This is a genomic window from Agarivorans sp. JK6, assembly GCF_045277145.1.
GTDB classification, from domain to species: Bacteria; Pseudomonadota; Gammaproteobacteria; order Enterobacterales; family Celerinatantimonadaceae; genus Agarivorans; species Agarivorans albus.
This window is the reverse complement of record NZ_CP113525.1, coordinates 4,209,680-4,440,365: the sequence shown is the minus strand read 5'-3', so window position 1 is coordinate 4,440,365 and position 230,686 is coordinate 4,209,680. Positions and strand designations below refer to the sequence as shown.

Annotated in this window: 206 protein-coding genes and 1 riboswitch (2 of these 207 cut by a window edge); of the genes, 104 read left to right on the top strand and 102 right to left on the bottom strand. The window is 45.4% G+C overall.

Going from position 1 to position 230,686, the window contains the following annotated elements:
* From OV592_RS20425 to torD, 3 genes are all read right to left on the bottom strand, one after another.
* Positions 1–1,099 carry the 5' portion of a methyl-accepting chemotaxis protein gene (locus OV592_RS20425; RefSeq protein ID WP_406609833.1) on the bottom strand. Its footprint begins 815 nt before the window's first position, so the window shows 1,099 of its 1,914 coding nt (coding positions 1–1,099); its start codon is at positions 1,097–1,099; its stop codon lies off the left edge, out of view.
* Positions 1,100–1,234: 135 nt separating this feature from the next.
* Entirely contained in the window at positions 1,235–2,923 is a 1,689-nt protein-coding gene (locus OV592_RS20420) for an NAD-dependent malic enzyme (RefSeq protein ID WP_406609832.1), read from the bottom strand.
* Between the two features lie 813 nt (positions 2,924–3,736).
* Positions 3,737–4,348 carry a molecular chaperone TorD gene (torD, locus tag OV592_RS20415; RefSeq protein WP_406609831.1) on the bottom strand — a complete coding sequence of 204 codons (612 nt, stop codon included), beginning with the start codon at positions 4,346–4,348 and terminating at the stop codon, positions 3,737–3,739.
* Between the two features lie 139 nt (positions 4,349–4,487).
* On the opposite strand from torD, the gene OV592_RS20410 reads away from it, so the two are divergent.
* The gene (locus OV592_RS20410; protein WP_406609830.1) at positions 4,488–4,718 is read left to right on the top strand and encodes a hypothetical protein; all 231 of its coding nucleotides are present in this window, start codon (positions 4,488–4,490) and stop codon (positions 4,716–4,718) included.
* Positions 4,719–4,791: 73 nt separating this feature from the next.
* Here the strand turns inward: OV592_RS20410 and torA are convergent, their stop codons facing one another.
* The 7 genes from torA to OV592_RS20375 all read right to left on the bottom strand — a co-directional run bounded on the left by torA (position 4,792) and on the right by OV592_RS20375 (position 11,538).
* Entirely contained in the window at positions 4,792–7,260 is a 2,469-nt protein-coding gene (gene torA, locus OV592_RS20405) for a trimethylamine-N-oxide reductase TorA (RefSeq protein WP_406609829.1), read from the bottom strand.
* Between the two features lie 13 nt (positions 7,261–7,273).
* Positions 7,274–8,455 (bottom strand): pentaheme c-type cytochrome TorC, encoded by a 1,182-nt coding sequence (torC, locus tag OV592_RS20400; protein ID WP_016403107.1) that lies wholly within the window; start codon positions 8,453–8,455, stop codon positions 7,274–7,276.
* A gap of 58 nt (positions 8,456–8,513) precedes the next feature.
* Positions 8,514–8,684, bottom strand: a complete 171-nt coding sequence (gene torE, locus OV592_RS20395) for a trimethylamine N-oxide reductase system protein TorE (protein WP_016403108.1) — start codon at positions 8,682–8,684, stop codon at positions 8,514–8,516.
* Positions 8,685–8,801: 117 nt separating this feature from the next.
* Positions 8,802–9,416, bottom strand: coding sequence for a tRNA-uridine aminocarboxypropyltransferase (locus OV592_RS20390; protein ID WP_406609828.1), 615 nt, complete (start codon positions 9,414–9,416; stop codon positions 8,802–8,804).
* Between the two features lie 44 nt (positions 9,417–9,460).
* Complete coding sequence (locus OV592_RS20385) at positions 9,461–10,258, bottom strand: LysR family transcriptional regulator (RefSeq protein ID WP_406609827.1); 798 nt, start codon at positions 10,256–10,258, stop codon at positions 9,461–9,463.
* Positions 10,248–11,099, bottom strand: a complete 852-nt coding sequence (locus OV592_RS20380; RefSeq protein WP_406609826.1) for a LysR substrate-binding domain-containing protein — start codon at positions 11,097–11,099, stop codon at positions 10,248–10,250. The genes OV592_RS20385 and OV592_RS20380 overlap by 11 nt, the downstream gene beginning before the upstream one ends.
* A gap of 55 nt (positions 11,100–11,154) precedes the next feature.
* Positions 11,155–11,538, bottom strand: coding sequence for a hypothetical protein (locus OV592_RS20375; RefSeq protein WP_016403112.1), 384 nt, complete (start codon positions 11,536–11,538; stop codon positions 11,155–11,157).
* Positions 11,539–11,824: 286 nt separating this feature from the next.
* Here OV592_RS20375 and OV592_RS20370 point away from each other — a divergent pair, with 286 nt between their 5' ends.
* Positions 11,825–12,034, top strand: coding sequence for a hypothetical protein (locus OV592_RS20370; RefSeq protein WP_016403113.1), 210 nt, complete (start codon positions 11,825–11,827; stop codon positions 12,032–12,034).
* On the opposite strand, the gene menE is transcribed toward OV592_RS20370, so the two are convergent.
* From menE to OV592_RS20325, 9 genes are all read right to left on the bottom strand, one after another.
* Complete coding sequence (gene menE, locus OV592_RS20365) at positions 12,004–13,410, bottom strand: o-succinylbenzoate--CoA ligase (protein WP_406609825.1); 1,407 nt, start codon at positions 13,408–13,410, stop codon at positions 12,004–12,006. The two genes, OV592_RS20370 and menE, sit on opposite strands and share 31 nt — an antisense overlap.
* Positions 13,411–13,484: 74 nt before the next feature.
* On the bottom strand, positions 13,485–14,048 hold the full coding sequence (locus OV592_RS20360; protein ID WP_152782971.1) for a HupE/UreJ family protein: 564 nt from the start codon (positions 14,046–14,048) through the stop codon (positions 13,485–13,487).
* Between the two features lie 23 nt (positions 14,049–14,071).
* Complete coding sequence (ureG, locus tag OV592_RS20355; RefSeq protein ID WP_152782974.1) at positions 14,072–14,707, bottom strand: urease accessory protein UreG; 636 nt, start codon at positions 14,705–14,707, stop codon at positions 14,072–14,074.
* Between the two features lie 26 nt (positions 14,708–14,733).
* A complete protein-coding gene (locus OV592_RS20350; protein ID WP_406609824.1) occupies positions 14,734–15,402 on the bottom strand; it encodes an urease accessory protein UreF in 669 nt (222 codons plus the stop codon).
* Positions 15,402–15,848, bottom strand: coding sequence for an urease accessory protein UreE (ureE, locus tag OV592_RS20345; protein ID WP_406609823.1), 447 nt, complete (start codon positions 15,846–15,848; stop codon positions 15,402–15,404). Before ureE ends, OV592_RS20350 begins: the two co-directional genes overlap by 1 nt.
* An 11-nt stretch (positions 15,849–15,859) precedes the next feature.
* Positions 15,860–17,566 (bottom strand): urease subunit alpha, encoded by a 1,707-nt coding sequence (gene ureC, locus OV592_RS20340; protein WP_016403119.1) that lies wholly within the window; start codon positions 17,564–17,566, stop codon positions 15,860–15,862.
* Entirely contained in the window at positions 17,563–17,886 is a 324-nt protein-coding gene (locus tag OV592_RS20335; RefSeq protein ID WP_016403120.1) for an urease subunit beta, read from the bottom strand. The genes ureC and OV592_RS20335 overlap by 4 nt, the downstream gene beginning before the upstream one ends.
* A 22-nt stretch (positions 17,887–17,908) precedes the next feature.
* On the bottom strand, positions 17,909–18,211 hold the full coding sequence (ureA, locus tag OV592_RS20330) for an urease subunit gamma (protein ID WP_016403121.1): 303 nt from the start codon (positions 18,209–18,211) through the stop codon (positions 17,909–17,911).
* A 20-nt stretch (positions 18,212–18,231) separates the two neighbouring features.
* A complete protein-coding gene (locus OV592_RS20325; protein WP_016403122.1) occupies positions 18,232–19,116 on the bottom strand; it encodes an urease accessory protein UreD in 885 nt (294 codons plus the stop codon).
* Between the two features lie 383 nt (positions 19,117–19,499).
* Here OV592_RS20325 and urtA point away from each other — a divergent pair, with 383 nt between their 5' ends.
* The 5 genes from urtA (at position 19,500) to urtE (ending at position 25,226) form a co-directional block, all read left to right on the top strand.
* On the top strand, positions 19,500–20,795 hold the full coding sequence (gene urtA / locus OV592_RS20320; RefSeq protein WP_406609822.1) for an urea ABC transporter substrate-binding protein: 1,296 nt from the start codon (positions 19,500–19,502) through the stop codon (positions 20,793–20,795).
* 156 nt (positions 20,796–20,951) lie between these two features.
* Positions 20,952–22,559: an urea ABC transporter permease subunit UrtB gene (urtB, locus tag OV592_RS20315; RefSeq protein ID WP_406609821.1), complete on the top strand. Its 1,608-nt coding sequence runs from the start codon at positions 20,952–20,954 to the stop codon at positions 22,557–22,559.
* 3 nt (positions 22,560–22,562) lie between these two features.
* A complete protein-coding gene (gene urtC, locus OV592_RS20310) occupies positions 22,563–23,768 on the top strand; it encodes an urea ABC transporter permease subunit UrtC (RefSeq protein ID WP_016403125.1) in 1,206 nt (401 codons plus the stop codon).
* Positions 23,761–24,519 (top strand): urea ABC transporter ATP-binding protein UrtD, encoded by a 759-nt coding sequence (gene urtD, locus OV592_RS20305; RefSeq protein ID WP_016403126.1) that lies wholly within the window; start codon positions 23,761–23,763, stop codon positions 24,517–24,519. The genes urtC and urtD overlap by 8 nt, the downstream gene beginning before the upstream one ends.
* Positions 24,520–24,530: 11 nt before the next feature.
* Entirely contained in the window at positions 24,531–25,226 is a 696-nt protein-coding gene (gene urtE / locus OV592_RS20300) for an urea ABC transporter ATP-binding subunit UrtE (RefSeq protein WP_016403127.1), read from the top strand.
* Between the two features lie 68 nt (positions 25,227–25,294).
* Here the strand turns inward: urtE and OV592_RS20295 are convergent, their stop codons facing one another.
* On the bottom strand, positions 25,295–26,365 hold the full coding sequence (locus tag OV592_RS20295; RefSeq protein WP_406609820.1) for a linear amide C-N hydrolase: 1,071 nt from the start codon (positions 26,363–26,365) through the stop codon (positions 25,295–25,297).
* A gap of 198 nt (positions 26,366–26,563) precedes the next feature.
* On the opposite strand from OV592_RS20295, the gene OV592_RS20290 reads away from it, so the two are divergent.
* Positions 26,564–27,451, top strand: a complete 888-nt coding sequence (locus OV592_RS20290) for a LysR family transcriptional regulator (RefSeq protein WP_406609819.1) — start codon at positions 26,564–26,566, stop codon at positions 27,449–27,451.
* A 128-nt stretch (positions 27,452–27,579) separates the two neighbouring features.
* Here the strand turns inward: OV592_RS20290 and OV592_RS20285 are convergent, their stop codons facing one another.
* From OV592_RS20285 to OV592_RS20260, 6 genes are all read right to left on the bottom strand, one after another.
* The gene (locus OV592_RS20285) at positions 27,580–27,813 is read right to left on the bottom strand and encodes a hypothetical protein (RefSeq protein WP_338622508.1); all 234 of its coding nucleotides are present in this window, start codon (positions 27,811–27,813) and stop codon (positions 27,580–27,582) included.
* Positions 27,814–27,959: 146 nt separating this feature from the next.
* A complete protein-coding gene (locus OV592_RS20280; RefSeq protein WP_406609818.1) occupies positions 27,960–28,772 on the bottom strand; it encodes an ion transporter in 813 nt (270 codons plus the stop codon).
* 100 nt (positions 28,773–28,872) lie between these two features.
* Positions 28,873–29,208 carry a hypothetical protein gene (locus OV592_RS20275; RefSeq protein WP_406609817.1) on the bottom strand — a complete coding sequence of 112 codons (336 nt, stop codon included), beginning with the start codon at positions 29,206–29,208 and terminating at the stop codon, positions 28,873–28,875.
* Between the two features lie 150 nt (positions 29,209–29,358).
* Entirely contained in the window at positions 29,359–31,329 is a 1,971-nt protein-coding gene (locus OV592_RS20270) for a hypothetical protein (RefSeq protein WP_406609816.1), read from the bottom strand.
* Positions 31,330–31,355: 26 nt separating this feature from the next.
* A complete protein-coding gene (locus OV592_RS20265; protein WP_016403134.1) occupies positions 31,356–32,123 on the bottom strand; it encodes a hypothetical protein in 768 nt (255 codons plus the stop codon).
* A gap of 223 nt (positions 32,124–32,346) precedes the next feature.
* Positions 32,347–33,495 carry a hypothetical protein gene (locus OV592_RS20260; protein WP_406609815.1) on the bottom strand — a complete coding sequence of 383 codons (1,149 nt, stop codon included), beginning with the start codon at positions 33,493–33,495 and terminating at the stop codon, positions 32,347–32,349.
* Positions 33,496–33,818: 323 nt separating this feature from the next.
* On the opposite strand from OV592_RS20260, the gene OV592_RS20255 reads away from it, so the two are divergent.
* The gene (locus OV592_RS20255; RefSeq protein WP_016403136.1) at positions 33,819–34,448 is read left to right on the top strand and encodes a hemolysin III family protein; all 630 of its coding nucleotides are present in this window, start codon (positions 33,819–33,821) and stop codon (positions 34,446–34,448) included.
* 23 nt (positions 34,449–34,471) lie between these two features.
* Here OV592_RS20255 and OV592_RS20250 read toward each other — a convergent pair whose 3' ends face one another.
* The 4 genes from OV592_RS20250 to OV592_RS20235 form a co-directional block, all read right to left on the bottom strand.
* Positions 34,472–34,882, bottom strand: coding sequence for a hypothetical protein (locus OV592_RS20250; protein ID WP_406609814.1), 411 nt, complete (start codon positions 34,880–34,882; stop codon positions 34,472–34,474).
* Between the two features lie 73 nt (positions 34,883–34,955).
* Positions 34,956–36,395 carry an MBL fold metallo-hydrolase RNA specificity domain-containing protein gene (locus OV592_RS20245; protein WP_406609813.1) on the bottom strand — a complete coding sequence of 480 codons (1,440 nt, stop codon included), beginning with the start codon at positions 36,393–36,395 and terminating at the stop codon, positions 34,956–34,958.
* Positions 36,396–36,582: 187 nt separating this feature from the next.
* Positions 36,583–37,830 carry a methyl-accepting chemotaxis protein gene (locus OV592_RS20240; RefSeq protein WP_406609812.1) on the bottom strand — a complete coding sequence of 416 codons (1,248 nt, stop codon included), beginning with the start codon at positions 37,828–37,830 and terminating at the stop codon, positions 36,583–36,585.
* Positions 37,831–38,022: 192 nt separating this feature from the next.
* Positions 38,023–39,987, bottom strand: coding sequence for a bifunctional 2',3'-cyclic-nucleotide 2'-phosphodiesterase/3'-nucleotidase (locus OV592_RS20235; protein ID WP_406609811.1), 1,965 nt, complete (start codon positions 39,985–39,987; stop codon positions 38,023–38,025).
* Positions 39,988–40,134: 147 nt separating this feature from the next.
* Between OV592_RS20235 and OV592_RS20230 the strand changes: the two genes are divergently transcribed.
* Positions 40,135–41,328 carry a potassium/proton antiporter gene (locus OV592_RS20230; RefSeq protein ID WP_338622501.1) on the top strand — a complete coding sequence of 398 codons (1,194 nt, stop codon included), beginning with the start codon at positions 40,135–40,137 and terminating at the stop codon, positions 41,326–41,328.
* A 27-nt stretch (positions 41,329–41,355) separates the two neighbouring features.
* On the opposite strand, the gene OV592_RS20225 is transcribed toward OV592_RS20230, so the two are convergent.
* Positions 41,356–42,294, bottom strand: a complete 939-nt coding sequence (locus OV592_RS20225) for a LysR family transcriptional regulator (protein ID WP_406609810.1) — start codon at positions 42,292–42,294, stop codon at positions 41,356–41,358.
* A gap of 94 nt (positions 42,295–42,388) precedes the next feature.
* Between OV592_RS20225 and OV592_RS20220 the strand changes: the two genes are divergently transcribed.
* The 5 genes from OV592_RS20220 (at position 42,389) to OV592_RS20200 (ending at position 47,516) form a co-directional block, all read left to right on the top strand.
* The gene (locus tag OV592_RS20220) at positions 42,389–43,558 is read left to right on the top strand and encodes a multidrug effflux MFS transporter (RefSeq protein WP_406609809.1); all 1,170 of its coding nucleotides are present in this window, start codon (positions 42,389–42,391) and stop codon (positions 43,556–43,558) included.
* A gap of 219 nt (positions 43,559–43,777) precedes the next feature.
* Complete coding sequence (locus OV592_RS20215; protein WP_406609808.1) at positions 43,778–44,746, top strand: ABC transporter substrate-binding protein; 969 nt, start codon at positions 43,778–43,780, stop codon at positions 44,744–44,746.
* Positions 44,747–44,752: 6 nt separating this feature from the next.
* Positions 44,753–46,576, top strand: a complete 1,824-nt coding sequence (locus OV592_RS20210; protein WP_016403146.1) for a sensor domain-containing diguanylate cyclase — start codon at positions 44,753–44,755, stop codon at positions 46,574–46,576.
* A gap of 179 nt (positions 46,577–46,755) precedes the next feature.
* Positions 46,756–46,902 (top strand): hypothetical protein, encoded by a 147-nt coding sequence (locus OV592_RS20205; RefSeq protein WP_016403147.1) that lies wholly within the window; start codon positions 46,756–46,758, stop codon positions 46,900–46,902.
* A 104-nt stretch (positions 46,903–47,006) separates the two neighbouring features.
* Entirely contained in the window at positions 47,007–47,516 is a 510-nt protein-coding gene (locus OV592_RS20200; RefSeq protein WP_338622497.1) for a hypothetical protein, read from the top strand.
* Between the two features lie 29 nt (positions 47,517–47,545).
* Here the strand turns inward: OV592_RS20200 and OV592_RS20195 are convergent, their stop codons facing one another.
* From OV592_RS20195 to OV592_RS20170, 6 genes are read right to left on the bottom strand one after another with little or no spacing between them, the layout of a single operon-like run.
* Positions 47,546–47,938, bottom strand: a complete 393-nt coding sequence (locus OV592_RS20195; RefSeq protein ID WP_406609807.1) for a hypothetical protein — start codon at positions 47,936–47,938, stop codon at positions 47,546–47,548.
* Positions 47,931–48,365 (bottom strand): YHS domain-containing (seleno)protein, encoded by a 435-nt coding sequence (locus OV592_RS20190; protein WP_406609806.1) that lies wholly within the window; start codon positions 48,363–48,365, stop codon positions 47,931–47,933. The genes OV592_RS20195 and OV592_RS20190 overlap by 8 nt, the downstream gene beginning before the upstream one ends.
* Entirely contained in the window at positions 48,362–49,150 is a 789-nt protein-coding gene (locus OV592_RS20185; RefSeq protein WP_406609805.1) for an NRDE family protein, read from the bottom strand. The genes OV592_RS20190 and OV592_RS20185 overlap by 4 nt, the downstream gene beginning before the upstream one ends.
* Positions 49,151–49,663, bottom strand: a complete 513-nt coding sequence (locus OV592_RS20180) for a DinB family protein (protein ID WP_406609804.1) — start codon at positions 49,661–49,663, stop codon at positions 49,151–49,153.
* Positions 49,647–51,428, bottom strand: coding sequence for a lysophospholipid acyltransferase family protein (locus OV592_RS20175; RefSeq protein WP_406609803.1), 1,782 nt, complete (start codon positions 51,426–51,428; stop codon positions 49,647–49,649). Before OV592_RS20175 ends, OV592_RS20180 begins: the two co-directional genes overlap by 17 nt.
* A 10-nt stretch (positions 51,429–51,438) precedes the next feature.
* Positions 51,439–52,566: a D-alanine--D-alanine ligase gene (locus OV592_RS20170; protein ID WP_406609802.1), complete on the bottom strand. Its 1,128-nt coding sequence runs from the start codon at positions 52,564–52,566 to the stop codon at positions 51,439–51,441.
* A gap of 184 nt (positions 52,567–52,750) precedes the next feature.
* Here OV592_RS20170 and OV592_RS20165 point away from each other — a divergent pair, with 184 nt between their 5' ends.
* From OV592_RS20165 to OV592_RS20145, 5 genes are all read left to right on the top strand, one after another.
* Entirely contained in the window at positions 52,751–54,178 is a 1,428-nt protein-coding gene (locus OV592_RS20165) for an ATP-binding cassette domain-containing protein (RefSeq protein WP_406609801.1), read from the top strand.
* Positions 54,179–54,226: 48 nt separating this feature from the next.
* Entirely contained in the window at positions 54,227–54,598 is a 372-nt protein-coding gene (locus OV592_RS20160; protein WP_406609800.1) for a DUF805 domain-containing protein, read from the top strand.
* 27 nt (positions 54,599–54,625) lie between these two features.
* Complete coding sequence (locus OV592_RS20155; RefSeq protein ID WP_406609799.1) at positions 54,626–55,429, top strand: CLCA_X family protein; 804 nt, start codon at positions 54,626–54,628, stop codon at positions 55,427–55,429.
* A gap of 157 nt (positions 55,430–55,586) precedes the next feature.
* Entirely contained in the window at positions 55,587–56,627 is a 1,041-nt protein-coding gene (locus tag OV592_RS20150; RefSeq protein WP_406609798.1) for an extracellular solute-binding protein, read from the top strand.
* Entirely contained in the window at positions 56,624–58,354 is a 1,731-nt protein-coding gene (locus OV592_RS20145; protein ID WP_406609797.1) for a diguanylate cyclase domain-containing protein, read from the top strand. The genes OV592_RS20150 and OV592_RS20145 overlap by 4 nt, the downstream gene beginning before the upstream one ends.
* Here the strand turns inward: OV592_RS20145 and OV592_RS20140 are convergent.
* From OV592_RS20140 to OV592_RS20100, 9 genes are all read right to left on the bottom strand, one after another.
* Entirely contained in the window at positions 58,351–58,812 is a 462-nt protein-coding gene (locus OV592_RS20140) for a hypothetical protein (RefSeq protein WP_406609796.1), read from the bottom strand. The genes OV592_RS20145 and OV592_RS20140 overlap by 4 nt on opposite strands.
* A 106-nt stretch (positions 58,813–58,918) precedes the next feature.
* Complete coding sequence (locus OV592_RS20135; RefSeq protein WP_016403161.1) at positions 58,919–60,097, bottom strand: sugar ABC transporter permease; 1,179 nt, start codon at positions 60,095–60,097, stop codon at positions 58,919–58,921.
* Between the two features lie 5 nt (positions 60,098–60,102).
* Positions 60,103–61,626: a xylose ABC transporter ATP-binding protein gene (locus OV592_RS20130; RefSeq protein WP_152783031.1), complete on the bottom strand. Its 1,524-nt coding sequence runs from the start codon at positions 61,624–61,626 to the stop codon at positions 60,103–60,105.
* Positions 61,627–61,698: 72 nt separating this feature from the next.
* Entirely contained in the window at positions 61,699–62,691 is a 993-nt protein-coding gene (gene xylF, locus OV592_RS20125) for a D-xylose ABC transporter substrate-binding protein (RefSeq protein ID WP_016402013.1), read from the bottom strand.
* A 416-nt stretch (positions 62,692–63,107) separates the two neighbouring features.
* Positions 63,108–64,028 carry an o-succinylbenzoate synthase gene (gene menC / locus OV592_RS20120; protein ID WP_406609795.1) on the bottom strand — a complete coding sequence of 307 codons (921 nt, stop codon included), beginning with the start codon at positions 64,026–64,028 and terminating at the stop codon, positions 63,108–63,110.
* Between the two features lie 239 nt (positions 64,029–64,267).
* The gene (menB, locus tag OV592_RS20115) at positions 64,268–65,113 is read right to left on the bottom strand and encodes a 1,4-dihydroxy-2-naphthoyl-CoA synthase (protein ID WP_406609794.1); all 846 of its coding nucleotides are present in this window, start codon (positions 65,111–65,113) and stop codon (positions 64,268–64,270) included.
* Positions 65,100–65,900 (bottom strand): 2-succinyl-6-hydroxy-2,4-cyclohexadiene-1-carboxylate synthase, encoded by an 801-nt coding sequence (gene menH, locus OV592_RS20110; RefSeq protein WP_406609793.1) that lies wholly within the window; start codon positions 65,898–65,900, stop codon positions 65,100–65,102. Before menH ends, menB begins: the two co-directional genes overlap by 14 nt.
* Positions 65,890–67,620: a 2-succinyl-5-enolpyruvyl-6-hydroxy-3-cyclohexene-1-carboxylic-acid synthase gene (gene menD, locus OV592_RS20105; protein ID WP_406609792.1), complete on the bottom strand. Its 1,731-nt coding sequence runs from the start codon at positions 67,618–67,620 to the stop codon at positions 65,890–65,892. The genes menH and menD overlap by 11 nt, the downstream gene beginning before the upstream one ends.
* Positions 67,613–68,935 carry an isochorismate synthase MenF gene (locus OV592_RS20100; protein ID WP_406609791.1) on the bottom strand — a complete coding sequence of 441 codons (1,323 nt, stop codon included), beginning with the start codon at positions 68,933–68,935 and terminating at the stop codon, positions 67,613–67,615. The genes menD and OV592_RS20100 overlap by 8 nt, the downstream gene beginning before the upstream one ends.
* Before the next feature lie 132 nt (positions 68,936–69,067).
* Between OV592_RS20100 and OV592_RS20095 the strand changes: the two genes are divergently transcribed.
* From OV592_RS20095 to thiH, 9 genes are all read left to right on the top strand, one after another.
* Positions 69,068–69,964: a 1,4-dihydroxy-2-naphthoate polyprenyltransferase gene (locus OV592_RS20095; protein ID WP_406609790.1), complete on the top strand. Its 897-nt coding sequence runs from the start codon at positions 69,068–69,070 to the stop codon at positions 69,962–69,964.
* A 186-nt stretch (positions 69,965–70,150) separates the two neighbouring features.
* Positions 70,151–71,338, top strand: a complete 1,188-nt coding sequence (locus OV592_RS20090; protein WP_338622481.1) for an outer membrane beta-barrel protein — start codon at positions 70,151–70,153, stop codon at positions 71,336–71,338.
* A 14-nt stretch (positions 71,339–71,352) separates the two neighbouring features.
* Positions 71,353–71,895: a polysaccharide biosynthesis/export family protein gene (locus tag OV592_RS20085; protein WP_152783045.1), complete on the top strand. Its 543-nt coding sequence runs from the start codon at positions 71,353–71,355 to the stop codon at positions 71,893–71,895.
* 138 nt (positions 71,896–72,033) lie between these two features.
* Positions 72,034–72,148: riboswitch (TPP riboswitch) on the top strand.
* 107 nt (positions 72,149–72,255) lie between these two features.
* Positions 72,256–74,193, top strand: a complete 1,938-nt coding sequence (thiC, locus tag OV592_RS20080; RefSeq protein ID WP_152783047.1) for a phosphomethylpyrimidine synthase ThiC — start codon at positions 72,256–72,258, stop codon at positions 74,191–74,193.
* Complete coding sequence (gene thiE / locus OV592_RS20075) at positions 74,183–75,709, top strand: thiamine phosphate synthase (RefSeq protein WP_406609789.1); 1,527 nt, start codon at positions 74,183–74,185, stop codon at positions 75,707–75,709. The genes thiC and thiE overlap by 11 nt, the downstream gene beginning before the upstream one ends.
* Before the next feature lie 26 nt (positions 75,710–75,735).
* Entirely contained in the window at positions 75,736–76,521 is a 786-nt protein-coding gene (locus tag OV592_RS20070) for a HesA/MoeB/ThiF family protein (protein ID WP_406609788.1), read from the top strand.
* Positions 76,518–76,721 (top strand): sulfur carrier protein ThiS, encoded by a 204-nt coding sequence (gene thiS / locus OV592_RS20065; RefSeq protein WP_406609787.1) that lies wholly within the window; start codon positions 76,518–76,520, stop codon positions 76,719–76,721. Before OV592_RS20070 ends, thiS begins: the two co-directional genes overlap by 4 nt.
* A gap of 11 nt (positions 76,722–76,732) precedes the next feature.
* Complete coding sequence (locus OV592_RS20060; protein WP_220719979.1) at positions 76,733–77,500, top strand: thiazole synthase; 768 nt, start codon at positions 76,733–76,735, stop codon at positions 77,498–77,500.
* 12 nt (positions 77,501–77,512) lie between these two features.
* Positions 77,513–78,625 (top strand): 2-iminoacetate synthase ThiH, encoded by a 1,113-nt coding sequence (gene thiH / locus OV592_RS20055; protein ID WP_406609786.1) that lies wholly within the window; start codon positions 77,513–77,515, stop codon positions 78,623–78,625.
* Here thiH and OV592_RS20050 read toward each other — a convergent pair.
* Positions 78,622–79,362, bottom strand: coding sequence for a substrate-binding periplasmic protein (locus tag OV592_RS20050; protein WP_406609785.1), 741 nt, complete (start codon positions 79,360–79,362; stop codon positions 78,622–78,624). The two genes, thiH and OV592_RS20050, sit on opposite strands and share 4 nt — an antisense overlap.
* A 120-nt stretch (positions 79,363–79,482) precedes the next feature.
* Between OV592_RS20050 and OV592_RS20045 the strand changes: the two genes are divergently transcribed.
* Positions 79,483–80,019, top strand: a complete 537-nt coding sequence (locus OV592_RS20045; protein ID WP_406609784.1) for a RimK/LysX family protein — start codon at positions 79,483–79,485, stop codon at positions 80,017–80,019.
* 6 nt (positions 80,020–80,025) lie between these two features.
* Here OV592_RS20045 and OV592_RS20040 read toward each other — a convergent pair whose 3' ends face one another.
* Complete coding sequence (locus OV592_RS20040; RefSeq protein ID WP_406609783.1) at positions 80,026–80,871, bottom strand: DNA ligase; 846 nt, start codon at positions 80,869–80,871, stop codon at positions 80,026–80,028.
* 215 nt (positions 80,872–81,086) lie between these two features.
* On the opposite strand from OV592_RS20040, the gene OV592_RS20035 reads away from it, so the two are divergent.
* Positions 81,087–81,449 carry a GFA family protein gene (locus OV592_RS20035; RefSeq protein WP_406609782.1) on the top strand — a complete coding sequence of 121 codons (363 nt, stop codon included), beginning with the start codon at positions 81,087–81,089 and terminating at the stop codon, positions 81,447–81,449.
* Between the two features lie 57 nt (positions 81,450–81,506).
* Here OV592_RS20035 and xylA read toward each other — a convergent pair whose 3' ends face one another.
* The 6 genes from xylA to xylB form a co-directional block, all read right to left on the bottom strand.
* Positions 81,507–82,829, bottom strand: coding sequence for a xylose isomerase (xylA, locus tag OV592_RS20030; protein WP_016401994.1), 1,323 nt, complete (start codon positions 82,827–82,829; stop codon positions 81,507–81,509).
* Between the two features lie 373 nt (positions 82,830–83,202).
* On the bottom strand, positions 83,203–83,931 hold the full coding sequence (locus OV592_RS20025) for a substrate-binding periplasmic protein (RefSeq protein ID WP_406609781.1): 729 nt from the start codon (positions 83,929–83,931) through the stop codon (positions 83,203–83,205).
* 219 nt (positions 83,932–84,150) lie between these two features.
* Entirely contained in the window at positions 84,151–86,154 is a 2,004-nt protein-coding gene (gene tkt / locus OV592_RS20020) for a transketolase (protein WP_406609780.1), read from the bottom strand.
* A 27-nt stretch (positions 86,155–86,181) separates the two neighbouring features.
* Positions 86,182–87,141, bottom strand: coding sequence for a transaldolase (gene tal, locus OV592_RS20015; protein WP_016401990.1), 960 nt, complete (start codon positions 87,139–87,141; stop codon positions 86,182–86,184).
* Between the two features lie 469 nt (positions 87,142–87,610).
* Positions 87,611–88,825: a XylR family transcriptional regulator gene (locus OV592_RS20010; RefSeq protein WP_016401989.1), complete on the bottom strand. Its 1,215-nt coding sequence runs from the start codon at positions 88,823–88,825 to the stop codon at positions 87,611–87,613.
* Between the two features lie 134 nt (positions 88,826–88,959).
* On the bottom strand, positions 88,960–90,411 hold the full coding sequence (xylB, locus tag OV592_RS20005) for a xylulokinase (protein WP_406609779.1): 1,452 nt from the start codon (positions 90,409–90,411) through the stop codon (positions 88,960–88,962).
* Positions 90,412–90,695: 284 nt separating this feature from the next.
* Between xylB and OV592_RS20000 the strand changes: the two genes are divergently transcribed.
* Positions 90,696–91,874: a DNA-binding transcriptional regulator gene (locus tag OV592_RS20000; RefSeq protein WP_016401987.1), complete on the top strand. Its 1,179-nt coding sequence runs from the start codon at positions 90,696–90,698 to the stop codon at positions 91,872–91,874.
* Positions 91,875–91,992: 118 nt separating this feature from the next.
* Positions 91,993–92,883: an aspartoacylase gene (locus OV592_RS19995; protein ID WP_406609778.1), complete on the top strand. Its 891-nt coding sequence runs from the start codon at positions 91,993–91,995 to the stop codon at positions 92,881–92,883.
* 35 nt (positions 92,884–92,918) lie between these two features.
* Here OV592_RS19995 and OV592_RS19990 read toward each other — a convergent pair whose 3' ends face one another.
* The gene (locus OV592_RS19990) at positions 92,919–93,467 is read right to left on the bottom strand and encodes a TetR/AcrR family transcriptional regulator (protein WP_406609777.1); all 549 of its coding nucleotides are present in this window, start codon (positions 93,465–93,467) and stop codon (positions 92,919–92,921) included.
* Between the two features lie 139 nt (positions 93,468–93,606).
* Between OV592_RS19990 and OV592_RS19985 the strand changes: the two genes are divergently transcribed.
* From OV592_RS19985 to OV592_RS19970, 4 genes are all read left to right on the top strand, one after another.
* Entirely contained in the window at positions 93,607–94,233 is a 627-nt protein-coding gene (locus tag OV592_RS19985) for a hypothetical protein (protein WP_406609776.1), read from the top strand.
* Entirely contained in the window at positions 94,226–95,098 is an 873-nt protein-coding gene (locus OV592_RS19980; protein WP_406609775.1) for an SDR family oxidoreductase, read from the top strand. The genes OV592_RS19985 and OV592_RS19980 overlap by 8 nt, the downstream gene beginning before the upstream one ends.
* A gap of 110 nt (positions 95,099–95,208) precedes the next feature.
* The gene (locus OV592_RS19975) at positions 95,209–95,523 is read left to right on the top strand and encodes a DUF1840 domain-containing protein (protein ID WP_040307216.1); all 315 of its coding nucleotides are present in this window, start codon (positions 95,209–95,211) and stop codon (positions 95,521–95,523) included.
* A gap of 340 nt (positions 95,524–95,863) precedes the next feature.
* A complete protein-coding gene (locus OV592_RS19970) occupies positions 95,864–96,808 on the top strand; it encodes a TerC/Alx family metal homeostasis membrane protein (protein ID WP_406609774.1) in 945 nt (314 codons plus the stop codon).
* Between the two features lie 54 nt (positions 96,809–96,862).
* On the opposite strand, the gene OV592_RS19965 is transcribed toward OV592_RS19970, so the two are convergent.
* The 8 genes from OV592_RS19965 to maoP all read right to left on the bottom strand — a co-directional run bounded on the left by OV592_RS19965 (position 96,863) and on the right by maoP (position 103,512).
* Positions 96,863–97,504 carry a PEP-CTERM sorting domain-containing protein gene (locus OV592_RS19965; protein WP_152783082.1) on the bottom strand — a complete coding sequence of 214 codons (642 nt, stop codon included), beginning with the start codon at positions 97,502–97,504 and terminating at the stop codon, positions 96,863–96,865.
* Positions 97,505–97,719: 215 nt separating this feature from the next.
* Positions 97,720–98,691, bottom strand: a complete 972-nt coding sequence (locus OV592_RS19960; protein ID WP_406609773.1) for a magnesium transporter CorA family protein — start codon at positions 98,689–98,691, stop codon at positions 97,720–97,722.
* Positions 98,692–98,733: 42 nt separating this feature from the next.
* Positions 98,734–100,104 (bottom strand): magnesium transporter, encoded by a 1,371-nt coding sequence (locus tag OV592_RS19955; RefSeq protein WP_406609772.1) that lies wholly within the window; start codon positions 100,102–100,104, stop codon positions 98,734–98,736.
* A 69-nt stretch (positions 100,105–100,173) separates the two neighbouring features.
* The gene (locus tag OV592_RS19950; protein ID WP_406609770.1) at positions 100,174–100,599 is read right to left on the bottom strand and encodes an ATP-dependent zinc protease; all 426 of its coding nucleotides are present in this window, start codon (positions 100,597–100,599) and stop codon (positions 100,174–100,176) included.
* The gene (locus OV592_RS19945; RefSeq protein ID WP_016401975.1) at positions 100,592–101,146 is read right to left on the bottom strand and encodes a mechanosensitive ion channel domain-containing protein; all 555 of its coding nucleotides are present in this window, start codon (positions 101,144–101,146) and stop codon (positions 100,592–100,594) included. The genes OV592_RS19950 and OV592_RS19945 overlap by 8 nt, the downstream gene beginning before the upstream one ends.
* Positions 101,147–101,159: 13 nt before the next feature.
* The gene (locus OV592_RS19940) at positions 101,160–102,182 is read right to left on the bottom strand and encodes a succinylglutamate desuccinylase/aspartoacylase family protein (protein WP_406609768.1); all 1,023 of its coding nucleotides are present in this window, start codon (positions 102,180–102,182) and stop codon (positions 101,160–101,162) included.
* Positions 102,183–102,213: 31 nt separating this feature from the next.
* The gene (gene rimK, locus OV592_RS19935; protein ID WP_016401972.1) at positions 102,214–103,119 is read right to left on the bottom strand and encodes a 30S ribosomal protein S6--L-glutamate ligase; all 906 of its coding nucleotides are present in this window, start codon (positions 103,117–103,119) and stop codon (positions 102,214–102,216) included.
* A gap of 36 nt (positions 103,120–103,155) precedes the next feature.
* Positions 103,156–103,512 (bottom strand): DUF413 domain-containing protein, encoded by a 357-nt coding sequence (gene maoP, locus OV592_RS19930; RefSeq protein WP_152783094.1) that lies wholly within the window; start codon positions 103,510–103,512, stop codon positions 103,156–103,158.
* Positions 103,513–103,665: 153 nt separating this feature from the next.
* Between maoP and OV592_RS19925 the strand changes: the two genes are divergently transcribed.
* Positions 103,666–104,559 carry a LysR family transcriptional regulator gene (locus tag OV592_RS19925; protein WP_406609767.1) on the top strand — a complete coding sequence of 298 codons (894 nt, stop codon included), beginning with the start codon at positions 103,666–103,668 and terminating at the stop codon, positions 104,557–104,559.
* A gap of 1 nt (position 104,560) precedes the next feature.
* Here OV592_RS19925 and OV592_RS19920 read toward each other — a convergent pair whose 3' ends face one another.
* Both OV592_RS19920 and OV592_RS19915 read right to left on the bottom strand, forming a co-directional pair.
* A complete protein-coding gene (locus tag OV592_RS19920; protein WP_406609766.1) occupies positions 104,561–105,328 on the bottom strand; it encodes a hypothetical protein in 768 nt (255 codons plus the stop codon).
* 102 nt (positions 105,329–105,430) lie between these two features.
* On the bottom strand, positions 105,431–106,324 hold the full coding sequence (locus OV592_RS19915) for a LysR family transcriptional regulator (protein WP_338622459.1): 894 nt from the start codon (positions 106,322–106,324) through the stop codon (positions 105,431–105,433).
* A gap of 233 nt (positions 106,325–106,557) precedes the next feature.
* Here OV592_RS19915 and OV592_RS19910 point away from each other — a divergent pair, with 233 nt between their 5' ends.
* On the top strand, positions 106,558–108,384 hold the full coding sequence (locus OV592_RS19910; RefSeq protein ID WP_016401967.1) for an ABC transporter ATP-binding protein: 1,827 nt from the start codon (positions 106,558–106,560) through the stop codon (positions 108,382–108,384).
* 58 nt (positions 108,385–108,442) lie between these two features.
* Here OV592_RS19910 and OV592_RS19905 read toward each other — a convergent pair whose 3' ends face one another.
* Complete coding sequence (locus tag OV592_RS19905) at positions 108,443–109,081, bottom strand: hypothetical protein (RefSeq protein ID WP_406609765.1); 639 nt, start codon at positions 109,079–109,081, stop codon at positions 108,443–108,445.
* 137 nt (positions 109,082–109,218) lie between these two features.
* Between OV592_RS19905 and OV592_RS19900 the strand changes: the two genes are divergently transcribed.
* Complete coding sequence (locus OV592_RS19900) at positions 109,219–110,475, top strand: diguanylate cyclase (protein ID WP_406609764.1); 1,257 nt, start codon at positions 109,219–109,221, stop codon at positions 110,473–110,475.
* A 4-nt stretch (positions 110,476–110,479) separates the two neighbouring features.
* Here OV592_RS19900 and yegD read toward each other — a convergent pair whose 3' ends face one another.
* The 4 genes from yegD to OV592_RS19880 all read right to left on the bottom strand — a co-directional run bounded on the left by yegD (position 110,480) and on the right by OV592_RS19880 (position 114,226).
* Entirely contained in the window at positions 110,480–111,847 is a 1,368-nt protein-coding gene (yegD, locus tag OV592_RS19895) for a molecular chaperone (RefSeq protein WP_406609763.1), read from the bottom strand.
* Between the two features lie 91 nt (positions 111,848–111,938).
* Positions 111,939–112,364, bottom strand: coding sequence for a hypothetical protein (locus tag OV592_RS19890; protein WP_406609762.1), 426 nt, complete (start codon positions 112,362–112,364; stop codon positions 111,939–111,941).
* A 70-nt stretch (positions 112,365–112,434) separates the two neighbouring features.
* Positions 112,435–113,334 (bottom strand): transglutaminase family protein, encoded by a 900-nt coding sequence (locus OV592_RS19885; protein ID WP_406609761.1) that lies wholly within the window; start codon positions 113,332–113,334, stop codon positions 112,435–112,437.
* A 16-nt stretch (positions 113,335–113,350) separates the two neighbouring features.
* Positions 113,351–114,226 carry a GyrI-like domain-containing protein gene (locus OV592_RS19880; protein ID WP_406609760.1) on the bottom strand — a complete coding sequence of 292 codons (876 nt, stop codon included), beginning with the start codon at positions 114,224–114,226 and terminating at the stop codon, positions 113,351–113,353.
* Positions 114,227–114,610: 384 nt separating this feature from the next.
* Here OV592_RS19880 and OV592_RS19875 point away from each other — a divergent pair, with 384 nt between their 5' ends.
* Positions 114,611–115,501 (top strand): DMT family transporter, encoded by an 891-nt coding sequence (locus tag OV592_RS19875; protein WP_152783129.1) that lies wholly within the window; start codon positions 114,611–114,613, stop codon positions 115,499–115,501.
* A gap of 79 nt (positions 115,502–115,580) precedes the next feature.
* Entirely contained in the window at positions 115,581–115,880 is a 300-nt protein-coding gene (locus tag OV592_RS19870) for a DUF2498 family protein (RefSeq protein ID WP_251825984.1), read from the top strand.
* Positions 115,881–115,969: 89 nt separating this feature from the next.
* Here OV592_RS19870 and OV592_RS19865 read toward each other — a convergent pair whose 3' ends face one another.
* Entirely contained in the window at positions 115,970–117,604 is a 1,635-nt protein-coding gene (locus OV592_RS19865) for a glycoside hydrolase family 13 protein (protein WP_406609759.1), read from the bottom strand.
* Positions 117,605–118,068: 464 nt separating this feature from the next.
* Between OV592_RS19865 and OV592_RS19860 the strand changes: the two genes are divergently transcribed.
* Entirely contained in the window at positions 118,069–120,393 is a 2,325-nt protein-coding gene (locus OV592_RS19860) for a starch-binding protein (RefSeq protein WP_406609758.1), read from the top strand.
* A 68-nt stretch (positions 120,394–120,461) separates the two neighbouring features.
* Here the strand turns inward: OV592_RS19860 and OV592_RS19855 are convergent, their stop codons facing one another.
* Positions 120,462–122,144, bottom strand: coding sequence for an FAD-dependent oxidoreductase (locus tag OV592_RS19855; RefSeq protein WP_406609757.1), 1,683 nt, complete (start codon positions 122,142–122,144; stop codon positions 120,462–120,464).
* A 232-nt stretch (positions 122,145–122,376) separates the two neighbouring features.
* Between OV592_RS19855 and OV592_RS19850 the strand changes: the two genes are divergently transcribed.
* The 3 genes from OV592_RS19850 to OV592_RS19840 are packed head-to-tail and all read left to right on the top strand — an operon-like array spanning position 122,377 to position 123,524.
* A complete protein-coding gene (locus OV592_RS19850) occupies positions 122,377–122,673 on the top strand; it encodes a metalloregulator ArsR/SmtB family transcription factor (protein WP_016401955.1) in 297 nt (98 codons plus the stop codon).
* A gap of 19 nt (positions 122,674–122,692) precedes the next feature.
* On the top strand, positions 122,693–123,112 hold the full coding sequence (locus OV592_RS19845; RefSeq protein WP_406609756.1) for a YeeE/YedE family protein: 420 nt from the start codon (positions 122,693–122,695) through the stop codon (positions 123,110–123,112).
* On the top strand, positions 123,105–123,524 hold the full coding sequence (locus tag OV592_RS19840; RefSeq protein ID WP_221075115.1) for a DUF6691 family protein: 420 nt from the start codon (positions 123,105–123,107) through the stop codon (positions 123,522–123,524). Before OV592_RS19845 ends, OV592_RS19840 begins: the two co-directional genes overlap by 8 nt.
* 57 nt (positions 123,525–123,581) lie before the next feature.
* On the opposite strand, the gene OV592_RS19835 is transcribed toward OV592_RS19840, so the two are convergent.
* On the bottom strand, positions 123,582–124,772 hold the full coding sequence (locus OV592_RS19835) for an ROK family transcriptional regulator (RefSeq protein WP_338622445.1): 1,191 nt from the start codon (positions 124,770–124,772) through the stop codon (positions 123,582–123,584).
* 531 nt (positions 124,773–125,303) lie between these two features.
* Here OV592_RS19835 and OV592_RS19830 point away from each other — a divergent pair.
* Complete coding sequence (locus OV592_RS19830; RefSeq protein ID WP_406609755.1) at positions 125,304–125,990, top strand: substrate-binding periplasmic protein; 687 nt, start codon at positions 125,304–125,306, stop codon at positions 125,988–125,990.
* 85 nt (positions 125,991–126,075) lie between these two features.
* Here the strand turns inward: OV592_RS19830 and OV592_RS19825 are convergent, their stop codons facing one another.
* The 4 genes from OV592_RS19825 to rep form a co-directional block, all read right to left on the bottom strand.
* Positions 126,076–129,147: an alpha-amylase family glycosyl hydrolase gene (locus tag OV592_RS19825; protein ID WP_406609754.1), complete on the bottom strand. Its 3,072-nt coding sequence runs from the start codon at positions 129,145–129,147 to the stop codon at positions 126,076–126,078.
* 75 nt (positions 129,148–129,222) lie between these two features.
* On the bottom strand, positions 129,223–132,228 hold the full coding sequence (locus tag OV592_RS19820; RefSeq protein WP_406609753.1) for an alpha-amylase family glycosyl hydrolase: 3,006 nt from the start codon (positions 132,226–132,228) through the stop codon (positions 129,223–129,225).
* Between the two features lie 275 nt (positions 132,229–132,503).
* Positions 132,504–133,604: a phosphotransferase gene (locus OV592_RS19815; RefSeq protein WP_406609752.1), complete on the bottom strand. Its 1,101-nt coding sequence runs from the start codon at positions 133,602–133,604 to the stop codon at positions 132,504–132,506.
* Between the two features lie 196 nt (positions 133,605–133,800).
* Positions 133,801–135,828 (bottom strand): DNA helicase Rep, encoded by a 2,028-nt coding sequence (gene rep, locus OV592_RS19810; protein ID WP_406609751.1) that lies wholly within the window; start codon positions 135,826–135,828, stop codon positions 133,801–133,803.
* A 179-nt stretch (positions 135,829–136,007) separates the two neighbouring features.
* On the opposite strand from rep, the gene OV592_RS19805 reads away from it, so the two are divergent.
* The 3 genes from OV592_RS19805 to OV592_RS19795 are packed head-to-tail and all read left to right on the top strand — an operon-like array spanning position 136,008 to position 140,794.
* The gene (locus OV592_RS19805) at positions 136,008–136,574 is read left to right on the top strand and encodes a TetR/AcrR family transcriptional regulator (RefSeq protein WP_194164145.1); all 567 of its coding nucleotides are present in this window, start codon (positions 136,008–136,010) and stop codon (positions 136,572–136,574) included.
* Between the two features lie 15 nt (positions 136,575–136,589).
* Complete coding sequence (locus OV592_RS19800; RefSeq protein WP_016401945.1) at positions 136,590–137,711, top strand: efflux RND transporter periplasmic adaptor subunit; 1,122 nt, start codon at positions 136,590–136,592, stop codon at positions 137,709–137,711.
* Positions 137,712–137,722: 11 nt separating this feature from the next.
* Positions 137,723–140,794, top strand: coding sequence for an efflux RND transporter permease subunit (locus OV592_RS19795; RefSeq protein ID WP_406609750.1), 3,072 nt, complete (start codon positions 137,723–137,725; stop codon positions 140,792–140,794).
* Between the two features lie 69 nt (positions 140,795–140,863).
* Here the strand turns inward: OV592_RS19795 and OV592_RS19790 are convergent, their stop codons facing one another.
* The gene (locus OV592_RS19790; protein ID WP_406609749.1) at positions 140,864–142,498 is read right to left on the bottom strand and encodes a methyl-accepting chemotaxis protein; all 1,635 of its coding nucleotides are present in this window, start codon (positions 142,496–142,498) and stop codon (positions 140,864–140,866) included.
* A 101-nt stretch (positions 142,499–142,599) separates the two neighbouring features.
* A complete protein-coding gene (gene tcdA, locus OV592_RS19785) occupies positions 142,600–143,382 on the bottom strand; it encodes a tRNA cyclic N6-threonylcarbamoyladenosine(37) synthase TcdA (protein WP_406609748.1) in 783 nt (260 codons plus the stop codon).
* A gap of 417 nt (positions 143,383–143,799) precedes the next feature.
* Here tcdA and OV592_RS19780 point away from each other — a divergent pair, with 417 nt between their 5' ends.
* Positions 143,800–144,327, top strand: coding sequence for a DUF4136 domain-containing protein (locus OV592_RS19780; protein WP_016401941.1), 528 nt, complete (start codon positions 143,800–143,802; stop codon positions 144,325–144,327).
* Positions 144,328–144,370: 43 nt separating this feature from the next.
* Here the strand turns inward: OV592_RS19780 and OV592_RS19775 are convergent, their stop codons facing one another.
* Positions 144,371–145,777, bottom strand: a complete 1,407-nt coding sequence (locus OV592_RS19775) for a diguanylate cyclase (RefSeq protein WP_406611448.1) — start codon at positions 145,775–145,777, stop codon at positions 144,371–144,373.
* A 172-nt stretch (positions 145,778–145,949) separates the two neighbouring features.
* On the opposite strand from OV592_RS19775, the gene OV592_RS19770 reads away from it, so the two are divergent.
* A complete protein-coding gene (locus OV592_RS19770; protein ID WP_406609747.1) occupies positions 145,950–146,984 on the top strand; it encodes an acyltransferase in 1,035 nt (344 codons plus the stop codon).
* Between the two features lie 40 nt (positions 146,985–147,024).
* Here the strand turns inward: OV592_RS19770 and OV592_RS19765 are convergent, their stop codons facing one another.
* Entirely contained in the window at positions 147,025–148,308 is a 1,284-nt protein-coding gene (locus tag OV592_RS19765) for a hypothetical protein (protein WP_406609746.1), read from the bottom strand.
* Between the two features lie 205 nt (positions 148,309–148,513).
* On the opposite strand from OV592_RS19765, the gene OV592_RS19760 reads away from it, so the two are divergent.
* Positions 148,514–149,611 (top strand): DNA alkylation repair protein, encoded by a 1,098-nt coding sequence (locus OV592_RS19760; protein WP_406611447.1) that lies wholly within the window; start codon positions 148,514–148,516, stop codon positions 149,609–149,611.
* Positions 149,612–149,682: 71 nt separating this feature from the next.
* Here OV592_RS19760 and OV592_RS19755 read toward each other — a convergent pair whose 3' ends face one another.
* Both OV592_RS19755 and OV592_RS19750 read right to left on the bottom strand, forming a co-directional pair.
* Positions 149,683–153,060 carry a DUF5060 domain-containing protein gene (locus tag OV592_RS19755; protein WP_406609745.1) on the bottom strand — a complete coding sequence of 1,126 codons (3,378 nt, stop codon included), beginning with the start codon at positions 153,058–153,060 and terminating at the stop codon, positions 149,683–149,685.
* Positions 153,061–153,352: 292 nt separating this feature from the next.
* Entirely contained in the window at positions 153,353–154,081 is a 729-nt protein-coding gene (locus OV592_RS19750; RefSeq protein ID WP_406609744.1) for a substrate-binding periplasmic protein, read from the bottom strand.
* Between the two features lie 384 nt (positions 154,082–154,465).
* Between OV592_RS19750 and OV592_RS19745 the strand changes: the two genes are divergently transcribed.
* Together OV592_RS19745 and OV592_RS19740 are read left to right on the top strand one after the other, a co-directional pair.
* Positions 154,466–155,428, top strand: coding sequence for a choice-of-anchor A family protein (locus OV592_RS19745; RefSeq protein WP_406609743.1), 963 nt, complete (start codon positions 154,466–154,468; stop codon positions 155,426–155,428).
* A 272-nt stretch (positions 155,429–155,700) separates the two neighbouring features.
* Entirely contained in the window at positions 155,701–156,168 is a 468-nt protein-coding gene (locus OV592_RS19740) for a carbohydrate-binding protein (RefSeq protein WP_016401933.1), read from the top strand.
* Between the two features lie 70 nt (positions 156,169–156,238).
* Here the strand turns inward: OV592_RS19740 and OV592_RS19735 are convergent, their stop codons facing one another.
* Positions 156,239–157,273, bottom strand: coding sequence for a hypothetical protein (locus OV592_RS19735; RefSeq protein ID WP_406609742.1), 1,035 nt, complete (start codon positions 157,271–157,273; stop codon positions 156,239–156,241).
* Positions 157,274–157,567: 294 nt separating this feature from the next.
* On the opposite strand from OV592_RS19735, the gene OV592_RS19730 reads away from it, so the two are divergent.
* On the top strand, positions 157,568–158,122 hold the full coding sequence (locus tag OV592_RS19730; protein WP_406609741.1) for a cytochrome P460 family protein: 555 nt from the start codon (positions 157,568–157,570) through the stop codon (positions 158,120–158,122).
* Between the two features lie 5 nt (positions 158,123–158,127).
* Here OV592_RS19730 and OV592_RS19725 read toward each other — a convergent pair whose 3' ends face one another.
* On the bottom strand, positions 158,128–160,038 hold the full coding sequence (locus tag OV592_RS19725) for a diguanylate cyclase (RefSeq protein ID WP_406609740.1): 1,911 nt from the start codon (positions 160,036–160,038) through the stop codon (positions 158,128–158,130).
* A gap of 336 nt (positions 160,039–160,374) precedes the next feature.
* On the opposite strand from OV592_RS19725, the gene OV592_RS19720 reads away from it, so the two are divergent.
* Together OV592_RS19720 and OV592_RS19715 are read left to right on the top strand one after the other, a co-directional pair.
* Positions 160,375–160,788, top strand: a complete 414-nt coding sequence (locus OV592_RS19720; RefSeq protein WP_406609739.1) for a glycine zipper 2TM domain-containing protein — start codon at positions 160,375–160,377, stop codon at positions 160,786–160,788.
* Positions 160,789–161,772: 984 nt separating this feature from the next.
* A complete protein-coding gene (locus OV592_RS19715) occupies positions 161,773–163,518 on the top strand; it encodes a P-loop NTPase fold protein (protein WP_406609738.1) in 1,746 nt (581 codons plus the stop codon).
* Positions 163,519–163,615: 97 nt separating this feature from the next.
* Here the strand turns inward: OV592_RS19715 and ilvC are convergent, their stop codons facing one another.
* The gene (gene ilvC / locus OV592_RS19710) at positions 163,616–165,097 is read right to left on the bottom strand and encodes a ketol-acid reductoisomerase (RefSeq protein WP_016401927.1); all 1,482 of its coding nucleotides are present in this window, start codon (positions 165,095–165,097) and stop codon (positions 163,616–163,618) included.
* A gap of 213 nt (positions 165,098–165,310) precedes the next feature.
* On the opposite strand from ilvC, the gene ilvY reads away from it, so the two are divergent.
* From ilvY to OV592_RS19660, 10 genes are all read left to right on the top strand, one after another.
* Complete coding sequence (gene ilvY / locus OV592_RS19705; protein WP_016401926.1) at positions 165,311–166,192, top strand: HTH-type transcriptional activator IlvY; 882 nt, start codon at positions 165,311–165,313, stop codon at positions 166,190–166,192.
* A 10-nt stretch (positions 166,193–166,202) separates the two neighbouring features.
* On the top strand, positions 166,203–166,676 hold the full coding sequence (ybaK, locus tag OV592_RS19700) for a Cys-tRNA(Pro) deacylase (protein ID WP_016401925.1): 474 nt from the start codon (positions 166,203–166,205) through the stop codon (positions 166,674–166,676).
* A 73-nt stretch (positions 166,677–166,749) separates the two neighbouring features.
* Positions 166,750–167,442 (top strand): substrate-binding periplasmic protein, encoded by a 693-nt coding sequence (locus OV592_RS19695; protein WP_406609737.1) that lies wholly within the window; start codon positions 166,750–166,752, stop codon positions 167,440–167,442.
* A gap of 68 nt (positions 167,443–167,510) precedes the next feature.
* Positions 167,511–167,765: a ubiquinone biosynthesis accessory factor UbiK gene (locus tag OV592_RS19690; RefSeq protein ID WP_016401923.1), complete on the top strand. Its 255-nt coding sequence runs from the start codon at positions 167,511–167,513 to the stop codon at positions 167,763–167,765.
* Between the two features lie 458 nt (positions 167,766–168,223).
* Positions 168,224–168,964 carry a hypothetical protein gene (locus tag OV592_RS19685; RefSeq protein WP_406609736.1) on the top strand — a complete coding sequence of 247 codons (741 nt, stop codon included), beginning with the start codon at positions 168,224–168,226 and terminating at the stop codon, positions 168,962–168,964.
* Between the two features lie 76 nt (positions 168,965–169,040).
* Entirely contained in the window at positions 169,041–169,592 is a 552-nt protein-coding gene (locus OV592_RS19680) for a carbohydrate binding domain-containing protein (RefSeq protein ID WP_152783183.1), read from the top strand.
* 41 nt (positions 169,593–169,633) lie between these two features.
* Complete coding sequence (locus tag OV592_RS19675) at positions 169,634–170,143, top strand: carbohydrate binding domain-containing protein (protein ID WP_016401920.1); 510 nt, start codon at positions 169,634–169,636, stop codon at positions 170,141–170,143.
* Between the two features lie 429 nt (positions 170,144–170,572).
* Positions 170,573–171,325, top strand: a complete 753-nt coding sequence (locus tag OV592_RS19670; RefSeq protein ID WP_406609735.1) for a hypothetical protein — start codon at positions 170,573–170,575, stop codon at positions 171,323–171,325.
* Positions 171,326–171,388: 63 nt separating this feature from the next.
* The gene (locus tag OV592_RS19665) at positions 171,389–171,928 is read left to right on the top strand and encodes a carbohydrate binding domain-containing protein (RefSeq protein ID WP_016401918.1); all 540 of its coding nucleotides are present in this window, start codon (positions 171,389–171,391) and stop codon (positions 171,926–171,928) included.
* A 31-nt stretch (positions 171,929–171,959) separates the two neighbouring features.
* A complete protein-coding gene (locus OV592_RS19660) occupies positions 171,960–172,469 on the top strand; it encodes a carbohydrate binding domain-containing protein (RefSeq protein ID WP_406609734.1) in 510 nt (169 codons plus the stop codon).
* Positions 172,470–172,629: 160 nt separating this feature from the next.
* Here OV592_RS19660 and OV592_RS19655 read toward each other — a convergent pair whose 3' ends face one another.
* Positions 172,630–174,309: a PKD domain-containing protein gene (locus OV592_RS19655; RefSeq protein WP_406609733.1), complete on the bottom strand. Its 1,680-nt coding sequence runs from the start codon at positions 174,307–174,309 to the stop codon at positions 172,630–172,632.
* A 469-nt stretch (positions 174,310–174,778) separates the two neighbouring features.
* On the opposite strand from OV592_RS19655, the gene OV592_RS19650 reads away from it, so the two are divergent.
* The 6 genes from OV592_RS19650 (at position 174,779) to OV592_RS19625 (ending at position 182,731) form a co-directional block, all read left to right on the top strand.
* On the top strand, positions 174,779–176,860 hold the full coding sequence (locus tag OV592_RS19650; RefSeq protein WP_406609732.1) for a glycoside hydrolase family 52 protein: 2,082 nt from the start codon (positions 174,779–174,781) through the stop codon (positions 176,858–176,860).
* Between the two features lie 111 nt (positions 176,861–176,971).
* Complete coding sequence (locus OV592_RS19645; protein ID WP_406609731.1) at positions 176,972–178,075, top strand: helix-turn-helix domain-containing protein; 1,104 nt, start codon at positions 176,972–176,974, stop codon at positions 178,073–178,075.
* Between the two features lie 319 nt (positions 178,076–178,394).
* On the top strand, positions 178,395–179,498 hold the full coding sequence (locus OV592_RS19640) for an ABC transporter ATP-binding protein (protein ID WP_406609730.1): 1,104 nt from the start codon (positions 178,395–178,397) through the stop codon (positions 179,496–179,498).
* 86 nt (positions 179,499–179,584) lie between these two features.
* Positions 179,585–180,844 carry an ABC transporter substrate-binding protein gene (locus OV592_RS19635; RefSeq protein WP_406609729.1) on the top strand — a complete coding sequence of 420 codons (1,260 nt, stop codon included), beginning with the start codon at positions 179,585–179,587 and terminating at the stop codon, positions 180,842–180,844.
* 54 nt (positions 180,845–180,898) lie between these two features.
* The gene (locus tag OV592_RS19630) at positions 180,899–181,891 is read left to right on the top strand and encodes a carbohydrate ABC transporter permease (RefSeq protein ID WP_406609728.1); all 993 of its coding nucleotides are present in this window, start codon (positions 180,899–180,901) and stop codon (positions 181,889–181,891) included.
* A gap of 9 nt (positions 181,892–181,900) precedes the next feature.
* Positions 181,901–182,731 carry a carbohydrate ABC transporter permease gene (locus tag OV592_RS19625; protein WP_406609727.1) on the top strand — a complete coding sequence of 277 codons (831 nt, stop codon included), beginning with the start codon at positions 181,901–181,903 and terminating at the stop codon, positions 182,729–182,731.
* 64 nt (positions 182,732–182,795) lie between these two features.
* Here OV592_RS19625 and OV592_RS19620 read toward each other — a convergent pair whose 3' ends face one another.
* Positions 182,796–183,035: a GlsB/YeaQ/YmgE family stress response membrane protein gene (locus OV592_RS19620; RefSeq protein WP_406609726.1), complete on the bottom strand. Its 240-nt coding sequence runs from the start codon at positions 183,033–183,035 to the stop codon at positions 182,796–182,798.
* A gap of 194 nt (positions 183,036–183,229) precedes the next feature.
* Here OV592_RS19620 and OV592_RS19615 point away from each other — a divergent pair, with 194 nt between their 5' ends.
* Complete coding sequence (locus OV592_RS19615; RefSeq protein WP_406609725.1) at positions 183,230–183,841, top strand: GNAT family N-acetyltransferase; 612 nt, start codon at positions 183,230–183,232, stop codon at positions 183,839–183,841.
* A 15-nt stretch (positions 183,842–183,856) separates the two neighbouring features.
* Positions 183,857–184,483 carry a DUF1349 domain-containing protein gene (locus OV592_RS19610; protein ID WP_406609724.1) on the top strand — a complete coding sequence of 209 codons (627 nt, stop codon included), beginning with the start codon at positions 183,857–183,859 and terminating at the stop codon, positions 184,481–184,483.
* Positions 184,484–184,539: 56 nt separating this feature from the next.
* Here OV592_RS19610 and OV592_RS19605 read toward each other — a convergent pair whose 3' ends face one another.
* Positions 184,540–185,577: a LacI family DNA-binding transcriptional regulator gene (locus tag OV592_RS19605; RefSeq protein ID WP_406609723.1), complete on the bottom strand. Its 1,038-nt coding sequence runs from the start codon at positions 185,575–185,577 to the stop codon at positions 184,540–184,542.
* Between the two features lie 249 nt (positions 185,578–185,826).
* Here OV592_RS19605 and OV592_RS19600 point away from each other — a divergent pair, with 249 nt between their 5' ends.
* The 4 genes from OV592_RS19600 to OV592_RS19585 all read left to right on the top strand — a co-directional run bounded on the left by OV592_RS19600 (position 185,827) and on the right by OV592_RS19585 (position 189,771).
* Complete coding sequence (locus OV592_RS19600) at positions 185,827–187,173, top strand: class II 3-deoxy-7-phosphoheptulonate synthase (protein ID WP_152783206.1); 1,347 nt, start codon at positions 185,827–185,829, stop codon at positions 187,171–187,173.
* Between the two features lie 125 nt (positions 187,174–187,298).
* Entirely contained in the window at positions 187,299–188,192 is an 894-nt protein-coding gene (locus OV592_RS19595; RefSeq protein ID WP_406609722.1) for a DMT family transporter, read from the top strand.
* A gap of 194 nt (positions 188,193–188,386) precedes the next feature.
* On the top strand, positions 188,387–188,917 hold the full coding sequence (locus tag OV592_RS19590) for a hypothetical protein (protein ID WP_406609721.1): 531 nt from the start codon (positions 188,387–188,389) through the stop codon (positions 188,915–188,917).
* A 308-nt stretch (positions 188,918–189,225) separates the two neighbouring features.
* On the top strand, positions 189,226–189,771 hold the full coding sequence (locus OV592_RS19585) for a hypothetical protein (protein WP_406609720.1): 546 nt from the start codon (positions 189,226–189,228) through the stop codon (positions 189,769–189,771).
* Here the strand turns inward: OV592_RS19585 and OV592_RS19580 are convergent.
* Positions 189,768–190,379 (bottom strand): LysE/ArgO family amino acid transporter, encoded by a 612-nt coding sequence (locus OV592_RS19580; RefSeq protein ID WP_406609719.1) that lies wholly within the window; start codon positions 190,377–190,379, stop codon positions 189,768–189,770. The two genes, OV592_RS19585 and OV592_RS19580, sit on opposite strands and share 4 nt — an antisense overlap.
* A gap of 91 nt (positions 190,380–190,470) precedes the next feature.
* On the opposite strand from OV592_RS19580, the gene OV592_RS19575 reads away from it, so the two are divergent.
* The 7 genes from OV592_RS19575 (at position 190,471) to OV592_RS19545 (ending at position 198,797) form a co-directional block, all read left to right on the top strand.
* The gene (locus tag OV592_RS19575; protein WP_406609718.1) at positions 190,471–191,373 is read left to right on the top strand and encodes a LysR family transcriptional regulator ArgP; all 903 of its coding nucleotides are present in this window, start codon (positions 190,471–190,473) and stop codon (positions 191,371–191,373) included.
* Positions 191,374–191,408: 35 nt separating this feature from the next.
* Entirely contained in the window at positions 191,409–192,554 is a 1,146-nt protein-coding gene (locus OV592_RS19570) for a glycerate kinase (RefSeq protein WP_152783218.1), read from the top strand.
* A gap of 51 nt (positions 192,555–192,605) precedes the next feature.
* Entirely contained in the window at positions 192,606–194,585 is a 1,980-nt protein-coding gene (locus OV592_RS19565) for a DNA topoisomerase III (protein ID WP_406609717.1), read from the top strand.
* 12 nt (positions 194,586–194,597) lie between these two features.
* Entirely contained in the window at positions 194,598–195,389 is a 792-nt protein-coding gene (locus tag OV592_RS19560) for a pentapeptide repeat-containing protein (RefSeq protein ID WP_406609716.1), read from the top strand.
* A 526-nt stretch (positions 195,390–195,915) separates the two neighbouring features.
* On the top strand, positions 195,916–196,902 hold the full coding sequence (locus OV592_RS19555; protein WP_221075067.1) for a TRAP transporter substrate-binding protein: 987 nt from the start codon (positions 195,916–195,918) through the stop codon (positions 196,900–196,902).
* Between the two features lie 72 nt (positions 196,903–196,974).
* Entirely contained in the window at positions 196,975–197,493 is a 519-nt protein-coding gene (locus OV592_RS19550) for a TRAP transporter small permease (RefSeq protein ID WP_016402346.1), read from the top strand.
* A gap of 20 nt (positions 197,494–197,513) precedes the next feature.
* Entirely contained in the window at positions 197,514–198,797 is a 1,284-nt protein-coding gene (locus OV592_RS19545) for a TRAP transporter large permease (RefSeq protein WP_016402345.1), read from the top strand.
* A 68-nt stretch (positions 198,798–198,865) separates the two neighbouring features.
* Here the strand turns inward: OV592_RS19545 and OV592_RS19540 are convergent, their stop codons facing one another.
* On the bottom strand, positions 198,866–200,431 hold the full coding sequence (locus OV592_RS19540; RefSeq protein WP_016402344.1) for an AbgT family transporter: 1,566 nt from the start codon (positions 200,429–200,431) through the stop codon (positions 198,866–198,868).
* Positions 200,432–200,794: 363 nt separating this feature from the next.
* Between OV592_RS19540 and OV592_RS19535 the strand changes: the two genes are divergently transcribed.
* Positions 200,795–201,214 carry a 2TM domain-containing protein gene (locus OV592_RS19535; protein ID WP_406609715.1) on the top strand — a complete coding sequence of 140 codons (420 nt, stop codon included), beginning with the start codon at positions 200,795–200,797 and terminating at the stop codon, positions 201,212–201,214.
* 201 nt (positions 201,215–201,415) lie between these two features.
* Complete coding sequence (locus OV592_RS19530) at positions 201,416–202,546, top strand: diguanylate cyclase domain-containing protein (protein ID WP_406609714.1); 1,131 nt, start codon at positions 201,416–201,418, stop codon at positions 202,544–202,546.
* Positions 202,547–202,549: 3 nt separating this feature from the next.
* On the opposite strand, the gene OV592_RS19525 is transcribed toward OV592_RS19530, so the two are convergent.
* Positions 202,550–203,917 (bottom strand): alpha/beta hydrolase, encoded by a 1,368-nt coding sequence (locus OV592_RS19525; RefSeq protein ID WP_406609713.1) that lies wholly within the window; start codon positions 203,915–203,917, stop codon positions 202,550–202,552.
* A gap of 66 nt (positions 203,918–203,983) precedes the next feature.
* A complete protein-coding gene (locus OV592_RS19520) occupies positions 203,984–204,733 on the bottom strand; it encodes a helix-turn-helix transcriptional regulator (RefSeq protein ID WP_016402340.1) in 750 nt (249 codons plus the stop codon).
* Between the two features lie 113 nt (positions 204,734–204,846).
* Between OV592_RS19520 and OV592_RS19515 the strand changes: the two genes are divergently transcribed.
* From OV592_RS19515 to OV592_RS19495, 5 genes are all read left to right on the top strand, one after another.
* Positions 204,847–205,152, top strand: a complete 306-nt coding sequence (locus OV592_RS19515; protein WP_338622407.1) for a hypothetical protein — start codon at positions 204,847–204,849, stop codon at positions 205,150–205,152.
* A 35-nt stretch (positions 205,153–205,187) separates the two neighbouring features.
* Positions 205,188–205,568: a hypothetical protein gene (locus tag OV592_RS19510; RefSeq protein WP_221075058.1), complete on the top strand. Its 381-nt coding sequence runs from the start codon at positions 205,188–205,190 to the stop codon at positions 205,566–205,568.
* A gap of 29 nt (positions 205,569–205,597) precedes the next feature.
* On the top strand, positions 205,598–206,404 hold the full coding sequence (locus OV592_RS19505; protein WP_338622406.1) for a DUF2145 domain-containing protein: 807 nt from the start codon (positions 205,598–205,600) through the stop codon (positions 206,402–206,404).
* A 126-nt stretch (positions 206,405–206,530) separates the two neighbouring features.
* Positions 206,531–206,980: an inner membrane protein YiaA gene (gene yiaA / locus OV592_RS19500; protein WP_040307316.1), complete on the top strand. Its 450-nt coding sequence runs from the start codon at positions 206,531–206,533 to the stop codon at positions 206,978–206,980.
* A 148-nt stretch (positions 206,981–207,128) separates the two neighbouring features.
* Positions 207,129–207,656: a DinB family protein gene (locus OV592_RS19495; protein ID WP_406609712.1), complete on the top strand. Its 528-nt coding sequence runs from the start codon at positions 207,129–207,131 to the stop codon at positions 207,654–207,656.
* Between the two features lie 61 nt (positions 207,657–207,717).
* Here OV592_RS19495 and OV592_RS19490 read toward each other — a convergent pair whose 3' ends face one another.
* Positions 207,718–209,937, bottom strand: a complete 2,220-nt coding sequence (locus OV592_RS19490; RefSeq protein WP_406609711.1) for a glycoside hydrolase family 3 N-terminal domain-containing protein — start codon at positions 209,935–209,937, stop codon at positions 207,718–207,720.
* 542 nt (positions 209,938–210,479) lie between these two features.
* Between OV592_RS19490 and OV592_RS19485 the strand changes: the two genes are divergently transcribed.
* Entirely contained in the window at positions 210,480–211,841 is a 1,362-nt protein-coding gene (locus OV592_RS19485; RefSeq protein ID WP_406609710.1) for a DUF4397 domain-containing protein, read from the top strand.
* 70 nt (positions 211,842–211,911) lie between these two features.
* Here OV592_RS19485 and OV592_RS19480 read toward each other — a convergent pair whose 3' ends face one another.
* Entirely contained in the window at positions 211,912–212,151 is a 240-nt protein-coding gene (locus OV592_RS19480) for a hypothetical protein (RefSeq protein WP_406609709.1), read from the bottom strand.
* Positions 212,152–212,238: 87 nt separating this feature from the next.
* Between OV592_RS19480 and OV592_RS19475 the strand changes: the two genes are divergently transcribed.
* From OV592_RS19475 to OV592_RS19445, 7 genes are all read left to right on the top strand, one after another.
* On the top strand, positions 212,239–212,781 hold the full coding sequence (locus tag OV592_RS19475) for a DUF1993 domain-containing protein (protein WP_016402330.1): 543 nt from the start codon (positions 212,239–212,241) through the stop codon (positions 212,779–212,781).
* A 157-nt stretch (positions 212,782–212,938) separates the two neighbouring features.
* Positions 212,939–213,376 carry a GNAT family N-acetyltransferase gene (locus tag OV592_RS19470; protein ID WP_016402329.1) on the top strand — a complete coding sequence of 146 codons (438 nt, stop codon included), beginning with the start codon at positions 212,939–212,941 and terminating at the stop codon, positions 213,374–213,376.
* Between the two features lie 378 nt (positions 213,377–213,754).
* A complete protein-coding gene (locus tag OV592_RS19465; RefSeq protein WP_220720076.1) occupies positions 213,755–214,159 on the top strand; it encodes a GNAT family N-acetyltransferase in 405 nt (134 codons plus the stop codon).
* A gap of 86 nt (positions 214,160–214,245) precedes the next feature.
* Positions 214,246–214,710, top strand: coding sequence for a GNAT family N-acetyltransferase (locus OV592_RS19460; protein WP_406609708.1), 465 nt, complete (start codon positions 214,246–214,248; stop codon positions 214,708–214,710).
* Positions 214,711–214,748: 38 nt separating this feature from the next.
* Positions 214,749–214,931 (top strand): hypothetical protein, encoded by a 183-nt coding sequence (locus tag OV592_RS19455; protein WP_406611446.1) that lies wholly within the window; start codon positions 214,749–214,751, stop codon positions 214,929–214,931.
* 209 nt (positions 214,932–215,140) lie between these two features.
* Positions 215,141–217,390 (top strand): multiheme c-type cytochrome, encoded by a 2,250-nt coding sequence (locus OV592_RS19450; RefSeq protein WP_406609707.1) that lies wholly within the window; start codon positions 215,141–215,143, stop codon positions 217,388–217,390.
* Between the two features lie 137 nt (positions 217,391–217,527).
* Positions 217,528–219,942, top strand: coding sequence for a TIM-barrel domain-containing protein (locus OV592_RS19445; RefSeq protein WP_406609706.1), 2,415 nt, complete (start codon positions 217,528–217,530; stop codon positions 219,940–219,942).
* Between the two features lie 50 nt (positions 219,943–219,992).
* On the opposite strand, the gene OV592_RS19440 is transcribed toward OV592_RS19445, so the two are convergent.
* Together OV592_RS19440 and OV592_RS19435 are read right to left on the bottom strand one after the other, a co-directional pair.
* Positions 219,993–220,586, bottom strand: a complete 594-nt coding sequence (locus OV592_RS19440) for a GNAT family N-acetyltransferase (protein ID WP_406609705.1) — start codon at positions 220,584–220,586, stop codon at positions 219,993–219,995.
* A 230-nt stretch (positions 220,587–220,816) separates the two neighbouring features.
* Positions 220,817–222,445, bottom strand: coding sequence for an alpha-amylase family glycosyl hydrolase (locus OV592_RS19435; protein WP_016402322.1), 1,629 nt, complete (start codon positions 222,443–222,445; stop codon positions 220,817–220,819).
* A 267-nt stretch (positions 222,446–222,712) separates the two neighbouring features.
* Here OV592_RS19435 and rlmF point away from each other — a divergent pair, with 267 nt between their 5' ends.
* Positions 222,713–223,672 (top strand): 23S rRNA (adenine(1618)-N(6))-methyltransferase RlmF, encoded by a 960-nt coding sequence (rlmF, locus tag OV592_RS19430; RefSeq protein ID WP_406609704.1) that lies wholly within the window; start codon positions 222,713–222,715, stop codon positions 223,670–223,672.
* Positions 223,673–223,752: 80 nt separating this feature from the next.
* Positions 223,753–224,637: a PA4780 family RIO1-like protein kinase gene (locus OV592_RS19425; protein ID WP_016402320.1), complete on the top strand. Its 885-nt coding sequence runs from the start codon at positions 223,753–223,755 to the stop codon at positions 224,635–224,637.
* A 24-nt stretch (positions 224,638–224,661) separates the two neighbouring features.
* On the opposite strand, the gene OV592_RS19420 is transcribed toward OV592_RS19425, so the two are convergent.
* The 5 genes from OV592_RS19420 to ilvG form a co-directional block, all read right to left on the bottom strand.
* On the bottom strand, positions 224,662–225,399 hold the full coding sequence (locus OV592_RS19420) for a hypothetical protein (protein ID WP_406609703.1): 738 nt from the start codon (positions 225,397–225,399) through the stop codon (positions 224,662–224,664).
* 120 nt (positions 225,400–225,519) lie between these two features.
* The gene (ilvA, locus tag OV592_RS19415) at positions 225,520–227,055 is read right to left on the bottom strand and encodes a threonine ammonia-lyase, biosynthetic (RefSeq protein WP_406609702.1); all 1,536 of its coding nucleotides are present in this window, start codon (positions 227,053–227,055) and stop codon (positions 225,520–225,522) included.
* Between the two features lie 80 nt (positions 227,056–227,135).
* On the bottom strand, positions 227,136–228,983 hold the full coding sequence (gene ilvD / locus OV592_RS19410; protein ID WP_406609701.1) for a dihydroxy-acid dehydratase: 1,848 nt from the start codon (positions 228,981–228,983) through the stop codon (positions 227,136–227,138).
* Between the two features lie 37 nt (positions 228,984–229,020).
* A complete protein-coding gene (ilvM, locus tag OV592_RS19405; RefSeq protein WP_016402316.1) occupies positions 229,021–229,293 on the bottom strand; it encodes an acetolactate synthase 2 small subunit in 273 nt (90 codons plus the stop codon).
* Positions 229,293–230,686, bottom strand: partial view of an acetolactate synthase 2 catalytic subunit gene (ilvG, locus tag OV592_RS19400; protein ID WP_406609700.1) — the 3' portion only. 265 nt of this gene lie beyond the right edge of the window; 1,394 of the gene's 1,659 nt are visible here — the last part of the coding sequence; its start codon lies beyond the right edge, outside the window; the stop codon is at positions 229,293–229,295. The genes ilvM and ilvG overlap by 1 nt, the downstream gene beginning before the upstream one ends.

Below are 230,686 nucleotides of genomic sequence, written 5' to 3'. Positions count from 1 at the left end.
CGCCAGTTTGCGCTACGGAGCTCACCGAGCGATGGATTTTTTCGATAAAACTGTTAAAGCCTTTGGCGAGTTTGGCCATTTCATCGTTGCTTTCGGTATCTAAACGTTGGCGTAAATCACCTTCTCCTTCACCTAAGTTTTGGAATACATCGGCTAGTTTAGCAATTGGTCGTGTAATAGTGCCCGCTAACCATACGGCGACTAACAAAAAGACGCCTATCACCAGTAAGGTAGTGACAATCATGTAGTAGCGTGAACGATTGAGTTCTTCAAATACTTCAGCTTTTGGCACTTGGGCAATTAAGTACCAGTCCATAGACTCGATGTAGCTAGAGCTTAGTAACAATTGCTGGCCTTGGTAGTTTACTTCTACCAAATTAAAGTCTTGTTTATTAAGTAACGAGGAGGTGGCTTGACCAAACTCATCGGTGAGTTTGAGCTTGCCAACAAGTTCGTTGTTACGATGCAGGCGAATCACACCCTCACCGTCACTAAGGAATACAAAGCCGCTTTTCTCAATTTTAAAACTGTCGAGAAAAACGATCATTTCTTCCATGGTTTTTGACACCCCAGACATGACATGGCCATTTAACTGTTGGTAGTTTAAAAACAGCTTGGTTTCTTCGGTTGAAGAGGTGTAAACACTTACCATGGTTTCTTGTCCAGATTCTCTAAACTTAAAAAACCAGCCGTCACGCTCGGGGTAGAGTTGTCTTAAAAAGCCATTTTGATTCCAGTAATTGGCATTTTTACGGTTGGATACCGACGCATCAGCTAAGTCATATTGTTGCTTTAGGCGTGTAAGTAATTCTATTAATTGTGTTTCTGAGTCGGGTTTACTGGATTTCAGCACTCGCTCTTCAACAAAAGTATTGTTAGCTAGCTGCTCTGCTGCTTGCAACAGCACTGTTACTTCTTTATCAATTCTATTGCGAATTTGCTTGAGCAGAGCGGGTAGTTCTTTATCAACCATTCGGCGTTCGATGATGTTTTGCGCCTGATTCTGGCTGAATACCCCGATAATGCTGGTGGAAGCTAGTACTGCTAACACGATGGTGATCGTAAGCTTTTTACGAATAGTGAGTTGGTTGAAGAACATTACCTCTCCTTGCTTGCCAACGGGCAATCGCTAGTAATATAGGACGGAAACTTAAAGTGATTACGCTGGCTAAGTTGCTGCCAGCGCATACGTTTAATATCTGTAGCTTTGTGAAAACTATGAAGTTAAGTGTAGTTAAAAAGAAGTTCGTTTGTAGTGGCGATACTCAGGTTTCCAAAAGCTGGCTTCAATAGTTTGCATTAGCACTTCGTCGGTGGTGTTTACCGCTAAGCCTTGTTGCATGGCAGTTTTGGCTACCGCGTAAGCGATGTGCTTGCTAACTAGCTGAATTTCTTCAAGCGGTGGCAGTAAGGCTCCTTCACCATCGTTCGCTAGTGGCGAGCATTCGGCTAAGGCGCGGCTGCTGGCGATGAGCATCTCGTCACTCACTCTGGTGGCCTGACAAGCTAATACGCCTAAGCCAATACCTGGGAAAATATAGCTGTTGTTACACTGGGCGATAGGGAAGGTCTCTTCGCCTAGCTTCACCGGCGAGAACGGACTACCAGTCGCGACCAAGGCTTCGCCATTGGTCCAACGCAGTATGTCTTCAGGCAAGGCTTCAACCCGGCTGGTGGGATTGGATAGCGGCAATACGATAGGCTTCTTGCAGTGCTGATGCATGCCTTCAATCACTTGCTGAGTAAACACGCCTGGTGCACCAGAGACACCAATAAGTACCGTAGGCTTGCCATGCTCTACTACATCTAATAGTGACAAAGCATCGCTGTTAAGTCCCCATTTTTGCTGAATATCGGCTGATTGCGCCAAAGCTTGTTGGAAGTCGAGTAGATTAGGCATGTTGTCTTGCAACAAGCCCCAACGGTCAACCATGAAGATTTGGCTGCGGGCTTGCGCTTCGCTAATGCCTTCTTCCACCATTGCCCGCACTATCGCCTCGGCAATACCGCACCCTGCTGAGCCGGAGCCAACAAAGGTAACACGCTGTTCTGCTAAGCTTGAGCCAGCTGCCTTACAGGCTGCCAATAAAGAGCCCACGGTTACTGCCGCGGTACCTTGAATATCATCATTAAAACAGCAGAATTGATCTTTGTAACGCTGCAATAAAGGCATGGCATTTTTTTGGGCGAAATCTTCAAATTGAATCAGCGCATCTGGCCAGCGGACTTTTACCGCTTGCATGAATAATTCTACAAATTCGCTATATTCATCGCCGCTAATTCGTTGATGGCGCCAGCCCATATACATGGGGTCATTGAGTAGTTGCTGGTTGTCGGTGCCTACATCTAACACAATTGGCAGGGTGTAAGCGGGGCTGATACCGCCACAAGCCGTGTACAGTGATAGTTTACCAATAGGAATGCCCATGCCGCCGATACCTTGGTCGCCTAAGCCGAGGATCCGTTCGCCGTCGGTCACTACAATGATTTTCACATTGTGGCGAGTGGCATTGTTTAGCAGCTCGTCGATACGGTGGCGGTTAGGGTAAGAAATAAATAAACCACGTGAGCGGCGGTAAATATTAGAGAACTGCTCACAGGCCGCGCCCACGGTAGGCGTGTAGATAATCGGCATCATTTCGGTGATGTGATCTTCTACTAAACGGTAAAACAAGGTTTCGTTAGTATCTTGAATGTTGCGCAGGTAAATGTGGCGGTCTAAGTCATTAGTAAAACTTTGATATTGCAGATAAGCACGCTCAGTTTGTTCATCGATGCTCTCGATGGTCTCTGGCAGCAGCCCTTCTAAATTGAAGAAAATACGCTCTTCTTGGTTAAAGGCGCTGCCTTTATTTAATAAGGGTGTCTCAAGTAATGCTGGACCTGCGTAAGGAATATAGAGCGGGCGTTTTTTATCATCCATGGTAAAGCTCATCTGCTGCGGCTAAGAAGCGGTATTTTTTCACAGATTTGTGTTTAGGTCATGAACTATACCAATTGTACGAAGTAACTGTTCATTCTATCTGGTAAAAATACTCGATAACTGCGTTAGAACTTTTGATTGTAGAATAACTACTTATCGAAAAATCCTGCCTTATTCTCGAGTGTTTTTCCTGCGATATTTCTGATCACTTATCTTAGTGTGATTGGTATTAACCCAAAGGAATGTAGATAGATGGTTGCTTTATGGGGCGTTAGAAATAGGCCAGCCGGCACCGCTAAAAGATAGGAGGGGCGTAACGCCTAACAGTTGAGGTATTACCGCCCGGGCATCTAGAAGCGACAACCGACTTAATTTAACTATAAAATAGTTTGCCTTTAATGCGAGATAAATGTTGTGAAAATGTTAACTGGGTGTCATTTGCTCGGCTAAGTGTATGAAATATCGACAGCGGACAACAGGACTTACTATAGCCATAAAAATAGTAATGGCTTTAAGTGAGCGACTAGCTAGACACTAGGGCCTGTTGATCTTTGCTGATGGTTTTTACAGCAATTTATTAGCCATTTAGGCAAGGCAGTGAGTGTGAAGTTAAGTGGGCTTAATAATCACTCGCTAACGCTGAATAAATGGCTAAGAAATGCTGCCTGAAGGGTTCAGATAAGCGAACTTTACTCTTCGTTGAACACTTTTCACTTAGCCCACTAGGTTTCAAAGTGCTCGCCGCGATTAAAGCCCGCTTATCTTGAATAAAATTTCAACACCAAAGATCAACAGGCCCTAGTAACGTTTAACTTATAACTCGCTTAGTTCTAATTTTAAGTAGCCAACGAGTAATTCGGCGAAGCCTTGGTAAAAGCCGCCCTTGCTAACCTTGCGTAATGCATCAAGCCATAGTGGCAACCAACACAGTAGGTGCTGATTAATAAAATCAGCTTGTTGCTTCGCTGGGGCATCGCGCAAAATTAAATTGCCAAGGTAATCGAGCTGAATCGCAAGATGATCCGCTGGCTCATTAAAATTAGGGTCAACTTGCAGGCCTTGGCTTACTAGCAAGGCGCGCATTTTTTCATGTGGCTCTTGAAACATCAGCTTGTTGGCCGACAGGTAAACCGAGGCATAAGGTGGTGCACCTACTTTGCTGTCACTCAAGAATTGCTGGCAAAAATCTGCTGCTAGTTCTAGCTCCGGGTGTTTAAAGGCGCTCAACTTTGCTAAATGATTTTTAATCATGGTAACAGCCGAGCTTAGCTCGGCTGTGTCTGCTAATTGCTTTAGCAACTGTGCTCCTTCACCAGAGGTATAAGAAGCAAGCTGTTGCTTATCAAGCTCTTTGGTAAAAACCGTTGCAAACCACCAATAGATGCTGGCACGGATTTCGTTTTCTTGGCTAACACTAGCGGTCATTGCGGTACCTTTTTAGAATATTTGATTTCTAATTTCTTACAAAATATATGAGTGTTCTAGCTTCAGCTAGGTTTAATTACTATATTGTTAATTACTCCACTGTTTTGTTATTAAGTTAGATTTTATCTGAGGAAACGTTGTGACAGCATTACTCATTCTTCTTGTGTGTTCTGGTATTTGTGCATTTTTAGCAAGTATTAAGGGGCGGAATTCTGTTACTTGGCTAATTATAGGTTTTCTCACAGGTCTTCTAGGTATAGTGATTATTATTTGCCTATCGGATCTAAGTGCAAAGGATGGATACGAGCATTTTGATGCTGTTGAACATAAGCCTGCTGCCAAAAAAAGACCTTGGGATATTGAACAGTAACGTTTCTATTTAACCCGTATTTCAATTAAGGAGCTTCCAATAACTAATAAATTAGTTATTGGAAGCTTTATTTTTACGACATCTCCTTAGGGCCGCCAAAGGAGCTTACCGCAGGTGCTTTACCGGTGAACTTCTCGTATTCAACCAAACAGGTATTTGCGCTGGTGGCTTGAGCTAATTGCGAGCTGCCTATATCCATGGTTAGGGTATTAGGATCGCCATAGGTATCTAGTGCGCCAATGGTTTCATCCACAGGACCATACCAAGCACCCTCTTGCAGGCGGGCAACACCTTTGGCGTAGTCTTCAGACACTACCGCGCCAGCCAGCAATTGCCCACGTTTGTTGTATACTCGAACTAAATCGCCATCTTTAATGCCACGCTTCTTGGCATCTTCTGGGTTGATATACAATGGCTCGCGGCCTTGTACCGCATAGGTTGCGCGAAACTCTTCTGAGTCACACATTTGTGAGTGCAGGCGTTTGTCGGGGTGGCAAGACTGCAGCCAAATGGGGAACTCTTCAGAGCCAGGACCGCCGTGCGAGCGTTCGGCTTTTTCAAACCACATTGGGTGGCCTTGGCAATCGTCGTAGCCGTAGCGGTCGATCTTGCGGCTAAATATCTCAATGAAGCCAGACGGCGTGCCTAAAGCGTTAATTTCAGGATCTTCTCTGAAGTCTGCTTGACGGGTCCAGTTTTCGCCTTTGCCAAAGTCTACCCAACCGTCTTTCCAAAAGGTCATGAAGTCTGGCATATCAAACTTAGCTTTGTTGGTCGCGGCGCACTCATCATAAAGTTGCTTCACCCATTCCATTTCGGATTTACCTTGGGTGTATTCTTTACTCTTACCAAAGCGTTGGGTGAGTAGAGTGAAAATCTCAAAATCGGTTTTAGATTGATACAGTGGGTCAACCAACTTGTGCATGGCAATAATGCCGCGGTTGCTGTAAGAACCGTACAGATCTAAATCGTTACGCTCCCATTGGGTACACGCTGGCAATACAATATCAGAGAAGCGGCAACTGGCGGTCCAAGTAAAATCTATCGAGACCACGGTTTCCAGCTTTTGGAAGGCCTTCTTCATGCGGTTGCGATCTTGGTGATGATGCCAAGGGTTACAGCCAGAGAACACCATCATCTTGATGTCGGGTAAGGTGATTTTTGCGCCATTAGCGTTTATCACTTTACCGGGTTCCATAATGGCATCAACCCAGCGCGCTACCGGAATGGTGCTGCTATAGCCTTTAAAGTCTTGGTTCATATGAACCCGCTCATTAGGTTTGTCTGGATTACGTGGGAACGCGCCAGGCGCTGCCGCACCGGTAGACGGCACGCCAATTGAGCTGTAGTGGTGAGCATAAGAAACCCCACCACCCGGTAAACCAATTTGCCCTAACATGGCTGCGATAACCGCGCCCATCCAATAAGGCTGCTCGCCATGTTGCTGACGTTGAATACACCAGCCAAAAATAAGCTGGGTACGGTCGCTAGCTAATAAGCGGGCAAATTCTCGAATTTCATCGGCTGGTACACCACAAATGGCTTCTGCCCATTCTGGTGTTTTTTCTACTTTGTCTTTAGATTCGCCAGTTACATACGGAATAAAGTCTTCAAAACCTAAGGCATAGGTATTGAGGAATTCCTTGTCGTACAGCTCTTCGGTATAAAGCGTGTGGGCGATGGCCAGCATAAACGGGACATCGGCTTGTGGATTAACGTAACGCTGCTCACAATCGAGGTACTTTTGAGTTTTAGTGCGGACTGGGTCAACACTAATTACCCGAATTTGTTTGTTAGCGACTTTGTCTTTAAGTTGCTCCAAATATTCAAAGGATTCGTGAGTCTCGCAGGCCCAACCTACTTGTAGGTTTTTCATCAAATCGGTGGCCCATAAGACAACTGTTTTACTGTTATCTAAAATCAAAGGCCAAGAAGTACCTTGCGCATATACCTCGGTAGTACCAAGTACATAAGGCATAATGGTTTGCCCTGCACCGGTAGAGTAGTCGCCTACTTTATTCACTGAGAAACCATGCATGGCTACTGCGCGTTGCATGTGGTTACCGCAGGAGTGAACTTGACCGGTTTGACGCCAACCGGTTTGGCCAGCGTGAAGCGCCCAAGGGCCATAGTCTTTTTGTACGCGTTCTAGCTCTTGATAGAACAGGTCTAGAGCTTCGTCCCAAGTGACGCGAATAAAGCGATTATCACCGCGCTGCGAGGTATCACTCTTGTTGCGTTTTAGGTACCAATCGTAACGCACCATTGGGTAGCGAATACGAGAAGGACTATACAAAATACCTTTAATGCCCTTGAGCATTTCGGTGGGGTATTTATCTGCTTCAAAGGGTTTTATTTCTTGCACTTTGCCTGCATACACGCGGGCACGAAACGCACCCCAGTGTGAGCCTGAAACTTTCCAGCTTCCGGCGGTCTCAGCAGCGGCTGCATCGTTAGATACTGCCAATAAACTTGGGCCGATCAAAGTACTAGCGCTGGTGGCTAAAATGCCTTTGAGAAAACCGCGACGAGTAATTGCCATGTTAATCTCCTTGTTAGTGGCCAGCGTCAGAAAAATCTGATGAATGTTTTTGAAGGTATTTCAATACCAGCGCTTGAGTATCACCGTCTAAATTCACAAACGACAACATACCGTTAAACATACCTGGCCAGGTGTTGGTGTCGAAGTGATTTTCGGCAGGCTGGGTATGACATACACTACAGGCCGTATCATAAGTAGTTTTGGCAAACTGCCAGAGGGTATCGCGTGAGTCGGTCAGTGAACCGTTACGCATCCACAGCGTGATTGATACCTTCTGCCACGGCAAACCAGTTAGGTCATCTTCTTTGGTTTCGCCTTTTTGCATAATGCTGTCGTTTTGAGCCACTTCTTTGGTTAAGAAGCCATCGTTAATGTTCATGGCAAAGTCTTCAAACAGTACTCGACCAAAACCTTTGGTTTTACGCCAGCCGTCTATTTCTACTTGAATGGCATCACCTTTAATGTCGAGAACCTTAACTGCAGTAGCCGCATTAAGTTGGCCAGCTTCTTCACTAAGTTCGGCGTTGGTGAACATTGGCAGTTGGCGCACGCTGTAGTAAGTTTCGCCTTTTTTGTAGCCCGATGTTGCCATCTCTTCGAGTTTGGCTAAGGTGCCTTCGCCCGAATTCATGTTTTCTGGGAGTTCGTGGGCAATACCTTTGTGGCAGTCAATACAGCTTTGGTCGCGCTCGGCGGCCATTTTCATTTGCACTTGGGCGCGCTCAGACATGGAGTCAAAGTCCATGCTGTTGTAGTTGTGACAGTTTTTACATTCTAAGGAGTTATTGGCTGTGAAACGGTCCCATTCATGTTGGGCTAGTTCACCGCGTTTTTCTAAGAACTTCTCACGGGTATTAATGGTGCCAAATATTGCGCCGTATACTTCTTTAGACGCCTGCATTTTGCGAGCAATCTTGTCAGTCCAATTATGCGGTACGTGACAATCTGGACAAGTGGCACGTACACCTGAATTGTTTTTCCAGTGCACTGTATCTTGCAGTTCTACATAAACGTTGTCGGCCATTTCGTGGCAGCCAATACAGAACTCTTCGGTATTGGTGGCTTCTAGTGCGGTATTAAAACCGCCCCAGAAAATGATACCAGCAACAAATCCGCCAATAGTCAAAAAACCAAAGCTTAAATGTACGCTTGGTTTGCTCACTATTGACCAAAATTTCTTCAGCATATTTTTCATGGTGGTGTCTCACATTGCTGCGAATTATTTAATAATTAAAAAAGAAAGAGCAGAGTTATTAACCGTGTCCCGGCGGACCCATCATTATCTGGAGCATCCAAACGATAAAGCCATAACCACCTACGGTGACCACTGCCAAAATAGGAAAAAGCACAACGGCGATAAATAGAAATACCTTCCACTCATCCATTTTGCTCGGGCTGTCTTCCACCACATTATTCTTAGACATGCAAAAGCACTCCTACATTAATGTTATGTATATAAATTTAACTTAGTATTGATATGTAAGTTTGACCAGTTTCACCGCTGTTTTTTGTGCTTATCTGTGTCACTGAGCAGCAGCAATTTAGTAGCGTTTTTTTACCGCCGCTGGCATTGCTGAAAGTTGCTGGTTTGCAAGGGCGCGTAGTATACCCACTAAAGGAGTAGGGTCAAACATTTCTAACTGATTTAGAGTGTATCCAACAGCCTCTATGGTGGATAAGCCTTTATCTATCGAAGTTTTTCGTATTTTATATTGCCCTTGCGGCGCGTGCTCGAAATGAAATTGTTCTAAACTTTGTAGCCAGGGATTGAGGTGCCATAATTTTTTGGCTTTTCGCCAGGTGCCGTCAAGTAGCAATATTGTGGCGGGGGAGCTGTCTGCGGTGTAAGCCGCTTTTTGAGTATTGCTTAGCTGCTCTAAAACTTGGCTGGTTTGACTAGGGTAAATCAGCAAAAATTGATGTGGAGCTTGTTCCACTTGCTGTTTTAAATCGGCAAAATCGTCGGCATTTTCACCCACTATTATCGTTGCATTATCTAGAGCTAAACAAGCCAGATGAGCGGTGCTTTTAGCGTGTTGTTGTTCGCTGGGGTGCTGCAAAATAATCACCGGGTGACGATGTGAACAACTGGGGATGTTTGCGCATAAACAGTGGCTTTGAGGGCGCAAGCAGCGCTGGCAACGAACTCGACTCATTGATCTCTTAGGTTAATAAAGGCGGGCTAATTATAAGCTATTGTTTAGGGTAATTCACAATACTCTGCCTGTTGTTGCAGTAGCCAGCTCTTAATGTCTTCTGGGCAGTGATGAGACAAGTGTAAGTAGGTCGGTAATTCTGCGATTAAATCAGGCCAAGCTTTAAGTTGTCCTTCGGCGAGCCGAGATTCGACACTTATTTGTGGCAAAATTGCCCAGCCTAAAGCGGCTTCTAACGCATCCAGCAACAAGGTCTCTCCGATAAACAAATTACTTTGCTGCGGCTCACGAATATCAAACAGCTTTAAGTGGCCATCAAAGCGTTGCTGATGATTAACCAGCTTGGGGTGAGCTACTTTTATCAACTTGGCAGGGCGCCAACTAAGCACTTGAGTATTGTTCTGTTGGCTTTGCGCAGAAAAGCTAAAGTGAACATGTTGCTGACTATTACCGCTGAAATGCAAATCCAGTAAGGGATCAAAACGCTGTAATTGGTTGGCTAACAAGGTAAGCCACGGACTAGGAAACCAGGCTTGATAGCTAATGCTTAACTTGAGGCTCTTGCCTAACTGTAAATGGCGGCAGTGGCGCTGCAGTTCGTGGTAGCGGCTTACTATCAACTCAGCCTGCTCTATTAAGGCAAGCCCCGCTGAGCTAAGTGGGAAAGGTGCAGCGTGTTGGTTGAACAAGCAGCAGGCAAGTTGCTTTTCTAGTTGGTCAATCCGCTGTATTACCTGTATTTCGGTGCACTTAAGCTGCTCCGCACACTTTATTAAATTGCCATGCTTGGCGAGGCAAACAAAGGCTTCTAAGGCTGCTTGTTTTGCTTGTTCATCCATCATAGGCACTCAAACTTAACAGGTTTAAGCACTGCGCTACTTGGCTGTCGTGCTGGCTATTTAGCCAAAGGATTTCTATTTCTAACTTGGTTGGTGAGAAGTAATTACTTAGGTGTAATTCTATTAAGCTGCCATTACGAAAACTGGACTCCAACCAATGACGTGGCGCGATGGCCCAGCCCATTCCAAGTACTAGCAAATCGTGCAACATTTCACGGTGACTGAGCTGCCAGCAGCTTACTCGATTAAGTTGTAACTCTAAGGGTAAATGGCTTAAACACAGTTGACGATGGCGCTGCAGCTGCTCGGCGCTGAGCTGCTGATGTTTGCTCAAACTATGGCGAGCAGCGCAGGCCAGAGCCAAACTTAAATTACAGTAACGGCGCGAATGCGTTTTAGGCGGCTTGTTTTGTTGCGCCACCCGCAGTGCTATGTCGATATTGCCATTAACCAATTGCTGCTGGAGTTGGCGGCTACTTAATTGCACCAATTTTAGTTGTTGCAGTGAGAGCTCGCTAATAAAGCGCGGGTAACATTGTAATAAGCTTTGGCTAGGTACAAATTCATCTAAACCAATCACAATTTGTTGAGGCTGTGGTTTATCTACTGGGCTTTGCAGAAAGTTATCTAGTTGCAGTTGTAGTTGCTTAGCGCGCTGGTAAAGCTGCTGGCCTTGTTCGTTTAAGCGGCTGTAGTCGGGATCGAATAGCGTGCAGTTTAATGATTGCTCTAAGTCGGAGAAAATCTTTCTTCTACTACTCGAGCTGGTCATTTCTGGGTAATGGTGGCGTTGCTCATAGGCGTTAACAAACCGGCTGAGCAAGCCAATATCCGTGTGCTGCATTCTCATAGGCCATGATTTTAGTATCTTTTAAGGCTAGCAGAGAATAGCTGAGCTGTTAGAACATGTAGCGAACACCTGCACTGGCTTCGAGCTTCACTTCAAGGTCGTCAATCACATACACAATCGGTTGTAGCTCAGCAAAGAAACGAAACTTGTCGACCACAGTATGCGCTCCAAACACTGCACGAGCGCCTAGCTTATGATGGTGGTGATCGCTCCATTTACCGCCAAAGCCGTAATAGAAGTATTGTTGCTCAGGAAAACCAATAATTTTATCGCCACTTAAAGAGAAGTCGTTAAGTCCTAGGTTCACTCGAATATCGTTAAACTGAGCGCTAATACCATTGTCGCTGCCTACCATTACCCCAAGCTCGGGATTAGCATTGCTCGAAAATGCCACTAAACAAAGTGCTCCAGCACCAAATACTGCAATTTTCATAGTTACCTCATTTATTGTTTGTCGAGCATTCTAGAGATAGCTCATCACAAGGTAAACCACTGGGCTGTTGCTTTTATCGACAGCCCTGCCCAGATATCGTGACAGGCTAAGCTAATTTGGCTAAATGCTGCGAAATAGTGCTTGTTGAGGGGGTAAATGCGTGCTAAATGTAAGGTAAGTGGTTGTTTCCAATTGTTGGTCGGCTACTCTATGAAGTTGTTGAGAGTGAATTTATTTGGCTCTTCAGCTTCTAAGCGCTAGCTATTTTTAGTCGTAAGGAGTGCTTATGAGAACAGAACAAGCGTTCGCAAATACCGGATTGCTAAGCCGTTACTTAGCAGAAAGAGAACAATTCTTTAAAGGAGCATGCTGCTTTGTTCCTGATTCCCACTTAAGCCTTAAAGAGCAGCAACACAGTGCCTTACAACACGCCTATCAACAATCTTGGATTAGCATTTCCGAACTTCAACACTGGTCACAACAACTAGACTTGTGATTAGCCAATGTGCTCAACTCGATGCGCGAAGGTTTCAGCGAGTTGTGAGCTGGTAATTCAAAATAGGCGATCGGTAGTTTGATCGCCGCAAGCTGCTGACGTAAAAACAGATTCAGCTGCTGCTTACTAAGCTTTTGTTCTGCGTTAATAAACGCCACCGGACATTGGCCGTACTCACTGTTTTGTTGTGCCACCACCACCGCCTGATTGATCATTGGGTGTTGCAATAGTGCTAGCTCTATTTCTTCCGGTTGAATGTTTTCACCAGCGCAAATAAACATATTATTGCTACGCCCTAGTGTGTGTAAGTGGGCGCCTTCGATTAGCCCCCTATCACCGCTGTTAAACCAGCCATCTGGCTCACAGGCTTTTAAAATTTCGCCATTTTTCCAGTAACCCAAGAACAAGGTTTTACCGCGTAGGTAAATCTCGCCTTGATGTATCTTGGCGCGGCGATGCGGCAAAATCTGATAAGCACTTTGGCCTAAGCGGTGATGGCGGGTAGCAATTTGCGAGCTCATTTCGCTGCTGCCATAGGAGCTATATACTTGAAAGCCGCGGCTAATGGCTTCTTCCAATAAACTGTCGTTACAAGCTGCGCCACCAATTAAGATGTGTTTGAGCTTAAGGCTATGCGCCCAAAATTTTGCTTGGGTGAGTAGCCGATAAAGTTGAGTTGGCACCAGCGATACATGGGTGGTGTCGCTGCCCAGTAAATCAGGAAATACTCGCCCTTTGTTTTGTGCCACAACTATGCGCGCGCCAGCTAGTAGGCAGCGCCATACAATGGCCTGGCCGCCAATATGGTAAAGCGGTAAAGACAATAACCATTGGTCTTGGTGCTTGAGAGGGATCATCGCTTGCGAGCCCTGAGCACTGTAGTAGTGATTTCGCCAGCAGTGCACCACGGCTTTAGGCGGGCCACTGCTGCCAGAGGTAAACACCATACTCATTGGGGCTTCGCTGTTGAGTTCAATACTTGCAAAGCAGCTAAGCTGTTGGTGCGGGTTAAACTCTACTCGCTTAGCTTGCTGTAAGCTGTAATCTAAATCACTCCAATAAAACTGACAGTCTACTGTTTCACTTAAAGCCTGTAATTGCGAGAGCGGGTGATGATGATTAAGCGGGCAAAAGATATAGGCTAGTTCCAAACTAGCTAGCTGCAACAGCAGCATACGCAGTGGATCTTCGCCAAAGCAGCACACTCTAGACCCTTGTGTCACGCCTTGCAGACGCAACTGTTCAGCCGTGGCTTTTACCATGACATAAAGCTGTTGATAGCTAAGCTGCTGTTGGCCAATGCTCAGGGCAATATGTTCTGGGCGAATTTGGCTTTGCAGTTGCAGTGCGTGGGTAGACAAAGAATGGGCGCTCATAGCAGCATTATGCCGCAAATTGTGAAGCTTGTCGCCGCTGGCAAACATCGCCAGCGGCGCAGTTTTTTTGGGGCTTATGCAAGCAGTGCAGTTACACCAAAGGCACCAGCGAAACCGGCAATAGTACGTGTGATTTTTTGGCCGTAAGTCGATTTTTGCACAGCTTTACCTAACAAGTAACCGCCGCTAATAAGGGCAATTGAGCTAGCAATAAAGCCTGCAAAGAATAGCTTCATGTCTGCACCAGCCGGCACTTCGTTACCATGGGCTGCGCCGTGTAAGGCTGCCACTAAACATACTGCTAAACCAGCTAGGCTAGCTGCTTTTGGTAATACCTTAGCCACTAATACCGCCATAACCAGTAGAGAAATAGCCAAGCCTGTCTCTAACATTGGTGGTACAAAACCCATGCTGGCAACAACCGCTGCCACAATCAAGGCAAATACACTTTGTGCCAAGCTCAACTTAAGTTTGCCAGTTTGGCTAGCTAATAAACCAATTAGGCTTAAGGCAATTAGGTGGTCTAAGCCAGTAAGTGGATGTAACAAGCCTTCACTTAAGCCATGGTGGTGTCCTTCGTGGGCAAAGCTGGGCAAGCTAATGAGTAGGCCTGCAGCCAAAGTAAGTAGTTTTTTCATGGTAGGTTCCTTGTAATTTAAAACTAGTTGGCAGTAGCAGGGCTAGATTCTTCTAGCATGCCTTGCTCAATAATAAAGTTGATGATGGTTTGTAAGCCTTCGCTGGTTTTAAGGTTACTAAATACAAATGGGCGTTCGCCGCGCATTTTTTTCGCATCGCGATCCATGACTTCTAGCGAGGCGCCAACATGCGGGGCTAAATCGGTTTTATTGATGATCAATAAGTCAGATTTAGTAATGCCTGGGCCACCTTTACGGGGAATTTTGTCACCAGCACTTACGTCGATCACGTAAAGGGTTAAATCACTTAACTCGGGACTAAAAGTAGCACTTAGATTATCGCCGCCGCTTTCTACTAGCACTAAATCTAAGCCTTGATGGCGGCGATTAAGCTCGGCAATCGCCGCTAAATTCATCGACGCATCTTCGCGAATGGCGGTGTGCGGGCAGCCACCGGTTTCTACACCTAAAATGCGGTCTTCAGCGAGGGCGTCATTGCGCAGCAAAAATTGGGCATCTTCTTTGGTATAAATGTCGTTGGTTACAACCGCTAGGTTGAAACGGTCTTTTAGCTCGCGGCATAGCGCTGTAAGTAAGGCTGTTTTGCCTGAGCCTACCGGGCCGCCGACACCTACACGTAAGGTTTGTTTTATGCTCATTATGGTTCCTCTTTTTTGTGGCTACGCTAAGAGCGAAACAGCCGACAATATTGGGTTTCGTGAAGGGCGCTAGCCAAGCTTAATGCTGGTAACGACCCGCTAATTTGATCAAAAGGTAAAGCTAAGCCCGACTCGCGTGCTGGTGGTAGCAACGGCAGTAACTCGCTAAGTAGCTTTTGGCAGGCTGTTTGCCCAAGCGGTAGGGTTTTACCGGCTACCGCCAATTGGTTTTCTAGCCAAGTCCATAGGTAGCCGTCGGCTAATTCATCAAGCGCTACTTGCCAATGCACACCAGCCAAAGCAAACATGCTAGTCCAGCTCATCGATTCTTGGCTGAGCGGAGCGGTAATTGACTCATCGAGTTGGCTAAGCAAGGTGCGTAAAGCGTTGCCCATTTGCACATCTTCTAGCTCTAACTCAAGGGTTTCTCGGCTGGCAATAAGTTCTAAATTTAGGCTCTCAAACTTAGCAAAGTCTTGCGCTTTGCAGGCTTGATAAAGTGCCGCCAGCATAGGAATGTCGAGGCAGGCTAGCCCTGCCTCTAAACAACCGCTGATCCAGCTTTTTAGCTGCTGAGGGTTATTCACCCAGCCGTTTTCTATGGCGTATTCCAAGCCTTGCGAATAGGCAAAACCACCTACCGGTAAGCTGGGGCTAACCAAACGCATTAGCTGAAGTTGCGCCATGCTAGTCATTAGTGGCTATGTCCTGGCAAGTGGCTGTGATAAGCACCGGTTTCTGGGTCAAATGGGCCCTGGTGCTGTTCTACTCGTAGCCCATAAAGCTCTACTAAGTCTTGCAATACATGGTCTGGCTGAAAGCGCACCCAACCTTCACCAATTTGCAGTGGTGTATGGCGGTTACCTAAGTGGTAGCACACCTTGGCGAACATTAGTGGATCGTCGCTATAGGCGGTGGTTACCAACTCGTCGGCACTTTTAATCTCAACCACTTCGCCATTATCGGCTTCTAGCATTTGGCCATTTTGTAGCACTTGTCCACGCTCTAAGAAAAAGCCGATATCTTGCTTGGTTTCGGTTTGCGCTTTAATGCGCGCTTTTTTACGTAACTCGTAACTCAAAACCACTTGGTGATGCGCTGGGCCGTGGTAGTGATGGAGGGTTTGATACACCTTTAACATTCATTCTCTCCTTAAAATAAAAAGTAACGCTGAGCGAGTGGTAGCTCGGCAGCGGGTTCACATTCAAGCAATTGGCCATCGGCGCGCACTTCATAGGTTTGCGAATCCACTTCCATATGCGGTTGGTAGTGGTTGTGCACCATGTCTTGCTTTTTAATGCTGCGGGTATTTTTACACGCCACTAGGCGGCTAGTTAGACCTAGGGTTTCATCAATTTTTGCATCTAAAGCCGCTTGGCTTACAAAGGTGACGCGGGTTTCGCTCATCGCTTTGCCGTAAGCGCCAAACATTGGGCGGTAATGTACCGGCTGTGGCGTGGGGATTGACGCATTAGGGTCGCCCATTGGTGCGGCAGCAATCGCTCCCCCTTTAATAATTAACGAGGGTTTAGCGCCAAAAAAGGCAGGTTTCCACAACACTAAATCTGCCAATTTACCCACTTCAACCGAGCCCACTTCATGGGCAATACCATGGGTTATGGCCGGGTTAATGGTGTATTTGGCAATGTAACGTTTGGCACGGAAGTTATCGCAGCCAATTTCTTTATCTTCTGGCAATAAACCGCGTTGCACTTTCATTTTGTGGGCGGTTTGCCAAGTACGGGTAATCACTTCGCCTACTCGGCCCATGGCTTGCGAATCTGAGGCGATCATCGAGAATGCGCCTAAATCGTGCAAGATGTCTTCGGCGGCGATGGTTTCTTTACGGATCCGCGAATCTGCAAAGGCCACGTCTTCGGGAATAGCCGGATCAAGGTGGTGACATACCATTAGCATGTCTAAGTGCTCGTCTACGGTATTAATGGTGTAGGGGCGAGTTGGGTTAGTAGATGATGGCAACACATTATCTAAACCACAGGCAGTAATAATATCGGGAGCGTGGCCGCCACCTGCGCCTTCGGTGTGGTAGGTATGAATGACTCGGCCTTTAAAGGCGGCGATGGTATCTTCTACAAAACCGGATTCATTTAAGGTGTCGGTATGAATGGCCACTTGCACATCGTAGTTTTCGGCAACGGTTAAACAGTTGTCGATAGACATCGGAGTGGTGCCCCAATCTTCGTGTAACTTTAAGCCCATGGCGCCGGCCATTAGTTGTTCTTCTAAGGGGCGCGGTAGGCTGGCGTTGCCCTTGCCCAAAAATCCTAGATTCATTGGGAAACAATCTGCTGACTGCAACATTTTGCCTAAGTGAAAGGCGCCAGGGGTACAGGTGGTTGCATTGGTTCCGGTTGCGGGTCCGGTGCCACCCCCTAACATGGTGGTAGTGCCGGACATTAAGGCTTCTTCAATTTGCTGCGGGCAAATATAGTGAATATGTGAGTCGACCCCGCCAGCAGTCACAATTTGGCCTTCACCTGCAATTACCTCGGTACCTGCACCAACCTCGATATCAATGTTGTCTTGAATATCGGGATTACCCGCTTTACCTATGGCTTGAATACGGCCGTCTTTAAGTGCAATGTCGGCCTTTACAATACCCCAGTGATCCAAAATAAGGGCGTTGGTAATCACCGTATCTGGCACCATGGCGCAGCTGGCTTGGCTTTGCCCCATGCCATCACGTATTACTTTACCACCACCAAATTTTACTTCGCTGCCATATTGGGCGTAGTCTTTTTCTACTTGAATGATTAGCTCAGTATCGCCAAGGCGTACTTTGTCGCCCACGGTTGGGCCAAACATTTCGGCATAGGCGCGTTTATCCATTTTGCTCATGCTTGTTCCTCGTCACTTAGTTTGCCCATTACTTCCCCTCTAAAACCGTATACCTCGCGCTTGCCACTTAAGGCCACCAGTTCTACGCGGCGGCTTTGGCCTGGCTCAAAACGTACTGCGGTGCCGGCGGCAATATTAAGACGAAAACCTAAAGCGGCTTTACGGTCAAAATGCAGGGCGGGGTTAGTTTCGGCGAAGTGGTAATGTGAGCCTACTTGCACTGGGCGATCGCCGCTGTTGGCAACATCTACAGTTACAGTGGCTAAACCTTTGTTTAGCTCAATGTCACCATCATCAATGATTAGTTCTCCGGGTATCATTTGCTGTTCCTCTACAAGTAGCCTAAGGGATTGGGTTATGCACGGTGACCAGTTTGGTGCCATCGGGGAAGGTGGCTTCCACTTGTACTTCGTGGACCATTTCGGCAATGCCATCCATAACATCGTCACGGCTTAGCAAGGTGCGTCCCCAGCTCATTAGTTCGGCAACACTGCGCCCTTCGCGCGCGCCTTCTACGATGCTGGCCGAGAGATAAGCCACGGTTTCGGGGTAGTTAAGTTTTAGCCCTTTGTTTTTACGTCGCTCGGCGACCAAAAAGGCGGTGAACAGCAATAACTTGTCTTTCTCTCTTGGGGTTAATTCCATGTCTGCCTCGTAGTATTAAATTAAGTATTCCAAATTCGGGGGCGAACCGCTGGGTGACCAAGCGTAACCGGGCGAATAAGCGCCCAAGCCGCTTCAAACTCTTGCCTAACTTGCTCGGCGTTATCCCCTAAATAGCGCAAAATGATAAGGCCGCGCACTAAGGTGATGCCCACCTCTGCGCACGCTAATTGTTCGCGTAAATCTTCTAATAACTGCTTTTGGGCTAATTCGCTGAGCAAATCCACTGTGGCTAACATGCAGGCGTATACGTGTTTGCCAGCCAAGGCTGCTGGGTTAGCAGCAGTATTGGCGTTATCGATGCGGGTATTCTCAATCAGCAACGGGCGCTGTTCGCGATACACCTTGATGGATTGCATCAACTCGCCGTGGTCAAAATCTTCGTCACTGGCTTTACGGCCTAAACAAGTAATTTCCCAAGCGATAAGTTGAGCATTGCCTTGCAACATGAAGTGACTGTCTAAGCGACCTTGCGCGCCATTAAATACAATGGTTTCTGGTGGCAGCCACTCTAAGCTACTGTTATCTTGTAAATGAAATCGCTGCTCTTGGCGTTGCTGCTGGCGGGCCAAGTTAGAGCGATACAATTTGCCTGATGCTGGGGTAGTAAGTACCACTTTACTGCCAGCCAAACATTCCACATTCATCAGCAGGTGATCACCCGCCACCAAGCCACCGGGTGGGTGTAATAAATACACGTGGCAACAATCTGGTGCAGCCAGTTCTGGGTGAAAAGGGCGCTGTACCCGCAAGGGTCCTTGGCTTTGATTTAAGGTTAAGCGAGTTTTATTAGCAATAGGGGCAAAGCCCAAATCAAGGGTGGCTACCCAGCCTTGCTTAATGGGGGCGTGCGAATTGCTGCATGCGGTTTGCTCTTGCTGACTCACTGTTATCCTTCTTTCATGGCTGGGAGTGAATTTTCCTCTACTTAATAGAGCAAGAACTAAACCAGTTTTATCGAGCTAACCTAAGAGCGGCTCCTATTCAAAATAGCGCAAAATCAGCAGCTTGGGGTGGATCATTTTGGTGCGTGCTGGCCAAATTGGTGCGTTTTTTTGGTGTTTGTTTATTGTACGATCATTTTGGTGCGTTTATTTGAGGCAAACGCTCATGTTTTGTGCGTCGAATTACTAATGATATATAAATCATTTCATTAAGTTGTTGTTTTTAATTGTTATTTTCTACTTGGCATAGTCGATGCTCTAGCTACCTTAGCATTGCATGAGGTACCGCATGCTCTAAAGGACTATAAAAAATAGGAAATATAGCAATGACACAACATAGCAAATGGAAGAAGATCGCAACGGTTGCAAGTGGTGTAGCACTTGCCTTCTCAATGAATGCAGCCCAAGCCGCAGAAACCATTAAAGTAGGCGTATTGCACTCGTTATCAGGCACCATGGCTATCAGTGAAACAACACTGAAAGACACCGTGCTTATGATGATTGAAGAGCAAAACAAAAAGGGTGGTTTATTAGGTAAGAAGCTAGAACCTGTAGTGGTTGACCCAGCATCTAACTGGCCTTTATTTGCCGAGAAAGCACGTGAGCTACTAGATAAAGAGCAAGTAGACGTTATCTTCGGTTGTTGGACTTCGGTATCTCGTAAATCAGTACTTCCTGTAATTGAAGAGCTAAACGGTATGCTTTTCTACCCAGTTCAGTACGAAGGTGAAGAAAGCTCTAAAAACGTATTCTACACTGGCGCTGCGCCAAACCAGCAAGCGATTCCAGCGGTTGATTACCTAATGGAAGAAGAAGGTGTAGAACGTTGGGTTCTAGCCGGAACCGACTACGTATACCCACGCACCACTAACAAAATCTTAGAAGCTTACCTTAAGTCTAAAGGCGTAACTGAAGCCGACATCATGATTAACTACACGCCATTTGGTCACTCTGATTGGCAAACTATCGTTTCTGATGTGAAGAAGTTTGGTGGTGCAGGTAAGAAAACAGCGGTTGTTTCTACCATTAACGGTGACGCAAACGTTCCTTTCTACAAAGAGCTAGCTAACCAAGGTATTTCGGCAGAAGACATTCCAGTAGTTGCTTTCTCTGTAGGTGAAGAAGAACTATCTGGTTTTGATACTGCTCCTCTAGTGGGCCACTTAGCAGCTTGGAACTACTTCCAAAGTGCAGACAGCGAAGCTAACGAAGAGTTTATTGCAGCTTGGAAAGCTTACACTGGCGACGATAAACGTGTAACTAACGACCCAATGGAAGCAACTTACATTGGTTTCCAAATGTGGGCTGAAGCAGTTGAAAAAGCCGGTACTACAGACACCGATCCAGTGCGTGACGCAATGTACGGTATCACTGTTCCTAACTTAACTGGCGGTTACGCAGTAATGAACACTAACCACCACTTAACTAAGCCAGTGCTTATTGGTGAGATTCAAGCTGACGGTCAATTCGACACTGTATGGCAAACAAGTGGCGGCGTAATTGGTGATGCTTGGACAGACCACCTAACTGAATCGGCCACTATTGTTGCTGATTGGACTGCCCCAATTAAGTGTGGCAACTTCAACATCAAAACTGGCCAATGTTCTGGTCAAAACTACTAAGGAACTGTTGCGCTTTTGAGCTCAACAGCCCAAAAGACAAATAGAACCTAGGTACGCGTAAACAGCTAAGTGCCTACGGGCACTTTTTAAAAGGCGCGGCTGAGTAATATCGGTAGCGCCTTTTTTGTATTGAATCAATCAAGAGTAGGGATTGTTTTGAGCATATACATATCTCGCTTCGCACGCTTGTTGGCCGGTGTTTTACTCATGCTTTGGGTATTACCAGCTGCAGCAAGTGATTGGGAGCAGGCAGTGCAGGCCTTAACTGCAAAAAAAAATAGTCAAAAACAACAAGCGATTGAACAATTAATTGCTAGTGGAGACAAACGTAATAGTTTGATCTTCGAAAGCTTATTAAGTGCCAATTTGTACTACCAAAAATCAGATAAAAAAGTGGTAGTAGCGGTAAAAGAAGGCAGCCTTTATAACTTAAGCTCTGTAGTTGATGGCGCTGATTTAGGTAGCGTTAAAAAATCTCTTATTAAGAAAATCTCGGTTAACAACAAAATCCGTCGACAGCTGCGTAGTGGTTTAGCGCTAATTGGTTTAAACGCCGATGAGCCTAGCGCTCGAATAGCGGCGATTCGCTCTTTAATGAATACTGCTGACCAATCTCATACGCCGCTTATTGAGCAGCGTTTGGTGGCCGAGACGGACCAAAAGGTGATTGCCAAACTTAAAGAAATGCAGGCCATCATCAATCTTCAATATGGCGAAGCTGCTGAGCGTTTAGCTGCAGCTGATTTACTATCGGGTCAGTTGGATCCTGCTTCACGTAATGTGCTGGTGAAGCAACAAGCGAGTGAGCAAGACAGCGCGGTGTTAGCCGCTATTGATAGTGCAATTGCCACCAATGAGCAGTTGCTACAAATAAACAGCGTGGCCGAGAACATCTACTTTGGTTTGAGTTTAGGTGCGGTACTGCTTTTGGCAGCGGTTGGCCTTGCAATTACCTTTGGTGTGATGGGCGTGATTAACATGGCCCACGGCGAAATGATCATGCTAGGTGCTTACACCACCTATGTGGTGCAGCAATTAATGCCAAACAACATTGAATGGTCGTTGCTGGTGGCCATTCCTACCGCCTTTTTAGTGTCTGGTTTGGTTGGTATATTAATTGAGCGTGGCGTGATTCGTTTCTTATATGGTCGCCCGCTAGAAACACTATTAGCCACTTTTGGTTTAAGCCTTATTTTACAACAGGCGGTTCGCAGTATTTTTGGTCCGCTAAACCAGGCGGTAATTACCCCACAATGGATGAGCGGCTCGCTAGAAATTAACGGCGTATTGTCGCTTACCTACAACCGCCTCTACATCATTATTTTCAGCTTTATGGTAGTAGCGCTGCTGTGGACCATTTTGCGTAAAACCTTCTTTGGTTTGCAAATGCGAGCGGTAACTCAGAATCGCCCAATGGCTAACTCTATGGGTATTCGTTCAAGCTGGGTAGACGCCATGACCTTTGGTTTAGGCTCAGGCATTGCCGGTATTGCCGGTGTGGCCTTAAGTCAGTTAACCAACGTGGGACCAAACTTGGGCCAAAACTACATTATCGATTCCTTCATGGTAGTGGTATTTGGCGGCGTGGGTAACCTATTTGGCACCGTGATTGGCGCACTTACTTTAGGTGTGGCTAACAAGCTAATGGAACCGTTTGCCGGTGCCGTATTAGCCAAAATTTTGGTTCTAGTGTTCATCATTCTATTTATTCAAAAACGTCCTCGAGGCTTGTTTGCCTTGAAAGGCCGTACGGTGGAGGACTAAAGCATGCCTAAGTCTGTATTAGTTCGATTTTTAGTAAAAGACAAAGTGGGCAACGCCATGTTGCTGGCTTTGTTATTGTCGGCGATTTTAGTGCCGTTAATGAGTTTGGCGCTTAGCCCCGAGAACCCTTTGCACTTAAGTTCTTACTGGGTAACCTTGTTGGGTAAATACCTATGTTATGCCTTGCTCGCTATTGCTGTTGATTTAGTGTGGGGGTATTGCGGTATTTTAAGTTTGGGTCACGGTGCCTTTTTTGCGCTGGGCGGCTACGCCATGGGCATGTACTTAATGCGCCAAATTGGTGATCGTGGTGTGTACGCTAACCCAGAATTGCCAGACTTTATGGTATTCCTCGATTGGTCGGAATTACCTTGGTATTGGCTGGGTTTTGATATGTTCCCCTTTGCCATGTTGATGGTGTTTTTGGCACCGGGCATTTTGGCCTTTATTTTTGGTTACTTGGCCTTCCGTTCGCGAGTAACCGGTGTGTACTTGTCGATTATTACCCAAGCCCTTACTTATGCGCTGATGTTGGCATTTTTCCGTAACGACATGGGTTTTGGTGGTAACAACGGCTTAACCGATTTTAAAGACATTCTAGGTTTTAGCTTACAAGCAGATTCAACCCGTGCGGTGTTGTTTGCCTTAAGTGCACTGGCCTTAGCTGGCGCTTATGTATTGTGCCGCTGGATTGTGAACTCAAAACTTGGCCGAGTATTAATTGCCGTGCGCGACAGCGAAAGCCGTACCCGATTTATCGGTTACCGCGTAGAGCGCTTTAAGCTGTTTGTGTTTGTAGTTTCTGCCATGTTGGCTGGCGTAGCTGGTGCTTTGTATGTGCCGCAAGTGGGCATTATTAACCCGGGCGAATTTGCGCCGCTTAACTCCATCGAAAGCATTGTTTGGGTAGCCGTTGGTGGCCGAGGCACTTTGTTTGGTGCGGTATTTGGTGCGCTGCTGGTTAACTTTGGTAAATCTTGGTTTACCGGTGCATTCCCAGAGCTTTGGTTGTTCTTCTTAGGCGCTTTGTTTGTGGTAACGACTTTGTGGCTACCAAAAGGCGTGGTGGGTTTGTATGGCAGCATCAAAGCTAAGTTGCAAGAAAGAGCAGCAACTAAAGTAAGCACTGCTGCTGTAACTGAGCCAACTCCAGCAACAGAGAAAAAAGCCGATAAAGCCGATCCAGCGGAGGGTGCAGTAAATGCGTAGTGTACATATTCCTCAAGACACCATCTTGTATGTAGATGGTGTAACCAAAAGCTTCGATGGTTTTAAAGCCTTAAATAGTTTGTCGTTAATTTTAGAGCCTGGCCAAATGCGTGCGATTATTGGCCCCAATGGTGCCGGTAAAACCACCATGATGGACGTAATTACTGGCAAGCTTCGCCCCGATGAAGGCACGGTATTTTTTAATAACGATATCGATTTAACTCAGCACGACGAAGCCGAAATTGCCAATATTGGCATTGGTCGTAAGTTTCAAAAACCCTCGGTAATCGAAAACCTAACGGTATTCGAAAACCTCGAATTAGCCTTGGCCGGACGCCGTGGTGTGTTTGAGTCTTTGATGCATAAATTGTCCTCTAGCGACAATAAGCAAATTGGCGATACTTTAGCGCTGATTCGTTTAGCAGATAAGCAAGAATGGTTAGCTGGCTCTTTGTCGCATGGTCAAAAACAGTGGCTAGAGATTGGCATGTTAATTATGCAAGAGCCACAGTTATTGCTCATTGATGAACCCGCCGCCGGTATGACCGACGAAGAAACCGCCCTCACCGCCGAGCTGTTTAAAGAGCTAGCTAAAAAGCACTCTTTAGTGGTGGTAGAGCACGACATGGATTTTGTAAAAGCACTAGATTGCCCAGTAACGGTATTGCACGAGGGTTCGGTATTGGCCCAAGGCACCCTTGAGCAAGTGCAGCAAAATCAGCAAGTCATCGAAGTTTACTTAGGGCGCTAGGAGGCGACGGAATGTTAGAACTTTCTAAAGTAGATAGTCATTACGGGGCTAGCCAAGCGCTTTACAATGTAGGCCTAAGTGCCGAGCCGGGCAAAATAAGCTGTGTACTAGGGCGCAACGGCGTGGGTAAAACCACGCTGCTAAAAGCGCTAGCGGGTCAGCAAAGCATTAGCGCCGGCAGCATTATGTTTAACGGTAAAGACATTAGCAAAATGTCGGCGGCGCAACGTGCTAAACAAGGCATTGCGATTGTACCGCAAGGGCGTGAGATTTTTGGTCAACTAACGGTGCTGGAGAACCTTAAAACGGGGTTTTCGGTATTGCCTAAATCGGAGCGTTTTATTCCCGACGAAATCTTTCGTTTGTTCCCGGTGCTAAAGCAAATGCTGGCGCGCCGTGGCGGCGATTTATCGGGTGGCCAGCAGCAGCAATTAGCGATAGCGCGCGCTTTAATCATGCGCCCTAAATTATTAATGCTAGACGAGCCTACCGAAGGGATTCAGCCCTCCATTATTAAAGACATCCAAAAGGTATTGGCACTACTGCGCGATCGCGGCGAAATGGCGATTGTATTAGTAGAGCAATATTTTGATTTTGCTGTAGCGCTTGCCGACAACTACACCGTACTAGATCGCGGCAATGTGGTATTGCAAGGCAGCAAAGACGAAGTAGATGAAGCCGATGTGAAACGGTGGATGAGTGTTTAGATCTTAACTCGCGTTAATGATATAGCCGCTCATTAGAGCGGCTTTTTTTGAGCAAATATTTTTCCTAATTACTGACATTCACCCCACGTTATTGTTTCACCTGCGCGAGCCTGTTGGAACATGTCAGCACACATCTGTTTAGTAAATGTTTTGGTTTCAGCAAAGCTAATGTTCAGTTGAGAGCCATTGCCTTCGTTGTAGTAGGTGGTGTCTCCGGTTTCTAGGTTGTAGATAAACGTTTCCCAGGTCGCATAAGACTCAGCGTTAGTTGGGTCGATTAGGTCTTGAGGCACCTTGTTACCGAAGTCAAAGAAGCCCTTCATTTTACCGCGAGTATCTACCCAATCAGCTTTAGGATCGAGCTTGGCGTTTGCTGTCACGTGGTAACCACGTAGGTAGCGAGATGCAGAGCTGATATCGCTTGGCAGTTCTTCAGCTTTGTTTAGGTCGAACTTTTCAGCGTGCGCAAGAATGTCTTGGCGCAGTGGCATGTTAGCCATTACACGCAGATCGCTGGTGATGTCACCACGGTGAACAATCATCTTACCGCCTTCATTCAATTGGAATAACGCGATATTGCCAGACTTGTCTTGAACAGAGAAGTGGAAACCGTGCTGGTGACCGCCAATACCGGTTTTCCAAGCTGTTTGGAACTCATTAGCTTCGAATGCGTTAACCGCTTCTTCTACAGTAGCGAACTGAGTCACCAGATAGTTGACGATTTGCGACATGTGTATCGCTGGTGCGCCGTTATCTGCGGCATCTTTTACAAACTCAACCGATGGGTTTTGATAAAGAAGCGAAGCAGATAGACCTTTGTCATTGATAGCTTCACCTGAAGTACCGTGGAAAGTTTCTACTTCCACATAATCTACGGTGTGGTGCTTTACAGTCCATGATGCTGCATTTTTGTATTCAGGCACTTCGTAAGCTTTAACAGCAGTACCTGCAGGATGCGCTTTAACGATAGATTGCAGCTCTGAACCGCCCCAGTCAAATGAACGGGCGACAGTTACACCGTGAGTATCACCACCGTCCATGATAAGGCGTGAGCATGCACTTGCTGTAGTTACAACTGAAGCAAGTGATACTGCGGCGATTGCTGCTACTGCTAGTTTATTAAGTTTGAAGTTTTTCATAATGTTCTTCCTACTATAAGTTACTCATTCGAGTGGTAGATATTAGGCATCGCTTCAAAGTGTTTTCTTTGCAGTCTTGCCAGTTGATGAGTGCATTATGTGCTCATTAGATTAGAACCTTAACTGCGCCAAGAATGGTGTTTTCCCTCTCTATTGCTATATTGGTGGTTTACTGATGTTATTTGGGGAACTAAATCGATGGCTATGACCTTTGAACAACTTAGTGCTTTTGTGGAAACGGTAGATAGGGGAAGTTTTAAGCAAGCCAGCATTAAGTTAGGTAAACACACCTCAACGGTTAGCGGGCTGATAGCGAACCTAGAAGCTGAGTTAGCTATGGAGCTATTCGTTCGTAAGCCTCGCTCCTTAGAAATAACTCCTCATGGAAAAGAGATTTATCGCTACGCTCAATCCGTTATTAGAGAGTGTGATTTGCTTGATGTTAAAGCTAATAGTTTGTTAGAGGGCTTGCCATCAACATTTACTGTTGCTGTAGACAACGATCTTATGGGGGCGGATATTGCAGATATTTGCGCAAGAATGATCGCCAAGTTCCCGGCGATTGAAATCAACATTATCGCAGTGGATCCAATGCAAGTTCGCAGTCATGTATTGAATGAACAGGCTGATATTGGGTTTGGGGTAGCTTTATTTCGAGGGAGCCACGAACTTACATTGGCTGATGGTTATTCTTTTAACGTGGTTTTTGTTGCTTCACCAGAGCTAAACTGTAGGGAGAAGTTTGTGCCTCTGGAGGAGGTGCGAGGTATGTTGCAGGTATCAGCCTTGTTTATGAAACAGATTGCTCACGAAGATACTCACAACCTTAGCTCGCGGACTATTTACAGCAATAACCTCCGTAATACTAAAGAGCTGCTAAAACATACAGCGGCATGGGCGATGCTGCCAGAGTTTATCTGTAAACAAGATATTGAAATGGCAGAGCTTGACGAAATGTATGTGTCTCCTACAGCATCAGAAAAACCCAATCGATGGTCAACGGAGATTAGTTGGTTAACGGCAAAACCACGCAATGCAGCAATGGATTATATAATCAATGAGTTAGCTCGGCTGCCTAATCGGTAAAGCTAGTTATTCTGGTTCTATAAAAATGGTTCAATAATTCCTCTAGTCCAGAATGTTGAAAGACATTTCGGGGTATTGACACGTTAATTAACGCTAACTGATTATCGTCTTATAGCTTGTTGTTTGAACTAGTCCAAATTCTTAACCTTTAGCCTTTCTTCATCATTCACCGCTTTTGCTCGCCGCTCACAGGCGCCGGATTTGCAGTTTTGCAGGCAAAGCTTCCATAGCACGCGCTTGGCTTCTGGCTGTATATCGGCCAAGTCATTTATACAAATTGCCCCCTGAGCAAGCAGTTGTTGCAGCTTATCTACCGAAAGGCTTAACTGGATCCTTGGTGATGTTGAAGAGTGATGTTTCATGGTAATGTCCAAACACTTGTTGCGAATAGTTATCATTAACCATCATTGAGTTTGGAGCAAGGTTTTGTTGGATGTTTGTTCGCTTTTAGTTATTGGAACAAAAAAGCTTAAGGGTTTATCTGCCCTTAAGCTTGTTTGTTAAGTCACTATTTTTGCTGCTTAAGCAGCGCTTTTATCTCGCTTAGTTCTTGCTGTAGTTCTCGCAGACTCGGCTCGTTGGTGCCTTCGGCGAGGCTTTTTTCTTCACGTACTTTAGCGTGTTCTTGTTCCATCACATTTACCACAATGCCAATCACCATATTAAGAAAGGCAAAGGCCGACAGGAAGATAAAGCTGAGGAAGTAAATCCAACTTAGGCTGTATACCTGCATGGTTTCGTACATTACATCGGTCCAATCTTCGAAGGTCATCACCCGGAACAAGGTGAGCATAGAAATGGCAATGTCGCCCCACAGTGTTGGGTTAATGGTTTCGAATAAGGTGCTGCCAATGGCGGCGTAGATGTAGAAGATGATGAACATTAGCAGCATTACATAACCTAGCTGCGGCAGGGCTTTAACCAGCGAGGTAAGCAAAATACGCAACTCGGGAATAATAGACACCATTCTCAGTACCCTAAATACCCGAATAAGGCGACCAACTACGGCTAGTTCAGAGTTTTCGATAGGGACTAAGCTTACCAATACAATTAGGGTATCGAAGACATTCCAGAAGTTATTAAAGAAGTGCTTTTTATTGGGCTCGGCAATAAAGCGAATGCTAATTTCGACCACAAAAAACAGGGTGATGAGGTAGTCGAGTATGATGGTGGCAGTAATAACTTTAGGTGGTAGCGAGTAGGTTTTTGCGCCAATAAGTAAGGCAGAAATTAAGATCACCGAAATTACAAACAACTCAAACAGCTTGTTACGTTTAAGGCGTTCAAATTGGGTTTGCAGGTTTTGGCTATTAGTGTTCAATGTTTGTTACTGCGGTGTTATGAAATGCTGTTAGCAATTTTGCCGCAACCTTAGCCGTTAACTCAAGCTTTCAAGATGAAGATTAGCCTGTTAAGCGCTATTAATGGGTTTGTTGATAAAGTTCTTGGCATTGATTGTAGGCTACCAGTACGTTGTCGAACTGCAGTTTAAGGTCGATGTTGCGTTTTTCGGCTGTACTAAGGCAATGTTTGATATCTGGAAAGGTAAATGCCCCTTCCAAATAGCGACTGGCGTAGCGCGGCGGTACACCCACTATCGACATTTGGCGAGCTTGAAAATCGTTTAAGCCGTATTGCTTGTAGTGTTCACTAGGATATTTTTGTTCATTAACTGAGGCTGTTTGTTGGGTGCTTTGGCAAGCGGTTAACCATAGAGTAATGACTGGAATAAAGACTAAGGTTTTGAAAGCGGCCACACTAGATCCCTGTGTGAGTTTAAAGAGAGAGCATTTTAGCGAAAAGAGTTTGCAGTTCAAGCCAGAGAAGATGCTTATGATTGCTTAGCAAATTAGGCTGCAAAAAAGCCGCTTTAAACAAAGCGGCTTTTTAGGTTTAGCAAAATAAACTTAATTTTCTAAGCTAGTTTCTGCCTCATGGTCTTCTTTTTGCGCTAGCGCGGCTTGAGCTTTGGGCGCGTCTAGGCTTAGTTCGCTGCTGCGGTTGGCTAAGCGCTCTGGGGCCGATTCTGCTTTCATTTGCAGGTTAGAGCTATTGTATTCATCTACTACTTTACGCTGTTCGTCGTTCATAGCCGCGGTACCTGCACGGTTGCCAATGCTGTGCATCAGTTCGTGATGTAGTTCGTCGGCTAAGTTCTCGTCACCATGCATGGTCATAATATGGCGAGGGAACATTAAGTTAGTGCTACCAATGCCAGCAAAGGTAGAGCTAATGACTCGCGTAACAAACAAACGTGGCTGAATGGTTGAGGTGAACACGCTGGTTTCTAGGCTAGTGCTGTCGTTATACCCTTTACCAAAGGTGCGCGTATCTTCTTTTACCGTGCCTTTACATTTGAAGTAAACCAAGCTTGATTCAAACTGAATTTCGCTCCAAAACGGATGGCTTAGGTTGCTAAGCAAACGGCCAAAAATGGCACAAATGGTGGCAGCAACTAATAAGGTAAGAATGGTAAAGAAGCTTTCAATGGTAGTTTGAACAAATGCAGGTCCGGTTTCATCATCCAGTAGCTCAAACACTACACCGTCGAAGAAGCTGGTGTAAGTGGTTAGCGGAGTTAGTGCGTAAAACACCAATAAGCTGGCGATTAGCAGTAAAGCCTGAGCCAAACTGGTTGAGGCAATACGCATTTTTTTGCTAACTGGCTCGTCGTTTTTCTCAACAGTTTTTGGTTGAGTTTCTTGAATCAGTTCACCATCAAATTCGCCATTGTTAGGATTTTGGCGAGCACTCAAAGGTTTATAAACACGGTTTGGCACCTTTTTGTAGCGACGACGCTCCATCACTTGGTGGGTAAACTCGTTGAATATATCCATTGGGCGAGCGCCTACTTCGCTGGTGCGAGGCAGTTTGTCGGTGATCTCGGTCGTTGGGTTAGCTTGCTTGGCACGCAAGGCGGTTAAACCCAATACCAAGGCACAGCTAATTACTGAGAAGACAAAAATTAAGCCTAGCCAGGTAGAGTTGCTATAGCTGTTGTAGGCCAAATCTAGCATTTGGGTTGCCCAAGTCATGCCTTCGCTTAGCTCTACTTCTATCTCTAAACCACGTAGTTGAGCGGCAATAACATCTTGGTATTGGCCTAGCTCGTAAGCAAAGAGTTTGCCTAGAAGCATGTTAACCAGTACTGGCACACTTACACATACCGCCACCATTTTAACAAAGCCAAAAGCGCTTACGGTTTCGATACCACGACCTAAGCTGCGGTTAAGTGGGCGGCCAGCTTTAAACCATACTAAGGCTACGTAGCAGAGTAAGGTAAAGGCAAAAAATGGCATTAAAATAGTAGCTTTATCGCCAGCTAAACCCACCGAAGTAACAAAGCTTAAAATGGCAAAAGCAAATAGCGCCACTAAGGTTTGTACTAGTGCTCCAACAATGCGCTGCGCCAAGTTTTGAATTGGGTAAGGCACAAAAGTGATTTTGGGGAATAGGGTGTGCAGCATTCTGGCTACTAAACCCACTGGTTCTTTAAAGGTGTAGTTTTTACTGCCCACCAACATCGATTCAATTTGTTGCTGGTCGTAGGCTACGTCGCGTTGTTCACGCTTAGCACTGTCTTGCTCAGAGGTTGCATGGTTATAAGACAGTGAAGTAGGCGCTGAGCGTCCCACGTAAAAACGCATTACCTGCATTAAGCCACGCCCTAGTGTCCATAGGCCGTTGGCCATTAACACAAAGCCGATGATGGCGAAGGTCCATCCGGTAATTGGGTGGGTTTGTACTGCACTTGCTACGTTTAATAACGAGAGTAAACCTAGCAGCGCTGTGATGCCGCCTCGAATGGCACGCAGCGTGCCTTCAAAGCGGAAGGGATTGCGGATCCCTAAGTCGAGTGAGCCATGTTCAAAAGACATGTTAGTTCCTTAAACGATATCTTGGTTTAAATAAGAGTTTGGTAGCCGTCGGCGTCGGTTTTAGGTTCTGCACTTGAAGAGCCAGAAATAGGGGACGGTGCCGCTTGGGTGGTATTGGCAAAGGCAGTGGTTAACTGTTGTCTTATGGTCTGGCCAAAGGCTAAGCGCATTTTGTTGCGTAAGCGACCCAGAGGAATGCCTACAAATAGTTTGCTGAGAATAAAGCCGACAATCGCGCCCATAAACGCCCAGCCATAACTTACGTTGTTATAGCGTGCTGCATCTGCAAAATTGGCAATTAAGTGAGGAGTGTCGAGCAATATATAAGGCATTGATTGAAAGAACGACGCTATCCCGTAACGACTGATACCCGAACCCGCCCAGAATGCACACCAAGCAAACAGTAGTGCCAAAAAGCCAGTAATTAGCGGGCTCCATTTTTCTAATTTAGCGGCAAAGCCTTGTAGCGGAATAATGCGTTTGGCTGCCGTAAGAAGGTTTACTTGCGTGGTATAACCCAAGAAATCATTGGAGTGAAGGAAGTAGCCAAAACGAAAAGTTTTCTTGGTTTTTTTGTCTTCGCCCCATAGGGTTGAAATATGCTGAGTGGTTGGTGGAATATCAGGCTTAAAATCGACGCCCATGGTTTCCACTTTGCCATTGTTGTCTTCTAAATATATGTTGATTCCATCACTAAAGTGTTTAGAACCACCATAGGTTTTGGTTACTGAAATAATATTGAAGTCATAGTCATTTTTACCCACTCTAATGGTGGTTGGGTGAGATGTTTCCATTCTGTTCTCGCTACTGCAATTGGTCTAGTTAACTCAAAATATGGACGGTAAACGCCCACCAATGCAGATTTTGCGGGAAGAATATTACACTAACAATGCGCTTAAACTAAAGATTATTATAATATTTAAAAAAATGTCATTGCTTTGATTTATATGATTTTTTCTTTATATTGTGGCTGATTTGTTGAGCACTACATTAGTATTTATACAGTTAAAAATTTTGTTACTTATCTTTAGGTGGGCAAATGTGCTGACGCAACAACTCAGCCGAGTCGGCTGCATTAGCTTGGCAAACAAACAAGCCTATTTGCTCATAACCACCCATCATTTGAGTTTTAGGTAAAAACTCAAGATACAGCCCACAGCCCGGCCCATTGTTGATGATCATATTGTAGGCGGGCGGAATGCCCATTTGTTCCATGAGGTGCAGAATAGCTTGTATGGCTTGCTGCATCCCTTCCACCAATTGCTGCTGCTCTATGCTGTTGAGCTGATGCAAGTAGCGTTTGTCGCTGTCTTTTACGATTAGCAGCATGTCTAAAGGTCGCTTCATAAAATACGGTACGATTAGCTGCAATTCGCCATAGTCTTTTACCAATAACTCGCTGGGGTTCTCTTCTAACATGTAGCGGCTAAAGGATTTGTTGTGGCGTTTTCTAAAGCGCAAGTTATTGAAAAAGTGCTGCGGCAAAATATTGCTATAGGCAATTTGCTGGTGGCCATGTACTAAAGAAGCACCAGCCGTAGCGCCAAAGTTTTTGATAATAGACACATAGCCACTTACTACGTCTTGATTCACTTTAGTTTCAGAGCGCGCCATAAAGTCGGTGGGTTGGCATAACAGATTCTTTTCTAGGTTTGCTAAACGCTGAAAGCTAATCAGCGCATCGGAGAATGGTAGGTTATGCCAATCTTTATCGTGTAACGAAGAAGTCCACTGCAATAGATGAAAACCATAGGATGCACGGCCTTGGTGTTCTGGGTCTTGGTGGAGGAAGTAGTCGGCGTTTTCTAAAGGAATATCTTCGATAGGGTGAAAAATAGGGTAGAGGTTTTTGTTGATAAAAGTAAACCCCTCGCTGTGCTCGGTTATGTCGAGAATATCGGCGCTTTTCCCTTCACAAATAGGGCAATGCTCATCTTCTTTAACTGCAGTAGGTTGCGCTGTAGTGTGAACCCTTTTAGCGCGGGCAGAGTTATAAATCACTAAGTTACCGTTGCGTGGATCAATTTGGCAAACGCCGTCTGGAGCAAACTGCTTTAGTTGTGGATCTTGGCTAATGTTTTCTAGTAAGTGATGAAACTGAAGCTGGTCAAGATCTTCACTTAAGGCAAGCGATTTTGCTAAGGCAAGAGGTAACAGTTTGCTCATTGACGATCCTTGTTTGCTTAATCCAAAAAGAAATAAGTAAGACTTGCACGGCTATTTGATTATAGGTGATGAACTTGCGACGCGCGGATTAATGCTGCTTGCTTGAAACAAAAACTGGCAGCGCTTGGTCTTTGCATGTAATTGGAAAGTAAAACACTAAAAGTGGAAGCCTTTCTGAGGCTTAACTAAGTGAGTTTAAGCCTTAAAAGCGCTGCTTTGGTTAAAGTGAACCAGCTTGTAATAAAAGCATTACAATTTTTCAGTGTACAAGTGTACGCTGAAATAATAAGCTGGTCGGCGACTTGTTAAATTTAGGTAACAACATGCAGGCTGCAAAGCACTACAGCGCGAAAGAAGAATTACTGAATGTAGTTTCTCACCTCATTGGTTTGCTTATCTCAGTGGTGGGTTTGTTTATGTTACTGAGCAAAGCCGAAGGCCTAACTGAAGTGGTGGCTGTCAGTATTTATGGCGGGTCTTTAGTCTTGTTGTTTTTGGCCTCTTCTCTTTACCATGCGGTTAGCCATAGTGCCTGGAAAGCTGGCTTAAAGCTGTTTGATCACTCTGCGATTTATCTGTTAATAGCCGGCACTTATACACCAATATTACTGGTGTCTTTTGACGGTTGGTTATCGCTAATTTCGATGATTGTAATTTGGACGCTAGCGGCTTTTGGCGTGGGCTTTAAGTTGCTCACTGGCACCCGTTTTCCCAAAGTATCACTGAGTACTTATTTGGCGATGGGGTGGTTGTCTTTGGCGTTAGCTTATCCGATGTATCAGCATATTGCGGGCGAAGGTTTGTGGCTATTAGCTGCCGGAGGAGTATTGTTTAGCGTGGGCGCGCTGTTTTATGTGGCTAAACACAAACCTTACACTCATGCTATCTGGCATGTCTTTGTCGTTGCAGGTTGTGCTTGCCATTTTGCTACGGTATACGGCTATATCGTTTAGTGCTTAACGCTGCCAAGCTCGATTTAATAATAAGCCTCGCCTACCTTTTGACGATAAACCACATGTTGTTCGCCATCGGGATCTTGGTACACAAATTCATCTTCACTAATCGAAATGATTTGGTCACACCATTGTGTACCAACTGGCAGTATTTCTGGGTGTGATGTTCGGCTAATGGTTAAACAAATCGTCCTGCCCAAATCGCCAGAAACCTCGTAACGGCCATCTATTCTAAAATCAGCAATGCTGTCGGGAAAGGTACCCCAGCTATTAATGGTGCCGTCGGCATTGTATTGGTCGTAACCCCAAATGGATTGGCCTTGATCTTCAGAGCTTCCCCACAAACCAATAAGCGAATCTGGATTTATTGCATCTTGGGCATGCAGTAAGCCGCTGGTTAATAAAAAAGGCAGTAACAAAATAGATAATTTCATGCTTGTACCAAGCAAATACATTTAGTTACTTTTCTATCAGTTAAGCCTTGAGTGGTCAAATACTTAGGTTATTTTACTCTCCAAGCCAAACCAGTTCTGGCAAGGCGCTTAAATCCAACTTGTCACCCTGTTTGGCCGCAAGCATTGCGGCGGGTTGAGCAAAAGAAGCTTGAATGGCTGCCAGTAGATCTTGTTGTACTTGCTGTTCTCCATGCACCAATATTAGTGGAGGAGCGTTATCGAATTGTTGGTACCAGTGGATCAATTCGGCTTGGTCGGCATGAGCGGAAAGCCCCCCAACGGTGTGCAGCTTGGCGGCAACTTTAACCGGTTTGCCGCGAATAGTGAGATAGTCGGCCCCATCTACTAACATGCGCCCTGGTGTGCTAATGGCTTGGTAACCACAAATAATAACATCGCATTCAGGCCGCCATAGGTTGTGCTCTAGGTGGCAGCGAATACGCCCGCCATTACACATGCCGCTACCAGCAATAATAATTAAGCCTTGGTTTATTTCATTAAGCTCCATGGATTGTTCGGTACTTTGAATAAACTCTACATTAGATAGCAGTGGATGCTCTCCCGGATGCATCCGAGTAAAGCGTTTAAAATCGTCATCCATCACTGGGTAGTTATTGATATAGACTTTGGTGGCTTCGATAGCCATGGGGCTATCTAAACAAATTCTCCAGCGCGAAAGGTCCCATTGCTTGGCGTAGAGGTGAAATAAATAGAGTAGTTCTTGGGCTCGACCTACGGAAAATGCCGGTAATAAAATGTTCCCTTGGCTGCCACTAATGGCTGCTGCAAATATTTGCTCCAGTTCATCGATGGTTTGCTGCCAGCTGCGGTGTAAGCGATTGCCATAGGTGCTTTCCATCAATACTAAATCGGCTGTTTTGATAATCTCAGGATCATCCAAAATAGGCATGCCTTCGCGGCCTAAGTCACCACTAAAGACAATTTTTTTGCGGGTGCCTATTTCGCTTATCCATAGCTCAACAATGGCCGAGCCAAGGATATGTCCAGCGTCGGAGAGCTGCAGGGTGAGTTGAGGCAGTACCTGGATGCTTTCGCCATAGTTGAGCGGCTTAAATTGCAGGATAGTTTGCTCTACGTCTTGCTCATCAAACAAGGCTTGCAGTGGCTCAAGGCCCTTTTTTAAACGCTTTTTGTTTAGCCGTTCGGTGTCACGCTGCTGCAGCATGGCGGCGTCTTTTAGCATAATGGCACAAAGCTCTGCCGAGGCTTTATGAGTATAAATAGGGCCCTTAAAGCCAGACTTTACTAACTGCGGTATTCTGCCGGAATGGTCAATGTGAGCGTGGCTAAGAATAACCGCGTCAATCTGTGAAGGCTCAAATTGGAACGCATGGTAGTTGCGCATTGCATCGGCTTTGCTGCCTTGAATCAGCCCGCAATCTAATAGCACTTGTTTATCGTTTACCGTAAGCAAGTGGCAGGAGCCGGTAACTTCTTCCGCTGCACCAAGAAACTGTAAGGTCATGGTCATGATATCAGTCCCTCTTCAAACAAGGCCTAGATAAAGTGTAGTTCAGCTGCAGATGTGAATGTGTGGCTTAGTTAACGGAGTTCTTAAGGCTTTTAAATAAATGGAATAAGCGTGAGTTGGAGTGGTTTAGGTTTTGAAGGAAATAAAAAAGGCTGCCATAGCAGCCTTTGACGAGATGAAGCGCAGATTAGGCTTTTAGAGTTGATAGCTGAGTATCAAGTGCCTGCGCTACTTGCGATAATTCAGCGCTAATGCTTTCGATATCGTGAGCCAAACTATTCTGTACGCCTGCGGCTTCGCCAATGCCATTAATATTGCGGTTAATATCTTCGCTCACATGGCTTTGTTGATGTGCGGCAGTAGCAACTTGGGCTGCGTTATCGTTAATTACCGAAATGCTTTCTACTACTTTATGCAGCTGCTCGTAGCTGGCTTCGGTATCTACCGCGGTGGTATTCACTTTTTCTCGGCTGGTGCTAATTAAGTCTACCGTGGCATTGACATCACTTTGTAGTGCTTGAATCAGTTGGTTAATTTCTTCGGTAGAGCTTTGGGTTCTGCCAGCTAGGTTTCTTACTTCGTCTGCTACTACTGCAAAGCCTCGGCCTTGTTCTCCGGCGCGCGCTGCTTCAATTGCTGCGTTTAATGCCAGTAAGTTGGTTTGCTCGGCAATACCACGAATAGTCTCTAAGATGCTGTTAATGTCTTGGCTACGACCCGCTACTTGAGTGATTCGTTCGCTAATGCCTTCCATACTGCCAGAGATGTCGCGAATTTGTTCAACAGAGCTTTGGAACTCTTGCTGAGTTTGGCTTAACTGTTTCTCAGCTTCTTGAGCGTTGGTTGCGGTGCCATTGGCCAGCTCTGCTACGTCGCTAGCAGTCGATGACATTTCATTTACTGCGGCAGCCACGCTGTCGGTGTCGTTGCGTTGTAAGCGGCTTGCTTCTCCCGCCGATTCGGCATTTTTAGCCAGAGTTTGTGAGCCATTGGTAAGCTGATTTGATTGCTGTTGCAGCTGATTGACCATTACCCGTAGTTTTTCGGTAAAGGCGTTAAATTGGGTTGCCATGGCTACCAGCTCTTGGTGCTTTTGCACGTCTAGCTTCATGGTTAAATCGCCATCATTTCCGGCAAGGTAACCGATCCGACGGGTGATTTGGCTTAAAGGCTCTAAGAAACCTTGCACCAGTTGCGACACAATAAACAGCGCAATGATAACCACAACGGCAGACACTAAGATCATGGTGCCGCGCGCTTCTGCTGCTGTTTCTGCAAACAGAGCTTGTAATTCTGTTGCACTTAGCTGAGTGGCAGCAGCGGCTTGTTCGGCGCTAAGTGAAGCGCTACCAAACATCAACATGCTAGTAAGCACGCATATAAATAATAGGGTGATGCTAATAAGTAGTTTTAATTTAAACGACAGTGTTGCCATTATTGTCCTCCATGAACCCGTCTGTCGCTACAATCTCATACTTTTGAATCTGGCGCTCAACTTTCCTCACATATTATTGAACAACAAGTAAAATTTTTACTTTCATCGCATTTTGCTTAGCCCTGATGGGGTTAAAAGTAACAGTTCCGCTGCTGGTTAGGCAGCAGCGGAGTAAAACGGCAGTACCTATATCTAAGGCTGGCTTTGAAGATCTATTTGATAAAGGGCAAAGCCAACATCATCGACAGAAAGCTTTTGCATCGGATAGATGGCTTTTTCGGCGATAAACGCGGCAGCTTTGTCGCTGGGTGAGGTTTCAAAGAAAATGTTTAACTTGGCTTTAGTTTTTGATTCAAGAGGGCTAAACCGCCAGTTGTTGTCGGCGCTAGGGCTAATTTGCCCTTTTTCCTTGCTTACTCGCTTAATGTAGTTGGCTAATACACTGCGGTTTTCGTCGGGTGCTTGAATCACCACTTTGTCTTCGCCGGTGCCAGCAAAGCCGCCGCTATAGGCGCGATAGTTGTTCGTTGCTATTAAAAACTCTTGGCTTGGGTCAATCGCTTTGCCGGCGTAATGAAGTTGTTTGATACGTTCAGACTCTGGGTTGAGTGGTTTGCAGTCAGCGTCAAAACGGGCGGCTTGGCTTACATCAATTTGGTAAGTAACACCGTCGATGACATCAAAATTATAGGTTCTAAACTCGTCCCAGTTGATTAACGCTTGCGGGGTGGCTCGGTTTGGGTCTATTTGGTTGAACTGCCCAGCCGAGCATTCTAGCCAGTCTTTCACTTCTGCGCCGGTAACTTTTAACACCACCAGAGTATTGGGGTATAAATATAAATCGGCGGCATTTCTAAAGGTGAGTTCGCCGGCTTCTACTTCGGTATAGTTGCTAGGGTCGTTTTTTCGTCCGCCTGCTTTAAAGGGGGCAGCGGCCGATAGCACCGGTAAATCGGCTAAATCGGGGTCACCTTGAATCAAGGTTTTTACGTAGTCGGTTTGCGCTAAGTTAACAATTTGAATGGTGGGGTCGTCTTGAACTAAGGCTAAAAAGCTGTACATCACGTCGCTAGATTTCCCCAAAGGCTGATTGACAAAATCACGGGTGGCTTGGTGATCTTCCGCGACAGCGGCCACCATGGCTGAATCAGCCTTTGCCAGCGATTTTTTATTGGCGCTGTCAAAGATAGCTCGGTTGGTGGATTGGCTTTTAGTTACCTGCCAGCCTGCTTGGGTATGCTGTAGCTCTAAGTCGATGATGCCAACATGGCTGCCCCAACGCCCCGGCATTACTGCCGCCACCCCATTAATGGTGCCGCTTTGGTTATCTACACCTGGCAAGTTATCAAAGCCTTTACCGGGGAACACCGTATGAGCATGACCAAAGGCAATGGCATCAATGTCTGCGACTTCAGATAAATAGTAAACTGAGTTTTCAGCCATTACCTTGTAAGGGTCGGTAGATAGGCCGGAATGGGGTATAGCAACAATAATATCGGCGCCTTCGGCCTTCATTTTTGGTACCCAAAGTTCGGCACTTTGTTTAATGTCTTGCGCGCTTACCTTGCCTTCTAAATTGGCTTTATCCCAAATCATAATTTGTGGGGGAACAAAGCCAATGTAGCCAATTTTGAGGTTTTGGCTTTGACCGGCTGTATCTTTAAAGCTGTAGTCTTTTATTAGGTAGGGACTAAAGTAGTTTTGCTGGTTGTCGCTGCGGATTACGTTAGCATTGATGTAGGGAAAGGTCGCGCCTGCTAATGCTTTGTCTAAAAAGTCCAAGCCATAATTAAACTCATGATTACCTATGTTGCCTACATCGTAATCGAGGCTATTCATCGCCTGATAAACCGGATGAACTTGTTGGCCAGTTAACCCTCTGTCAGCAATATAGTCGCCCATTGGGCTGCCTTGTATCAGGTCGCCATTATCTACCAGCACGCTATTGTCCACTTCTGCTTGGGCTTGTTTAACGAGGGTAGCGGTACGCACTAAACCTATTTTGGCGGAGGGTTTATCCTTGTAATAGTCAAAGTCCATTATGTTGGCGTGAATGTCAGTGGTTTCGATGATTCTGAGCTTAATTGTGGAGTCGTGAGCGTAGCTATAGGCTGCTATAAATAGGCAGGTGAAAAGGAGTATTTTTAAACTATTCATGGTGGCTCCGCTTGGAAACAGTAAACAATAAAGTAAACCATAGCAGAGCGGTGCAAGGTGGCACTCTCAATAGCAAAATAAAGACTCTTTTCAACAATAATTCATGGTCTTAGCTATGATAAAATAGGCAAAAAATTAGGAGACGCTATGCCCTATCAGTGGATTTTACTTGGCCTTGCTAGTCTTATAGCTATTGGCATCTTATTACATCACCCTTCACGCACCTTAGGTATTCCTTCGCTGCTGATTTTTATGGGGGTGGGTTTATCCATTGGTAATGGCGAATTCAATTTTGTTTACGATAATCTGGCGGTTACTTCGCTGGTGGGGTCTTTTGCTTTAAACATCATCGTATTTGTGGGCGGTATTAATACGCCTTTGCAAAGTATTAAGGTTGCTTATAAAGAAGGTGGGGTATTGTCTTCACTGGGGGTGGTGTTCACCTCGTTTATTTTTGCTGCCATTTTTTACCTAATATTTGATTATGACTTTGTCTATTGCTTGCTGTTTGCTGCAGTGGTGTCGTCCACCGATGCTGCAGCGGTGTTCTCAATTTTAGAATCGAAAAAGCTCAAACTAAAAGAAAGTACCGATACAGTGTTGGAGTTTGAATCAGCCACTAATGACCCGGTGGCGCTAATTATGGTGGTGATACTTACCGCTTTGTCTTTGTCACCTGACAGCGGCGTATCGGCTATGGAGATTAGCCAAACTTTGGCGATTCAAATCATTGGTGGATTGGCGATTGGCTTTATTGTGGGCAAGGTATGTGTGCTGGCGCTAAGTAAAATTAGCCTGCAAGAATATGGCTTAATTCCAGTGTTTGTATTGGCCTGTTTTATCTTAGCCACTTATGGCAGTGAGTTAGCTGGCGGTAACGTGCTAATAGCCTGTTATGTAAGCGGTGTGGTAATTGGTAATGGCTTGAAGCGCGGTAAAGAAGTGAATAAGCACTTTTTTAATAGCTTGTCGTGGTTAGCCCAAGCAGTGATGTTTATTATTCTAGGGCTGCAAATCTTCCCGCAGCAATTGCTAGATGTATTGTGGGTGGCCATCGTCCCAAGCGCTATTTTGATGCTGGTGGCCCGCCCTCTTGCAGTGCAACTTTGTTATCTGCCATTTCGCCAAGCTACTTGGAAGAAGCGTTTGTTTATTTCATCCATTGGTTTAAAAGGGGCTACTCCGATTGTATTTGCATTGATTCCCGCAGCGGCCGGTGTGGAAGGCGCTTTAGAGATGATGCACATGGTGTTTTTTGTGGTGCTTTATTCGGTGTTTATTCAAGGTGCGGCTATCGAACCGCTGGCGAAAAAACTTCAACTCAATCAAGGCGAATCATAGGCAAACCTAAGCGAATACTCGCTGGAACTAGGGCTTGGTGTTATGACAATGCTCGATAATCAGCTCTCGTAGCCAGCTGTGTGCAGGGTCGTTATCTAGGTGTTGTGGCCAAGCGAGTAAGTAGCTAAACGGGGCCATGTAAATCGGCAAAGGTAGCAACTCTAGTTGGTGAGTTTTTATCACTTGCTGGGCGAAGCTGCGGGTGCAGGTAAACACTAAGTCGCTAGATTGACAGAGCAAGGCTGCGGCAAAAAAATCGGCGGTAAGGGTGCTGTTTTCAATATGCAGTCCTTGCTCTGCAAGCACCGAGTGCAATAACCAACGATCGCCAACTTCACACTCACAGGTTAGGTGAGCTTGCTGCATGTAGCAGTCTAAATCCCATTGTTGGCTTAACACTGGGTGGTCTTTTCTCACTAAACAAACATGGTCGTCTCTAAATAACTCAAAGCTACGAATTTGAGCGGGCACTTGCTTAACTTGAAAGTGACTCGGCGCGCGTTCGTCGTTATCGCGAGCCACAATAGCTAAATCAAATTCCCCTTTTTGCAGACCTTCTATGCTGCCTGGTTCTAGGCGGTGAGTATCCAGCTTTAGGCCGGGTGCTTGTTGCATCAGTTTGCCAAAAAAACGCGGCAATAAGGTAGCAAAGCAGGTTTCATTAAGGCAGCAGCGAAAGTTACGTTGGCTAATCGCTGGCTCAAAGCCTTCTGCTTCAATCATTTCATTAGCGCTTTGCAGCCACTGCCGCAATTTAGGTTCTAAGCTGCGCACCCTTGGGGTTGGGCTCAAGCCATTGGCATGGCGAATAAATAAAGGATCGTTTAGCTGCTGACGCAATTTGGCCAATTGCTTACTCACTGCCGATTGGGTGAGGAATAGCTTATCTGCTGCTTTGGATACACTGCGTTCTTCAAGCAAGGTGAGTAAAACTCGCAGTAGATTAAGATCGTATTGCTGAGACATGATATTCCTATAAGGACTATGAGTGAATCTAAACTATCATTATGATTCATAAAGCGCAGGACTTACAATGCCCACCTTGTTTTTGGAGCATGCTATGTCGAAGCCTTTACCCCTATTCATGTTAATGGTGCTGTTCTCACCTTTAGCGATTGATATCTTTTTACCCGCTATTCCACAAATGGCGCAAGCCTTTGATGTGCCTGTGGCGTGGATTGCTCAAACTATTCCGGTGTTTTTGTTTTCCTTTGGTATTGGCCAGTTGTTAGTGGGCCCATTGGCCGACCGCTATGGCCGTAGGCCAGTGGCTTTGGTAGGTGCGCTGTTATATTTGGCAAGCTCTGCCTTGGCGGCGATAGCTAGTAGTTATGAACTGTTAATGCTCGCGCGCTTAGCTCAAGGCATTGCGGCCAGCTGTTTGTCGGTGGCGGCGTTTGCCGGGGTGCGTGATGTATTTGGTGCCGAGCGCTCAAAAAATATATTTAGCTATTTAAACGGTGTGATTTGCATTGTTCCCGCATTGGCACCCTTGTTAGGTGGCGTGCTCACCCATTGGTGGTCATGGGCAGCAAACTTTTGGTTTATGGTGGCATTTGCGTTGGTGGTATTTTTGGCGCTGCTATTTGGTTTAAAAGAAACTAAACCTCAAGCTAACGTGTTTACCGGGCGCTTATATTCTTTTAGTCGTTACTATTCGGTTATTACTGTAGCCAGCTTTCGTTTTTATTCCTTGTTGGTAATGTTGGGGATGGCGATGATTATTGGCTATGTTTCGCAGTCTGCTGGCCGCTTAATGGTGGATATGCAGCTATCTAGTGCTGATTATGCCTTGTGGTTTGGCTGCAACGCTGCCATTAACATTGTGGCTGCATTTTTGGCTCCTCAAGTAATTAAGCAGATCGGGCAAACAGCAGGCTTATGGCTTGGCGCAAGTTTAATGGCAGGCGCGGCCATTGCCTTAGTACTAGGCCAGCAAGTATTGCATCCGCTGGCGTTTATGGCTCCGGTATTTGTTTCTAGCATTGGTTTTTGTCTGTTAATTGCAGTGGGAACTGGCAGCGCTTTAGCGCCTTTTGGTGACAAAGCGGGCACTGCTTCTGCTTTATTGGGCTTTGTACAAATGACCGGTTCTGCAAGTTTAGTGGGCATCTTAGGTGTAAGTGGTTTAGCCAATACCGAGCAACTGGCCTTGTTAATGGCGCTGCCATTTGCGGCCATGACGCTAGCCATTTGCAAAGGTGGCTTACGGTTTGAAACCAGTAATTAGCTAGTTGAATTAGCTGTAGTATTTATGAAAAAAGCGCCTAGTTGGCGCTTTTTTAGTTTTATTTTCACTTAAGCGGCTTTTTTAGCTAACTAGACGCGCTAAATCTGGCGGGTGGTTTATAGTTTTAAGTAAGTGAAATTAAGTCGCGTTGGTAGTTATCACGTGAAGATCCTACTACTTCTGTTGTTTATTTGCCCTTTAGCTTGGGGAAAAGCGTCGGTGGTTTTTATAAACCCCGGTAAAGCTGAAGAAAGCTTTTGGCAAGATGTAGATATGTTTGCTAATGCTGCCGCTAAGCGTTTAGCGCTTGATTACCGTACTTTTCATGGAGAGCGTAATCATTACTCAATGATTAAGCACATCGAATGGATGATCAACAATCAGAAGCTGCCCGATTACCTCATGCTGGTGAACGAGAAGCAAGCCTTGCCTCGTATGCTTAGCCTGCTAGAAGGACAATCGGTTTACGTATTGGTGTTGCTTAATGATGTGAGTGTTGAACAGCAACAGCTTCGTAATAATAACCCCCATTGGCAAAACTACTTGCTGTCTTGCATCGTGCCTAACAACTTGTGGGCGGGTTACCAAACGGCCCAATCCATGTATTTAAATGCCGAACAAGTGACTGGTGAAGCGGTAATTATCTCGGGAGATAAAACCACTCCTGCCTCAGTAGAGCGCACAGCCGGCGCTGTCGATTTTTTTCAACACCAAGCCGGTATTGACTTAAAACAGGTTATTTATGGCCATTGGGATGAGCAGCGCAGCTACCAACAAACCAAAGTTTTGCTGAAACGTTACCCCGATTTGAAATACCTGTGGACAGCTAACGATCACATGGCTTTTGGCAGTATTAAAGCGATTAAAGAGTTAGGAAAGCAACCAGGTAGGGATGTGATTGTTGGCACCGTAAATACCTCACAACAAGCCTTGTTGTTGCGTGAGCAAGGTGAAATTAGCGCCTTAGCAGGTGGCCATTTTACCGCCGCGGGTTGGGGACTAAGTTTGATTCATCGACATGTTCAAGGACAAGCACTGCCAAGTAAGGTGAATGCCCCTTTGTTTGTAATGTTGCAGCCAGGGACAGAGGCCTTTGAAAAAGTAAAACAGAAAAAATGGGATGCCGTAATGTTTGAGAACATGCTGCTAGAAGCCGGCAATCCGCTTAGTTTTCAGTTTGCTCAGTAGGTTGTTATGAAAGGGGCTTTTAAACTTCGCACTCCTATTGCAAAACGATTAGTTATTTTAATCGTAAGCGCCAGCACCTTGTTTGCTTTGTTATCAGTGGCCGTGCAACTGGCGTTTAATTTTTCTGGTGCAGTTAAAAATGCTGAGCAGTGGGTTGATGAATATAACCAAGCAAACTTGAGCGCGATTGAGCGAGCAGTATGGGAAATTGATTACCAACTGCTGGATGATTTGCTGCAAGGTTTTGTGCAGCAGCAATATGTGTCGTCGGTAAATTTCTCAACCGATGAAGGCATGGCTTCGGGTGTTGGTGAAGCTGATTTAAGCCAGAAATTTTATGTTTATTCACTCGACCACCAAGGTACTGCGCTGGGCAAGCTTACGGTTGGCCTAGACTTATCCTTGATCAAGCAAGATATAAAAGCCCAAGCCTTGGTTATATTGCTAACTAATGGCTTAAAAACCTTTTTAATGAGTTTGATTATTTTACTGCTTGTTGGGCGGATTGTGACTGGCGACTTACGGCGTTTAGCCGAGGCTGCCGATCAGATATTTACCGAAGAACAACAGATTGTTCAGTTACCCAGTAAGCTACTAAAACGTAATGATGAAATTGGCCTAGTGGCCAGCTCTATGCAACAGCTACAGCAACGTTTGCAACGCGGCTTAGATGCCCGTTTAGAAGCCGAGCAACAGTTGCACCAGCACCGGCAGGTGTTAGAAGAAACCGTTGAACAACGTACCTCGGTGCTTAATTGGCAAACCGAAGCTAATCAATTGCTATCCGAGATCTCCCTGTCTTTTTTAAATCAAACATCCAGCAATTCAAAGGCATTGTTACAGCGAGCCACCTCAGCCATAGGCAGTTTGTTTCCGATAGAGCGGGTGGTGGTATTGGAGTTTGAGCGCCAGCAAGCGATTTATCGCGATGTATGGAGTGTGCCGGGGCATTTAGCGCCTATCGAGCCGGTGGACTTAAGCCAACTTAGTGAGCTAAAGCGGCGTTTGGTGAGTGTAGCGCCAATAGTAGTGAGTGATGTGGAGAAGCTTAAACGGCATGCTCCCGCCGAATATCAGCTACTCAAGCAATACGGGATAAAGTCCTTTGTAGGTATTCCCTTAAGTGACGGTAATAAGGCCTTTGGTTTACTTAATTGTGTGAGCTTGAGTTATTGCGCGATTTGGGACGATTACCAAGTAGTATTGTTAAGTCAATTTGCCGCTGCCATTAGTGGTCTGTTAATTAACGAAAAAAACGATCAGGCGATGAACCGTCTGCAAAATGAGTTACTTCAGGTGAATGAGCGCTTGCAGGTATTAGCCGAAACCGACGAGTTAACCGGTTTGGTTAACCGTAGGCCGTTTAAGCGAGAATTAAACCGTGCTGTAACCAGTGCCAGAAGGCACAAAACCCAGTTGGCAGTGCTAATGGCCGACATCGATTATTTTAAAGCTTATAACGACCACTACGGACATGTGCAAGGTGACGAAGCTTTAAAGCTGGTGGCTAAAGCCCTAACAGAAGTGGTAAAGCGAAGTGAAGATTGTGTTGCACGTGTCGGCGGTGAAGAGTTTGCCATTTTAGTCTCTGATGCTAATCAACAAGATCTGCCCAAAATGGCTGAGCAGGTGGTTAAAGAAGTTGCCAAACTACAAATTGAACATGCGGATTCGCAAGTAAGCGCGGTATTAACAATTAGCGTAGGTGGCATTTTGATTGAGCCTGATGATGTTATTGACCCAACCAAGTTGTTAGAACTTGCCGATAGCTGTTTGTATAAGGCAAAACATCAGGGGCGTAATCAAGCAGTATTAGATCTGGATGTTTAAGTACTGCGTTAGTTAAAAAATATAAGCTTTTCTGGCAGTTACCGAGCCCTGGTTTGTTCCTAATCAAAGTTACAGAGGATCTTAATTTATCCCAACAAAGCGGTGAAGTGGGTCGCATTTATTGGTGGTTGTTTTCTCCACAATGGTGATTGTACTGACCGCTTGCAGGGAGAAATACCATGAACCAAGGCATACTCAACGTTCTGGCTTTAAGCATTGTTCTCACTAAGTATTTAGGTATTGTTGTATTAGCTGGCATGGCGCTATGCTCTACCGCGCTTGCTGCAGAGTTGCTGCTGGTATTCGCAGCTGAGGTCACAGAATAGCCAGATAATTTGCGCCAGCTTCATTCTTAATTGTTCATTTGTCAGTAAGTCGGTAATTATGTTTTATAATATAAACATGGCTAACAAGGATTGAGGACTTGAACATGAGCCATACAAGAATGCTTAAACTGGCGATAAGTGCCTATGTTGCTTGTGCTTTATTGGCATTTTTGGCGACCGCCTTTAGTGGCGGCTTTTCTGATAATCATATCATCCAGCGAGTGTGGATCTTTCCTTTACGGTTTGAGTTTGCCTTAGTGCTGCTGTTTCTTAGCTTGCTGGCTAGTTATTCCTTGCTGCACGACAGTTTACATGGCCGCTTGTTACTTACCGGGATTGCAGTCGTGCATATCCTAAATATGATCTTTGCAACCAGCTTGGTGGAGTCTTCGATAGCGGCTTTGTTTAGCGCGGCCAGTATGATGAGCCTAGGTTTACTGGTCTATGTTGCTTGGACCAATCCACAAAACACTAAAGTGAAGCGCTTGCAGCAATATCAAATACAACGACGTCGCGCCAAAGAAGAGCAAGATAAGATTGATTATGCTTATTTAAGCGCTGTGCAGCCTACCAATGAGCAGCATGCTGAGCACTTAGGCAAAGAGAGCCATTAGCCCTGAAACTACAAGAGAAAGTTGTTTGGTTAAGCAGGCTCTTGTAGTTGTTGGCAATAGCTCCAAAGGTAGAGGCTACCAATAGCGAGGCCAGGCAGAATGGCTTCTAATAAATCGGGTGTTTGCTGCCAAGTATGTAGCAAGACAGGAATCGCCAGCATCACTAACCAAGATACCGACATCGCCGACCAACGCACTCCTTGGCTATAGCCCCAATAAGTCAGCATTGATTTAGCAATAAAGCTAATTAACCAGGTTGATACAAAAGCATAACTGCCCTGAACCAAGCCTGCTTTTAAAGCAACTTGGTTACCGTGTTCGCTATTCACAAAGGCAGCCCAGGCGCCATACACCAAGGCTGCCAGTAAGGCGATTTGCCAAGGACTAAGCCGGTTAACTAGCTTACGGTAGTTATTAATCATTAAGCACTGCTGGCCAGTTTTTGTCGGCACTAACAATGAAATCATCGCGATTAGCCGTCCATTTTTGCTGCACGCTGGCGTTATAATTTAAATAAAGCTTGCCATCTAGCACGGTGAACTGCTCTGGTTCAATGCTGGCTGTTTTGCCTTTGGCTACCGCATAGGCGCAGTACCCACCGTATTGTGGCGCATACTTTTCTGGCTCGGCTTTAAACATAGCCAGGTTTTCTGCACTGCTAAAGCGCCACGTAGCGCCTTGCCATTCATATTCAAAACTCTCTTTGCCTTCTACTGGTTTGTTTTCAGTAAAATAAGCCACACTATCGTAACCTTTGATGGCGAGGTTATTAAACCAAGAGGTGTAGATAGGATCTGCAGCAAAGCTGTATCCGGAGACAAACAGTAAGGCGAGTATTAGCTTTTTCATAGTGTTACCTCGTCGATTAAATCAGTACGGATGATGGAAAGTTGGCGTTGTTGTTTCTCTAGTAAGCCGGCGTCTAAGGGCTGATTAGCTTGGCTAAGTTGCTGTCGCCACGCTTGTAGGCTAGCTTCTGGATAGTAATCAAATTCGCTATCTTGGGCACTTAGGCGTACTTGGCAAATGCTTTTGCTGTGTGCTTCATCTCTGTCCATAAGTACCGAATGGCTGCGGTTCTCTTGGCATTGCTGTAGGTGAATATCGCTAAGCACTTGTTCGGCAGAACTAGGTTTATGTTCTAGCCATTGTTGGAAGCGGCGTTTCCGGCTAGCCAATACTTGTTGGGTATTTAAGGCTGATGAACTGAGCTGAATGGCCTTGTCGCTAAGATGATGATGGCTAAGCTGTTTACCACTCCAAGAAAAGTGCTGGCAATCATTGGCTGATATCATTAATAGATCAAAAGGGTTGAAGTGCTGGTAATCGTGCGTAGCTAAATGTTGTTCAAGGTGTTGGCTGCTGCCTAACGCCAAGGCTTGGGGAATAATTTGTCCACGAGTGGGCGCACCTGCATGTTGTGGATCTTGGTAACGATTTAATAGCGCTAATACAACCCCATGATTGTTAAAGCCAAACCAGGTACCTCCAGCTTGCCCATCAACGGGGTAAACCAATACCGTATCACCCTTATGCTGTTGCTTTATGCCTGCTTCATGGCGATGACGGGCTTCATCGCGGTTCATGGTAATTACGGTTTGCTGGCCAAGGCGCAATACACTAACAGTACACATTTAGTTGCCTTGTTGGCGCAGGTAACTCGCAGTACTAGGTGCGATGCCCATGTTATTGTCTATCGATAAGCCCAGCTCTTTTGCCACTAATTTGGCATAAGCAACATGGTGCACGGTATGGTTAATTAAGTAGCATAATTCGCGGCTTAAACTGCTATCAAACTGCATGCTCTGTTGCTGCTTTAACGAAATCTCTGACTCCACCTTAATCGGGCGTTCATCAATGCTGGATTGCGGATGCAAAAACCAGTTACACAGCTGATCGATTAGTTGTAAGGCTAGGCTTGGGTCGTTTTCTATATCGCTATCACGGTGGCGTGAGTTGTAATCAATACTGCCTTTATCCAAACCATGTTGTAGTGCTAAGAAGTGATCTAGAATGTGTCGTACATGACGACCAATGCCAGATTCACTGTGAACAGAGGGCTGGTTGTAGAGTGCTCCATCACTCGCTTCTACTAATTGTTGCACTTGCTGAAGTGCTTCTACGGTAGCGTCACGCAGCTGCTTCATTGTTTCTCCATTTATTTAAAAAGCGTTCACTACCAGTTTGACCGAGGTAACGACGTAAATATTTCTCAGGGGTTTTTCTTAAATCAACAATAATTAGTCCATCTAGCGACTGGTTGAAGCTGTTGTTCACCGAAAAACAGACAAAGCGGCCATTTAGCGCTAGGTAATGACGCAGCAAAATGGGGATCGATTTACCCGGTTCGCATTGACCCACCAGTTTATTAAGAATGGCAATGTTGCTAAGCGACGCGAGTACCTTGCTCGACCATACTTTGCCTTTCACCTTTAAAGGCACAATAGGCTTAACATCGTTTAGGTAGCGCTGCTCAGCACGAAAAGCCGAAATCATCGAATCTGAGATAAACGCTTGAGCCAGCTCGGAATGCTCTTGGGAAATACTCACACAACCAAATAAGGTGTGATACTGCGGGTTTTCTGCCACGTAGTGACCAATGCCTTGCCACAGTAAATCGAGCGCTCGAGGATGGCGCTGGTATTTAGGTACCACAAAGGAACGACCCATTTCTAAACAGTCGCCCATGCGTTTTAAATAGGCTTGGTCGAAATCGTATAGTGAGCGGCTATACAGAGCATTGATGCCGTGTTGCTCAACAATTTCGTTGGCATGACCAAGGCGGTAACCTCCCACCAAACAATGGGCATCGTTATCCCATACAAACAAGTGTAAATAGTGAGGGTCAAACTGGTCGCTGTCTAAGTGTTTGCCAGTACCCTCTCCGGCAGCTCTAAAGGTGACTTCGCGGGCCAAGGCTATCTCATCCATAATCGGCCCTAAGCGTGGGTAGGGGGCGCAATACACACTAAAGTTACGATGGCTGACTAATATGCAGTCTTCTAAAGTATCTAACTGCTTACGTAGTTCTTGGCGGCCATTAGGCAAACATTCAACTAAGTGCAGCGGCGGGTGCTTAGGCGCAGCTTTAGTTTTTTTATTGTTAGGTAAACTCAGTAAATCAGTCGCTACCCGCAAGTAATCGGTAACGGCTTGTTCATCACTTAAATCTTGATAATCTTTAGGTGCAATAATTTCGCCAATTTGCATGGTAAATTCACGACCACGTTTGTTTATTAGCTCTCTTGGCAGAAGGGCAGTACGTAGGCGGCGATGCAATAAACCGGCGAGATAAAACAACTTGGAATTACGCCCAGTAACAAAACAAGGTAATACGTGAGCCTTATAACGTTTGGCTAAACGTCCAACCAAATTGTTCCATTGGCGATCTTCTATTTGACCCGTTTCAGTATTGATGGCTGACACCATGCCAGCGGGGTAAATCATTAATGCTCCGCCCTTAGACAAGTGCTGGCAAGACATGCGAATGCCGCGGGCATTTTTCTTGGTGGCTTGCTCTGAGAGCACGTCTACGCCAATAAACAGATCTTGAAACTCTTGTATATTGGCTAACAGTTCATTTGTGAGCACTTTTAAATCGGGGCGCACTTGTAGCAATAATTCGCTCATTGCTACGCCTTCTAAGCCGCCCAAAGGATGGTTAGCCACAATCAGTAGCGGACCTTCTTGCGGCACATTTTTAAGTGCTTCTGGATTGTTGGCGAGTAACGAGAAATCTAAGCGCTGCATGGTATGGCGCAAAAACTTTTGTGCTGTTTGGCTGTTATCTACAAAGTTGGGGGCAGCATCGTAGTGCTTGGCCAAAGTGCTTAAGCCCAAGATCTTTTCTATCACTCTCGCGAACCACTGTGGGCGCATACTCAGCCTAAATGGATTATTTTTTTCCTGCATGGATTACTCCTTAATCCGTTTCTGGATAACAAGCAGTGAGTTCACGCTCATGTTTCCAGCGTACTAGCAGCTCTTTAAATTTAGGTGGTCGATAACCACGTTTGCGATTGGCAGCACCTAGCTCAAATAAGGTTTTGTATTGAAATAATAACGAGCGCATTGCTTCGCGAAAGGGAGTTTTACGATCCCAAATATGCAGCGATTCAGAGCTAGCGCTATTAATTTCGACAATCTCCAGATTGGTTCCTTGTTGTAAGTGGGTGATGTCGGCGAATTTAATGTCCATTCGTCCGTAATAGAACTCGGGCAAATCGGCCATCATTTGGTTAATCGCTTGGTTTAATTCTGGAGTGATTAAATCATTGGCATCGCGAAAAATAGCGCCGCGACAATGACTGGCCGAAAACACCAATTTATAGGGTTGGCCTTCATCGATAATGCTATCTAGTTTGTCGTGATGACGACTTAAATACAGGTGTTGCAGTTCGCTAGCGCGAGGGTCAGCTTGAATCAGCTGCTTTAAGGTGGATTGGCCATCACCCACTACATAAGGCGTGTACTTTAATGCTAAAGAAATAATCTCACCTTGTGGCTGGTCGGGGTGGCGTACAAAGAACACGCCTGCCTCGGCTTCGTAACTGGCCAGTTTTTGAATCAACATGGCTGCATTGAGTGGATAGTTCTCTAGGCAATCTTGCAGCTCTTGGCGGTTATGCAGCAACTTTACTCCCGCACCACGGCAGCCAATATCGGGCTTGCCTACAATTGGAAACTCGAGGCCGCGTTGTTGCATTTGCTCTAATAAGTCTTCGACTTGACGCGCCAATGGTGCGCCGGTGCGATTGACTTTCATCCAGGCAAGGACAGCATCGTCGCATGACCCGGTAGCTTGAGCCAGCAGTTCGCTTTTGCCTACACCGACCATGCCGGCTAAAGGGAGTTTAGGGTTTGCCAATAGCGGTAAAGTGAACGAGCGATGGCGAATGCCTAAGGCTATCCATTGAAATACCACTGGAATATACACTGCCCAAGTTGGCCAAAATTCAAAGAAAGAAGTGGTTTTTCCGTTCATATCTAGGGCCGGCATACCGGGGGATACGTAAGGCGAAGAGGGCTTGGTATTTGTTTGTTCAGTCACAGTGACGGCACTTCCTTTTGCTTTTTATCTGTACTAACAGACCTGTGTATTGCGATAAATAATTCAATCTCCGTTAGATTTAGTCTAGTTCAGCAAATTGATTAACCCAATACAGTGTATTAATGCTCCAGTCTAAGCGAGAATAGTTACCAATAAATGTAAGACTTTCGGATGGTTGCGCTGAATGATTATTGAAGAGTTACACCTACTGGCTGGTCAGCATCAGTTAGCGATAAAACGCTGGGAGTTAAAAGCTGGCGAGCACTGGGCGATCTTTGGCCATAGTGGTAGCGGTAAATCTTTGTTGGGCGCTTGGTTGGTGGGAGACTTAGCAGCCGAGCGGGCCACGTTAAGCCAACAACCACAGCGCATTGCTTTAGTTTCTTTAGAGCAGCAACAGGCTTTGCTTGAGCGCGAACTCGCAGACGATGACAGTGAGTTCACCGATAAAATAGATAGTGGGCACACGGTACTTGAGTTGCTTGAAGCTGGCTGTTCCGAGCCGCGTTTACTTGAGCGAGTGAGCCAACAGTGTGATTTAACACATTTACTTAAGCGCGGTTTTCGTTTGTTATCAACTGGCGAAACGCGTCGCTTGATGCTGGCTTTAGCACTGATAAAGCAACCACAATTGTTGATTTTAGATGAACCCTTTGCCGGCTTAGATCTCCGCCACCAACGGCAATTACTCGCCCTGCTTGAACAATTAGCGAAAGAGTGTCAGCTATTGATTATTAGCTCACGTGACGATGAGTTGCCAGCTTCAATTAGTCACGTAGCGGTGCTTGACGAACAAGGACTAAGCCAGCAACTCACCATTGAGCAATGGTTACAGCATCCCGAGCGCCAGCAAATGGAACAGCAAGCTGAGCAGCAATCTCAGGCGATTGTGCAGGCTCTGCGTGAGTTTCAACAAGCCGAGCCAATTTCGCCACTGTTCTCTATCACCCAAGGCTCGGTGAGTTATGCCGGTGAAACATTGTTTAGTGGCTTAAATTGGCAAATACACTACGGCGAGCACTGGCAAGTTCGTGGCCCCAATGGTTGTGGAAAAAGCACCTTGTTGAATCTAATTTTTGGTGACCACCCACAGTGTTACAGTAATCAAATAGAGGTTATGGGATTTCGCCGTGGCAGCGGTGAAAGTATCTGGCAAGTTAAGCAGCATATTGGCATGGTCTCGGCGGCCTTACATTTACAATATCGGGTCAACTGTAGTGCCCTTGAGGTGGTGTTGTCGGGTCTGTTCGACTCTATTGGTGTTTATCAACAAGCCAGTGAGCTTGAGCTTGAACAAGCACGTTTATGGTTACAACTATTTGGTCTGGCTAACTTAGAAAAACACTACTTTAAAAGTTTGTCTTATGGGCAACAGCGTTTGTTGATTATTGCTCGCGCCTTGGTGAAAGGGCCGCAACTATTATTGTTGGACGAGCCCTGCCAAGGCTTAGATTTTTTACAGCGTAATACGGTGTTAAAAGCCTTAGAGTTAGTGGCTAAACACAATCTTAGTCAGCTAGTGTATGTTACTCACCATCAAGATGATGCCTTGCCTAGCATTATGCACTTTATCGATTTTGCCGATGGCGCGGTGCATCTAAGTACGCTTTGAGCGTGGCACTATGCTGCAAATTAATCTCTAGTCCACAGGAGTAATAAGATGAGTTGGTATATAGCGGTTCTTAAAAACTACTTGGTGTTTAATGGGCGCGCTCGACGCAAAGAATATTGGATGTTTGTGCTTATCAACAGCATCATCGGAGTGATATTAAGTTTTATTGACCAAGTAACCGGAACCGTTAATCTTGAATCTGGTTTGGGGGTATTGGGCAGTATTTATACTTTGGCGGTATTGCTACCTTCTCTGGCAGTGGCTGTGCGCAGACTGCATGATACTGGGCGCAGCGGCTGGTGGCTGTTTTTATTATTCCTGCCAATTATTGGTGTATTAGTGCTGTTATTTTTCTTCTTGTCTGACAGCGACAGTAAAGCCAATGCTTACGGGGAAAACCCTAAAGCTCAAGCTGTTTAGCGTTTACTATGTGGTGTTGGCCAATAAATGCATGCAAATGAAACCACAGGTGTAGGGCTAAATCGCCAATACTATCGGCGTGGTCCAGATTATCGCCATGGTGATAGCGTGGACTTCGCCGACATTAAGCAAACTTTTGGCTTTGCTGGTTTAGCGATTGGCGCTTGGGTTAATAAACAAGAGAAACAACGCGCCGCAGAGCTAATTTTTGATGCTTTAGCCGATCTGGCGTTTTTGCTTAGTCTACCTCCAGTCGCTTTAGGTTTAAGAGGTAGCTTAAGTTTGGCTTTTGGCACTGGTGGGCAAGCTAATGTACAAGCTCACTATGCGCCAGCAAGTCAAACCCTCGCGCTTGCTAAAAACGCCGGCGCTGGGGCATTAGCTCATGAATGGTGGCACGCATTTGATCACTATATGGCTGGAAAGCTGTTTTGCCAGCCAACCGGGCGCAACGAGTTTGCCTCTACGCGTTGGTTAGCCGATGAGAAACAATATCCCCATCCCTTAAATCAGCTGCTTGATCAGGTGTTTGCTGCAGTGTTTTTAAGTGAGCAAGGGCAAAACCTACACCCCTATGTAAGCCGGTCAGTCGTTTTAGATAAACAGTTAGGGCAACGTTATTTTAGTTTACCTACAGAAATGATGGCGCGGGCGTTTGAAGCATGGATTCAAAGTCGTAACGATATCAAAAACAGCTATTTAGTTAGTGGCACCAAACAAACAGAATTAGCCAAACAGGGAGCCTATCCCGATGATCAGCATTTGTCGCAAATTGGTAGTTGTATTTTGCCGTACTTTGAAACATTAGGTCGAGCACTCGAGTCTAAATAGCAGGATCTAATGACCACCGCTTGATTTGTTTCATCTATGTGTGATGGTGCATAAGTTTTCTATTCACAAATAAAACAAGGATCGTATACTTATTGGTCTTGTTAATAAGTTATCTGGATGGTTAACAAGGTATACCTAGGGCATTAGGGAACAAGGAATGTTGCGACTTCTATCTATCGTTTTATTGGTTTTTACTGGGTTTAACTGCGCTTCTGCTGCTGAGCCGGTGGATTTACGTGTTTTGGCTTGGCCGGGTTATGCCGATGCAGATATGGTGGCGGCATTTGAAAAGCGTTATAAGGTTAAAGTTAAAGTTAGCTACATAACCAATGATGATGAAATGTGGCTGAGAATGGGCCATAAAAATGGCGAAAACTATGATGTTTTTGCGGTAAATACTGCCGAGTTACAGCGTTACATTGATGCCAAATTGGCTACCCCGTTAAATCCACAAGCCATTGGCAACATGGCCAAACAACTGCCTCGTTTTACGTCCTTACAGGATATCCCTGGGGTTACCCGAGATGAGCAGGTATACGCAATCCCCTATACCTATTCTGAAATGGGGTTGATCTACAATAAAAATTATTTTGAACAGCCGCCTACTAGCTGGAATGTATTGTGGGATCCTCAGTATCAGGGGAAGATTCTTGCTTACAACGGCAGTGCCCATAACTACACATTGGCGGGCATGGTTCTAGGTGTAGAGAATCCTTTTCAGCAAACAAATCAGCAGCTTAAACTAAGCACCGAGCAGCTGTTGGCTTTAAGGCGCAATGTATTAACTTTTTATAGCTCTCCAGAAGAAGCTTCTGAGTTTTATAATCAAGAGTCGGTAGCGTTAGTTTTTGCTAACTATGGAGCTCAGCAGCTCAAACAGTTGCAAGATGCCGGCGCAGACATTGGATATGTTATCCCGCAAGAAGGTGCCTTGGCTTGGTTAGATTGCTGGGCCATGTCGAGTGGGGTGAAAAACCAAGACTTAGCCCATAAGTGGATTGATTTCACCTTAGAGCCTTGGGTTAGCCAGTTGTTAACCGAACGCCAAGGCTTAGCGAATACCATTGTGCAAGACACTCGCTCGCTACCTGAAGATAAGATCATTTGGCTCGAAGAAGTAGAAGACCATCAACGCCGCAGTGAATTTTGGGAAAATATTCTTAGCGGCAAAACCTTGCAGATGATGAGCCTGCCATGATCAACTCCATTTCTCTTCGTTTTGGTCTTTGGTTTGCCGGCTTTGGCATTTTGGCGTCGGTGGTTACCGCCGCGGTTAGTTATCATGAAAGCCGCGGGTTGTTAGCCGAAAGTGCCGAGCGAGAGTTAGCCACAACCACTCAAATTCTTACCCGAGAATTTAGCAGTAGCATTGATGAAATTACCAAAGATGTATTGTTTTTAAGTTCTATTCCGCAAACGGCCGGTTACTTCGAGGCTGACAATAAGCTGGTACTTTCAGAGCAGCTAAAAGATATTTTTAAGCAAAAGTTAAGTTTAAATCCTTCTTATTTCCAAGTGCGTTTTATTGGTGCTGACAATTTTGGCCGAGAGTTGATTCGAGTCGATAGACTAAGCGATGGCTTGATAGCTATTCCCGCTGCAAGCTTGGAAGAAAAAGCGCATTATCCTTATGTTTTTCGTACCTTACGTTTGAATGCCGGCGAGAGCTATTTGTCTGATGTGGATATTCACAATGAAAAAGGTGTAGAGCTGGGCCAGCATCAACCTACCTTAAAAATTGCTTCGCCAGTATATGTTGAGGGTAAAGCCCGTGGTTTGGTGGTGGTGAATGTGGGTTTGGAAAGTCTGTTTAGCCAAATGCAGGCCGATTTGCCCGAAGGCGTGGCGATTTATTTAGCTAACCAAAAAGGTGACTATTTAGTTAATCCTAATCCTGATAAACAGTTTGGTTTTCATTTTGGCCATCGCTATTTAATGCAACGTGACTTCCCTCAGATGGAAGTGCTGTTTAATGATCTGCAGCCAAGAACCTTTGTGCTAGACCCCTCCGCGGTCTACAAATATGAGCGAGCGGTGTCTTTCACTCCCTTGTTTTATGGACCTAAATCTAGCCCTAAAATGGCGGTGCTTGGTTTAGCAAGCCCTCTGCCTAGTCTCAGCCATATTATGGACTCGTTAGCGGGCTCGATGATTAAGGTTTGTTTAGCGCTGAGTTTAGTTGGGCTACTTACTTCCTTGCTGTTTGCTAAGGTTTTGTCCCAGCCTATTCGCAATATGATGATAGCGGTAAACTCTTTTTCTAAAGGTAAATTGCCTGGTGCCCAGCTTTTACCCAGTGAGCGTAAAGATGAGATCGGTTTATTGGCCAATACCTTTAAAGCCATGTCGCGGCAAATTAATAAGCAAATTGTTGAGCTTAAAGACAACGAGATTAACCTGCGCCATATGGCCAGCCACGATAGCTTAACGGGTTTGCCTAATCGCAGTTTGTTTTTGGAGCAGCTACGAGGCTCGATTCACCGCGCTCAAACCGAACAAAATAGCCTAGCGGTGGTGTTTATCGATTTGGATAACTTTAAGCAGGTTAACGACAATTTAGGCCATGAAGCCGGCGACCTCTTGTTAAAGCAGGTTGCAACAGTATTGCGAGACTCAATCCGTTCTGGCGATTCGGTGGCACGCTTTGCAGGTGATGAATTTATGCTGGCTCTAGAGTCAATTTCTGAGCCTGAAGAAGCCAATGATGTGGTGAATACTGTGCTGCGTCGTTTAGCCCAGGAAGTAAGCTTAGGGTTGCATATTCAGCCCGTTTACGCCAGCGTAGGGATTAGCATGTATCCTGCGGATGGCAATGACCCAGAACTATTGGTGCGAAATGCTGATGCGGCGATGTATCAAGCTAAGTCTAAAGGGCGCAACCAATTTAGCTATTACGCCTTAGATGTACCTTCGGCAATAGGCTAAGCCACCTTATCAAAATGACGCTGAATCATACTGGGTTTATTGTCTGTTAGCTCGAAGCTTTTGGCGGCCTTAAAGCCTTGTTGGCTTAGCCATTGAGTCGCGCTAGATACTTCAAGAAATACCTGTTTAGTATAGTGTTGTTCAGCAGGTAGCATCCGCTGGAGTTGGTATTGTTTGAGTGGTGAAAAACTAAATACTTGCGCCACGTGGCTCATTCCCGTTTGAATGCACCATTGCTGCAGTTCACTGATTGCCAGCTCTGCTTCTGGCACTGCTAATTCCCATTGTTCTAACAATACTAAATGTGCCCATGGCGCCGCTAGTGATTGCCCAATACGTTTAAAGTCCTCAGCAAAGTGTTCACTGATAGCTTGATTCCACGCGCCTTGAGCGCTGGCTATTAGCAAGTTGTCGAGTAGGTAAAGCTGATAGTCGCCGTGAAGTGGTTCGGTGCTCATAGAGATTTTGGCTAGTTAATAATGTTTAAGTTTAGCCAAGATTGTTAGCTAAGCCAGCCTTTTGCCTTGTAGGCTAGGGCTGGCTTTTATTAGGTAAATTATCAGTTTAAGCGCGCTTCTTACTGGCTACATCCATCCAAACCGCCAATAGCAAGATGCTACCTTTGATGATGGATTGCCAATATGTTGGTACATCCATCATGCTCATGCCGTTGTCTAAACTGGCCATAATAAATGCGCCCATCACTGCGCCAAATACTGTGCCCACCCCACCGGCTAAACTGGTGCCGCCAATCACACATGCCGCAATGGCGTCTAACTCGGCAATGTTACCAGCAGATGGAGAACCCGCGCCTAAACGAGAGGCCAAAATTAAGCCCGCCACGCCCACCAATAAGCCATTAATGGCAAATACTGATAGCTTGGTGCGCTCAACGTTGATACCAGATAAACGGCTGGCTTCAAGATTGCCACCAATGGCGTAAATACGGCGACCAAAGGCGGTTTTCTTGGCCATAAAGGCAGCGGCAAACATCAGCACAACCAGCAACAATACGGGAGTGGGAACACCGCGATAGTCGTTTAATAGTAATACTGTGCCCAGGGCGAAGATGGCAATCAGGCCAAACTTGAATATATCGCCGGTGACGGGGTTATTACTTAGTTTGTGTTCTGAGCGAGTTTTACGCAGTTTGCCTTGCCAAGCAAAGAAGACAGCTAACGCACCTACGGTGGTGATTAGTGAGAACATATCTGGCAAGTAGCTTTGGCCAATAATGCCCATATCTGGGGTTGTTGGAGCAACTGTGCTACCGCCAGTAATGCCGATTAAAATCCCCCTAAAGGCCAGTAAGCCGGCTAGGGTAACAATAAACGATGGTACTTTGCGGTAAGCTACCCACCAACCATTCCACAGGCCAAGTAAAAAGCCAGCACTTAAAGTAAGCACAATGGTGAGCGGTAAAGGTAGTTGCCACCACACATCCATAATGGCTGCGGCGCCGCCTAATAGGCCCATCATCGAGCCAACCGATAAATCAATCTCTGCCGAGATAATCACAAACACCATGCCAATCGCAAGTATGCCGGTAATGGCCGTTTGGCGTAGTAAGTTAGAAATATTACGTGGGGTAAGATAACTGCCCTCGGTGGCGAAATAGAAAAACAGCATAATTACCGCGATAGCTGCAAACATCACCAATACTTGTAACTTCATTTTCTTTAAATTGTTCATCAAGCCCACCTTCGTATTGGTGTCACTGATAGTTGTTTCTTGACTAGACATGTTTGTTACTCCTCGGCCAACGCGCAGTCCATCACCATTTCTTGGCTCAGGTTTTGATTGTCTAGAAGGCCTTTCAATTTACCTTCATGCATCACTAATACTCGGTCACTAATGCCTAATACTTCCGGCAATTCGGAGGACACCATAATGATGCTGATCCCTTGTTTAACCAATTGATACATCAACTTATAAATTTCATATTTTGCCCCTACATCGATGCCTCTTGTGGGTTCATCAAGGATCAAAATACGCGGTTGTAATAATAAAAATTTGGCTAAAATAGCTTTTTGTTGGTTGCCTCCGCTGAGGCTTTTTATAGCCAACTCTGGGGATGCTGTTTTTACTTTAAGGCGTTGAATGGATTGTTCTATGGCTGCTTGTTCAGCAGATTCATTGACGGTTTGGCCTAAGCCACTAAACATGTTTAAACCGGCTAGGGTAATGTTTTGACCCACTCCCATAATTGGCACAATGCCATGGCGTTTACGATCTTCTGGCACCATGGCTATGCCGTGATTTAAAGCATCGCGATTGTGGCGAATTTTTATCGGTTTTCCATCTAGCTCCACAGGGCATTGATAAATGCCTTCGTAAGAACCAAATAAACATTGCATAAGTTCGGTACGGCCCGAACCCACCAAGCCAGCTACGCCCAAAATCTCACCCTTACGCAGACTAAAACTTACTTGGTCTACTTGTTTAAGATTGGACGATTTGCTCAATTGGGCGTTAACCGGCCCAACTTTGAGGATCGCGTCGCCAATAGGGTGCTCTTCACGGGGAAATAGCTGTTTAAGCTCTCGGCCTACCATCATGCTAATAATGTCGTCGGTAGACATGTGTTTAGCATCTTGAGTTCCAATGTGCTCACCATCGCGAATGATGCAGATTCGGTCAGAAATTTCTTTCACTTCGGTGAGCTTGTGGGAGATGTAAACACAACTCACGCCTTCACTGCGTAGCTGTTTAACAATGTCTAACAGAACCCGTGTTTCGGATTCTGTTAGTGGCGCACTTGGTTCATCCAGCACTAATACTTCGGCTTTTTTAGATAAGGCCTTGGCAATTTCTACCAGTTGCTGTTGGCCAACCCCTAATTCCCGAATAAGTGTGTCGGGCGAAACATCAAGTTTTACCCGTTTAAGCAAGTCTTCGGTTTGCTTAAACATTGCACTGTGGTCCAGTACGCCGTAACTGGTGATTTCGGCACCAAGAAAAATGTTTTCTAGAATAGAAAGCTCTTTAACTAGCGTGAGCTCTTGGTGAATGATGGCAATGCCTTTTGCCTCGCTATCGCGAATATTGCGTGAAACAAGCGGCTCGCCTTTATAAATGATTTGTCCTTCGTAACTACCATGGGGGTGAACGCCGGTTAGCACCTTCATTAAAGTGGACTTCCCAGAGCCGTTCTCGCCGCAAAGTGAGACAACTTCGCCACGTTCCAAATTGAAATTAACCCCATTAAGCGCAATCACTCCGGAGAATTTTTTAACGATGTCAGACATCATCAATAAGCTGCTTTGGCTCATCTTAACTCCTAATAAAAAGGGCGAGGCGTTGGCCCCACCCTTTTTTACTGCGTAGTGAATAGTGCTTTGTGGTTATTGATATACGTCTGCTTTGCTATGGAAGCCGTCGGCAATTACTGTTTGATCAATATTCGACTTATCTACAGGAATTGGCGTAAGTAGGTAAGAAGGTACATCTTTAGTACCGTTGTTTAAGCTAGAGTTTGACTCTGGCATCTGGCCGTTGCCCATTTGCACTGCCAGCTCTGCTGCAGTTGTAGCGAGCAGTTTAATTGGCTTGTAAATGGTCATGGTTTGGGTGCCCGCGACCACGCGGCGGCTGGCAGCTAAATCTGCGTCTTGACCAGAAATATGCACCTTACCAGCTAGACCTTGTGCGTCTAATGCTTGAATCGCACCACCTGCAGTAGAGTCATTAGAGGCAACAACTACGTCGATGTTGTTATCGTTAGCAGTTAAGGCATTTTCCATGATTTTTAGGGCATTCTCGGCTAACCAACCATCAACCCATTGGTCACCCACCACTTTAATATCACCTTTGTCGATGAGTGGCTGCAGTATGTTCATCTGCCCTTGGCGGAATAACTTAGCGTTGTTATCAACCGGTGAGCCGCCCATTAGGAAGAAGTTTCCGTCGGCTTTACGCTCAATCAGTGCTTGAGCTTGTAGCTCACCCACTTTTTCATTGTCGAAAGACAAGTAGAAATCGATATCGGCATTGTTGATCAAGCGATCGTAGGCTAATACCCGAATACCTTCAGATTTAGCTTCAGCAATCACGTTAGACAATACTTTGCCGTTGTAGGGAATAATGACTAATACGTCTACGCCACGAGAAATCATGTTCTCAATCTGAGAGATCTGGGCGGTTTCATTACTGTTGGACGATTGAACATATACTTTGGCACCAAGTTCTTCGGCTTTCTCAACAAAAAAGTCTCGGTCTTTTTGCCAGCGCTCTAAGCGAAGATCATCGATGGCCATACCAATTTTAACGGTTTTGGCAAATACTGGGGCGGAAACGGCTAACGCGACTGCGCACAATAGAGTGGTCAGTTTTTTCATGTTTTGGCTCCTTGCTTTATAGCTTGTTTTATATTTTTTAGCTAATTGTAGGGTGTAGAGGTAATCCCAAAAACTCATTCCTCGTGAACCAGATTAGGCTTATAAGATACACTCACCAATGATGCTTTTTCATACAGCTATAATGTTTATTCACATTAAGTGTCACTCTGTGATGGGTTTCAAGAAAACGTTTTCTCAAAGGTGCAGCTTTTTAGGAATTACTAAAAGTTGGCACTATAGTTGAGTCACACTTTTACTTATATTTTATTAATTTGATAATAAAATTAATAAAAGGGCGGAGGAAGAAAGTTTGAAATTTTTATAATAAGCTGCTGAAAATAAAGATATTGTCATTTTTCACAAAGAAATTTAAGTGAAAGCTTTAGTTTCACTTAAAACGCAGGTAAAAGCTCACATTAGCTGTGATGTTGAAACTCGCCGATTAACTCAATTTGAGTCGCTTGCTCACTAAATGCCTTTAGCGTATCTAAACCCGGTGCTTGCTCTGGAGTATATTGTTTGGCCATGGCGTTGATCCACTGTAAACCAAATTCGCTTTCGTAAGCTGAGCTAAGCACACAACTTACTTGGTTAGCTTGTGCTTGGTCGATAATGCTGGCACAGGTTCGCCAAGGGCCTAATAAACTAGGTTTAATGACTAAGCAGCGCAAACCTTCGAAGTAATGATAGCGGTAGCTACTGTCTTGTAAGGTTTCATCTAAGCCAATGCCTACGCCTGTACGTTGGGCTAACAACTCACATTGTTGGCTATTCATTAGCGGTTCTTCAATATAGTCGATGCGGCTAAGATCGATATTCTCTAAAACAAAAATCGCTTGGTTCCATATCCAGCCGCGGTTCGCATCCAAACGTAGCTGTAAATCAGGATAGCTGTGCTGTAGTTGCTGAATCAGTTCGAGATCTTGTTTGGGGGATTGGCGAGCCACTTTTAGCTTGGCTAGATTACCAGATTGAGAGTCCAGTACTTGTTGGCAGTGAGCGAAGTCACCGTTAAGTAGTGGGTAGCCAGAAACAATGGGAGTAGTTGGTGGTAACCCTGCCATCGCGCAGTCGATACCAAAGGCAACACTTGGATACAACTTACGCTGAACATGCCCTTGTAAGTAGTCGGTAATTTGCTGCTCTGCTTGCGCTAATGTTTCTTCGCTAAAACCAGGCAGAGGGGCTATTTCTCCGCGTCCCAAGCGGCCATCACGAAAGCGAATTTCGAGGTAAAGACCTTGGCGTTGCTTATGTTTTAGAGAACCAAGCTGTATGGGTTCAACAAATGCTTGGGTATAGCGACTTAAGGTAGCACTTTGCCAGTTACAGAGCATGCTGAGACCTCTCAAATACTAGAAGTGATGAAGCACTCATCACTCTGCAAATTTATCACTTTGTACGGAATGGCCGCAATAGCAAATATGCGATTTATTATTATGCTTTAGTGGGTGTTTTTAAGCTGGTTGAGTGGTGCAAGTGAGCTATTTGAGTGGTGCGAGTGGACTAGGTTAAATTAAGAGAGGGACAGAAAACTCGCTAAAGCATACGAGGATTCTGCCCTTCACCATTGCCGTTATGGATTACGTTTAAATTTACTAAACTCAGGCGGGCGTTTTTCGTTAAAGGCGTTACGACCTTCTTGGCCTTCTTCTGTCATGTAGAACAACATGGTGGCGTTGCCCGCGAGTTCTTGTAAGCCTGCTTGGCCATCACAATCAGCATTGAGTGCCGCTTTTAAACAGCGCAGGGCCATAGGGCTGTTTTGCAACATCTCACGACACCACTGCACGGTTTCTTTTTCTAGCTCTGCATAAGGCACTACGGTGTTCACTAAGCCCATATCAAGCGCTTCTTTTGCATCATACATACGGCATAAAAACCAAATCTCGCGCGCTTTCTTCTGGCCAACTATGCGCGCCATGTAACTGGCTCCCCAGCCACCATCAAAAGAGCCTACTTTAGGACCAGTTTGGCCAAATTTGGCGTTGTCGGCGGCAATGGTTAAGTCACACATCATGTGTAATACATGGCCACCACCTACAGCGTAACCGGCTACCATGGCTACTACAGGTTTAGGGCAGGTACGAATTTGGCGTTGAAAATCTAATACATTTAGGTGATGGGTCCCTTGGTCATCTTTATAGCCGCCGTAATCACCACGTACTGATTGGTCGCCGCCAGAACAAAAAGCCAGTTCTCCTTCGCCAGTAAGAATAATCACACCCACTTCTGGGTCGATGCGGGCGTCGTTTAAGGCATGCATCATTTCTTGAACCGTTAAAGGACGAAATGCGTTGCGAACTTGCGGGCGGTTAATGGTGATCTTGGCGATGCCGCAGGCGGACTTATGGTAGCGAATATCTTCGTATCCATTGTCGGCATCCTGCCAAGTTACTCCTGAGCTATCAATTTGGGTCATTCTCTTCTCTATCATTATTTAGGACACTGGACAGTTGTTCGAGAAACAGTGTCGGTTGTTCAAAATGGCAATTGTGCCCAGCGCCTTCAATGAGGTGACATTTAAGGCGCGGGTAATCTTGTTGTAGCTGTTTGGCTAGTGCTTGGTATTTATTGTCTAGGCTTCCACCAATAAAATCTAGCGGCATTTTTAACTGACCAAGTTGCCGACTCAGATCTTGTTGCAAACCCAAGCTGGTTGCACGCAACGTTGCGGCAATGCCTTGTCGGTCTTGAAGTTGGCGGCGTTGGATAAGCTGCTGCCGCTGCTGGCTAGTTAGGTTGGCAAATACTGCTTGTTGGTACCATTCGTTGATTAGCGTATCCAGAGGCTCAGTTAACCAGCGGTCTGCCCAACGGTTGTCGTGCACTAAACGTTGTTGGCGTGCATCTTCATCACTTAAACCAGTATTGGCAGATTCGATAACTAATCGTTCAATACCTTTGGGGGCGAGTAAAGCGTGTTGCAGCGCTAAGCGTCCACCTAGGCTGTAACCCACTAAATGGTAATGGGCGATTTTAAGGCGCTTTAAGCATGCGGTGAGTTGATGGCTAAAATCTTTAAAGGCATTGCGTGGTTTGAGCCGCTGCTGGGCGCTCATGCCGTGGCCGGCAATGTCTACGGTTACACAATAGTAGTGCTGGCTAAGCGCCGCAATTTGCGTTTGCCAGTCACTACCGCTACCTAGAAATCCATGCAAAAAAACTAAACAGGGATGTTGGTTTTGTCCATAAACACTAAAGTGCATCGTGACTGGCTACCTGACTAATTAAAGATTGATAACGCGCACTGGCATCACCTGGAGTAAAGCAGACTTCAATCAAGCTGGCTCCGGCTTGTTGCTGTGCACGCTCAAAAGCATGGTCGAATTGTTCGAAATTTACCACCTGTTGATAAGCTAAATTGAAGGTGGCTGCTGCGGCGGCAAAGTCGGCCTGATGAGGCAACTGGTAATACTGCTTGCTTAGCTGTTGCTCTTGCGGGCCAGGTGATAGTGCTGGTAGCAGATTAAATATTTCACCGCCGTTATTGTTAAACAGCACTATCACCAGATTTTGCTGGCTATTAGCGGCAAGGCTTAAGGAGTTTAAGTCATGCAATAACGAGGTATCGCCAATCACCAAAGTACATGTTTGTTGCAGACCTTCGGCAACTCCCACGCTGGTGGCTAATAAACCATCAATGCCCGACGCTCCTCGGTTGGCAAAGTAATGCTCCGCTTGGCAGGGCTGGCCAAGTAGTTCAAACAAACGCACGACCATGCTATTGCCCATAAACAAGGCTGATTGTGGTCTTTGCTGTGCCGAAATCTGTGCGCATATTGCCAGCTCAGAGTAATCGAGTAAGGCAGCATTAACCTCCTCGCTAATGGCTTGTTGAGCTTGGGTCCATCGCTCTAAATACTGCTGGCTACTGGTGCTTGTCTTAACTGGATGAGCGTTTAGCCAAGCTTGGGCAGTGCATTGCCAGCGCTGCTGGATATTTTGGCCGGGGTTTACCCGCTGCGCTGATTGATCAATTAAATAGTACTTTGCTGAGCTCTTGGCCAGCCATTGGTTGAGGGGTTTCGACACCAGCTTACCGCCAAACTGAATTATCAGTTCAGCTTGTACTTGTTCGGCAAATCGCGAGTTGGCGAGTAATAGCTCAGCGTGTTGAATCAGCCCTGCACCTTCTTGAGCTGTTTGCCAATGGCTTTGGCAATCGACTACCACTGGCCAGCCTGCTTGCTGCGCCCAAGCGATAATGGCTTGGCTTTGCTCGGCTGTTTGCTGACCTATTATTACCAATGCTTTGGACTTTTCGAGTAGCTCTGGCCACTGCTGACTAACGACGGGCTGGGAGCTATTAGGGTGTTGTTGGTAATAGGGCGAGCCGCTGTTTATCCAAGCTTCAAGTTGCTTATAAAGCGCAGTTAAATCTTGTTTAGCTTGCTCAGGATAAAAGGGTTCACGGTAAGGGCAATTTAAATGCACTGGGCCAGGCGTTTGTTGCTGCAGCGCTAAGGCATGACCCAGTTCGCTGAGCATATTGGCTAGTGAAGTATCAACACTGGGTTCGGCTAGTTGGCCGCTATATACCGGGTAGTTGGCAAACATCCCCTGCTGTTCGATGGCTTGATTAGCACCAACAGCCACAAGTTCCTTTGGTCGGTCGGCGCTAAGCACTAACAATGGAATGCTCGCCTGCTTTGCCTCAACCACCGCCGGGTAAAGATTAGCAACCGCACTGCCCGAAGTGGTGATAATGGCTACAGTTTGCTGGCGAGCCTTGCTTAAACCTAAAGCAAAAAAGCCCAAACCGCGTTCGTCAAAGTGGCAATAGCTAGTGGCTTTAGGGTGTTTAGCCACCGCTAAAGTTAATGGCGTAGAGCGAGAGCCGGGGGCGATACAAAAGTGCTCAATGCCGTGGCGAATGCAATCTTCAATTAAGCACTCAGCCCAGGCAATATTAATGTTTTTAATCAAGGAGTAGGTCCTTATCTACCAACTGCAATACCGTGGCGATTTTGTGGTTAAGTTCTTGCCATTCTTGCTCGGCTTGTGAGCCTGCCACGATCCCTGCACCGGCAAAGGTACTTAAATGTTGTGGGGTAACTAAGGCGCTACGAATGGCCACCGAAAACTCGCTTTGTGCGCCGCTTAACCAGCCAACAGCACCAGCATACCAGCCACGGGCATAGCCTTCGTTTTTAAGAATATATTGCACTGCAGAAGAACGTGGCAAGCCGCCTACTGCAGGGGTGGGGTGCAAGGCTTGCAATAACGAGCGGTCATCTAAGGCAGGGCTAATACGGGCCTGAATCCGCCGTTTTAAGTGCTGCACTCTATCTAGCTTTAGCAATTCTAGATTATCTAAGGTGCGCACATGCAGGCTTAGCTCTTTTAAGCGGCGGGTTAAGTCGTCCACTACCAGTTGGTTTTCTAACTTATTTTTGGCGTCTTCTAGTAGCTGTTCGCCTAGCTGAGTATCTCGCTCGCTGGTTTCTCCACGTGGCGCAGTGCCGGCCAATGCTTCACTGACCAATTGGCTGCCTTCACGAGAATACAAACGCTCAGGACTGCAGCCTAAAAAGCTAGTTACCCCATCAAACTGAAATAAAAAGCTGTAGCAGTTACGTTCTTTTTGTTGCCATTGTTGTAGCAAAGAAAAAGCGTTTATTTCGGCATTTAGTTGCAAATTGGTTTGCCGAGACAACACAACTTTGGCGGTGTGTTGTTGAAAATCTTCGCTGGTTACTTGCTTAACCAAGTGCTGCCATTGTTCGCGACTGGGTTGGTCTTGGCGAGACAAGGCTTTAAGTGGCGTGTGTTGCAGGGCTTGTATTGGTTTTAAGGCAGCAAAGGCCTTTTCAATGCGCTGATATTCTAGCTCTGGTTGATGTTCAAAATTAGCATTGATGAACAAACGGGTATATTCGCCGTCACAACGAATTTCAAAGCGCGGCAGAATAAAGCGACGATGTGGGAAGCTTGACCAAAGAGCACTTTGGCGAGCAAAGGCAATGCCGCCATAAAAGCGCAGTTGGTTATTGCGTGGGTCTAATTGATCACACACCGATTGCAGCTGTTCTAAGTCGAGCACCGATTTAGCCGCACCCACAAAGGCAACTTGTTGCTGGCGTTTGTTTTTCCAGTAACCGCGGGTGGTGTGTTGCTGCTGATTAAGCCAGGCGAGAAGATCGAGCTTTGGCAGTTTTATACAAACCTGCTGAAAACCCTGCTGCGGCAATAGCCTAAGCTGGTTTATGGCATTTTGAAACTGGCTAGCAGTGAGTCTCACCTTAACTATTCCTGCTCTATTACACCGTTTCAATGTAGCTGTTTTTGTTACAAGTTTATAGTCAGATTTGGCTCAGCCTTGATGCTGAGCAATAATAGGCGCTAAGTTCTTATCTTAATGTTGAATATTACTTTGAAATCATGGCTTCATGCGGCGCGTTTACGCACCTTGCCTTTAGCAAGCGCGTCGATCATTTTAGGTTCTGCGCTAGCCTATTCTGAGGGAATCTTTGCTTGGCCAGTGTTGCTGCTGGCTTTGCTAACGGCCCTATTGCTGCAAATTCTTTCCAATTTAGCCAATGATTATGGCGATGCGGTAAGTGGTGTTGATGATGATACTCGAGTGGGCCCCGCTCGTGCGATCCAAGCCGGGTTGTTGACTAAACAGCAAATGTTTCGGGCGATTACGCTGGTTGCCCTGCTGGCAGTGTTAAGCGGTATTGCACTACTGGCGGTAAGTTTGGGCAGTAATCCGCAGGCTTGGTTAGGGTTTATCGCCTTGGGTGGGCTGTCGATTGTTGCGGCTATGGCCTACACCATGGGCTCTCGACCTTACGGTTATCGTGGTTTTGGTGATATTAGCGTGTTTTTGTTCTTTGGTTTGCTGGGCGTAATGGGCTCTTACTACTTGCATACCCAAAGCCTGAGTTGGTCAGTCATGATGATAGCAGCAGCTAATGGTTTGCTAGCTACAGCAGTGCTCAACATTAATAATTTGCGAGACTTTTCGCCTGATAAAGCTGCTGGGAAGCTCACCTTGGCGGTGCGCTTAGGCGAGCGTAATGCCCGTCGTTACCACTTGGTATTGGTGGCGCTGGCTTTATTACTATTTGCCAGCTTTATTGTTTGGCAAAGTAGCGCTAATTTTGCTTGGCTGTGTTTATTGCCTGCTTTAGTCTTAATGAAGGTAACCAAAACTGTGATGCTGGCGCGCCAGCATCAGTTATTGGATAAGCAATTGCAGCTCACCGCCAAGCTAAGTTTTTTCATCGCCTTGTTGTTTAGCCTTGGTTTGCAGTTTCAATACTAGGGGCTGTCGATCTTTCGCGGTTAAGTTTTGTCCGCGAAAATCAGCTAGAAAGTTCAACAGCCGCTAAAGCCTTATCGCCAAATGAAACACAATATTCACATTTAATCTACGCAAGGTGGATAAAAAGCGTTGAGCCTAGTCCTTGGCCTTTGCTAAGGTAGCTACAGACGTTTTGGAGGATTATCGATGCGCAAGATAGGGATCATCTTGCTGCCAGCCCTAGCAATTGCAGGCCCTAGCTTGGCCAACATGCAGCCTGCCAAGTGGTATAGTGCAGACGGAGTAGGTGTTGTACCTAGTATTGAAGTATTAGGTTTATACGACAGCAACCTTACAAACAGTAATACGGATCAAATTTCTTCTTGGGGAACCATTGTCTCGCCAGCCATTGCTGCTATTTCTGAGCAAGAAAAAAGCACTTATTATGCGGCATATCGCTTGGTGTGGGGCGAGTACTTCGACAGCTCTGAAGATAACTTTTTAGACCACCACCTACGGGTAAATGGCGAATGGGAGTTTAGCGCTCGCCAACGTGCTAAATTGCGTTACGATTTTCGTCGCGACCACGACCAACGTGGTGAAGGTATTTCCTCTGGTGTAGGTGGCGTGATTGACGAACCCGTGCAATATAACCTGCATTGGCTGCATGGTTTATATGGCTTTGGTGCCAGAAGCGCTACCGCGCAGATCGAGCTAGAAGCCAATGCTCGCCAGCTGGATTACCAAAACTTTCGCGAAGTTACTCAGTATCGCGATCGCAATGCTTTTGACGGCAGCGCGCGCTTCTTTTATCGAGTGTCGTCGGCCACCCGTTTATTGGCTGAACTTAAAGCCGGAAAAAGTGACTATAAAACCATCGAGCCAAATACGCCAAGTCGCGACTTTAACGACTTACTTGGCTTTGTTGGTGGGGACTGGGCGATTACCGGAAAAACTAAAGGTCGCGCCAAAATCGGTTGGCAACAGCGTGACTTTAAAGAAGGTGAACGTGAAAAGTTTAGCGATTTAAGTTGGTCGCTCGCTGCCGATTGGTCGCCTCGCACCTACTCTACTTTTAGTGTGGAAGGTGGTCGACAAGCCAAAGCCCCAGAGCAAGGCGGTGATGTTATCGACAATACCAACATCACCCTAGACTGGGAGCATTACTGGCAAGAGCGCCTAGCTACAACCTTTACGGTTGGTTACGACAACAACGATTATGTGGGCGTTGAACGGCAAGATAAAATTTATGAAGGGCGGGTAGGCGTGAGCTATCAATTCCGCCGCTGGCTAGAAATTTCACTTTGGCAGCTATGGAGAGATAAAGATTCTACGCTTCAGGCCGTTACCTATGATAAGCAAGTTACCAGTCTTAAGTTGAGACTGAGTTTATGATCAAGGATTAAGTTATGCGAAAACACATTGCGCGCCTTAAAAAAGGACTAGTTTTACTAGTCGGCGTGCTGTGTTTTTCTTCGCATGCTGAAACGGTGAGCAACTACCGTTTAGCGGCAGGTGATAGCTTTAGAGTGAGTGTATACGGTGAGCCAGAGCTTAGCTTGGAAACCCGTTTATCTGATGACGGGTTTATTCGTTACCCGTTTTTAGGTGAAATAAGAGTACGTGGCCTTACCCTCACCGAGCTGCAGTTACAGATCCAAAATGGCTTAAAGGGTGACTATTTAGTTGACCCAATGGTGCAAGTAACCATGGTTGAATACCGGCCCTTTTTTATTAATGGTGAAGTGGCTCGCCCGGGAGCCTATCCTTATCAACCCGGCTTAACGGTAAATCGGGCTATTACTCTTGCTGGTGGTTTTACCGAGCGTGCTGGTAAAAGCAAAATTACCATACAAGCAGAAGGAGCGACTCCCGATGAGCGCGAGCGAGTGAGCCTTGAAGACCGGGTTTCTGCTGGTGATGTACTTAATATTCCGCAAAGTTTTTTCTAATCCCATTGTTGGCTTGCGCCAAATGCCTATCTAAATCTGTTAGCTAATTGTTAGTCTAGTTTTAAGTAAAATAGCGAATATCATCATTGGCTTTCTTAATATCACTATTGTGGTTTGGCTTTTTCGGCCCTATACTCGGCTCTCTTGTCGGAGTGCCGAAAGGCTGAGACCACGGTTAGCTAAGCTACGTTGTGTGGGATCCGTATAACTTGATCAGGATAATGCCTGCGCAGGGAACAAGATAAGTAACCAATTCCTTCTGTTACCACTAGTGTACAAATACACTCTTGGTCTAATATTTGGTTACTTTTCCTACATCCGACAAGCCTCATTACTTAAATTTTTATTTAGAGGCCAGTCATGTCAAGACGCGAAACTCGAGCTGCAGCAGAACAATACATTAATAACCTGCAAGGCCAACCTTTTCCAAATTCAGAAAAAATCTATATTCAGGGAAGTCGTGACGATATCCAAGTAGCCATGCGCCAAATTAATCTGTCTGACAGTTTAGTTGGCGGCACCAAAGAAGAACCTACCTTTGAGCCTAACGAGCCGGTACGCGTTTACGATACTTCGGGTATCTACACCGACGAAAACGCAGAGTTAGACGTTCACAAAGGTTTGCCTCAACTGCGTAAAGCTTGGATTGAAGAGCGTGGTGATACTGAAGAGTTAGCTGGTTTAAGCTCTAACTTCTCGCAGCAGCGCTTGGCAGATGAAGGCCTTGATCATATTCGTTTCGAAAACCTACCAACGCCACGCAAAGCTAAACTAGGCAAAACTGTCACCCAGCTGCACTATGCTCGCCAAGGCATCGTTACCCCAGAGATGGAGTACATTGCTATTCGTGAAAACATGGGCCGCGACAAAATCCGTGAGGAGCTGTTAGCCGAGCAACAAAAAGGCCATTCCTTTGGTGCCTCATTGCCAGAGCACATCACTGGTGAGTTTGTTCGTGATGAAGTGGCACGAGGCCGCGCGATTATTCCTTCTAACATTAACCACGCCGAAGCCGAGCCAATGATTATTGGTCGTAACTTCTTGGTTAAAGTGAATGCCAACATTGGTAACTCAGCGGTAACCTCTTCGATTGAAGAAGAAGTTGAAAAGCTAGTATGGGCAAGCCGTTGGGGCGCCGATACGGTAATGGATTTATCTACTGGCCGTTATATTCACGAAACCCGCGAATGGGTGATTCGTAACTCTCCTGTGCCAATCGGTACCGTGCCTATCTACCAAGCCTTAGAAAAAGTAAACGGCGTTGCCGAAGACCTTACTTGGGAAGTGTTCCGCGACACGCTGATTGAGCAAGCCGAGCAAGGGGTGGATTACTTCACGATTCACGCAGGTGTATTGCTGCGTTACGTACCAATGACCGCGAAGCGAGTTACTGGCATTGTATCGCGTGGCGGTTCAATTATGGCTAAGTGGTGTTTAGCCCACCATAAAGAAAGCTTCTTGTATGAGCGTTTTCGTGAGATTTGTGAAATTTGTGCCGCCTACGATGTATCACTGTCGCTAGGTGATGGCATGCGTCCTGGCTCGATTGCTGACGCCAACGATGAAGCCCAGTTTGCTGAGTTAGAAACCTTAGGTGAGCTAACAAAAGTGGCTTGGGAATACGATGTTCAAGTGATTATCGAAGGCCCTGGCCACGTGCCAATGCAAATGATTAAAGAGAACATGGAGAAGCAATTAGAAGAGTGTCATGAAGCACCGTTCTACACGCTTGGTCCATTAATCACCGATATCTCTCCTGGCTACGACCACTTTTCATCGGGCATTGGTGCTGCAATGATCGGTTGGTTTGGCTGTGCCATGTTGTGTTACGTAACCCCTAAAGAACACTTAGGTTTACCTAACAAAGAAGACGTGAAGCAAGGCATGATTGCTTACAAGATCGCTGCTCACGCGGCTGATTTAGCTAAAGGTCATACTGGTGCGCAAATTCGAGATAATGCGATGAGTAAAGCGCGTTTCGAGTTCCGCTGGGAAGACCAATTCAACCTAGCCTTAGACCCAGACACTGCGCGTGCCTATCACGATGAAGCTTTACCACAAGAGTCGGCTAAAGTGGCTCACTTTTGTTCAATGTGTGGACCTAAGTTCTGCTCAATGAAAATCTCTCAAGAAGTGCGTGATTATGCCAACGAGCTGGAAATTAAAATGATTGACGAGCCATTGGCCGATTTAGGTTTTGTGGCCGACGGTATGGCAGAAAAATCTGCTGAATTTAGAAACAAAGGTGCCGAGATTTACCACTCGCCACTGCGCGCCGAGACCAGCGATGAAGTTTAAGCTGGAAACTGCTGAAGGTTTGCGCCCGCAAATTTGGACTATCGCAGGTAGCGATAGTTGCGCGGGTGCAGGCTTGCAAGCTGACTTGCTAACTGCCCATGATCTTGAGGTGGAGTGCGCCACCGCAGTAACAGCGATAACTGCGCAAAACATTAAGGGAGTGACGGCCATTCAGCCGTCTTCACCTGAATTGTTAGCGGCGCAGCTAGATGCGCTTGCGGCCACCAACCCCGCCAAAGTGATTAAGATTGGCATGTTGGGCAGTGCAGAGTTAGTGCGTGTTGTGGCAGATAAAATCGCCACTTATAAGGCAACTTGGGCCGAGCCTCCGTTGGTGGTGTGTGACCCAGTGTTAGTAGCCAGTTCAGGGGCAAACCTAGCCTTGGACGATCTAATGCAAGCCTTACCGGCACTTTTGGCGCAAACCGATGTACTAACACCTAATGCCTCAGAGCTAGCGACCTTAAGTGGCGTGGCGCTAAACAGTGTGGCCGAGCTAAAACAAGCTTGTGCGGCTTTGCTTAAGCAGGGCGTTAAAGCGGTGTGGGCCAAAGGTGGACACTTAGCATTAACTCCCAAGATAGCTTTAGATTATTTCACCGACGGCCAGCGTGAAATTGTATTGTCGAGCGAGTTGATTGATGCACCGCATACCCATGGTACCGGCTGTACTTTAGCCTCTGCCTTAGCTTCTGCCTTAGCCCATGATTTTTTCATGGAAGACGCTTTGGTTATTGCTAAAGCCTATGTTTATCAGGGTTTAAAGCAAGTTACTGGACGTGGCAATCTAGCCCATCTTGGTTGGCCTACAGAGCGGGTAAACTTCCCTCGGGTAGAGTCGGCACAAACCGAGCTAGGTAAGCAACTTGGTTTAAGCGAGTCTTGGCCAGAGGCCGTGCCTTTTGCGCGCTGTGACACCAATAAGCTGGGTGTTTATCCTGTTGTAGATAGTGTTGAATGGATTGAGCGCTTATTAAATATGGGCATTAAAACCATTCAGCTGCGAATTAAAGATAAAACCGATGCTGAGGTTGAAGCTGATGTTAAACGGGCCATTGATTTGGGGCATCAGCATCAAGCGCGTTTGTTTATTAATGACTACTGGCAGCTGGCGGTTAAACATGGTGCTTATGGTGTGCATTTAGGCCAAGAAGATCTAGAAGTGGCCGACTTGCAACAAATTGCTGCCGCAGGTTTGCGTTTGGGCATTAGTACCCATGGTTATTTTGAATTGCTACGTGCTAGCCAGCTGCAACCAAGTTATATTGCACTTGGGCACATTTTCCCTACTACAACCAAGGATATGCCATCTAAGCCGCAAGGTTTAGCTAAACTCAGCCGTTATGCTCAGTTGATGCAAGATTACCCCTTGGTAGCCATTGGAGGCATCGACTTGCCTCGAGCGAAACAAGTTTGGCAATGTGGTGTGGGCAGTGTGGCAGTGGTACGGGCAATTACCGAAGCAGCCGATCCGGTTGCGGCAGTTGCTGAACTAGAAGCCATTGTCAGCCAATAAATAGCCAGTCAGCATTAGGAAGCACTATGAGCCAAACCAGCAAGCAATCAACCTTAAGCGATCAAGAAGTTCTTCGTTATAGCCGTCATCTGTTACTTAAGGATGTTGGTGAAGCGGGGCAGCTCAAGTTAAAAAGTGCGCAGGTATTGCTGGTTGGCATGGGCGGATTGGGCGCGCCTGCAGCTTTGTATTTGGCTGCGGCTGGTGTTGGCAAGTTAGTGCTGGCAGATTTTGATGAAGTAGATAGCTCTAATTTACAGCGCCAAGTCTTGTACCGAGAAGACGACATTAAACAGCCTAAAGTCGTGGCGGCTAAGCAGCATTTGCAGGCTCTAAACTCAAACATTCAGGTGCGAACCGTTAACCGGAAAATGGATGAGATGTTGCTGGCCATGGAAGTGGCTCAAGCCGATGTAGTGCTTGATTGCAGTGACAACATCGCTACCCGTTATGCGGTAAATCAAGCTTGCGTTAAGGCCAAAGTGCCACTAGTTAGCGGAGCTGCGGTTGCCTTTGATGGACAGTTAATGGTGTTTGATTTTCGTCAGGCTGAACAAGGCTGCTATCACTGCCTATTTCCTAATGCCAGTGAACAGCAACTCAACTGTAGTAATGCCGGTATTCTTGGCCCAGTTGTAGGCACCATTGGTAGCTTGCAAGCCTTAGAAACGATTAAGTTGATAGCGGGCATTCCTTCTGCTCAACGCGGTCGTTTTTCCAGTTTTGATGCACATAGCCTTGAATGGTTTCACCTTAAAGTGAACGCCGATGCGAACTGTCCGGTATGTGGAAAAGATAAACAAACATCATGATTAATATTGAATTTAATGGTCAAGCACAGTCGCTTGATGCTGCGCTCAACATTGAGCAACTATTAGCATTACACCAGCAAGCACCCGAAGGCATTGCGGTGGTGCTTAATGGCAACATTGTGACTCGCAGCGAATGGGCAAGCACCAAGCTGGCAGACCAAGCCAAAGTAAGAGTATTTCGCGCCATTGCTGGCGGATAAGAGGAAGCCTTGTGTTAAAGATTGCAGATAAGAGTTTTACCAGCCGTTTGTTTACCGGCACTGGCAAATTTGCGACCCCACAGTTAATGAGCCAAAGTATTCAAGCTAGCGGTAGCCAGCTAGTTACTATGGCGATGAAACGTGTCGATGCGCAAGACCAGCAAGACGATATTCTGGCTCCGCTTATTCAAGCTGGGGTGAATCTATTGCCTAATACCTCGGGGGCACGTAACGCTGAAGAAGCGATATTTGCTGCACAATTAGCCCGAGAAGCTCTAGGCACTAATTGGCTCAAATTAGAAATTCATCCGGATCCTAAGTACTTAATGCCCGATCCTATCGAAACCTTAGCCGCAGCAGAGAAGCTGGTAGAGCAAGGTTTTGTGGTGTTGCCTTACGTACATGCTGACCCGGTATTATGCAAACGCCTTGAAGATGTTGGTTGTGCCGCAGTGATGCCCTTAGGCGCGCCTATTGGCACCAACAAGGGGCTGCGTAGCCGCGATTTCTTAGAGATTATTATTGAACAAGCCAATGTGCCGGTAGTGGTTGATGCGGGGATTGGGGCGCCTTCAGATGCTGCACTGGCTATGGAGTTAGGCGCAGATGCGGTGTTGGTTAATACTGCTATGGCTGTGGCCAAAGATCCGGTAGCAATGGCTAAAGCCTTTGCTCAAGCGGTTGAGGCTGGGCGCAGTGCTTACTTGGCAGGTTTGGGCGCAGAGCTGCGTCACGCCGAGGCATCGAGTCCCCTTACTGCATTTTTAGATACTTTGTAATTAGAGAACCCCATGAGTTTTGCTGAGCAATTAGCCCGTTACGACAATACCGCTGTTCATATGGCAATAAACAGTAAAACCGCTGCTGATGTAGAGCGAGCGCTGGCCAAAGATAAGCTGGACCTTGATGACTTTCAGGCGCTTATTTCACCGGCTGCTGAAACTTATATTGAGCTTATGGCTCAGCGCAGTATGCGTTTAACTCAGCAGCGCTTTGGCAAAACTCAGCAATTCTATATCCCCTTATATCTCAGCAATATGTGCAGCAATGTTTGTGACTATTGTGGCTTTTCCATGGGCAACAAAATTCGTCGCGTCACCTTAGATATGGCGCAGTTAGACGCTGAGCTAGAAGCCATTAAGCAGCTTGGCTTTGACCACATTCTATTGGTTACCGGTGAGTCGGAACGTAAAGTGGGTATGGACTATTTTCGCGAAGTTCTGCCAAGAATTAAGGCGCGTTTTTCTCATGTTTCTATGGAAGTTCAGCCTCTTGAGCAAGACGAGTATGAGGAGTTGATTAGCCTTGGCTTAGACGCGGTGATGGTTTATCAAGAAACCTATAATCGCCACCGCTATGCCGAGGTTCATCCCAAAGGGAAAAAACGCGATTTCGATTTTCGTCTTGCAACTCCAGAGCGTTTAGGGGAAGCCGGTATTCGCAAAATGGGCATTGGCGCACTAATTGGTTTGGATGAATGGCGCAGTGACTGTTTTTATGTGGCTGCTCATTTGCAATATTTAGAGCGCAAATATTGGCGGAGTAAGTTTTCAATTTCTTTTCCACGTTTGCGCCCTTGTGAAGGCGGCTTTCAGCCAAAGTCAGTGATGACCGACAAACAATTAGTACAACTTATTTGTGCTTATCGTTTGTTTAACCCTGATGTTGAACTGTCGCTATCTACCCGTGAGTCTGAGCACTTCCGTAATCATGCTATTCCACTTGGCATTACCAGCATGAGTGCGTTTTCGAGCACTCAACCTGGTGGTTATGCAGACGATAGCACCAAAGCGCTTGAACAGTTTGAAATTAGCGACGAACGCCGCCCAGAAGTCGTCGCCGAAGCGGTAAAGCAAGCTGGCTACCAAGTGGTATGGAAAGACTGGGATCGGGTACTAGGCTAGTGCAAATATTTTGCTTCTAGCTGTTCTAGTGCCCCTTGCTCAAGTAGCCGTTTAAGTTGTTGGTTAAAGCGCTCAACAAACTCAAGGTCTACTTGTTGTTTGCTAAAGGCTAGGTATACCGGTACTTGTCCCAAGGCAGGTTTAATCAGCTTGATACTGTCTGCTTGGCCCTCCTGCATGGCTACTAGCTGAGCTTGGCGACTGTCGGTGGCAATCATGTCTAGTCGTCCGCGCAATAAGGATTTCACCAACCCTTCTACACTGTTGTGTTTCTCAACGTCGAATACTTGCTGACTTAGCGCATCATCAAAACTTGGTGAGATGCGGGCATTGCGAACTTTTCCTATACGGTAGTCATCTAGCTCGGCGTAGTCACCAGAGAATTGATTTCCTTGCCAAGAGCTATGAGCAATTAAATGCTGGTCTAGCAGTAAAAATGCTGTATCAGGATAATAAAAATACGCTTCACGGTCGGGAGTTCGCATAGTGGGAATCAAGCCCTGGCTTTGGTGGCTTTTTACTTTCGCAAACGCGCGGGCCCAATTGCTTATTTCAAAGTTGGCTTCAACATCTAGTTTTTCAAAGCTTTGTTGAATCAATTCTACAATGATGCCTTCGGCCTTACCTTGAGCATTGAGCATTATATAAGGTGGAAAAACAAAGCTTTGTATATCGATGGTTTTTGCTTGGCACAGGCCAGAGCTGATGATTAGTAAGAAAACTGCGAGTCGTCTCATTTGAGTCCTCATCCTTGAGCTTGCCGCAAAGTATAAAGAATCATGCTAAGGTATGCGACTTTAAACAGCCACAATTAGCCCATTAGTGTGCTGTTTTCGAGACAATATAAGAGGTGGAATGTGTTAAAGAAATTACTAGTAGCCGTAACGCTAGTACTTGCTGTAGTAAGTAGCGCAATGGCCGAGAAGCAAACAGTAGGCGCCGCCGAGCATGTAAAAGTAGTAGAAGCCAACTTAAGCTTTTTAACTCGAATTGATACCGGAGCGGCTAGCACTTCTTTGCATGCGGAAGATATGCGAGTTATCGACGGTGAAAACATTGACCCTGCTGATTACAGCGAGGCCGAGCAGAAGTCGGTAGTGCGACCACTTATGCGCAAGAACATTGGTAAGTATTTGCAGTTTACCACCGAGAACGAACATGGCGAAAAGCACCAAGGTAAAGCCTTAATTACTGATGTTGCAGCGGTGCGTAATTCTCAAGGTCTAGAAATTCGCTACAAAGTTGCCTTGGCGATTGCTTGGCAAGGGCAGGCAAAAACCGTAGATGTTAATTTACGCGATCGCAGCAAAATGCATTACAAATTGCTGATTGGCCGTAACTGGCTAGAAGGTGATTACTTGGTCGATGTAGAACTCAATAAAAACCTGAAGTAGCCTCAATTATAAGGTTTGGTGAACCCTAACAAAACGAGCAAAGCGGGGTTTGCCATGTTCGGTGAGCCCGTTATAACGATACTCAACCAAGCTGCCGATAGGTGGAGGGTCGGCGCGCAATTGATCGCTTAAACCACTGCCTATTTTAAACTGCCGGCCCTGTTGGTCTTGAACTACCAAGGCTCCAAGCATACCACGGTATTTGCCTTTACCATCACTATACGCAATGACTTTAGCCTCGGCATCTTGGTAGCTTTTGTATTTAATCAGCGCATTGCTGCGTGTTGGAAGGTACATAGATTTAGGGTCGCGCAGCATTAATCCTTCGCCACCCTCAGCACTGATTTTAGCCAATTGCTGCTCTAGTTTTGGTCGCCCAGGGTAGGCGCGATAAACCGGCACACGCATAAAGTCGCTTGCACTGCTAAGGGTTTGCAAATGACGGTAGCGCTGCTGATAAGGGCCAGGATAGTTGGGTAAATCAAACACCACAAATTGAACTTGTTGCCATTTGTTTAGATTCACATCTTGTTGTTTGATTAGGCTGACTAGATCACTAAATTGACCTCTGCCTAACCAAAGCTCTCCATCTACCGCAACCTCTGGTAGTTGCTTACTTAAGGCGCTGGGAAGGTTAATCACGTGGCCGGCTCGACTAAATAATTGCTTGCCGTCCCAATACGCTCTTACGCCATCGTATTTTTCACATACCCAGTAGTCTTGAAGGTCTAAGCCCTGTTGGTAATCACTAGCTAATACCAATGCTGGCGGTTGTGGTGTTTTTGCTAATAGCGGATACGAGCTAAAAAAAAGCATACATAGGCTAAGCTTGGTGCTAAACGAACGATCCATGTTCTACCTGTAATGAGTTAATTGTTATTAATGGTAGTGCAATTTAAGGTAGGTCGCTAGGGCTAGTTGTTATTTAGTCGGGCTTTATTGGCTAATTTGTTGCAACGATGAGCCATTGAGAAGTGTTTTGTTAAAAAGCTTTCAGCTCAGGGCTCGATTGTGACTACGCCCAAATGGTTCGGATTATGTTTGCCCTTAGTAGCAAGGAGAAGAAAATGGCTCAGCATTATCAAGGCCAGTGCCACTGCGGTGCGGTTAAATTTAGCCTACGCACTAGTTTAGAGTCTGCGCTGCGTTGTAATTGCAGTTTGTGTAAGCGTAAGGGAGCTGTGATGCTAACCGCGGAAGAAGACAGCTTTGAGCTGTTGCAAGGTGAGCAGGCCTTAAGTTTGTATCAGTGGAATACTCAAATAGCCAAGCATTACTTTTGTAAACACTGCGGCATTTATACTTTCCACAACCCTCGTTCTGCGCCAGAGCTTACTCGGGTAAATGCAGGTTGTTTGGAAGGCGTCGACCCATTGAGCTTAACGGTGAGTTTGGTAAAAGGTTCGGAGTTATCTACTGAGCCAGAATAAAAAAAGCCGACGCTAAGCGTCGGCTAACTTAATACAAATAAGGAATTGTACTAGGTGTTACTTGCTAAAAATGTGTTTGTTTACAATGTTTTCTAGCTCTTCTTGACGACCTGATACGTGTTTAGGGTCAATGTTGTCGCCAATAGCTTGAGTTGCTAAAGATTCTAGGCTGTAGTCGCCAGTCATAATGGCTTTACCTAGGTCACCGCTCCAACCAGCGTAACGATCTGCAACGATGTTGCTGATTTCTTGGCTTTCAATTAGGCTAGCGGCTTTCTCAAGTGCTAATGCACAAGTGTCCATTCCGCCAATGTGGCCGTGGAAGAAGTCGGCTGGATCGATACTTTGACGACGTAGTTTAGTATCAAACATTAAACCACCATCTTTAAAGCCACCAGAACGCAGAATGTCGTACATTACCGGTGTCCACTCTTCAACACTGTTAGGGAATTGGTCAGTATCCCAACCTAGTTGCGCATCACCGCGGTTAGCATCAATAGAACCAAATAGGCCTAGTGAAATAGCAGTCGCAATTTCGTGGTGGAAAGAGTGACCCGCTAGAGTTGCGTGGTTAACTTCGATGTTTACTTTCACTTCGTCTTCAAGACCGAACTGCTTCAAGAAGCCGTATACAGTAGCTGTATCGTAGTCGTATTGGTGCTTAGTAGGCTCAGCTGGTTTTGGCTCAATTAAGATTGTGCCAGTAAAGCCAATTTTGTGTTTGTGCTCTACAACCATTTGGAACAAGCGACCTAGCTGCTCACGCTCTTGGCGTAGATCAGTATTTAGCAATGTTTCGTAACCTTCACGGCCGCCCCATAATACGTAGTTTTCACCACCTAGCATTTTGGTTGCGTTCATAGCAGTAAAGATTTGGCTCGCAGCGTAAGCAAATACTTCTGGGTTAGGGTTAGAGCCAGCGCCAGACATGTAACGTGCATTTGAGAATGCGTTTGCTGTACCCCAAAGAAGTTTCATGCCGGTTTCGTCTTGTTTCTGAGCAAGAACGTCCATCATTACTTTCATGTTTTCAGCGTACTCTTTAATAGAGTTACCTGCTGGAGCTACGTCTACGTCGTGGAACGAGTAGTAAGGCGTGCCTACTTTAGAGAAGAAGTCGAAGGCTACGTCAGCTTTCATCTTAGCCATTTCAAGCGCGTTGCCAGGCTTCTGCCAAGGACGGTCGAAAGTGCCAGTACCAAAGATATCAAAACCATCCCAGCAGAAGTTGTGCCAGTAACAAGCACCAAAACGTAGGTGCTCTTCCATGGTTTTACCCATGATTACTTTTTTCGCGTCGTAGTGACGGAACGCTAGTGGGTTAGTGGACTCTGGTCCTTCGTATGCGATTTTTTCAAACTGGTCAAAATATTGAGCCATGGAACTACTCCTAAAAAAGAATGCGTTTTCATCGGAGAACCAATCTCCTTCTGTGAGCTTATTGTTAGCCTTGCTTAGCTTTCTCTCAATTATGAAAAATGCAGACTTTTTTCAGCTATTTACTTTTCGTGCGCTAACTCGCGTTTTAAACAGCGCTTTTTTAGGAATTTTCAAAAAATCTGCAATAACATTGCGGGTGTGTGAAATTTCGTAATGCTATTTAGTGGTGTTTTAAGCGGTAAACACTGGATGAAAAGCTATTCATCTTATCTTGTATGGCATGAAAACCATGTTTTCCTAGCGGTAAATGCTGGTATGAGTTAATTGCAGCCATTCGTTGCGAGTGTTTGATTTATTGAGTGTATAGGGGCACTTAATCAGTGTTGCGCTTTAGTCCCGACAACGAGTAGGTGTTGTCTAAGTATTTGTTTTGCACTTCGCTAATGGCTCGGTTGAGGTCTTGCATAAAGCCGGGATGATGTTCCAAGTACGCCTTGGAAATGTAGATACCAAAGGGGGCGGAACGCTGCACAACTTCAATATATTCACCACTTACTAGGTTGGGGTGAACATGGCTACTTTTAAATACATCGGCCGACAAAAATGCGGCGTCTATGCGTTTTAGGTCAAACAGCAGCTGCGCAAGTTTTGTGACATTTTTTTGCTTGCCAACAACTTTGAAGTGATGAGTATTAAGCCAGCGTAAGGTGTTGGTACCTTCAATTGAGGCTACTTTTACATCGGTCTTAAAGTCGTTGGCGTCTGGATCGAAGTAACTGTCATAGCGAAAAAACCAACTCCAATTGTTGTAAACAATGGGCTTAGAAAACTCGGCGATAGCATCACGTTGGCTGTTCTGAGATGCAAAGAAAAAGCCATCGGCCACGCCATATTGCACATCGCTAAGCGCGCGTTTGTAGTTGGGCACCGGGGCCATTTTGTAGGGCTGTTCCAGCACTTGCATAATTTTGTCGACTAGAAAATTACCAGCAGCTGGTTGCTCGTCACTGGCATAAGTATAGGGAGGAAAATTTGGATAAACTAAACGTAAGGGATCCGCGTTTACTTGGCTAACAAGCAAGCTTACGATAAGCGTTATCATTACCCTTGAGAATAGCTGCAAAACAGTCCTTTTAGTTTCTTTCAAGCCCCAACAACAAGTATAGACAGCTGTTTAAGATCAGTGGTTTAGCTAGAGTAAATACTTTGGTTTGGTGAGTTGAGTCTTACTTTTTCGGCTTTGCTTGTCAATTGACATCATTTAAAGGTGAAAAAAAAGGCGCTGAATTATCAGCGCCTTTAGCTCGATAGGTAAAAAATCTTAGCTATTGAGCAAGCTTAAGCTTTGGTCTACTACGTTTTCTACAGTAAAGCCAAATAGTTTGAATAGCTCACCAGCAGGTGCCGATTCGCCAAAGCTTGTCATACCTACAGTTACGCCATCTAGGCCAACGTATTTGCCCCAGAAGTCGGCTTGTAGTGCTTCAACAGCTACACGAGCACGAACAGCTTTTGGCAGTACTGCTTCACGGTAAGCTGCATCTTGCTTGTCGAAACGCTCGGTACAAGGCATAGATACAACACGCACTTGCTTACCTTGCTCGCTTAACTTGGCTGCGGCTTCAACGGCCAGCTCTACTTCTGAGCCAGTGGCGATAAGAATAAGCTCTGGGGTGCCACTACAGTCTTTAAGAATGTAAGCACCGCGATTAATCAACTCCAGTTGCTCACCGCTACGTTTTTGTTGAGCAAGGTTTTGGCGAGAGAAGATTAACGAACTCGGGCCATCAATACGTTCTACTGCATTGATCCAAGCAGCTGCTGATTCAACTTGGTCACAAGGACGCCATGTTTCCATGTTTGGTGTTAAACGTAAGCTAGCCACTTGCTCAACCGGTTGGTGAGTAGGACCATCTTCGCCAAGACCAATAGAGTCGTGAGTGTAAACAAAAATAGAACGTTGCTTCATTAATGCTGCCATACGTACCGCGTTGCGGGCGTATTCCATAAACATTAAGAAGGTGGCTGAGTAAGGAACAAAACCGCCGTGCAAAGCAATACCATTTTGCATTGCCGACATACCAAACTCACGTACACCGTAGTGTAGGTAGTTACCTGAGGCATCTTCTGCGCTTACTGATTTAGAGCTAGCGTGGAAGGTTAGGTTTGATGGTGCAAGGTCGGCAGAACCACCTAGTAATTCAGGTAAGATTTTACCAATTACATCAAGGGTGTTTTTAGACGCCATGCGGCTAGCAATGTTTGCTGGCTCGTTTTGCAAGCGTTGCAATAAAGCTTGAGTTTCAGCTTTCCAGTTTTCTGGTAACTGGCCTTCTACGCGACGTGCGTATTCAGCAGCTAGCTCTGGGTAGGCTTTTTTGTACGCGGCAAACTTGTCGTTCCAAGCGTTTTCTTGCTCGCTGCCTTTAGCTTTGTTATCCCAAGCTTGGTAAACATCTGCTGGGATTTCGAACGCGGCGTGTGGCCAGTTTAAGAATTCACGAGCCGCTTTAATTTCTTCATCACCTAGAGGTGCGCCGTGACAATCATGCGAGCCAGACTTATTTGGTGAACCAAAACCAATAATGGTTTTAGTACAAATTAGCGTAGGTTTAGTAATGTCGGCTTTAGCCGCGGCAATTGCTGCGTTAATTTGTTCAGGATCGTGGCCATCAACATCGCGTACTACGTTCCAGCCGTAAGCTTCAAAACGTGCCGGAGTATCATCGCTAAACCAGCCTTCAACGTGGCCGTCAATAGAGATGCCATTGTCATCCCAAAACGCAATTAGCTTTCCTAAACCTAGGGTGCCGGCCAATGAACATACTTCGTGAGAAATACCTTCCATCAAACAACCGTCGCCCATAAAGGCGTAAGTGAAGTGGTCAACAATATCGTGACCATCGCGGTTGAATTGTGCGGCTAACATTTTCTCTGCTAGCGCCATACCTACAGCATTAGCAATACCTTGGCCTAGTGGGCCGGTAGTGGTTTCTACACCCGGTGCGTAACCATATTCTGGGTGTCCCGGCGTTTTAGAATGCAATTGACGGAAGTTTTTAAGCTCTTCAACTGGCAAGGCGTAACCGCTTAAGTGAAGTAGCGAGTACAACAACATAGAGCCATGGCCGTTAGACAAAATAAAGCGGTCGCGGTTGCTCCAGCTTGGGTTGCTAGGGTTATGCGCTAAATGGTCGCGCCATAGTACTTCGGCAATGTCTGCCATGCCCATCGGTGCGCCAGGGTGACCCGACTTAGCTTGTTGTACACCGTCCATGCTTAAAGCGCGGATTGCGTTAGCGTATTGTTGACGAGGGTGAGTCATCTTCTGTTTCCTAATAATTAATAAATCTTAAGCTTCTAGCGCTTCAATTAGCATGTTATCTAGCTTCACTTGGTCAACTGCAAAGGCACGAATACCTTCTGCCAGTTTTTCAGTTGCCATGGCATCTTCGTTATGCGCCCAGTAGAATTCTGCTTCGGTCATTGCAGCAGGACGGTTTTTGCTAACACCTTTATCTTGTAGGCGAACGTCTAGTTGCGCTTCGGTTTGGTCTAGCTCTTCAAGTAAGGCTGGGCCAATGGTTAGGCGGTCACAGCCGGCAAGTTCTACAATTTCGCCAATGTTACGGAAGCTAGCGCCCATCACTACAGTGTTGTAGCCGTGGTCTTTGTAGTAGCTGTAGATTTCTGAAACCGAGATTACACCCGGATCTTTAGCTCCAGCGAAGTCTGCGTTCGCGTCTTTAGCTTTGTACCAATCAAGAATACGGCCAACAAAAGGTGAGATAAGGAATACGCCAGCTTCGGCACAAGCGCGGGCTTGGGCAAATGAGAACAGCAAAGTAAGGTTACAGTTAATGCCTTCCTTTTCTAGTTGCTCGGCGGCGCGAATACCTTGCCAAGTAGAGGCCAATTTAATCAATACACGTTCTTTGTTAATGCCGGCCGCTTCGTAAAGCTCAATTAAGCGGCGTGCTTTAGCAATGCTGGCTTCGGTGTCAAATGACAAACGTGCGTCTACTTCCGTAGAAATACGACCCGGTACTAACTCAAGTACCTTACAACCAATGGTTACTACCAGTTTGTCGGCAGCCATTTCGATTTGTTCGGCTTGGTCGTTTGATTGGGTTTTAGCCCAGTCGGCTACGTCTTTAAGTAGGCTTGAGTACTCAGGTAAACCTAAGGCCTTAACAATTAACGATGGGTTTGTGGTGGCATCTTCAGGTGAGAATTTGCGCATTGTGTCTAAGTCGCCGGTATCGGCAACAACCGTGGTGTATTGTTTTAGCTGTGTAAGTAGAGAACTCATAAGATGTATAGACCCTTGTAATGAAAACTAATTGTGCGGCTTGTTTGGCGAGCCTTCATTATTGGTTGAAGGTCATTGACCAAAGCTAAGCTTCATGTCCGTATTAAAGTGCCAGACTGGCAATTAAGCGCAATTACGCTTTTTTTAGCGCTAATGTTGAATTTTCGCAGCCCTGATCCAGATCACGCTTTATTAAGCGTTTTGTTGAATTGGGCCACGCAAGCTTCATGTTGCTGTCACACTCCCTTGCATGGTGCGCTGATTTGTTGAAAAAAGAAACGCATCACCACCGCAGAGTTTTAATAACAGTGATGATGTTTTTTTGATCTTCACCAGATCTGTTGGGTTAAGTTTTTACCAAACCCTCAGCTCTTGGTTGTGCTCTGGAATAGCGTAATTACTCAACAAGCTAGGCTATCACTGCGCTTACTCGCTTATAGTGGCAGCTAATTATGCCAGCTTGATGAAACTAGGCTTGTTCGATTAACTCTTCGGTATCTTCAATAAGTGGAGCTAGCTCTCGGTTTGTTACACCCTTTTGTTCGCGCAACATGCCGGGAGTCATGTTCCAGCGTTTCTTAATTGCGCAAGACAAATACTGCGGGCTACTAAAGCCCACCACTTTAGCTATCTCACTTAAGGTTTGCTCGGTATCCACCAATAGCTCCAGCGCCAAATTAAGTTGGGTATCCAGCAAGTAGGCGTGCAGCGACATGCCTAGTTCTTCATGGAATTTGTTGTCGATAGCGCCACGAGAGCAGCCTAGTTCGGCCAGAATTTGTTTTACCTTAATATTGCCTTGGTTAATTCGAATAAGGCTTAACGCGCCCCGCACTAGGTTGTCTTTAAAATGGAAGAAGTCGGTAGAATCGCGGCCGATAACCCGTTCAGGTTGCACAAAGTGGTGGCGTTTAACTAAGTTTTTGCCATCCATTAGCGGCTGCAGTAGCGAGGCGGTTAAATACCCCATGGCACGGGTACCTTGGCGAACCGAAGTTAACGTAGGCAAGCTTAAGGTGCAGTTTAGTTCGTCATCGTCTATCCCCATGATAGAGACTTCTTCGGGGATGTTTATTTTAGCCTGCTGGCAGGCGTAGCTCAGTTGGCGAGCGCGCACATCGTTGGCAGCAATAATCCCTACTGGCTTAGGTAGGCGGCTAAGCCAATCAACTAAACACTGTAAGTCGCTGTCCCAGGTATCAATGTTATCTTTAGCGCTAAACTGGCTATAGGCGCATTGGTTACGCTCACACCAATCGCGCAGCAGCTGCTCGCGGTTGGCCGACCAGTCATTAAAGGGGCGGTTGGGGTAACCACAAAATGCTAAATGGGTATAACGGCGCATTTTTAAGAAACGAGCCGCCATATTGATGATCTGTTTATTGTCAGACATCACCACCGGGTAATCTTGCATGGTATTCGCTACGGTTTCGCTACTGGCAATGCCTACTACTGGGATATTTCGAGACTTAATCGCATCGCGAATTTCTGGGTGGTCAAAGTCGGCAATTACGCCGTCACCCTGCCACTTACTAAAATCGTCCACCGAAAATAGATTTTGTTCTCCAATGAACAAACTCCAAGGAGCACCATTTTTCACAAATGACGATATGCCGGTAATGATGCCTCGGTCGTAAGCCATGTTAGCGTTCAAAAGAAGCGCTACGCGATAGTTCTTTGCCATAGTATTTGTCTTCCGTATTACTACGTTCAATGGGCCGTGGTGAGCACATGTGATAAATGCGGATTTATCAGATGTGTTCACTTAGCTGGCAGAACAGCCATAGCAAGGCTATGGCTGTTCGTTGGGTTTATTGCTTAAAAAAGTGGTGCTAGTTTTGGGTAAAGCGCTTGGTAAGTTTCGCGGCGTTTCGCGTAAACGGCATGGCGCTCGGCATTCACTTGGTGAACTTCAACTAACTCTGGCACTGGGCAAATGGCGGCTAGATCTGGGTTCTCGGTTACCCCAAGTTGGGCTAAACGTGCAGCACCTAGTGCTGGGCCTACTTCGCCGCCTAAGCGGTAACTTACGGCTTGGCCAAATACGTCGGCCAGCATTTGACGCCAAAACTGACTGCGCGCACCGCCACCAATTAAGGTGATTTCTTCTGGTTTTAAGCCCGTTGCATGCAATGCGTCTAAGCCGTCGGCAAAGGCATAAGCCACGCCTTCTAAGACCGCGCGGCATAAATCTAAGGGGCCAGTTGAATGGGTCATGCCAAAGAATACGCCCTTAGCTTCTGGGTTATTGTGCGGCGTACGCTCACCTGATAAGTAAGGTAAAAAGTACACTGGGTTATCACTTTCTGGCGCGGCTTCTACAGCGGCTAACATGCTTGGCACGTCTGCTTGACCAGTTAAGTTAACTACCCAATCTAAACATGAAGCGGCACTAAGAATGACCGACATTTGATGCCAAGCACCTGGTAGTGCGTGACAGAAGCTATGTAAGGCTGATTCGGGGTTGCTTAGGTAACCATCACTTACTGCAAAGTAAACACCAGAGGTGCCTAAAGACAACATCGCCTGGCCAGGTTTAGTGATGCCTACACCTACAGCGCCAGCTGCGTTATCGCCACCACCTGCTACTAATGGCACGGCGGGCATGCCCCAGCGCTCGGCGAGTTCTGCTTTAAGGTTACCGGTAACCTCACTGCCTTCAAATAGCTCAGGCATGTGTTCACGGCTAAGGCCAGTGGCCGCTAGAATGTCATCACTCCAGTCGCGTTTGGCTACGTCTAACCACATGGTGCCGGCCGAATCTGACATATCAGAGGCAAAGTTGCCCGACAGCAAGTAACGCAAGTAATCTTTAGGCAGTAGTACTTTGTCTACCTTGGCAAAAATTTCCGGCTCGTTTTGCTTAACCCAAAGCAGTTTAGGCGCGGTAAAACCTGGCATCATCAGGTTGCCAACAATATCGCGAGAGTTAGGTACGATGCGCTCGATTTCTTCACACTGAGCCGCACTGCGGCCGTCGTTCCATAAAATGGCTGGGCGTAAAATTTCGCCTTGGGCATCCAGTAAGGTAGCGCCATGCATTTGGCCACTTAGGCCAATCGCTTTAACTTCTGCTAGCGAGTGCTGTTTGCTTAATGCGCTAAGTGCATCTTGAGTGGCTTGCCACCAGTCTTGCGGAGCTTGCTCAGACCACAGCGGCGCAGGGCGAGATACTGTTAAGTTTTCGGTGGCTTGGCTTAAAATGTCACCGTTTTCAGCCTGCAGCACAACTTTTACTCCAGAGGTGCCTAAATCAATACCGATATACATAGAAGTTCCTTATTGGACGCGAGCTGCTCGGCGAAACTACAATGTAATTAAGCGGCAGCAAAAGTGTTTTAAATATGAGCTCATCCTGCCGCGGATTGGAAACTTGGCTCAATTACGAAAATTACCAGAGGAATAGCGTTTTTCCATGGCGTGCCTGAGTTCACAGTTTCGTTTGAAATGTGCATGATCATAATCACATTACGATTTTTCACAGTAGCGTTCGGCCCCTTTTTTTTAGATATTAAATTAAATCTTGATTGGCACCGTGCTTTTAGGAGCCCCACATGTTTGATAAACGTTTCAAAATTACATTGTTATTTAATGCAAATAAGGTTTATGACCGTCAGATCATTAAAGGTATTGGCGACTACTTACAGGCATCACAATGTGATTGGGATATATTTCTAGAGGAAGATTTTCGCTGTCGGATCAGCAAACTACAACATTGGGTAGGCGACGGCATTATTGCCGATTTCGACGACCCAGAAATTGAAAAAGCCCTAACTGGCCTACGTGTGCCAGTGGTGGCTGTGGGCAGCTCTTACGAAAACCCAGAGCAATACCCCGATTTTCCTTACGTGGCCACCGATAACCGTGCTTTGGTTAATTCAGCCTATGAGCACTTAAAAGCCAAGGGTTTGGAGTACTTCGCTTACTACGGCATGCCGCCTAATGAGGGCAACCGCTGGGCGATGGAGCGTGAAGCTATTTTCCAACAATTGGTAGCAGGTGATGGTTACGAGTGTGCGGTTTATCGCGGCATGGAGACCACCCCAGAGTCTTGGCAGTATGCAATGAACCGCCTGGCTGATTGGATTCAATCTATGCCTAAACCGGTAGGCATTGTTGCGGTATCTGATGCGCGAGCGCGCCACTTGCTGCAAGTGTGTGATCACTTGGGGATCATCGTGCCAGACAAAGTGTCGATTATTGGTATTGATGATGAAGACTTAACTCGCCATTTAAGCCGAGTATCTTTGAGTTCGGTAGCGCAAGGTTGTCGTAAAATGGGCTTCCAAGCGGCCAAGCTATTGCACCGCCAACTGCAAGGGCAAGAATTACGTAAAGTGCGTGAGCTGGTAGGCCCAGAGCAAGTGGTTGAGCGCCAATCTACCGATTACAAAGCGCTGAAAGACCCTTACGTTATTCAAGCGATGCACTTTATTCGCCATAACGCCTGTAAAGGCATTAAGGTTGAGCAAGTATTAGATTATGTAAAAGTCTCGCGCTCAAACCTAGAAAAGCGCTTTAAAGATGATATTGGCCACTCGGTTCACCAAGAAATTCACTGTGCCAAGTTAGAACAAGCCATGAGTTTGTTGCGTAATACCGAGCTTTCCACCTCCGACATTGCGGAGCTATGTGGTTACCCTTCTTTGCAATACATGTATGCGGTATTTAAGAAAGACTTAGAGTTAACGCCTAAGGCTTACCGTATTAGTAAACAAGAGCAAGAAGAATAGTCAGCAGCAACGGCGCTTTGGCTTGAGTCAAAGCGCATTTCCTTTTAAGCTCAAGGCTGTTTGCTGTTTGCTGTTTGCTGTTTGCTGTTTGCTGGTTGGTATAAAAGGAGAGCTGCACTTGTCGAAGATTAACAATGTTGCCATTGTAGGTGGCACCCACGGTAATGAATTTAGTGGGGTGTACTTAATAAATAAATGGCAGCAACATCCTCAGCTTATTGCCCGTCCTAGCCTCAAAGTAGAAACTGTATTTGCCAACCCTAAAGCGCATGGTGAAAACAAACGCTACATTGATGCCGATTTAAATCGCCAATTTAGCGCCAGTAACTTGGCTGATTTTAGTTTGGCCAATTATGAGCAATCACGCGCTAAAGCGCTGCACCAGCAGCTTGGCCCCAAATCAAAACCGAACATGGATTTGGTTATCGACTTGCACAACACCACCTCTAACATGGGACCTACCCTTATCTTGTTAGAGCAGACGTCTTTCTACAAACAACTTGCCGCTTACGTCACTATGCAGATGCCAGAAGCCGTAGTGTTTCTGGATGAGCCGGAAGAAGATATGTGTAATCATCGCTTCCTCGCAAGTTGTGGTAAATATGGCGTTTTAATTGAGGTAGGGCCGCAGCCGCAATCGGTGTTGCGCCAAGATGTGCTAGAGCAGATGGAGCAAATGACCGGGCATATTCTTGATTTTGTAGAGCTGCATAATCAACAAGATTTACCCGAGCTACCTAAACAAGTTGAAGCCTTTTTGTATCTCGATAGCATTAAGCTGCCGCTTAACGACAAGGGTGAACGACTAGCGATGGTGCACAGCAATGTGCAAGACAATGACTACCAGCCAATTAATACTGGTGACCCTATTTTTAGAACCTTTACGGGCGAAGACATTTGTTATCAAGGCGAGAAAACAGTATATCCAGCGTTTATTAACGAAGCGGCTTATTACGATAACGACTTAGCCATGTCCTTGCTGGATAAAGTGTATTTGGAGCTTGAGTAACACCACTTAACAAGAGCGCTAATTTGGCGCTCTTGTTAGTTGTTTAGTTGCGCACTCACCATCTTTATTATGTAGCTTTTCTCTAAGGGTTTTCCTGCCATTATTTGATGGTTTAGCAAGCCCAGCATAAGCGTGTAAAGGCTATCTTTAGCTTCTTCTGATACATAGCTTGCCAGAAGCTCTAAGTAGTTCTGATTAGCCAGTTGCATGCATGCATCGTTGGCCACATTTGCCTCACCAATCACTTCAATATAGTCGGCAACAAGTTGCATTTCTTTGAAGAATCGCGGCGCCATTTGCCGAAATATAATGACAAAGTTTTCTAAGCGCTGTTCAAGCTTGGCCTGGGGCGCTAGTGGTGCATCGATTAGCGCTGATGCATCAACACTTACAATGGCTTCGGTGGCTGCAATAAAAAGCTGATCTTTGCTTTTGTAGTAGTGATAGACAGCGCTTTTGCTCATGCCTAGCTGTTCACACAGTTGGCGCATTCCAATATTTTTGTAGCCATATTCGAGAAATATCTCTGTGGCTTTTAACGCAATCTCTTTGCGCTTTTCATCGTGATTTATCAGCTTTGGCATTTGATTCTCTAGCTCTTTGTTACGCCTAGCACTATAACATGGGTTATTTTTTTAGACCATTTGGACAAAATAAAACTTTACCTTTGTGTGGATTGGTTTTATTTTAAAAAGACCGAGTGGTCTAAATAGGGTGAAGGTTATGAATATTGATTGGCAGCTGCCCGAATTGAGAGCAGGCGTGAAGGGGAAAGTTGATAGCTTTATTGGTCCTGGTGCTACTGATGCGGAGAAAGCTTTGCAACTGTATGTACCTTTTGTATCGAGCGCAGCTCTGCTGTTGTGGGCATGGTATGGCGATCTGGGATGGAGTGTATTTCAGTTTGTTGTGGCGGGTATGCTTGCGGTTGATATTGTTGGCGGCATTATTACTAATGCTACTTCCAGTGCTAAGCGCTGGTTTCATCGCGATGGACAAGGCTTTAAACAACATATGAGTTTTATAGCTTTGCATTTTGTGCAGCTAAGCCTATTCAGTTGGGCTTTTCTGCAGCTGGATGTGTGGTGGGTTTTGCTAACCGGTACTTATATGCTTGTCGCTTGTGCGTGGGTATTAAAAACGCCGCTGTATTTGCAGCGTCCGGTGGCCTTGATCTTGTATTCGTTTGCGCTGGTTCTTACCTTAACCGTGTTTGATGCTCCGCCGGGGTTAGCGTGGTTTCTGCCTTTGTTTTATCTCAAACTACTCATTAGCCATATATTGCGAGAAGAGCCTTATCGCCCTGACTTAGAAACTAAGCAAAAGGTGGAGAATAAAACCGATGGATAAGGGGCAAAAAGTATTGTTGGTTGGGGCCACAGGTTATTTAGGTCTGCACATTGTTGAGCAGCTATTGACCAACAATATAGATTTTAAAGCCGTTGCGAGAAACCGCACTAAGCTGCTGGATAAAGGTGTACCCGAGCAGCACATTATTCAAGCGCAAGTCACCGAGCCAAAAGCCATAAAAGGCATCTGCGACGATGTAGATGTGGTGATTTCCTGTTTGGGTATTACTCGACAACAAGATGGCCTGACTTATTTGGACGTGGATTACCAAGCCAACTTGAATCTTCTGTTAGAAGCGGAACGAGCGGCGGTCAGTAAATTCATTTATGTCTCGGCTTTTAATGCAAAAAAGTATCCGCAAGTGCGTTTGTTGGCGGCTAAAGAGAAGTTCGCCAAGCGCTTATTAAGCTCTTCATTGCTGCAAGGCTGTGTGCTTAGGCCAAATGGCTTTTTCTCCGATATGACAGAACTGTATCGTATGGCAGCAAGCGGGAAAGTGTACATGTTTGGCAATGGCGAGGTGCGAGCTAATCCTATTCATGGCAAAGATCTAGCAAGGTTTTGCATCGATGCAATAGCTCGGCGTGAATCAGAATTAGACGTAGGCGGACCTGAAGTATTGTCGATGAACCAGATGGCTCTATTGGCATTTGAAGCGCAAAACAAGCCGTCAAAATCGATTAAGCTTCCAGATTTTATCCGGCGCATTGCTCTTAGTTTTGTTAAGCGACTTCCAGAGAAATGGGGCGGACCAGCAGAGTTTTTTCTTACCGTGATGGGGCAAGATTCCATCGCGCCCGCTTTTGGACAATATACCCTGGGTAATTATTATCGTGATGAGCTAAGTGCGAAAACAAAACCATAAAGGGTTTAATTGTAGTGTGTTAAGCAACAATGTCGTTTTGCTTAAAGAAAGCATTAGCGATTCGTTTTATGCTGCTAGCCTTGTGTTGATTTATTAATAGGTAAATACCCATGTTAATTACATTCAGATGTAAAGCTTACGCAAATGTCACCATGTTTGGCGATATTGGTTTAGCGCTGTTAAAAATGATGGGACACAGTGGCAGTGTGCCGGGAGCGATACGGGCCGAAGATGTTGCCGAAGCGTTAAGCCAATTAAAAGCTGAGCTAGAGCTTGCTGCACAAGCTCAGGCAGAACAATCTAACGCTGATGAGAACGACGCCGAATTGGAACCTGTGATTAGTTTAAATACTCGTGCTCAACCTTTAATTGAATTACTCAGCTCAGCGCTTAAAAAACAGTGTGACGTTATGTGGGATAGCTGATAGCTAAGTTTAGCGGCGCGAAAATGCTCCTATTTAGTGACCTAATGTGCTGTAAGTTAATGAAAAATAAGTCTTAAATTATAGTCTTATTTTTAAGCAAAATAACTCTAGCGTGAGGCAAGTTTTAGGCGTAATATCGCGGCGTCTTGGGGAGTAGTTGATGAAAATTTGCATGTCGTCATCCCGTTAGGTGTCTTACCTATCCGGCATGCGAAGGTACCGAGAGGTATCTCGACGAGACCAACACAAAGGTGCTTAGCCAAAAGGTTAAGCGTGTTTGTTTGTGAAGGTCTAGGCATTATCCCATAAAGACTAGATCCTTTGCCCCTGAGGATCAGTAATGAACTCTATCACTTACTTTGTATTTGCACTCGCCACCTTGGCGTTGGTGCTAGTGGACGTTTGGCAAACTCGAAATGGCAATATCAGCCTTAAAAAAGCCGCTCTGTGGAGTGTGTTTTGGTTTGCCTTAGCTTTGGCGTTTGCCCTTTCTATACTGTGGTGTTGGCAGTGGTATGCGCCAAACAGTAGTTATAATCCGCAACAGGCAGCAATGGCTTTTAGCACCGGTTACTTATTAGAAAAGTCGCTAAGCGTAGATAATCTATTTGTATTCACTGTGATATTTTCCCAGTTTAAGGTGCCCGCTGAGTTGCGCCCTCGTGCTTTGTTGTGGGGAGTGATTGGTGCACTGTTGTTACGCAGTGTGATGATTGCAGTTGGCAGCCAATTGTTAGCAAGCTTTCACTGGGTATTGTATGTATTTGCGGCCTTTTTAGTGTGGACAGGCATACAACTAGCCTTGCCAGAAAAACACTCCGATAGCCAAATTCAAACTAATAAGCTGCTGGCAAAGATATTGCCGGTGACCGATCAGTATCATGGCCATGTCTTGTGGGTGAAACTGGATAACAAACGCTGGTTTACTCCTATGGCGAGTGTGATTAGCGCCATTGCTTTGATGGATGTGTTGTTTGCGCTGGACTCAATACCGGCTATTTTTGCTGTGACTCAAGAGCCATTTTTGGTATTAGCCGCTAACGTATTTGCCTTGTTGGGCCTGCGCTCCTTGTTTTTTGTATTGCAGGGCATGATAGATAGGTTTGTATATTTGCGCCCAGCATTGGCAGTAATCATGGTGTTTATTGGGGTGAAAATGGCTTTAGTTGAAACGGTGTGGGCGATCCCTACAGCAGTGTCTTTGATTGTCGTTTTACTGGTGATGGCCAGTGCGGTATTGGCATCAATTCAGCGTAATAGGCGAGTAAGTGCTTCGTCAAACTAAATAACAAGAAACCCGCCTTGAAGCGGGTTTCTTGTTGGTGAATAGCGGTTATGTTTAGCGCTGTTTACGTCTAAACATTAGACCGGCAAAAGCTAAACCGAAAATAGCTAAAGTGCTAGGTTCTGGTACCGAAGTCACAGGAGAAAATGAGCTAACATCAAAGGCCACTTCGTTAATGTTACTTGAGTTACTGTGGATAGATAGATGTTCAATTCGGACGTAGCGGCCAATACCATCTAGCAAATCAAATACTTGACCAGTAGCTTGGTCAAAGTTGGCGGTGAAAGAGCCTAAATCAAGCGCGCTAGAAAACGCTGCGTTATCGTCAATTAACACTCTGAAATCTTTAACACCAAAGATGAAATTGGCATTCCATAGTGCAAAACGGTGAAGGTTATAAACTGCACCTAAGTCAAAATCGGTATAGCCTAAGGTATCGGTTGCGCCCCACCACTGGTTCGGTGCGGTATTAATAACCGATTGGCTACTTGGATTGTAGGTATCAAAGTCAGTTACACCACTTACAAAGGTAGTATTAAGGCCCGATTGATCAATCGTATTGTTAATATCTCCAGCAAAGCGAGTGCCCATATTAGTACTAACATCTACTGCCGAAAGAATCACGCCAGCTTGCGCCGATAGGTTGGTAAGTAATCCAAATACTAAACTACATAGTATTAACTTAGCTTTTTTCAATTTCTTTATCCCTTGTTTGGCTAAAAATCACATCTTTAGATGTGATTTCGACAGCAATTTTTAAGCCAATAAAAAATTACTTTTATTTCATGACCTTATGCTATTTGACATATGATTGAGAAAAAAGATGTAAAGAAACCTGACGTGTTACTTTTGGGGTAAGTAGATGATTTGGATGCACATAAGTAGATGGTAGCACTGCGGCTTACGGCAGCCTAAAACCAGCGCTTCCATTTAAATATGGCAATTAGTGATACTGCAATTAACAGCATTGTGCCTAGCAAAATGAAGTAGCCATTTGGGTGATGAAGTTCGGGTATCACTTCAAAATTCATTCCGTAAATGCCGGCTAAAAAACTTAAAGGGACAAAAATGGCGGTAATTAAGGTTAATACTCGCATGGTGTTGTTAAGTTTGTGCGAACTTATCGATAAGTAACCATCCACTAAATCACCGCAAATGTCGTAATACATGCTGCTAAGGCTATGCAAACGTTCGAAGCGCTCGTGTAAGTCTTGCAGCACCGGTTGGTCTATCGCTATGTGGTTTACACTTTGTTCTTGCTCGAGATGCAGTAGCTTTTTACTTAGGCTGAGGTGGTAACTAAAAATTCGGTTGAGTCGAAGAATGTCGGTTTTATAGCGAGTAATTGTGCTGAGTAATTGGTCGTCTCCATGACTACTTAATTGCTCTTCTAATTCACTTAGTTGGTCTTCAAACTCTAGCAACTGGTTTAAATACAAGGTTGAGGCACTGTGCATTATTCGGCTGGCTAAACTTAATGGGTGCTGTAAGTATTTATGAAAGGGCTGTTGTAACAGGTTTTCTATGCCCTGCGACTGACCATCGTGCAGAGTAATGAGATAGTTTTTGCCTACAAACATGGCCAGTTGCATATGCTCAAATTTTAAATCACCAATACAGTGCTGAATGCCTCGATAAAGCATGAATATTTGTTCGTCAAACAGCTCTATTTTCGGTGGGTGACGGGGGCGAAAAGTATCGATTATTGCTAAAGGGTGGCACGCAAAGCGTTTTAGTAATTGCTCGGCTTTGGCATGGCTAAAGCTGCGCAAGTCAATATCAATCCAGATATAACCAGCTTCTTGTTCTAACCATGGACCAATTTGCTGCTCGTCGCCCTGTATCGGCGCATCGCCTTTATGACTTAACCAAGTTCTAATCATTGTGTGCCTTTTAGCTATTTAGTTGCATTTTTTGTGGGAGGTTTAGCCCATTAATAATAGTGAGGCTAGGCCAAGAAAAGCCACAAAACCAACGATGTCAGTCACGGTGGTTAAAATTACCGAACCGGCAACGGCTGGGTCAATCTTCATTTTTTTAAGTATAAATGGAATCATTGTGGCAGACGCTGCTGCGGCTAGGCTATTGAGCACAATGGCCACAAAGATAACTGCACCTAAAGCGGCAGATTTAAACCATAGGCTAACCACTAAGGCGATAACCAGACCCAAGACTAAGCCGTTGAATGCGGCAATCTTTAACTCCTTGTTAAGTAGAAGCTTTAGGTTACTTTGCTGTAAGTGATTAAGCGCTATACCGCGCAAGGCTACCGCCAAGGTTTGGCTGCCTGCAATACCACCCATGCTGGCCACCACCGGCATTAATATCGCCAGTGCCACTAGTTGTTGAAGCGCTCCTTCAAATAAGCCAATTACCCATGAGGCCAAAAACGCCGTAGCTAAATTGGTGGTTAGCCAAATCGCGCGCATTTTGGCGGCGGTAGGCACTGGGGTAAACAGATCTTCTTCATCAGATGGTGTATCGATAATTGCAACATCTAAACTACGCTCTTGTAGCCACTGCACTATGTTGGATAAGGCAATTGCACCGACAATTTTTCCGTCTTTTTGTACTGGGTTCCAAGCATGGCCTGGCACCATATTCAACGATAAGGATACATCGGCCAGCATTTGCTGGTGGTCAAATACCTCAATGTTCTGGCTAAGTTCAGTAAGTTTAGTACTGTCGGCAGAGTTGGCGATGTCGGTCATGCTGCAAGCACCCTGAAACTGCCCTTGAGCATCCACCAAGTATACCGCCACATGTTTGTCGGTTTGAGCGCTCAAACGCTGCTTAATTCTGGCTACCGTTGAGTTGGGGCGTGCACGTAGAATGTGAGTATCTACATAACGGCCAATTTGCTCATCGTCGTAACTTAGCGCATCTTGCAGCTGTGCCGCGCTGAGCTCGTCTTGTTGCTCAAGATAAGTCTCCACCATCGACTCGGGCAAAAAGTCAGCAAATTCAACAACTTCGGTATCGCTTATGGTTTGCTGTAGCGCGTTTAGCTGTGATTGATTAAATAGCTCGAAGAAGTGTTTAACGGTTTCATATTGCATGAGATGCAATATGTCCCAGTAGCGCTCGGTCGCTAGCTGAGGCCAGATGTGTTGACGATAGTTATCGGGTAAAGACTCAAGCAAATTAGCCAATACCGCATTGTCGTATTGGCTTATAAAGCTAAGCTCGGCAGCGGGCTGCTCTTGTTCAAGAACGCCCAAAACGCGGCGAAGCGCCGCATCATGATGACCATCAAAGGTTTGTTGGTTAGAGCTTGCTAGGTTTTCGCTGGTCATTGGCTAAGTCCTTGTGTTTACGGCTTATTAAGTGCTGGTATTCCTTATTTTGGCGCTGGTTAGTTAATGTTAACTGTTTACCAGAAAGCTTTGAGCAGGGTCTACCAACACTTTATCGCCCATGCCTTGTCGACCTAACAACATTAAGTAGGTCATGTCTTGGCGGTTACTTAAGGTTATCTCAATGGGCCAAATATGTTCGCCCAGCTGAAAACGCGTTTGTATAACATAACGTTGCTCCACGTCACCATTAGATGACTTGATTTTCCTGGTGTCGTAAATAGGTGCACTACAACGGCAAACTTGTTCCAGGTTATAAATGTCTGGGTGCAAATCAAAGCTAATGTGCGGTTTGCCGTTAACTTTAGTTTGCTCCAGATTATCTACGTGTAAAGCCGAGGTTTTTGCCCCGGTATCAACTCTAACCGGTAAATCATTAATGCCTAAGTCTGGCAAGTTACAGGTTTCTAAGTTGCCAATTACCAGTTTATTCACCGCTTACTTCCTCTTCATAACCTTGAGCTTTTGGTTTGGAATCTACTGCGCGAGTAGGTTGGTGCTCACCAATGACCACGGCTTTTTGAAAGACCATAGCATTTGGAAAGGTGAGTTTAGAGCCATTTTCAGCCAGCAAAATAACGTGGAATAAGGTGATTTCTTCTAAACGCCCTTCAACCGAATTATCACCATCTAGGATCTTAACTTGGTTACCAACCCGGTAAGGAAAAAAGAAAAACACAATAATACTGGCGGTTACATTGCTTAAAATCGACCACTGAGCAAACAAGGCAACGCCAATAACGGCAAATACCGAGGACAAAAATACCCCAAAATCATTAAAGCCTAGATCGCTAATCAGGCTAACCACTAGTGCCAGTATTAATACTAGAGCACTACGCAGCACCCAACTAACATAGTGGATCCGTGTTTTAGCAATATTGCGTGCTGCTCCGTAGTTAAGCACCAAAGTATTTACTTTGCTTTGCGCGACATAAAAAATCGCAAATGCTACAACGATTAGTAAAAAGGTATTAATACTCATTGTTTAGCTTCTCCTATTGAGGATGTTGAACAGCGTTGATAACAGGGTTTATGGACTCTTGCCAATTCTCGATCTGTTCGGCAACTTCATCTTGTTCTGCTCCAAAATACGCAAGGTGATACATCGCATCGCCCTCCTGAACTAAGGGGATATTCTGCTTGCCGATTACAATGCCCGAGCGCTTTGCTTTCACTTTACTGATTAGCTCACCAAAAGGGCTATTTATTTCGGCCAAAATATCACCGGCTTCAACCAAATCGCCTAGCTGGGTCGTTTCACTCACTATACCGCTGGCAGATGCGCGCAACCACGCACTGTTATAGGCAATGTACGGTGAGGTTTTTTTAGTGCTACGGCGTTTTTTAACCATGCCTAAATGTGACAGTACTTTTAATATGCCTTTCACGCCGCTTTGAATCGATAACTCATCAAAGCGCAGTGCTTCTCCAGCTTCGTAAAGCAGGATCTTGGTATTGTTATCTACCGCTGCTTCGCGTAACGAGCCATCACGTAAATCGGCATTAAGTAATACCGGCACGCCAAAGGCCTCGGCCAACAACTTGGTTTCGGGGTCTTTCAGGTTAGCTCTAATTTGCGGCAAGTTAGAGCGATGAATCGCACCGGTGTGTAGATCTACCCCATAGTCACAATGGGCGACAATTTCAGTTAAGAAAATATGCGCCAAACGCCCGGCCAACGAGCCTTTTTCTGAGCCAGGAAAGCAGCGATTTAAGTCGCGCCTGTCTGGCATATAACGACTTTGATTAAGCACCCCATAAATATTCACCATTGGCACAGCAATTAAGCAGCCTTTGGTGATTTTAAAGCTCGGCGAGCGGGTTAAACGGCGAATTATCTCAATGCCATTTAGCTCATCACCATGCACTGCGGCGCTTACAAATACCGTTGGGCCTGGTCGTTTGGCGCGGGTAATTAGCACTGGAATCGAAATATTCGTGTCGGTATATAACTTGGCCACGGGGATTTCGATATGTTTTTGCTCTCCCGGTTTTATTTCTGTTCCAGCGATAATCATGTTTTTTGCCTCATTGTTTGACGCTTGGCTTTTAGCCTTTTCCACGGGTTTTAGTGGCGAAAGGTTTGGCGTTTTTTTCGATAAATTCAAATACCATACCAGCCACATCTTTGCCGGTGGCGGTTTCTATGCCTTCTAAGCCAGGGGAGGAGTTTACTTCCATCACCACTGGCCCGTTGTTTGACTGCAAAATGTCTACACCACATAAGTTTAAGCCCATAGCTTTAGCAGCATTTACCGCCGTGGCGCGTTCTTCTTTACTTAAACGCACTAGCTGAGCTGCGCCGCCTCGGTGTAAGTTTGAGCGAAACTCGCCTTCTGCAGCTTGGCGTTTCATTGCTGCGACTACCTTGCCGCCAACCACTAAACAACGAATGTCGGCACCGCCAGCTTCTTTAATAAACTCCTGAACCAAGATATTGGCTTTTAAACCCATAAACGCTTCGATCACGCTTTCGGCTGCCTTGTTGGTTTCGGCTAACACCACGCCGATACCTTGGGTGCCTTCTAGCAGTTTAATCACTAGCGGAGCACCGCCCACGTTTTTGATTAGATCCTGAATTTTGTCAGGTTTGCTGGCAAAACCAGTGCGCGGCAAGCCAATGCCCTTACGTGACAATAACTGTAGCGAACGCAATTTGTCGCGCGAGCGGCTAATCGCCACCGACTCGTTAACGCAAAAGGTGCCCATCATTTCAAATTGACGTACTACCGCGGTGCCATAAAAGGTAATTGATGAGCCAATTCGTGGAATGACCGCATCATACTTGGGCAGCACTTCACCGTTATATCGTACCGTTGGTTTGCTACTGGTTATGTCCATATAGCAGTGCAAGGTATCGATAATGTCTACTTGGTGCCCACGAGCTTCACCGGCTTCTTTTAAGCGGCGGGTGGAGTAGAGGTTTTCGCCTCGAGATAAAATTGCTATACGCATTGTTCAGTCCTAATGGTTAAAAGTTCAGCCTGTTTGCTAATCATCTTCAGTGATAAATGTTTCATCTTCATTTTCAAAATTGTCAGTAGTTGATTTACAACGACTGTGTAAGGTGTGAAAACGTCGACGAGTCTGTGCCAGCTTTTTGTACTTCATCCAGATCTTCTCAAGCTTGCTTTCTGGCTCTAGCTGCTGGCTACATACCAATAAAAAGCGCTGTTCTTGGTTGCCTTCTGGCAGTAATTCTCCGGCATCTATGGCGCGCATGGTTTCGCCGTATAAGCTTAGTAACTCCGCTTCAAGCAAAGTAAAATCGCCTGATTTACGAAAGCCATGTTTAAAGCGTTTGTCGTCATAAAAACGTTTGTTGCCAAAGCGAAAATCGATAATCATGAGGTCACTCCAACTGAGAATTAAGGCTGTTTAAGCAGCGGGATAAGTTGGCTGCAAGGTAGTGATTATTGGCGAAACAAGAAAACGAATTGTTTTTGTCGTAACAACAAAATTTGTTTGTTAACCTCAGCTTAGCTGGGGAGGCGTAAGTAAATGGATGTAAAAGTATTCCGAACGTTCTTGGAAGTGGCCAAAGAAAAGCATTTTGGGCGGGCTTCAGAGAATTTATATATTACCCAGGCGGCAGTGAGCGCCAGAATTAAGCAGTTAGAAAGCTATTTTGATACCCAGCTTTTTATTCGAGACCGCAATGCCATCAAACTCACCAGCTCTGGTGAGCGTTTAATTACTTATGCTGAAAATATGGTGCGAACCTTAGAGCAATCTAAGGCAGAGTTATTACTTAGCAAAGCTCATGCAATTCAACTTGCTTTAGCGGGGACGCCGAATAGTTGGGATGCCTTTTTGCAACATGGCTTAAGTGTGGTTACCGAGGTGTTTACCGGTTACGCGTTTAGCGCAGAAACCATGGGGCGTGAGCAAATGCACCGCGCATTATTAGAGCGCACTTTAGATATTGGGGTGGGTTTTGACGCCCTAAAATCTGATGAACTGGCAAGCAGCCAAGTGGCCCAACTATCATTGTTATTGGTGTCCACCACACCGCAGTTGCAGCAGCAAGCGTTGGAAGAAGGCTATGTATATGTGGATTGGGGTAGCCGATTTGCCTCTGAACATGCCTTGCGCCACGCCAATACGCCCCCGCCTTTCTTACGCACTTCCACTGGCCGCATCGCTCTAGATTTTATTCTAGAAAAAGGTGGTGCTTGTTACTTGCCAGAGTCGATGGTGGCTCCGTTTATCGATAGCCAGCAGTTATGTTTGGTTGAAGACGCCGAGCCTTGGCTACGGCCTGTGTATCTAAGTTATCGCAAAGACTCTGCTGCGCTTGAGCAAATCAAGCAGGTGGAAACACTGTTGGATAACAGTGAGCCCACCAGTCCGTTTGTGTTGCAACAAGCCGGAGATACTCCTCCTGCCGAGTAACTTAACTCTGCATAGGGGCTGCTAAGGTGAAGTCGATTAAGCTGTCTTTAGGCAACTCAATGTCATTACCTTGAGTTATAACCGAAGCTCCTACACCTACTTTAGCACCATTTTTAGCGCCATCGCTGCCGTTAATTAAACCACCAATAGCTGCCGCTCGAGCGGTTTTCCCCACAGTATCTCCTGCGGTATTACTGCCACTTGAACTTAATACATCGGTTTGAATATCGTGCATTTGGTCGTTGATGCGAATATTGGTAAGGGTAATGCTCATACTGGCAGAACCTGCCAAACGACCCGCTTTTTTAACTTCACTTAATTGGCCATAAACGGTACTACCTCGTGGTGCTACTAAGGCATCTCCAGCCATTAAGTCGGCTTCTAACACCGCAGTAAAACGCTGGCCGGTTTCATGCTGGCGAGTATTTACGCCTTCGCTCATACGCACCGTAAGCATGGTACCTGCGGGCACGGTGACAGGCTCTTGGTTAGCCTCGGTATTTGCCGCTGCGCTAGTTTGGTTGGTTTCGGTAAAGCTACTAGTGGTGGTGCCATCTTCTGGGGTATCACCAAAACTAATATTTTGCACTTGTTCTGTTGGCAGCTTTACTTCAATACCATGCATGTCTAAAATCAGCTCGTTGGCATTTTGCGACACAATGGCACCTTGGATGGAGCGGCCATCTTTTAGCTGTACCGTAGCGGCATGAGCTGAACTTGAAATAAGGCCAGCGAAGATAAGTGCGTAAAGGGAAGCTTTAATTTTCATTGAGTGTTTCCTGCAATGGACTGGTTAAGTTGAGCCCATTGTAGGTAAGCTTAAGTGGCTTAAAAATCCACCAATGTGAAATCCATTGTTTCACCAAATGGACTAATTAAGGTTGTTTTGCCAAAAGGCCTGCACTTTGTCGATAAACACTGCGACTTTGGCGGGAAGAAATTGTCGCGAATGATAAATAGCGTAAATGTAACCACTAAGTTGTTGCGGCTGAGCATAGGCTTTAACTAAGCGCCCTTGTTTAATTAACTCTTTTGATAGAATATCCGGCACCAGTGCGATCCCTTTATCTTGCAAGCATAAATCTAAACCTAGGTCGGGGTTTTGAACGCTAAAAAATGGCGAGACAGGCTGTGATATTAGTTCGTTGTTATGTTCAAATCGCCAGGAGTGAGTAGGTGCTTGTGACACCGAGTTAAAGATAATGCGGTGTTTATCTACATCACTAGGTACTTGAAGTAGCCCATTTTTGGCAATGTAAGTGGGGCTGGCGTAGTAGTCATATTTTATGGTGGCTATTCGCCTCGCAATCAATGAAGAGTCTTTAGGTTCATCCACATGAAACATAATGTCGTAGCGGGTTGAGGTTTGCTCTTCTTGGCGCCCTTCACTGCTGTATGCTTCAAACTTAAGCTCTGGGTATTGGTTGATCATCTCAATCACTACCGGCCAAAAAATGCGTAACAGAGTATTGGGGATGAAGATGCTTAAGGTGCCGCTGGGGTGCTGGTTTTGTTGCTGGGTGTTTTGTTCTAGCTGTTTAGCTTGGTTTAGCAATTCTTCACAGCCTTTCAGATAATTAATTCCCACTTCGGTCAAACTTAAGCTGCGGGTTGTGCGGGCTAACAGCTTTACCCCAAGGTGTTTTTCTAGATTGGTGATACGTCGACTAATGGTTGATTTGGGGATGTTGGTAAAGTCTGCCGCCTTGGTAAAACTGCCTTGTTTTGCCAAGTTAACAAATAACTCCATGTCTTCTAAATTCATCGCTGCCTCCTTACCCTGCTGGCTGTTCCATTATATGCAACAGTGCGGTGAGTGCTTAGGTTTTTATTGGCTTTGTGCATGCCTTCAGTAAATAAATATTTGGTGTAAGCCTTGGTGCGTAACGATTTGTCGTTTATTGGTCAGTAAGGCTGCGCATATTTGACAAAGTACGCTACAGTACAAATGCGAGTTAATTCGTTGTAACACCAAGATTTATTACAAGGAATGTCTAGATGTTTAGTTTTTTTGAAGGGCTCACCGTTCCATTTCCAAAACAAGAGCCTAAACAACCACCTAAAGGTTTATATCAGTTTTGTCGTCACTATTGCGCTGGCATGGGGAAGCCTTTGTTATTTATGTCGGTGGTATCGGCCTTAATTGCTATTTGCGAAGTTGCTTTGTTTGGTTTTATGGGGCAATTGGTTGATTGGCTGGGCACTAAAGATCCCGCTACCTTTTTCAGTGAAGAGGCAGCAACCTTATGGATGATGGGGCTCACCTTGTTGGTGGTAATGCCGCTTTTGATCTTGTTGGATTCTCTGTTGATTCACCAAGCCTTGTTGGGCAACTTCCCAATGGCGATTCGCTGGTCGGCTCACCGTTATTTGCTGCGCCAGAGCGTGTCATTTTTTGCTAATGACTTTGCCGGACGAGTAGCCACTAAAGTTATGCAAACCTCATTAGCTGTGCGCGAAACAGTGATGAAGCTGCTCGACCTGATGGTGTACATCTTGGTTTATTTTGCCGCCATGGTGGTACTGGTGGCACAAGCCGATATTCGACTCATATGGCCGATGTTGCTGTGGCTTTGTGCTTATATTGGGGTGCAGTTGTACTTTGTGCCTAAGCTAAAACGCATTTCTACCGAACAGGCTAATGCCCGCTCATTGATGAGTGGTCGAATTGTTGATAGCTACACCAACATCGCAACGGTAAAGCTGTTTTCGCATAGCCAGCGTGAAGCCGATTATGCCCAAGAAGGGATGGACGCTTTTTTGGTTACCGTGCACAAACAAATGCGTTTAGTGACCGGCCTTAACTTTTCGGTGCAACTGTCTAACTATCTGCTTACCTTTGGTATTGCTGCTTTGTCTATTTACTTGTGGACCTTGGGCGATGTATCGGTGGGCGCTATTGCGGTAGCGATTGCTTTGGTATTGCGCCTTAATGGTATGGCGCAGTGGATTATGTGGGAAATAGGTTCTTTGTTTGAAAACATTGGTACCGTGGCCGATGGTATGACTACCTTAACCACCAAGCAAACTATTACCGATAAAAAAGATGCCAAGCCAATTAAGGTGACCGAAAGCCGCATTCATTATCGCGATATTCGCTTTCACTACGGTGAGCAAAGTGGCGTGATTGATAAGCTTAACTTGCAAATTAAAGCGGGTGAAAAGATTGGCCTAGTAGGGCGTTCGGGAGCCGGTAAAACCACCTTGGTTAATTTATTGCTGCGTTTTCATGATGTGGAAGGCGGCGCTATTTTGATCGACGATCAAGATATTAGCCAAGTGACCCAAGATAGCCTGCGGGCGCAAATTGGTATGGTGACGCAAGATACGTCCTTGCTGCATCGCTCGGTGCGCGACAATATTTTGTATGGGCGTCCCGACGCAAGCGAAGAGCAAATGATTGAGGCTGCCAAGCAAGCTAAAGCCCATGAGTTTATTTTAAGCCTTAGCGATCAAGACGGTCGTACTGGTTACGACGCCCATGTAGGCGAACGCGGGGTTAAGCTTTCGGGCGGTCAGCGCCAGCGAATTGCGATTACCCGAGTACTGCTAAAAGATGCGCCTATTTTAGTCTTAGACGAAGCGACTTCGGCGCTAGATTCTGAAGTAGAAGCGGCAATTCAAACCAGTTTGAATCAGTTGATGGAAGGTAAAACGGTGATCGCAATTGCTCACCGCTTATCAACGATTGCCGCCATGGACCGTTTAATTGTGCTAGATAAAGGCGAGATTGTAGAGCAAGGCAGCCATGCCGAGTTAATCAAAGGTGACGGTATTTATAGTCAGCTTTGGGCACATCAAACTGGTGGTTTCTTGGGTGACTAAGCCTAATCGCTAGTTTTGAAAAGCCAGCTGAGATGCTGGCTTTTTTTGTTGTACAGAGTTATTTAGTGGCAGCTTTAGCCCGCTGGCGCTGACTAAATCGCTGTGGTGCCGGCTTTAAGTGATCCAGTAAATGTTGATTTTGAGCGGCGGTTTTCTCGACTAATTCTGCCGTTGTTTTTAAGCTAGAGGCCAGTTGGTTAAGTTGTCCGGTGGCGCTAAGCACTGCTCGGCTAGTTGGTGCCAGCACACTAAAGTAAATTGCTAACAAAGCGACAATAATGATTATCACCAAACTGATTAAGATGATCATTACCCAAAACTGCACTTCACTGGATAGCTTATCGGCTAAGTTCACAATGGGTTTGGTGCTTTGCGCGACGGTATCGGGCAGTTGCTTTAAGCTGCTATCTAGCTGTTGGCTTAGCTGCTCTACCGCGTTAAGGGTTTGCTGAAAGTGCTGTTGTTGCTCTGGGCTAAGTTCTGGATTGCTAGCAAGTTGATTAACGCTATCGGCGATGTCTCGCAAAGCTTGTGATGCCTGAGCGGCAGCTTTATCAATCCCTATCACTTCTACCTGTAATTGCATATTAAGTTGCGGAGAATCTGATTCAAGCATGGCTGAAGGCTCATTGGCATTGGCCAGAGTGAGATTACTTAGGCCGAGTATTAACAAGCAGGCTGTTAACAGGGTTCTCATTGGTTTTCCTCAGATTTATCGCAAAGCTAGTAGCAATGTAACAGTACTATTAATTAAGTGGTAGTTAGTCACCGGTAGTTGAGTTCATCCTTGTGCCTGACTACGCTTAAATTACCTTAAGTAAAGTATGGTTAAGTATGGGCAAAGTTTCTGACATTAGTGCTTATTACGGAATAGTGATCCACCGGGACTTTGTACCGCTGTTCGCTGACGAACGCTATGCTCAAATGTTCGGTTACGATAGCGCTGAAGATATTATGGCCTTGCCTTCTTTACTGGAACTGATTGCTGAAGATGATCGCGACGAAGCGATTAGCGCTTACGAGGCAGTAATGAGTGGCCAAGCGCGGCCAAAAGTAAGGGTCTACGAAAACTATAATCGAGACGGTGAGCAATTTTCGGTGTTAACCATTGATCACCTCACCGAGTGGCAGGGCAAACCTGCCTTGCAAATTACTCTAGTGGATTTTTCACCACAAATTGCCGCGGAGAAAAAGCTACAGCAAAGTGAGCAACGTTATCGTTTGTTAACAGAGTCTTCTTTGCAGGGGATTATGGTACACCGCTTTTTTGAACCGCTTTATTGCAACCAAGCGATGGCCAATATTCTAGGTTATGACAGCCCAGAAGCAGTACTTAAGTTGGACAGCCTATTGTCTATTATCCCCGAAGAAAACCAACAACAAGCTATTCAGTTACATGAACGCTTGATTCAAGGTGAGGTTGATAGCAATAGCGTGGTGACTGAAAATGTTCGCCGTGATGGCACATCTGCTTGGTTGCACATTAGTGAAGCGGTGGTGAAGTGGAATGGCAAACCTGCTGTGCAGTCGGTGATGATGGATGTGACGCAGCAACATCATGATCAGCGACGTTTAGAGTTTCAGGCAAATCATGATCCGCTCACTGGATTAATGAATCGGCGCTCCATGAGTGAGACTCTTACTGAGGAGTTTGCCATTAGCAAACGCTCGCTACAGCCCTTATGTTGTATCTTGTTAGACATTGATAACTTTAAACAAATTAATGATCGATTTGGTCATTCTGCCGGTGATGAAGCCTTGCGGTTATTTGCCATAGAAAGCTTAAAGGTGCTGCGAAACGGTGATTACTTATGTCGCTGGGGCGGAGAGGAGTTTTTGTTATTGTTGCCTAATACAGTACAAGAGCAGGCACTACTAATCGCCAATCGAGTTCGAGAGCATTTAGCCGAGCTTGAAGTGACAAAAGATGAGCATAAATTTAGCACCACCGTGAGTTTGGGGTTGGCTATGTTAACTAGCTATGATTCTAGTCCAGAAGCGCTGGTTGCTCGTGCCGACAGCGCCTTATATATTGCCAAAGAGCGCGGCAAAAACCGGGTGGAATTAGCGCCGCAAGTTTATGAGCTATAAGTACTTATTCAAAGATATGGTCGGCCCACAAGGTTAAGCCGCTGGTTACGCTACCAAAGTTATCCCCGCTAATTAAAGGTGCTTGATAGCGTTTGGCTAAAAAGTTTTTAACCATGGGTGAATTAGCGCTGCCGCCAGTTAAAAATATTGCTTCGGGTTGGCAACCTGCTTGCGCGATAACATCGTCACTAAGTGCAGCAATACTGTTAAGCAGTCGTTCAGCTGCCTGCTGGTAAGCCTCTTGAGTGACGTTTACTTCTAGTTGCTCCAGTAAGTAAGACAAATCCACAGTGGTCGTACTCGCTTCGCTTAACGCAATTTTTGCTTGCTCTGCACAGGCACTTAGCTGGTAGGTTTGTCGCTCTGTGCTTAGGCGTAGCAAACCTTTAAGTGGGCTTAATTGCGGCTCTTTCAGTAAGCGCTGCAATAACAGGCGGGTATCTTTTTCGTAGAAACGGGTTTGCGCGGGGAAGTCATTAATTGCAGCTGCATCCCAAAAAGGTTTAATTGGCATTGGCTGGCCACTGGCCAAGTTAAGCTTGGCGCCTAGGCTGGGCATTAGGGTTTCAAAATTTAAAGTTATATCGAAGTCGTTACCGCCAATGCGCTCACCGTTGTAACCTAGCACTAAATCTTGATGATCTCGCTCGGCAAGGTAGTTTGGCCCCATAATTAGCATCGATACATCGCTGGTACCACCGCCAATATCAATCACTAATACACGTTGTTCTTGCTGTAATTGCTGTTGATAGCTTAAACCAGCTGCCATCGGTTCATACAAAAACTCTACCTGCTTAAAGCCTACAAAATGGGCTGCATTGCTAAGAATAGTGATGGCTTGTTGGTTGCTTACTTCGCTGTTTAAACCTTGGAAGTTAACTGGGCGACCGATTACCACTTTGGCCAGTTCGGCTTGACCACTTTGTTTCACTTGCTGGCTTATGTGCCACATCATGGCGGCGGCAATATCTTCAAACTGTTGCTGTTGACGCTCGCGAATACCGCTAGCACCCAAAAATGACTTGGGGGAGCGCACGTAATAACAATCGGCGGGGTCGACGAGGTACTCTTTTAACGCTTGTTGGCCAAAACTTAGGTGCTCGTCGTAGCCGTCAAGTTTGAGTTCTTTTAAGGCGCGTAAACTGGCACTTAGCTGGTTACCGCGTGCTTGCTGATAAGCCTGGGCCTTACCTTGAGCGTCTAATTGCTGATATAACCATGCACAAATCATCTCTGATTGGGGAGCAAATAAGGTAGAGGGCATATAATTGCCGTGCTCGGGAAGCCTGACTAATTGCGCTTGTTTACCTTGCATTACACCAACCGCACAGTTGGACGTTCCAAAATCGAAACCCGCAATTGAATGACTCATAACCAAGGCCTTATACCTGCAAAAAAGGTCGCGCAGAGTAGCAAAATTACCGTCCTGAGTATAGCGTTTCAGAGCTTCAGTTTTAGCGAATTTACCAGTTTAAATCGGCGTCAATAATAGTCAGTACGTAGTTTTCTTGATTGCTGTCGCTGCGCTGCAATTGCCAGTGCTCGTCATCGATTTTTTGATAAACCAGCTGTTCACCGTGGCCAGAATCAGCATATAGCTGTAGCTGTTCAAAACTACTTGAAGGGGGATTAGTGGCCTGGCTAAGGTCAAAGAAAGCCAGTATTTGTTTGCGTTCTCCCGAGACGATTTTGCCTTGGAGCAATTGCTTGTCTACCGCCTCTATTTGCGAGCTTAGCTCACTGCTGAAGGTGAGATTGTAGTTGCTTTGGTTATCTAGGGTATAGCGGCTATAGAGGGTGTAGTCTTCGCCCGTAAGCGGCTTATTGCTGTTACAAGCGTTAAGGCTAAACAACAGCACTAGGCCAAGAGCTTTGCGGTGGTGGAGCATTATTGCAGTTACTTTGTATTCTATTAATAGCGCGAAATATAGCTTAATAGTGTTGTTTGTCAATGAGAGTTTAGTCGGTCTCCACAGCGCTGTTGTGCTGTTGCAACAAGTCTCCAATGCTGGGAGCACGCTGCCATTGCCAGTTAGCGGGAAAAGCCAGCTCTTGGCTTTTCGATTGTGCTAAAGCTTGCTCGGCTAAAGACTTAGCGCTTAGCTCTGCCAGTGTATCGAGTAGCTGTAATTCTTGCTTAGCTTGGCTGTATTCAAAATAGTGTTTGTTGAGTCCCCAACCGCTGTCCCAGGCAAGTAACTCGATTTTACTTAGGGCAAATATGTCGCGCAGTAAGTTGCCCTGCAGCAACGGCCAGCCAGTGATGCTCAAAATGCCAAACTGCTGGGCGCGCTCTGGTTCTCGTCGGCATAGTTGCCAGGCAGATCCTGCGTAAATAAATTGCTCATTTGGCAGGTCTAGTGGATCAAACGTAATGTTCAATAGCGCTTGTTGCTTGGCATCAAGCTGGGCGTCTACTTTTATCCAACGTTGTTGCTGCTTGTGCCAATATTCACATATCCAATGGTCTTCGTAAGGGTGCATGCCGAGGTAGGCGGCAAAACCACAGCGCAAGCGCGCTGCAATACCTTGAGCACGTAATAATGTGCAGAGCAGCAAGGCAAAATCTCGGCAATTTCCAAGCATTCTTTGGTTAGCTGGTCTGTCCGCAAGCAGCGACCCCTTGGTATTACTTAAGCGCTTTAGCTTTTGCTGCACGCTGCGAGTTTGCATTTCATCTAGGCGCTGGGTGAAATCTGGGTCGAGTTGGTAGTGTTGTAACCAATAGGGATGAACCAAGTTGTTTTGCACGCACTTAACCAGTTCTGCGATATCCGCTTGGCAATCTGGCAGTTGCGGCAAATAGTTTTTGGGGTCACTAAACTCACTAAAATTGGCGTAATTAATTGAAGGGCTCATGGGTGCTTGCCTTTGGCTAGTTAATGGGCAATAGAAGGTCTGTTATTAGGGATTGCTCAGGGATGCTATCGGCTGTTTTATTGTGGTAGATCTCTAAGCAATTGGCGTCTCGAAGCTGATAGCTTGACTGCGGCAGCCAGTCGCGCAGCAGCACTTGATAGCTGTTGGGTATGCTGGCGTAACCTCCGTGGTGGCGCAACTTAGCGAATTTACCGCCAGGCAAAGTTAGTTGTTGAATGCCCAGTTCGGCAAGTTGTGAAGTGCAGGGCAAGCGGGCGTGGTTTGTTTGCTCCATTGGCAAACTTAGGCACGCATCAAAACGCACTTGCTCCGGATGGGTAACTTTAGGATCATCGTAGGAGACACCAATCATAGTGCTTTGCTGAGTATCTAACCCCACTTTATTGCAAGCGCTAAATAGCTGGCGCCAAGCTTTGGGGGCAGCTTGGGCATAAGGACCTCGTTCTCGTGAACATAATGCCGCTTGTGGCGCGAGATCTATTACCTCAACTTGGCTGACAGCTTGAGGGTTAAGCTTGTTAGATTGTTCTGGAGAAGGCGGAAGCCAGCCCTGATTTCTTACTTGAAGTGGCGTTTGCTCAAACTGTTGTTTAAACGCTTTGTTAAAGGACGCTTGGTTTTGATAGCCGCTTTGACTGGCGATATCAACCAAGGGTTGTTGACTAAACCTGAGGTGATTTAACGAACGCTCTAGCAACAAACGCTTGCGATAAGCATAAATGCTTTCGCCGACATAGGCGTGAAATAGCCGACAAAAGTGAAAGCGTGAAACACAGGCTAAAGCAGCCAGTTGATCAATATCCAGCTGGCTATCAAGAGTTTGCTCTACTTGTCTTTTGACCGTATTAATTCGCTGTTGTTGGCTTGCCATATTGGACTCAATTACTTGACTTCAAATCAGTTTAGCCAGTTTGTGAGTTATTTTCTTTTCCATTCTTGCGCATTGCTTAAGCTTAATTCTTCAAGCACTTATAGATGCCTTACTAGGGTCTGTTGATCTTTGGTGTTGAAATTTTGTTCGCTTATCCGAACCCTTCGGGCAGCATTTATTAGCCATTTATTCAGCGTTAGCGAGTGATTATTAAGCCCACTTAACTGCACACTCACTGCCTTGCCTAAATGGCTAATAAGTTGCTGCAGAAACCATCAGCAAAGATCAACAGACCCTAGTCACAGACGTTCAAACTTTAAAGGCTTGTTCTAGCCAGTTATGCCGAATACACTGAGCCCCTTGGTCGGAAATAGTAAAGTAATAATGAATACACAAACTAAAGCCTATGCTTTTGGCATAAGTGCAGTGTTAATGTGGTCTACGGTGGCCACTGCTTTTAAATTAGCACTGCAGTGGTTAAGCCCCATTCAATTGGTATTGCTGGCTTCAGTCACTTCAATTTTGCTGTTAAGTGGTGTGTTGTTATGGCAACGTAAACTGCCTTTAGCGTTAAGCTACGCCAAGCAGCGGCCCGGCTTCTTTTTGCTGGTAGGTGCTATAAATCCCTTCCTTTATTATTTAGTACTGTTCAAAGCCTATGACTTATTGCCGGCTCAGCAAGCTCAGTCACTTAATTATACTTGGGCAATTACCTTGGCTTTACTGGCGGTCCCCTTTTTAAAGCAGCAGTTGCGTAAGCAAGATCTGCTTGCCATGGCTTTAGGCTATTTTGGGGTGTTGGTGATTGCGACGCGAGGTGATTTGCTCAGCATGCAATTTGACAGTGTGCTAGGCGTTCTGTTGGCACTGTTTAGCACCTTGTTGTGGGCAGGCTATTGGATTATTAATACCCGTAACTCTGGCGATCCGGTGGCGAGTTTGCTGGTGGCCTTTTGTTTTAGCCTGCCAATGGTACTAGCCTATTGTTGGTGGAGTGATGGCTTGCCCAGCTTTAACGCTAAAGCTTGGTTAGGCGCGGCTTATGTAGGTTTGTTTGAAATGGGTATTGCCTTTGTGTGCTGGGTATTAGCATTAAAATTTACTAACAACACCGCGCGTATTAGTAATCTTATTTTTATTTCCCCGTTTTTGTCGCTGTTTTTTATCAGCTATTTTTTGAACGAAGTGATAGAACCTGCAACATACTTGGGTTTAGTGTTAATTATTAGTGGCTTATTGATACAGCAATGGCGTGGTAAGAAAAAGGCAACTTAGTTGCTTGGCTTATTGCGTTTTATCTCAGTTTTTTAAGCTGAGAAAAGCGCCACAAGTTTTGATCTTGACGCTAGGGTAAGTGGCTACATCTGTGTATGCTAAAATTCATATTTACCCAATTACTCATGGTGTGATGACTAAACAAGCAATAAGCCAACAAGATTTGATTGATCTGGCCAATCAGCTACTGCGCGAGCACGAAGACTATATTCCTGGAATAGAAGTTCGCGAAGTATCACAACAGCGTGATGTGCTTACCTTTAAGGGTGAAGCCTTTTTAGACGATGACTTATTACCTACAAGTAATAGCCCAAAAGCTTTTAACTTGTACAAATGGCTGTGTCATCGCCTATCCGAGCAATACACCCTTAGCGAATAAGCTTGTAGCTACTTAGCGCATAGATTACCGCCTAGTAAGGCGCTAAGTATTGTTAAGGCAATCGCTTAGCTGGTTTTTTGTATCGCTAATTAATCCGCTAGCAAATAGATAATGGCTTGGTAGGGCGCTAAGTTAAGCTGAGCTAAATCTACTTCTGATTCATCCTCTGGCTGAAGGTTATCCAGCACCACTTCTGCAAGCTTATAATCTAAACTCAAGGTTTGAGTTTGTTGGCTGACATTGGCAACAATTAGCAACCTTTGCTCCTTATATTGGCGAATATAAGCGAATATATGAGGGTGCTCTTCCATTAATAATTGGTAACTGCCATAGACCAAGGTATCGCCAAATTTGCTGGATTTTCGCAGTGCGATTAAGCGTTGGTAGTGATAAAACACCGAGTGTTGATTGGCAAGCGCATTAGCAACATTTAATTGCTGATAGTTGGGATTAAGCTTGAGCCACGGCTGCCCACAACTAAAGCCAGCGTTGTCAGAGTTATCCCACTGCATGGGAGTTCGGGCATTATCACGGGCGCTTTGATACACACCTTGCATAAATTGCTGATGACTTAAGCTTTGCTGCTCTACCACTTTTTCTTGGTAACTGTTTTTAATTTCTATGTCATCGTAATCACTTAGCTCGGCAAATTGTACGTTGGTCATGGCGATTTCTTCGCCCTGGTAGATGTACGGTGTGCCTTGCATTCCATGCAGCAGCGTTGCAAACAATTTGGCGCTGGCTTCGCGGTATTCGCCATCATTACCCCAGCGGCTAACAATGCGTGGTAAGTCGTGATTGTTCCAGAATAGGGCGTTCCAGCCATCGCCATCAAAGGCGGTTTGCCATTTGCTAAGCACCTTTTTTAAGGCAACTAAATCAAAATCTTGTACTTGCCACTTTCCATGTTCTGGGTGCCAGTCTAAGGCGGCGTGTTCGAACTGAAATACCATCGACAGCTCTTCACGACGCGGATCGGAATACAACTTGGCTATCTCGGGGGTGGCTCCCCAAGTTTCGCCCACGGTCACCAGCTTTTTACCTTTGAAACAAGCTTGATGCATTTGCTGCAACAGCGGGTGTAAACGCGGACCATTCTCGGTAATACCTTGGTCAATTTGTTTGCCAATTAAATCAATCACATCTAAACGGAAGCCTGCCACGCCTTGCTCTACCCACCAAGAAATCATTTGATGAATTTCTTTTGCTACGGCTGGATTTTCCCAGTTGAGATCGGGCTGAGCATCGGCAAACAGGTGGAAGTAATACTGGCTAGTGACGGGATCATATTGCCAGGCAGGGCCACTAAAAATGGAGCGGATCTGATTAGTTTGGCCTCGCCAAATATAATAATCGCGGTAGGGGTTGTCTCGGCTTTGTTTTGCTTGCTTAAACCAATGATGCTGGTCGGAGGTATGGTTAAGTACCAAGTCCATCATTATGCCGATGTTACGCTGTTTGGCTTGGTGGATTAACTGGCGCATGTCGTTCATGTTGCCAAAGCGCGGATCTATGGCCTGGTAGTCGGCAATGTCGTAACCATTGTCTTTCATTGGAGAAAGATAAACAGGCGATAGCCAAATAAGATCAATGCCCAGCTTTTCCAGATAATCTAGCTTGCTAATAATGCCCTTTAAATCGCCGTTGCCATCGCCGCTACTATCACAAAAACTACGCGGGTAAACCTGATAAACAACTGCCGAATGCCACCATTGTTGGTTCATGATTAAATTCTTTTACTGCTATGAATTAAGGTCATTGTAATAGCTCTTTGGTGCTTAGAGTAGTTAGTAATTACTGTCATGAAATTTTACAAACCCTACTGTTTATAGGCCTTTCAGGGCTGTTTTAGCAGAAGCTGGAACTTAAAGTTTGCAGTTAAATAATTTGTGTTTGCAGTTTCCTTGCTTAAATATCAGGGTATTTGTTCGAATTTTGATCGCTGTCAAACATCATTAACCAAAAACAAAGATCTTTGTGAGCTAATGCTCAATAAGTGAGCACTTGTCTTCATCGTTCAAATATTAAGCGTAGATTAGAAAGGCGGTAAATTAACTATGGATAGTTAAGGTTGTGTTTTACTTGTGGTTCTTTCCAGTGGTTAGTCTGCCCCTCATCGCAAAACACCAAAGAGTGGTGATGAGTTGAGTCTTAAAGAGACGCTCTAAGATTACATGGGAAAGTAACAATGAGAAAATTCAGCAAACTCGCCACTAGCGCTCTGCTAGCTGGTGCGGCGTTGGGCTATGCGTCCAGCGTCACGGCGGCTCCAAGAACCGCCTTTGTACACCTCTTCGAATGGAAATGGGAAGACATTGCACAAGAGTGTGAAACCTTTCTAGGACCTAAAGGATTTGCCGCCGTGCAAGTCTCACCTCCAACTAAATCTCACAACGCTGGCGCGTGGTGGAGCCGCTACCAACCGGTTAGCTATTCCTTTGAAGGACGCAGTGGTAGCCGTGGTCAGTTCCAAGATATGGTACAGCGTTGTAAAAACGTTGGGGTAGATATCTACGTAGATGCCGTAATTAATCACATGGCAGCTTACGATAGAAACTTCCCTGAAGTACCTTACGGACCAAATGACTTTAACTCTTGTACCAGTGATATCGATTACGGAAATCGCTGGCAGGTACAAAACTGTGATTTGGTGGGGCTAAATGACCTTAAAACTGGCTCAGAGTATGTTCGCCAAAAAATCGCAGACTACATGAATGATGCGATAAGCATGGGTGTAGCAGGTTTCCGTATTGATGCAGCCAAGCACATTCCGGCAGGTGATATTGCTGCGATTAAGGGCAAGTTAAATGGTAACCCTTACATTTTCCAAGAAGTGATTGGCGCAAACGGTGAACCAGTTCGTCCACCCGAATATACTTACATTGGTGATGTTACTGAGTTTGAATTTGCCCGTAAGTTAGGTCCTGCTTTTCGTGATAGCAATATTGCGTGGTTACGTGATTTAGGCAACCAAATGGAGCTATCTAGCGCCGATGCGGTGACCTTTGTGACCAACCACGATGAGGAGCGTCATAACCCGGGTGGCCCAATCTGGCATGGTGTTCAAGGTGACGGCTACTTCTTAGCGAACGTTTTTGCGCTAGCCTACCCTTATGGTTACCCAAAAATCATGTCTGGTTACTACTTCAACGGTGACTTTGATGCAGGTCCACCTAGCAGCGGCGTGCATACTGGTAATGCCTGTGGTTTCGACGGTGGCAACTGGGTGTGTGAGCACAAGTGGCGCGGTATTGCCAACATGGTGGGTTTCCGTAACCATACTGCTGGCGAGTGGAGTATTACCAATTGGTGGCAAGGTGGTAACGACCAAATTGCCTTTGGCCGTGGCGGCTTAGGCTTTGTTGTTATCAACAAACGTTACGGTAGCTCAATTAATCAAAGCTTTGATACAGGCATGCCAGACGGGCAGTACTGTAACATTATTGAAGCTAACTTTGATGAGAGCACTGGTCAATGTAACGCTGCTGCTGATTCAAGTGGTCAGTCGGTGATTACGGTGAGTGGTGGTCAAGCTAACTTTACTGTGGGCGGCGACCAAGCTGCAGCAATTCATGTTGGTGCAAAAATTGGTGATGTTTGTACTGGTGCTGATTGCCCATGTACTTCTAACTGTGGAACTGACCCAGAACCAGCTACCCCAGTAGCGGCTAGCTCTATTTGTACATCAGAAAACCTACCGACTCTGTACTACTGGGGAGCACAGCCTGCTGGCAGCCTTGCCAATGCAACTTGGCCTGGTGTAGCCATGCAGAAGAACGGCGACTTCTATTGTCATGATCTAGGTGTCACGCTTACCAGCATCAATGCTATCTTCAGCAACAACGGTGCAAATAAAACGGCTGACTTAACTGCAGCGGGTGCCGGTTGTTACAAAGACGGTAGCTGGAGCAGCCTAGAGGCTTGTGGTTTTGAAATTAGCGGCTCGATTCCAGATCCTGTAGGTGGCACAGAAGTTTGCTACGACAACCAAGCGGGCTTTAGTAATCCAACACTTTACTACTGGTCGGTTTCAGCTGAAACCTCAGTTGCCAATGCGCAATGGCCAGGTGTGGCAATGGTGCAAAAAGGTGCTTACTACTGCCATGACTTTGGCACTAAGCTAAGCAGCTTAAACATTATCTTTAACGATAGTGGCGCTAATCAAACCGCAGACCTAAATACTACGGGCGATGTATTGTGTTATGCCCAAGGTAGCTGGGTTGCTGCAACTAACTGTGTTGGTGGAAACCCTGACAACGGCGGCGACGAAGTATGGTACTTCCGCGGTACGCCAAATGCTTGGGGAACAACTCAACTTGATTACGATAGTGCTAGTGGCTTGTACTACACCGTTCAAAGCTTTAATGGTGAAGAAGCACCAGCGCGCTTTAAGATAGATAGTGGTAACTGGACAGAAGCGTATCCAAATGCGGATTACCAAGTGTCTGACAACACTACTTATCGCATCAACTTCAATAGCGCTACCAAAGATATTACGGTAAACGCGCAGTAAATTGTTTTTATGCGTCTCAGCTTTTTGCCCGGTTTACACCGGGCTTTTTTGTACCTGCTGACTCGGTTTTATGCCTTGGCGGCTAACCAGGTTTTATAGCCACCAGTAAGGTTCTTAGCTTTAAAACCGTGATTAACCAATTGGCGATAAGCAACGTTGCCGCGCAACCCTACCATGCAATACACCAAGATCTCTTTATCTTTAGGCAGCTCGTTAATACGCTCTCTAAGTTGATCTACTGGAATATTAACCGCACCAGGAATCGCTCCTAGCTTTTCTAACTCTCCAGGATTTCGTACATCAAGCACTAGCTGCTCTGCGCTCGGTTGGTTGATCTCGTCGCTGTGGCAAAGGCGAGTATCACCTTGAATGCTGTTGGCGGCGACAAACCCAGCTTGATTGACGACATCTTTGGCACTGCCAAACGGAGGAGCATAAGTGAGCTCTAAATCTTGCAAGTCAAATACTGTTAGACCGGCGCGCTGGGCCACTGCGATTACGTCGATGCGTTTATCTACGCCATCTTTACCCACTGCTTGTGCTCCCAAAATTGCACCACTAGTTGGATTGAATAGTAGCTTTAAATTGATGGGATGCGCGCCAGGGTAGTAGCCCGCGTGACTGGCTGCGTGTACATACACTTTTTCATAAGCTAAGCCTTTGCGCTGTAAGGTTTTCTCATTAAGGCCTGTAGATGCCACGGCTAAATCAAAGATTTTGCAAATAGCGGTACCTTGGCTGCGTTTATAATGCTCGCCTGCGCCAAAAATGTTGTTAGCCACCATGCGGCCTTGGCGGTTAGCCGGGCCTGCTAAAGGAATAAGTGCCGCATCACCAGTAACAAATTCTGGATCTTCAATGGCATCACCCACTGCGTAGATGTCGGGATCAGAGGTCTGCAGTTGGCTGTTTACCTGTATTCCACCTAGTTCGCCGATGTTCAAGTTAGCTTGGCGGGCTAAGCTGGTTTCTGGTTTTACACCAATGGCCATAATCAGCAATTCTGTTTCTAGTAGGTCGCCATTGCTCAAACGCAGTTCTAAACCTTGTTCGTCAACACTGGCTAGCTCATCGGCGGCTTGTTGTTGGCTTGGAAACACGGCTTCTAACGCTACGCCAAGGCGCAAATCTACTCCATGGTGTTGCATTTCTTGGTGAAGAGGCGCAGCCATTTCGCTGTCTACTGGCGCCATCACTTGTTGTGATAACTCAACCAAACTGGTGTTAATGCCACGTTGAATAAGGGCTTCGGCCATTTCGATACCAATGAATCCACCGCCAACTACCGTGGCATGTTTTGGCTGATTATGCTCAATGCTGGCTATGATTTTGTCCATATCAGGTATGTTACGCAGCGAGAAAGTGCGTGAGTTTTGAATACCAGGAATTGGCGGAACGATGGGTGACGCGCCTGGGCTTAATACCAATTTGTCGTAACTTTCTTGGTAGTTTTCTTGGGTATTTAAATTGCGAATAGTGAGGGTTTTGTCTTGGCGGTTAATGCTTACCACTTCGTTCATTACTCGTACATCTACATTAAATCGTGCTTTAAAGCTCTCTGGAGTTTGCAGTAACAAAGCATCACGTTGCTCAATGTCGCCGCCAATATGGTAGGGCAAACCGCAGTTAGCAAAAGAGATGTAGGGACCTCTTTCAAACATAATGATTTCTGCGTCTTCACTTAAACGTCTTGCACGTGCTGCAGCCGAGGCACCGCCTGCTACTCCGCCTATGATCAAAATCTTTGTCATGTTTGTCTCCAGTATTAAAAACTCTTTTCTGTTAGAGAATGAGCAAAAGCTTAATCAAGTTCTGTCACTAAACTATTGATGTGGATCGTTAGTGACAGATTTGCTCATTAGTCATTGGCTTTTAATCTATATTAGATAAATCTAAATTGCAATTATCTAATTAAGATTTATTTAAATTAGATTTGACTAATTTAATAGTGCTCGTATAATTCAGCCTATCGAGGAGGTGTGTATGCAAAGTCATGAAGTGTTGCATGAGCAAGCTAGTGTGGTTAGCGACTATCTCAAAACCATTGCTCATCCAGATCGTTTAGTTGTGTTGTGTTTATTGTGCGATGGGGAAATGAGTGTAGGGGAGCTATTGGCTCACAGTAACAAGAGTCAATCTGCTTTTTCTCAGCACTTAAAAGTGCTGCGAGAACAAGGCTTGGTAGCGGTGCGTAAACAGGCACAAACGGTGTTTTATTCCTTGGCTGACACTCGAGTGAAAAGCTTGTTAGCTAGTTTGCAGCAGCAATTTTGTAATTGATTAAATAGTGGAGAAATTAATGACCGAATTTAGCCCTGGGAGCGCCTTAGTTGGCGGAATGTTGTTAGGCCTGTCGGTATCATTACTAATGCTGCTTAGTGGCCGTACAGGTGGTATTAGCGGCATATTAGGCGGGATTTTGGGTGCATCAAAGAGTGAATGGCCATGGCGAGTCGCGTTTATTGCTGCGATGGCCGCGAGTTTATTGTTTAACCCCTTACTGGGTTTAAGCGAAGCTGCTTTACCCAACTATTCATTAACTTGGCTGCTGGCTGGTGGTTTTGCGGTTGGTGTGGGTACCCAGCTAGCAAATGGCTGTACCAGTGGTCACGGCATTTGCGGGATTGGCCGTTTTTCGCTGCGCTCTATCGTTGCCACGATGGTATTTATGCTTAGCGCTGCGGCTGTGGTTTGGTTAGCAGGAGGTGCTTATGTTTAAAGTAGTGGTTGGCTTAATCACCGGTTTATTATTTGGTTTGGGCATGAATGTGTCGCAAATGGTTAACCCTTATAAAGTGCTTAACTTCTTAGATGTAAGCGGTAATTGGGATGCTAGCTTGGCCTTTGTTATAGGTGGTGCCTTATTGGTATTTGTACCTTTTTATCATTTTCTGATTAAACCAAGAAGCCATGCGGTAAACGGCGAGCCTATACAATGCTCTACGCTTAAAACGATTAGCCCTAAACTGATCATTGGCTCGATTATCTTTGGCATTGGTTGGGGAATGGTTGGCATTTGTCCTGGGCCTGCGGTGGCCAGTTTGCTGCGTGGAGAAGCTGCTATTTATTGGTTTTTGTTGAGCATGTTATTGGGGCATTACTTAAGCAAACGTCTATTCTCTCGCGCTTAAACTAAGAGCCACTAAAACTAAAAGGGAGCCTAATGCTCCCTTTTTATTGGATGTTTCTTAGTCGGTATGTTGCTGCATGATGGTTATCATGCCAAGGCCCGCCATATCTTCGTCCCAATTGTGTTTTTCCACCACGTTTTCAGCTTGGTGGTAAGGCAACAAGTTGTCGTTTAAGGTGCGCAGCATCGACTCTTTCATGTGTTCGTATGCGCGAATTCCCGGACCAGATATAACAATTTTTTGTGGGTTAAATAGTGCCATTATGTTGGCCAAACCCATGCCTAGCACGGTACCCGCTTGGGAGAAAATCTGCGCCATTGCTGGATTGTCTTGCTCGGTCAGTTGGTTTAAGTCGAGCATTTGTTTTTCTGAAGGGTGCAGCATGTCGGTAGGTGGCAAGTTGTAAATGGCACTGGCGTCGCGGTAAATGGCGTAATCACCCACATAGGCCTCGATACAACCTCGACCACCACAACGGCATTGCGGGCCATTTAAACTAAATTTGGTATGACCAAATTCGGTAGTGGCTGCACTGGCATCTTGATAAAGCTCGCCGTTAACAATCAAACCCATGCCAACCCCATAGCCGAGTTGGATAGCAACTAGATTATCCAGTTTGCTGTATTTAGGCAGTTGAGTTAAGGCAACGGCGAGGCAATTAGCGTCGTTGGCAATAAACACTGGTAGCTGACTTTTTAGCTGCAGTTGCTCAACCAGTTCTAGTTGCTTACCTTTGATGGCTGGGCTCCACAATATGCCCTTACCTTGTGTTTCTATAACCCCTTGCACTGCTAAGCCAAGGCCGCGCAGTTTACTGCGTTTAACCTCATAATGCTGAATAAACTCTTCGATGGCTTTAGACAAGGCGTCAACCAACTGTTCTTGGTTTAGCGTGACCGTTAACATTGCTTGAGTCGCTTGCGCAACGATGGTGCCAGAGGTATCTCCCAGCATAAAGCGCACTTCGTTAATCGATAGCTTTATGGCTAGATAGAAGGCCGCTTGATTATTAAGTTGTAGTTTTACTTTTGGCCTACCGCGTCCACCACTGGGATCTAACACTACATTCTGCTCAATAATTAAGCCTTGTTGAACCAGCTCAGAGGTGATTGAAGTGATGGTTGCGGGACTTAATTTGGTGTGGTCGCCAATTTCTACACGTGCCAGTTCACCATGGAGGCGCAGAGTTTGAATAATGTCTCGGCGATTGGCACTTCTAATTAGTTCGGTATCGGTGATTTTTTTCATACTGAATCGGCTAAGTAACTACTTCCATTTCAAAAATACGCGTTTTAAAGGGAATAAGAATCTCTTTCTTGGTGATTTGTTATTTCTGTCACGCTTATCTAAATTCCTTGTCAAAGGCTGAGTTAAGCGTCTCAAAGATAATAATGACAATATTGTAATTAACGCGGTGCTTCAAGCAAAAAAATCCCGCCATAAAGGCGGGTCTTGGTAATTCATCCAGAAAGGAAAGGAAAATGCTACTAGTAATGCATTGACACATTACTAGGCCTGAAGAGAACGGCGTTCACTTCTACCTTGAACATATCAGCCCTACAGCTCACATTTGCTGAAAAAATGTTCAAGATGCTTAAAGCTTATTCGTTAAATTTGTTATAAGAAATTATGAAACTTGGTTGTTCTATTAACAGATTTTTTAAGCGTGCCTGCGGTCACGTTCTGAAAAAAAGCCCTTGAGCTTAAAAAAAAGCCATAGGTGCTTACTTAAACGACTAATATTTAAGAGCTACCAACTGGATTTTGAAGGATGATTGTTTGGTTAAATGCATAAGATGGTGTTGCTTAGGATTGTTGTTAGCTGGCTCTGCGCTAAGCCAAGCGGATACCCTGCGTTTGGCTACTCATCACTTGCCTCCCTATCAAGTGGTGAATGGTGATGCTTTAAGTGGCTCAACGATTGATGTGATGCAATGCAGTTTAATTGAATTGGGGCAGCCTTATCAGGTTGACGTTAGGCCGATTAATCGTGCGTTTAAGGAGCTGCAGGCGGGATTATTTGATGGTGTTTTTGTGTTAAACCGTACCGCAGAAAGAGACCAGCTTGCCATTGCCAGTGAGCCATTGATTGTTACTTATCGCAGTCTTTTTAGTGTGCAAAAGATTGATACCGAAGTGCACAGCCCTGAAATGAAAGGGCTGAAAATAGGTGTATTGCATGGCTCGGCGATGCACCGTTGGTTATCCAAGCACGAATACCCCAATATACATACCCGCTATGACTACCATATTTTATTTGAATTATTGCAGTTAGAACGTATCGACGCGATAGTGGCGCCCCACGAAATTTATGCACATGAACAAAGCCACGGGCATGTAACTCGTAACATTGAAACTCGCCACCTAAGCCAAGCTAATCTATCGAGTTATTTCTCTGCCGAATGGCTAGAACAGCGGCCGGATTTTTTACAACGATTCAACGCTGCTTTAGATGTTTGTAGGTAGTTTGACTCGTTGTTTTACAAATAGTGTTGTAAGTAAAAAGCCCAAGTGAATCACTTGGGCTTTGAGTTATAAGGGCTAGTGTTATTTATTTAGCTTGAGTAAACATGGTAACTGCGGTGCCTTCTACCACGGTGCTACCAGATACGTTGCCAGCATTAACGGCTCCATTGGCATCGGCTACCTTAGTCCAGCTGCCTGCAGGTAAACTTACCGTTTGGTTATTACCACTGTTATATACAATAAACAGGTTATGGCTGTCGCTAGGATCGGTGATGTGGCCTGTTATCACCTGTCCACCAAATTGGTCCGGGCGGCTAACATTTAAGTACTGTGCAACTTCTTGGCTGGTATTCATGCGCAAGCCCGCATGTTTACGGCGCAACTCAATAAGTTGTTTAAAGTAGTTAAAGGTAGCGATGTTATCTGCTTTGTTGGACCAACGAATTGCATTGAAACTATCTGGTGCGTTGTAGGTATTATGCGTACCTCCATGAGCGCCATAGTTCCAAGCTGATGGGTTACTAATTTGCTGGTTATTGGTTTTGGTGCGCAGGAACTCGTCACCGGCATGTACAAAAGGTATGCCCTGGCTGGTAAGTATCATGCCCATGCCAAAATTAACCACTCGTTTAGGGTAGGTTAAATCGCTAGGTGGATTAAAGCTAATCACCTGATGCGAACTATTTTGCTGCACATTGCTTGAAGTACTTAAATACACCTTATCCCAAAGGCCAAAGTTATCGTGGGCCGAAATGTAATTGATGCTTTGCTCTGGGTCGGCCGCGTAATTGCGGAACCAGGTGCTGTTACGACCATCATTTGGGTTGTAGGGCGAACCTTGAAAGCCATCGTAAATCGCCCAGCCAGATTCAGCAGCATCTACATTATTAAACATGTAACCAGTGCGAGTATCGTCATTTGAACCTTTTAATGATTCGCGGAAAGCGCCATTAAATACCCCAATGTTTTCATCGGCTAAGTGGTGAGTGGTACCGTAACGAACTCGCTGACCTTCTAGAGGATCTGTTGCGTAACCGTTCCAAGGTTCTCCATAAATCAATAGCTTACGGTCTGCAAAGGTATCGTTTAAGTGGCGACCCCATTTTTCAACTTCTTGATAAGAGAAAATACCAATTAAGTCGAAGCGGAAACCATCGATGCCGTATTCGTCTACCCAATACTCTAAGGAGTCTTGGATCATGCGGCTTACCATTGGCACATCAGCATTAATCGAGTTGCCAGTGCCAGATAAGTCGCTGGCGGTATAGTATTGGCCAGAAATATTCTCAAACATTTCATCATCAAAGGTGTGGTTGTATACCACATCCATAATGACTCGAATCCCAGCTTTGTGGAACTCGTTCACCATGGTTTTGAACTCACGCGCTCGTTCTTCATAGTTAGTTGGAACGGCTGAGTAGCGATCTTCTGGAATGTTAAAGTTGCGAGGGTCATAACCCCAGTTGTAACAAGGGTCGCTGTCTGGCAGCCCATCACAGGTGGCAAAGTCGTACACTGGCAATAGCTGTACGTGGGTAACACCTAGCTCTTTTAAGTGGTCAATACCGGTTTTTACACCATTAATTGTGGTGCCCGTTTCAACCATGCCTAAGAACTTGCCGTTGTTGCCAGCGCTTACACCCGAGCTTGGGTCGATAGTAAAGTCACGAACATGCACTTCGTAAATTACGGCATCTTCACGCTCAACTAAGCTTGGGCGTGCTGCCCAACCGCCAACTGGCTCGGTGCGCGACATGTCCATCACAATGTTAATGGCTTCGTAATCGCCAGTACCAGGTTGTGACATCTTCCCATATGGGTCGCGAACCTGAACGCCATTGATAAGGAAGGTATAAGGTTTTAAGTGCAAGTCGCCTGCTACGGTTACTTGGTAAACTTGGCTGTAACCGGCGAAGTCAGGCACTGCTTGTAGCGTGTGCTCAACCCCATCAACCACCACTTTTACATTGCTATGCTCTGGCGACCATATTGAAAAGGTGGTGCTTTCTGCGGAGTAAACCGCACCTAAGGTTTCACTGTTGCTACCACAGTTAGGCTCGCAGCCTTGTTTAACGGTGCTTACTGCTTTGGTGGTGGCGTTGAAACAGATTTGGTAAGTAGAGTTAGCGTCTACTAATACGTCTGCGCTTGGGTAGTTTTCAGTCCAATCGCCAAAATGATCAATTTTGAAACGCGGATTGTTGCTGCCAAAGCTTTGCGTGGTGCAGTAGTTATTACCGTCGCTGCTGGTCATTAGGGTGGTTTGCCAGCCATTGGGGGTTCCACGGAAGTACCATGTGTCGGCCGGTGCATCGCTAATGGTGTAGTCAAAGGTGCTTAAGGCAGAGTTGCCGCTGGCATCTATGGCGAATACCTTCAAGCTTAAATCTACCCCATCGCTTACTACGTCACTGGCGGTAAAGCTGGCATCGTTACAGGGGCTGGAAGCCGCTGTTGGTGTAGAGCCGTCGGTGGTGCAGTAAATCAACGGTGAGCTGTCTTGATTATCACTCACACTCAAACTGATTTGCTGAGTTTCGGTGTAAGAGCCGGCTGCTGGGTTAGCAGTAACCACCGGTGCTTGAGTATCAGTTACGTCGTCTGGCGTTACCGTAATCGCCTTTGAGCTAGCGTTAAAGCAAATTTGGTAGCTGGCATTGCCGGTAACGGTGTAATCTGCGCTTGGATAAGCTTCGTTCCAGTCACCGTAGTGGTCGATTTTGAAGCGAGGATCGTCGTTGGCAAAACTCTGAGTAGTACAGAAATTGACGTTATCAGTGCTGGTCATTTCTGTTGTTGCCCAGCCATTAGAAGTGCCGCGGTAGAACCAGCTATCTTTTGGTGGCTCTACATCTCCGCAAGTGGCCACTTCTGTGGTGGTGATGTTTTTGCTGTCGCTAAAGAAGCGAATTTCGTAGTTTTTATTGGCGTCTACCCGAACATCTGCGCTTGGGTAAGCTTCGTTCCAGTCGCCAAAGCGATCAATTTTAAAGCGTGGGTCGTTGGCACCAAAGCTTTGACAAGTTCGGTATTCACTGCCCGAAACAAGTTCTAAAGCGCTAGTTGCCCAGCCGTTGCTGGTGCCTCGATAAAACCAATCAGCTTGAGCGGCAGAGCTTGCTGCCAATAAGCTGATGACTAATGCTGTCTTTTTCATGATATTAACCGTTCCATAGTTAATCCACCCAGCCATTCCGCACAGAGCAAAATGGCTAGGTGGGAATATTGAGATTTATAGTTTGTCTAAAATCACAAAGCTGTTTGCTGGCACCGTTACTGAATGGCTGCCGCCGCTCACAGTAATGGTTTGCTCGTTGTAGCTGGCGGCGTCGGTATTTGGCGTAATTAAACGATAGCTACCATTAGCCATGTTATTAAAGGTGTAGCTAAAGCCACTGCCTTTAGTGAGAGCTACGTAAGCTACAGCTGCCCCGTTATCACGAGCAAATGCTGCATGATCACCATCTAGCAAAAGGTCAATTTGCTGACCTTTTTGAATGGCTTCAGAGGAGCTGCGCAGGCTATTTAGCATTTTTAAGTGCTTATAGAGCGTTGGTTGGTTGGTTTTGGCGTAGTTAATGCCTTCTGAGCCTAGCATCCAACGTGCAACTACATCATCTTTTTCGGTAGTAGTAATGTAGTGTGGCCAGCTTGAATACAGCACCTCGGTGCCGTAGAACACCACTGGCAGACCACGGAACAAGTAGATAAAGTTTAAGTTATTGAGGTACTGCGTTTCACTCAATACACCGTTAGCTCGGGTAACATCGTGGTTATCAACAAAGGTAGCTAGATAGGTTGGGTCGTAAATGCCAGAGGCATCGCCATCGGCACCGGCAATACGGGCGTAGCCATTGCCGTCGTCAAACCCGGCTTCCCCTCTAAAGGCTTTGCCCATCCAACCAGGGAAGTCCATGGAAGAACCATGTAAGTCCAACATGTGGAATTTTTTGCCTTGGCCATTGTAGATTAGATCAACCGCCGACTTGCGATCACCTGTCCACGCTTCGCCTGCCATGTAGAAGTTGTCGTTGCCTAAACTACGAGCATGAGCATCCATTTCTAGGGTGAATCGTTCCCAGAAATCAGCAGTCATGTACGATACCGTATCAATACGGAAAGCATCTACGCCATGGTCGATAAAGCGCTTATACACATTGATTAGATGTTTAGTTGCGTTTTGGTCATCGTCACCATGTTCGTTAAAATCGAGCAAGTCGATCAACCAGGTATTGCCAGTACTGGCGTAGCTAAAGAAGCCATTTTTAGCGCCATCCATGTAAGGGTCATTGGTTTCCCAATTCCAGGTTTGGCCATCCATTTTAATCTCTAGCGCTCGGTCGGCCCATTTACTCTTCGAGCCCACTACCGATTGACCCGGTTGACCGTGGTTTACCACGATGTCGAGCATGATCTTCATGCCGCGTGAATGCAATGCATCCACTAAGGCGTCAAAACCTGCCCAGCCATCATTGTCTTTACCTAAAGAGTGTAGGTGCGGATCGATTTTGTCGAAGTCGTAACCCCAGTAACCGTGGAAGGCCGAAGCCTCGTAGTCGTCGTTGGCGTTAAAGCGGCGGCCTTCAGGCTGTTTAACCACTGGGGTTATCCAAATGGCGGTAAAGCCCATGTCTTGGATGTAATCGAGATTATCGATAATGCCTTGGAAATCACCACCATGGTAGTAAGACAAAGGACCGGTTTTGCTGGTATTAGTGTTGTACTTATCAGCTTCACCGTTTGGTAAGTACTCGTCACCCCAAATGTTGTTGTTGCTCGTATCACCATCTGCAAAACGGTCGGTCATGATGAAGTAAACATTTTCTTCACGGAAGTCGCCGCTACTGGTGATGTTAGGGTCGATGGTGTAGTTAAAAGTGGTTACGCCTTGATTACCACTGGCATCTACAGCCAATACTTTTAATACCAAATCAATCCCATCAACTAGGATATCTTCAGCGGTAAAGCTCTGTTGGTTGCATTGACCGAGTGTGGTAGTGGGTATGCTGCCGTCGGTGGTGCAATAAAGCTTAGGCGCTGGATCTTGGTTGTCGCTAACACTTAAGCTAATTTGTTGCGCGGTGGCGTAACGGCCGCCTGATGGAGAGGCGCTAACCACAGGGGCTTTGGTGTCTTCACCTTCAATCTCTGTTGTGGTGATTTGTTTGCTGCTGGCATCAAAACAAATATCGTAGGTGGTATCTGGATTAACCGTTACATCAGCGCTTGGATAATTTTCTGTCCAATCGCCAAAGTGATCCACTTTAAAGCGCGGGTTATTGCTGCCAAAACTTTGAGTGGTGCAATAGTTATTGCCATCGCTGGTGGTCATTGCAGTGGTTTGCCAACCATTAGGTGTGCCGCGGAAGTACCAAGTATCTGCTGGGGCGTCGCTAATGGTGTAATCAAAACTACTCACTGCGGAGTTACCGCTTTCATCAACCGCAAGTACTTTTAGGCTTAAATCAACGCCGCTGGCCACAACATCGCTAGCAGTAAAGCTTGCATTGTTACATAGCGGTGAAGCTTGAGTAGGTATTGAGCCATCGGTAGTGCAGTAGATATTGGGTGCGCTGTCTTGATTATCGCTAACAGTTAAGCTTATTTGCTGAGCTTGGGTGTAAGAACCCGCTGCAGGATTAGCGCTTACTGTAGGAGCTTGAGTATCTTCTGTGGTGGTTGGCGTTGCAGTAATTTGTTTTGAATCGGCGTTAAAACAAATCTGGTAGCTAGCATTGCCAGTTACTATGAAGTCTGCTGTTGGGTAAGCTTCGTTCCAATCGCCATAATGGTCGATTTTGAAACGTGGGTTATCGTTAGCAAAACTCTGGGTAGTACAAAAGTTTAGGTTATCGCTGCTGGTCATGGCTGTGGCAGCCCAACCATTGGAAGTACCGCGATAGAACCAGCTATCCTCTGGTGGCTCTATCTCTCCACAGCTTGCAACTTCTGTAGTGCTTATATTTTTGCTGTCGCTAAAAAAACTAATGTTATAGCTCTTGTTAGCATCAACCCGCACATCGGCGCTAGGGTAGGCTTCGTTCCAGTCGCCAAAGCGATCGATTTTAAAGCGTGGGTCATTGCTACCAAAACTTTGGCAAGTGGTGTATTCGGTTCCTGAAACTACCGCAAGGGGAGTGGATTGCCATTGGTTTGGCGTACCCCTAAAGTTCCATTCGGCTGCCACAGGCGCAGACAGCAACGTCGCCCCCGCGAGAGCGATTGTTAACTTGTTCATGGATCCTTTCCTTATACTGTTTTTCTTGCTGTATTTTTAACCACCCGGTTATGGCGAAAATTTTGTAAATTCGCTCAACGCTAGTGGTTTTTAATCATTGTTATAGTTGTTCGACCACAGCGCAGATCATTCTGCTGGCCATGGCTATAGCAATGTTAGAGAAAAAACATAAAGGAAGGATAAAAAATGTACAGAAATGTGAGCCTGTCATCACAAAGGCATCAAGATAAGTTGATGCCTTTGTAAATAAAGCTTAACGGTTTGAATTGTAGGATTTATTTCTGTTGGTACTGGGCCGCTAGTTGACGGTAATCTTGGTATTTTTTGATTAGGTCGACCTGCTCCAGCTCTGCGTTGTCAAACAACAGCGCGCCGTTGTTTTGAAGCTGTAAATAAACAGTGGCAGCCATGGTGATGACTTTATCGATGCGCTTTAAGGTCATTGGGGTGCAGCTCTTGCCGCTAATGTCGTCGGCAATGTCTAAACAGTGGGAGCGGAAGCTTTCAGCAATAAATAGATTTTTCAGTGAACGCTCGTTGTCTAACGCATATTCCCAGCGTTCAATAATTTCTGTTTGCCATTGAATAATTGCAGGCTGAGCGTAGTTTTGTTTTAGCCAAATGAGCTTTTGGGTATAAACATCTAATGCGGCTTCTTTTAGCTCACGATAAATCGCGAGTTGGTCGGCGGCGGTCATTACGTCTTGATAGCGCAGCAGGTAACCAAATACATTGCGCGTTTCTAAACGCTCTACTGCGTGAAAATCCGGTGCTGCTAAGCCATCACTATTAAAGTGCTCTAATGGATCGTAAGGATACATGTAACCAAAGTCGAACAAGTGGATTTGTCGGCCGTCGTAAATAATGTTTCCAGGAGATAAATCCCACTCCATTAAACCTGCTTGTTCTAGAGCAAATTGGGTGTCGAAGATCTGCCTAAAAATCTCACGACTAAAGCTACATAATGGTTTGCCTTCAATCCAAGGTGACAACATAAAACCAAGGCGATAGTTGGCATACAAGGTCGTTACGATGTATTGGTAGGCTTTAGCTGTGCTTGGTTTGTCTTTAAGCGCTTGAATATCTCGGCGGCGTTGTACTTCGTTGAGGAAAGAGGTTTCACCATCCACATTGTGCACTAAGGCTTGGGCGCGACGTTTCTTGAGGTTGTAATGGCGGCCATTAATACATAAATGATATACAACAGCAGTTAATCCACCTTCGAATACTTCTACTACGTAGGGAGAGTCTGCGTCTAGCGCAGCCAATTGTTCTGGCGGCAAGGGGCAGGCAGCGGCATCACCCACTATAATATTCTGCTCACCTTGTTGAAAATGCAGTTGAGCTTGTTGACGTTGTTCAACTAATGCATTCATCAGTACTCTCCATCCTTGATTACTTTTTTGTGAGTTTATTCTCATAAATCCTTGGAGTAAGGCGCTTTTATGGGATGAAAACCGTTTCGGTCACAAATATGTTGTGCCTTTAGAAGGTAATTAGCGCAGGATCACATTTAAGATCGTTGATCTTAAATATGACCAAATGATGTTAATTAACTGAGGATGGTGAAATTTAGCTGTTGTTTTTGTTGAGCGCGGCGCGCAACGCAGCAATGCCTTTATTGCCCTTTTCTTGGCGTTCTTCAGCGGTTTCCTTTTTACGGCGTTGTTCCCACACTAAATCGTTTTGTGGCAGTTCGTATAAAAAACGGCTTGGTTCTGGTTTGATTAGCTCGCCAAACTGGCGACGCTCTTTAGTTAAGGTGAAGGTGAGTTCGCGCTGGGCACGAGTAATCCCTACATAAGCAAGGCGACGTTCTTCTTCTACATTGTCTTCATCAATACTGCTTTGGTGCGGCAATAAACCTTCTTCCATGCCGATGAGGTAGACGTAAGGAAACTCCAAACCTTTTGAGGCATGCAAGGTCATTAATTGAACCTGATCGCTTTCTTCGTCTTCTTCGCCACGTTCCATCATGTCGCGTAAAATCAGCCGATTAACCACTTGTGGCAAGGTCATTGGCTCGTTGTCGTTATCGCCTTCGAGCATGCCACTTACCCAGCGAAATAGCTCTGAGACATTCTTCATGCGCATTTCTGCAGCTTTAGGGCTGGGGCTGGTTTCGTAAAGGAAGTCTTCGTAGTGAATATCGCGGATCATGTCGCGTACAGCTTGCTGAGCATCTCCTCGCTCAACACGCTCGGCCAATGCCAGTAACCAGTGACTAAACTCATTCACCGCATTAAGTGCTCGGGTGGGCAAAATGCTGGTCATGGCTAAGTGGGTAGTTGCTGCAAACAAGCTGATTTGTTGCTCGTTGGCGTAGGTACCCACTTTTTCTAAGGTAGTTGGGCCAATTTCGCGACGTGGCGTATTGATGATACGCAGCAAGGCGTTGTCGTCGTCTTGGTTCACCAATACCCGCAGGTAGGCCATGATGTCTTTGATTTCGGCACGGGCAAAAAACGAGGTACCGCCACTAATTTTATAGGGAACACGGTTGTTCATTAAGGTTTTTTCGAGCAGCCGAGACTGGTGATTGCCACGGTATAAAATGGCGTAATCTTGGTAATTGGCGTTATTCATAAAGCGGTGACCAATCAGCTCAGCTACTACCCGTTCAGATTCTTGTTCTTCGGTTTTCGCAAAGAGAATCTTAAGTGGTTCACCGTAGGCTAACTCGGAGAACAGCGATTTCTCGAAAATGTGCTCATTGTTTTCGATAAGAATGTTGGCGCACTTTAATATCCGCTGGGTTGAGCGATAGTTTTGCTCCAGCATGATCACTTCTAAAGCAGGGAAATCTTTTTGCAGCTGCATCAGGTTTTTAGGCTGCGCACCACGCCAAGAGTAAATGCTCTGGTCATCGTCACCAACCACGGTGAAGCAGGCGCGCTCCTGGGTAATTAATTTTACCAGCTGATACTGGCTGGTATTGGTATCTTGATACTCATCTACCAATAAATATTGAATGGTATCTTGCCAACGTTTACGTACTGCTGCGTCGTGCGTGAGCAATAGCGTAGGCATTAAAATTAGGTCATCAAAGTCTAGTGCGTTATAGGCGGTAAGCTGACGCTGATAGGCTTCGTACATGTGGGCAAACAATTGCTCTTGCTGGCTTTGGCCGGTTGCTCTTGCCACCGCTTGTGCCGGTAGCACCAGATCATTTTTCCAGTTAGAGATGCAGCTTAGTAGTTGCTTTAATAAGTCTTTGTCGCCTTCGAGTTGTTTTTCGGTGAGCTCTTTAAGCAAGGCCATTTGGTCTTGGTCATCAAATAACGAGAAGTTAGGTTTTAGCTTTAGGCTGCGGTATTCACGACGAATAATGTCTAAACCCAAGGTATGGAAGGTACATACCCGTAATCCCCGAGATTCTTTACGCCCCATGGTTTGGCCGACACGTTCTTTCATCTCGCGGGCGGCTTTGTTAGTGAAGGTTACCGCGGCAATGTTTTTTGCCTTATAGCCACAGTTTTGAATCAAATGAGCAATTTTGTTGGTAATAACCCGTGTTTTACCACTGCCTGCGCCTGCTAATACTAAGCAGGGGCCAGATACATAACTAACGGCTTTATCTTGTGCGGGATTTAACTTCACGGAGCTTTCCTTCTAAACGGGCCGTGCATTTTAGCCGATCAGAGAGGGCTGATCTACGCCGCTTTAACGCTTTCATATTCTTTAACAAAGGTAAGAATTCGTAAAATGAACAATTATTCATTGATTGTTTTTTGATGAGGAATATAATCGCGAAAAATACTGAACAAATGTTCATTTTTATGATTTCCGATAAACGCGTACGTATATTGATGGCAGCTGAGGCGCTGATTAACAAATCAGGGCTTGAGGCTGTGTCTATTCACCGCGTGGCCAAGCAGGCAAAAGTAGCGACCGGTACCATCTATTTGTATTTTAAAGATAAAGACGAGTTGATGGCGGAGCTTCATGAGCGTAATTTGCGTTTGTTTGCCGAGGCCTTTTTGGCAGATGTTAATACGGCACAGAGCTTACAAGAGTGCCACAGTCGTTTGTGGCTAAATGCACTACACTACCATCAAGAAAATGTGAATGTGCAACGCTTGTGGGTCCATTTAGAGACCTTGCCTAAGAATGCTCGTCACAAAGCGCTTATCCAGGAATTATTTAAACCGGTAAAACTTTTTTTTAGCCGTGGTGTCGAACAAGGCTGCTTTAAACCTTTACCAGGCGAAATGTTATACGCCTTGGCCTTTGGCCAAATACTCGAAATTTGTCGCTTTTCTCAACTTCGAGAAGCGAATTTTACAAAGCAAGACATGGATGCCGCGCTTTTAGCTAGCTGGGATGCTATTACCATACACCCTTAGTGATTGGAGTGGGAAATGAAAAAATGGATGGCAATCATGCTAGTCATAACAGTGATTCTGTTTGGTAGCGTGTTTGGTTTTTACCTATTCAAACAAAAGATGATTGCCGAATTTATGGCTAATCGTCCGGTGCCAGAAATGCCTGTGGAAGTTGCTACAGCTAATGCAGAAGACTGGCAGCCAGCAATTGAATCAATTGGATTTATTGAGCCCTACCAAGGTGTGAATATTAGTAGCTCAGTGGCTGGATTGGTGACTAAAATTCACTTTACTTCGGGTGACACCGTAAAAGCGGGTGAACTATTGGTGAGCCTAGAAGCTGACGTTGAAAAAGCTAACCTGGCTAGTGCTAAGGCCAAGCTTCCAGCGGTTAAGCGCCAAATGGAGCGCAATAAAACCTTGCTGGATCGTGGTTCGGTTTCGCAAACCCAGTTTGACGACTCGGAAGCTAACTACCTTGCTTTGGTCAGTGATATTGAAGCACTTAAAGCCACTATTGAGCGCCGTGATATTCGGGCTCCGTTTAACGGTGTAATGGGCATTCGCCAAATCAACCTTGGTCAATACTTGCAAGCGGGTGACGACATTGCTCGTTTAGAGAACCTCGATCATATGTTGCTGCGCTTTATTGTGCCGCAAAAAGACATATCGCTTATCAATGTTGGTACCGAGATTGAGCTTAACTCTGATGCTTATCCTGCGCAGTGGTTTAAAGGCAAAATCACTACCATTGAACCTACCGTTGACCCACAAAGTGGTGTAATTCAGGTACAGGCTACCATTCCAAATGCTGAAGGGCTTTTACGTTCTGGCATGTACGCTAGTGTTCGTATTTGGCAAGCGGTGCAGCCTAATCAAATTGTGGTGCCACAGCAGGCTATTTCGTTTTCCTTATACGGTGAATCTATTTACGTACTAGAAAGTGAAACCGCAGACGACGGCAGCGAAACCTTAATTGCTAAGCAACGTTCTGTAACAGTGGGTGAACGTCGCGGTGATGTTGCTGTGATCGATAAAGGCGTGAACGCTGGCGAGCAAGTAGTGGTTTCTGGTCAAGTGCGTTTACGTAACGGGGCTGTGGTTCGTATTGTTGAAGATAGCTTCGTACAACGCGACCAAAACTTGCCAAAAGATTAGGAGCGTAGGTCATGAGATTTACCGATATTTTTATTCGGCGACCGATATTAGCGCTGTCTTTAAGTTTGCTGCTGCTGATTATTGGTATTCAATCAGTATTTAAGCTGCAAATTCGCGAGTATCCAGAGCTAACCAACACGGTTATTACTGTGAGCACAGCTTATTATGGTGCGCCTGCAGAAGTTATTCAGGGTTTTATTACCCAGCCATTGCAGCAGTCGATTGCTGAGGCGGATAATTTAGATTTCTTGGAATCTAACTCTTCTATGGGCAGCAGTACCATTACTGCTTACATGAAAACAGGTGCCGACCCAGATGCCGCCTTGTCGGAAATTATGGCTAAGGTTAATGCGGTACGTGCGCGGTTACCCAGTGAAGCCTTAGACCCCAACATTTCGCGTTCAACCGGTTCTAGTACTTCGATTATGTACATCGCCTTTAGCAGTGATGAGCTAAAAGCGGCGCAAATTGTGGATTATGTAAACCGTAACGTGCAGCCGCAAATGGTTACGGTAACGGGCGTTGCCAAGGCCAATGTTTACGGGCCGCAGTTGTCGATGCGGGTATGGTTAGATCCAGTAAAACTGGCGAACCATAAGCTTACCGCTGCAGAAGTGGTTAACGCACTGCAAAACAACAACTTTAGGTCGGCACCGGGTCAAGCTAAAAGCCGTTTCTTCCTCTACAACGTAGAAGCTGATACCGATCTTAAAACCCGGGCCGAGTTTGAGCAGTTGATTGTTGCGCGCAGCGAGAGTGGCATTGTGCGCTTAAATGACGTGGCTGAGCTGGAGCTGGATGCAGCACGTGAAACCGTACGAGCGAAAGCCGATGCACAAACCGCGGTTGTGGTAGCCATTGACCCAACTCCTACTGCCAACCCGCTAACCGTTGCCAAGTTGATTACGGACATGCTACCCGACTTGGAAGCTAACCTTCCAGATAGCATGGGCATGCAAGTACTTTATGATTCAACGGAATACATTGAATCGTCGATTAATGAAGTACTTACCACCATTGTGGAAGCCACCATTATTGTTGTGGTTGTGATTTTCTTGTTCATGGGTAACTTGCGCGCGGTGCTCATTCCAGTTATTGCGATTCCGCTATCACTGATTGGTGTGTGTTTGGCGATGCAAGCCCTAGGTTTCTCGCTAAACCTATTAACCTTGTTGGCGATGGTGCTGGCAATTGGTTTGGTGGTGGACGATGCCATTGTAGTGGTGGAAAACGTGGACCGGCATATTCGCCAAGGGATGAAACCCTTTGATGCTGCCATTGTTGGTACCCGCGAAATTGCCTTGCCGGTAATTTCGATGACCATTACCTTAGCAGCAGTGTACTCGCCGATCGCCATGGTCGAAGGTTTAACCGGCGTATTGTTTGCCGAGTTTGCCCTTACCCTTGCCGGTGCGGTTGTGGTATCGGGTTTTGTTGCCTTAACCTTATCGCCAGTGATGTGTTCGGTACTGCTTAAGCACAATCCTAATCCGGGTCGTTTTGAAGTAGGCGTTCATAAATTCTTAGATAGTTTAGATAGCGGCTACGACAAACTTGTTGGCGGGGTATTAAAGTACCGCCCGGTGGTGGTGATTTTCGCCATTATTGTGATGGGCTCTTTGTACCCGCTACTGAAGATTATTCCTACTGAACTTGCACCTGCCGAAGATAAAGGCGCTGCAATGATTATGGCGAACGGTCCGGCTGGGGCAAACATTGACTACATGGATCAATACACCACCGAAGTGGGTCGACGGGGCATGGCCTTAGACGATATTGCCAGCGCATTTACCTTAGCGGGTATACCCAGTGCGACCCAGGGTTTAGGTTTCTTGAACACCACATTGTGGGAAGATCGCACCATGAGCCAAGATGAGCTGGTTAAAGCTATTCAAGCCGAAACCGCCGACATCGCTGGTGTATCTGTCGCTTCGTTCCCGCTGCCGGTTTTACCCGGTGCCAGTGGTGGTTTCCCGGTGCAGTTTGTATTGCAAGGTACCGGTGATTACCGCACTTTGGTGAGCCTAGCGCAGGAGCTACAACAAGCTGCTATGCAAAGTGGTTACTTTGTATTTACCGACTTAGATACCAAGTTCCAAACGGCAACCCTAGACATTAAAGTTAACCGTGATAAAGCTGGTGCCTATGGGGTGAAAATGGCAGACATTGCCAGCACACTAGGCACTTTAATGGGCGATGGTTACATCAACCACATTAACTATGATGGTCGCTCATATGAGGTGATTCCTCAGGTTAAGCGGGAAGACCGATTAAGCCCTGAGGCTATTGGTCAGTTCTATGTGAAAACCGTTGATGGTAGCCCGGTTCCTTTGGTTAACTTAATTGAATGGGACTTAACCGGCCAGCCAAGTTCGCTATTGCAAATGAACCAAACCAACTCGGTCACCTTAAACGGTGCCTTAATGCCAGGCCAAACTATGGGTGATGCGCTTAAGTTCTTAGAGCAAAAATCTGCTGAGATTTTACCTAAGGGTTATGGCTTTGAGTACAAAGGTGAATCTCGTCAGTTTGTGCAAGAAGGTTCGGCCTTGTATGCCACCTTTGGTTTAGCCTTGGCGATTATCTTCTTGGTATTGGCTGCGCAGTTTGAAAGCATACGCGACCCAATTGTGATTATGGTATCGGTACCGCTAGCGATTTGTGGTGCCTTGCTGATGATGGGCTGGGGCTTAGCCTCACTCAATATTTATACCCAGATTGGTATGATCACCTTAGTCGGTTTGATTACCAAACACGGTATTTTGATGTGTGAAGTAGCTAAAGAGCGTCAAATCTTGAAAGGTGAAGATAAGATCACCGCGATTCGCCATGCTGCCCGAATTCGTTTGCGTGCAATTTTGATGACTACCATCTCTATGGTGGCGGGCTTGGTACCATTGCTACTCGCTGTTGGTCCTGGTGCTGCTGCACGCTTTGATATTGGTATGGTTATTTGTGCGGGTCTATCTATTGGTACGATATTTACATTGTTTGTATTACCAGTGATTTACTCTTACCTAGGCGCAAACCATAAACCTGTGCCAAGTGTTGATCACTTGGTGGGTGATACGGTAGCCGACTAAGCCAACATTGTAAGTAGTAAAAAGCCCAAGCAATTGCTTGGGCTTTTTTATAATCGCGATACAAATAGTTTAATAAACAAAGCGTTTTAATTGCTGATTAAAGTCATCGGCTAATTGATTAAGCTGAGCACTAATTTGATTAGACTCATCCACTTGCTGAGAGTTTTGCGCGGCAACATCGGCAATGCGCTCGATCAGTGACGCAATCTCGCCAGCAACAGTGGTTTGCTCTTTTGCGGCAGAGGCAATGTGTAAGTTCATTTCATTAATGCTGCCTATAGAGGTAACAATTTCTGATAGCAGGCTTTCTGCTGTTTCTACTTGTTCTACAACTTCGTCGGTTCGGCTTTGGCTTTGCTCCATGGCTGTCACTGCGTTGTTAGCACCACCTTGAATCTTCTCGAGAATGTTTTGAATTTCGCTAGTACTTTGTTGGGTTTTTTGCGCCAAGGTTCTTACTTCATCGGCTACCACGGCAAAGCCTCGGCCTTGTTCACCGGCACGTGCTGCCTCAATGGCTGCATTTAACGCCAGCAAGTTAGTTTGTTCGGCAATGCCTTTAATCACATCCAGTACTGCGCCAACATTATTGGTATCGGCGGCTAAATCTTTAACCACTTCTCCAGCATGGCTAATGTCAGCAACTTGAGTATTGATGCTGGTGATTACCTGCTTCATTGCTTCGGCGCCATTGTGTGCGGTTAAGTCGGTATTGTGGGTGGTATCGGCGGTATTGGCGGCATTTGTTGATACTTCGTTAGCCGAGTGCGACATCTCTTGAATAGCTGTGGCCACTAAATCAGAGCTTTCACGTTGTTGGTGAGTTCCTTTCGCGAGATCTTCTGACATGTTGTTTAACATGTTAGATGAGTTATGCAGTTGCTCACCCGATTGGCTTAAATCAGACACGGTACTGAGTAAGAACTGCTGTAATTTGCGGGTGGCATTGGCCAGCTTGCCTAACTCATCGCCACGCTCTAGCTGCACGGTAATATTGAGTTTGCCATTGGCTAGCACATCTATGTCTTCTACTAGAGAGTTAATGGGCGTAATGCATTGGCGCTCCATAAATAAGAAGCTAACAAGAATCACTAGTAGGCCACTAATACCAATGATGATGAAGCTGATATTGCTCACCTGGTGGGCGCGCACAGTGTTTAGTTCGACCTGCTCGGCGGTTATCGATTTAAGTTGGTCGCTAAGCTGCGCCATGGATTTAGAGGGGGCCCTATCAATGCCTTTTACCGCTTTATCGCCAACTTTAAAATCAAAGCCTGCTGCTTCATATTCGGCTTTGCCTTTAGCGTAGGCGGTGCCGAGTTGTTTATGTGAAGCTAAAAATTCTTCTGCAAGTTTTGCCAGTTCTGGGTAGTTGGCTTGCCTTAGCTCTGTGACCAGTTTGCCAACCTGTTGCTGAACTTCTTTTTGCTTATCTTGGAAGCGATCCCAATACTTTTTATTTTGCTCTGGGTCGTGACCACGCAGAAGCACGTTTTTCCATTCTTGGATCTGAGTTTTAAAGGCGATGTGGGACAGCAGAGCCACTTCTTCAAGATGTACTTCATTGTGGGTGAGTTTATCAAAGCTGTTTGCGGTTTCTCTTAGGTGCAGCGCAGTGTATATGGCTACCGCCATAAGCAGCACTAACGAAGCAACAAGAACCGACAGTATTTTGAAGCGTAGGCTGGTTTTATCCCAAGACATTTTTGCTCTCCTTTGCTATTGAATTAAGCATAGAACAGCAAGCTCAAAAAACGAGGTAATCCTTTATTTTTTTAAGGCTTAGTGAATATTTATTAGACGCTTTAGTTACTTTTAGCGGCGAGTTTTTTCAGCACTCGAGACACGGCTGCAAAGGCAAAACTAGCGGTTAGGTGAGTGACCGCACCAAAGCCACTGCTGCAATCCATACGCATAGTACCGCCCGCATCGGGTTTGGCCATACAGGTTTCACCATCACTGCTTGGGTAAATAAGTTGCTCGGTAGAATATACGCAATCTACCCCAAACTTACGTTTAGGATTTTTACTGAAGTTGTAGAATCTACGCAGCTCGTTGCGGACTTTGGCTGCTAGGGGATCTTGAATGGTTTTGGCCAAATCTGTAATTTGGATTTGCGTAGGATCTATTTGTCCGCCTGCGCCACCTACCGTTATGAGTTTGATTTTGTTGCGTTTACAGTAAGCGATTAAGGCTGATTTAGCTTTTACGCTATCAATGGCGTCAATCACATAATCAAAGTCTTTGGTGATGTATTCACTAAGGTTATCTTTAGTGACAAAATCTTCAATTTCTAGGCATTGGCAATCTGGGTTGATCTGCAAAATACGCTGACGCATTACCTCGGTTTTTGACTGACCAACAGTGTTAGCAATAGCATGGATCTGACGATTGGTATTCGTGGTGCAGATGTCATCGAGATCTATCAGGGTGATTTTACCAATGCCACTTCTAGCTAAAGCTTCTGCTGCCCACGAGCCAACGCCACCAATGCCAATTACACATACGTGAGATTGTTGGAAGGTGTTGAGCGCCGAGCGACCATAAAGGCGCGCAATGCCGCCAAAGCGTTGTTCAAATTGAGACATGGTAAACCACTATAAAAATAACGGTGGCGATTATAACAAAGCCTTGGTACTTGGTTAAGCATTAGGGTCTGTTGATCTTTGCTGATGGTTTTTGCAGCAATTTATTAGCCATTTAGGCGAGGCAGTGAGTGTGCAGTTAAGTGGGCTTAATAATCACTCGCTAACGTTAAATAAATGGCTAAGAAATGCTGCCCGAAGGGTTCGGATAAGCGAACTTTACTCTTTGTTAAGCACTTCTTGCTTAGCCCACTAGGCTTCTAAGTGCTCGCCGCGATTAAAGCCCGCTTATCTCGAACAAAATTTCAACACCAAAGATCAACAGCCCCTAGTCACAGCAATAATGGGTGGGGTAAATTGGCGTACTTGTGTTAGATTTAAGGTATTGAAATTTGTGCTTATAAGCACTTGGAGTGAACTATGTTTCGAATTTTTGCAATTGCGTGTTTGTCATTTATGGCCGCCGCATGCACGGTAAAGCCAGCACTAGATTACAATGTTGATCAAGATTTCTCTCAATTCAAAGATTTTGCCTTTGTGCCAATGCCAGAAGATGCAGTGGCAACCATTGATGGTCAACGAATTGAACGTGAATTAACCGCCCAATTACAGGCTAAAGGTATACCAGCGGTAGCGGTTGAAGAAGCCGATATGCTGGTCGACTACCGGGTTGATATAGCAACGGAGTTAGAATCATACGGTGGTTCGTTCTCAGTGGGCGTAGGCCGTAAACACGGTGCAATTGGCGTAAGCTCGCCTGATCGCTATAAAGAGCGTAAATACGGTAAGTTAGTTGTAGAGTTTTTTGACCCAGCGACTAATGCCTTGGTATGGCGCTCTATTTCGCAAAGCCAACTGCGTGAGACCATGGGGCCAGAAAGTCGCGCTGAGTTCATCAATAAACAAGTAGCATTGATGTTAGAAAACTACCCACCAAAAGCTAAATAATAGATTCAATTACCCGCTAAATAGCCTATTTAGCGGGTAAACCTTATTCCGCCAATACACTTCTATTTCGGCCATTTTGCTTGGCGCGATACATCGCTTTATCGGCGCGATCGACCAATAGGCTAGCAAGGATCTCATGGGTTTTTATTTGGGCTATGCCACAGCTAATGCTCATGGTAAGTAAGTTGCCATCAATATCGAGTTCGCTTTGATTCACGCCTAAACGAATCTTTTCAGCTACTTCTAGTGCCGCTAACGCATCGCAGTTAGGCAGCAAAACAATAAATTCCTCACCGCCCCAACGGCATAATATGTCTGATTGGCGAATATATTGGCGGGTTATTTCGGCCACTTTTTTTAAGGCTTTATCACCGACTAAGTGGCCATACTTATCGTTTACTTGCTTAAAGTGGTCGATGTCGAAAATGATGATGGAACAGGGGCTATTGGCCCGGTGTTGAATATCTATAACTTGCTCTAAGCGACCTTCAAAGGTTTGACGATTATAGATACCGGTTAATTTGTCGGTGGATGCCAGCGTTTCTAAGCGGCGTTGATAGCGGCCTAGGGTAAAGTTAGCCACAATTAACATGCAAACCGTAACTAACAGGCTAATGCTTAAGTTTATCCAAAGCGTGTGTTTTAGATCTTGAATCGCTGGAACATCTTGCTGTTCAACAATTAGGTACCAGTTAAACTCTGGGATATAGCGAGCATTCAAATAGTGTAGTTGACCGTCTTCGCTAAAGCGATAGCTGTTTTTGGCAGCGCTAAGCAGCGAAGCTGCTTGAGAGGCTAAACCTTTACGCAAACTAATATTGCGCGGGCCTTGGAAGTTAGCGCCACTTAAGGTGACATTACCTAAGGCATCGATGAAATAAACGCTGCGTTGATAGCGTGTTTGGTAGACTTGAATAAGCTCTTTTACAAACTCGATGTTAAGCCCAACTCCGGTTACGCCAATCAACTTTTCTTCAAAGTCGAATACCTTGTAGTTAACAAAGACCGTGGTTCTGCTTTGGTCTGCAGTGTCGTAATCGATGTTGATTTCGTACTCTTGGGAAGGCGGTAATTGGCTGACGCGATAAAACCAAGCATCATCTGGTTTATCACTGGATATGGTCTTAATAATGCCAGAAGGGTGATAGTAACGGCCACTGTGGCTAGAGACAAAAAAGCTTGTAATCGTTTGGTAGCGCTGTTGAATGTTATCCAGATAACGAATGATTGGCTGGGCGTCTTTTTCGCCGGAAATCGCCCAATCACGAACAAAAGTATCTTGCGCCATCAATGATGAAATAAAGATCGGTTGCAATAAGTCTCGTTGAATTTCCGAATAAACGGTATCGCTAGTTAAAGGCAGGTGATTAGATTCAATTTGGTCTCTTAGTGAGTTATGCGCAACTTGGTAGCTTAACCATGAGGTTAGCCAAAAGGCACACAACAGCATAAAAGATAAGCCGAAAACAAACTTTCGTTTGTCATTCCATGGGCTATAAATTGGCACCTGCACTCCTTGCAAACTGGCCTTTATTCAAGATCTTAGTGTAAAGTTAATGTAAGGCTTAGGCAACCAAACTGCTGCTGGCCTTCTCATTAATAATAAAAAGGTTAATATTGCTATGGCTAATAATCAAGTGGCTAAGCCGTCGCTGTTCTATATAGAGTGTTTACGCTTTATCGCTGCCATAGCAGTAGTGGGTATTCACGTACTTGGCCCTTATCGCGAATTGGTGCCCGAACTGGCTTGGCACGAGTGGCTTCCAGCCATTTCTCTTAATGCTATTAGCCGCTGGGCAGTGCCTATTTTTATCATGATTAGTGGCGCTTTGCTGATGTCGGATCAGCGGCCATTTAATGCAGCCCATTATTTACCAAGGCGACTTGCCAAGGTGCTTTTACCATTTTTAGCTTGGACGGTTATTTATGCCTTTGTTGGTGGTTATCAAGAAGGGGCTTGGTCTTGGGAGGCTACCGCGACTTTGTTGGAGCATTCGCCTAACGAGCATACTTGGTACCACCTATGGTTCTTTTACGACTTCATCCCTCTCTATTTTGTGATTCCCTTGCTTGCTCCCTTACTTTATAAGATGGAAAAACAACGTATTTTGCTGCTACTGGCGGCTTGGTTAGTGCTTACTTTAATGCACTGGCTCAAAGTAGAAACGCCACTTCGCCAAAACATTATTTTGTATAGCGGTTACCTAGTAATGGGCTGGTATTTGTTTAATAACGACCAGCAAGCCCACTTGAAGTTTTGGTTGGCAACCGGTGGGGCGATGCTGGCATTTAATGTATTAGGCAGTGCCTTTTATATTTGGCAACAGGGTGAATACAGTAGTGTATTTATGGGCTATAAAAGCTTGAACACTGCTGTAATAGCCATGAGCTTATTTGTATTGATAAAAGCTTATGCTGAGCGGATACCGCAAGGAGCACGTCCTTTGATTAAAACAATTTCTAAGTACAGCTTTGGGATTTATTTAGTTCATCCTTTGTTTCTCATTCCAGTGCGTAATCCTGACTATGGTATTTATCAGTGGTTTGGCCACTCTAGCATTGCGCTCGTTGTGATTAGCTCTGCTGCCTTGGGGCTCGCCTTTGTGTTGAGTTGGTTGCTGACTCGCTCGTCGCTAACCCGCTGGTTGGTGCCTTAATGTAAAAATAGAAGTCAGCCAAGGGCTGACTTCGCTCAGTTTACCGTTGTAATTCGAACCAGTCTTTTTGTTCTAATTTTTGTGTACTTTTCCGCATTAATGAACTTGGTGTCTGTGCTATCCATTGGTCTATTAGTTGGTGGTACTCACTTTCAAAATCTTGGTAAGTTAAGGCGCTTCCGTCAGGGCGTTTTGCATAAGCATTGAAAGCTTTTCTAAAGTCCGGGTTAGGTTGATTTATTCTGTCGTATTGATATTCAGGATATTCAGCGTAATCAACAACATGATACACACCGTTATCTGCAATATGTTTGAGCACGTTAATGATAAATCCCGGAGACGTTGCTTCTAAGTAGGATACTGCTATGTTGTAGTGGCCATAGGCCACCGCACCTAATGTACTTTCCCACTTATCGTCTAAGGGGTCACGTTGGTTGTGATTCGATGGGCTAGCAATATGGCCCATGGCATACTCAGCACTACCTTCTAAAAACCAACGATCTACTTGACTTAAGTAAGTTAGGTATTGGTGTTGTAGAGTATGCATCAGTTCGTGTGTAACTATGTAAGCTGAGCTAGGTCTTGAGTCGTTGGTTCTCGCTGTATAGCCTACTAAGTTTCCTGTTGCCCATAAGTTACTGTTATTAAAGGCAGTGTTTAAGCAAACCAACGATTTTCCGGGTAAGGTTTGCCCAAAGCTGGTGGAGAGTTCACTGGGCAAATAGTGTCCTTGGACTAAAGCAATTAAGCTGTTGATTTGTTCTGGGTTTAAATGGCGAATTTGTTGATATAGATAATGACGTTTGGAAGTGCCGGTCGTTAAGTCTTGATAAGATGTAGGGAGCTCATCGCCTGTAACTTGCATGAACAGTGCTTCTCCACCTCCTTCATTTAAGCGTTCATACAGGTAATCTGTAGCAACTAAATATGTTTCTAAACTAAATGGGTAACGCTGTTGAAAAGCAATTAAATCAACCCCAATTTGCCTTTTCAGCTCCTGCAATCCAAATTCAGTCCAAGTGGCAAAGCGTTCAAATAGCTCCTTACTTGTCCCGCTATTACCAAATACCAATACGTTTTCTGTTTCATAGTAAGCATCGTAGTTTCGACAAACACTGCTGTCATACATTGAAATTGAGTTGGTTGGGTAAATAAAGCCGCTGGCTTTTTTTGATTTTTGTTCGCCAAATATCTCAGGAAATTCTGGTATCGGTTCTTCTACTTGATCCGATTGGGAGCTAGCCGAGCCACCGCCGCCACAAGCTATCACCGACAGAGATAGCAGCGCTATTGTAAGCATTTGCTTAGAGGGTAATAATTCCATTTAAAGCCTTCTAGTTTGAGATGAGTTATTTTTTGTTCAATGTATTCTTTTCTATCTTATATAAATACTTGGTGACGCCTTAATTGTGATTTGTGTCAATAGTGGTTTTGTTAATTAGTTTTAAATACTTACTGATTTATTGAAATCAACAAAGAATCGTTTATACCTGCTGAAGAATAATCTTGGGGAGAATAGAGTGGAACTAATGAAAAATGGTTTAGCCGAACCCGCAGTGCAACGTATTGCTCTCGGTATAGCGGCAGTTTATCCGCAGTTTGACCGTGAACAATTTGTTGATTTAGCACTTGATGGCTTGGAGACCTTAGAGCTAAAGCAGCGGGTTATGCATTTGATTGCGGTGTTACAACAAACCCTGCCAGAAGACTTCACCGAAACGGCTAAGATACTGGTTGCGCTTCCTGAGCATTGGGATCGTGGTGACCCAGACGACAGCTTACGTGGTTTTGCTATTTGGCCAGTAACCGATTTTGTGGCAGTGGCAGGAATAGCGCATCCTCAGCAGGCCTTTAAGGCTTTGGCTGCATTAAGCCCATTATTTAGTGCGGAATTTGCGATTCGCCCATTTATTGAAAAGTATCCTGAGCAAAGTTGGGAGCAGTTACTTGCTTGGACAACCAGTGACGATGAACACTTGCGACGCTTAGCGAGCGAAGGTTGTAGGCCGCGCCTTCCTTGGGGAGCACAACTAAAAGAGTTGATCGCAGACCCTGCACCAATTTTACCGATCCTCGAAGCGCTTAAAAATGATAGTAGCTTGTATGTTCGTCGTTCAGTGGCAAATAATCTCAATGACATCGCTAAAGACCATCCAGGGTTAGTTTTGGATCTTTGCCAAGTTTGGCAACAAGGTGCAAATGCCGATCTACAGTGGTTAATAAAACATGCTACGCGTAGTTTGGTAAAACAAGGTCATCCTAAAAGCTTTCCATTACTGGGTTATACCGCTGATCCTCAGCTAAAACTTGAAGAATTTGCGGTATTAGATCAGCAAGTGACAATGGGTGACTCGCTCACTTTTGCGTTAGCGCTGCGGGCTGAAGAAATGCAGCAAAAGTTTGTTTTAGATTACGCTGTGCACTTTATGAAAGCTAACGGTAAAACCGCCAGCAAAGTCTTTAAATTAAAGAACCTTAGCCTAAACAAAGGAGAGATGTTTGCGATAGAAAAGAGCCATTCTTTCAAAGCTATCTCTACTCGCAAATACTACCCTGGTGAGCACTTTGTGGCTTTGCATGTGAACGGACAAGAAATTGACCGTTTAGCTTTTACATTAAAAGAGTAAATACTTACTGGCGCGCAGGCTAGCTGAGGTTGGCATGAAAAAGGGTTAGCTAAACTAACCCTTGATGGTTTTTATTGTGCTGTTAGCTCAAGTAAACGCCAGCGCCCACGAGCATAATCTGGCTGCCCGTTGCTAGAGATTACTTCACCATTAGATGTGGAGTTGAATTCAATTTGAATCACATCTCCTTGAGTTAAAGAAATATTATTCCAAGTATGTTTAGTGGCTTGATAGTTATTGGCTGATTTAGGATTAGTGTACTCAGCTAATTGCTGGCCATTTACCACTAAGCGGTAGCTGCTTTCACCATCATTTTCAGTCAATGTAGTAATGGTAATATCGTAGTTTCCACTTTCGTTATTAAAGGTATAGCGTGCCGCTGCGTACTTGTCTTTGTAGGCACCTGCATTTACCGCTAGCGCATTATTAGCATTGTCTTTATAAGCTGGAACAAAACCGCTCACTTGTGAAATATCAAAGCTATTAATATCTAAGCTAATTTTGCTTGTTGGCGGCAGGTTGGGTGTATTACCGCCTTGACCATCTTCGTTTAGCTCTCGGTTTGTAATAAGCACAACCCAGTCTTGGTTTGTTTGGCTAGGCGCAGTGCCAATGTTGAGTTTTGCACCACCGGTCAGGCTTAAACCTTTGCTTAATACACCACTGCGAGGGTTGTACCAATATACTTGGTAAACGTGGTTATTGTTTAGCTGAATATCGGTAGTTCCGCCGTTACGCAGGTTAACAATGTAGTTGTGTTGCAGGTCGGATAGTACCCAATCGTTAGTGCTTGACGTAGCACCGTTATCTACTTGAAGATCTTGCAGGTTTAAACCCAACTGCTGTTGCAAGATGTTACTAAAGAAGTAATTAACATGGCCAGTTTGTTGCCATAGTTGGTCAAACTCGCGTAAGTCTTCTACCGCTAAGTCATAGGCGTGGGTACCATCATTTTTTAAGTACCAAGAGAAACCCGCACCGCCCGACATAACACTGGCCCACATCCAGTAAATACGCTGGCGAGAACTTACATCTTGATAAGGTTTAGGCGCATGGCTACCCGAGGCTTCGGTATAGGTTACGTACCATTGCTTACCGGCTGCAGCGGATTTGTTTAGCCAACTAATCGTTTCGCCATATACCGAATTACGCGTGGCTGTAGCGCTCGCATTCTCGGGAATGCTGCCATATTGAATGGTTGGACCGCCGAAGCTAGCGTGACCTAACATATCATCGTAACGATCGTGTTGGCCTGGGTAAGTATGCAGGGTAATGCCATGATTATAAGGGTCGAGATTTTGAATATAATCCGAGTAAGATTTTAACGCTGCAATTGAAGTGGCATCTTGCTCTTCGCCTAGGTTCCATTGAACTGCAGGGTGGTGAGCAAAGCGTGATATTAACTCTCGGTAATATAGCTTACGCTCTAAACCTAGAGTGGCATTGTTTAGTAAGGTTTCGTTTTCAGTTTCTTGAGTCATCATATGCAGCATTAGACCTTGCTTGGTCATATGTGCAAATACACGCTCCCATTGGTCTAACTTACTTACGTCAAAGGTGCGTTTGTTGTTGCCATTTTCTTGGTAAACCAACCAAGGATGAGCGTCACAACCGTCACCTTTCACCGTGTTAAGCATCATATAAGCGCTGTTTACTTTGCGTGAACCCAGGTAATTAACTAGGCCAATTAAGCCTTTGCCTTTGCCGCCGGCCCAACTAGGGTCACCGCTTTGCCAGTCACTTTCGTGCTCAGAAAACTGGTGCAAAATGCCCTTACAAGAGCCGCCGCTGCCTTTTACGGTATTGTCAAAGTCAGCATAACCTAATAGGTTTTCTGGGCTACCTAAGCCTGCTTCAATGTAGATATTGCCTGTACCAGCAAAGCGTTGGTAGCGTTCGCCGTCTAAGTGTTGCAATAAACCTTGGCTGCGTAAGTCTTGGCTATCGGCGGTAGACGCTGCAACGGAGAACTGTCCTTGCTGCCCATCAATATCAGCAATTGCCTGACCAGCATTGAGTTGATCGCTTACTGCAATATTAGTACCTTTGCGGAAAGACACTTGGTAGTTCCAATCCCCCGTGCTTGGTGGCATAAAGTAAGCGCGCCAAACATCACCTTGGCCAGCGCCAGAATCTGCTGCGTTACCGTTGGCTGCAAAGTGCCCAGGTACAACGAAGCGTTGATTGCCTTGGCTAAAGGTCACGTTAAAACGGTGATTAGTGAAGGTGGCGTCGTTACCTTCATCAGCAAAATAGCCTTTACAGGTAAGCTCTACGCGATGCCATTGTTGGTTTTGGTCGCTAACTTCACAGGTTTTTGCTGTGGTAGTTGCCAGCGTTTCTGGCAGTTCTAAATCTTGAGCTTCGCCATTAGCTACAGAGCTATGACGAAAAACGATGCGGTCTACTTTAAAAAACTTCGAACGCCCCGACAGAGTAAAGGTATATTCTTCACCTGCTTTCAGATTGTATATCGCATTATGTTTAGCGTGGTTTTTATCTAAACGTTTACCTGATGCCCAAACAAACTGCTGATCGGCACCACCATAAAACTTAGTATCAGAGCTTAAAATGTCTTTGGTGGCATTACCTTCGCCTGCAACGGCTTCATAGTTACCATCTAGTCGCACATAACCGTCGTTGGCTACATCGCTGCGGTTGTCTATGGTCTCTCTTGCCACGTACATATGTAGGTGATAAGTGCCGGTTTGGGCAGCGGTAAACGTATACTCTAAAGGTGAATTTACCGGACCTGAAATATAGCTATTGCCGTTAAATTCTAAGTAGCCGTTACCGGTGTAACCAGCGAGGTCAGATTTTTGTTGCCACTCGCCCAACTCTGACTGAGTATTTTCAGCTTCAATAACAATTAGGCCATTCAGCTCTTGGTATTGGGTGTTTACCGAAGGAGTACTGCCGCCGTTGTCACCGCCATTGTTGCCTCCGTTATCACCGCCATTATCACCGCCAGTGTCGCCCCCATTGTCACCACCGTTACTATCCATTTCCCGGCATACTTCGCTGCCACATTGGCAGTAACTTTGGTCGCTACGTGAATTTACACAGTCATTGGCAATGTTACCGTAGGTGTTTTTGCACTGGGCGGTAGTATCACATTCGTCGCCATATTCGGGTTCTGGCGGCGCAGTAGGCTGAAGATCGGCACATATCCCGTCTTCACACATACAATAGCTTTGGTTACTGCGCGAGTTAACGCAGTCATATGCGGTTTCACCATAAAGGCTTTTACATTCAGAAGTTAAATTACATTCATCGCCTTTTACCGCAGTAAGTTGTATAGACGCAGGCTGAGCGCTAAAGCTATCTAACAATTGATTTAAGTTGATGCCTTGGCTGCCTGTTCCGGCGTTGGCAAATAAAGAAAAGACAAGGCATAAGAAGCCTACTAAATCCTTGGTCTTTCTCGCTTTGTGTTTATGTTGTTTCACTGGATTTTCCTTGTGTTTGTTTGATCAACAAAGTGCAAAGAAGGCTTATCTTTATCAGTGATAAACCAGTCGTCTGGTCTGTAACGTTTGTACTTAGCGTTGAGTATTTAAATTGATTAACTTTTTATAATGTTTTTTGTCAGCGAGGATTTGAGCAATTAATTATCAATATGTAAAGTTGTAATTAATTGTTTTAATTGATTTTTTTAATCAATTTTAATCTCATATTATTTAAGGGCTGAGAATGAGGGTTTAAGCTGTTGCTCATTGGCGACAGCTGACAGAGAAAGGACTATTTTAAGAAGCCATGGGTGATCATTGGGTAACGATCGGCTATTTGTTGGTATTGGCCGTTGTTAACAATTGTTGCTAAACCACGATTAAATGATTCAAGCAGCTTCGCGGCGCCTTCTGTTTTACGTGATATGAGCAAATGCACGCTACTGCTCATTACATCATTATTAGATATACACAAAACTGCCCGTTGTTGAGGACTTAAGTAACGGTTTATAAGGGTAGTTACGGCGACTCTATCAATTAAAAATGCATCGATGCGTTTGGCAAACAGCTTTTTTAGGTTTTGTAAGTCTGAATTCACCTCTTCGATTTCATATAGGCCTTTGTCACCATTTAGCCAAAAATCTTCGGTATAGGTGTAACCTCGCACGGCGCCTACGACTTTGCCTTTTAAACTGGCTAGGCTGGTGAACTCCCCTGTTGAATTTAAGCTAACTAATACGCTTCCGCCGTACCAAAGTGGCTCTGAGTGAAAGAAATGCTCTTGACGTTCAGATTTAATCGCCCAATAAGAAGTGGCTACATAACTACCTACTCGGCTGGAGTTTAATGCGCGTTGCCAGGGCAAATAACGAAAACTCACCTCTGTTTCTACGGCAGCAAACGAGGCTTTAACAATGGCATTTATTAAACCTTCATCATCGCGGTATTGAGAGGTGAAGGGTGGATGCTCACCGCTGGCTATAGTGATGCTTTCAGCAGCGCTCTGGTTACTGACTATCATTAGGCTTAAACAGAAAAGGGTACGGAACAAATAAATAATGGTAACTCTCTATTGGTAATAAACACAGCTGAGTAAAAAAGCTAAAGCTTATGTTAAGCGTAGTTCTCGCCTAGCTTTAAGCAAGGTTTCCAGCTGAGTATCGTTGTTCGCTAGACTGTATTTTTAATCTTGTCGAATTTTTTTACAACTAAACTCTTATTGTATTGTTTAATAATATATACACATGAATAAAGCTATGAAAATTAACGCTTTTACTTAGTTGGCCTAATTCCTGCTTTTAAGCTGTCAGTTTTAGTAGTTTGTATTTATAAGTATTTGAAAAATATAAACTTGGTCAAATAGTTATCAGTTTTCGGTCGTTGCCGTAGTAGTAGGAAATGTTTTATGTATTTTGCAAAGTTAAGTCGATTTACGCTTGTGACCTTTTCATTGGCCTTGTCTGTTGCTTCTCAAGCCAGCGTATTAAGTGACTACAACTTAATTCTTACCGGTGATTACAACTACCAAGGTGGAGAAGTAGAAGGTCGCACTCTCCTTGGCGGCAATCTAAATGCTGCAGGTCATTCGCCTACTTTTGCAACCCGAGAAACCACGGTTATTAATAAAGACACCGTGACAGTTGTGGGTGACGTTAACGCTACCAATATTAACCTTAATGCTGGCAGCTTAAGTTATGGCGGCAGCTACAATGTAAATGGCAATGTTAACCTTAACGGTGGCGGCTCAGCCGTTCAAAGCATCAGTGCTAAGAATCAACTGGATATGCAGGCTACTTTTGCTGCCGTAGAAGCGGAGCTAAGAGCAGACTCTGCTTACTTCGCTGGCCTAACCAGTAACGCAGTATTAAGTGGCAGCCATTTGTCCTACGCTGGTAGCGATAGCGTGGCGGTGTTTGATGTTGATTTTTCTAGTATCTTCGCCCAAAACAATTCATTGTCTTTAGATGCCGGTTTAGCTGAAACTGTGATCATTAACGTATCTGGTAGCATTGTAGATATTGCTGGTGGGGTAAATCTTACCGGGAACGGCTTTGCCATTGATGCGGGTTTAGGCAACCTTGGCGCAGAGAATATTTTGTGGAACTTCTATGAAGCGGAATCAATCAACTTCAATAACTTAGCAACCGTAGGTTCGGTGCTAGCTTTAGATGCTGATATTACTGGTGGCGCTGTATTTGACGGAAGTGTAGCTGCCAAGAGTTATACAGGTGGCAGAGAGTTTCATAGCCATGGTTTTGATTGGACTCCCCCGCAAGTACCCGCAGTGGTAAGCGAAAGCTCAAGCTTTATGCTATTTATTTTAGGCTTAGCTTTAGTCATTGTGTCGCGTCGTCGTAGTCGCGTCTAAGTTACTCTCGCTTAAATCTGATTGAAAGCCTCAAGTTTACTTGGGGCTTTTTTGATCCCGCTAAGCTGTTCTGTTTTTTTATAAGCTTTAACTAAATTACCCACTAGTGTGAGCGTTCACATAATCTCTGTTAAATAAATTTAACTGATGAAATAAATGCGAGTAGTTTTGGCCTTAGGCCGAATTTTGAACATCCGCTTAGCGCAGTATCAAGCCATATCGATATTTGGTCGTAGAACATAATTTGATAGAGATAATGAGGGAGCAAATCAATGAGCGTATTACCTAAGCATATTAAAAATCTACTGCTGACATCGGCCCTAGTTGCCATGGCTAGCCTAAGCACAGCGGCTAATGCGGCGATTAAAGTAAAGGCCGAAAACTTTAGCCAACAGCAAGGGGTACAAACAGAACCTACGGCCGATGCTGATGGCGGAAATAATGTTGGTTATATTGAAAATGGTGATTGGGTGGAATACGCCATCGATGTCCCAGCTGCTGGCGAGTATACGTTTTCTGCGCGAGTAGCCAGTGATACTAATGGCGGGCGCTTTGTTGTGCTGGCTAATAACGCTGAAAAAGCCACGGTAAAAGTGAAAGGAACAGGTGGCTGGCAAAACTGGGTTACCCTAGAAAATACCCTTAATTTAGAAGCCGGTGCGCAAACCTTACGCTTTAACTTTAAAGGTTCATCAGGCTATTTGTTTAACATTAACTGGTTTGAGTTAAGCGCTAAATAATTAGCAACTAGACAAATTAGTGATGATAGAGCCTCGCCCTAGAGCGAGGCTTTTTTGTGCTTACGATATATTAATACAGCAATGTTGCTTGGTAAGCGCCGGTGAGGCTATTAAAGGTGATTCTGGTAGAGCCTGCGCTGTTTACCTTTAGGTTGGCGCCATTTAAGTCGACAATTCCATCGTTATTGTTGTCTCCAAAGTTACGTGACCAGTCATCGTAGACGTCAAACTTAAAGTCGGTGGTACCATCAAAATACACCACTATAGACCATGTGTAGTCGTCGATTAAGGTCATCGGAATCGAATTCCAGCCGCTTGGTTGACCACGAAAATATACCTGTGGGTAACGCTGTAACAGTAGGCCCTGGCCAATTTGTTCCCCGGTATCAAACAGTCGATAATTTTTGCCGTAGTAATTATCTATATGGATATTTTGTCCATCGTCATACTCTAAATAAAACTCAAGGTGTCGGTAGTATTCGATGTACTGTTGGCCACTCCATACGCCGCTAAGGCCATGTTGGTCGGCCACAATGTGACTTAAGCTTAGCGCTCGGCGGTAACTGGTTTTCCAGTTGTTGTCAGAGTAAACCATGGTCACTTTATCTTGCTCGCTATGTGATTTTGCGCGCGCTGTAACAGAGATTAAGCTGCTGGCTCGGTAGGCGTCATCAAGTGCTATTGCTTGATGACTGAGGTTTGTTTGCAGGTAGTCGTTAAACTGGTAGTTCTGTTGCTGGTTGTTGTCCCAATAGGTTTGCCCATTTACCTTATACTTAATGGCAAATTGGGTAGCGGCAACCGAACCGGCGAGTGGCAGCCTAAATGCAAAGTTTTCGTAGCCGCTATGGCTTGCTCCCACATAAAAGGCCGGGTGATCTAACCACTCTCCGTTGGATGATTGGTAATGCAGCCAAACCTGTTTATTGGGGCCAATGTTTTTTACCTCAATTGCGCCCTCTAATTCGGCGCTATCAAAGCCATTTTCGAAGTATGGGGTGAAGTGAGCATGCTTTAGTCTTACTTCTTCAGCGGCTTGCACTGCGAAGCTGAAAACAGAGAGCAAAACCCAACCAGCTATCACTTTTAGTGATTTATTTTTCATATTGCCTTCCTTGGATTGTTTTTGAGATGAACTCGCCATTAATACTGCTGCGAGCACGTTGAATATAGCAATGGCTAACAGGCTTGCTGGTTAAATCATCATTAACTAATCATTCTTTTCGTACTTTGGTACGAATGCGCTGGTGAGGGTTTTATCTTGCCCCGTTGTTTTAGGCCTGCTTAATCCAGTCCTGTAAGTAAAACTTAAAGCTGATAATTACAGCTTCTTTGGTGGGTGTGGAATAGTAGCGCCATCGTTAAGCGTTGTGGTGTTGGTCACTGCCGAGGAATAAGCATGTTTAAATATATAGTTAGTGGGCTGTTGGGTTTGAGTATTAGTTTTAGCGGAATGGCTAATGCCAATAGTTACGCATTAAACCAGGTGTACGCTGAGTTAGTTGGTACGCAGGGTGAGATTGCTTTTCCAGCTGATTTTCAGCGTAACCTGGTTCATTTAGGTACAACGGCGGTAATGAGTGAATCCATGCGTGTGCAAAATTTGAATGGTATTTATACTCAAGCCGCGGCTGTCGAAGCATATAACAGTACCGGAAAATGGCCCGACGGCACCTTATTTGTGAAAGACGTTAAGTTAGTCAGTAGTGAGCGTTTAACCACTGGTTTGGTATATCACCAGCAAGCTAACGATGTATTTTTTGTCATGATAAAAGATACTCAAGGCCGCTTTGCTAATAACCCTCATTGGGGTGAAGGTTGGGGATGGGCGATGTTTGACGCGACACCAACGGTAAACGTGAGCGAAAGTCGAGCTCAATGCCAAGCTTGTCATGCGCCACGTCGTGATAATGATTGGCTGTATACCGATCAATATCCTGCACTACTAAAATAGCAGGTTTATCGGTTGTTTTGGGCTTGTTCAGCAAGCTCTTGTGGAGCGGTAGTCACTCTATTTCGACCTTGGCTTTTAGCTTCATATAAGGCTAAATCTGCTCGATGCACTAAGTGGTTGGTGGCTTCGTCACAGAGGTATTGAGCTACGCCAAAACTGGCAGTGATTTGCTTATCAGGTAAAAACAATTTGGTTGCGATAGCGGCGCGTAGTTTTTCTGCCAATTTGTATGCGCCTTCAAGATCGGTAAGTGGGCAGATAACCAAAAACTCCTCGCCTCCCCAGCGGCCAACTTCATCTATTTGCCGAACCGTTTCTTTTAGGCTCGCCGCAACATCTATCAACACCTTGTCGCCAGCTTGGTGGCCATAAATGTCATTGATTTGTTTGAAGTGGTCTATATCGATGATGATTATGGCAAATTCTTCATCTGCTCGCTTATAGCGTTGAGCTTGTTGTTCTAACAGTTGATCGAGTTTTCTTCTGTTGTGGGTCTCGGTAAGGCTATCGGTGCTGCTTAAGGCTTCCATGGCTTTGTGCAAAGTAATGTCGTGAGAGATTTGAGTGAAGGCGTAAATCTCTCCGTGGCTATCTTTTCTTGGTGTTATCACGGTATCTATCCAAAGGGTTTTTCCTGAACTGGTTTGGTTTTTTAGCTCTCCCTGCCAAGGTTTGCCAGCTAATATGGTGTCCCAAAGATCTCGATGTACTTTGGTTGAAGTACTAGGGTGACGAATTGCCGCGTGAGTTTTGCCAATCATCGATTTTCTATCTACTTCAAAGGCTTTGGCTGCGGCGCTACTAAACTCGGTGATAACTCCTTTAGAGTTTGTGGTACTAGACATAATGTGTTGGTCTAACAGTTTGCGGCTAGCACGCAGCGCATGCAGAGTGTCAACCAGCTTGGTTTGCAAATTAGTCGGGTAGATGGAGACTAGCCAAGCCAAAGGTAAAGCTATCACCAATATAATCAAAGTACTGGTTAACACCGCATAACGGCTGTTTTTATAGAGTTCTTCAAGCGCATGTTGTTTAGGTTGTTTAAGCACCCACAAACCCTGTTGGTTGTTAAAACTGTCTTCTAAGTCCATACGATAGTTGTGTTTGGCTGCCATTAAGGCTGGGCTTAGTTCGCCAATTAGCTCTGGGTATACTTCGCTTAATGCTCCACGCTCGGGAAAATAAGCGCTCCAAGATTTGCTAGGGTCGGGGTGACTTAAAAGCTCACCTTGAGCGTCGATTAGGCTAACCAAAAAAACCGACGAATATTTTAAGGCTTCAATGAGTGGGCCGGCGTCAATATTCAAGATGATGATGCCACGAAACATCTGGTTTACGTAAACCGGCGTGGCTACACGCATAGTTGGTTGAAGAGGGCGCTGTAGTTCACCATTTTCAAAATTTAAATCTACATGAGAGTGCCAAATTTCGCCTTGCTGCAGCGCCTTGGTTTCTTGAAAGTAATAGCGCTGAGATTTGTCTTGTAATTGATCATCTAGCACCAGTTGAAAGTCGCGACTTTGCGGGGAATGATTAACTCTTACTTGCTCATGACCAAGCTGGTCGATATAACGCAGTTGCAATAGTTCTGGTCGCGCCTTGGCTAAGGCTATGAATAGCTGGCGAAGTTTAAGGCGGGGAAGCGTGGTTGCTTGGTTAGCCGTTAATACCGCGTCCAAGGCATCACTTGAGCTTATAGCGATTAAGGTATTTTCAAAGCTAGAGATAATGTCTTCTATGGCTTCTCTGGTGTGCAAATCTTCCAGTTGCTCGCGCTCATCCAGCAGTGATGAGATGGCTAGTTTTTGGTAATGCCAGCCAACCAACGATGAGAAAAATGTTATTAACAAACTAAAGAGAACAAACACCAAAGCAATGCGTAGATGAATTGTTTTCCGTTTGGATAATAATCGCACTAATGGTGTCTCGCTATTAAATAGCCTTACTTTAGGTATAACCAATAAACCCATAATTTCTATGTGTCATACAGAATTTGTGACAGTGATTACTGAGTTAGGGTCAACTAGGTTTTAGTAACAAAACGCGCACTTATAATGGCTAGGTAATCGCCGTGCAGCCAAATAGAACTTGCCTTGGTTGAAACGGAAAAAGTGGCTAAACCACTAGGCTTATTGGCCGTAAAAACTAGCCTGCTATTGTTTTGAGCTTAGGTGAGCTAAATATGATTATTGTTTGCCTTTCTTGGTTTTTGGCTTGGGTATAATCGGCAAAAAAACAAGATTCTTAACACCATGAAAAACTTAATCTTATCGCTTCTTTGCTGCTTTGTTCTTGCAGGCTGTGCCTCTGAGCCGATTACCGTGCTACGAACTTCTTACGGTGAGGTGATCAGTGAGCAGACGGTTTCTAAAACGAAATCTAGCGGCTTAGCGACAGTTGGTGGTGCAGCCATTGGTGGTTTGTTAGGCAATCAAGTTGGCGGCGGCCGTGGTAAAACCGTAGCCACTGTTGCTGGCGCTGTGGCCGGTGGCGCTGCTGGTCATCAAGTATCTAAAACAGAAGAGGTGCATTATCAATATGTTGTTCATATGGACGACGGTGAAAAATTCATTTTGGAAACCAAAACTAAACGCCAGCCAATTGGCGCGAAAGTAGTGGTGGAGAATTTGTCTAATGGGCGAGAGCGGATTAATGTACTGCCGTAATAGTTAGGGTAGTTATGTTGCTAACCTTTGCCCTTAGTTGGCTAACTGGCTTATGGGGAACGGTGATGTTGGTAATTCATAAGTCTTAGTTAGTTATTTGGCATGTGGTTAGCCTTGATTTCGCCTTGACGGCGACGTCATAAGCTTTGAACAACCGAAGCTTACGTTGTAAAAGAAAGGCTGCCCCACATCTTCTTGATTCCTGCGTTGCGCGTTAAATAACGCGCCAGAGGTTAGCCTAGTTTTCGCCTAGACGGCGACTTCATAAGCTTTGAACAACCGAAGCTTACGTTGCAAAAGAAAGGCTGCCTTGCATCTTTTTAATTCCTGTGTTGCGCGTCAAACAAGGCGCCTGAGGTTAGCCAAATTGGCGACATCATTTTCTTTGAACAGCCAAAGAAAACGAAGCAAAAGAAAGGCTGCCCCGCATCTTCTTAATTCCTGCGTTGCTCATCAATCAGCGCGCCTGCGCAACTCGCTTCGCTCAAACAATGCTCTGCTTTATCGCTGATTGACTGCGCTACTCGGCGAAGATGATGGGGATTGATCCGCGTTGTTATTTTCTAAGGCCCTTTTGTTTTGGGTGCCTGTGGAGTGTTTGTTTAATCGTTGGATTTCTAGAGTAGAAAACAGCTTTGAATGTTTCTTTACGGTGAGTTTAAAGTTTAACTCCGAGCTGTTTTTTAGTTCCTTCATTATCGCTGAGTAGCGCAAGTGGCTAAGTGATTAAGTCGAAACCTGTTTGAGCGAAGCGAGTTTTTCGACGCACTTAGCCGCGAGCAACGCAAGGAGAAGATAATGCAGGGCGAGTTTTCTTTTTGCTTCGTTTTTCTTTGCTCGTCAAAGAAAAATGACGTCGCCGCAGGCGAAAGCTTTTTATCAAAGATTATTCGATGAGTTAAAAATTTTTGATGTAACTGCGTTTTACGTCAGTAGCTTTGATAGAGTGAGTTCTTACAATCAATTCTCAATGGCGCGCTCTAAATGACTAAGTGTGTAACTGATCAGATTTTGGACTCTATAATAGATCCTAGCTTTCCTTCGATGGTTCTTTTAAGTGGTGAATGGGGATGTGGTAAAACTTATTTGGCCAAAAATACTTTAAGGCCAAAGTTAGAGTCAGTTGAAGCATACAAGTCTACTAATTACCTTTCTTTGTATGGTGTAACCAGTCTTGATGATTTTAGAGACAAACTAATATCGCTGAGGCATCTAAGTGGGCAGGATAAAGGAAGAAATCTATCAATATTTAAGAACTTAGCAGGTAATGGAGCTAAGTGGGGTGGTGATAATGGGGCGAGTCTTGCGATTGGTAATGCGTTAACAAAACCATTTAGACACAAGCTTCTATCAAAAATGAGTAATTGCGCTTTCATTATAGATGACTTGGAGCGTTGTTCTTCAGAACAACTGATATCTGAGGTATTGGGTGAGTGTTTAAATCTAGTAGAGAATAATGCTAACTTAGCGATAATTGTTATTGCTAATGAAAAGCAAATCGAAAACAAAAGCTTATTGGAGAAAACATTTAACGATAAGTTTTATCTTACCTCTTCAGCTCAGAGTATCACTTCGTTCCTTGAGTCAAAATACTCCTCTTTTCTAGACCCCTCGTCTATAGAACAAGCTGTCCTTACTATTCAGTCGCTAGAAATGTCCAATTTACGAGTAATTCAACGAGCGATGCAGAGGTATGTTCCGATTAAGGAAAGGTTTAAAAAAATAACAGAACTCGATGAGCCCGCAGCTTCAAATCAAACTTTGGATTCGGTGTTGCGTATATGTCACGCTCATTATGAACTGGGTTGCAATATTGAACAAATATTTGAATCATCAAATGCAAGTAACATAGATTCAGAGCCTTGGAAGGATAGGCCAGAGGAAGGAGAATTATTGAGAAAAACTGTTAGAAATACCAAATTCACAACGTATCTCGTTTCATATTGCTTAAACAAAATTTCGATCCCTGATGACTTAGTTGATGGTTTTGCGTTACCAGTAACAACAAGTCCCGTCGATTATATTTCTTCAATGAGTATTCATCATTTTAGCGAGAAAGATTTCTATCATGCTATTGATGAGACTAAACAGTTTCTTTTTGGAGGCAATAAGAAGCCTTTTTCAAAGTGGTTTAGGGTTCTCGACTCATATTTTTACTTGGTTCAACACCAGTTTATTGATGAAAATTTTGAAGAAGAGTATGAGCAAGCTAAAGAGGCTATTGAAACTTTGGGTTTTTTCAAACACGAGGACGTAGTTTCAGATCGCAACTACTCCCCGATGCGTGGTTTTGACATTAAGCAAACTCAAACGCTTTATGACAACATTAAGCCTCATTACGAGCGTGAATCAGCTATCAGCTCGATGGATGATTTGGAGAAAAGGTTTTTAATAGCATGGAGTGAATCTAGCAAAGATATCTATGGAAGTTATGAACATCGGCCATTCTTGCACCAGTTTGACTTAGAGAAGGTAGTGAACTCAATTGCTAAGAAATGGCCACTGGAAGATATTGGAGTGTTTGGACAATTTCTTCGTTCAAGGTATCAAGCACTGAATTCTAATGAGTTTGTCGGTGAAGAGTTTCTCTTTGTTCGAGATCTTGACGCTAAGCTTCAGAGTGCCTTGAGTAACATGAAACCTTCACGAAGAAGAGGGATGGTTAGCGAGTTGACCGGGTATTTGAGAGTCGCAATGCAGTATATTGACCGCACCCAAAAAGATAATTAATTTTGATGTCGCTGACGTAAAAAAGCCCCAAGTATTGCTGCTCAGGGCTTTTAAATTTTAACGCTTAGCCAGTCATCACTGGCCAAACATCATAAGATTAACCACCTACGGCGATTTTCTTCATGTCAGTCATGTAGCCGCGTAGTTTCTTACCTACAACTTCTACAGGGTGATTACGTAGTGCTTCGTTTACTTCGATTAGGCGAGCGTTATCAACGCCGTTGCTTTGCTCTTCAAAACCTTTACCGATGTACTCTAGGCTGATGTTGTTCACGGTGTCGCGCAATAGTGGCACAGCAGCGTGAGAGAATAGGTAACAACCGTATTCTGCAGTATCAGAAATTACTACGTTCATTTCGTATAAACGCTTACGGGCAATGGTGTTAGCAATTAGCGGAGTCTCGTGTAGTGACTCGTAGTAAGCACTTTCTTCGATGATGCCTGCAGCAACCATGGTTTCGAATGCTAGTTCAACACCGGCTTTAACTAGGGCAACTAAGATGATGCCTTTGTCGAAAAATTCTTGTTCAGTGATTTCTACGTCAGATACTGGTGCGTTTTCAAAACCGCTTTCGCCAGTTTCTTCACGCCACTTAAGCAAGTTAACGTCGTCGTTGGCCCAGTCTTTCATCATGGTTGATGAGAACTCACCTTCAATGATGTCGTCCATGTGCTTTTCAAACAATGGGCGCATTAGATCTTTAAGTTCGTCGGCTAGGTCGAAACACTTGATTTTAGCTGGGTTAGATAGGCGGTCTACCATGTTGGTGATGCCACCGTGCTTAAGGGCTTCGGTTACTGTTTCCCAACCAAACTGGATAAGTTTAGCGGCGTAACCTGGCTCAATACCTTCGGCAACCATTTTGTCGTAACCCAAGATAGCGCCAGTTTGTAGCACACCACAAAGGATGGTTTGCTCACCCATAAGGTCAGATTTAACTTCAGCTACGAAAGAAGACTCTAGTACACCAGCGCGGTCGCCACCGGTTGCAGAAGCGTAAGCTTTAGCAATCGCAAGGCCGTTACCTTGAGGGTCGTTTTCTGGGTGAACAGCGATTAGGGTTGGAACACCAAAACCACGTTTGTATTCTTCACGTACTTCAGTACCTGGACACTTAGGTGCAACCATTACTACGGTAATGTCTTCACGTACTTGCATGCCTTCTTCAACAATGTTGAAGCCGTGTGAGTAAGCTAGGGTAGAACCTTGCTTCATAAGTGGCATTACAGTTTCAACAACATTGCTGTGCTGCTTGTCTGGAGTAAGGTTAAGAACCATATCCGCTTGTGGGATAAGCTCTTCGTAAGTACCTACTTTAAAACCGTTGTCGGTAGCTTGAACAAAAGAAGCACGCTTCTCTTTAATTGCAGCATCGCGTAAAGCGTAAGAAATGTTTAGGCCAGAATCACGCATGTTTAGACCTTGGTTTAGGCCTTGCGCGCCACAACCAACAACTACGATGTTCCAGTCTTTAATAAAGTTACAACCATCAGCAAATTCGCTGCGATCCATAAAACGACATTTACCTAATTGCTCTAGCTTCTGGCGTAGGCTTAGGGTGTTGAAATAATTAGCCATGTTCGACTCCGTAAAAATAGCGTTAATCAAATGATGATGGTGTTGTTGTGTTTACGAGATCCCGATGCACTTCTTTTATGAGCGCGTTTCTTATACCTGTCTCGTGATGGGCTCAATATAAACCGAAAGGTGCATTGCGTAAAATGATGATTTTGGGATATTGTATTGCAGAAAGTGAAATAGTGATTTTATGAGTTGGTTAAGGAGTATGCCGTGGATGTTCGAAGCGTAGAGCTGTTTTTGCATTTAAGCCATAGCTTGCACTTTGCTAAAACTAGCCAGTCTATGCATGTGAGTGCGTCAACTTTAAGCCGAGTGATCCAGCGGCTTGAGGATGAGTTAGGCAGTGCCTTGTTTACTCGCGATAAACGTAGTGTGCACCTCACGCAAGCGGGGCAGCGCTTTCGTAGCTTTGCCGAAAATTGGTTAGAGCAATGGCGTATGTTGCAAATGGATTTATCTTTGCAGTCTAGCGAGTTGGCTGGTGAACTCACCTTATATTGCTCGGTTACTGCCAGTTATAGCCACTTGCCAGATATTTTAGATAAGTATCGCTTATCTTGCCCAAATGCCGACATTAAGTTGGCCACGGGTGATGTTGCTATGGCGGTAGATAAGGTGGCCAATGGCGAGGTCGATATTGCTATTGCGGCGCGACCCGAGCAGCTACCCTTAAACATGGCCTTTGCCAGTATTAGTAAAATTCCTTTATCAATTATTGGCCCTACCGTGTCGTGCAATGTGCGTAAGTTGTTAGAGCGTAACCCTATTGCTTGGGATCAAGTCCCCTTTATTTTGCCGGAGCATGGCCCAGCGCGAGCGCGTATTGATCATTGGTTTAAGGCAATGCGTATTACGCCTAATGTGTATGCCAAGGTTGCTGGTCATGAAGCGATTGTGAGTATGGTGGCCTTGGGCAGTGGAGTGGGTATTGCGCCAGAGGTAGTGGTAGATAACAGCCCAGTTCGCGAGCGTATTCAAAGTATTGCAGTAGGGGTGGAGCTTGAACCTTTTGATTTGGGGATCTGTATGTTATCAAGAAGGTTGCACGAGCCGCTGATGCAGCGATTTTGGCAAATAGCCGCACGAAACTAAGGTAGTAGCGATGACTCCCGCAGTACAACAACTTAAAAAAGCTAAACAAGATTTTCAGTTGCTGGAATACAAGAGTGACCCGCAGCAAGCCAATTTTGGCCAAGCCAGCGCCGAAAAGTTGGGTTTAGCCGAAGAGCTGGTATTTAAAACCTTAGTGGCCTGTGACGACAGCAACCCCAAAAATATGGTGGTGGCGATAGTTCCGGTAAGCGGCCAACTTGATTTAAAGGCGCTGGCGAAAGCAGCTAGCATTAAGAAGATGCGCATGGCAGAAGTGCCAATAGCCGAGCGAACCACGGGTTATGTTAAAGGAGGCATTAGCCCCTTTGGTCAAAAAAAGCGATTGCCTACGTTTATTGATAGTAGTGCCGAGCAATTTGCTGAAGTAGTGGTAAGTGCTGGTAAGCGAGGCTTGTCTTTGCAACTTAAAGCCAGTGTGTTGCAAACCGTGTTGGGAGCGCAGTTTGCTAAACTTAGCCAATAACAGGCGATATAACTATTTAAGGGTTTGGATGCGGCTACTGTGTTGCTTACTACTGTTAGTGAATTGGAATGTGTTGGCCACAGATCTTGCACCTGCCAAGTTTTCGACCAGCTTGGTAAAGCCTTGGGGCTACAAAAGCACTGACTTACATGAACAGGGCTTGTTAGTTCAGTTTACGCGTGCGCTTGCCAGCGAAGCTGAGCTTCCCTTTAATAATGTTATGCGGCCCTATCCAAGAGTAATTAAAGAAATTAAATCTGGCACTGCCGACTTCGCGGTAATGTTTGCTAGCCCTAAGGCTGAACAAATTGCCGTGGATTTAGGTCAAGTGGTTACAGTGAAAGTGGTTGCTATTGCCAATGCCGGAGAGCAGCCAATTAATAACATTAAACAGCTAAATGGCAAAAAGGTGGGGGTGATTCGTGGCGCTGCTTATGGCCCTGATATTGACGACAACCCCAATATTGAACGAGTTAGCTTTAATGATACTGCGCAAGGTATTCAGATGTTATTACTGGAGCGTATAGACGTAATGGTAGCCACCAATTACTCGATCAATCACTCTTTGCAAGAGCTCTACGTAGAGCCAGAGCGTATTACTCCTGTGTATCATCTTGCTACTCGTTACGGCAATTTGTACTGGTCGCGGGCGTCCAATCAAATGGAGCAAGCTAAGCGTTTGCAAACAGCACTTAGTCGCCTGCGAGAGCAAGGCGTACTTGATGATATATTTGCTATAGATGCAGTACTGGCTAAACAGAACTAATAGTCAGCTTGCTAGCTTGAGCCAATAAAACAGCTTCTATACAATGAGGCCAAATAAAGGAGATAACCATGATTAACCCGGCCAAAATTGAAGAGATTGCTAAGCAAGTTAGCGATATGGTGCCGCCAGGATTGAAAAATGCCGGCGATGAGTTTGAACGTAAAGTAAAGCAAGTGATTCAAGCAAAGTTGAGTCAACTTGATGTGGTTAATCGCGAAGACTTTGATGTGCAGACTCAGGTGTTATTACGTACTCGTGAAAAACTAACTGCATTGGAGCAAAAGGTCGCGGAAATGGAAGAAAAACTTAACGCTAAAGATTAAATAGCAATTTTTAAGTCTTTGATAAAGCAGAACTATTAGTTCTGCTTTTTTGTTTCTTGATTTTGTTTTGGGCTTATGAAAATTCTTTCACACTATGAAAATTGCGAAATATACCCTCTAGAATACTGTGATTTTTAGTAAATACGTTGTGAATTTATATGCTTACTTTATTCAAGGTTTTTGATGATTAAATATCAAACATGTTAATGAAATCGCTTACATGGGTGAATTAAAGCTTTTTAAAAACAGCATGTTATGTTTTCAGTAATAGCTTTGCAATTTGATTCATTATTTTTAGTTATTTGTTGATGTAATCATCGATATTGAATTTTATGTCGTGTTAGCGCTTACATTGTGATCATTATCGTTTTTTTGGCTGCTGGCCAACCCTAGGATAATTTCCATAGGCAACAAGGAACACGGACCTACTGCCTTATCAAATTCACAGGGAGATGAGCATGAGCAAAAACGCAATTTTTAAAATCACGATGTTAGCTGGCGCAGTTGCATTAGCCGGTTGTACCGATTCAATTGAAGATCCAGTAGAGCCACCAGTAGAGCCACCAGAGCCGGGTACTGAACTTGTAATTATCGAAGATGGTAACCCTGCAGAGGGCTTGAGCGTTATTATTGGCTCAAACACCGATAGTTATGCTCGTACAGTGTTAACACGAGGCACAGCAAATACTGACATGGCTGCTATTAAGGCCGCACCTACCACTAACCCTGCTGATAGCTCGTATGCTTGGGACATTGATACTGTTGCCGCTGCTGATCCTGCTAACAGTGAAGTATATTTTGTTGTGGGTAGTGATGCTGCCGAGATGGATTTGACTGAATATGCAGCAGGCCTATTAACATTTGATTTATCTGTAATTGTAGCGGGTGACCCAAGTTCTACTGGCCACCAACTTATTATGCAAAGTCAGCTTGGCGATGGTAGTACTGGTTACTTAAACCGCACTGTGAAATATTTTAACCAATCAGACCTTGCTGCAATTGAATCTGCTGGCTTTACGACAATCGCAGTGCCAATGAGTTGTTTTGCAGCAACCGACACCTTTGATTTAACTAAAGTAGACGACTTGTTCCGATTTGATATTCGTAACAATGACGCAGTTACTTACGAAATCGGTAAAGTTGCTTTGAACGCCGACGCTACTGTGCCTGAAGGCGCTGTAACGTGGGGTTGTGAATAAGCACCACTAGATTGAGCGCGCACAGTAGCATTACCGTGCGCGTTTTATGGATATATGGCTCATAAGGAATATGAAAATGAAAGGTTTTTATGTTTTTTTCACTGTCCTTGCTAGTTGTTTTTTAGTGGCGTGTGCCAATACAGAAAACTCCGGGAGCGGCAGCGAAGATGATCAGTTCGCAATTCCAATGATGGTCACCTATACCCTTAACAATGGTAAAGGCTGGGACAAAGTAAGTGCCGGTTTGCAAGGTTGGGGAGATGGTGTTGCTGATTTCAGTTTAGCGAATGAACAAGCCAATATTAGAGTTAAAAAGAAAGCGAGTAATCCTTGGCATATTCAAATAAAGCGTCCCGTGGCTTTATTAGAAGATATGAAATATGAGTTAAGTGTTGAGGCTTCTGCCAGTGAGCCAAGCAATATGGTGATTGCTGTTCAACAAAATTACGGTGAGTACATTACTTATTTCTATCGTACGGAATTGGTTGGCACCGATAGCAAACTGTATACCTACGAATTCACCATGCCCAATGACGAGAGGAAGGGAACTTTTTCTATTATGTTTGGCGAGGCTGACCGTGGGGTGAGCTACAGCCTAAGTAATATCAAACTGAATTCCACCTACTAGTCATTTTTATTAGACAGCTTTTTACAGTACAGGAATAAATCATGACATTACTTAAATCCTTAGCATTAGCAGCCGGTTTGTTTACCGTTGCAACAGGTGTAACAGCAGCAAGCTTAGATATTAGCTTGGATAGTGGAAATCGATGGGACCAGGTTAATGCTGGTGACGACGGATGGGGTGATGGCTCTGGTGCTTTTAGTTTTAATGGTGAAACCGCTACGGTAACCGTTAATGATAAAGCCAGTAACCCTTGGCATATTCAACTTAAGCGCCCACGAGTGAAATTAGAGAAAGGCCAAACTTATAATATTACTGCTGAAGTAACCGCTACTGAGAAAAGCCCATTAACTATTATTGTGCAAAAAGACTCCGGCGATTATGCAACTTATTACGCAGAAGATTTATCAGTAAGCCCGAATGCTCAAACATTTGATTTAACTTTTAAAGCGCCTAAAAGTGATTCCAAAGCGGCCTTTGCATTTTTTGTAGGTGGCGGAAAACCTGGTGTAACTTATAGCTTTAAAAATATTCGCCTAAAGAGTGCGAATTAGTTTTTAACAAAACTGCGGGCACCTTGCTAATAATCCCAAAAGCAAACTCCGACAACTTAAGTAACAGCTGGATTAGCTACATGCTGTTGCTTAGCTCGCAACTTTGTTTACTCCCCGCACCTTCTGCGGGGTTTTTTTGTGAAACAGCTTTAGTCACCTAATAACAAAGGCTTACAGCTTTCTTTGCAGCCTGATTTTATTGGTTATTGGTAAGGTTAACATCACTTCTATAAGTACTTGTTGAGTTTATTGCTCGACATTTTTTCTGATTATTTGACCCGCTTTGTATTATTTTATGATTCTTTATGAATCCCTTTTCATATAGCGTTTAGGCTGTTTTTTATTTTATTTTCCTCGTTAACATGGCTCCCGCTGGCTCAATTGGTGAATTCACTAATTGACCTTTAACAATTTCAAAGGGAAATGAATATGAGTAAAAAAACAGTTTTTAAAGTAGCTATGTTAGCGGGTGCTGTTGCATTGGCTGGTTGTACGGATGCTATTGAAGAAACACCAGTGGCGCCACCAGTAGATGAGACGCCGGTAGAGCCACCTGTAAGTGAAGCTTTAGTCATTCTTAATGATGGAACAGCAGCCACCAACTTCTCTGTTATGGTTGGCTCAAACTCAGATTCCTATAACCGCCAAGTATTGGCACGCGGTGAAGGCTACCCTAAAACGGATTCTTTACAGGTAACTGCAAAAGAAACTGGCGGCGTTGCAACTTGGCAAGTTGATACCTTCTCGGCTGGCGAAGATGGCCCAGCGGAAGTGTACTTTATTGTGGGTAGCGCAGAGAACCAGCTAGATCTTAGCGAATACCAAAATGGATTGTTGTTAATTGACCTGTCGGTATTGGTGGCTACCACTAGCGAAACTTCTCACCAGATCTTCATGCAAACCAATACTGATGCCGGCGAAGACTACAAAAATCGTCAAGCCTTTTACTTTAGCCAAGCGCAATTAGCCGACCTTGAAGCCGACGGCTGGACAACTGTAGTGGTACCTATGAGCTGTTTCTCGATACAGGACGCCACCGGTGCATTTGATATTACAAAGGTGAACGATTTAATGAGCTTTGATATTCGTGGTAACGAGAGTGTTAGCTACGAAATTGGAAAAGTGGCTTTTGAGAAAACAGTAACAGTGCCAGCTGGCGCGGTTGAGTGGTCTTGTGAGTAACTAATTGCTAGTTAACCACGCGAGCTAAAGTGCTAGCGTGGTTTAACAAAGAGGAATATGAAGATGAAAGGTTTTTATGTTTTTATTGCTGTTGTTAGCGCTGTATTTTTAGCGGCTTGTGCAAGTACCACCTCAGAGCCAGAGGCACAAATTTCTCCGTCAATCATGGTGACTTACACCCTCAATGATGGCAAAGACTGGGAGAAAATAAGCGCAGGCCTGCAAGGTTGGGGAGATGGTGTTGCAGATTTTAGTCTAGCTAATGAACAGGCCAATGTTCGAATAAAGAAACAAGCCAGTAATCTTTGGCATATTCAGCTTAAACGCCCTTTGTATTTGTTTGAAGATACAAAGTACGAAATCTCTGTGGAGGCTTCTGCCAGTGAACCTAGCAACCTTAGTTTTACGGTACAGCAAGATGGCGGAGAGTACACAACTTACTTCCAACGCACTGAATTAGTTGGTGTAGAGAAAAAATTATATAGCTATGAATTCACCATGCCTAACGATGAGAAACATGCTGCTTTTGCGATTATGTTTGGGGAAGGGCGACCGGGTGTGAGTTATAGCCTTAACAATATTAAGTTTAATTCAACTTATTAGAGCGTTGGGCACCCAGCTTAAGGAACAAATTGTGAATTTTTTAAAGCCTTTTATATTAGCGTTTGGCTTAGTAACCGTGGCCACATCGGGCTATGCCGCGAGCCTAGACATTGCCTTAGATGGAGGTAAACGTTGGGAGCCAGTGAATGCCGGAACCGATGGTTGGGGCGATGGCTCTGGCCGTTTTAATTTTAGCGGCAATAGCGTCACTATTACCATAGAAGATAAAGCCAGTAACCCTTGGCAGATCCAATTAAAGCGTCCAAGAGTAAACCTGACAAAAGGGCAGGTTTATCAAATAGTGGCTGAAGTAAGCGCAAGTAAACAAAGCCCACTGACTATTATGTTGCAAAAAGATTCGGGTGATTACGCAACATATTTTGCCGAAGATGTTGCGGTAAATAATACACCCAAGCAAATTGATATTAGTTTTACCGCCGACCACTCTGATCCTAAAACGGCTTTTGCGTTTTTTGTTGGAGGAGCAGAGCCGGGCGTGAGTTATACGTTTCAGAACATTCGTTTAACGAGTGTGAATTAAGTTTGAACAAGCTGTAGGCGCCTTGCTCATAATCCCATAGCAAACTCCGACAACAACAATCGCTGTTAGTGTGACTCTATCAGTGGTTCAGCCTACAACTTTGTTTCCTCCCCGCCTCCTTCCTGCGGGGAGTTTTTTCGATTAGCGTTTGGTCAATTTTTTAGTTAGAGCTTACCGCTATGGTACGGGTAAAACTGTCTTGGTCGTTGGATTGATCCGTGACGGTTAAAGTCACTTGGTAACTGCCTTCAGAAAACACATGCGAAGGATTAGCCAAGTTTGAGCTGCTGCCATCGCCAAAGTCCCAATGCCAACTCATAACCTCACTGGTGCTGCGACTGTTGTCGCTAAACTGAAAGCCTTCCTCATTTGCTTGATAGCGATAGTGGCTTAATACACCTTCATCAAACAGCTTTATTTTCACTGCTTTAAAGGCTTGATTCACATCATCAGCAGCATAACCTGCCGCTAGTGCTTGTCGCTTGATACATTGGGCGGCGCTTTCAAGGCTTAAGTTTGGTTGCCAGCAATGTTTAGCGGCATTCAGATAAACTTGGTAAGTTGGGGCAATTCCCCACTTATTTGCCAGAAGGTAGAAGGGGTAACTTAGCATGCCAATACGCAGGTAGTAGTTGTCTCCTGCATCCGCATAATCTAGATAACTGGCAATAGCACCACCTTCTGTTTCGATTTGATCTAACTGGCGGGTATAACCGGCTGATTCTTCACCATGAACCCATACATCATCACCGCCGCTAAAGGCATGTTTCACCATGACTCCAGATATGTCGGCAAAGGCTTCATGCACTGTTTGCGCGTCTATGCTAATGTTCTGCTCAAATCCATCAAGTGGACTAATTCTATTTAACACCCCGTGGGCTACTTCATGGGCGATATGATCGAGAGTGGCTAAATTTAGAAACAGAGGGACTCCATCGCTAAAGTTGGCGTAAGCGCCATCCCAAAAAATATACTGGGAGGATTGGCTACCGTAATGCACTCTAATGCGTAATTTGTCTGCTAAAGGCGGTTCTTTGAGTTGCTCTAAGAACGCTTGGTAGACAACTGTGCCGTAGAACATGGCGTCATTAATGGCCGAGTAAGTCCATATGCCCTGGTCATCGGCTAAGGGTTTGTGAGTATTAACCGGGTTGTCGCTGCACAAAAACTCATAGGCCGGGTAGGCTTGCTCGTTGGCTGTGAGTGCCGTTGGTTCGACATCGTGGGCGCGAGGGTCGGTTTGATTTTGCATATCAATCACACTGACTAAGCCATTATCAAAAATACATACTCCGCCTTGATGATCAATGCGTTGCACGGCAATGTATGGGCGGTCGTCGCCATATTGCCAAGGGGTTAAGTAGCTCCCCCCTGGTCCGGATAATTGTGCATTACCTTTGAAGTCGTGAAACGGAACAAGTGTGCCTTGCTCAGACAGACCTTGAGCATTAGCTGGGTGCAATACTAGCGCGCTGGTATTTGCTGGAATACTGCTTTGTGGTGGTAGTGCAATAGAATAGGGGTTATTGGCGCTGCTTTTAAACCATGCTTCACCGCTGGCTTGTCCATTTTCATCGGCCCAATAAACCCACACCGAATCTGCAGCTGCATTAGGATTTTCAGTTTGCTGGTTTAACGTGATGGCTATAGTACCGCTTAACAAACCTGCATCCGGGTGAGTATCAAGGATATAGGCATTATTAATAATGTTTTGTGGCACTTGAGCCACTGGCTCTGGTGCTGCAGCTTCGCTTCCTCCACCGCCACAGGCAGCGAGTACTATGGCGCTTAGCAGGCTAACAGCAATTTTTATCGATAAGTATTTGTTGAATAGGGGCATTGGCGCAGAATCCTTTTTAGCCTGTTGATGCGTCCGAGCAAGGTTGAGGCCTTCAATATACAGTACTGATAGAAATTTGATTATGGCTTCAGAGGCTTTATTGTAAGGCTTTGTCAGCTGTGCTTAGCAATCTCTAGCTACTATTTAGCACCTTAATTCTGAGCTAAAGTGAAGTCGCTTGCGGCGTTTGTTTTGCCACATGCCTTTACGTTTTTTCAATCTGCTATTTCCTTATGTCATAAAGCCCCAGCTTTTTATGACAGAACTCAAATCTTGCCGCTTATTTCTTTGAATCACTTATCTAGCTTGGGTAGATTAAATCTCATGAAAGCGCTTACACTGTTTTGTAGCTCTGTTAGCGCTAACAGTTTTGACTAATCTTGGTCGCTAAAATGCGTGGATTTCGCTAATTATTTAAAGTAATTGGTGAGGTTTAGCTTGCCGGCGCCTTAATTCCTTGGGAGTTATTATGGAACAAAATCAGCAGTTTTTTCATGCACACCACTCGCCTATGGGCGCGTTAGCGAGTTTTACAGTAGGGGAGTTTGGCGAGCATGGAGGAATGGGGCTGGAGTTAGGTGCGCCTTTTGCCGGTAACGTATTTGTGGGTTATCAAGACGGTGAAGGTGTAGTTAACGCGTTTCCATTTTACAAAGGCGCTAACGACCAAAGTGAACGCTATGTGCAAAAGGATGATACTTCTAGCTTAACGGAACGCTTGTTTGACGATATCCAGCGTGATTATGCTTGGGCTAGCGATACGTTTGCCGCACCAGGTATTTCTTTTAAGGTGTTGAGTCCGTTTTTTGAAGTGCCTGATCCTAGCTTGGCAGAACACAAAAAGCTTAAACAAGCTAGCTGTCCTGCAGTATATGTTGAGCTGAGTTTTAATAATGCTTCTGATAAAGACTGGACCGGTTTTTTTGCCCTGCAAGGTGACGAGTTACGTTGGAACAAACTATTAGATGGCGATGCCAATGGCATGGTAGGAGTAACTTGCCGTGACAGCATCGGTATTGCTACACAAAGCCCGGGCGCACGTGCTTTTAGCCACTTTTCTGTGCAAAGTGCCTTGAGCAAAATGGGAAATAATGACTGCTTTATGTTGGGCCCCACTGCTGGGGTAATGATTGACGTGAAAGCTGGTGAAACAGTTACGCTGTGTTTAGCGCTAGGCTTTTACTTGGGCGGAAATGTTACTTTTAACCGCGCTATGCAATATTACTACACCCAGCATTTTACTGGCTTAACCGATGTGCTTGCTTACGGCCTAGAGCACTTTGATAGCTATGCAGCTATCGCTGCAGCGTCAGACAAGCAGCTACGTGCGAGCAAGCTAAATAGTCATCAGCAGTTTTTGTTGGCGCATGCTACCCGCAGTTATTACGGCTCTACTCAGTGGTTATTTGATGGCACCGAGCCAGTTTGGGTGGTTAATGAAGGCGAGTATTTGATGATGAATACCCTCGACCTAACCGTTGATATGCTGTTTTTTGAGATGCAGCAAAACCCGTGGACCGTGAAAAACACCTTAGAGCAATTCCTGAAGCAATATAGTTTTTATGACGAGATCTTCGATCCGGCTAATCCAGAGCAAAATCATAAGGGTGGTATCTCATTCACTCACGACATGGGTGTATCGAATAACTGGAGTCCAAAAGGCCATAGTTCTTATGAGGTCGCTGGTTTAGATCGTGTTTGCTTTAGTCATATGACCTATGAGCAGCTAACCAACTGGGTATTGTGTTGTGGGGTTTACATAAGCAAAACCAATGACCAAGACTTTGCTACTGAGCAGCGCGGTACTTTAATTGATTGTTTACAGTCTTTGCTTAACCGTGACCACCCAGATGCTGAGCAGCGTGACGGCATTATGAGCTTTGAGTCAGCTCGCACCGAGCAAGGCGGCGAGATTACCACCTACGATTCACTCGATCATAGTTTAGGCCAAGCACGTGGCAATATTTACCTGGCAGGTAAGAGTTGGGCGGCGTATTTAGCCATTGCTAAAGTGTTGCAAGAATTGGGTGAAAGCGAGCAAGCAGAGATTGCTCTCGCCGCCGCTAAACGTTGCGCCGATAAGTTAAGCAACAGCTTTGATACGCAGCTAGGTTATATTCCTGCAGTGCTTGATGGGCATTCCACCAGTGCGATTATTCCAGCTATTGAAGCCCTGGTTTACCCTTATGAGATGGGTTTGTTAGAGGCTGTGTCTGAACAAGGCCCTTATGGGGAATACATTAAAGTACTTAAAACTCATCTAAAATACATATTAAATGATGAGCATTGTTTGTACCCTGATGGCGCATGGAAGCTCTCATCAACCGCCGATAATTCTTGGGTAAGTAAAATTTATTTAAACCAATACGTTGCGCGTAAAGTATTAAACATTGACCTAGCCAATAGCGTGGAAGCTGATGCTGCTCACCAACGTTGGCAAACACTAGGTGCAAGCAAACACGCATGTTGCGATCAGTTCAGTTCGGGTAAGCCAATTGGTAGTTTGTATTATCCGCGCTGTGTGACCAACATCCTATGGTTGAACGAATAATTAGTACCACTGCAAATATTCTTGGCTTAGCGCTAGCCGCTAAGCCAAGTTACAGGTACTAATACTCTTATACTGGTATTGGCCGCTAGTGTGGAGCAAAGGAGCCTTTAAATGCGTAAAGATAACGCTGTATTGTTATTATTGGATGTTAAACATCCCTATGACCGAGAGATATTGCAGGGCATTACGCATAACCCTAGTCCTATGGCTCGTTGGATGCAGCCTGAAGTAATGACTATTTCAGAAGCTAATTTGGTGAAACTTGATCGCTTTTGTGGGGTGATTGCCGATTTTGATAAGCCCGGAGTGGCCGCCTTTTGTGAAAAACTTTCACTGCCCTTAGTGGCTATTTCTGGTTCTCGTTTAAGCCTTCCTTCTCAAGCTCATTTAGCAAGAGTGAGCCCCGATAGCTTCGCCATTGTGGAACTCATCGTACAATCGTTCTTGGCTAAAGGCATTCGTCGTGTTGGCTTCTTTAGCGGGGTGCCTGCATTTACCGCACCTTGGGTAAAAGAGCGTAAATTTGCGCTAGCCAAAATCGCCCTTAAATATCGCCTCGAATATGTAGAGTTAACCGTGCCTGAGTTAGTGACGCCAGAGAGCACTGTAGGAGTGGTAGCAGCTTCTGATACTCAGGCCAGGCAGTTTGCCAGCCTATGCAACGATCAAAACATCAGTGTACCCGAGCACTATTCGTTAATTGGTATTGATGCAGACCCTACTGAAAGCGCTTTATCACCCATTTCATTATGCTCTGCGGTATTGCCCATTCGACAAATTGGTGAACAGGCCTTAGCGGTGCTGCAAGAACAAATAGATGGTAAGCCAGCGCGTGAAGTTTTGGTACCAGCTACCGAGTTAGTGAGTGGCGCTTCTGCCGACAACGTTACCCAAACCGATCCCTTGATCACTAAGGCCTTATTCTTTTTGAATAGCAATTTTCACCGCCGAATCAAAGTGGAGCAAGTTGTCGACTATTGTGCGGTATCTCGCAAAACTCTTGAAACAAGATTCAAACAGGTTCTTGGTAAAACGGTACACCAGCAATTACATCAAGTACGTATGGAATTTGCTAAGCAGCAGCTGACTTCAACCTCTTCTTCAGTGGATGCCATCGCCGATGCCGCGGGCTTCTCTAACCAGCACTATTTATATTATTTGTTTCGGCAGGAGATGGAGATGACACCCAACCAATACAGACAAAAGTTTGCGTGATACCCCTCTGACATAGTTTTTCACACTATGAAAGCCTTTCTTAAGACAAATAATTGAGTTTTTTTTGGTGGCTGTTTCCCGCCAGTTCTGCGGTTTTAGCCAGTAAATATTATGTTTTATAGTTTAATTGTTGCTATTTGTCATGATACTGGCTTTTTTTATGACAGGCCTCAAATCTTAACCTTTATTCGTTTGAAGACCTTTTCAGGCTTAGCTAAAGTTGATTCCAAGAAAGCGCTTACATGGGATTTGAAACGGAGCGAATCTGTTGGCTCATATTAACGCCTCTCCACATTAAAACTTATGGAAATGAAACATCATGGCAGCAGTTACATTTAATAATTTGAAAAAACGTTTTGGTAAAACGGAAGTAGTGAAAAGCTTCGACTTGCACATTAATGATGGCGAGTTTGTGGTTTTGCTTGGCCCTTCTGGTTGCGGTAAATCAACAACGCTAAGAATGCTGGCTGGCTTGGAAGATATTTCAGACGGTGAGATTTTCATCGCCGATGAATTAGTTAACGACCTACACCCAATGGAACGTAACATCGCCATGGTGTTCCAAAGCTATGCGCTATACCCACACATGAGCGTTGAGCAAAACATTGCCTTTGGTTTGAAAATGACCGGCGTAGCGAAAGATGAGATTGCTAAGCGTGTTAAATACGCAGCAGACATGTTGGAGCTAACACCATTGCTGCAACGTAAGCCAAAAGAGTTATCTGGTGGTCAGCGTCAACGTGTGGCAATGGGCCGCGCAATGGTACGTACTCCAGAAGTATTCTTATTCGATGAGCCTTTATCTAACCTAGACGCCAAACTTCGTGGCTCTATGCGTGCTGAGATTAAAACTCTGCACGACAAGCTAGGCACAACTACTCTCTATGTAACCCACGACCAAGTAGAAGCTATGACCTTGGCCGATCGCATCGTGATTCTTAAAGACGGTTACATTGAGCAAGTCGGTACACCAAAAGAAATCTTTGAAGAGCCAGCCAATAAGTTTGTGGCCTCATTCATTGGTGCACCAGAAATGAATATGATCCCAGCAACTATTAAGAAAGCTGGCACAGTATCAAGCTTGGTATTCTCTGACCAACACATCGACTTACCTGCGATGTACAGCGAAGACAACCAAGTATGTACCTTGGGCATTCGTCCAAGTGACCTGTATCTACATCAACGTTCTATTGAATCAGAAACAATTGGTAGCGTGAAAGCTGATGTTATCGGCGTCGAGCTTCTTGGTTCTACCTACCACGTGCAGTGTGAGCTGGATGGTGCACGTTTTATTGCTGAAGTGGCAATTGCTGATGATGTAAACGCTGATATGGACGATAAAGTGGAGTTGTTCTTCGATATCTCGCGGATCCACTTGTTTAACAATGAAACCGGAAAGGCAATCTTGCCAAAAATGAACTAGTTACTCCCAGCGCTTGTAAAAGCGTAGGCGCACTAGCCAATTGCGACATTGAATAATAATAAAGTTCATGTACTTAGGAGAATAGGATGTTTAATAAAAAGAAACTTGGAACAGTAGCGTTAGCCCTAGGCACCACGCTGGCGTTAACCGCAACGTCAGCATGGGCAAAAACTACCCTAACAGTTGCTTCATTCCCAAGCTTTGACCAAGCGGTAAACTCAGCAATTCCGCTATACAAGAAGCTTCACCCAGAAGTAGAAATTAAATTAGTTTCACTTGCATATGGTGACCACCACAATGCAATGACTACTGCTCTTGCGACTGGCGGTAACCTGCCTGACGTAATGGGTATTGAATATGGCTACATTGGCCGCTTTGCAGCTTCTGGTGGCTTAGAAGATCTGCGTGCCGCTCCTTACAGCGCAGAGCAATACGAAAAACTATTCTCTAAGTTCACTGTTCCACTAGCTACCGGTGGTAGTGGTACTTTGGCTGCTATCCCAGCCGATATTGGCCCAGGTGCATTGTTCTACCGTGAAGATATCTTAGAAAAAGCAGGTGTAACTAAAGAAGACCTAACTAAAGATTGGGACTCTTACATTGCAGCTGGTAAGAAAATTAAAGAAGCAACAGGTTCTTACCTTGTTTCAAGTGCTACAGATATCAAAGACATCGTAATTCGCAGTGGCTTGAAAGATGGCCAAGGTATCTACTTTGATGCAGACAACACCATTACTGTTGAGTCAGATCGCTTTAAAGAAGCATTCCGTTTAGCGAAAGCGGTTCGTGAAGCAGGTATCGATGCTCAAGTAGGCGCATGGAGCTCTGAGTGGACCGAAGGTTTACGTCGCGGCACTATCGCTTCTCAAATGATGGGTGCTTGGTTAGGCGGTCACTTAAATGGTTGGATTGCTCCAGAAAGTAAAGGTTTATGGCGCTCTTCTCACCTACCTGCAGGCGCATACGCAAGCTGGGGTGGTTCGTTCTACGGTATTCCTAAGAAAGCTAAAAACAAAGAAGCGGCTTGGGAATTCATTAAGTTCATGACGCTAAACAAAGAAATGCAAATTGCTGCATTCCGTGATTTAGACGCTTTCCCTGCTCTTGTAGAAGCTCAAAACGATGATTTCATCAATCAACCAATTGAGTACTTAGGCGGCCAAGTGGCTCGCGTAGAGTGGAAAGAAGCTGCTGACCGTATTCCAGCAATGGACGTACACAAGCATGATCCAGTTGCAGAGCAAATCGTAAACGATGCTTTAGAAGCTGTATTAGAGCGTGATGCTGACATTGACACTGTGTTAGCTGACGCTGCGAAACAAATCAAACGTCGCGCTAGACGTTAATATTAACACTGAGGGAGCTTGCCTCCCTCTCTTTCTTTTTGTCGGGAGTTAAAGATGTCTTCTGTCGAGTCTGCCGTAAGACCACCAGTAGTAAAAACTAGAAAGCGGACCCTAAAGCAGCGACTAAATGCTAGTGGCTATAAGTGGGCTCCTTACGTATTTATCAGTCCATTTTTTGTTATTTTTGCTGTGTTTGGGTTATTTCCCTTACTGTTTTCTTTATTTCTATCGTTTCATTACTGGGAGCCGGCAGCGGGTTTAGGTGCCATGGAATGGGTAGGTATCGAAAACTTTACCTTTACCTTAACCGATGATTGGTTCCAAACATCTGTTTACAATACGATTTGGATCGCTCTAGCTGCGGGTATTCCTCAGCACGTGGTGGCTATCCCATTAGCTTATTTCTTACATACCAGCTTTAAACGCAGCCGTAACACGGTAGTGGGTATGTACTTCTTACCTTTCATTACCTCGTCGGTGGCGATTTCTTTGGTATTCACTACCTTGTTTTCGCGTGACTTCGGCATGATCAACATGCTATTCACCTCTGCAGGTAACTGGACAGTAGGCGACATTCAACCTTTGGCTTGGTTATTCCCAACCGCCAACATTGACTGGAACCGTCCAGAATATACTAAAACCATGATTGCTTTCGTAGTGTTCTGGCGCTACGTGGGGTGGAACACCGTATTGTACTTATCTGCAATGCAAACCATTCCAAAAGATTTATACGAAGCCGCTACAGTAGATGGTGCTAAACGTTGGCAGCAATTCTGGTACATCACTGTACCTATGCTTAAGCCGATGATGTTCTTCGCGGTAACCTTAACCATTATTGGTAACCTGCAGTTATTTGAAGAACCATTCATTATTACCGGTGGTACTGGTGGTATTGAGCAAGCAGGTAAAACAGCCGCAATGCACATGTACATTACTGCGTTCGTAGAGGGTGACTTTGGTACTGCATCAGCTATCTCTTGGATTCTGTTTGCACTGATTGCCTTCCTCACCTGGGGTAACAACAAATTGCTCGGTGAGAAGAAGTAGGACCGAATTATGAATAAATTAACTAAAAGCCATATCATTGCATATTTCATCGTGGGGATGGGCTCTATCATCATGTTGGCCCCGTTCTACTTCATGTTTGTATTTGCAACGCATACCAACTCATCGATTCTATCGGTGCCGCCCCCAGTGTGGTTTGGTGGAGAGTTCGTTAACAACGTAGGTATTTTGTTAGACGCACTGCCGTACTTTTGGCACAACATTGGTTTGAGTTTTTACGTAGCGTTAATTACTACAATATTGAACTTATTCTTCTGTTCGTTGGCCGGTTATGCATTTGCCATGTTTGAGTTCAAAGGCCGTAACTTAATGTTCATTTTGATTATGGGCACCATGTTATTGCCTCCATTCTTGGGCATGATTCCAACTGCGTTGATTATGTCTCAGTTAGAATGGATGAACCAACCTCGTGCGCTTTACATCCCAATGGCTTGTGGTGCAATGGGTATCTTTATGATGCGTCAGTTCATCTCAAGTGCGATTCCAAAAGAGCTAATTGAAGCGGCTCGTATGGATGGCTGTAACGAGTTTGCTATCTACTGGCGTGTAGTGGTTCCACTTATTACACCTGCCTTTGGTACGCTTGGTCTTATTACCTTTATTGGTCAGTGGAACAACTTCATGGGCCCATTGGTTGTAATGAATGACATGAAGATGTTTACCGTGCCGCTAGCACTACGTGCGTTGCAAGGTACAGGTCAGGTACCTTGGGGTGCAATTTGTGCCGGTGCCGCCATTGCGGTAGTGCCATTAATGATCTTGTTTGTGATGACTTCTCGTAAGTTGATCGACGGCCTAACAGCAGGTGCTGTGAAAGGTTAATCAAGTCTTAAGTAATTAAAAAAGCCAGCTTATTAGCTGGCTTTTTTGTTTCATCTTTTGCGGCTTATTTTTTCACAATACTCACGATGTAGAGCAATATAACTGCGCCCACTACAGCGGTAATCAGCGAACCCAACATACTGGTACTGCCAAAGCCCAGTAAACTAAAGACAAAGCCCCCAATTACCGAACCAACAATACCCACTACAATATTGCCCACTACACCAAAGCCGCCGCCTTTCATAATATTGCCAGCTAACCAACCCGCTACCGCGCCAATCAGTAACCAAATAATGATGCCCATAATGATCCTTAGTTTGTTGTGAAAGTTTGCTTGTTGCAGCCAACAATAGAGAGTAACGATGCTGCAATCACTACGCTTAAGTGTAGTCAAAACAACCGCGTCTGTAGTTTGATTTTTAACCACACTTTTTGCTTTCTATTCATCTGCTTGCGTATTAATCTGAGCGGTACTAAACAGCCAATTTGGAATGGGCGATGAGTCAACAGCCTTACTTAATCGAAACCGAGTTAGCCAGTGATGATGTAGTGCTTAGCCCTTTGTTGCCAAGTCATCGTGATGCCTTACTCAGCGCCGAGGCCGATGGCAATTTGAGTGAGCTGTGGTATACCAGCGTGCCTAACGCCAGCAACATTGATGCGTATTTAGATAATGCTTTGCTGCAAAAGCAGCAAGGTGTGGCTTTGCCCTTTGTGGTGCTGGATAAACACACAAATAAATTGATTGGTGCAACCCGTTTTTGCAATGCCGATGTGGTGAATAAACGCTTGGAAATTGGCTATACCTGGTACGCTAAAAGTTACCAGCGTTCGGCGGTAAATACCCAATGTAAGTTGCTGCTGTTAGGCTACGCATTTGAGCAGCTTGATTCGATTGCAGTAGAGTTTAGGACCCATTGGCATAACCAAGCATCGCGCGCTGCGATTGCCCGTTTAGGTGCGAAACAAGATGGCGTTTTGCGTAACCATAGTGTGGATGATCAAGGGTGTTATCGTGACACGGTGGTGTTTTCAATTACTAATCATGAGTGGCCTACGGTTAAGCGAAGCTTACAACACAAGCTAGCGCGTTATTCGCCAAGGGCTTAAGCCAGCAGGAGTGAAATGATGAAAGACTTTTCACAGGGGCAATGGATTAACCGCCCTAAGCAATTTGTTTTAGACGAAGCCCAGTTAGTGATCGAAACCGAAGCCAATACCGATTTCTGGCAGCGCTCCTATTATGGTTTTCGCAATGACAATGCGCCGGCACTATTGATTGAGCGAGCAGACAACTTTAGCCTGAGCGTGAAAGTAAGCTTCAATTATCAAGCTCAGTTTGACCAAGCTGGGGTGATTATTTACCTCAACGACGAGAACTGGTTTAAAGCTTCTATCGAGTATGAAACGGCTCACTTATCGCGGCTGGGATCGGTGGTCACTAACTTAGGTTATTCCGATTGGGCCACGACCGACATCGCTACTCCACAACATATTTGGTATCGCTTAAGTCGTCGCGGGCCAGACTTTTTAATTGAGTATGCAAATGACGGTGTTAACTATCAGCAAATGCGGATTTTCCACTTGCATCAACTTGGGGCTACCTCAGCGGAGCAAAGCGATCCGCCGGCTGCTGCAAGCTGTTCGGTCAAGTTTGGCTTGTATGCTTGTAGCCCGTTAAATTCTTCGTTTAAGGCTCAATTTGAACAACTGAGTTTGGGCGCGTGTATATGGCGAGCACACAAAACGTAGCCGCGGTTTGCCAATGAAACAGCCTTAATTAAGCGCTAAGACCGTCGCTAAAGATCTTAAGATTTTACTGGCGCTGTGCTTTGGCGTTGCACCAAGTGAGTTGGCAATAACACTTGTGCTTGCTCAGGTGCTTGCTCAGGTGCTTGCTCAGGTGCTTGCTCTTTCATTTGTTGCATCAATAAACTTACCGATTTCTCGCCCAGTTCTAGGCAGTCTTGCGCAACAGTGGTAAGCGGCGGGTTGTAAAACTCACTGTCTTCGTGGTTATCAAAGCCCACTACTGATATGTCTTCTGGCACTTTAATATGGCGCTCATTTAGGGCGCGTAACACACCTAAACACATCTCATCATTAGCCACCAGTAGCGCTGTAAAATCGTGGCCAGCATCTAGCAAATCTATCGTAGCTTGATAACCGCTACGAGCATTCCATTTACCATGAATGGTGTGTACCGGTTTAAGCCCGGCATTTTCTAAGGTGTTTAACCAACCTGTTTCACGCCAATGAGCCACACAGGTATCTTCGGCACCGTTAATGAGGGCGATCTTGGTATGACCTAAATCGATAAGGTGCTGTGCTGCGAGGCTAGCTCCGCCAACTTGATCATGAGATACCTGCAAGGCTTCGCTGGTTTTATCAAAGTCGATGAAGATGCAAGGGGGCAAATTGCCGCGTTCTAGAATCTGTTTGATCATCGTGTGGGTCACCGAGGTATTAATGATCAAACCATCAACCTGTTGACCAAGCAGTTCGTCGATAGCTTGGTTGCAAGCATCTGGATTTAGCTCATTCATGGTTGAGATGGATAAGGTGAAACCTTGCTTCGCAGCTTCTTTACGAATGCCTTCTGCAATTTTAGAAATAGCGTGTAAGGAGATATCAATTGAGACAAATCCTAAGGTGAGAGACTTGCGACGCGCCAATTGTTGAGCCATGCGATTTGGCAAGTAACCAGAGTCGGCAATGGCTTTCTCAACTTTAATACGTGTCTTTTCAGCAACTTTGGGTGACTTTCTCACCACGCGAGCTACCGTTTGATGAGATACGCCTGCTACTTTGGCTACGTCTTTTAAGGTTGCTGATGCTTGTTTCATAGGTTTCATAGAAGTGGTTATCTTGTTGATCATGTTAACAAATGTGCAGTGCCCTCCCTATGGGCCAAAGCGTAGATTTGTATGAAAATGTGAGCTGTTTCAGTTGTTTTTTTTTGTTGTTATTTACGTTTTATTGTTGCGCTGAAGTAATAAAAAATTAAGCTCGCATAAAAAAACTAAAATTAGCGCTTTTCATGCGCTCTAGAATGCCTATTATGGGAGTTTTTAGAGCACTCTCGGGAACGCAACATGACGCAATGGACACCCTCAAGCTGGAGAGACAAACCAGTAAAACAATTACCTACTTACCCTGATCAAGAAAAGCTTCAACAAACCGAGAAGTATTTGGCTGATCAGCCGCCGCTCGTTTTTGCTGGTGAAGCACGCGCTTTACGTGAAGACTTAGCCAAAGTAGCCAAGGGTGAAGCATTTTTACTACAAGGTGGTGATTGTGCTGAGAGTTTTGATGAGTTCCGTACCAGTCATATTCGCGATACCTTTAAAGCGCTAATGCAAATGGCAGTGGTGTTAACCTTTGGTGGTCAAAAACCAGTGGTTAAAATTGGCCGTATTGCTGGCCAGTTTGCTAAGCCGCGTAGTGAAGACATGGAAACCATTAATGGTGAAAGCTGGCCTTCTTACCGTGGTGACATCATCAACGCCATCGACTTTAACGAGAAAAGTCGTGTGCCTGATCCGCAGCGTATGATCGAAGCTTACAACCAATCAACTTCAACCTTGAACTTGCTACGTGCCTTTGCTCAAGGTGGTTTAGCCGATTTAAACCAAGTACATAAATGGAACTTGGACTTCATTAAGAAAAGCCCACTAGGTGAGCGTTACGAAGCCTTAGCTGGCAGCATTGAAGAGTCACTGGCCTTTATGAGCGCCTGTGGTATTAACCCAGCTACCGCGCCTCAGTTGCGTGAAACCAACTTGTACACTTCACACGAAGCTTTGTTGCTTCCTTACGAGCAAGCTTTAACACGTTGTGACAGCCTTACTGGTAAGTGGTACGACTGTTCAGCGCACATGTTATGGATTGGCGATCGTACTCGTCAAATCGACCATGCTCACATCGAGTTCTTACGTGGCGTAGAAAATGCGATTGGCCTAAAAGCCGGCCCTACTACTGACCCAGAAGAGCTATTACGCATTATCGATATTATTAACCCGAACAACGAAGCGGGTCGTTTGAACTTAATCGTACGTATGGGCGCAGATAAAGTGGCAGACCACTTACCTGCGTTAATTCAAGCGGTTGAGCGCGAAGGTAAAAACGTGGTGTGGAGCTCAGATCCAATGCACGGCAATACCATTAAAGCGCCAAATGGTTACAAGACGCGCCGCGTAGATGACGTACTACGTGAAGTTCAGCAGTTCTTCCAAATTCATAAAGCTGAAGGCACCTACGCAGGTGGTGTTCACTTTGAAATGACTGGCCGCAACGTGACCGAATGTGTCGGTGGTGCTTTCCAGATCACTGAACATGATTTAGCTCAGCGTTACCACACCTACTGTGACCCTCGCTTAAACGCAGACCAAGCTTTGGAATTGGCATTCTTAATCGCTGACCATATTAAAGCCGCTCGCTAAGCGGTTTGCTTACTTGCTAAAAGCCACCCTTGGGTGGCTTTTTTTTGTTGTGAGCAATTATCGGGTCGCTTGTTAATGTAGTTTGTTGCACACTGCGTTTTTGATTTAAGGATTAGGGAAGCTAAATGGAACTAGCCAGTGTTATTCGCTTGTTGTTGCTCTCGGCGATTTGGGGAAGTTCGTTTTTGTTTATGCGCATTGCTGCGCCAGTGCTTGGCCCCGCCATGCTGATTGAGTTGCGGGTGGGTTTTGCGGCATTGTTTCTATTGGTTGTGGGCTATTTCTTAAAAAAGAAACTGCAGCTTATGCAGCACTGGCGTCACTACTTCATCTTGGGCTTTTTCAACTCCGCCCTGCCATTTTTATTGCTGGCCTATGCAGCGCAAACTTTGTCGGCATCTTTGCTGTCTATTCTTAATGCCACCGCGCCAATATGGGGGGCGATAATTTCTGCCTTATGGCTGCGCCAAGCGTTACCAGTGAAAAAGGTCTGTGGCTTACTGATTGGTGTAGTGGGCGTGGCTATTTTAGTGGGTTTTGATAATGCCAGCCTAGAGCCTGGCGCTAGATTGGCTATTGCTGCGTCTATTGGCGCTGCCGTGTGTTATGGCATTGCCAGTAGTTATGCACACTCGGCTAAATCGGTTGAGCCTTTTGCTAATGCGCATGGTGGCATGTGGGCGTCAACAATTTTAGTATTGCCCACCTTGTTGTTTTTTCCGGTCGTTGAAACGCCAAGCAGCTCTTTGTTGTTGTCGGTAGTGTTTTTAGGCGTGGTGTGTAGCGGAGTGGCTTACTTGCTCTACTATCGTCTAATTAGTGATGTTGGTGCATCGTCGGCGTTAACGGTTACTTTCTTAATTCCTATTTTTGGCATTTTCTGGGGCAGTGTGTTTTTGCAAGAAAGCATTGGTTGGAGCACAGTAGTTGGCACCATGGTTATTCTGCTAGGCACCGCTTTAGTCACCGGCTTTTCACCTCGACAAGTGTTTGCCGCGCGTAAATCAAAATTGCGCTAAGTAACAGACCCTAGTAATAAATCAAAGCCCTAACCATACTTAAGCTCAAGCGATGATAAGAAATGCAAACCGCTTAAAGCAGGTCTTAGTTGATAGGTTCAAAGTAACAAGTCCGCTAAGCAACTAAGCGGGCTGCTAGCAGAGGTGCTTGTTGTATCTTAGCTTGAGCTTCTTGGTGGCGAAGGGAAATGGTTATGGCTTGGTCAATCACACGTACGCAAGTGTTGGTCTCTATTGGTTTGCTATTCAATGTGGTGGCTGCGCTAATGACCAACTTTTATATCGACCGAGTCAGCCAAGACGCTCACAAATTGGTACAACAGCAAGCCGCCAACGATAACTTAATTCGACAAACTTGGTTGCAAATAGATGCCTTAGAACGCAAACGAGAGCTTATTTTAAGCTTACTCACCAGTGCTGCTCACAATCAGCAAACCATTCCGTCCCAAGTTCAAGCTTTGCTGCAAAACGATTTAAAATATTGGTTAGATATGGCGTCGTTGCCTCCTCTTGATCTAGAGAACCTTCCGCAGCTAGATGAGCAAATCGCTAAAGCCCAAGATCAACAACGTAATCGAATTGATAATTGGTATTTGCAAAACCTCGATTTGATGGATGATTACACCGAGCAAATGGGCTGGATCTCTAGCCTGCGTAACTTAGCCTTGTTTCTGCAAATTATTGGCTTGGCGCTAATTTTAGCCAGAGACTTAAGTAGGCATTGATACTAGGGTCTGTTGATCTTTGGTGTTGAAATTTTGTTCGAGATAAGCGGGCTTTAATCGCGGCGAGCACTTCAAGGCCTAGTGGGCTAAGCAAGAAGTGCTTAACAAAGAGTAAAGCCCGCTTATCCGGACCCTTTGGGCAGCATTTCTTGGCCATTTATTCAGCGTTAGCGAGTGATTATTAAGCCCACTTAACTGCACACTCACTGCCTTGCCTAAATGGCTAATAAATTGCTGCAAAAGCCATCAGCAAAGATCAATAGACCCTAATAACACTAACTCGTTAATAGCAGTAAAGGAGTGACGCCATGGCCGATGTAGGGCATCAAGAACAGCTAGATACTATCGATAAAATTAGCGTGAGCCTCTATCGTATTGGTTGGTTATTACTGTGTTTTAGTTTTGCTGCTGCGGCCTATAAAGCCTTGCTGCTTGGTGTTATGTGGCAGCCCTTGTGGTTATTGGCTGCAGCCATTGCATTACAAGCCTTTAATTTACACTTATATAGCAAAGCTATTCGTTATTTGGTGCAAGGGTCTGCGTGGCTGGGGCTATGGTTAGCAATGGCATTTTACCTGTGGCACTGGCCAGTGCTTTCTCATGCCGCGCTGGCTTGTTTCTACTTGGTGGTAGGTGCCTTGGCATTTAAAGAGAGCTTTTGTTTTCAATTGGGCTGGCTACGTTGGTTAGGTGCCTTGTTAATTGTTGACTACCTACTGCGTTTTAGCCCTTGGTTAAGCTTGCGTGGTTTGTTGTTATTGAGCATTGCAGCGTTGGCTATTTATATTGCTTACCAGAAATGTCGCCAGCCAATGCACTACGACATTGGCAAGCGGGAGAACTATCAAATTTAGCCAAATACAAACTTGAGCAAGTAAATGGCTAAACCAAACATCATTAAACCAATTAAGCTGTCGATAACTTGCTGGGCGCGCGGCTTGGCTAACCAAGGGGCTAATTTAGCTCCTAATAGTGCTAAACCAAAGAACCACAAAAATGAAGCGCTCACTCCGCCGGCGACAAACATCGGTCGCTGTTCCACGCTAATGTTAGCGGCAAATCCACCTAAGATGACAATTGTATCGATGTAGACATGGGGGTTTAAAAAGGTGAAGGCGCAGCAGGCCAGAATAATCGCTTTTACTTCATGTTTAGCTTCACCTTGCTCCAAGCTGCTTTCACCTCGCCAAGCGCGTTGTAAACACTGAAAGCCATACATCATCATAAAGCCAGCGCCTAGTATGCTAATGGAGTACAACAACCAAGGGTAGGCGCTAAACAGTTTGGCGCCGCCCCACACCCCTAAACACATGAAAAACACATCGGCCAAAGAGCAAAAGCTCGCCACTAACAAGTGATGGCGACGACGAATGCCTTGGTTTAATACAAACGCATTTTGCATGCCGATGGGCATGATCAGAGTTGCCATTAAGCTAAGGCCGGTGAAGTAAGTCGCAATCATTAGTTAAGCTCGTTAAAAACAATGGCAGGACTATAACCATAAGATCTGCTTTAATATATCTAATAATTTTAATGCTAGATAAGTTTTACTAATGAAGCTGAGTGATATTGATTATAAGTTGTTAAAAGCCTTGGACTCGGTGTTAAGTGAGCAGAGTTTTGAGCGTGCCGCTCAACGTTTGCATCTTACTCAGTCGGCTATTTCTCAGCGGATTAAAGCGCTAGAGAGTCAAGTGGGCCAACCGTTGTTAATTCGCTCTCAGCCGCTTATGCCTACAGAGCTAGGCCAGCAACTGCTAGGGCATTATCAGCGCGTGGTGCAGCTAGAAACCGAGCTAGTTAACCAGCTTAATGTAGATGAAACTCGGGTGCAGGCCTTGCCCTTAGCGATTAATGCCGACAGCCTTGCCAGCTGGCTAATTCCGGCACTTACACCTACCTTGCAACAGCAACGAGTAGAGATGAATTTATACGTTGAGGATGAATCGCGCACTTGGCAACGTATGCGCAGTGGTGAGGTGCTGGCCTGTGTCACTAGTCATGCAACACCTGTTGCTGGTAGTGATAGTCACTTCCTGGGCTACATGGAATATTTGTGTGTGGCTACACCTGATTTTGTGCAGCGGTTTTTTCCAAAGGGAGTGAATAGAGACAGTTTAAGCCATGCGCCAGGCATGTCGTTTGACCAGCACGATGATATGCATATTCAATTTTTGTTAGAGCATTTTTCTTTAAGCCCAGGGCAGTACCCTTGCCATACAGTACGCTCTTCTGAAGCCTTTATGGAACTGGCTTTAGCCAGTGGTGCCTATAGCCTTAACTCAAGCTTGCAAGTGGCTAAACATCTGGATGATGGAAGTTTAATTAACCTTACACCTAGCCTACAAGTTAGGGTGCCGTTGTACTGGCATCACTGGCAATTAGCAGGTAAGTTAATGAAACAACTGAGTGAGCAGATCCGCAGTTATACCCAAGATTGTCTGCCCCAGCAGTAACTTGCAGCCAGCCTATAGATTGAAAAGGAAAGCCGATGAAAATAGTAATTGCGCCCGATTCATTTAAAGAAAGTCTAAGCGCCATGGAAGCGGCCGAGATGATAGAACAAGGCTTCCAGCAAGTATTTCCCGATGCCGAATATTGCAAGGTGCCCTTGGCCGATGGTGGCGAAGGTACTGTGCAAGCCATGGTCGATGCCACCAATGGGCAAATCATGCCAGTGTTGGCCGCCGGGCCACGTGGTAATCAAGTTGAAGCTTTTTTTGGTGTATTAGGTGACAAGCAAACCGCGGTAATTGAAATGGCCGCAGCCTCAGGTTTGCACCTTGTTGAACCGGCCTTGCGAGATCCGCGTAAAACCTCTAGCTATGGAACTGGCGAGCTGATTAGCGCCGCCTTAGATGCTGGGGCAAGTAAGCTAATTATTGGTTTGGGTGGCAGTGCAACTAACGATGCTGGTGTTGGTATGTTGCAAGCCTTAGGCGCGCAGTTCTATGACAAATTCAACAAGCCCTTAAAGCGTGGTGGTGCCGAGTTAATTGATTTAGAAAGCATTGATATCTCGGGCTTAGATCCTCGCTTAGCCGATGTAGACATTGAAGTAGCCTGTGATGTAGACAATCCACTGTGTGGCGAACACGGTGCTAGTGCGGTGTTTGGCCCACAAAAGGGCGCAAGCCCCGAGATGATTCGCCAGCTTGATGCAGCTTTAGGCCGCTTTTCTTCGGTAGTATTTAGCCAATTTGGCATTGATATTATGCATGTTGCTGGCAGTGGCGCTGCCGGTGGGATGGGCGCGGCCTTACTGGCATTTATGCAAGCGGAACTGCGCCCCGGCGTGCAAATTGTTACCGAAGCCGTCGATCTAGCGGCTAGTTTAGAAGGGGCGGATTTATTGATAACCGGTGAAGGGCGAATTGATAGCCAAACCATTGCCGGTAAAACACCTTATGGTGCAGCGCAAATAGCCATGCAGTTTGAAGTGCCGGTGATTGCTTTAGCGGGGGCGATGTTGCCTGGTTATGAAGTGGTGCATGAACACGGCATTGATGCGGTATTTTCGGTAGTGCCTGGGCCTTGCGATCTTTCTCAAGCATTAAGCGAAGCCGAGCAAAACCTATTTGTCTCTGCTAAAAATGTGGCTGCTACCCTCAAACTTAGCCAACAAATGCTTGGCTAAGTGTTAAAAGTGACTACAATAACTGTATAAAATCACAGTTGTTGTAGTCCATTGCGTTTATATATTGCCGAAAAACCCAGCCTTGCCCGCGCCATCGCCGCGGTATTGCCTAAACCTCAACAAAAGCATAATGGCTATATTCAGCTGGCCAATGGCGATTGCGTTACTTGGTGCATTGGTCACTTGTTGGAGCAAGCCGAACCAGAACATTACGACGCCAAATTTAAGCAATGGCGCTTAGAACACTTACCTATTTTCCCCGACAAATGGCAGTGGAAAGCCAAATCTAAAACCGCTTCGCAGCTTAAAGCGATTAAAAGCTTAGTGAAACAAGCCAGCAGTATTGTGCATGCCGGTGACCCTGACCGTGAAGGCCAATTACTGGTGGATTTAGTGATTGAACACAGCAAAGCCAAAGTGGCACTTAAACAGCAATGCCAGCGCTTGTTGATTAGTGATTTAAACCCAGCGGCAGTAAGTCGCGCCTTAAAACAGCTAAAGTCCAATCAAGAGTTCTCAGCACTTTCTACCTCTGCATTGGCGCGCTCTCGCGCCGATTGGTTATATGGCATTAACCTAACTCGCGCCTATACCCTAAAAGGCCAGCAGCAAGGTTACTCAGGAGTTCTGTCGGTTGGGCGAGTACAAACCCCTATTTTGGGTTTAGTGGTACGGCGTGACCAAGAGATCGCCGAATTTGTTAGTCGCCCCTATTACCAAGTAGAAGCTCATCTGCACACCGAGCAAGCAGAAGCTTTTACCGCGCTATGGCAACCTAGTGAAGCTTGCGAACCTTATCAAGATGAAGAAGGGCGGGTGCTTAGTCGGCCTCTGGCAGAGCATGTGGTTAAACGGGTGAATCAGCAAGCGGGCTTGGTGCAATCACTTAAGCAGCAAGATAAACAACAAGCGCCACCGCTGCCTTACAATTTATCCAGTTTGCAAATTGATGCAGCCAAACGTTTTGCTTATAGCGCCAAGCAGGTTTTGGATATATGTCAGGGTTTGTACGAACGACATAACTTAATTACTTACCCTCGCTCCGACAGCCGTTATTTACCCAAACAGCATCATGCAGAAGCGCCTAAGGTGGTAGCTGCTATTCAGGCTAATAGTCAGCACTTAGAAAAGGCCTGTGTAGACGCCGATTTAACTAAACGCAGCAAGGCTTGGAATGATGCTAAAGTTGATGCCCACCATGCGATTATTCCTACCGAAAAACGTTATGCAGTGGCGAAATTAGGTGAGGCCGAACGCAATGTGTATGAGCTGATTGCCCGCCAATATCTACTGCAATTTTATCCGCATTATCAGTACGCCCATACCGAGGCCAATATTGTTATTGCCGATGGGCACTTTAAAGCCACCGCTAACCAGATTAAAGAGCTAGGTTGGAAGGCATTGTTTCCGCAGAAAAAGTCGGCAGAAGACATGGCTACTCTGCCGCCGCTAAAGCAAGGGCAAGTGCTGCAGTGTGTGGATGCTAAAGTACTAGATAAACAAACCCAGCCTCCAAAAGCCTTTACCGATGCCACCTTGCTAGCCGCTATGACCGGCATTGCTAAATACGTGCAAGATCCCAGCTTAAAAGCGGTGTTAAAAGATACCGATGGCTTAGGCACCGAAGCTACGCGAGCAGGCATTCTTGAACTGTTATTTAAGCGTGGCTTTTTACTGCGTCAAGCCAAACAAATTCACGCCAGTGATAGCGGCAAGGCATTAATCAATGCGCTCCCTGCGTTGTGCACTTGGCCAGACATGACCGCCCAGTGGGAAACCCAGCTTAATGCCATTAGTCAAAAAGCCCAAAGTTACCAAGGTTTTATGCAAGGCATGCAAGGCCAGCTGAGCCAATTAGTTGAGCAGAGTGCCAGTGTTAACGCACAGGCTTTTGCGGGTTTGGCTAAACCTGCAGGCAATAAAGCTTATCGAAAAAAGCGAACCAACAATAAAAGCGGGAGCCGAAGCTATACCAAGCGTGCGGGAAGTTCAGCCAAAAAGACCTCACGCAAAGCTAAGCCTGCAGCATAAGGAAGCATCGCTATGACAGAACCTACCACCCTGTTGGCAGCCAAACAGCCTGTCGAATATCTGTTCGAGCCAAGTGATAACGAGGGCTTAGTTGAGCATCGTCAATTCTGTGAATTAGACTGGAGTATGCTTGAGCAAACTAACCTTAGCTTTAGCCAGTGTATTTTTGTGGATTGCGATTTTAGTGAAGCTAATTTAACCGAGCTGAGTTTTGAACGTTGCCAGCTGTTTAATTGTAATTTTAGTGGGGCGGTTTTAACTGCAAGCCGATTTATTAACTGCAGCTTATACGACCGAAAACGCCAGCGCGCTTGTGACTTTAGTGGTGCAGACCTTTGCCAAGCCGAGTTTAAAGCCTGCGATATCTCTACTGCTAACTTTAGCCGAGCAGAGTTATTTGATGTGGTGATTGAGCATTGTCATGCGCAAGGCTGCCGCTTTGAGTTTGCCGACTTCTCAAAGGCTGTTAGCAGAAAAGTAGTATTTAGTGCTGCCAATCTTAGCCATAGCTACTTTAGTTTGAGCGATTTTGAAGGGGTTAACTTAGCTAAGTGTGATTTACATGGCTGTAACTTGAGTGAAGCGGTGCTAAACCGAGTAAACCTTGAGGGCGCCAATCTTAGCGCTAGCATATTTTCGCCAAGTACCTACCAAGGTTTACAGTTGTTTCAAGCTGATTTACGTAATGCTGATATTGCCGGTATTGATATACGCCAGATAGATTTGTCTGGGGTAAAGATTTTTAGCTGGCAAATGGAGGCCTTAATAGAAAGCTTAGGGGTGGTGGTGTACCCCGATAACTAGCCGATTAAACTTCTTTACATCATAAAGTAATACCAATCTGTGGCATGGCTCTTAGTTTAGCTATTACTCCTCTACTCCTTTCGTTTATTTGATGTGTTGTTCGCATTTACTTTATAAATATTTGTCATCCGGCTTGTCTAAAATCTAATCATTAGCAATATTGTATTACCAGGGTCTGTTGATCTTTGGTGTTGAAATTTTGTTCGTGATAAGCGGGCTTTAATCGCGGCGAGCACTTTGAAGCCTAGTGGGCTAAGTAAGAAGTGCTTAACAAAGAGTAAAGTTCGCTTATCCGAACCCTTCGGGCAGCATTTCTTAGCCATTTATTCAGCGTTAGCGAGTGATTATTAAGCCCACTTAACTGCACACTCACTGCCTTGCCTAAATGGCTAATAAATTGCTGCAAAAACCATCAGCAAAGATCAACAGACCCTAGTGATTGGCGTTGCCAATCTATGCGGCTCGCTCAGCTGTTCCAAGGTTTGGATTGTGCGCGCGTGAATTATGGATGATTTGGAGACGGGACATGAAACAGCGTAACAAAGCGTTACTTTCGGCTAGTTTACTAAGTTTGGCACTAGGCTTAAGTGTTAGCGCACAGGCTACAGAGTGGAAAGGCTGGAATATTCACAAGGCGGGTTACCCAAACACCGTGGGCATGGATAAATTTGCTGAGTTGGTCGAGCAGAAATCCAACGGCGATTTTAGTATTAAAATGTACCATGCTGGCGTATTAGGCAATCAACCCGACGCTATTGAACAAGTGCGCATTGGCGGCTTAGAAATTGGCAACTTTAGTCTTGGCCCTATTGGTCCGATAGTGAAAGAAGCTAATGTATTGTCGCTACCTTTTGTATTTGACGATGTCGCCCATATGCACAAAGCGATGGATGGCGCAGTAGGCGATCAAATTAATGCCGCTATGGAGAAAAAAGGCTTAATTAGCTTAGCTTGGTACGACGCAGGAGCGCGCTCGTTTTATAACTCCAAAAAACCGATTACTCAACCTGCAGATATTACCGGCATGAAAGTGCGGGTGATGAACAATGATTTGTATTCTGGCATGGTATCAGCGCTAGGTGGTAACCCTTCTCCGATTGCCTATGCAGAAGTGTATCAGTCGCTTAAAACCGGTGTTGTTGATGGTGCCGAAAATGGGTGGCCTGAATATGAATCGATGGGACATTTTGAAGTGGCTGGTTACTACTCGTTGTCACAACATCTAATTATTCCCCAGTGCTTATGTGTAAATGCCAGTGCATTCCGACGTCTGCCAGAGGCGCAGCAGCAAATGTTAATAGAAGCAGCGCAAGAGTCTGCTCAAGTGCAGCGAGATTTGTGGGCGCAACGCGAAGCATTTAGCCGAGACAAGGTAGTTAAAGCCGGCGTTAAGCTAAACGAAATTAGCGAAAAAGAACCTTTCCAATTAGCGATGCAACCAGTGTATGACAAGTATTTGGGTGAGAACCCAGAGCTTAAACCTTTGGTTATGTTGATTAAAAACACCAAGTAATCGAGTTCTCGTCGCCACCTTTAATCAATGACTTGATTGAGGGTGGTGCTTTTTTGTTATTTAGAGGTGCTTATGTTTGAGCAAGCTGATGCGCTTAAGCGCTCGCGCTACGATCGGTTTCTTGATTACTTAAGCCAGCTTAGCTTGTTAGTGGCAGGGATTGCTTTAGTGGTGCTTACACTAACTTTTGGCTGGTTGGTGTTTGGCCGATATGTGCTTAACTCCACACCCACTTGGGTAGAGCAACTATCGCTGTTGCTGGTGGTGTTGATTGCATTTTTAGGAGCCTCGGTAGGTATTCATAAAAACACTCACTTGGGCGTGTCTTTTTTTTACGACCGCAGCCCCTTTTGGTTACAGCAGCTATTCCAGCTAATTTCGCAACTCTCTTTGGCCATATTTGGCTGCGTAATGATGGTAAACAGTTATCAACTAATGCTGTTTAAGTGGGGTTCTGACATCCCCTTGCTGGGTGTGCCTGAAGGGATTAGAGCAATTCCCATTATGCTATGTGGCGGCTTGGTGTTGCTCTATTCAATTGGTCATCTCATTCATTTATTTCATCGGGTAAAAGCGGCCCTTATGCGCTAGTGGTACTAAAGGATTAGGTTATGGGTTTAGTTATTTTGATGGCTGTGTTTGTAATTGGGGTGATTATTGGCACGCCGGTGGCGTTTGCTTTAGGCATTGCTGCGGTCTCTGCTTTTGCTTACGAAGGATTACCGCTGCTAATTGCGTTTCAGCGGATTACCGCTGGCATTAGCGTGTTTTCCTTAATGGCTATCCCGTTTTTTATTTTTGCTGGCGAATTGATGTTTCACGGCGGTATCGCCATGCGCTTAGTGCGTTTTGCGTCTTCGGCGGTTGGAGCGGTGCGCGGCGGCTTAGGTGTAGTGAATGTTATGTCTTCAATGTTATTTGGCGGCATTTCGGGTTCGGCGGTGGCCGATATTTCTGCATTAGGCTCGATCCTCATTCCAGTAATGAAGAAGAAAGGCTACGACGAAGACTATGCAGTGAATGTGACGGTAACATCTTCGATTGCCGGCATTATGATCCCGCCTAGCCACAATATGATTTTGTATGCAGTAGCAGCCGGCGGTGGTATTTCTATTTCCCAGCTGTTTCTAGCCGGCGTGGTGCCTGGCGTATTAATGTGTGTATGTTTAGCAATTACCGCTTACATCGTTGCGGTAAAGCGCGGCTATTCAGCGGAAAAATTCCCCGGTTTTGTGGTGCTATTTACTCACTTTGTCGTGGCCTTACCGGGTTTGCTTACCGCTGTAATTATTGTGGGCGGGGTATTGTCGGGCGTATTCACTGTGACTGAATCTGGTGCGTTTGGCACTATTTACGCGCTGGTGGTTACAGTAGTGGTTTATCGTCAACTTACCTGGGACAAATTTAAAACGGCGGTGGTTAACTCGGTGAAAACCACCTCGATGGTGATGGTGTTAATCGCCTGTGCGGCAGCCTTTGCTTACATGCTTACTTACTTCCAAGTGCCGAGCAAAATGATTGATTTTCTTAGTGGTATTTCCGATAACCCGATAGTGATCATTTTGCTGATTAACCTGATGTTATTGCTGTTAGGTATGGTGATGGACATGGCAGCGTTGATATTGATTTGTACGCCAATATTTTTGCCTGTGGCGCAATCATTAGGCATCGACCCTTTGCAGTTTGGCATGATTTTAATGATGAACTTAGGGCTAGGTTTATGCACGCCACCAGTAGGCGCATGTTTATTTGTGGGCTGCGCGGTGGGTAAGGTACCGATGGAATCAGCAGTAAAATCGATATGGCCGTTTTACATCGCTATTTTGGTCGCCTTAGTGCTCACTACATTTATTCCCCAAGTCTCCTTAGCCTTGCCAATGTGGTTAGCGGGGTAAGGTTAAAGCAGCATAAAAAAACGCGCCTATGTGCGCGTTTTTAGTTTCAAATAGTGAATTACTTACTGCTACAGAGGAGCTGGGTATACGTAGCTTGCGCCAAGACCCAGTGGTAAACCTAGTGCCCAATAAGCCAGTAGGAATATCGTCCAGAAAATGGCCAGAGCAATAGAGTATGGCAGCATGGTAGCTACTAAAGTACCGATGCCGGTGCCTTTTACGTATTTCTGACAGTACACTACAACCAATGGGAAGTAAGGCATTAATGGAGTGATGATGTTAGAGCTAGAATCACCCACGCGGTAAGCGGCCTGCACCAAGTCTGGTGAGATGTTCATTTGCATTAGCATTGGCACTAGAACTGGCGAAATTAATGCCCATTTAGCTGATGAAGAGCCCACTGCTAAGTTAATTAACACCACCAACACAATCATGCCTACAATGGTTGCGGGCGCGCCCATACCAATGGCTTGCAAGAAGTTAGCGCCTTTTACCGCCATAAGCACGCCAATGTTAGATTGGCCAAAGGCCCATACAAACATAGAGCAGAAGAAGGCCATAACAATGTAGTGGCCCATGGTTTCCATGGTTTTAGACATGGCTGCCACTACGTCATCAGAATTTTTGAAGCTACCGTTTAAGTAGCCAAATACCACACCTGGAATCACAAAGAAGATGAAGATAAGTGGCACGATGATTTGCATCATAGGTGCGCTAAAGCTGGTGAGCGAGCCGTCTGCGTCACGTAAGCTAGAACCTTCTCCCCATGCGGCTGCAACCAATAAGCCGATTAAGGCTAACATTACTAAGCTTGCTACACGAAACGCGAAGGTTTCTTGCTTGCTGGTAGAATGCATGTCAGAAGCTACGTCTAAGTCGTCGGCTATCGGGCTATTTTTTTGTAGGCGAGGCTCTACGATTTTATCGGTGATGTACCAAATGGTAGCCACAATAGGTAAACAAGAAGCAGAAGCAAAGAACCAGTTATTTAGCGGGTTAACCATCATGTCTGGATCAGACAGTTGCGCCGAGCTTTGGGTAAAGCTTTGTAGTAAAGGATCTAAACCAGAGGGGATAAAGTTAGCACAAAAACCGCCAGATACGCCGGCAAAGGCAGCGGTGATACCTGCAATAGGGTGGCGACCCATAGCGTGGAAAATTACCCCAGCTAACGGAATTACTACCACGTAACCTGCATCGGTAGCCACGCTAGAAATAACGCCAATCAATACTACTGCGGGAGTAATCATTTTGGCTGGCGTTACTTTTAACATCGCTTTTAAGGCTGCGTTAATGTAGCCGGAGCGCTCTGCAACACCTACACCTAATACTGCTACGAGCACTACGCCCAATGGCGCAAAACCGGTGAAGATTTTAACCATGTTGGTCATCCAAGTGGTAAGCCACTCGGCGCTAAGCAGGTTGTTAATGACGATGGTTTCGCTACTGCGAGGATCAATTTCGCTGAAACTTAGATAAGATAGGCCGGCGGAAAGCAGCCATACAAAAAACATCAATCCAAGGAATAGCATTGCTGGATCAGGCAATTTATTACCTACACGCTCAATAGTGTCTAAGAAGCGTGCGATACCGCCCTTATTTGGGGCTGGCTCACTGGTAGTGGTAGAACTCATATATACCTCTAGGTTTTTCTAAACTCTCCGGTTTAGTTAGTTTCGTTGTGATTAATCACCTAAAGTGACCAAAAAATAAACTTATCAAACCAGCATAGTGAATGAGGCTTCCCTTTGCTTTGATTTGAGTTAATAAATCCTATTTTATACAAAATTGCAGTTTAATGCTTTGTTTAACTTGTTTTTGTCGTTTTTTTGTCTTGGTTTGTCCTGCTTGGTGACTGTAGGCAGTCGCTATTTTTAGTGTCGCTTATCTTTGAATATAACCTTCTATCGGTGATTTAAACACTCGGTCGCAAAACATCGATAGGCACAAGTTGGCGCGTTATGTTTACTTAAAGTTACATGGGCTAGGACACCAACATGAACAATAGTTATTCGCCGCAACAGTTAGAACAAATTATTGCTTTGGCCTTACGTCAGCAACAAGACCAGCAAAACTTTGTTAGTGAGTCTGAATTGTTTGATATTGCTGAGCAATCTGGATTGGATGCCAAACAAACCGAAGCTGCGCTCAAGTTGTGGCAACAACAGCAGCAACAGCGACGCGCGCAATGGAAAAAACTGTTGGCCTTTAAAATCCATGCGGGGAGTTATATTTCGATTAGCTGCATGTTGTTTTTGATTGATTGGCTAACCGGAGGACCGTGGTGGTTTTTTTGGCCAATGTTAGGCATGGGCATTGGTTTATTTAGTCATGGCTTAGGCTTTTTAAAGGTATGGCGAAAACTTGCTCAACCCACTCAGGTAGCAGGATTATCGTTTAAAAGGTGTCGCTTTTAAGCGACGCTGCAGCGAAAAAATGAGGGTTTATAACCAAATTTGATATTTTTTCTCATTTATTGACTAGATTGTGTTCAGCCTAGTCGGTGTTTCAGTTAAGCTCCGGAATCAATTTACCAGTGGTAAGGTTTTACCAAATTTAAAGTTCAATTGTTGCTACAGTTTGAAGCAAGGGAAAATTGAGCTATCGGAGTCAAGAGATTGTTAGAGAAACTCAAAAAGTCAGATTTGTTGCAGCCTTATAGCAAAGACAAATATCAACAGCAGCAAGAGCTGGCATTACCACAAAGCTTACGCTTGGCTTATGTGGTTAGTGCAGTGTATTTAATTTTGGGGATTTCTCACCTTCTGGTTATAGATGAGCCGACTCAGCGTTGGGTTTTGGCGAGTATGGCGTTGGCCTCTAGCTTGCTTATTTATGTTAGTACTCGCTATTTACCCAAGATTATTAACCCAGCTACTACTGCGATGCATTTGGTTGTAGTGGCATTAATGCTGGCCAACTCCTTAACCCATATGGCACTCACTGAGGACATTATTCAAAGTAGTACCTTGATGTTAGTCGTTGTTGCAACCGGTGGCTTTATGATAGAACGCACCCTGTTGTTACTGGCTTTGTTAGTGGCCGCCGCTGGATGGTCTACCTTAGTTGTGCAGATGGAACAAGACACTAACACGGTAGTGCATTTTGCCTTTGGTTTGGGCATGAGCTCGATTGTCGCGCTGATTTTGTTTAGTCACCGAGTTGGTGTATTCAACCAATTAATAAACCAACGTAGGCAGCTAAAGCATATTGCCGAGGTGGATCAGCTAAGTTTGTGCTTGCGTCGTCACGCCTTTGATGAAAAAGCTGAAGCCTTGTTAGCTCAAAGTGGCCAGCGTGCCTTTTCGGTTTTGTATTGCGATTTAGACTATTTTAAGTTGCTTAACGACAGTATGGGCCATGCGATGGGAGACCAAGCCTTACGCCGCTTTGGTGAATTATTGAATACCTTGGCGAAACCCCATCAACTCGTTGTAGGGCGCATGGGAGGCGAAGAGTTTGTATTGGCAGGTTGTATGAGCGAGGAGCAGGCCAGCAATTTAGCGCAACAAATTGTGCAACACCTAGAGGACCTGCATATCGCCCACCCAGAATCCTTAAGTTCTATGTACCTTACTTGTAGTGTGGGCGTTGCCAGCTCGGCAATTGATCATGACTTTTCATCCTTGTGTAAGTACGCCGATAAAGCCTTATACATTGCCAAGCGAAGTGGCCGTAATCAATATCAGCTGCACAATCACTACCAGCTTCCGGAAGGAATGAAAATGCCCGCAGACGTGCAGGCATAGCGCTTATTGCATGAATTGCTCAATGCTGCGAAGCATTTGCTGATAATAAGGGTTGTAGCTCAAACGCTGTAAATGTGGGGTTTGCGCTAAGTTATGCTCGGTTTTTTCACCTTTCACCACGCTCTTAGATTGCTTGCATTGCTGGTAGCTAGGTAAATCGGCTAAGTAATGGCTGCAATTGCGGTAGTGACCATTTTCCCCATAATGTGGGTTACTGGGTGCATTAATAGTGGCCGTGTGCGCAACGTCTTTTACTGCTGAGCAAGAGGCCGTTGTGCAACTCGGAAACTCTATCATTACCTGACTGTTTAGCGCTTCTGGAATACTGCTTTGTTCCCCATAATAAACTAGGTGATTGGCAGATTTAGCCGCGCCAGTTTGTTTGCTTTGCCATTGACCTAATAGTTCTAGAGTGGCAGCGGTGCTAATGGTTTGGTCGTGTTCGCTGGCAACAACTAGCAAGGGAATATCTGGCAGTGTATCGGCTTTAGCCAAGCGTTTGTTCATGCGTTTCATTAAGCCATGAACTTGAGCACCAGCGTTGTAGGGAAAAGACTCGTACTTAGCAAAATCAATGTCCCCTTCTTTATCTAACCATGTGCTTAACCAGCTAACATATTTTGCCATCCACGCTACGCCGCTGCTGGCTTGGGAGGCAGGAGACCACAACATCACACCTTTAATGGCTGGTTTATTGTCTGGCTGTTCCAAAAGGTGGTTAAGAATTAGCGCTCCGCCGGTAGAGAACCCGCCTAGATAAACCTGCTGATAATCTTTTGCGGTGCGCTCAATGGCATAATCAGCCGCTTGCTGCCATTGCTTATAAGTAACGTTAACTAAATCTGAAGGCGCGGTGCCATGGCCAGGAAGTAGTAGTGTTCTTACATCGTAACCTTGTTGGTAAAAATGCCAGGCTAAATCGTGAAAATGATATGGAGAATCGGTTAAGCCGTGAATGAGCAACACGGCTTTGCTGTTATCGGTGTGGCTAAGTTCAAAGGGGGCAATAAGCTGTACCACTTTTGGCATGCCTAACCACTGTTGTTGCTTGGCGAGTAACTGATAGCTTTGGCTAGATAGCGGGCAGCTCATCATTGCCCGTGGATTACGTTGAGCAATCAGGTTCTGGGCATAATCTAAATAGGCTTGGTAGCTTTGATCTTGAGAATAAGAAAAGGTAGCGGTTTTACTGGGAAGAGCTTGGCGATAGGGAGCTTGTTCAATGTATTGCTCAATTAACTCCTGCTGAGAGTTAATGTTTACACAGTTTTCAGTGAAGCCTTGTGCCATGCTCAACGAGCTAATGCCCAAGCTTACAACCCCTAGCAATAAACTAGCGGGTTTACGAAAAAGGTGGGTTAAACAAAGCATTACTCATCCTTAATATTGTGGTTCACTTATCGTGATAGATTAATAGTGTATGCCTAAGCTTTTGGCTTAACTAGCGTTTTTGTTGTCACGGGCGAGCTTTTCAAAGATTGAAATTTCCCATGGCCGCAGCGCTAACAACATGCCGGTATGGCGGCGTTTATCTAAGGGTAACGAGGCATCTTGTTGATTGAGCGTAGCGGCTTCTTTAGTTAGTTGATTAAGTTTGCGCAAAATAATCTCAATAGAGCTTTGTGAATAGTGGCCACGTAGGTAAAAGCGGAAGCTATCGTCGCCGTTAAAGCGTGAATTCATAAACTCGGCCAGTACAATTTGTTCCATGAAGCGCTCTAACGGGCCATTCGGCAGCCAGCGAAAATCCTGAGCGATAAGTAGCTTATAGGCATTGTTTGGTAGCAGTTGGATCATTTTAAGTTTATCCAAGCGCGCCATTAAACGAATGCATTCATGTTCGCTTAAGTCATAGCGCTGAATTATCTCATCGAAGGTCCAAGAATCTCTTACACATACCGCCACCAAAAACAGTTTATGGTCGTCGATAAGCTCTTGTTCTTGTTCACGTGTTAAATGGGTAAGTTTCTCTTTTTCTTGGTCTGCCAGTAGAAACAAGTCAATCAGGTTAAGTTCAACAATGTGGCACATTTCCTCTAAACGCTCCAAAGAGAAACTATTGGTAGAGAACATACGCTTTACGTTGGCTTCACTCATATTTAAGCGCTGAGCAACGTCTTTATAGGTTAAACCTTGTTGGCGAAAAACTTGTTTAAGGGTGTCGCGGATCTGCTTTAACTGGCTCATGGTATACAAATACTATACTTAGTGTTTATTCATAATAAACATAATACAGCGCCGTTTACACTGAATTTCCTGGACTTTATGGTTAATGCGAACTTAACCAGCAGGGAATTATTATGAAATTATGGAAATCAGCTTTTATCACCTCTATCGCCCTTACTAGCTTGAATGCTGTAGCTGTTGGGTCTCTCGAAAACTTAAGTCAATCTGCAAAATATTCTGCACTGGCAGCTTCAGTTGGGGCAGCTGGTAGTGGTCAAGTTGCGGTTAGCGCGATAGCTACTCCGATTATGTTGGTAAGTGGTGGCGTAGCAGAAGTAAGCCGCGGTGTGGCCAGTGGTACGCAACATATTGCTGAAGAAGCTAATGTGCCAGTGCCTTTTGAAATTGGCGACGAAGTTATTGTTGGCGCTGCCCACTAATCTGCTCTTAGTTATTACTACAAAGGAATTATCAAATGAAATTATGGAAATCAGTTTTTATCACCTCTATTGCCCTTACTAGCTTAAATGTTGTCGCTACCGAGTCGGGCCAGAACTTTAATCAATCAGCCAAGCATTCGGCCTTAGCCGGTTCCACAGGGCTAAAAGGCAGTGGTCAAGTAGCCGTGAGTGCTGCCACTACGCCGGTAATGTTAGTTGGTGGCTTAAGTACAAATGTTGGTAGCCAAGTTGGTAAAAGTGCCGCAGAGAGTGGTCCCGTTGGCGCTTCCGTAGCGGTTCCTGCAGCATCGGTTGCGGTGGTAGGGAGCACTGCAACAGTGAGTGCGGCAGGTATAGCAGAGAAGGCAGGAGCGCCTGTACCTTTTGAAATCGGCGACATCATCGTTATTCAATAAGCCAAGATAATAAACATAGGGATATATTCATGAAAACTATAAAGAAACTAATTATTGCCACAGTTTTTACCGTAACGAGTGCTGCCACTTACGCTGGCAGTGCGCCAGCGGAAGATGCCAAGCATCAGCCAGAAGCTATTGCTAAGTTCTCTAAAGAAGTAGAAAAATATGCAGCTAAACATCGAGCCAACGTATTTATTATTGGTCGAGTAGGTCGCCCGCAGGAAGATTTACCCAAAGGCGTGCAATTTACTCACACCGCTTTGGCCGTGTACTCGAACATTACGCTCGACTCTGGCGAGACCACCAAAGGTTATGCAATTTATAACTTGTACCAAAACCAAGGGGATTTAGGCCACAGTAGCTTGGTCACCGATTATCCGGTGGACTTTTTCTGGGGAGCCCACAGCTTAAAAGCTGGCATTATTATTCCAAATAAAGAAGTACAAGCTGGCTTATTAGCGCTAGTAAACAATGGCGGTAATCATGTGGTACACAACCCAAATTACTCAGTATTGGCGAACCCATTTGACGGGCAGTTTCAAAATTGTACTGAACACACCTTGGATATGTTGAATGCCAGCATATTTGATACCACTGACCGAGAAGAGCTGAAGTGGTTGGCCAAATCAGACTTTAACCCACAGCCGATTAAGGTAAACCGTTTTAAGTTATTTATGGGTGGTTTGTTTTTAGACGAAGTGACCACCAAAGATCACGATGGTACGCCGCAAACAGCCACCTTTACTAGCATTGCGCGCTACTTAGATGAGAAGAAATTATTGGAGCACTCGGTAGTCCTTTATCAACATGATGCTTATAAGCCTTTACTGTAATTGATTGACCAAGATCTTAATAAATTCAATATGAGAACGAATATGAACCAAGTAGAAAAAGAATTAGGTTATATTAATCAATTGGATAGTAATTCCGCACCGTTAAACTTTAGGAATAATAACGATATGAAATCGCAATCTTTACCAAAACCAACCTCCGCCTTTATTGGTGCCTCTTGGGCCGCGTTGATGCTAGGTGCAGGCGCTTACCTTATCGGCTTGTGGAATGCCGACATGCAGCTAAACGAAAAAGGGTACTACTTTACCTTGTTGTTATTTGGACTGTTTTCATCGGTGTCTTTACAGAAATCGGTACGTGACAAGCTAGAAGGCATTAAAGTAACTGCGATTTACTACGGCCTAAGCTGGTTCTCATTAGCTGCAGCTGTTGCGCTGTTAAGTATTGGCTTATTCAACGCAACCTTAGCCTTAAGTGAAAAGGGCTTCTATGCCATGGCTTACGCCTTATGTTTGTTTGCCGCCATTGCGGTACAAAAGAATACCCGCGACATGGCTTATTTTGCAGACGACGAACCAAGCAAAGCACTTGAAGCTGAGCTAGAAGAGGAACACTAGTTTTGAGTGACTGCTTTTAGGCGCTGTTTATCAAATCTTGAATTTAATGAACAGCGCCTAAGTCAGCATTTTGGGCTTATGGACAACATTCACTGCGAACCACGAGTAAAAGTTATTGTTCGCTTAGCTGCCATTTAAAGGAATAACAATGAGCACTGCTTTTGCGCTAATGGCGCAATACAATGAAGTAATGAATCGCCAACTTTATGCTTGTGCTGCTCAACTCAATGAGCAGCAACTAAAGCAGGATAGAAAAGCGTTTTTTGGCTCAATCTTTGCCACGCTAAACCATATTTTAGTGGGCGACACTTTGTGGTTACAGCGCTTTGCTAAGCATCCCAAAGGATTTAGTAGTTTAGTGGACATAGCAGCATTACCTCGCCCTAAAGCCTTAAATGAGATTATCTATGAAGATTTCACCAGCTTAGAGCAAGCACGGGTTGCCATGGACATGGCGATAATGGCTTTTGCAGAGCAACTAAGCCCCGAGTATTTACAGCATTCATTAAGCTACAAAAACAGCAAAGGTGAGGCACAGAAAAAGCCTTTTGAGTTGTTGGTATTGCACTTTTTTAATCATCAAACCCATCACCGTGGTCAAGTCTCAACCTTGCTCAGTCAATTTGGAGTTGACCTTGGCGTGACAGATTTACTATTGCAGATCCCAGATGCTTAAAAGCCTCTCAAGCTAGCTTAAGAGGCTTTGTATTGAAGGCTTTGCGTTAACAGTCTTTGATTTACGCTACCTTAAAGTCGGCTGAGAGCAAATCTTCTGCTTTAGACGAAGGCCCTACAAATACTTTAAATGCACCTGGCTCTACCACTTTTTGTAGTTGCGCGTTGATTAAGGCTAAATCAGCAAAGGGCACGCTAAATTCCACGCGTTGCGTTTCTCCTGGTGCTAACTCTACTCGCTCAAAACCACGTAGCTGTAACACTGGAACAGTAACCGAAGCGGCGCAGTCATGAATATATAACTGCGCAATCTCTACACCTGAGCGTTGGCTAATATTGCTGATGTTTACCGACACTTTTAAAGCCTCTCCTTGGCTTAGATCCTTGTTGGCCGCTAAGCAAGGTGTACTAACGGCGAGGTCACTATAGCTAAACTCACTGTAGCTAATGCCTTCACCAAAACTAAATAGAGGTAATAAAGGCATATCAATATAACGCTCTTGTTTGTCGGTTCGCTCCGATAAGCGGGCGTGCCAGCCTTCATATTTGTTGTAGTAAACCGGAGATTGACCCACATGTTGCGGGAAGCTAATGGTGAGTTTACCGCTAGGGTTTAGTTCGCCAAATAGCAGTTCGCTAAGGGCTTGGCCGCCTTTCGCGCCAGGGTTAAAGGCACAAACAATGGCATCGGCATGCTGTTTTACCCAGCCAATAGTAAGAGGTTTAGAGGCCATAAATACCACGATTAGCGGTTTGCCAGTGGCTTTAAGAGCTTCTAGCATCGCTTGTTGCTGACCACTTAAATCTAGATCGGCGCGGTCGTGAAATTCGCCATGCTGGCTAAGTGTATCGCCAACACAGGCAACGATGATGTCGCTGTTGTTGGCAGCGTTTACTGCACTGCTTATTTCTTCAAACTCTGCTTCGGCGGGCGCTGCACCGCGTACGTAGCTTAGTTCGCAACGTCCTGCATCAGCAGCGGCTTGTAAACCTTGGCGTAAGGTAATGGCGTCTTTTTGGTGGTAACTATCATCGGCTGCGCCCGCTTGCATAGAGCCAAATGACCAATCACCCAGCTGCGCCACAACATCATCGGCGTTAGCGCCACATAATAGAATCTTAGGTTTAGAAGCATCTGATAGCGGCAAAATGCCGTTATTTTGTAATAGGGTTAGCGATTGGCGACTGGCTTCTAGCGCTGCTTGCCAGTGGTCGGCATTACCTAATACTTGTTCTTTTTTACTCAGGTCGGTGTAGCGGAAGTCTTCAAACAAACCTAGTTCAAACTTGTATTTAAGAATACGTGATACTGCGTCGTCGATTAAGGCAATATCTAGCTCACCATCTTTCACTAAGTCGATGGTATGTTGATAAAATGATGGCGTGGTCATGATCATGTCATTACCCGACTCAACCGCGATCTTTGCAGCATGGCGTAAGTCTTCTGCTACGCGTTGTTTGTCGTGTAGTGAACCAATGTTATCCCAATCTGTAACAATAAAGCCGTCCATTCCCCACTGGTTTTTAGGCACTTCGCGCAGTAACCAACTGTTGGCACTACAAGGTACGCCGTCGATAGCTTGGTAACCCACCATTAATGTGGCAACGTTGGCTTCTTTGACCGCTTTTTCAAAGGGTGGTAAGAATAATGAAAGCAGCTTACGAGGAGAGACTTCGGCCTCATAAGCGTCACGACCACCGGTAGCTTCGCCATAGGCAACATAGTGTTTGGCACAGGCCAAGATGGTATCGTGTGAAGCTAAGTTATCACCTTGGTAACCATACACTGCAGCAGCGGCTAGCTCTCCAATTAACCATGGATCTTCACCAAAGGTTTCATTTATTCGACCCCAGCGGCTATCACGGCCTACACATAATACTGGTGAAAAGGTCCAATGCAGGCCACAGGCGCGGGTTTCAATTGCGGTAACACGCGCCATGCTTTGGCTTAGTTGTTTACTCCAAGCACAAGACAAGGCTAATTGCGTTGGGAATACCGTGCCGTTGTTCTCGAAACAATGGCCATGAATAGCATCAATACCAAAAATAAGCGGAATACCAAGGCGAGTTTTGGCGGCACGCTGTTGTAGCTCTTCAACCATTGTGCCGGTGCAGTGCAAATAACTGCCCACATTCCAGCTCTCAAGTTTGTCGAGGTTTTCTGGCATGTTGGCGGGCAATTGCAGCATTTGGCCCACTTTTTCTTCCACGCTCATTAGTGACAACAGGTTTTCTACTCGCTCGGCTACGCTGAGCGAAGGATTGGTATACGGCTGCGACATGCGGCTGTTCCTCTAGTTAACTTCAATTTGTTGGTTACTCAGAATTTTAGTGAGTGGTTTAGCGTCACAGCTTGCTGAGTATTCATTCTATGCTGCCTATAGTAGTTAAATTGGTGGCTTATTCACCTTAAAGTAAGCGGTTTCATGAAAGTTGCTTGAGCTTTTGAGGGCTAGCTAACATTCGAAGATATCCAGAGCAATATTTCATGAACCCAACAATAAATTAGATAAGTAAATACTAAGTTTGCTCAGGCGGAATAAATCGAGGAAATGAGAACGATTGCTCAAGTATTTTGTTGAATCAAACAATAAAAATATAACATTTTTGTTACAAGTTTGCTTTGTGCTTTTTGAGAAGAGGTTGATTTTAAAATCCAATTATTTTAATGACTTATGATTTATTTTGCTTGCTTTTCTTTCATTCTGTCACATCTAAGTTCCTTGTCATCGATAAACAATCCGCGATTTTTCTTGTGATCTTATTTTATTTCCTTGGCGTTTCAATGGCTGATACCACTACAGAGATACTTAAGGAAAAGAACATGAAACTTGCCAAATCAGGTCTACTACTCAGCTCGGCTGTTTTACTCGCAGCCTGCGGTAGTGATGACGACCACGTTGAAACCCCAATGTCCTCAGTTCGCGTAACCCATGCAAGCGCCGACGCGCCGTTGGTAGAAGTTAAAGCCAATGGCGAAACCTTTGCTGGATTAAGCATGGTGGATTACCGTCAAGGCAGTGCTTGGGTGCCGGTAGCATCTGGCAGTTATGATATTAGCGTTGACGCCATTTTGCCTGGTGATAATGCTGAAGTGATAGCTGCAAACTTAGAGTTCTCTCCGGATATGCAATACGACATTATTGCGCTCAACTATGCGGCTTCAATTGAGCCAGTAGTGCTAAGCCGCAGCAGTGACGCGGTGGATGCAGCTAGCGTGCGCCTTGATGTATTACATGGTCACCCAGATGTGGGTGGGGTGGATATCTATTTAACCACTGCAGCTGATATTACGAGCGAAGCCGCGGCAATTACTAACTTAGAATTTAAAGTTGATAGCGCAGATTTACCGGTAACCGTTCCAGCCGATACCTACCGAATTCGCATTACTGGAACCGGCAGCAAAACCGTAGTTTTTGATAGCGGCGAAGTGGCGTTAGCTGGTGGTAGCGATTTAATGTTAACAGCCGTGCCAAATAGCGACATGGGCTCAGTATCGCCAGTAAATGTGTTGTTGGCCGATGGCAGCGCTGTTTCGGTAGTGCGTGATATGGCAGAAACCAGCCATGTACGAGTGGTGCATGCAGTAGATGATGCACCGATGGTTGATGTATTGGCGAGCGGAGCTCCTGTAACTGGCTTTACCGGAATTGCTTTTAACGAAACACCATTTCGCAGCGGTGATTTAGCTGCAGCTAGCTATGATCTGAGTGTTGCCGCCAGCGCAGACAACAGCTTAGTGGTTATTGATGCCCCAGGAGTGATGTTGGATGCGGGAGCCGAAACCAGTATCTATGCTGTAGGCAAATTAAACTCGATTACTGACAGCACCATTGAACCACTGGTTATTAGTGAAGATTTACGCTCGGTAGCGCTTTACTCTAAGGTTCGCGTAGTGCATGCAAGTCCAACTGCAGGTGACTTAGGCCCAGTTGATATTCATGCTTCTGCCGATGGCAACTTTAGCGCAGACACCGTAGTGTTAGCTGGGGTTAACTTTAAAGATAATGCGGTACTTAATGTTGCGGGTGGCACCTATACCTTCGCTGTAATCCTAGCTAGCGATACGACTTACAGCCCAGCAATTGAAACCATGGCCACTATCGAGAACGGCGGTGTTTACACAGCAGTAGCCACCGATGACTTTAGTGATTTAGTACTAAACGTAGATACTATGGCACCATAACAACATAGTTGTTGAGTAACAAAAAAGGGCCGTAAGGCCCTTTTCTGTTTTTGCTGGTATGGTAGCGCGACTATTTAACTCGGGTGATCGTTACTAAATGAGTATGCTGAGGCACTTCTATTAGAGCACCGCGTTTTAGTCTTTCTATCTGGTTTACGTGATGTTCGGAAAAGCCACGTTGTTGCCAGTTTTTCCCCACTAAGTCTGATTCACTGAGCGGATAAATATCTTGATGGCTTAAGCTATCGTGACGCGAAATAATCCATACTCGCTGTTGCTCTACAGTGAGGCTTGTTAGTACGTTTTTCACTTTATTCCAAACCAACAATGCGAGTTTCACCTTGATTAATCATTTCTAAACCCGTTATAACATAGGCTTAGTTTAAGGACGAACAGCATGACAGATCCCAAACCCAATAAGCTTTATCAATTATCGGTACCACTGTTTTTACACTATTTAAATCAGCTCGATGAATTACTTAGTGATATGCAGTTATTTGCCGAGGAACAGGGCCTAAGCGAAGCACAATTATTGGCCGCCAAACTTGCCGACGACATGTTTCCATTGGGGCAACAAATTAGCACCGCCATTGGTTTTAGTCTGCGTTGTTGCTTACCTTTAGCGGGCCAAGATATCGAAAACTTTAGCCCAGAGCTTATTTCTTATCAGAGTTTGCAGCAGCAATTGCACAGCAGTGTAAGGTGTTTGCAGCAGTTAAAAGCTGAACAATTTGAGCAAAGTACGCCGAGCAATATTTCTACTCAGGCTGGGTTTGCTAAATTATCGCTAAGCCCAAGTGAATACCTGCAACAATATATGCTGCCAAATTTCTTTTTTCACTACACGATGAGCTATGCGATTTTACGTCAGCAGGGCATGCCTTTAAGTAAACAGAATTTTGATGGCTATCATCAATACCCTGCAGGTTTTAGCTTTTAAAACAGTCACTTCAAAAAATTATGAGTGATTTGGTAATTGACTAATGATTATTTCGTAAAGCGCAAGAAATACGCCTTAAAACCTTGTGTTAGCGTAATACAATCGGTAGATTATTTGAGATAAAGGCGCGCAAGAACAATCAGGGGGACATTCGTCAATGCATCCAGATTATTTTATAAGTACTAACCAAGCAGAGTTAGATATCTCGCTGATTCATAGTGTATTAACTAAGTCTTACTGGGCTAAAGGTATCCCTCGCGCTACGGTTGAACAATCCATCGATAATTCATTGTGTTTTGCTGTTTATAACTATCAAAAACAGCAAGTTGGTTTTGCTCGGGTGATTAGCGATTACAGCACCTTCGCCTATTTAGCCGATATTTTTGTCCTAGAAGAACACCAGGGTAAGGGTTTGGCTAAGGCACTAATGCATCGCATTATGGCCCATCCTAGGCTACAGGGGATTCGCCGCTTTAAGTTAGCGACCCAAGACGCACATGGCCTTTATCAGCAGTTTGGCTTTACCGAGTTAGCCCATCCAGAAATACATATGGAGCGCTGGCAGCCAAACTTCTATTTACTTCCTCAAAGCTAACAAATCTTATGTTGAAGTCGCCTGTTGCCGCGACTTGCCTTCAATATCTACTTTACGCTGCTTTCTGCAGCGTTTTTGTTCCTTACTACAGCCTTTAAGCTATCGAAGCTAGTTGCATTAAACCGATGTTAAACGGCAGCAGGGTACAAATCTAAATCACATTTTTAGCATAAGTGAGTATCTGGTCTATCTTGCTTATCTTTTTCTTGCACGCTGTAGAGCCTTGGCTTGTAGGTGTTTAGCATAAATGTTACTGATTTGTTACAAATGCCGCTGGCAAAGTTACCAAACGTTACCCTGAGGGGCTTGAGGCTTGGCTTATTGCTGACTAAATTTACGCCAATCAATGTGGGGTGGGTTAATCAGGGAAGGCTGAGCATGCAACAGGGATACTATGTTGGTACTAACAAAGAACAGCTTGATTTAGCACTTATTCATGAAGTGTTGGTGAGCTCTTACTGGGCAAAGGGGATATCTAAAGGAGCTGTTAAAACGTCAATTGATAATTCCATGTGTTTTGCCGCTTTTGACCTTAAGCAGCAGCAAGTAGCTTTTGCCAGAGTTGTCTCTGACTATTCAACCGTTGCTTATTTAGCCGACATCTTTGTATTGGAGGAGCATAGAGGTAAAGGCTTAGCCAAAGCCATGATGCACCGGATTATGGCTCACCCTAAATTGCAGAATGTACGCCGATTCAAACTCGCAACTAAAGATGCTCATGAGTTGTATCGTGGTTTTGGGTTTAACCAAATTTCAGATCCAAACCTTTATATGGAACGCTAAACAGCAGCGCCTTACTGTTAATTGGATTGAATTTTAAGCCTATATATTCAATGCTAATGGCTTGTTGAGTTATTAGGAAATAGTCAGTGGATATACGCTTAAACGATGTAACAGGCGAGCAAGTCATTGCATTGCTAGAAGAGCACCACCAAGACATGTTGCGCCACTCTCCAATAGAGAGTGTTCATGCATTGGATGTGAGCGGTTTGCAGGCCGAGGGCGTGAAGTTTTGGTGTGCTTGGTTGGGAGATGAGCTAGCAAGGTGTGGCGCCCTAAAGCACCTTGACGCCAAGCATGCAGAGTTAAAATCTATGCGCACTGCTAGTAAACATTTGCGTAAAGGCGTGGCTGCTGGCTTACTAAAACATATTCTCAAAGACGCCCAAGAAAGTGGTTATCAGCAACTGAGTTTAGAAACTGGCTCTATGGCCGCGTTTGCTCCAGCGTGGGCTCTTTACCAGTCTTTTGGTTTTGAGTTTTGCGGCCCTTTTGCCAACTACCAACTTGATCCTTACAGTAAGTTTATGAGCAAAAGCTTGGCGTCCATCTAGGGCCTGTTGAACTTTGCTGATGGTTTTTACAGCAATTTATTAGCCATTTAGGCAAGGCAGTGAGTGTGAAGTTAAGTGGGCTTAATAATCACTCGCTAACGCTGAATAAATGGCTAAGAAATGCTGCCCGAAGGGTTCAGATAAGCGAACTTTACTCTTCGTTGAACGCTTTTCACTTAGCCCACAAAGTGTTCGCCGCGATTAAAGCCCGCTTATCTTGAATAAAATTTCAACACCAAAGACCAACAGGCCCTAGCCTTAAGCCTCTTTAAGTTATTTGTGGTTTAGCCCTTCTCTGTGACGTCATTTGTTCAAGACTTGCTACACTTTTAGTTATACCTTGCTAGATATTTGATTTGATAAGTAATTTTAGCTTGGTACTAGCAAAGTTTAATGACTGGATAATCCATAGTTTTGGAGAAGGGTAGGCATGAGGCAGGGGCTGTTTGGGCTTGTATTTGTTTGGCTAAGTGTAAGCTTATGTATATCGGCGGCTGAATATGTCGGAACCAATAGCTGTATAGAGTGCCATCAAACGCAATATCAACAATGGCAGGGCTCTCATCATGACATGGCAATGCGCCATGCCGATGAGCAATCGATGCTAGGCGACTTCGCTAATGCCAGCCTAGAGTTTGCAGGTAAAACCAACCGCTTCTTTCGTAAAGGCGCTGAATATTGGGTCAATATTGAGGGGCCTAACGGTGAATTTTCCGATTACCAAATAACTTACACCTTTGGCTTTGAACCGCTGCAGCAATACATGGTGGAATTTGCCGATGGTCGAGTGCAGCTCATTCCCTTTGCTTGGGACTCTAGAAGCAAGCAACAAGGTGGCCAGCGTTGGTTTCACCTATATCCCAAACAACAAAAAACGGATGAATTTTATTGGACCAATACCGGACAAAACTGGAACTATATGTGTGCAGACTGTCATTCAACTAGTTTGCAAAAGGGCTACGACGGCAGCAGCAATACCTACAATACCACTTGGTTTGAAATCAACGTTGGCTGCGAAGCTTGTCACGGCCCTGCCAGCGACCACATCAAATGGACTCAAAGTGACAATAAGCAAGCTGCGCTAGCCAATTTAGGCCAGTACAGTGGCTTTTCTCGAACTCTACAAGCTGCGGTGAGTGAATGGACTTACCAAGCTGGCGAATCCACTTTGAGCGCTGCCAGCCACCAACAAAGCCAGCAACTTAAAGTCTGCGCACAGTGCCATAGCCGCCGTTTGCAAATAAGCGAAAGCAATGACCACGTGGTGGGATCTTTGCTCGATCGCTATCAACCTAGCTTGATAAGCGCCGAGCTCTATCATGATGATGGCCAGATATACGATGAAGTGTATGTTTGGGGCTCATTTCAGCAGTCAAAAATGAAGCATGCAGGAGTAAGCTGCAGCAATTGTCATAATGTGCATTCTGGGCAATTGAAAATGGAAGAACCTGCGCTGTGTGCGCAGTGCCATGTAGCTTCTGAATACAGTGCAGAGAAGCATAGTTTTCACCCTGAGGGTAGCGAAGCTGCCATGTGCAGCTCTTGTCATATGCCGGCAACTACTTACATGCAGGTAGACCCACGGCGAGACCATAGTTGGCAAGTTCCGCGCCCCGATCTGAGTCAGGCGATTGGCACCCCAAATGTGTGTACTTCTTGCCACCAAGATAAAGACAATAATTGGGCGCTACAATGGCAGCGGCAATGGTTTCCTAAATCAAACTACTTAGATAATAATCATTTCTCTGAAGCATTTTTTGCTGCAGACCAAGGTTTACCCTCTGCCGAACAAGCCTTGGCTTACGTGGCGCAAAACCCCTTAGAAAGCAGCATTATTCGCGCCTCTGCTCTAGAGCGACTGGCGCAGTTTCCTGGCCGTAATAGTGTGATTGCCACTGCAAAAGCTGTTAGCAGCGAGCAAGAGCTGATTCGTTTAGGGGCGGTAAGTAGCGCTCGGCATTACCCTATAGCAGAACGCTGGCGCTTATTGTCTCCTCTACTGGGTGACTCAACCCTAGCAGTAAGAAGTGAGACTGCTGCCAGCTTGGTGAAAGGCTGGGCAAGTTTAACTGAGCAGCAGCAACAGCAATTAAAGCCAGCACTTAAGGAATACCAAGAAGTTCAGTTAGTCAATGCCGACCGTGCTTTTGCACTGAACAACCTAGCCGGTGTTTATCTTGCTACTGGCGAGTTTAATGAGGCGGAAGCTAGCTATTTACAAGCAATTAAAATAGAGCCTTATTTTGCCAACAGCTACGTTAATTTAGCCGATTTATATCGTCATTTAGGCAATGAAACGGCCGCATTTAATGTGCTCAAGCAAGGGCGCTTGGCTCAGCCTGCCAGTGCTGCTATCCCCTATAGCAGCGGTTTAAGTTTATTGAGACAAAAACAGGCGCAGCTAGCGGTGAGCTATTTTGCGCAAGCCACAGAGCTAGAGCCAAGTAACGCTCATTATTGGTATGTTTACGGCTTATCCTTAGAAGCTTTTGATTTGGTCAAAGCGCAGCAAGTATTAAACAAAGCCTACGATACCGGACGTAATCCGCAGCATTTATACGCCTTGTGTGAAATGAAGGTAAGGCATAAAGATAGAAAGGCACAGCTATGTATTTTGCAGTTACAAGCGGTGGTACCTGCAGAAGTCGTGCTGCGTTTAAAGCGGCAATTAAATCAATAGCTTAAACTCATGTCCTTTAATAAGTGGTTTTTGCCAGTGCTGCTTACCCAGTTCACATCCTGTTGATTACTTTAATTATTAATGGAGTATTTATTGTTACAGTTTCGGCTAAGAACTTTTTAGTTTAGGGATGAACAATGCTGGGATATCGTTACTTACCGTTGCATGTTGTTGGCGTGCTGTTAACTTGCTTATTCACGCTTAAGGCTCAAGCTGAATCCAGCTTATGGCAGGCTAATAAGCTGGATGAGCATACTATTGTTATTAGTGTTGGTGATATTGGTGAGACTGTATTTCACCCAAGTTTAATGCTGGAAGCCTCGCACAGCGAAGCGATTCCTTTATTCCCTGTTACCGAGCCCTTATCTAGTCCCTGGTATCAACTAAGTCTAGTTGAACAAGGCCGCTGTTTGTCTCTGGGTGACGCCGCGCATTCTAAACAAACACTTAGTCATTTATGTATCGAGTCGCTAAAGAGCGGTCGCTGGAAGTTAAGCTTAAGTGAAGGAGGTATTCAACAGATTTACGGCCTTGGGCAGCAGCACAATACTCAAGGTAATGCCGACGGCGATTGGATAGGGCGCAAGCGTATTCCGGGCAACCGCATGGGCAATGCTATGGTGTATCAAGGTGAGGGTGCGGTAGGCAATACCCAAATTCCGGTTATGTATTTATTGGGCGAGGGCAAACAAAACTTAGCCTTGTTTTTTGATCACGTTCAGCCCTTGGTATTTGATTTCACAAAAGCGCCATATTCTATCCAAGGCAAGGGTAAGCGAGCGCGAATCATCCTGATCGCCGGTGAAAACCTAGCTGATTTACGCTCTCGTTACTTAGCGTTGACCGGCAAGCCGCCGGTTCCGCCAAAAGCTATGTTTGGCTTGTGGTTGTCGGAATACGGTTTTGATAATTGGCAAGAACTAGACAGTAAACTCGCTAGCTTACATAAAGCACAATTTCCGCTTTCGGGTGTAGTGCTCGACCTGCAGTGGTTTGGCGGTATTAAACAAAACTCTAAACATACTCAAATGGGCTCACTTACTTGGGACGAAAAAAACTTTCCCAATCATCAGCAAAAAATAGCTGAGTTAAAGCAACGCGGTATTGGCGTAATGACTATTGAAGAGCCTTATATTGGTGGTGAGCTCAATGAGTACTATTCACTGGCTCACGCAGGCGCATTAGCCCGCAGTTGCGCACCGCCTTGCATGGAGCCCGCTTACATTAAAGATAATCCATGGTGGGGTAAAGGCGGCATGCTGGATTTCTCCAGTGAGAAAGGTGCAGCCTTTTGGCATGACTATCGCCGTGAAGCGCTAATTGATGATGGCGTGATCGCCCATTGGACCGATTTAGGTGAACCCGAGCTCTACCACCGTAAAGCTTGGTATGCCGGGGTGAGTATTGATGGCGAACTAAAGCATGACCATCAAAGCGTACATAACTTGTATAACCTGTTGTGGAGTCGCAGTATTTATCAGGGTTATCAACGCAACCAGCGCCAGCAACGCCCGTTCATCATGAGCCGCTCTGGTACTGCCGGCAGCCAAGCTTATGGTGTGGCGATGTGGTCGGGCGATATAGGGGTTAATTTAGCTAACTTACGTAGCCACTTTAATGCGCAAATGCACATGAGTTTGTCGGGTATCGATTATTTTGGTTCAGACATTGGCGGCTTTCATGGCACCCCTTGGGATGAGCAATATACTCAATGGTTTGCCGCTGCATTATTTACCGATTTACCGGTAAGGCCGCACACCCAAAACCTGTGTAACTGCAAAGAAACCGCGCCAGATAGAATTGGCGATACCGCCAGTAACTTGTTTAATGTTAAGCAGCGTTATGCCTTAAATCCATACTATTACACCCTTGCACATAGAGCGTGGCGCGAAGGAAAAGCCGTTGTTGCCCCTTTAGTTTATGCTTATCAAGAAGACCCGCAAGCAAGAACTAATGGTTCGATGAAGTTGATTGGGGATGCACTATTGGTAGCCTTGGAAGCCAAAGACAAGGCTAAACAAAGCTCGATTTATCTACCCAAAGGACAATGGTTTGATTACCGCACCAAGCAAATGCTTAACAGTAGCGGTGAGCAACTACAGCAGCCTTTATATATTGATGAAATATACCGCTTACCGCTGTTTGTTAAAGCGGGCCATATAGTGCCGCGACAAGTTGAAGATGAAGCAACGGTAGATTTGCTGGTAGTGCTGGATGAGCAAGGCACAGCTAAAGGCGAACTTATTGAAGACGACGGTGTAACGATCGCTTACCAACAGCAGCAGTTTCAGCATACATTGTTTAATGTGCAAACTGTTAAGCGCGGGCTAAGTATTCAAGTCAAACCCGCCAAAGGCAGCTTCACCGGTGCGCTTGAAAACAAAACTTATCAGCTCGAGTTGGCTAACTTACCCAACAACAAGGCGATTAAAAGCATACACTTTAATGGCAAAGCGCTCTCTCAATGGCAGCAAGGGCCCACTTTAAGGCTTGCCGGGCAAGAACTAAAGGTGCAACAGGGAGGCGAGTGGCTGGTGGAGTTTATTGACTAGATAAACCAAACGCACTGTGTGATTCAGTGCGTTTACATTATAGCGACCGTTTAACCCTGTGCCGGACGTAACATAAACCAGTAAGGAAAGTTTTCGCTTTTCGATAACACTTTAAAGCCGCGGCGCTCAAAAGTAAGCACTACTTTTTCGCTAGAGGCTACTACGTAACAGGCTTTGTTATCGGCATCGGCTAAATCGGTTACCTGCTTAATTAAGGCACCCGCTAAGCCTTTACCGCCAGCTGAAGGAGCAACCCCTAAGCCCCATAACCAATAGCAATCTTGGTTTAGCGGGCCGCTTAGCATTTGTTCAGAAATATCTTTAGCTAGCTCCAGTTTTCCTGTCCCCATCATGCGAGCAACAATTGCCCAGGCTTCCATTTTTTGCATCACATCAGGCTGATGTTTTCCTGGTGGCACCATAATCACGCAGCCTTCGCGCTCAGCGGTGGTAAATACCGTACCTTGTTTCATTCCCCACTCGCCTAGGGCAAAGCGCCAATAACTATCGTGAGCGTAGTCGGCCATCTCATCATTGCGAAGCGCTGCTTGCATCGCTTCGTTATTAGCATAAGCATCGATGAACATCTTGCTTAATGCGGGAATATCCTCAAACTTGGCGGTAATTAAGGTCGGGCTAGACATCGTAAGATCCTTCTTATGAGTAATACACTAGAGTGTTCAGGCTAGCTGAAACTATTGCGCGAGACAATAGCGTGACGCGTTCAGTAAGAAGCTAATTAACGATGTCCCTAGGCATGCCCTGGCGCATTGCTTGTTTACACAAGCAAATTGCAGCCGCGCGAACAATCATTAGCCGTTTATGGTTTAAAAGCTCCTTGGCATTAACAAGGAGCTTTGGCTAAAGGGAGGAGCTAGTATTGGTAAATACGAATTTCTTGAGCCGCAAGGCTTAAGTTGAGTTGGCCAGATGAGGTTGTGCTCACAGCGTTACTACCAAAGTTTGCCAATGGGCTTAACAGTGTTGAGGCTTGCCCAACTGGAATAACCGGCGTTTGCGCACTATCACTGTAGTTAAGCACCACTAATACATTTGAATCCGCTAGGCTTCGGCTATAAGCCAGTACTTCACCATCAAGCAGCACTTCTATATCTCCCTCGCGTAAAGCAGGAGTGTTTTTGCGTAACTGAATCAGTGTTTTGTAATGGTGGTAGATAGAATTGCTATCTGCCATTTGGCTAGCAGCATTATAAGCCGCTGTATTGTGGGCATGCGCGCGGTAAGGGGTACCGGTGGTAAACCCGCCTTCTGCAGTCCAACTCATTGGTGCTCGCAGTAAGTAGTCACCACCACTATTGGCGGTGTGGCCCATGCCCACTTCTTCCCCGTAATAAACAAAAGGTTGTCCCGGTAGTGTAAGCAAGGTAGCAGCGGCTAAGCGGTATTTAGCCTCGTTTCCAGCAAACTGCTCAAATACTCGTGTACCAGCGAAATAGTCATGGTTTGCTAATAGCAGCCCCATGCTACTAAGCCTGCCCTGTTGTAGCCAATCCACTATGTATGTGCCTGAAGTCGAGCCGGCATTAACGCTGCGCATGATGTCCATATTCAAATAAAACGAAAACGCTGAGCCACAAAAATCTGATTGTGCGGCAGCTAGAGAATCACTTGAATCTTCGCAAATCATAAAACGATTGCTGTAGTCTTCCATCACCAACTGTTGAATACCGTACATAATGGCGGCATTTTCTGGTTGTCCAGACCACTGATTCGGACCATTTTCAACTAAGTGAGTCATGGCATCGAAGCGAAAACCGTCCATGCCAGCATTTAGCCAATAACGTAAGTTGTTGTAGTGGAAATCGACAACTTCTTGGTTTCCAAAGTTGTAGTCAGGCATATTGGATTGGAAGATACCGTAGTAGTATCCGTATGTACCTTGGTGCCAAGAAGGGTCTCCTGACCAGTTGGTCCAGCCAGGATTACTTGACTCCCACATATACCAATCGCGTTTGCCGCCAGCATTGTTATCTGAATCGATAAATACTGGATTGTCGCCTGAACTGTGATTGATGAGGTAGTCGGCAATTACACCAATGCCTCGAGCATGGGCTTGTGCTAAAAACTCATCAAAGTCTTCTCGGGTCCCGTAGTCGCTCTCGATGCTACGGTAATCTACTACCTCGTAACCGTGATCTTTATCAGAGCTTTCGCTAAAGGGCATTAACCAAATGCCTTCAACGCCTAAGTCTGCAATGTAATCCAGTTGGGAGGTAAGACCTTTAAAGTCTCCAATCCCATCGCCATCGGAGTCTTTGTAACTGCGTACAAAGATCTCCATAAAAACCGCGCCTTTATACCAGTCTGCGGCTAATGCTGGTTGATCGTCCACGGCCACCGAGCTCATGTCCAAAAGGCTTTCAGCTTTGGCTTCTCCAACGGGGATTTCTTTAGGGGTTATTGCTTCAGAGCTAGAGTCACAGCCATTTAAGCTCGCCAAAATTGCAAGCGACAGCGCGCTGCTTATCAAGTGTTTGTTCATTTTACTTTCCTTGTAACTTGCTTAACACAAAGCTTATGCAGCGCGACTATAGCCGTGGTGATCTGATTATTGCCACCTTCTTTGCACAGCTTTATAAATAATCAATTAAGTACTAATTGATTATGATATTTTCTATTATATTGATTTATATATCACTTATTTAAGTCACACTTTTGTCAATAATGCTTTGTTCAATGAGATGCAGCCTTTAGCCCCACTTCGCTTTATAATGCTATTTGTCTAGAACTTATTGGTTACAACAAGCGAATGCGCGCAAAAAAAACGACCTCTCCGGGAGAGAAAAGCCAACTTCACCCACGTAACAAACACCGACAGCGTTACGATTTCCCGTCGCTTATTGCGTCATGTCCCGAGTTAAAACGCTTTGTGGCCAAAAACCAATATGGAGATGCATCGGTAGATTTTTTTGACCCAGAAGCGGTGCGCTGTTTAAACAAGGCACTGTTACAGCATTTTTATGGGGTGAAAGGCTGGGCAATTCCAAAACACAATTTGTGTCCGCCCATTCCGGGTCGTGTCGATTACATTCATTACTTGGCCGATTTATTGGCTAATTCTTTAGGTGGCAGCCTATCTAAAAATAGCCCCGTGCGTTGTATTGATGTAGGAGTGGGAGCGAATTGTGTTTACCCTTTGGTTGGGGTTAGCGAATATGCTTGGTCATTTGTGGGCAGTGACATCGAAGCAGCATCTTTACAATCAGCTGAGCGTATTTTAGCGGCTAATCCGCATTTACAAGCAAATATCACACTGCGTTTACAAGACAACAAAAAAGCGATATTTAAAGGTATTGTGCAAGCGAACGAGCGCTTTGAGCTTAGCATGTGTAACCCGCCGTTTCACCGCTCGGCTGCAGACGCCCAAAAGGGCAGCCAAAGAAAACAAACCAATCTAAAGGCTAATGCTAAAAACAAATCAAAGCTAAACTTTGGTGGTCAAAGCAATGAATTGTGGTGCCCCGGTGGAGAGTTGAGTTTTATTAAAAACATGGTGGCAGAGAGCCAGCAGTTTTCGCAACAAGTATTGTGGTTTACCAGCTTAGTATCGAAAGAGGCCAACTTGAGGGCGATATACCAAGCGCTTAAACAAGCAAAAGTGAGCCAATATGAAACCATTAAAATGGGGCAAGGCAACAAGGTGAGTCGCTTTGTTGCGTGGTCTTATCATTCGCCAGAACAACAGAAGCAATGGCTAGCCTCTTCGTAACATAGAGTTTGATTTATGTTTTGCTAAGTAGCTTGGCAAATATGCCTATATAAACGATCAATTTTGAATAAATGAGATAAATGAAAACGCCTAAAAGAATCCAGCCTTTAGTTGATGACGGCTTAGTTGATGAAGTGAAAAGCCAGCTAATGAGCGGCAAGGAAGCGTCGGTTTACGTGGTGCGCTGTGGCGACGAGATCCGCTGTGCAAAAGTGTATAAAGAGGCTAGCCAGCGCAGCTTTAAGCAAGCGGTGGTGTATCGCGAAGGGCGTAAAGTTCGCAATAGCCGCAGGGCTCGGGCGATGGAGAAAGGGTCGGGCTTTGGTCGTGAGCAGCAAGAAAAAGTGTGGCAAAGCGCCGAAGTAGATGCCTTGTATAAGCTCGCGGCTGCTGGGGTGAGAGTGCCAGAGCCCTATGGTTGTTTTGATGGCGTATTACTCATGGAGCTTGTCACCGATGATGAAGGCTACGTGGCACCGCGCTTAAACGACGTGATGATGAGTGAGGAGCAAGCGCTTGAAGATCATCAGCTAGTCATCTCTTACATCGTGAAGATGTTATGTGTGGGGCTTATTCATGGCGATTTGTCGGAGTTTAATGTGTTGGTGGACGCCTACGGCCCAGTGATTATTGACTTGCCCCAAGCGGTAGATGCCGCCGCCAACAACAATGCTGAATGGATGCTGACCCGTGACATTAACAACATGCGCGATTACTACAGCCAATTCGCGCCAGCCTTGGCCAATACTGAATACGCCAAAGAGATGTGGAGCTTGTTTGAAAAAGGTGAGCTGACAGCCGACACAGAGCTGAGCGGCAAGTTTGTTGAACAAGATACCGTGGCCGATATTGCAGCCATCATGCAAGAAATAGATGCCGCCCGAGAAGAAGAATTAGCCCGTAAAGAGAGACTAAAAGAAGCCCAACAAGGCGTTGATGAAACTAAGTTTAACTGGGCAGATTAGTGTTTCTACCCAGTTATTCAGGGTTTAAATATTTACCTGTGCGCTGGTTTGAAATTCTAACAAGGTATTGGCTGGAATTTGTACCGCACCGCCGCGAGTAATAATGGCTAAACCTGCACCTACTTTGGCGCCGTCTTTGGCACCATCACTACCATTAATTAACCCACCAATGGCTGCGCCGCCAGCGGCCTTTTTCACGGTGTTTTTACCTTGCGCATCACCCAAGCCATTAAAAGCATTGGTTTGAATGGCAACGCGTTGGCCATTAACGGTAATGTCGGTTAAGGCGATTGTTAGGCTAGATTTTCCGGCCAAACGACCCGCTTGTTCACTTTGCAGTACTTTGCCGTAAACGGGGCTACCTGCTTTGGCGATAAGCTGGCCGTTAATTGCTAAGTCACTTTCTAAGCTTGCACTAAAGCGATGACCAGAGGCATGTTCACGGGTGCTAATTGCACTGTCTAAGCTTATCATCAGCGGGGTGCCAGCTGGAATGCTGCTAACGCCCTGAGTAGTTTCGGCTGAGTTGGTGTCGGTTTTAATGTCAGTATGAGTATTGGCAAAGGAAAGCTGCAGATCTTTCACATCTGCGGTGTTAAAGGTCATGGTATTGCCAGCCACTTCAAACTGAAGCTCTTGGCTATTTCGCTGCAACAGTGTGCCTTCTAAGATGCTGCCATTGTTTAACGTGAGTGTGTCGGCAGAAAGGTTAAAACTCGCAAGCGTGATAAGTGCGGCGATTGCAGTAGATGATTTAGCCATAAACTTGAGTCTCCAGTGGTTTGCTGAAAAACAAAGTTTTTAGCAAACCTGCTGTAGTAATGCTTATGGCAGGATAACTTAGTTCAATATTTAGTAATTAATGAGCTATTCAGTCTATGCTCAGTCATGCGCCAAGAAGAACTGATAAGCGGTGTTATCGCTTTCGTCACGATAATCAAAACCTAATTGCTCTAAGTGTTTACCAAAGGCTTGCTGGTCGCTTTCTTGTAACTCAAACCCGGCTAATACCCGACCATAGGCTGAACCATGGTTGCGGTAATGGAACAAGGTTATATTCCAATGGGGGCCAAGGGTGCGCAAAAACTTAAGCAGTGCGCCAGGTTGTTCTGGGAACTCAAAACTGTAGAGCTTTTCGTTGAGCTGGGTGCCAGGCCGCCCACCTACCATATAACGCACGTGTTGCTTAGCAAGCTCGTCGTCACTTAAGTTAGCCACTTGATAACCGCTGCTATCCAGCTTATCTAACAGCGCTGGTAGCTCCTTATCGCTATTGCTCACCTTAATGCCAACAAATATGCTGGCTTGTTGCTCGCTGGCATAACGATAGTTGAACTCGGTGATGACTCGTCCGCCCAAGTGTTCAACAAACTCTAAGTAAGCGCCTTGGCGCTCGGGAATGCGTACCGCTAATACCGCTTCTTTTTTCTCACCAAGCTCGGTGCGCTCAGACACATAACGCAGGTTATGAAAGTTCATATTAGCGCCGGATAACACCGCGGCTAAGCGCTCACCTTCTAGTTTGTGCTTCTGGGCATAGGCTTTTAAGCCAGCCAGAGCCAGTGCACCAGAGGGCTCAGAAATGGCGCGGGTATCTTCAAAAATGTCTTTTACTGCCGCGCATATTTCATCGGAGTTTACGGTAATTACATCGTCGAGGTATTGCTGACAAAGACGAAAGGTTTCGCTGCCAATTAATTTAACCGCTACGCCGTCGGCAAATAGCCCAACCCGTTCTAAGGGAGTGGGTTTGCCAGCAGCTAAGGCAGCTTTTAAACAGGCAGAGTCTTCGGCTTCTACGCCTATCACTTTCACGTGAGGCATCAGCTGTTTAATGTATACCGCCACACCAGCGGCAATACCGCCACCACCTACCGGCACAAATACCGCATTTAGGTGCATGTCTTGTTCAAGTAGCTCTTTGCCAATGGTGCCTTGGCCGGCAATCACGTCTACATCATCAAAAGGGGGGATCAGTGTGTAACCGTGTTCTTCAACCAGTTGTTTGCAGTATTGGTAGGCTTCATCAAAGCTGTCGCCTACCAAGCGTACATCAGCGCCCATGGCGCGTACCGAGTCCACTTTAATATCGGGAGTGGTGGTTGGCATTACGATCACCGCGGCAATGTTAAGTCGCTGTGCCGACATAGCCACGCCTTGGGCGTGATTGCCAGCCGATGCTGCAACCACTCCGCGCTCACGCTGCTGTTGATTGAGCTGGGCGATTTTATTGTAGGCGCCGCGTAATTTAAACGAATGCACACTTTGTCGGTCTTCGCGTTTCAGCAAAATATTATTGCCACTGCGCTGCGACAGCTTAGGCATACCCTGTAGTGGGGTAACTTGGGCAATTTCGTAGACTGGCGAAAGCAATATACGGCGAAGATATTCGTTAGCACTAGGCAAGTGTTGCATCATAAATTACCTATACATGTTGGCGACAACATAAAAAAATAAGCCCGGCGAACCGGGCTGTTTATTCAAGCAAGACGCGCGGTTTAATCTAGCTTGCTTTTATCGCGTACCGCACCTTTGTCGGCGCTGGTGGCGAAGTGGGCGTACATTTTCAGCGAGGTGCTTACTTCGCGTACTCGACCTATTGGGCTCCAAGCATCGCTGCCTTTGGCTTCCATGGCGGCGCGACGTTTAGCCAGTTCTTCATCACTTACTTCTAACACAATGCTACGCTGAGGAATGTTGATATCAATAACATCGCCTTGCTCAACTAAGCCAACCACACCGCCGCTCGCTGCTTCTGGTGAGATATGGCCAATGGATAAACCAGAGGTTCCGCCAGAGAAGCGGCCATCGGTAATCAAGGCACATTTCTTACCTAAGCCCATCGATTTTAAGTAAGAGGTTGGGTAAAGCATCTCTTGCATGCCTGGGCCGCCTTTAGGGCCTTCGTAGCGAATTAATACTACTTCGCCAGCTTGTACGGTGCCGTCTAAAATGCCAGCAACTGCGTCGTCTTGGCTTTCAAAAATACGGGCAGGGCCTTTAAATACTAGGTTATCGTCGTCTACGCCGGCAGTTTTAACAATACAGCCGTCTTGCGCCAGGTTACCTTTTAGTACAGCAAGGCCACCTTCTAAACTAAAGGCGTTGTCTAAACTGCGAATACAACCTTCGGCGCGGTCGTCGTCTAGGTCATCCCAGCGGCAATCTTGGCTAAAGGCTTTAGTGGTGCGAATGCCTGCAGGACCAGCGCGGTAAAACTCTTTTACAGCCTGATCTTGGGTTTGCATGATGTCCCACTTGGCTAAGGTATCGGCCAAGGTTTCGCCCATTACATTCGGTTCGTTACGGTTTAGTAAACCTGCACGGTCTAATTCACCCAAAATACCCATGATGCCGCCTGCGCGGTGTACATCTTCCATGTGGTATTTGTTGGTAGATGGCGCCACTTTACATAGTTGAGGAACCTTACGAGAAAGCTCATCCATGTGGTCCATATTGTAATCTACGCCAGCTTCTTGGGCTGCTGCTAAAAGGTGTAATACGGTGTTAGTAGAACCGCCCATGGCGATATCTAGGGTCATGGCGTTTTCAAAGGATTTGTGTGTCGCAATTGAGCGTGGCAATACACTTTCGTCGTCTTGCTGGTAGTAACGGTTACACAAATCAACAATGCGCTTACCGGCGTTTACAAACAGTTTTTCACGATCCGCGTGAGTGGCTAGCATTGAACCATTACCCGGCTGGGCTAAACCTAGCGCTTCGGTTAAACAGTTCATTGAGTTTGCAGTAAACATACCAGAACAAGAACCACAGGTTGGGCAGGCACTACGTTCTACTTTGTCGCTGTCTTCATCGGATACGTTTTTGTCGGCACCCATTACCATGGCGTCAACTAAGTCGAGCTTAATGATTTGGTCGCTAAGTTTGGTTTTACCGGCTTCCATTGGGCCGCCAGAAACAAAGATAACTGGAATGTTTAAGCGCATCGACGCCATTAGCATTCCCGGGGTGATTTTGTCACAGTTAGAAATACACACCATGGCGTCGGCACAGTGGGCGTTTACCATGTACTCAACGGAGTCTGCAATTAGGTCGCGTGAAGGTAGGCTGTAAAGCATGCCGCCGTGGCCCATGGCAATACCATCATCTACGGCGATGGTATTAAATTCTTTAGCAACACCGCCTGCGTCTTCAATAGAGCGTGCAACCAATTGACCAAGATCTTTTAGGTGAACGTGGCCCGGTACAAATTGGGTGAATGAGTTCACCACTGCGATAATTGGCTTGCCAAAATCTTCTTCTTTGGTTCCTGTTGCTCGCCAAAGGGCGCGCGCTCCAGCCATATTACGGCCTTCGGTGGTGGTGGCACTTCGCAGTTTAGGCATTGCGGTTTACTCCGTTAATCTGTGTTTGCTATTTGTTTTAGGCAATGGCCGCTTTTGGCGAAGCCACTGCTTGTAATTGGGTTAATTGCACTTGCTCAACGTCAAACAATTTCACTAATTGATTAGTAAGGTGCTCTATTGGACGCTCGCTCGTCACACTAAGTTCAATACGGTATCCAGACTGCTCTTGGTCATTGAACTGCTCAATTTGCATAGATTGTACTAAAAAACCGCGGTGACGTGTCACTCGTAATACGCGTTCTAGTACATCTGCTTGTTGGCGAGTAGAAATGGTTAGTGAATGTTGCATTAGCAGTCCTCCATCATTTTGTCGTTGGCCACACCGGGTGGCACTAATGGCCATACGTTTTCTTCAGCATCAATTAATACATGCAGTAGGTAAGGGCCTTTGCTGTCTAGCATCCGTTGCAAGGCTGCGTGTACATCAACTTTGTTGCTAATGGTTTCGCCGGGAATATCAAAAGCCGAGGCCATTTTTACAAAGTCGGGGTTGTCATCAAGAATCGTTTCACTAAAGCGGCCATCAAAAAACAAGTTTTGCCACTGGCGAACCATGCCTAAGCGGTTATTGTCGATTAACAGCATTTTTACCGGCAGCTTAGCGCGTTTAATGGTGGTGAGTTCTTGTACATTCATCATGAATGAACCATCACCAGAGACGTTAATTACGGTGTCGTTAGGGCGAGCAAACTGGGCACCAATGGCCGCGGGTAAGCCAAAGCCCATAGTACCTAGGCCTGCACTTGATAAATGATTCTCTGGGCCATCAAACTGCATATGTTGGGCTACCCACATTTGGTGTTGGCCAACATCACAAGCTACCACGGTGTTTTTATCCACCATCTTGCTTAAGTCGCTAAGCATAGCAGGCGCAAAAATATGTCCACCTGGGTGATCATAACGCCAAGCAAAATCATGTTTGCGTTTTGCCACTTTTTCTTGCCAGATATCAATCTCGGTTTGGCAATGCAGCTTAGGTAGGGTTAGCTTTAAGTCGCTGTCTAGTGCGACATCTGGGGTGCGGCGTTTACCAAATTCGCTGGCATCAGCATCTAGGTGGATCACTTTGGCATTTGGTGCAAATTCATCAAGCTTGCCGGTAACGCGGTCATCAAAGCGCGCGCCAATCACCACTAATAAGTCAGTTTCTTGAACACTTAGGTTAGCTGCTTTAGTGCCGTGCATACCTAACATGCCTAAGTAGTAAGGTTGTTCTTCGGTGATCGCCCCAATCCCTTTTAGCGTGCTTACACTTGGGATTTTGCTGTAATTTAAAAACTCACGTAACTCAGTCACCGCATTGGCCATGCCTACGCCACCACCCACATATACAATAGGTTGTTTAGCGCTAGCGATGAGTTGTTTGGCTTGGCCAATTAATTCTGCAGTAGGTTCTACAGGAGCGCTGGCAGCAGCCAAGTAAGCGAGGCTTTCTTCAACTTCGGCTAATTGCACATCTTTAGGCACATCTATAAGCACTGGGCCTGGGCGGCCGCTGGTGGCAATCTCAAAAGCTTGTTCTATGGTGCGTTTAAGCTCTTTAACGTCGGTCACCATAAAGCTATGTTTGGTGACCGATAACGACATGCCTAAAACGTCTACTTCTTGGAAGGCGTCGGTACCGATTACTGGCTGGGCTACTTGCCCAGTAATGGCGATAAGTGGAATGGAGTCTAGCTGCG

Excerpts from the sequence above, each read along its gene's own strand:
- menE (WP_406609825.1), bottom strand. The coding sequence starts at position 13,410 with ATGAGCGCCCATTCTTTGTCTACCCACGCACTGCAACTGCAAAGCCAA.
- OV592_RS19855 (WP_406609757.1), bottom strand. The coding sequence starts at position 122,144 with ATGACAAAGATTTTGATCATAGGCGGAGTAGCAGGCGGTGCCTCGGCT.
- OV592_RS20090 (WP_338622481.1), top strand. The coding sequence starts at position 70,151 with ATGCGCAAGATAGGGATCATCTTGCTGCCAGCCCTAGCAATTGCAGGC.
- OV592_RS19525 (WP_406609713.1), bottom strand. The coding sequence starts at position 203,917 with ATGCTTTGTTTAACCCACCTTTTTCGTAAACCCGCTAGTTTATTGCTA.
- OV592_RS19690 (WP_016401923.1), top strand. The coding sequence starts at position 167,511 with ATGATTAACCCGGCCAAAATTGAAGAGATTGCTAAGCAAGTTAGCGAT.
- OV592_RS19990 (WP_406609777.1), bottom strand. The coding sequence starts at position 93,467 with ATGCCAAAGCTGATAAATCACGATGAAAAGCGCAAAGAGATTGCGTTA.
- OV592_RS19555 (WP_221075067.1), top strand. The coding sequence starts at position 195,916 with ATGAAACAGCGTAACAAAGCGTTACTTTCGGCTAGTTTACTAAGTTTG.
- urtC (WP_016403125.1), top strand. The coding sequence starts at position 22,563 with ATGCCTAAGTCTGTATTAGTTCGATTTTTAGTAAAAGACAAAGTGGGC.
- OV592_RS19890 (WP_406609762.1), bottom strand. The coding sequence starts at position 112,364 with ATGCTCCACCACCGCAAAGCTCTTGGCCTAGTGCTGTTGTTTAGCCTT.
- OV592_RS20260 (WP_406609815.1), bottom strand. The coding sequence starts at position 33,495 with ATGAGCAAACTGTTACCTCTTGCCTTAGCAAAATCGCTTGCCTTAAGT.
- OV592_RS19915 (WP_338622459.1), bottom strand. The coding sequence starts at position 106,324 with ATGAATTTAGAAGACATGGAGTTATTTGTTAACTTGGCAAAACAAGGC.
- OV592_RS19770 (WP_406609747.1), top strand. The coding sequence starts at position 145,950 with ATGGCTAATAATCAAGTGGCTAAGCCGTCGCTGTTCTATATAGAGTGT.
- menB (WP_406609794.1), bottom strand. The coding sequence starts at position 65,113 with ATGACCCAAATTGATAGCTCAGGAGTAACTTGGCAGGATGCCGACAAT.
- thiE (WP_406609789.1), top strand. The coding sequence starts at position 74,183 with ATGAAGTTTAAGCTGGAAACTGCTGAAGGTTTGCGCCCGCAAATTTGG.
- OV592_RS20420 (WP_406609832.1), bottom strand. The coding sequence starts at position 2,923 with ATGGATGATAAAAAACGCCCGCTCTATATTCCTTACGCAGGTCCAGCA.
- maoP (WP_152783094.1), bottom strand. The coding sequence starts at position 103,512 with ATGATTATCGATTTTCGCTTTGGCAACAAACGTTTTTATGACGACAAA.
- OV592_RS19800 (WP_016401945.1), top strand. The coding sequence starts at position 136,590 with ATGAAAAAATGGATGGCAATCATGCTAGTCATAACAGTGATTCTGTTT.
- OV592_RS20285 (WP_338622508.1), bottom strand. The coding sequence starts at position 27,813 with ATGAAACATCACTCTTCAACATCACCAAGGATCCAGTTAAGCCTTTCG.
- torC (WP_016403107.1), bottom strand. The coding sequence starts at position 8,455 with ATGAAAAATATGCTGAAGAAATTTTGGTCAATAGTGAGCAAACCAAGC.
- OV592_RS19490 (WP_406609711.1), bottom strand. The coding sequence starts at position 209,937 with ATGTCGCAGCCGTATACCAATCCTTCGCTCAGCGTAGCCGAGCGAGTA.
- OV592_RS20165 (WP_406609801.1), top strand. The coding sequence starts at position 52,751 with ATGATTATTGAAGAGTTACACCTACTGGCTGGTCAGCATCAGTTAGCG.
- OV592_RS19975 (WP_040307216.1), top strand. The coding sequence starts at position 95,209 with ATGTTAATTACATTCAGATGTAAAGCTTACGCAAATGTCACCATGTTT.
- OV592_RS19440 (WP_406609705.1), bottom strand. The coding sequence starts at position 220,586 with ATGTCTAGCCCGACCTTAATTACCGCCAAGTTTGAGGATATTCCCGCA.
- OV592_RS20200 (WP_338622497.1), top strand. The coding sequence starts at position 47,007 with ATGAGCCATACAAGAATGCTTAAACTGGCGATAAGTGCCTATGTTGCT.
- OV592_RS19740 (WP_016401933.1), top strand. The coding sequence starts at position 155,701 with ATGAGCGTATTACCTAAGCATATTAAAAATCTACTGCTGACATCGGCC.
- xylA (WP_016401994.1), bottom strand. The coding sequence starts at position 82,829 with ATGGCTCAATATTTTGACCAGTTTGAAAAAATCGCATACGAAGGACCA.
- OV592_RS19805 (WP_194164145.1), top strand. The coding sequence starts at position 136,008 with ATGATTTCCGATAAACGCGTACGTATATTGATGGCAGCTGAGGCGCTG.
- ilvM (WP_016402316.1), bottom strand. The coding sequence starts at position 229,293 with ATGCAACATTCACTAACCATTTCTACTCGCCAACAAGCAGATGTACTA.
- OV592_RS19865 (WP_406609759.1), bottom strand. The coding sequence starts at position 117,604 with ATGAACCAACAATGGTGGCATTCGGCAGTTGTTTATCAGGTTTACCCG.
- OV592_RS20035 (WP_406609782.1), top strand. The coding sequence starts at position 81,087 with ATGGCTCAGCATTATCAAGGCCAGTGCCACTGCGGTGCGGTTAAATTT.
- OV592_RS19860 (WP_406609758.1), top strand. The coding sequence starts at position 118,069 with ATGAGAAAATTCAGCAAACTCGCCACTAGCGCTCTGCTAGCTGGTGCG.
- OV592_RS19835 (WP_338622445.1), bottom strand. The coding sequence starts at position 124,772 with ATGAAAAAAATCACCGATACCGAACTAATTAGAAGTGCCAATCGCCGA.
- OV592_RS19445 (WP_406609706.1), top strand. The coding sequence starts at position 217,528 with ATGCTGGGATATCGTTACTTACCGTTGCATGTTGTTGGCGTGCTGTTA.
- yegD (WP_406609763.1), bottom strand. The coding sequence starts at position 111,847 with ATGAGTCATTCAATTGCGGGTTTCGATTTTGGAACGTCCAACTGTGCG.
- ybaK (WP_016401925.1), top strand. The coding sequence starts at position 166,203 with ATGACTCCCGCAGTACAACAACTTAAAAAAGCTAAACAAGATTTTCAG.
- torD (WP_406609831.1), bottom strand. The coding sequence starts at position 4,348 with ATGACCGCTAGTGTTAGCCAAGAAAACGAAATCCGTGCCAGCATCTAT.
- OV592_RS19765 (WP_406609746.1), bottom strand. The coding sequence starts at position 148,308 with ATGGAATTATTACCCTCTAAGCAAATGCTTACAATAGCGCTGCTATCT.
- OV592_RS19820 (WP_406609753.1), bottom strand. The coding sequence starts at position 132,228 with ATGAACAAGTTAACAATCGCTCTCGCGGGGGCGACGTTGCTGTCTGCG.
- OV592_RS19730 (WP_406609741.1), top strand. The coding sequence starts at position 157,568 with ATGTTTAAATATATAGTTAGTGGGCTGTTGGGTTTGAGTATTAGTTTT.
- OV592_RS19715 (WP_406609738.1), top strand. The coding sequence starts at position 161,773 with ATGACTAAGTGTGTAACTGATCAGATTTTGGACTCTATAATAGATCCT.
- OV592_RS19980 (WP_406609775.1), top strand. The coding sequence starts at position 94,226 with ATGGATAAGGGGCAAAAAGTATTGTTGGTTGGGGCCACAGGTTATTTA.
- OV592_RS20390 (WP_406609828.1), bottom strand. The coding sequence starts at position 9,416 with ATGAGTCGAGTTCGTTGCCAGCGCTGCTTGCGCCCTCAAAGCCACTGT.
- OV592_RS19875 (WP_152783129.1), top strand. The coding sequence starts at position 114,611 with ATGAATACACAAACTAAAGCCTATGCTTTTGGCATAAGTGCAGTGTTA.
- OV592_RS19845 (WP_406609756.1), top strand. The coding sequence starts at position 122,693 with ATGACCGAATTTAGCCCTGGGAGCGCCTTAGTTGGCGGAATGTTGTTA.
- OV592_RS20140 (WP_406609796.1), bottom strand. The coding sequence starts at position 58,812 with ATGAGCACCGAACCACTTCACGGCGACTATCAGCTTTACCTACTCGAC.
- thiS (WP_406609787.1), top strand. The coding sequence starts at position 76,518 with ATGATTAATATTGAATTTAATGGTCAAGCACAGTCGCTTGATGCTGCG.
- OV592_RS20070 (WP_406609788.1), top strand. The coding sequence starts at position 75,736 with ATGAGCCAAACCAGCAAGCAATCAACCTTAAGCGATCAAGAAGTTCTT.
- ilvA (WP_406609702.1), bottom strand. The coding sequence starts at position 227,055 with ATGATGCAACACTTGCCTAGTGCTAACGAATATCTTCGCCGTATATTG.
- menH (WP_406609793.1), bottom strand. The coding sequence starts at position 65,900 with ATGCACTTTAGTGTTTATGGACAAAACCAACATCCCTGTTTAGTTTTT.
- OV592_RS19610 (WP_406609724.1), top strand. The coding sequence starts at position 183,857 with ATGATGAAAGACTTTTCACAGGGGCAATGGATTAACCGCCCTAAGCAA.
- OV592_RS20175 (WP_406609803.1), bottom strand. The coding sequence starts at position 51,428 with ATGCAGGAAAAAAATAATCCATTTAGGCTGAGTATGCGCCCACAGTGG.
- rimK (WP_016401972.1), bottom strand. The coding sequence starts at position 103,119 with ATGCGTATAGCAATTTTATCTCGAGGCGAAAACCTCTACTCCACCCGC.
- OV592_RS19545 (WP_016402345.1), top strand. The coding sequence starts at position 197,514 with ATGGGTTTAGTTATTTTGATGGCTGTGTTTGTAATTGGGGTGATTATT.
- urtD (WP_016403126.1), top strand. The coding sequence starts at position 23,761 with ATGCGTAGTGTACATATTCCTCAAGACACCATCTTGTATGTAGATGGT.
- xylB (WP_406609779.1), bottom strand. The coding sequence starts at position 90,411 with ATGTATATCGGTATTGATTTAGGCACCTCTGGAGTAAAAGTTGTGCTG.
- OV592_RS19485 (WP_406609710.1), top strand. The coding sequence starts at position 210,480 with ATGAAACTTGCCAAATCAGGTCTACTACTCAGCTCGGCTGTTTTACTC.
- OV592_RS19540 (WP_016402344.1), bottom strand. The coding sequence starts at position 200,431 with ATGAGTTCTACCACTACCAGTGAGCCAGCCCCAAATAAGGGCGGTATC.
- OV592_RS19560 (WP_406609716.1), top strand. The coding sequence starts at position 194,598 with ATGACAGAACCTACCACCCTGTTGGCAGCCAAACAGCCTGTCGAATAT.
- OV592_RS19505 (WP_338622406.1), top strand. The coding sequence starts at position 205,598 with ATGAAAACTATAAAGAAACTAATTATTGCCACAGTTTTTACCGTAACG.
- ureE (WP_406609823.1), bottom strand. The coding sequence starts at position 15,848 with ATGTTAAAGGTGTATCAAACCCTCCATCACTACCACGGCCCAGCGCAT.
- OV592_RS20225 (WP_406609810.1), bottom strand. The coding sequence starts at position 42,294 with ATGTCTCAGCAATACGATCTTAATCTACTGCGAGTTTTACTCACCTTG.
- ureA (WP_016403121.1), bottom strand. The coding sequence starts at position 18,211 with ATGGAATTAACCCCAAGAGAGAAAGACAAGTTATTGCTGTTCACCGCC.
- OV592_RS19775 (WP_406611448.1), bottom strand. The coding sequence starts at position 145,777 with ATGCTGTTGTGTGCCTTTTGGCTAACCTCATGGTTAAGCTACCAAGTT.
- OV592_RS19905 (WP_406609765.1), bottom strand. The coding sequence starts at position 109,081 with ATGAGAACCCTGTTAACAGCCTGCTTGTTAATACTCGGCCTAAGTAAT.
- OV592_RS19760 (WP_406611447.1), top strand. The coding sequence starts at position 148,514 with ATGAAAAATGGTTTAGCCGAACCCGCAGTGCAACGTATTGCTCTCGGT.
- OV592_RS19475 (WP_016402330.1), top strand. The coding sequence starts at position 212,239 with ATGACAGATCCCAAACCCAATAAGCTTTATCAATTATCGGTACCACTG.
- OV592_RS20250 (WP_406609814.1), bottom strand. The coding sequence starts at position 34,882 with ATGAAATTATCTATTTTGTTACTGCCTTTTTTATTAACCAGCGGCTTA.
- urtA (WP_406609822.1), top strand. The coding sequence starts at position 19,500 with ATGACACAACATAGCAAATGGAAGAAGATCGCAACGGTTGCAAGTGGT.
- ureG (WP_152782974.1), bottom strand. The coding sequence starts at position 14,707 with ATGAGCATAAAACAAACCTTACGTGTAGGTGTCGGCGGCCCGGTAGGC.
- OV592_RS19520 (WP_016402340.1), bottom strand. The coding sequence starts at position 204,733 with ATGAGCCAGTTAAAGCAGATCCGCGACACCCTTAAACAAGTTTTTCGC.
- OV592_RS19685 (WP_406609736.1), top strand. The coding sequence starts at position 168,224 with ATGAGCAAAAACGCAATTTTTAAAATCACGATGTTAGCTGGCGCAGTT.
- OV592_RS20380 (WP_406609826.1), bottom strand. The coding sequence starts at position 11,099 with ATGCAGCACACGGATATTGGCTTGCTCAGCCGGTTTGTTAACGCCTAT.
- OV592_RS20000 (WP_016401987.1), top strand. The coding sequence starts at position 90,696 with ATGTTTGATAAACGTTTCAAAATTACATTGTTATTTAATGCAAATAAG.
- OV592_RS20245 (WP_406609813.1), bottom strand. The coding sequence starts at position 36,395 with ATGACCATGACCTTACAGTTTCTTGGTGCAGCGGAAGAAGTTACCGGC.
- OV592_RS19515 (WP_338622407.1), top strand. The coding sequence starts at position 204,847 with ATGAAATTATGGAAATCAGCTTTTATCACCTCTATCGCCCTTACTAGC.
- OV592_RS19920 (WP_406609766.1), bottom strand. The coding sequence starts at position 105,328 with ATGAAAATTAAAGCTTCCCTTTACGCACTTATCTTCGCTGGCCTTATT.
- thiH (WP_406609786.1), top strand. The coding sequence starts at position 77,513 with ATGAGTTTTGCTGAGCAATTAGCCCGTTACGACAATACCGCTGTTCAT.
- OV592_RS19745 (WP_406609743.1), top strand. The coding sequence starts at position 154,466 with ATGTATTTTGCAAAGTTAAGTCGATTTACGCTTGTGACCTTTTCATTG.
- OV592_RS19780 (WP_016401941.1), top strand. The coding sequence starts at position 143,800 with ATGTTTCGAATTTTTGCAATTGCGTGTTTGTCATTTATGGCCGCCGCA.
- tal (WP_016401990.1), bottom strand. The coding sequence starts at position 87,141 with ATGAGTTCTCTACTTACACAGCTAAAACAATACACCACGGTTGTTGCC.
- tcdA (WP_406609748.1), bottom strand. The coding sequence starts at position 143,382 with ATGTCTCAATTTGAACAACGCTTTGGCGGCATTGCGCGCCTTTATGGT.
- tkt (WP_406609780.1), bottom strand. The coding sequence starts at position 86,154 with ATGACTCACCCTCGTCAACAATACGCTAACGCAATCCGCGCTTTAAGC.
- OV592_RS19850 (WP_016401955.1), top strand. The coding sequence starts at position 122,377 with ATGCAAAGTCATGAAGTGTTGCATGAGCAAGCTAGTGTGGTTAGCGAC.
- OV592_RS19925 (WP_406609767.1), top strand. The coding sequence starts at position 103,666 with ATGGATGTAAAAGTATTCCGAACGTTCTTGGAAGTGGCCAAAGAAAAG.
- OV592_RS19640 (WP_406609730.1), top strand. The coding sequence starts at position 178,395 with ATGGCAGCAGTTACATTTAATAATTTGAAAAAACGTTTTGGTAAAACG.
- OV592_RS20130 (WP_152783031.1), bottom strand. The coding sequence starts at position 61,626 with ATGAGCCAAAGCAGCTTATTGATGATGTCTGACATCGTTAAAAAATTC.
- OV592_RS20205 (WP_016403147.1), top strand. The coding sequence starts at position 46,756 with ATGAACCAAGGCATACTCAACGTTCTGGCTTTAAGCATTGTTCTCACT.
- OV592_RS19575 (WP_406609718.1), top strand. The coding sequence starts at position 190,471 with ATGAAGCTGAGTGATATTGATTATAAGTTGTTAAAAGCCTTGGACTCG.
- OV592_RS19470 (WP_016402329.1), top strand. The coding sequence starts at position 212,939 with ATGCATCCAGATTATTTTATAAGTACTAACCAAGCAGAGTTAGATATC.
- ilvD (WP_406609701.1), bottom strand. The coding sequence starts at position 228,983 with ATGCCTAAACTGCGAAGTGCCACCACCACCGAAGGCCGTAATATGGCT.
- OV592_RS19535 (WP_406609715.1), top strand. The coding sequence starts at position 200,795 with ATGAACAATAGTTATTCGCCGCAACAGTTAGAACAAATTATTGCTTTG.
- OV592_RS19675 (WP_016401920.1), top strand. The coding sequence starts at position 169,634 with ATGACATTACTTAAATCCTTAGCATTAGCAGCCGGTTTGTTTACCGTT.
- OV592_RS19885 (WP_406609761.1), bottom strand. The coding sequence starts at position 113,334 with ATGAGCCCTTCAATTAATTACGCCAATTTTAGTGAGTTTAGTGACCCC.
- OV592_RS20195 (WP_406609807.1), bottom strand. The coding sequence starts at position 47,938 with ATGATTAATAACTACCGTAAGCTAGTTAACCGGCTTAGTCCTTGGCAA.
- menC (WP_406609795.1), bottom strand. The coding sequence starts at position 64,028 with ATGCTCTGTAACTGGCAAAGTGCTACCTTAAGTCGCTATACCCAAGCA.
- OV592_RS19960 (WP_406609773.1), bottom strand. The coding sequence starts at position 98,691 with ATGATTAGAACTTGGTTAAGTCATAAAGGCGATGCGCCGATACAGGGC.
- OV592_RS19605 (WP_406609723.1), bottom strand. The coding sequence starts at position 185,577 with ATGAAACAAGCATCAGCAACCTTAAAAGACGTAGCCAAAGTAGCAGGC.
- OV592_RS19670 (WP_406609735.1), top strand. The coding sequence starts at position 170,573 with ATGAGTAAAAAAACAGTTTTTAAAGTAGCTATGTTAGCGGGTGCTGTT.
- rlmF (WP_406609704.1), top strand. The coding sequence starts at position 222,713 with ATGCGCGCAAAAAAAACGACCTCTCCGGGAGAGAAAAGCCAACTTCAC.
- OV592_RS19425 (WP_016402320.1), top strand. The coding sequence starts at position 223,753 with ATGAAAACGCCTAAAAGAATCCAGCCTTTAGTTGATGACGGCTTAGTT.
- OV592_RS19630 (WP_406609728.1), top strand. The coding sequence starts at position 180,899 with ATGTCTTCTGTCGAGTCTGCCGTAAGACCACCAGTAGTAAAAACTAGA.
- OV592_RS20145 (WP_406609797.1), top strand. The coding sequence starts at position 56,624 with ATGATCAACTCCATTTCTCTTCGTTTTGGTCTTTGGTTTGCCGGCTTT.
- OV592_RS19735 (WP_406609742.1), bottom strand. The coding sequence starts at position 157,273 with ATGAAAAATAAATCACTAAAAGTGATAGCTGGTTGGGTTTTGCTCTCT.
- OV592_RS20295 (WP_406609820.1), bottom strand. The coding sequence starts at position 26,365 with ATGAAAAACTTCAAACTTAATAAACTAGCAGTAGCAGCAATCGCCGCA.
- OV592_RS20050 (WP_406609785.1), bottom strand. The coding sequence starts at position 79,362 with ATGAGACGACTCGCAGTTTTCTTACTAATCATCAGCTCTGGCCTGTGC.
- OV592_RS20335 (WP_016403120.1), bottom strand. The coding sequence starts at position 17,886 with ATGATACCCGGAGAACTAATCATTGATGATGGTGACATTGAGCTAAAC.
- OV592_RS19450 (WP_406609707.1), top strand. The coding sequence starts at position 215,141 with ATGAGGCAGGGGCTGTTTGGGCTTGTATTTGTTTGGCTAAGTGTAAGC.
- OV592_RS20350 (WP_406609824.1), bottom strand. The coding sequence starts at position 15,402 with ATGACTAGCATGGCGCAACTTCAGCTAATGCGTTTGGTTAGCCCCAGC.
- ureC (WP_016403119.1), bottom strand. The coding sequence starts at position 17,566 with ATGAGCAAAATGGATAAACGCGCCTATGCCGAAATGTTTGGCCCAACC.
- OV592_RS19590 (WP_406609721.1), top strand. The coding sequence starts at position 188,387 with ATGGCTTGGTCAATCACACGTACGCAAGTGTTGGTCTCTATTGGTTTG.
- OV592_RS20240 (WP_406609812.1), bottom strand. The coding sequence starts at position 37,830 with ATGGCAACACTGTCGTTTAAATTAAAACTACTTATTAGCATCACCCTA.
- OV592_RS19550 (WP_016402346.1), top strand. The coding sequence starts at position 196,975 with ATGTTTGAGCAAGCTGATGCGCTTAAGCGCTCGCGCTACGATCGGTTT.
- OV592_RS19970 (WP_406609774.1), top strand. The coding sequence starts at position 95,864 with ATGAACTCTATCACTTACTTTGTATTTGCACTCGCCACCTTGGCGTTG.
- OV592_RS19840 (WP_221075115.1), top strand. The coding sequence starts at position 123,105 with ATGTTTAAAGTAGTGGTTGGCTTAATCACCGGTTTATTATTTGGTTTG.
- OV592_RS19825 (WP_406609754.1), bottom strand. The coding sequence starts at position 129,147 with ATGAAAAAGACAGCATTAGTCATCAGCTTATTGGCAGCAAGCTCTGCC.
- OV592_RS19585 (WP_406609720.1), top strand. The coding sequence starts at position 189,226 with ATGGCCGATGTAGGGCATCAAGAACAGCTAGATACTATCGATAAAATT.
- OV592_RS19420 (WP_406609703.1), bottom strand. The coding sequence starts at position 225,399 with ATGGCTAAATCATCTACTGCAATCGCCGCACTTATCACGCTTGCGAGT.
- OV592_RS20160 (WP_406609800.1), top strand. The coding sequence starts at position 54,227 with ATGAGTTGGTATATAGCGGTTCTTAAAAACTACTTGGTGTTTAATGGG.
- OV592_RS20085 (WP_152783045.1), top strand. The coding sequence starts at position 71,353 with ATGCGAAAACACATTGCGCGCCTTAAAAAAGGACTAGTTTTACTAGTC.
- OV592_RS20370 (WP_016403113.1), top strand. The coding sequence starts at position 11,825 with ATGAGAACAGAACAAGCGTTCGCAAATACCGGATTGCTAAGCCGTTAC.
- OV592_RS20180 (WP_406609804.1), bottom strand. The coding sequence starts at position 49,663 with ATGAAGCAGCTGCGTGACGCTACCGTAGAAGCACTTCAGCAAGTGCAA.
- OV592_RS19750 (WP_406609744.1), bottom strand. The coding sequence starts at position 154,081 with ATGATAGTCAGTAACCAGAGCGCTGCTGAAAGCATCACTATAGCCAGC.
- OV592_RS19815 (WP_406609752.1), bottom strand. The coding sequence starts at position 133,604 with ATGAATGCATTAGTTGAACAACGTCAACAAGCTCAACTGCATTTTCAA.
- OV592_RS19570 (WP_152783218.1), top strand. The coding sequence starts at position 191,409 with ATGAAAATAGTAATTGCGCCCGATTCATTTAAAGAAAGTCTAAGCGCC.
- OV592_RS20265 (WP_016403134.1), bottom strand. The coding sequence starts at position 32,123 with ATGGAAACATCTCACCCAACCACCATTAGAGTGGGTAAAAATGACTAT.
- OV592_RS20270 (WP_406609816.1), bottom strand. The coding sequence starts at position 31,329 with ATGTCTTTTGAACATGGCTCACTCGACTTAGGGATCCGCAATCCCTTC.
- urtE (WP_016403127.1), top strand. The coding sequence starts at position 24,531 with ATGTTAGAACTTTCTAAAGTAGATAGTCATTACGGGGCTAGCCAAGCG.
- OV592_RS19510 (WP_221075058.1), top strand. The coding sequence starts at position 205,188 with ATGAAATTATGGAAATCAGTTTTTATCACCTCTATTGCCCTTACTAGC.
- OV592_RS19620 (WP_406609726.1), bottom strand. The coding sequence starts at position 183,035 with ATGGGCATCATTATTTGGTTACTGATTGGCGCGGTAGCGGGTTGGTTA.
- OV592_RS19435 (WP_016402322.1), bottom strand. The coding sequence starts at position 222,445 with ATGAACAAACACTTGATAAGCAGCGCGCTGTCGCTTGCAATTTTGGCG.
- OV592_RS19580 (WP_406609719.1), bottom strand. The coding sequence starts at position 190,379 with ATGATTGCGACTTACTTCACCGGCCTTAGCTTAATGGCAACTCTGATC.
- OV592_RS19790 (WP_406609749.1), bottom strand. The coding sequence starts at position 142,498 with ATGTCTTGGGATAAAACCAGCCTACGCTTCAAAATACTGTCGGTTCTT.
- OV592_RS20220 (WP_406609809.1), top strand. The coding sequence starts at position 42,389 with ATGTCGAAGCCTTTACCCCTATTCATGTTAATGGTGCTGTTCTCACCT.
- OV592_RS20010 (WP_016401989.1), bottom strand. The coding sequence starts at position 88,825 with ATGGCAAAGAACTATCGCGTAGCGCTTCTTTTGAACGCTAACATGGCT.
- OV592_RS20255 (WP_016403136.1), top strand. The coding sequence starts at position 33,819 with ATGCAGGCTGCAAAGCACTACAGCGCGAAAGAAGAATTACTGAATGTA.
- OV592_RS20235 (WP_406609811.1), bottom strand. The coding sequence starts at position 39,987 with ATGAATAGTTTAAAAATACTCCTTTTCACCTGCCTATTTATAGCAGCC.
- OV592_RS19680 (WP_152783183.1), top strand. The coding sequence starts at position 169,041 with ATGAAAGGTTTTTATGTTTTTTTCACTGTCCTTGCTAGTTGTTTTTTA.
- OV592_RS19955 (WP_406609772.1), bottom strand. The coding sequence starts at position 100,104 with ATGACCAGCGAAAACCTAGCAAGCTCTAACCAACAAACCTTTGATGGT.
- OV592_RS20155 (WP_406609799.1), top strand. The coding sequence starts at position 54,626 with ATGCATGCAAATGAAACCACAGGTGTAGGGCTAAATCGCCAATACTAT.
- OV592_RS19465 (WP_220720076.1), top strand. The coding sequence starts at position 213,755 with ATGCAACAGGGATACTATGTTGGTACTAACAAAGAACAGCTTGATTTA.
- OV592_RS20290 (WP_406609819.1), top strand. The coding sequence starts at position 26,564 with ATGGCTATGACCTTTGAACAACTTAGTGCTTTTGTGGAAACGGTAGAT.
- yiaA (WP_040307316.1), top strand. The coding sequence starts at position 206,531 with ATGAAATCGCAATCTTTACCAAAACCAACCTCCGCCTTTATTGGTGCC.
- torA (WP_406609829.1), bottom strand. The coding sequence starts at position 7,260 with ATGGCAATTACTCGTCGCGGTTTTCTCAAAGGCATTTTAGCCACCAGC.
- OV592_RS20360 (WP_152782971.1), bottom strand. The coding sequence starts at position 14,048 with ATGAAAAAACTACTTACTTTGGCTGCAGGCCTACTCATTAGCTTGCCC.
- OV592_RS20135 (WP_016403161.1), bottom strand. The coding sequence starts at position 60,097 with ATGTCTAGTCAAGAAACAACTATCAGTGACACCAATACGAAGGTGGGC.
- OV592_RS20210 (WP_016403146.1), top strand. The coding sequence starts at position 44,753 with ATGAAAGGGGCTTTTAAACTTCGCACTCCTATTGCAAAACGATTAGTT.
- OV592_RS20185 (WP_406609805.1), bottom strand. The coding sequence starts at position 49,150 with ATGTGTACTGTTAGTGTATTGCGCCTTGGCCAGCAAACCGTAATTACC.
- OV592_RS20375 (WP_016403112.1), bottom strand. The coding sequence starts at position 11,538 with ATGAAAATTGCAGTATTTGGTGCTGGAGCACTTTGTTTAGTGGCATTT.
- OV592_RS19910 (WP_016401967.1), top strand. The coding sequence starts at position 106,558 with ATGTTTAGTTTTTTTGAAGGGCTCACCGTTCCATTTCCAAAACAAGAG.
- OV592_RS19720 (WP_406609739.1), top strand. The coding sequence starts at position 160,375 with ATGAAAAACTTAATCTTATCGCTTCTTTGCTGCTTTGTTCTTGCAGGC.
- OV592_RS19635 (WP_406609729.1), top strand. The coding sequence starts at position 179,585 with ATGTTTAATAAAAAGAAACTTGGAACAGTAGCGTTAGCCCTAGGCACC.
- OV592_RS19900 (WP_406609764.1), top strand. The coding sequence starts at position 109,219 with ATGGGCAAAGTTTCTGACATTAGTGCTTATTACGGAATAGTGATCCAC.
- torE (WP_016403108.1), bottom strand. The coding sequence starts at position 8,684 with ATGTCTAAGAATAATGTGGTGGAAGACAGCCCGAGCAAAATGGATGAG.
- OV592_RS19880 (WP_406609760.1), bottom strand. The coding sequence starts at position 114,226 with ATGGCAAGCCAACAACAGCGAATTAATACGGTCAAAAGACAAGTAGAG.
- xylF (WP_016402013.1), bottom strand. The coding sequence starts at position 62,691 with ATGAAAAAACTGACCACTCTATTGTGCGCAGTCGCGTTAGCCGTTTCC.
- OV592_RS19940 (WP_406609768.1), bottom strand. The coding sequence starts at position 102,182 with ATGATTATCGCTGGAACAGAAATAAAACCGGGAGAGCAAAAACATATC.
- OV592_RS19665 (WP_016401918.1), top strand. The coding sequence starts at position 171,389 with ATGAAAGGTTTTTATGTTTTTATTGCTGTTGTTAGCGCTGTATTTTTA.
- OV592_RS19985 (WP_406609776.1), top strand. The coding sequence starts at position 93,607 with ATGAATATTGATTGGCAGCTGCCCGAATTGAGAGCAGGCGTGAAGGGG.
- OV592_RS19625 (WP_406609727.1), top strand. The coding sequence starts at position 181,901 with ATGAATAAATTAACTAAAAGCCATATCATTGCATATTTCATCGTGGGG.
- OV592_RS19615 (WP_406609725.1), top strand. The coding sequence starts at position 183,230 with ATGAGTCAACAGCCTTACTTAATCGAAACCGAGTTAGCCAGTGATGAT.
- OV592_RS19595 (WP_406609722.1), top strand. The coding sequence starts at position 187,299 with ATGGAACTAGCCAGTGTTATTCGCTTGTTGTTGCTCTCGGCGATTTGG.
- ilvC (WP_016401927.1), bottom strand. The coding sequence starts at position 165,097 with ATGGCTAATTATTTCAACACCCTAAGCCTACGCCAGAAGCTAGAGCAA.
- OV592_RS20150 (WP_406609798.1), top strand. The coding sequence starts at position 55,587 with ATGTTGCGACTTCTATCTATCGTTTTATTGGTTTTTACTGGGTTTAAC.
- OV592_RS20385 (WP_406609827.1), bottom strand. The coding sequence starts at position 10,258 with ATGATGGATGAACAAGCAAAACAAGCAGCCTTAGAAGCCTTTGTTTGC.
- OV592_RS19495 (WP_406609712.1), top strand. The coding sequence starts at position 207,129 with ATGAGCACTGCTTTTGCGCTAATGGCGCAATACAATGAAGTAATGAAT.
- OV592_RS19945 (WP_016401975.1), bottom strand. The coding sequence starts at position 101,146 with ATGAGTATTAATACCTTTTTACTAATCGTTGTAGCATTTGCGATTTTT.
- OV592_RS20190 (WP_406609806.1), bottom strand. The coding sequence starts at position 48,365 with ATGAAAAAGCTAATACTCGCCTTACTGTTTGTCTCCGGATACAGCTTT.
- OV592_RS20025 (WP_406609781.1), bottom strand. The coding sequence starts at position 83,931 with ATGATAACGCTTATCGTAAGCTTGCTTGTTAGCCAAGTAAACGCGGAT.
- OV592_RS20040 (WP_406609783.1), bottom strand. The coding sequence starts at position 80,871 with ATGGATCGTTCGTTTAGCACCAAGCTTAGCCTATGTATGCTTTTTTTT.
- OV592_RS19600 (WP_152783206.1), top strand. The coding sequence starts at position 185,827 with ATGACGCAATGGACACCCTCAAGCTGGAGAGACAAACCAGTAAAACAA.
- OV592_RS20230 (WP_338622501.1), top strand. The coding sequence starts at position 40,135 with ATGCCCTATCAGTGGATTTTACTTGGCCTTGCTAGTCTTATAGCTATT.
- OV592_RS19795 (WP_406609750.1), top strand. The coding sequence starts at position 137,723 with ATGAGATTTACCGATATTTTTATTCGGCGACCGATATTAGCGCTGTCT.
- OV592_RS19645 (WP_406609731.1), top strand. The coding sequence starts at position 176,972 with ATGCGTAAAGATAACGCTGTATTGTTATTATTGGATGTTAAACATCCC.
- OV592_RS19650 (WP_406609732.1), top strand. The coding sequence starts at position 174,779 with ATGGAACAAAATCAGCAGTTTTTTCATGCACACCACTCGCCTATGGGC.
- thiC (WP_152783047.1), top strand. The coding sequence starts at position 72,256 with ATGTCAAGACGCGAAACTCGAGCTGCAGCAGAACAATACATTAATAAC.
- OV592_RS19655 (WP_406609733.1), bottom strand. The coding sequence starts at position 174,309 with ATGCCCCTATTCAACAAATACTTATCGATAAAAATTGCTGTTAGCCTG.